This is a genomic window from Nonlabens xiamenensis, from assembly GCF_003865345.1.
In the GTDB taxonomy this organism is placed as follows: Bacteria; Bacteroidota; Bacteroidia; order Flavobacteriales; family Flavobacteriaceae; genus Nonlabens; species Nonlabens xiamenensis.
Genome location: NZ_RMVE01000001.1, coordinates 1 through 230,686 on the forward strand (window position 1 = coordinate 1; position 230,686 = coordinate 230,686).

General features: G+C 41.5%; 201 protein-coding genes, 4 tRNA genes and 1 pseudogene (1 of these 206 cut by a window edge). 74 read left to right on the plus strand and 132 right to left on the minus strand.

Going from position 1 to position 230,686, the window contains the following annotated elements:
- The 10 genes from EGM47_RS00005 to EGM47_RS00050 form a co-directional block, all read right to left on the minus strand.
- The coding region (locus EGM47_RS00005) for a transposase (RefSeq protein WP_206052082.1) at nt 1-243 on the minus strand (243 nt) is incomplete at its 3' end.
- A 250-nt stretch (nt 244-493) separates the two neighbouring features.
- Nucleotides 494-877, minus strand: coding sequence for a hypothetical protein (locus EGM47_RS00010; RefSeq protein ID WP_124978728.1), 384 nt, complete (start codon nt 875-877; stop codon nt 494-496).
- 4 nt (nt 878-881) lie between these two features.
- Entirely contained in the window at nt 882-1,691 is an 810-nt protein-coding gene (locus EGM47_RS00015; protein ID WP_206052083.1) for a hypothetical protein, read from the minus strand.
- A 99-nt stretch (nt 1,692-1,790) separates the two neighbouring features.
- On the minus strand, nt 1,791-2,456 hold the full coding sequence (locus EGM47_RS00020) for a hypothetical protein (protein WP_124978729.1): 666 nt from the start codon (nt 2,454-2,456) through the stop codon (nt 1,791-1,793).
- A gap of 2 nt (nt 2,457-2,458) precedes the next feature.
- Nucleotides 2,459-3,034, minus strand: coding sequence for a hypothetical protein (locus tag EGM47_RS00025; RefSeq protein WP_124978730.1), 576 nt, complete (start codon nt 3,032-3,034; stop codon nt 2,459-2,461).
- Nucleotides 2,997-3,824, minus strand: a complete 828-nt coding sequence (locus EGM47_RS16515) for an RHS repeat domain-containing protein (protein WP_124978731.1) — start codon at nt 3,822-3,824, stop codon at nt 2,997-2,999. The genes EGM47_RS00025 and EGM47_RS16515 overlap by 38 nt, the downstream gene beginning before the upstream one ends.
- A gap of 297 nt (nt 3,825-4,121) precedes the next feature.
- A tRNA-Ser gene (locus EGM47_RS00035) sits at nt 4,122-4,209 on the minus strand.
- A 65-nt stretch (nt 4,210-4,274) separates the two neighbouring features.
- Nucleotides 4,275-5,333 (minus strand): asparaginase, encoded by a 1,059-nt coding sequence (locus tag EGM47_RS00040; RefSeq protein ID WP_124978732.1) that lies wholly within the window; start codon nt 5,331-5,333, stop codon nt 4,275-4,277.
- Nucleotides 5,323-6,453, minus strand: coding sequence for a 1-acyl-sn-glycerol-3-phosphate acyltransferase (locus EGM47_RS00045; protein ID WP_124978733.1), 1,131 nt, complete (start codon nt 6,451-6,453; stop codon nt 5,323-5,325). Before EGM47_RS00045 ends, EGM47_RS00040 begins: the two co-directional genes overlap by 11 nt.
- A 39-nt stretch (nt 6,454-6,492) precedes the next feature.
- Nucleotides 6,493-7,260, minus strand: coding sequence for a TatD family hydrolase (locus tag EGM47_RS00050; protein WP_124978734.1), 768 nt, complete (start codon nt 7,258-7,260; stop codon nt 6,493-6,495).
- Nucleotides 7,261-7,411: 151 nt separating this feature from the next.
- On the opposite strand from EGM47_RS00050, the gene EGM47_RS00055 reads away from it, so the two are divergent.
- Nucleotides 7,412-7,852 (plus strand): retropepsin-like aspartic protease family protein, encoded by a 441-nt coding sequence (locus tag EGM47_RS00055; protein ID WP_124978735.1) that lies wholly within the window; start codon nt 7,412-7,414, stop codon nt 7,850-7,852.
- Between the two features lie 47 nt (nt 7,853-7,899).
- Here EGM47_RS00055 and EGM47_RS00060 read toward each other — a convergent pair whose 3' ends face one another.
- On the minus strand, nt 7,900-8,736 hold the full coding sequence (locus EGM47_RS00060; RefSeq protein ID WP_124978736.1) for a DUF6252 family protein: 837 nt from the start codon (nt 8,734-8,736) through the stop codon (nt 7,900-7,902).
- Between the two features lie 130 nt (nt 8,737-8,866).
- On the opposite strand from EGM47_RS00060, the gene EGM47_RS00065 reads away from it, so the two are divergent.
- From EGM47_RS00065 to EGM47_RS00090, 6 genes are all read left to right on the plus strand, one after another.
- Nucleotides 8,867-9,370, plus strand: coding sequence for a 30S ribosomal protein S16 (locus tag EGM47_RS00065; RefSeq protein WP_124978737.1), 504 nt, complete (start codon nt 8,867-8,869; stop codon nt 9,368-9,370).
- A 10-nt stretch (nt 9,371-9,380) separates the two neighbouring features.
- The gene (gene rimM, locus EGM47_RS00070) at nt 9,381-9,908 is read left to right on the plus strand and encodes a ribosome maturation factor RimM (RefSeq protein ID WP_124978738.1); all 528 of its coding nucleotides are present in this window, start codon (nt 9,381-9,383) and stop codon (nt 9,906-9,908) included.
- 9 nt (nt 9,909-9,917) lie between these two features.
- Nucleotides 9,918-10,694: a tRNA1(Val) (adenine(37)-N6)-methyltransferase gene (locus EGM47_RS00075; protein WP_124978739.1), complete on the plus strand. Its 777-nt coding sequence runs from the start codon at nt 9,918-9,920 to the stop codon at nt 10,692-10,694.
- A 106-nt stretch (nt 10,695-10,800) separates the two neighbouring features.
- Nucleotides 10,801-11,985 (plus strand): acyl-CoA dehydrogenase family protein, encoded by a 1,185-nt coding sequence (locus tag EGM47_RS00080; RefSeq protein WP_124978740.1) that lies wholly within the window; start codon nt 10,801-10,803, stop codon nt 11,983-11,985.
- A 186-nt stretch (nt 11,986-12,171) separates the two neighbouring features.
- Nucleotides 12,172-12,966, plus strand: a complete 795-nt coding sequence (locus EGM47_RS00085; RefSeq protein WP_124978741.1) for a DUF3050 domain-containing protein — start codon at nt 12,172-12,174, stop codon at nt 12,964-12,966.
- 9 nt (nt 12,967-12,975) lie between these two features.
- Nucleotides 12,976-13,509, plus strand: a complete 534-nt coding sequence (locus tag EGM47_RS00090) for a hypothetical protein (protein ID WP_124978742.1) — start codon at nt 12,976-12,978, stop codon at nt 13,507-13,509.
- A gap of 235 nt (nt 13,510-13,744) precedes the next feature.
- Here EGM47_RS00090 and EGM47_RS00095 read toward each other — a convergent pair whose 3' ends face one another.
- On the minus strand, nt 13,745-14,761 hold the full coding sequence (locus tag EGM47_RS00095; protein WP_124978743.1) for a zinc metalloprotease: 1,017 nt from the start codon (nt 14,759-14,761) through the stop codon (nt 13,745-13,747).
- A gap of 139 nt (nt 14,762-14,900) precedes the next feature.
- Between EGM47_RS00095 and EGM47_RS00100 the strand changes: the two genes are divergently transcribed.
- Entirely contained in the window at nt 14,901-15,182 is a 282-nt protein-coding gene (locus EGM47_RS00100; RefSeq protein ID WP_206052084.1) for a DUF427 domain-containing protein, read from the plus strand.
- Here the strand turns inward: EGM47_RS00100 and EGM47_RS00105 are convergent, their stop codons facing one another.
- The 3 genes from EGM47_RS00105 to EGM47_RS00115 all read right to left on the minus strand — a co-directional run bounded on the left by EGM47_RS00105 (nt 15,183) and on the right by EGM47_RS00115 (nt 18,488).
- Complete coding sequence (locus EGM47_RS00105) at nt 15,183-16,796, minus strand: ATP-dependent DNA ligase (RefSeq protein WP_124978745.1); 1,614 nt, start codon at nt 16,794-16,796, stop codon at nt 15,183-15,185.
- A complete protein-coding gene (locus EGM47_RS00110; RefSeq protein ID WP_124978746.1) occupies nt 16,793-17,845 on the minus strand; it encodes a ligase-associated DNA damage response exonuclease in 1,053 nt (350 codons plus the stop codon). Before EGM47_RS00110 ends, EGM47_RS00105 begins: the two co-directional genes overlap by 4 nt.
- An 88-nt stretch (nt 17,846-17,933) precedes the next feature.
- Nucleotides 17,934-18,488: a hypothetical protein gene (locus EGM47_RS00115; RefSeq protein ID WP_124978747.1), complete on the minus strand. Its 555-nt coding sequence runs from the start codon at nt 18,486-18,488 to the stop codon at nt 17,934-17,936.
- Between the two features lie 247 nt (nt 18,489-18,735).
- On the opposite strand from EGM47_RS00115, the gene EGM47_RS00120 reads away from it, so the two are divergent.
- Both EGM47_RS00120 and EGM47_RS00125 read left to right on the plus strand, forming a co-directional pair.
- Nucleotides 18,736-19,680 carry an L-threonine 3-dehydrogenase gene (locus EGM47_RS00120; protein ID WP_124978748.1) on the plus strand — a complete coding sequence of 315 codons (945 nt, stop codon included), beginning with the start codon at nt 18,736-18,738 and terminating at the stop codon, nt 19,678-19,680.
- Between the two features lie 62 nt (nt 19,681-19,742).
- The gene (locus EGM47_RS00125) at nt 19,743-20,168 is read left to right on the plus strand and encodes a tellurite resistance TerB family protein (protein ID WP_124978749.1); all 426 of its coding nucleotides are present in this window, start codon (nt 19,743-19,745) and stop codon (nt 20,166-20,168) included.
- A 5-nt stretch (nt 20,169-20,173) separates the two neighbouring features.
- On the opposite strand, the gene EGM47_RS00130 is transcribed toward EGM47_RS00125, so the two are convergent.
- From EGM47_RS00130 to fbp, 5 genes are read right to left on the minus strand one after another with little or no spacing between them, the layout of a single operon-like run.
- A complete protein-coding gene (locus tag EGM47_RS00130; protein WP_124978750.1) occupies nt 20,174-21,658 on the minus strand; it encodes an ATP-binding response regulator in 1,485 nt (494 codons plus the stop codon).
- Entirely contained in the window at nt 21,655-22,146 is a 492-nt protein-coding gene (locus tag EGM47_RS00135) for a Rab family GTPase (RefSeq protein ID WP_124978751.1), read from the minus strand. The genes EGM47_RS00130 and EGM47_RS00135 overlap by 4 nt, the downstream gene beginning before the upstream one ends.
- A 1-nt stretch (nt 22,147) precedes the next feature.
- Entirely contained in the window at nt 22,148-22,975 is an 828-nt protein-coding gene (locus EGM47_RS00140; RefSeq protein WP_124978752.1) for a cell envelope biogenesis protein OmpA, read from the minus strand.
- A gap of 6 nt (nt 22,976-22,981) precedes the next feature.
- The gene (locus tag EGM47_RS00145; RefSeq protein ID WP_124978753.1) at nt 22,982-23,335 is read right to left on the minus strand and encodes a fructose 1,6-bisphosphatase; all 354 of its coding nucleotides are present in this window, start codon (nt 23,333-23,335) and stop codon (nt 22,982-22,984) included.
- A 38-nt stretch (nt 23,336-23,373) separates the two neighbouring features.
- The gene (fbp, locus tag EGM47_RS00150) at nt 23,374-24,384 is read right to left on the minus strand and encodes a class 1 fructose-bisphosphatase (protein WP_124979631.1); all 1,011 of its coding nucleotides are present in this window, start codon (nt 24,382-24,384) and stop codon (nt 23,374-23,376) included.
- Between the two features lie 112 nt (nt 24,385-24,496).
- On the opposite strand from fbp, the gene EGM47_RS00155 reads away from it, so the two are divergent.
- Genes EGM47_RS00155 through EGM47_RS00170 form a run of 4 tightly spaced genes read left to right on the plus strand, consistent with a single transcriptional unit; the run spans nt 24,497 to nt 29,194 of the window.
- Nucleotides 24,497-24,973, plus strand: coding sequence for a GNAT family N-acetyltransferase (locus EGM47_RS00155; RefSeq protein WP_124978754.1), 477 nt, complete (start codon nt 24,497-24,499; stop codon nt 24,971-24,973).
- Nucleotides 24,970-26,256, plus strand: a complete 1,287-nt coding sequence (locus EGM47_RS00160) for an aspartate kinase (RefSeq protein ID WP_124978755.1) — start codon at nt 24,970-24,972, stop codon at nt 26,254-26,256. Before EGM47_RS00155 ends, EGM47_RS00160 begins: the two co-directional genes overlap by 4 nt.
- 46 nt (nt 26,257-26,302) lie before the next feature.
- Entirely contained in the window at nt 26,303-28,129 is a 1,827-nt protein-coding gene (locus tag EGM47_RS00165; protein ID WP_124978756.1) for a GNAT family N-acyltransferase, read from the plus strand.
- 12 nt (nt 28,130-28,141) lie between these two features.
- On the plus strand, nt 28,142-29,194 hold the full coding sequence (locus tag EGM47_RS00170; protein ID WP_124978757.1) for a carboxypeptidase-like regulatory domain-containing protein: 1,053 nt from the start codon (nt 28,142-28,144) through the stop codon (nt 29,192-29,194).
- Nucleotides 29,195-29,197: 3 nt separating this feature from the next.
- On the opposite strand, the gene EGM47_RS00175 is transcribed toward EGM47_RS00170, so the two are convergent.
- The 8 genes from EGM47_RS00175 to EGM47_RS00210 form a co-directional block, all read right to left on the minus strand.
- Nucleotides 29,198-29,593, minus strand: coding sequence for a low molecular weight phosphatase family protein (locus tag EGM47_RS00175; RefSeq protein ID WP_124978758.1), 396 nt, complete (start codon nt 29,591-29,593; stop codon nt 29,198-29,200).
- 171 nt (nt 29,594-29,764) lie between these two features.
- Complete coding sequence (locus EGM47_RS00180) at nt 29,765-30,070, minus strand: TM2 domain-containing protein (protein WP_124978759.1); 306 nt, start codon at nt 30,068-30,070, stop codon at nt 29,765-29,767.
- A 13-nt stretch (nt 30,071-30,083) separates the two neighbouring features.
- A complete protein-coding gene (locus EGM47_RS00185; RefSeq protein ID WP_124978760.1) occupies nt 30,084-30,494 on the minus strand; it encodes a TM2 domain-containing protein in 411 nt (136 codons plus the stop codon).
- A 35-nt stretch (nt 30,495-30,529) separates the two neighbouring features.
- Nucleotides 30,530-30,925, minus strand: coding sequence for a VOC family protein (locus tag EGM47_RS00190; RefSeq protein ID WP_124978761.1), 396 nt, complete (start codon nt 30,923-30,925; stop codon nt 30,530-30,532).
- Nucleotides 30,922-31,887 carry a 2-hydroxyacid dehydrogenase gene (locus EGM47_RS00195; RefSeq protein WP_124978762.1) on the minus strand — a complete coding sequence of 322 codons (966 nt, stop codon included), beginning with the start codon at nt 31,885-31,887 and terminating at the stop codon, nt 30,922-30,924. The genes EGM47_RS00190 and EGM47_RS00195 overlap by 4 nt, the downstream gene beginning before the upstream one ends.
- Before the next feature lie 5 nt (nt 31,888-31,892).
- On the minus strand, nt 31,893-32,369 hold the full coding sequence (locus EGM47_RS00200; RefSeq protein WP_124978763.1) for a hypothetical protein: 477 nt from the start codon (nt 32,367-32,369) through the stop codon (nt 31,893-31,895).
- A gap of 48 nt (nt 32,370-32,417) precedes the next feature.
- Nucleotides 32,418-33,767, minus strand: coding sequence for a magnesium transporter (gene mgtE, locus EGM47_RS00205; protein ID WP_124978764.1), 1,350 nt, complete (start codon nt 33,765-33,767; stop codon nt 32,418-32,420).
- 200 nt (nt 33,768-33,967) lie between these two features.
- Nucleotides 33,968-34,486: a hypothetical protein gene (locus EGM47_RS00210; protein ID WP_124978765.1), complete on the minus strand. Its 519-nt coding sequence runs from the start codon at nt 34,484-34,486 to the stop codon at nt 33,968-33,970.
- Between the two features lie 375 nt (nt 34,487-34,861).
- On the opposite strand from EGM47_RS00210, the gene rplM reads away from it, so the two are divergent.
- From rplM to EGM47_RS00235, 5 genes are all read left to right on the plus strand, one after another.
- Nucleotides 34,862-35,317: a 50S ribosomal protein L13 gene (gene rplM / locus EGM47_RS00215; protein ID WP_124978766.1), complete on the plus strand. Its 456-nt coding sequence runs from the start codon at nt 34,862-34,864 to the stop codon at nt 35,315-35,317.
- Nucleotide 35,318: 1 nt separating this feature from the next.
- A complete protein-coding gene (gene rpsI, locus EGM47_RS00220) occupies nt 35,319-35,705 on the plus strand; it encodes a 30S ribosomal protein S9 (RefSeq protein WP_124978767.1) in 387 nt (128 codons plus the stop codon).
- A 181-nt stretch (nt 35,706-35,886) separates the two neighbouring features.
- The gene (gene rpsB / locus EGM47_RS00225; RefSeq protein ID WP_124978768.1) at nt 35,887-36,663 is read left to right on the plus strand and encodes a 30S ribosomal protein S2; all 777 of its coding nucleotides are present in this window, start codon (nt 35,887-35,889) and stop codon (nt 36,661-36,663) included.
- 34 nt (nt 36,664-36,697) lie between these two features.
- A complete protein-coding gene (gene tsf / locus EGM47_RS00230) occupies nt 36,698-37,660 on the plus strand; it encodes a translation elongation factor Ts (protein ID WP_124978769.1) in 963 nt (320 codons plus the stop codon).
- 138 nt (nt 37,661-37,798) lie between these two features.
- Entirely contained in the window at nt 37,799-38,716 is a 918-nt protein-coding gene (locus EGM47_RS00235) for a hypothetical protein (protein WP_124978770.1), read from the plus strand.
- A gap of 78 nt (nt 38,717-38,794) precedes the next feature.
- Here the strand turns inward: EGM47_RS00235 and EGM47_RS00240 are convergent, their stop codons facing one another.
- Nucleotides 38,795-39,310, minus strand: coding sequence for a rhodanese-like domain-containing protein (locus EGM47_RS00240; protein WP_240642035.1), 516 nt, complete (start codon nt 39,308-39,310; stop codon nt 38,795-38,797).
- Between the two features lies 1 nt (nt 39,311).
- Nucleotides 39,312-39,866 (minus strand): crossover junction endodeoxyribonuclease RuvC, encoded by a 555-nt coding sequence (ruvC, locus tag EGM47_RS00245; RefSeq protein ID WP_124978771.1) that lies wholly within the window; start codon nt 39,864-39,866, stop codon nt 39,312-39,314.
- Nucleotides 39,867-39,884: 18 nt separating this feature from the next.
- On the opposite strand from ruvC, the gene EGM47_RS00250 reads away from it, so the two are divergent.
- A complete protein-coding gene (locus tag EGM47_RS00250; protein WP_124978772.1) occupies nt 39,885-40,793 on the plus strand; it encodes a lysylphosphatidylglycerol synthase domain-containing protein in 909 nt (302 codons plus the stop codon).
- Nucleotides 40,790-41,935 carry a glycosyltransferase gene (locus EGM47_RS00255; RefSeq protein ID WP_124978773.1) on the plus strand — a complete coding sequence of 382 codons (1,146 nt, stop codon included), beginning with the start codon at nt 40,790-40,792 and terminating at the stop codon, nt 41,933-41,935. Before EGM47_RS00250 ends, EGM47_RS00255 begins: the two co-directional genes overlap by 4 nt.
- Here the strand turns inward: EGM47_RS00255 and EGM47_RS00260 are convergent.
- On the minus strand, nt 41,907-42,389 hold the full coding sequence (locus EGM47_RS00260) for a hypothetical protein (protein ID WP_124978774.1): 483 nt from the start codon (nt 42,387-42,389) through the stop codon (nt 41,907-41,909). The genes EGM47_RS00255 and EGM47_RS00260 overlap by 29 nt on opposite strands.
- A 19-nt stretch (nt 42,390-42,408) precedes the next feature.
- Complete coding sequence (locus EGM47_RS00265) at nt 42,409-43,542, minus strand: tetratricopeptide repeat protein (RefSeq protein WP_124978775.1); 1,134 nt, start codon at nt 43,540-43,542, stop codon at nt 42,409-42,411.
- Between the two features lie 51 nt (nt 43,543-43,593).
- On the opposite strand from EGM47_RS00265, the gene EGM47_RS00270 reads away from it, so the two are divergent.
- Nucleotides 43,594-44,130, plus strand: a complete 537-nt coding sequence (locus EGM47_RS00270; protein WP_124978776.1) for a dihydrolipoamide dehydrogenase — start codon at nt 43,594-43,596, stop codon at nt 44,128-44,130.
- Nucleotides 44,131-44,179: 49 nt separating this feature from the next.
- Here the strand turns inward: EGM47_RS00270 and EGM47_RS00275 are convergent, their stop codons facing one another.
- Complete coding sequence (locus tag EGM47_RS00275) at nt 44,180-44,989, minus strand: Cof-type HAD-IIB family hydrolase (RefSeq protein WP_124978777.1); 810 nt, start codon at nt 44,987-44,989, stop codon at nt 44,180-44,182.
- 537 nt (nt 44,990-45,526) lie between these two features.
- Between EGM47_RS00275 and EGM47_RS00280 the strand changes: the two genes are divergently transcribed.
- A tRNA-Asp gene (locus EGM47_RS00280) sits at nt 45,527-45,600 on the plus strand.
- Nucleotides 45,601-45,952: 352 nt separating this feature from the next.
- Nucleotides 45,953-47,068: a heparan-alpha-glucosaminide N-acetyltransferase domain-containing protein gene (locus tag EGM47_RS00285; RefSeq protein ID WP_240642036.1), complete on the plus strand. Its 1,116-nt coding sequence runs from the start codon at nt 45,953-45,955 to the stop codon at nt 47,066-47,068.
- 161 nt (nt 47,069-47,229) lie between these two features.
- Here the strand turns inward: EGM47_RS00285 and EGM47_RS00290 are convergent, their stop codons facing one another.
- The gene (locus tag EGM47_RS00290) at nt 47,230-47,853 is read right to left on the minus strand and encodes a 2OG-Fe(II) oxygenase (RefSeq protein WP_206052085.1); all 624 of its coding nucleotides are present in this window, start codon (nt 47,851-47,853) and stop codon (nt 47,230-47,232) included.
- Between the two features lie 165 nt (nt 47,854-48,018).
- On the opposite strand from EGM47_RS00290, the gene EGM47_RS00295 reads away from it, so the two are divergent.
- The gene (locus EGM47_RS00295; RefSeq protein ID WP_124978779.1) at nt 48,019-48,801 is read left to right on the plus strand and encodes an Fpg/Nei family DNA glycosylase; all 783 of its coding nucleotides are present in this window, start codon (nt 48,019-48,021) and stop codon (nt 48,799-48,801) included.
- A gap of 3 nt (nt 48,802-48,804) precedes the next feature.
- Here the strand turns inward: EGM47_RS00295 and EGM47_RS00300 are convergent, their stop codons facing one another.
- Nucleotides 48,805-49,539 (minus strand): hypothetical protein, encoded by a 735-nt coding sequence (locus EGM47_RS00300; protein ID WP_164510792.1) that lies wholly within the window; start codon nt 49,537-49,539, stop codon nt 48,805-48,807.
- Nucleotides 49,540-50,216: 677 nt separating this feature from the next.
- On the opposite strand from EGM47_RS00300, the gene EGM47_RS00305 reads away from it, so the two are divergent.
- From EGM47_RS00305 to EGM47_RS00325, 5 genes and pseudogenes are all read left to right on the plus strand, one after another.
- Nucleotides 50,217-52,265 (plus strand): T9SS type A sorting domain-containing protein, encoded by a 2,049-nt coding sequence (locus tag EGM47_RS00305; protein WP_124978781.1) that lies wholly within the window; start codon nt 50,217-50,219, stop codon nt 52,263-52,265.
- Between the two features lie 327 nt (nt 52,266-52,592).
- Entirely contained in the window at nt 52,593-52,778 is a 186-nt protein-coding gene (locus EGM47_RS00310) for a hypothetical protein (RefSeq protein ID WP_124978782.1), read from the plus strand.
- 371 nt (nt 52,779-53,149) lie between these two features.
- The gene (locus EGM47_RS00315) at nt 53,150-53,416 is read left to right on the plus strand and encodes a transposase (RefSeq protein WP_124978783.1); all 267 of its coding nucleotides are present in this window, start codon (nt 53,150-53,152) and stop codon (nt 53,414-53,416) included.
- Nucleotides 53,417-53,469: 53 nt separating this feature from the next.
- Nucleotides 53,470-54,276, plus strand: a pseudogene (locus EGM47_RS00320) (IS3 family transposase); the annotation flags it as partial.
- Nucleotides 54,277-54,477: 201 nt separating this feature from the next.
- On the plus strand, nt 54,478-54,684 hold the full coding sequence (locus EGM47_RS00325) for a hypothetical protein (RefSeq protein WP_124978785.1): 207 nt from the start codon (nt 54,478-54,480) through the stop codon (nt 54,682-54,684).
- A 337-nt stretch (nt 54,685-55,021) separates the two neighbouring features.
- Here EGM47_RS00325 and EGM47_RS00330 read toward each other — a convergent pair whose 3' ends face one another.
- The 10 genes from EGM47_RS00330 to EGM47_RS16460 all read right to left on the minus strand — a co-directional run bounded on the left by EGM47_RS00330 (nt 55,022) and on the right by EGM47_RS16460 (nt 69,838).
- Nucleotides 55,022-55,702, minus strand: coding sequence for a M48 family metallopeptidase (locus EGM47_RS00330; protein WP_124978786.1), 681 nt, complete (start codon nt 55,700-55,702; stop codon nt 55,022-55,024).
- Nucleotide 55,703: 1 nt separating this feature from the next.
- Nucleotides 55,704-59,048: a type I restriction endonuclease subunit R gene (locus EGM47_RS00335; RefSeq protein ID WP_124978787.1), complete on the minus strand. Its 3,345-nt coding sequence runs from the start codon at nt 59,046-59,048 to the stop codon at nt 55,704-55,706.
- Nucleotides 59,048-62,701: an AAA family ATPase gene (locus EGM47_RS00340; protein ID WP_124978788.1), complete on the minus strand. Its 3,654-nt coding sequence runs from the start codon at nt 62,699-62,701 to the stop codon at nt 59,048-59,050. Before EGM47_RS00340 ends, EGM47_RS00335 begins: the two co-directional genes overlap by 1 nt.
- Nucleotides 62,702-62,738: 37 nt before the next feature.
- On the minus strand, nt 62,739-62,999 hold the full coding sequence (locus EGM47_RS00345) for a VOC family protein (protein WP_124978789.1): 261 nt from the start codon (nt 62,997-62,999) through the stop codon (nt 62,739-62,741).
- A gap of 14 nt (nt 63,000-63,013) precedes the next feature.
- Entirely contained in the window at nt 63,014-64,255 is a 1,242-nt protein-coding gene (locus tag EGM47_RS00350; protein WP_124978790.1) for a restriction endonuclease subunit S, read from the minus strand.
- Nucleotides 64,245-66,836, minus strand: coding sequence for a type I restriction-modification system subunit M (locus EGM47_RS00355; protein ID WP_240642037.1), 2,592 nt, complete (start codon nt 66,834-66,836; stop codon nt 64,245-64,247). The genes EGM47_RS00350 and EGM47_RS00355 overlap by 11 nt, the downstream gene beginning before the upstream one ends.
- Nucleotides 66,837-66,882: 46 nt before the next feature.
- The gene (locus EGM47_RS00360; RefSeq protein WP_124978791.1) at nt 66,883-67,392 is read right to left on the minus strand and encodes a hypothetical protein; all 510 of its coding nucleotides are present in this window, start codon (nt 67,390-67,392) and stop codon (nt 66,883-66,885) included.
- Between the two features lie 103 nt (nt 67,393-67,495).
- Nucleotides 67,496-67,660 (minus strand): helix-turn-helix domain-containing protein, encoded by a 165-nt coding sequence (locus EGM47_RS16615; protein WP_124979635.1) that lies wholly within the window; start codon nt 67,658-67,660, stop codon nt 67,496-67,498.
- 142 nt (nt 67,661-67,802) lie between these two features.
- Complete coding sequence (locus tag EGM47_RS00370) at nt 67,803-69,164, minus strand: hypothetical protein (protein ID WP_124978792.1); 1,362 nt, start codon at nt 69,162-69,164, stop codon at nt 67,803-67,805.
- 353 nt (nt 69,165-69,517) lie between these two features.
- On the minus strand, nt 69,518-69,838 hold the full coding sequence (locus EGM47_RS16460) for a phospholipase D-like domain-containing protein (protein WP_206052086.1): 321 nt from the start codon (nt 69,836-69,838) through the stop codon (nt 69,518-69,520).
- A gap of 1 nt (nt 69,839) precedes the next feature.
- On the opposite strand from EGM47_RS16460, the gene EGM47_RS16465 reads away from it, so the two are divergent.
- The 3 genes from EGM47_RS16465 to EGM47_RS00385 are packed head-to-tail and all read left to right on the plus strand — an operon-like array spanning nt 69,840 to nt 71,256.
- A complete protein-coding gene (locus EGM47_RS16465; RefSeq protein WP_206052087.1) occupies nt 69,840-70,100 on the plus strand; it encodes a hypothetical protein in 261 nt (86 codons plus the stop codon).
- 20 nt (nt 70,101-70,120) lie between these two features.
- Nucleotides 70,121-70,387, plus strand: a complete 267-nt coding sequence (locus EGM47_RS00380; RefSeq protein WP_124978793.1) for a transposase — start codon at nt 70,121-70,123, stop codon at nt 70,385-70,387.
- A 32-nt stretch (nt 70,388-70,419) separates the two neighbouring features.
- Nucleotides 70,420-71,256, plus strand: a complete 837-nt coding sequence (locus tag EGM47_RS00385) for an IS3 family transposase (RefSeq protein WP_124978794.1) — start codon at nt 70,420-70,422, stop codon at nt 71,254-71,256.
- A gap of 161 nt (nt 71,257-71,417) precedes the next feature.
- Here the strand turns inward: EGM47_RS00385 and EGM47_RS00390 are convergent, their stop codons facing one another.
- Nucleotides 71,418-72,599, minus strand: a complete 1,182-nt coding sequence (locus EGM47_RS00390) for a tyrosine-type recombinase/integrase (RefSeq protein WP_124978795.1) — start codon at nt 72,597-72,599, stop codon at nt 71,418-71,420.
- A gap of 328 nt (nt 72,600-72,927) precedes the next feature.
- Nucleotides 72,928-73,012, minus strand: a tRNA-Leu gene (locus EGM47_RS00395).
- A 111-nt stretch (nt 73,013-73,123) separates the two neighbouring features.
- Between EGM47_RS00395 and EGM47_RS00400 the strand changes: the two genes are divergently transcribed.
- The 4 genes from EGM47_RS00400 to EGM47_RS00415 all read left to right on the plus strand — a co-directional run bounded on the left by EGM47_RS00400 (nt 73,124) and on the right by EGM47_RS00415 (nt 78,149).
- Nucleotides 73,124-74,509 carry a dipeptidase gene (locus tag EGM47_RS00400; protein ID WP_124978796.1) on the plus strand — a complete coding sequence of 462 codons (1,386 nt, stop codon included), beginning with the start codon at nt 73,124-73,126 and terminating at the stop codon, nt 74,507-74,509.
- A 185-nt stretch (nt 74,510-74,694) separates the two neighbouring features.
- Nucleotides 74,695-75,066: a BlaI/MecI/CopY family transcriptional regulator gene (locus tag EGM47_RS00405; protein WP_124978797.1), complete on the plus strand. Its 372-nt coding sequence runs from the start codon at nt 74,695-74,697 to the stop codon at nt 75,064-75,066.
- A complete protein-coding gene (locus EGM47_RS00410) occupies nt 75,063-76,769 on the plus strand; it encodes a M56 family metallopeptidase (protein WP_124978798.1) in 1,707 nt (568 codons plus the stop codon). Before EGM47_RS00405 ends, EGM47_RS00410 begins: the two co-directional genes overlap by 4 nt.
- A 279-nt stretch (nt 76,770-77,048) precedes the next feature.
- Nucleotides 77,049-78,149: a DUF4407 domain-containing protein gene (locus EGM47_RS00415; RefSeq protein WP_124978799.1), complete on the plus strand. Its 1,101-nt coding sequence runs from the start codon at nt 77,049-77,051 to the stop codon at nt 78,147-78,149.
- Here the strand turns inward: EGM47_RS00415 and pdeM are convergent.
- From pdeM to gdhA, 5 genes are all read right to left on the minus strand, one after another.
- Nucleotides 78,141-78,776 carry a ligase-associated DNA damage response endonuclease PdeM gene (pdeM, locus tag EGM47_RS00420; RefSeq protein WP_124978800.1) on the minus strand — a complete coding sequence of 212 codons (636 nt, stop codon included), beginning with the start codon at nt 78,774-78,776 and terminating at the stop codon, nt 78,141-78,143. The genes EGM47_RS00415 and pdeM overlap by 9 nt on opposite strands.
- A gap of 8 nt (nt 78,777-78,784) precedes the next feature.
- Nucleotides 78,785-81,190, minus strand: a complete 2,406-nt coding sequence (locus EGM47_RS00425; RefSeq protein ID WP_124978801.1) for a TonB-dependent receptor plug domain-containing protein — start codon at nt 81,188-81,190, stop codon at nt 78,785-78,787.
- On the minus strand, nt 81,187-81,909 hold the full coding sequence (gene recO / locus EGM47_RS00430; RefSeq protein WP_124978802.1) for a DNA repair protein RecO: 723 nt from the start codon (nt 81,907-81,909) through the stop codon (nt 81,187-81,189). The genes EGM47_RS00425 and recO overlap by 4 nt, the downstream gene beginning before the upstream one ends.
- Nucleotides 81,909-84,188, minus strand: coding sequence for a type IX secretion system anionic LPS delivery protein PorZ (gene porZ, locus EGM47_RS00435; RefSeq protein WP_124978803.1), 2,280 nt, complete (start codon nt 84,186-84,188; stop codon nt 81,909-81,911). Before porZ ends, recO begins: the two co-directional genes overlap by 1 nt.
- Nucleotides 84,189-84,306: 118 nt before the next feature.
- Nucleotides 84,307-85,650 (minus strand): NADP-specific glutamate dehydrogenase, encoded by a 1,344-nt coding sequence (gdhA, locus tag EGM47_RS00440; RefSeq protein WP_124978804.1) that lies wholly within the window; start codon nt 85,648-85,650, stop codon nt 84,307-84,309.
- Between the two features lie 231 nt (nt 85,651-85,881).
- On the opposite strand from gdhA, the gene EGM47_RS00445 reads away from it, so the two are divergent.
- On the plus strand, nt 85,882-86,655 hold the full coding sequence (locus EGM47_RS00445; protein ID WP_240642038.1) for a THC0290_0291 family protein: 774 nt from the start codon (nt 85,882-85,884) through the stop codon (nt 86,653-86,655).
- Nucleotides 86,656-86,825: 170 nt separating this feature from the next.
- Here the strand turns inward: EGM47_RS00445 and EGM47_RS00450 are convergent, their stop codons facing one another.
- The 3 genes from EGM47_RS00450 to trmB are packed head-to-tail and all read right to left on the minus strand — an operon-like array spanning nt 86,826 to nt 88,446.
- Nucleotides 86,826-87,155, minus strand: coding sequence for an MGMT family protein (locus EGM47_RS00450; protein ID WP_124978806.1), 330 nt, complete (start codon nt 87,153-87,155; stop codon nt 86,826-86,828).
- Nucleotides 87,155-87,778: a LysE family translocator gene (locus EGM47_RS00455; protein WP_124978807.1), complete on the minus strand. Its 624-nt coding sequence runs from the start codon at nt 87,776-87,778 to the stop codon at nt 87,155-87,157. The genes EGM47_RS00450 and EGM47_RS00455 overlap by 1 nt, the downstream gene beginning before the upstream one ends.
- A complete protein-coding gene (gene trmB / locus EGM47_RS00460) occupies nt 87,778-88,446 on the minus strand; it encodes a tRNA (guanosine(46)-N7)-methyltransferase TrmB (RefSeq protein WP_124978808.1) in 669 nt (222 codons plus the stop codon). The genes EGM47_RS00455 and trmB overlap by 1 nt, the downstream gene beginning before the upstream one ends.
- A 70-nt stretch (nt 88,447-88,516) precedes the next feature.
- Here trmB and EGM47_RS00465 point away from each other — a divergent pair, with 70 nt between their 5' ends.
- A complete protein-coding gene (locus tag EGM47_RS00465; RefSeq protein ID WP_124978809.1) occupies nt 88,517-89,626 on the plus strand; it encodes a glycosyltransferase in 1,110 nt (369 codons plus the stop codon).
- On the opposite strand, the gene EGM47_RS00470 is transcribed toward EGM47_RS00465, so the two are convergent.
- Both EGM47_RS00470 and EGM47_RS00475 read right to left on the minus strand, forming a co-directional pair.
- Nucleotides 89,530-90,624 (minus strand): sensor histidine kinase, encoded by a 1,095-nt coding sequence (locus EGM47_RS00470; protein WP_124978810.1) that lies wholly within the window; start codon nt 90,622-90,624, stop codon nt 89,530-89,532. The two genes, EGM47_RS00465 and EGM47_RS00470, sit on opposite strands and share 97 nt — an antisense overlap.
- A complete protein-coding gene (locus tag EGM47_RS00475) occupies nt 90,614-91,300 on the minus strand; it encodes a response regulator transcription factor (protein ID WP_124979636.1) in 687 nt (228 codons plus the stop codon). Before EGM47_RS00475 ends, EGM47_RS00470 begins: the two co-directional genes overlap by 11 nt.
- A gap of 275 nt (nt 91,301-91,575) precedes the next feature.
- On the opposite strand from EGM47_RS00475, the gene EGM47_RS00480 reads away from it, so the two are divergent.
- Nucleotides 91,576-93,321: a T9SS type A sorting domain-containing protein gene (locus EGM47_RS00480; protein WP_124978811.1), complete on the plus strand. Its 1,746-nt coding sequence runs from the start codon at nt 91,576-91,578 to the stop codon at nt 93,319-93,321.
- A gap of 132 nt (nt 93,322-93,453) precedes the next feature.
- Nucleotides 93,454-94,380, plus strand: coding sequence for a long-chain-fatty-acid--protein ligase (locus EGM47_RS00485; RefSeq protein WP_240642039.1), 927 nt, complete (start codon nt 93,454-93,456; stop codon nt 94,378-94,380).
- A gap of 24 nt (nt 94,381-94,404) precedes the next feature.
- Here EGM47_RS00485 and tyrS read toward each other — a convergent pair whose 3' ends face one another.
- Nucleotides 94,405-95,706: a tyrosine--tRNA ligase gene (gene tyrS / locus EGM47_RS00490; protein ID WP_124978813.1), complete on the minus strand. Its 1,302-nt coding sequence runs from the start codon at nt 95,704-95,706 to the stop codon at nt 94,405-94,407.
- 83 nt (nt 95,707-95,789) lie between these two features.
- On the opposite strand from tyrS, the gene EGM47_RS00495 reads away from it, so the two are divergent.
- Nucleotides 95,790-96,782 (plus strand): NAD-dependent epimerase/dehydratase family protein, encoded by a 993-nt coding sequence (locus EGM47_RS00495; RefSeq protein WP_124978814.1) that lies wholly within the window; start codon nt 95,790-95,792, stop codon nt 96,780-96,782.
- A 3-nt stretch (nt 96,783-96,785) separates the two neighbouring features.
- Here the strand turns inward: EGM47_RS00495 and EGM47_RS00500 are convergent, their stop codons facing one another.
- Genes EGM47_RS00500 through EGM47_RS00510 form a run of 3 tightly spaced genes read right to left on the minus strand, consistent with a single transcriptional unit; the run spans nt 96,786 to nt 99,294 of the window.
- A complete protein-coding gene (locus EGM47_RS00500) occupies nt 96,786-97,229 on the minus strand; it encodes a DUF4296 domain-containing protein (protein WP_124978815.1) in 444 nt (147 codons plus the stop codon).
- Nucleotides 97,226-98,566 carry a dihydroorotase gene (locus EGM47_RS00505; protein ID WP_124978816.1) on the minus strand — a complete coding sequence of 447 codons (1,341 nt, stop codon included), beginning with the start codon at nt 98,564-98,566 and terminating at the stop codon, nt 97,226-97,228. Before EGM47_RS00505 ends, EGM47_RS00500 begins: the two co-directional genes overlap by 4 nt.
- Nucleotides 98,563-99,294, minus strand: coding sequence for a polyprenol monophosphomannose synthase (locus EGM47_RS00510; protein ID WP_124978817.1), 732 nt, complete (start codon nt 99,292-99,294; stop codon nt 98,563-98,565). Before EGM47_RS00510 ends, EGM47_RS00505 begins: the two co-directional genes overlap by 4 nt.
- Before the next feature lie 122 nt (nt 99,295-99,416).
- Here EGM47_RS00510 and EGM47_RS00515 point away from each other — a divergent pair, with 122 nt between their 5' ends.
- Together EGM47_RS00515 and EGM47_RS00520 are read left to right on the plus strand one after the other, a co-directional pair.
- Nucleotides 99,417-100,022, plus strand: a complete 606-nt coding sequence (locus tag EGM47_RS00515) for a DUF4271 domain-containing protein (protein WP_262707051.1) — start codon at nt 99,417-99,419, stop codon at nt 100,020-100,022.
- 28 nt (nt 100,023-100,050) lie between these two features.
- A complete protein-coding gene (locus tag EGM47_RS00520; protein ID WP_124978819.1) occupies nt 100,051-100,803 on the plus strand; it encodes a uroporphyrinogen-III synthase in 753 nt (250 codons plus the stop codon).
- 83 nt (nt 100,804-100,886) lie between these two features.
- Here EGM47_RS00520 and pckA read toward each other — a convergent pair whose 3' ends face one another.
- Entirely contained in the window at nt 100,887-102,500 is a 1,614-nt protein-coding gene (gene pckA / locus EGM47_RS00525; protein WP_124978820.1) for a phosphoenolpyruvate carboxykinase (ATP), read from the minus strand.
- Nucleotides 102,501-102,555: 55 nt separating this feature from the next.
- A complete protein-coding gene (locus EGM47_RS00530; protein WP_124978821.1) occupies nt 102,556-102,951 on the minus strand; it encodes a DUF423 domain-containing protein in 396 nt (131 codons plus the stop codon).
- A 56-nt stretch (nt 102,952-103,007) separates the two neighbouring features.
- Here EGM47_RS00530 and EGM47_RS00535 point away from each other — a divergent pair, with 56 nt between their 5' ends.
- Nucleotides 103,008-104,372, plus strand: coding sequence for a saccharopine dehydrogenase family protein (locus EGM47_RS00535; protein WP_124978822.1), 1,365 nt, complete (start codon nt 103,008-103,010; stop codon nt 104,370-104,372).
- Between the two features lie 68 nt (nt 104,373-104,440).
- On the opposite strand, the gene EGM47_RS00540 is transcribed toward EGM47_RS00535, so the two are convergent.
- From EGM47_RS00540 to EGM47_RS00610, 15 genes are all read right to left on the minus strand, one after another.
- Complete coding sequence (locus tag EGM47_RS00540; protein ID WP_394341778.1) at nt 104,441-105,139, minus strand: zinc metallopeptidase; 699 nt, start codon at nt 105,137-105,139, stop codon at nt 104,441-104,443.
- 114 nt (nt 105,140-105,253) lie between these two features.
- Nucleotides 105,254-107,362: a hypothetical protein gene (locus EGM47_RS00545; RefSeq protein WP_164510794.1), complete on the minus strand. Its 2,109-nt coding sequence runs from the start codon at nt 107,360-107,362 to the stop codon at nt 105,254-105,256.
- Nucleotides 107,363-107,466: 104 nt separating this feature from the next.
- The gene (locus EGM47_RS00550; RefSeq protein WP_124978824.1) at nt 107,467-108,294 is read right to left on the minus strand and encodes an energy transducer TonB; all 828 of its coding nucleotides are present in this window, start codon (nt 108,292-108,294) and stop codon (nt 107,467-107,469) included.
- Between the two features lie 101 nt (nt 108,295-108,395).
- Nucleotides 108,396-109,124 (minus strand): energy transducer TonB, encoded by a 729-nt coding sequence (locus EGM47_RS00555; RefSeq protein WP_124978825.1) that lies wholly within the window; start codon nt 109,122-109,124, stop codon nt 108,396-108,398.
- Nucleotides 109,125-109,179: 55 nt separating this feature from the next.
- On the minus strand, nt 109,180-109,599 hold the full coding sequence (locus EGM47_RS00560) for a VanZ family protein (protein ID WP_240642041.1): 420 nt from the start codon (nt 109,597-109,599) through the stop codon (nt 109,180-109,182).
- Between the two features lie 3 nt (nt 109,600-109,602).
- Nucleotides 109,603-109,980, minus strand: coding sequence for a glycine cleavage system protein GcvH (gene gcvH / locus EGM47_RS00565; protein ID WP_124978827.1), 378 nt, complete (start codon nt 109,978-109,980; stop codon nt 109,603-109,605).
- A 134-nt stretch (nt 109,981-110,114) separates the two neighbouring features.
- A complete protein-coding gene (gene sov / locus EGM47_RS00570; protein ID WP_124978828.1) occupies nt 110,115-117,374 on the minus strand; it encodes a T9SS outer membrane translocon Sov/SprA in 7,260 nt (2,419 codons plus the stop codon).
- Nucleotides 117,375-117,377: 3 nt separating this feature from the next.
- Nucleotides 117,378-117,959 (minus strand): Holliday junction branch migration protein RuvA, encoded by a 582-nt coding sequence (gene ruvA, locus EGM47_RS00575; RefSeq protein ID WP_124978829.1) that lies wholly within the window; start codon nt 117,957-117,959, stop codon nt 117,378-117,380.
- 52 nt (nt 117,960-118,011) lie between these two features.
- Nucleotides 118,012-120,309, minus strand: a complete 2,298-nt coding sequence (locus EGM47_RS00580) for an NADP-dependent malic enzyme (RefSeq protein ID WP_124978830.1) — start codon at nt 120,307-120,309, stop codon at nt 118,012-118,014.
- Between the two features lie 161 nt (nt 120,310-120,470).
- On the minus strand, nt 120,471-121,817 hold the full coding sequence (locus EGM47_RS00585) for a cytochrome P450 (protein WP_124978831.1): 1,347 nt from the start codon (nt 121,815-121,817) through the stop codon (nt 120,471-120,473).
- Nucleotides 121,814-122,845, minus strand: coding sequence for a Holliday junction branch migration DNA helicase RuvB (gene ruvB / locus EGM47_RS00590; RefSeq protein WP_124978832.1), 1,032 nt, complete (start codon nt 122,843-122,845; stop codon nt 121,814-121,816). Before ruvB ends, EGM47_RS00585 begins: the two co-directional genes overlap by 4 nt.
- A gap of 157 nt (nt 122,846-123,002) precedes the next feature.
- On the minus strand, nt 123,003-123,923 hold the full coding sequence (locus EGM47_RS00595; RefSeq protein ID WP_124978833.1) for a carbohydrate kinase family protein: 921 nt from the start codon (nt 123,921-123,923) through the stop codon (nt 123,003-123,005).
- A 1-nt stretch (nt 123,924) separates the two neighbouring features.
- A complete protein-coding gene (locus EGM47_RS00600) occupies nt 123,925-125,094 on the minus strand; it encodes a glucosidase family protein (RefSeq protein WP_124978834.1) in 1,170 nt (389 codons plus the stop codon).
- Complete coding sequence (locus tag EGM47_RS00605; protein WP_124978835.1) at nt 125,075-126,397, minus strand: MFS transporter; 1,323 nt, start codon at nt 126,395-126,397, stop codon at nt 125,075-125,077. The genes EGM47_RS00600 and EGM47_RS00605 overlap by 20 nt, the downstream gene beginning before the upstream one ends.
- A gap of 279 nt (nt 126,398-126,676) precedes the next feature.
- Nucleotides 126,677-129,289, minus strand: coding sequence for a TonB-dependent receptor (locus EGM47_RS00610; RefSeq protein ID WP_206052088.1), 2,613 nt, complete (start codon nt 129,287-129,289; stop codon nt 126,677-126,679).
- Between the two features lie 171 nt (nt 129,290-129,460).
- On the opposite strand from EGM47_RS00610, the gene EGM47_RS00615 reads away from it, so the two are divergent.
- Entirely contained in the window at nt 129,461-130,495 is a 1,035-nt protein-coding gene (locus EGM47_RS00615; protein ID WP_124978836.1) for a LacI family DNA-binding transcriptional regulator, read from the plus strand.
- 136 nt (nt 130,496-130,631) lie between these two features.
- Nucleotides 130,632-131,138, plus strand: coding sequence for a peroxiredoxin-like family protein (locus EGM47_RS00620; protein WP_124978837.1), 507 nt, complete (start codon nt 130,632-130,634; stop codon nt 131,136-131,138).
- Nucleotides 131,139-131,221: 83 nt separating this feature from the next.
- On the opposite strand, the gene EGM47_RS00625 is transcribed toward EGM47_RS00620, so the two are convergent.
- Genes EGM47_RS00625 through EGM47_RS00660 form a run of 8 tightly spaced genes read right to left on the minus strand, consistent with a single transcriptional unit; the run spans nt 131,222 to nt 142,768 of the window.
- Nucleotides 131,222-133,042, minus strand: coding sequence for a cytochrome c oxidase subunit I (locus EGM47_RS00625; RefSeq protein WP_206052089.1), 1,821 nt, complete (start codon nt 133,040-133,042; stop codon nt 131,222-131,224).
- Nucleotides 133,043-133,046: 4 nt separating this feature from the next.
- The gene (locus EGM47_RS00630; protein ID WP_124978838.1) at nt 133,047-134,123 is read right to left on the minus strand and encodes a cytochrome c oxidase subunit II; all 1,077 of its coding nucleotides are present in this window, start codon (nt 134,121-134,123) and stop codon (nt 133,047-133,049) included.
- Between the two features lie 21 nt (nt 134,124-134,144).
- Entirely contained in the window at nt 134,145-135,551 is a 1,407-nt protein-coding gene (locus EGM47_RS00635) for an urease accessory protein UreE (protein WP_124978839.1), read from the minus strand.
- A gap of 20 nt (nt 135,552-135,571) precedes the next feature.
- Nucleotides 135,572-136,309, minus strand: coding sequence for a c-type cytochrome (locus EGM47_RS00640; protein ID WP_124978840.1), 738 nt, complete (start codon nt 136,307-136,309; stop codon nt 135,572-135,574).
- A complete protein-coding gene (locus tag EGM47_RS00645; protein ID WP_124978841.1) occupies nt 136,309-136,842 on the minus strand; it encodes a DUF3341 domain-containing protein in 534 nt (177 codons plus the stop codon). Before EGM47_RS00645 ends, EGM47_RS00640 begins: the two co-directional genes overlap by 1 nt.
- 12 nt (nt 136,843-136,854) lie before the next feature.
- A complete protein-coding gene (nrfD, locus tag EGM47_RS00650) occupies nt 136,855-138,291 on the minus strand; it encodes an NrfD/PsrC family molybdoenzyme membrane anchor subunit (protein ID WP_124978842.1) in 1,437 nt (478 codons plus the stop codon).
- A gap of 23 nt (nt 138,292-138,314) precedes the next feature.
- On the minus strand, nt 138,315-141,398 hold the full coding sequence (locus EGM47_RS00655) for a TAT-variant-translocated molybdopterin oxidoreductase (RefSeq protein ID WP_124978843.1): 3,084 nt from the start codon (nt 141,396-141,398) through the stop codon (nt 138,315-138,317).
- Nucleotides 141,399-141,418: 20 nt separating this feature from the next.
- Nucleotides 141,419-142,768: a c-type cytochrome gene (locus EGM47_RS00660; protein WP_124978844.1), complete on the minus strand. Its 1,350-nt coding sequence runs from the start codon at nt 142,766-142,768 to the stop codon at nt 141,419-141,421.
- A gap of 184 nt (nt 142,769-142,952) precedes the next feature.
- Here EGM47_RS00660 and EGM47_RS00665 point away from each other — a divergent pair, with 184 nt between their 5' ends.
- The gene (locus EGM47_RS00665; RefSeq protein WP_240642042.1) at nt 142,953-143,327 is read left to right on the plus strand and encodes an SPOR domain-containing protein; all 375 of its coding nucleotides are present in this window, start codon (nt 142,953-142,955) and stop codon (nt 143,325-143,327) included.
- Between the two features lie 175 nt (nt 143,328-143,502).
- Here the strand turns inward: EGM47_RS00665 and infB are convergent, their stop codons facing one another.
- From infB to rimP, 3 genes are read right to left on the minus strand one after another with little or no spacing between them, the layout of a single operon-like run.
- Complete coding sequence (gene infB / locus EGM47_RS00670; protein WP_124978845.1) at nt 143,503-146,268, minus strand: translation initiation factor IF-2; 2,766 nt, start codon at nt 146,266-146,268, stop codon at nt 143,503-143,505.
- A gap of 27 nt (nt 146,269-146,295) precedes the next feature.
- Nucleotides 146,296-147,528 carry a transcription termination factor NusA gene (gene nusA, locus EGM47_RS00675; protein WP_124978846.1) on the minus strand — a complete coding sequence of 411 codons (1,233 nt, stop codon included), beginning with the start codon at nt 147,526-147,528 and terminating at the stop codon, nt 146,296-146,298.
- A gap of 8 nt (nt 147,529-147,536) precedes the next feature.
- Nucleotides 147,537-148,007, minus strand: a complete 471-nt coding sequence (gene rimP, locus EGM47_RS00680; protein WP_124978847.1) for a ribosome assembly cofactor RimP — start codon at nt 148,005-148,007, stop codon at nt 147,537-147,539.
- Between the two features lie 149 nt (nt 148,008-148,156).
- Here rimP and EGM47_RS00685 point away from each other — a divergent pair, with 149 nt between their 5' ends.
- The gene (locus EGM47_RS00685; protein ID WP_124978848.1) at nt 148,157-148,978 is read left to right on the plus strand and encodes a universal stress protein; all 822 of its coding nucleotides are present in this window, start codon (nt 148,157-148,159) and stop codon (nt 148,976-148,978) included.
- A gap of 190 nt (nt 148,979-149,168) precedes the next feature.
- Here EGM47_RS00685 and EGM47_RS00690 read toward each other — a convergent pair.
- A tRNA-Gln gene (locus EGM47_RS00690) sits at nt 149,169-149,239 on the minus strand.
- A 208-nt stretch (nt 149,240-149,447) separates the two neighbouring features.
- Here EGM47_RS00690 and EGM47_RS00695 point away from each other — a divergent pair.
- Together EGM47_RS00695 and EGM47_RS00700 are read left to right on the plus strand one after the other, a co-directional pair.
- The gene (locus EGM47_RS00695; protein WP_124978849.1) at nt 149,448-152,858 is read left to right on the plus strand and encodes a DUF2723 domain-containing protein; all 3,411 of its coding nucleotides are present in this window, start codon (nt 149,448-149,450) and stop codon (nt 152,856-152,858) included.
- A gap of 1 nt (nt 152,859) precedes the next feature.
- Complete coding sequence (locus tag EGM47_RS00700) at nt 152,860-153,492, plus strand: polysaccharide deacetylase family protein (protein WP_124978850.1); 633 nt, start codon at nt 152,860-152,862, stop codon at nt 153,490-153,492.
- A gap of 15 nt (nt 153,493-153,507) precedes the next feature.
- On the opposite strand, the gene EGM47_RS00705 is transcribed toward EGM47_RS00700, so the two are convergent.
- On the minus strand, nt 153,508-153,804 hold the full coding sequence (locus EGM47_RS00705; protein ID WP_124978851.1) for a thioredoxin family protein: 297 nt from the start codon (nt 153,802-153,804) through the stop codon (nt 153,508-153,510).
- A 103-nt stretch (nt 153,805-153,907) separates the two neighbouring features.
- The gene (locus EGM47_RS00710) at nt 153,908-155,137 is read right to left on the minus strand and encodes a metallophosphoesterase (protein WP_164510795.1); all 1,230 of its coding nucleotides are present in this window, start codon (nt 155,135-155,137) and stop codon (nt 153,908-153,910) included.
- A gap of 243 nt (nt 155,138-155,380) precedes the next feature.
- On the opposite strand from EGM47_RS00710, the gene polA reads away from it, so the two are divergent.
- Together polA and EGM47_RS00720 are read left to right on the plus strand one after the other, a co-directional pair.
- The gene (gene polA, locus EGM47_RS00715; RefSeq protein ID WP_124978852.1) at nt 155,381-158,212 is read left to right on the plus strand and encodes a DNA polymerase I; all 2,832 of its coding nucleotides are present in this window, start codon (nt 155,381-155,383) and stop codon (nt 158,210-158,212) included.
- 27 nt (nt 158,213-158,239) lie between these two features.
- Nucleotides 158,240-159,160 carry a tetratricopeptide repeat protein gene (locus tag EGM47_RS00720; RefSeq protein ID WP_124978853.1) on the plus strand — a complete coding sequence of 307 codons (921 nt, stop codon included), beginning with the start codon at nt 158,240-158,242 and terminating at the stop codon, nt 159,158-159,160.
- Between the two features lie 56 nt (nt 159,161-159,216).
- Here EGM47_RS00720 and EGM47_RS00725 read toward each other — a convergent pair whose 3' ends face one another.
- Both EGM47_RS00725 and EGM47_RS00730 read right to left on the minus strand, forming a co-directional pair.
- On the minus strand, nt 159,217-161,301 hold the full coding sequence (locus EGM47_RS00725) for a T9SS type B sorting domain-containing protein (protein WP_124978854.1): 2,085 nt from the start codon (nt 161,299-161,301) through the stop codon (nt 159,217-159,219).
- Between the two features lie 15 nt (nt 161,302-161,316).
- Nucleotides 161,317-162,387, minus strand: coding sequence for an aminotransferase class V-fold PLP-dependent enzyme (locus EGM47_RS00730; RefSeq protein ID WP_124978855.1), 1,071 nt, complete (start codon nt 162,385-162,387; stop codon nt 161,317-161,319).
- A 55-nt stretch (nt 162,388-162,442) separates the two neighbouring features.
- Between EGM47_RS00730 and EGM47_RS00735 the strand changes: the two genes are divergently transcribed.
- Nucleotides 162,443-163,345, plus strand: a complete 903-nt coding sequence (locus EGM47_RS00735) for a dihydrofolate reductase (protein ID WP_124978856.1) — start codon at nt 162,443-162,445, stop codon at nt 163,343-163,345.
- Between the two features lie 159 nt (nt 163,346-163,504).
- Here EGM47_RS00735 and EGM47_RS00740 read toward each other — a convergent pair whose 3' ends face one another.
- A complete protein-coding gene (locus EGM47_RS00740) occupies nt 163,505-165,037 on the minus strand; it encodes a GH3 auxin-responsive promoter family protein (protein WP_124978857.1) in 1,533 nt (510 codons plus the stop codon).
- 68 nt (nt 165,038-165,105) lie between these two features.
- Between EGM47_RS00740 and EGM47_RS00745 the strand changes: the two genes are divergently transcribed.
- The 5 genes from EGM47_RS00745 (at nt 165,106) to EGM47_RS00765 (ending at nt 171,361) form a co-directional block, all read left to right on the plus strand.
- On the plus strand, nt 165,106-165,900 hold the full coding sequence (locus EGM47_RS00745) for a DUF2797 domain-containing protein (RefSeq protein WP_124978858.1): 795 nt from the start codon (nt 165,106-165,108) through the stop codon (nt 165,898-165,900).
- 250 nt (nt 165,901-166,150) lie between these two features.
- A complete protein-coding gene (gene ileS, locus EGM47_RS00750) occupies nt 166,151-169,585 on the plus strand; it encodes an isoleucine--tRNA ligase (protein WP_124978859.1) in 3,435 nt (1,144 codons plus the stop codon).
- 5 nt (nt 169,586-169,590) lie between these two features.
- Nucleotides 169,591-169,983 (plus strand): TraR/DksA family transcriptional regulator, encoded by a 393-nt coding sequence (locus tag EGM47_RS00755; RefSeq protein WP_124978860.1) that lies wholly within the window; start codon nt 169,591-169,593, stop codon nt 169,981-169,983.
- Between the two features lie 43 nt (nt 169,984-170,026).
- Entirely contained in the window at nt 170,027-170,704 is a 678-nt protein-coding gene (locus EGM47_RS00760; protein ID WP_124978861.1) for a hypothetical protein, read from the plus strand.
- A 30-nt stretch (nt 170,705-170,734) separates the two neighbouring features.
- A complete protein-coding gene (locus EGM47_RS00765) occupies nt 170,735-171,361 on the plus strand; it encodes a lipoprotein signal peptidase (protein WP_124978862.1) in 627 nt (208 codons plus the stop codon).
- Here EGM47_RS00765 and EGM47_RS00770 read toward each other — a convergent pair.
- The 8 genes from EGM47_RS00770 to EGM47_RS00805 all read right to left on the minus strand — a co-directional run bounded on the left by EGM47_RS00770 (nt 171,358) and on the right by EGM47_RS00805 (nt 179,098).
- Nucleotides 171,358-171,777, minus strand: a complete 420-nt coding sequence (locus EGM47_RS00770) for a response regulator (RefSeq protein WP_124978863.1) — start codon at nt 171,775-171,777, stop codon at nt 171,358-171,360. The two genes, EGM47_RS00765 and EGM47_RS00770, sit on opposite strands and share 4 nt — an antisense overlap.
- 3 nt (nt 171,778-171,780) lie before the next feature.
- On the minus strand, nt 171,781-172,878 hold the full coding sequence (locus EGM47_RS00775; RefSeq protein ID WP_124978864.1) for a sensor histidine kinase: 1,098 nt from the start codon (nt 172,876-172,878) through the stop codon (nt 171,781-171,783).
- A 122-nt stretch (nt 172,879-173,000) separates the two neighbouring features.
- A complete protein-coding gene (locus tag EGM47_RS00780; protein ID WP_124978865.1) occupies nt 173,001-173,570 on the minus strand; it encodes a 5-formyltetrahydrofolate cyclo-ligase in 570 nt (189 codons plus the stop codon).
- Nucleotides 173,539-174,525 (minus strand): succinylglutamate desuccinylase/aspartoacylase family protein, encoded by a 987-nt coding sequence (locus tag EGM47_RS00785; RefSeq protein ID WP_240642043.1) that lies wholly within the window; start codon nt 174,523-174,525, stop codon nt 173,539-173,541. Before EGM47_RS00785 ends, EGM47_RS00780 begins: the two co-directional genes overlap by 32 nt.
- Nucleotides 174,518-175,396 carry a 30S ribosomal protein S6--L-glutamate ligase gene (rimK, locus tag EGM47_RS00790; RefSeq protein ID WP_124978866.1) on the minus strand — a complete coding sequence of 293 codons (879 nt, stop codon included), beginning with the start codon at nt 175,394-175,396 and terminating at the stop codon, nt 174,518-174,520. Before rimK ends, EGM47_RS00785 begins: the two co-directional genes overlap by 8 nt.
- On the minus strand, nt 175,386-175,808 hold the full coding sequence (locus EGM47_RS00795; protein WP_164510796.1) for an ATP-dependent zinc protease family protein: 423 nt from the start codon (nt 175,806-175,808) through the stop codon (nt 175,386-175,388). The genes rimK and EGM47_RS00795 overlap by 11 nt, the downstream gene beginning before the upstream one ends.
- 101 nt (nt 175,809-175,909) lie before the next feature.
- Nucleotides 175,910-176,629: a hypothetical protein gene (locus tag EGM47_RS00800; RefSeq protein WP_124978867.1), complete on the minus strand. Its 720-nt coding sequence runs from the start codon at nt 176,627-176,629 to the stop codon at nt 175,910-175,912.
- Between the two features lie 360 nt (nt 176,630-176,989).
- Complete coding sequence (locus EGM47_RS00805) at nt 176,990-179,098, minus strand: hypothetical protein (protein ID WP_124978868.1); 2,109 nt, start codon at nt 179,096-179,098, stop codon at nt 176,990-176,992.
- A gap of 120 nt (nt 179,099-179,218) precedes the next feature.
- Here EGM47_RS00805 and EGM47_RS00810 point away from each other — a divergent pair, with 120 nt between their 5' ends.
- Complete coding sequence (locus tag EGM47_RS00810) at nt 179,219-179,884, plus strand: C40 family peptidase (protein WP_124978869.1); 666 nt, start codon at nt 179,219-179,221, stop codon at nt 179,882-179,884.
- Nucleotides 179,885-180,175: 291 nt separating this feature from the next.
- On the opposite strand, the gene EGM47_RS00815 is transcribed toward EGM47_RS00810, so the two are convergent.
- The gene (locus tag EGM47_RS00815) at nt 180,176-181,321 is read right to left on the minus strand and encodes a trans-sulfuration enzyme family protein (protein ID WP_124978870.1); all 1,146 of its coding nucleotides are present in this window, start codon (nt 181,319-181,321) and stop codon (nt 180,176-180,178) included.
- A gap of 197 nt (nt 181,322-181,518) precedes the next feature.
- Between EGM47_RS00815 and EGM47_RS00820 the strand changes: the two genes are divergently transcribed.
- Together EGM47_RS00820 and EGM47_RS00825 are read left to right on the plus strand one after the other, a co-directional pair.
- Nucleotides 181,519-181,872 (plus strand): arsenate reductase family protein, encoded by a 354-nt coding sequence (locus tag EGM47_RS00820; protein WP_124978871.1) that lies wholly within the window; start codon nt 181,519-181,521, stop codon nt 181,870-181,872.
- On the plus strand, nt 181,869-182,777 hold the full coding sequence (locus EGM47_RS00825) for a DMT family transporter (RefSeq protein ID WP_240642044.1): 909 nt from the start codon (nt 181,869-181,871) through the stop codon (nt 182,775-182,777). The genes EGM47_RS00820 and EGM47_RS00825 overlap by 4 nt, the downstream gene beginning before the upstream one ends.
- Here EGM47_RS00825 and EGM47_RS00830 read toward each other — a convergent pair.
- The 3 genes from EGM47_RS00830 to EGM47_RS00840 form a co-directional block, all read right to left on the minus strand.
- On the minus strand, nt 182,774-183,220 hold the full coding sequence (locus EGM47_RS00830; protein WP_124978872.1) for a hypothetical protein: 447 nt from the start codon (nt 183,218-183,220) through the stop codon (nt 182,774-182,776). The genes EGM47_RS00825 and EGM47_RS00830 overlap by 4 nt on opposite strands.
- Nucleotides 183,221-183,406: 186 nt before the next feature.
- Nucleotides 183,407-183,949 carry an acyl-CoA thioesterase gene (locus tag EGM47_RS00835; protein WP_317126862.1) on the minus strand — a complete coding sequence of 181 codons (543 nt, stop codon included), beginning with the start codon at nt 183,947-183,949 and terminating at the stop codon, nt 183,407-183,409.
- Between the two features lie 36 nt (nt 183,950-183,985).
- Nucleotides 183,986-185,368 (minus strand): MATE family efflux transporter, encoded by a 1,383-nt coding sequence (locus tag EGM47_RS00840; protein WP_124978874.1) that lies wholly within the window; start codon nt 185,366-185,368, stop codon nt 183,986-183,988.
- Nucleotides 185,369-185,473: 105 nt separating this feature from the next.
- On the opposite strand from EGM47_RS00840, the gene EGM47_RS00845 reads away from it, so the two are divergent.
- A complete protein-coding gene (locus tag EGM47_RS00845) occupies nt 185,474-186,208 on the plus strand; it encodes a dienelactone hydrolase family protein (RefSeq protein ID WP_164510797.1) in 735 nt (244 codons plus the stop codon).
- A gap of 35 nt (nt 186,209-186,243) precedes the next feature.
- On the opposite strand, the gene hemH is transcribed toward EGM47_RS00845, so the two are convergent.
- From hemH to aspS, 3 genes are all read right to left on the minus strand, one after another.
- Nucleotides 186,244-187,293 carry a ferrochelatase gene (hemH, locus tag EGM47_RS00850; RefSeq protein ID WP_124978876.1) on the minus strand — a complete coding sequence of 350 codons (1,050 nt, stop codon included), beginning with the start codon at nt 187,291-187,293 and terminating at the stop codon, nt 186,244-186,246.
- 97 nt (nt 187,294-187,390) lie between these two features.
- Nucleotides 187,391-187,660 carry a hypothetical protein gene (locus EGM47_RS00855; protein ID WP_124978877.1) on the minus strand — a complete coding sequence of 90 codons (270 nt, stop codon included), beginning with the start codon at nt 187,658-187,660 and terminating at the stop codon, nt 187,391-187,393.
- A 54-nt stretch (nt 187,661-187,714) separates the two neighbouring features.
- Nucleotides 187,715-189,463: an aspartate--tRNA ligase gene (gene aspS, locus EGM47_RS00860; RefSeq protein ID WP_124978878.1), complete on the minus strand. Its 1,749-nt coding sequence runs from the start codon at nt 189,461-189,463 to the stop codon at nt 187,715-187,717.
- Nucleotides 189,464-189,694: 231 nt separating this feature from the next.
- Between aspS and EGM47_RS00865 the strand changes: the two genes are divergently transcribed.
- Nucleotides 189,695-190,051 (plus strand): toxin-antitoxin system YwqK family antitoxin, encoded by a 357-nt coding sequence (locus tag EGM47_RS00865; protein ID WP_124978879.1) that lies wholly within the window; start codon nt 189,695-189,697, stop codon nt 190,049-190,051.
- Nucleotides 190,052-190,128: 77 nt separating this feature from the next.
- On the opposite strand, the gene EGM47_RS16250 is transcribed toward EGM47_RS00865, so the two are convergent.
- Nucleotides 190,129-190,302: a hypothetical protein gene (locus EGM47_RS16250; protein ID WP_164510798.1), complete on the minus strand. Its 174-nt coding sequence runs from the start codon at nt 190,300-190,302 to the stop codon at nt 190,129-190,131.
- A gap of 188 nt (nt 190,303-190,490) precedes the next feature.
- Between EGM47_RS16250 and EGM47_RS00870 the strand changes: the two genes are divergently transcribed.
- Entirely contained in the window at nt 190,491-191,174 is a 684-nt protein-coding gene (locus EGM47_RS00870; RefSeq protein ID WP_124978880.1) for a TetR family transcriptional regulator C-terminal domain-containing protein, read from the plus strand.
- 137 nt (nt 191,175-191,311) lie between these two features.
- The gene (locus tag EGM47_RS00875; RefSeq protein ID WP_124978881.1) at nt 191,312-192,676 is read left to right on the plus strand and encodes an ABC1 kinase family protein; all 1,365 of its coding nucleotides are present in this window, start codon (nt 191,312-191,314) and stop codon (nt 192,674-192,676) included.
- Here the strand turns inward: EGM47_RS00875 and EGM47_RS00880 are convergent.
- Nucleotides 192,661-195,075 (minus strand): tail fiber domain-containing protein, encoded by a 2,415-nt coding sequence (locus EGM47_RS00880; protein ID WP_124978882.1) that lies wholly within the window; start codon nt 195,073-195,075, stop codon nt 192,661-192,663. The two genes, EGM47_RS00875 and EGM47_RS00880, sit on opposite strands and share 16 nt — an antisense overlap.
- 266 nt (nt 195,076-195,341) lie before the next feature.
- On the opposite strand from EGM47_RS00880, the gene fabD reads away from it, so the two are divergent.
- Nucleotides 195,342-196,226 (plus strand): ACP S-malonyltransferase, encoded by an 885-nt coding sequence (gene fabD, locus EGM47_RS00885; RefSeq protein ID WP_124978883.1) that lies wholly within the window; start codon nt 195,342-195,344, stop codon nt 196,224-196,226.
- A gap of 106 nt (nt 196,227-196,332) precedes the next feature.
- Here fabD and EGM47_RS00890 read toward each other — a convergent pair whose 3' ends face one another.
- The 3 genes from EGM47_RS00890 to EGM47_RS00900 all read right to left on the minus strand — a co-directional run bounded on the left by EGM47_RS00890 (nt 196,333) and on the right by EGM47_RS00900 (nt 202,334).
- On the minus strand, nt 196,333-197,352 hold the full coding sequence (locus tag EGM47_RS00890; protein WP_124978884.1) for a glycoside hydrolase family 16 protein: 1,020 nt from the start codon (nt 197,350-197,352) through the stop codon (nt 196,333-196,335).
- A gap of 916 nt (nt 197,353-198,268) precedes the next feature.
- A complete protein-coding gene (gene odhB / locus EGM47_RS00895) occupies nt 198,269-199,573 on the minus strand; it encodes a 2-oxoglutarate dehydrogenase complex dihydrolipoyllysine-residue succinyltransferase (RefSeq protein ID WP_124978885.1) in 1,305 nt (434 codons plus the stop codon).
- Nucleotides 199,574-199,577: 4 nt separating this feature from the next.
- Entirely contained in the window at nt 199,578-202,334 is a 2,757-nt protein-coding gene (locus EGM47_RS00900) for a 2-oxoglutarate dehydrogenase E1 component (protein ID WP_124978886.1), read from the minus strand.
- 113 nt (nt 202,335-202,447) lie between these two features.
- Here EGM47_RS00900 and EGM47_RS00905 point away from each other — a divergent pair, with 113 nt between their 5' ends.
- Nucleotides 202,448-202,987, plus strand: a complete 540-nt coding sequence (locus tag EGM47_RS00905; RefSeq protein WP_124978887.1) for an alpha-ketoglutarate decarboxylase — start codon at nt 202,448-202,450, stop codon at nt 202,985-202,987.
- A gap of 378 nt (nt 202,988-203,365) precedes the next feature.
- Nucleotides 203,366-204,427: a hypothetical protein gene (locus EGM47_RS00910; protein WP_124978888.1), complete on the plus strand. Its 1,062-nt coding sequence runs from the start codon at nt 203,366-203,368 to the stop codon at nt 204,425-204,427.
- 50 nt (nt 204,428-204,477) lie between these two features.
- Here EGM47_RS00910 and EGM47_RS00915 read toward each other — a convergent pair whose 3' ends face one another.
- The gene (locus EGM47_RS00915; RefSeq protein ID WP_124978889.1) at nt 204,478-204,783 is read right to left on the minus strand and encodes a hypothetical protein; all 306 of its coding nucleotides are present in this window, start codon (nt 204,781-204,783) and stop codon (nt 204,478-204,480) included.
- Between the two features lie 168 nt (nt 204,784-204,951).
- Between EGM47_RS00915 and EGM47_RS00920 the strand changes: the two genes are divergently transcribed.
- Nucleotides 204,952-207,408, plus strand: coding sequence for a ligase-associated DNA damage response DEXH box helicase (locus EGM47_RS00920; protein WP_124978890.1), 2,457 nt, complete (start codon nt 204,952-204,954; stop codon nt 207,406-207,408).
- A gap of 244 nt (nt 207,409-207,652) precedes the next feature.
- Here the strand turns inward: EGM47_RS00920 and EGM47_RS00925 are convergent, their stop codons facing one another.
- Together EGM47_RS00925 and EGM47_RS00930 are read right to left on the minus strand one after the other, a co-directional pair.
- Entirely contained in the window at nt 207,653-208,627 is a 975-nt protein-coding gene (locus tag EGM47_RS00925; RefSeq protein ID WP_124978891.1) for a peptidase associated/transthyretin-like domain-containing protein, read from the minus strand.
- A complete protein-coding gene (locus tag EGM47_RS00930) occupies nt 208,605-209,870 on the minus strand; it encodes a 3-deoxy-D-manno-octulosonic acid transferase (protein ID WP_124978892.1) in 1,266 nt (421 codons plus the stop codon). Before EGM47_RS00930 ends, EGM47_RS00925 begins: the two co-directional genes overlap by 23 nt.
- A 118-nt stretch (nt 209,871-209,988) precedes the next feature.
- Between EGM47_RS00930 and EGM47_RS00935 the strand changes: the two genes are divergently transcribed.
- Entirely contained in the window at nt 209,989-211,131 is a 1,143-nt protein-coding gene (locus tag EGM47_RS00935) for a DegT/DnrJ/EryC1/StrS family aminotransferase (RefSeq protein WP_164510799.1), read from the plus strand.
- Between the two features lie 53 nt (nt 211,132-211,184).
- Nucleotides 211,185-211,718, plus strand: a complete 534-nt coding sequence (locus EGM47_RS00940) for a DUF6933 domain-containing protein (protein WP_124978893.1) — start codon at nt 211,185-211,187, stop codon at nt 211,716-211,718.
- Nucleotides 211,719-211,906: 188 nt separating this feature from the next.
- On the opposite strand, the gene amaB is transcribed toward EGM47_RS00940, so the two are convergent.
- From amaB to EGM47_RS01010, 14 genes are all read right to left on the minus strand, one after another.
- Nucleotides 211,907-213,460 (minus strand): L-piperidine-6-carboxylate dehydrogenase, encoded by a 1,554-nt coding sequence (amaB, locus tag EGM47_RS00945; RefSeq protein WP_124978894.1) that lies wholly within the window; start codon nt 213,458-213,460, stop codon nt 211,907-211,909.
- A 16-nt stretch (nt 213,461-213,476) separates the two neighbouring features.
- Nucleotides 213,477-214,472, minus strand: a complete 996-nt coding sequence (locus EGM47_RS00950) for an NAD(P)H-dependent glycerol-3-phosphate dehydrogenase (protein ID WP_124978895.1) — start codon at nt 214,470-214,472, stop codon at nt 213,477-213,479.
- Nucleotides 214,473-214,595: 123 nt separating this feature from the next.
- Entirely contained in the window at nt 214,596-215,816 is a 1,221-nt protein-coding gene (hflX, locus tag EGM47_RS00955) for a GTPase HflX (RefSeq protein WP_124978896.1), read from the minus strand.
- A gap of 127 nt (nt 215,817-215,943) precedes the next feature.
- Nucleotides 215,944-217,830 carry a SulP family inorganic anion transporter gene (locus tag EGM47_RS00960; protein ID WP_124978897.1) on the minus strand — a complete coding sequence of 629 codons (1,887 nt, stop codon included), beginning with the start codon at nt 217,828-217,830 and terminating at the stop codon, nt 215,944-215,946.
- Between the two features lie 113 nt (nt 217,831-217,943).
- Entirely contained in the window at nt 217,944-219,530 is a 1,587-nt protein-coding gene (locus tag EGM47_RS00965) for a SulP family inorganic anion transporter (protein WP_124978898.1), read from the minus strand.
- Between the two features lie 94 nt (nt 219,531-219,624).
- Nucleotides 219,625-219,927 carry a hypothetical protein gene (locus tag EGM47_RS00970; RefSeq protein ID WP_124978899.1) on the minus strand — a complete coding sequence of 101 codons (303 nt, stop codon included), beginning with the start codon at nt 219,925-219,927 and terminating at the stop codon, nt 219,625-219,627.
- Nucleotides 219,928-219,998: 71 nt separating this feature from the next.
- Entirely contained in the window at nt 219,999-220,757 is a 759-nt protein-coding gene (locus tag EGM47_RS00975) for a tetratricopeptide repeat protein (protein WP_240642045.1), read from the minus strand.
- Complete coding sequence (locus EGM47_RS00980) at nt 220,754-222,514, minus strand: BatD family protein (protein ID WP_124978901.1); 1,761 nt, start codon at nt 222,512-222,514, stop codon at nt 220,754-220,756. The genes EGM47_RS00975 and EGM47_RS00980 overlap by 4 nt, the downstream gene beginning before the upstream one ends.
- Nucleotides 222,514-223,362: a tetratricopeptide repeat protein gene (locus tag EGM47_RS00985; protein WP_124978902.1), complete on the minus strand. Its 849-nt coding sequence runs from the start codon at nt 223,360-223,362 to the stop codon at nt 222,514-222,516. Before EGM47_RS00985 ends, EGM47_RS00980 begins: the two co-directional genes overlap by 1 nt.
- A complete protein-coding gene (locus EGM47_RS00990) occupies nt 223,355-224,386 on the minus strand; it encodes a VWA domain-containing protein (protein WP_124978903.1) in 1,032 nt (343 codons plus the stop codon). Before EGM47_RS00990 ends, EGM47_RS00985 begins: the two co-directional genes overlap by 8 nt.
- 58 nt (nt 224,387-224,444) lie before the next feature.
- Complete coding sequence (locus EGM47_RS00995; RefSeq protein WP_124978904.1) at nt 224,445-225,458, minus strand: vWA domain-containing protein; 1,014 nt, start codon at nt 225,456-225,458, stop codon at nt 224,445-224,447.
- Entirely contained in the window at nt 225,455-227,092 is a 1,638-nt protein-coding gene (locus EGM47_RS01000; RefSeq protein ID WP_124978905.1) for a hypothetical protein, read from the minus strand. The genes EGM47_RS00995 and EGM47_RS01000 overlap by 4 nt, the downstream gene beginning before the upstream one ends.
- Complete coding sequence (locus EGM47_RS01005; protein ID WP_124978906.1) at nt 227,089-227,952, minus strand: DUF58 domain-containing protein; 864 nt, start codon at nt 227,950-227,952, stop codon at nt 227,089-227,091. The genes EGM47_RS01000 and EGM47_RS01005 overlap by 4 nt, the downstream gene beginning before the upstream one ends.
- 156 nt (nt 227,953-228,108) lie before the next feature.
- Nucleotides 228,109-229,113: an AAA family ATPase gene (locus EGM47_RS01010; protein ID WP_124978907.1), complete on the minus strand. Its 1,005-nt coding sequence runs from the start codon at nt 229,111-229,113 to the stop codon at nt 228,109-228,111.
- 226 nt (nt 229,114-229,339) lie between these two features.
- Here EGM47_RS01010 and EGM47_RS01015 point away from each other — a divergent pair, with 226 nt between their 5' ends.
- Nucleotides 229,340-230,095, plus strand: a complete 756-nt coding sequence (locus EGM47_RS01015) for an SDR family NAD(P)-dependent oxidoreductase (protein ID WP_124978908.1) — start codon at nt 229,340-229,342, stop codon at nt 230,093-230,095.
- Nucleotides 230,096-230,148: 53 nt separating this feature from the next.
- Nucleotides 230,149-230,686 carry the beginning of a biotin synthase BioB gene (gene bioB / locus EGM47_RS01020; protein WP_240642046.1) on the plus strand. It continues 569 nt past the right edge of the window, so 538 of the gene's 1,107 nt are visible here — the first part of the coding sequence; the start codon lies at nt 230,149-230,151; its stop codon lies off the right edge, out of view.

Consider the following 230,686-nt stretch of genomic DNA (forward strand, 5'->3'; position numbering starts at 1 on the left):
TTTTTGGAAATCACCCAATAGCCCAGAAGGATTTTCGTTCGCCGAACGAAATATGCAATGAATATGGCTAGGCATAAAACAATACGCATAAACCTCCATACCCTTTTCTGCCCTACAGTATTGAACACTTTGTTCAAGAATATCGAAATCAAACTGTCGCGTAAAAACATCTATCCAATAGACCGTTGCATAACTCACGAAATATGCGCCGGCCTTGTTGTGGAATTTGTAGTTTCTACTCATTCCTCAAAAATACAAAAGCTGCAACACTACATTACAGCTTCTGTTTTTTATTTATTACTCGGTACGCCACTAGTCACAGACTAGTGGTAGCGGGGGTCTAAGAGCTTGAGCCTAAAGATCGTTTACTATCAAAGAAGTGATCGGATACCATGATTAAAAGGTCGCGATTGAAAAATATAGGGGTACTTTAAACAAAAAAAGGAAAACCAAAAGTGGCTTTCCTTTTCCATGTGAAGATTAAAAAAAATAATTAGCGAGATTCAAATACATATTTCAAATCTTTATTTAGCAATACAAGAGTATCTGTTGTTATTTTCTCAACTAGGTAAGATGTTGAATACATATCTATAAATAATTCTTCTTTATCGTTAACCCTTAATTCATAGGTGTCATCAAACACTTGGTCTCCAAAATCCTCTTTAACAAGTTGTCCTTGAGCATTCACTCTAAAGCGATACATATTGCCATCTTGCCTAAATTCCCACACCTTAACAATTTCTTCAAATCTATGATTATTATACTGAATTAGATCCCATTTTTTTTTAGCATTATTGTGTAACAATAGGTCAATAGATTTTTTGTCTTTACAATTAATTACTAGTAAGATTATCGATAAAGTAAATAAATATTTCATATAATTAATTTAATATAATAGTATCGAGAGTTATACTGGGGGACATTTCAACAGTATTTCCATTTCGAGTATATGTAACTCCTGTAGACATGCTACGAGAGTTAAAACTGTCAATTCTATCTTGAATTGATGAAGCGCTTTCTCCATCTTTAATCGCTAAATTCAAGTAATGAAGTACGGCGGAAGACCCAGTAGACTTAAAAGCATCGGTAGTCATAAAATAAGACTGGTGATCTATTTGCTCAAGGTACCTTTCTGTATGTTGCAAATTAGTTTCTGGACCATTTCCAATATGTCCTTCTTCGTGAACAATAACGTTTTGAAAATTAAACGCATTTTCAAGGAACCCACTAATATCTTGGAAATCAGTGGAGACGAACATACTAGCGTCGTTGAAAACAGCCATTACTGCACCTGGATATTCTTTGACCCCGTCGACATTATTAGTAATTCCAGCTTCGTCTGCATAATGATTAGCAATGTTTGTTAGCAAACTCCTGTTAGCAGCAGAACCATAATGCAAATCCGTTACCGAAACACTATTATCTCTTGCAAAACTTGAGTTCAAATCGAGATTTAAAACAACAAGATCAAATGAAGTAACAATTCTAATATTATTTGTGGATCTATTATCAGAACCTAAATAATTACCTTGGCTATCAAAATAATCATCTTGCGGTGCCATTCCATCTGGGTCTGTATATTTAATAGGGTTATTGTAAACATAATTGTATGAGCTCCAGGCAACAAATTGCTCCGCTAACGGATCAACACTCAACCACCCCAGCTTTTTTATGTAATGACTGGTCATCATAGCTCGTCATAAAGATAGGCAAGTTGTGGTCTTTTTATGTATGTGGTGTGGGCTTACTCTTGAGTTGGCACTGGGTGCAACCCAGCGCCAGCGGGGGGATTAAATGAAAAAAGTGATATTGAGATTCTTACTATTCTTATCCCTCCAACGGATCCAGCCATAAATAAATTTCGATCCTGTTTCTATTTTTATTTTTAGCCAGTCTCCGTTAACAGCGACAGGTTTAACGATGGTCTGACTCATATCTGGCAAAGGAATTAATGAACCATCAATTTTTTCATATAAATTAGTATTGTTCAGGTTTACCTGAACGTTTTCTCGCTCCAATAAAAACTTTTCCCATGTGGTCGTCTTCAGTGACTTTTCAGACTCCATATTAATAAACTTTGTCTGATAAGTTTTTTCGTTTACCACCACTTCTATCATATACGCTTTTTCAGCTACTGCTCTTAAGGTTAGGCTCATATTATCAGGATGAAATCTTAGTGGTTGAAATTCAGGGTTATAAAAATCGTACTTCCCATCAGAATCATCGTAAGCAAAAGAAATTTGATGCCAAATACTTCCATCATGGTTTCGGAAGGTTATTGTATCGGTAATTTTTGGATCATTAACTAACAATACAACCTTATCAACTGATTTAAAATTCTTTGGAATTGAATTTGAAAAATGCACGGCATGATTGTTATTCTCTATGCCTGAAGATTCCTTTTTCTTACACGATAAACAAACAGACAAAATAATGGTCAAAATCAAAATTTTCATAACTAAAACCGCATATAGCCAGGACGATGTACAATACTCTTAATCGGTCGCTGAAGATTTGTAATATTTGAATTATTATTTGCTCTTCCCAGATGTCCATGATCATTGTGATTTGAAATCTGAGTCGGCCCAGTTAAATTTCCTGAAGTACCTTGGTAATTAACAGTGAATCCGAAGCGATCAGCAGTATCATACACAGTTTGATTGTTGTTTTGACTGAAACTCGGACTATTAAAAGCATTTCCAGATTGAAAACTCTCTCCATTATTGTTTAAGTAACGAAAATCTACGTCAATGCCACTTCTGTTACCATTATGACCATGTCCAGAATGATGTGCGAAACCAGCTTGCCATGGATCACTGCCATTTGAAGATGACATATCGCCTAAGTCTATAGATAATCCATCATTATTTAAACTGGATACTAAACCATAAATTGCAGCTGCTGTTTCAGGCGTCACATAATGATCACCACTTCCCACGGTTTCGGATGGATTAGTGGATTCCCCACCCGCATCAACGGTACCGTATCTCCCAAAATTATCCCCCCGATGCTGGAAACTGTACCATGCCATCATTATTTTCAGATAATACACCTACTAATGTGTAATCTTCTTGGAAATTACCGGAAGTACCAGCATTTTGATAATAATATTCATGCGCGCCCTCTTGTTCTACTCTTTTGATATCACCATTTTCCTTAATATAAAATATATCCTGTCCACTACGCCCATCTGGATCCACGTATCTTAAGGGATTGTTCCAGACATAGCCATAGGGATCCATTGTTTGTTCCGCTAATGGATCTACACTCAACCACCGACTAAACTTAGGATTACAGTACCTTGCCCCATAATAATAATTCCCAGTCTCGCTATCAAGTTCCGTGGCATAAAATTTATAGGGAACATTGTAAGAATTCTGATGCTCTTCAACTAGTGTCTCCCCAAAGGGCAGATATTCCATATGTTGGGTGACCACGCGATTCATATCCGTAATATACGATGAACTTCCCAAATGATCAGGATGATACCAATAGGCATCCAGCCACTCGCTGTTATGGGAGTAAGCCGCTAATCCGCCTTCCTGTACGGGTGCCTGAATCGTATGAGATTGCCCCATTTGCTCATAGCTAGTTGACAAAGCAGTGTGCTGTTCCTGCGCATTAGCATCTGCCAAAGGTCTAACCTTTCCTGTCATTGCATCAAACCAATCTCTTTCAATGGGATATAATCCCAGATCTTCGGCCGTACGTAATGTACTATTAATACGTAGGGAATCCATATAATAATGCTTGGTATATCTGGTAATTATATTGCCCGCTTGTGGCTTTTTATTTGACCTTAGCCTTGAAAGCTGGGCTTTCATATAACTTAGATTACCTGCGGTGATCCCTGGCTCAAGCTGATCATGAAAATAAAGCCTGAGCTGGGTAACCCCAGCTCTCGGGCTTTTTATTTGACCTTAGCCTTGAAAGCTGGGCTTTCATATAACTTAGATTACCTGCGGTGATCCCTGGCTCAAGCTGATCATGAAAATAAAGCCTGAGCTGGGTAACCCCAGCTCTCGGGCTTTTTATTTGACCTTAGCCTTGAAAGCTGGGCTTTCGGCACGGTCAAATAAAAAGCCCGATTTTCCTACCAGAAAATCAGGCTTTGCTTTAAGCAGTGAGGAAGGGATTCGAACCCTCGAAACGCTTTTGACGTTTACACACTTTCCAGGCGTGCGCCTTCGACCACTCGGCCACCTCACTAATTGTAATTTTGAGTCTGCAAAAATAGACAAATCAGATACGCCTGCCAATTTTTTCCGATAAATCTATTCGGTAACTTCTCCGCGTAAAGATGTTTCAAAATAATACCTGAAATCTGGCAGACTGGAGGTATGGTGCAGCAAATACATCATCTTTGCCAGCGCTGCTTCCGTAGTCATATCCTTTCCAGAAACCAGTCCCAGAGATTTCAATTGAATACTGGTTTCATATTTCCCCATAGAGACTGCACCACCTACACATTGGGTGACGTTTACAATACGAATATCTCTAGACAAAGCTGTTTTAAGTGTTTCTATAAACCAGCCTTCGGTAGGAGCATTTCCACTGCCATAAGTTTCCAAAATAATTCCTTGTAAACCGGCAATATTACAAATCGCAGAAACGACTTTTGGAGTAATGCCTGGAAACAATTTTAATACTACCACATCATTCACTAATTCTGGCCGGTAACGCATTTTTGTTGCATCATCCTTAACCACTTCTATGGCCGGGTCATTTCCAGGCCAATCCCATAAACGTCGTTTGTCAATGTTTAAATGCACCCCACTGATGGCCAAAGGCGGATAATTAGGCGAACTGAAAGCTTCAAAGTGATCTGCATTCATTTTTGCGGTGCGGTTAGCGCGATAGAGCTGGTATTCAAAATATATACACACTTCCCTTATCACTGGTTTTCCGTGATCTTGCTGGCTAGCCAATTGTACACTTGTGATCAAGTTTTCTTTGGCGTCGGTCCGCAAGTCGCCGATAGGCAATTGGGATCCAGTAAGAATAATAGGTTTGGTCAGATTCTCAAACATAAAGCTCAGCGTACTGCCAGTATAGGACATGGTATCACTACCGTGCAGAACAACAAAACCCTGATAATCATCATAACGCTCGTGGATCACATCTCCTAATTTGCGCCATTCCTTCAAATTCATGTCAGAACTGTCGAGCGGATGATCAAAAGAATAAGTATCTATATGACAATCCAATTGTTTGATCTCGGGAATATGTACTAATAATTCGGAAAAATCAAAGGCTTTTAAAGCCTTGGTTTCTGGATCCATCATCATTCCAATGGTACCACCGGTGTAAATGAGCAATATGTTAGGCTTCATGCGTGACAGCCAATTTTTCCGCATTCATCACTGGCCGGGCATACATGTGCAGGAAACTGTTAACCTCCTTCTCATCAGCGGTATTCACTCGCATTCTCAATCGGCGTTCAAACTGCATTCTATCGTGCTCAGAATAGTGATCGGCATAGGTTTGACTGTCGTGAAGGAGATCATAGGCCGTATAGTTGGTAGGCCAGAGTTTATAGTTGCGCTGTATTTCCTGATCTAGATGTTTAACGACTCGCTGTAGGACCTGATTGGTACTTTGGGATTCAAGATCCTCTACATGAAATGCCTTCCCAGCGGTGATATGAATATGCTTTTTTTGCCCCAGTGCACCCTTTAAAATGCTATTGAAATCTTCATTTTCTGATTTGATATACTCTTCGTCGGCAGCCTGAGCCAGTAGTTCGGGCACTTTCAATATATCAGTAGGATCGTACTCATAAGAAATTGTCACTGGCACAATATTCAGACTGTTTAAATAAGACTCCAGGGACTGGTCTCCAGCAGCTAAGGCGATCATTTTGAGCACACCTTGCTCTGTCTTATCATTCCCATCTTTGGTCCGGCCTTGGCGCTGAGCAATCCATACACTGCGATTCTCTTCCTTGAGCAGATGTCTCATGTATTCGCTGAGTTTCTTACTACTCATCAATATTTCTCTAGGACTGGCGCCTCTCTTCACAATGAAATTTCGCGTAAGCTTACTTAACGCATTGACAAATGGACGTTGAACTAAATTATCTCCAATAGCACTTGCCGTACGAATGAGACCTTTATTGAACAACGTAAGGTTAATCAAAGAGGTGTCCAGCACAATATCTCTATGGTTGGAAATGTACAAATAGCTGCGATCTGGATCCAATTGGTCAAATCCAGAGGTGGTCAATCCTGCAGAAGTCTCAGTAAGTACCCGTTCAACACTTTTACATATCACATCTCTTTGAAAGTCATTGATTGACTTGCATGAGGTCACTATGGCTTTGGTTACCTCATAATCCTGATCAGGAAAGGTGTACTGAAACAAGGCCTTGATCATAGGGTGGCGCACGGCGCTTTGCAAGGCTACCTGCACCTCTGCATCATTAAAAAATCGTATGTCGTCGTATCTACCCAAAATATATGCTATGAATAACAAAAGTAACCAATACGGTTGCTATATACCGAAGACTTCACGAGAATTTAGGGTTGTGATTCTTGCTACTTCCTCCACCTCGAGGTCGTACAACTCAGCTACTTTATCTGCGATATAGGTGATATATGCAGTTTCATTGCGCTTTCCGCGAAAGGGCTTTGGAGCCAAATATGGCGCATCCGTTTCCAAGACAATATGCTCGAGTGCTATTTGATTCAGAAACTGATCAATTTTTCCATTTTTAAAGGTCACAACCCCACCAATACCTAATTTCATATTTAGCTTTATCGCTTGCAGCGCTTGCTCATAGGTACCGGTAAAACAGTGGAAGATTCCTTGAAGCTTGGTATCTGCATAATCTTCCAAGACTTCAAAAACTTCGTCAAAGGCATCCCTACAATGGATCACAATAGGTAAGTCACGTTCCAGAGCCCATTTGATCTGGGTATGGAAAGCCATTTGTTGTTGTGTTACAAAACTTTTATCCCAGTAGAGGTCCATACCGATCTCGCCAATAGCCACATATTTTTCCTTGTCAAGCATTTCGGCCACATGAGACAACTCTTCTTCGACATTTTCTTTAACATGGGTCGGGTGTAAACCGCACATTAAATGTAAATGCTCCGGAAACCTCGCCTTTAAATCCAACATATCTTGGGTATAAGTAGAGTCGATGGCGGGAACAAAAAAACGTTGCACACCTGCTTGAATAGCTCGTTGAATCATCTGGTCCTGGTCATCAGAAAAAGATTCGCTGTATAAATGGGTATGTGTATCGGTAAGTATCATTCGGCAAAAATAAACAAGCTGGGTAGAGTTGCCAGCCTAATTCTCTTACCAACTGACTTTTGTTTCTCACTGATTTGATGTGATTATCTTATGATTTAGTTTTTGGGGAGGCGATACACCCTGAGTATATTTACCACACGCAAATGCATACATGACTTCACTAAAAAAGATTCTAGTCTCACAGGGCTATATACAGCACAACATCCGTCTGGCCCCCAAAAGTGGCCATATCGTCACCAAAGCCATGATTAACGGACACATGGGTAGGTTTATCATTGACACTGGAGCAAGTGCTACCTGCGTTAATCAAGAGCTTTACAAAGAATTTCAGTTGGAAACGGAATTTATGGAGCGTCAAATCGGCACTGCAAGTGGGTCTCTAAGACCGCGCATATCTCATAAAAATACGCTTGAACTGGGAGATTGGACAGATGAGGATGTCACTTTATTGAGTATGGATATGAGTTATATCAATAATGCGCTCAAGGCGGAAGGCATGAACTCCATCCAAGGATTATTGGGCGCAGACTTTTTAATCACCGCCAAAGCAGTGATCGATTATAAAGGAAAAAAAATGTATCTCAAAAAATAAACCCCAACGCTACTGGCTGGGGTATTTTAATTAAGCCTGTATATTTTTTAATAATTGACAGTGAACATTCCCTCAGTTATTTGAAAGTTGTTGGGTCCACCTGTCGTAAATTCGAATGTCCCACTGATCGTACGATTGGTTGAATCAGCGGCTGTAATCACCAGGTTTCCTGATGTACTGGTAGAGATAGTGCCATTGGAGGATACATAGGTACCTATATAATCACCAGATGCACCAAAGTTATAACTACCAGGCATTGTATCCACTGGCAATATGATACCGATGGTATTTGGTCCATTGGACGCATTAATCAGAAGTTCGCCTCCGCTTAAATTTGGAGATATTTGAGTGGGATTTAAGGCTGTTCCATCTATTCTTGCTCTGAAAGTATTGGCTCCTGTTCCTCCCATAGTATTATCAATGATAGGTGAGCCAAAAGGCACCTTGAAAATAACACCTTGGCGCATATACAGGGAATCTGCATTATTGGGCAGATAACTCACAAAACTGAAGTTTCCAGTTACTCCAGAAGCGTTAACCTCGGTCAACTCAACTTCGCCTCTACCATTTCCTACATTGGAGGAAAAGGATTGGCCACCATTAAAGATATAATTGACTTCACTATTGGAACCAGCTCCTAATCTATAGGTGCCTACAGAACCAGCGTTGAGATTAAAAAGAACTGTTTCTAAAGGGTTTTGACCAATTATGGTCAGCGACCCATCATTATTGCTGGTTGCACTAAAAGAGTTGGATTTGAAAAACTCACCGTTGCGGACCGCCTGTAGGGCTGGAACATTATCATCATCCAGGTTATCAGAACAAGAATTAAGTCCAAGGCTTAGGGAGCATATGACCAACAAATAAGAGAAGAGGGATTTCATAGTTTTTGGGATACTGAATTTCAACAAATGTAAATAAAAATTGTATATATGCTTTTGATAATGAAATAAATGATATTTTTGCAAACTCAAATTAATAATCACGGGTCGGGCACCCATAAACTTTAATGTTATGCCAGTAAAAATTAGATTACAGAGACACGGTAAGAAAGGTAAGCCATTCTACTGGATCGTCGCAGCCGATGTACGCGCTAAAAGAGACGGTAAATTTTTGGAAAAACTAGGAACTTACAATCCTAACACTAACCCAGCCACCATTGATCTTGATGTGGACAATTCTGTAAAGTGGTTGGAAAATGGAGCACAACCTACAGACACAGCTCGTGCATTATTGGGTTACAAAGGTGTGATGTTGAAAAAACACTTGATGGGTGGTGTAAAAAAAGGCGCTTTTACCGAAGAACAGGCGGAAGAAAAATTCAATGCTTGGTTGGAAGAAAAAGAAGCTAAAATCGCTGGAAAAGCAGCCAACTTGAAAAAAGACGCGGATGATGCAGCTGCCAAAGCCTTAGAAGCTGAAAAAGCTGTCAACGAAGCCCGTATCGCTGCCAATGCTCCTGAGCCTGAAGAAGAGCCAGTAGCAGAAGCAGAAGAAGCGAGCAAGGAAGAAGAATAAAACTGGAACCATGCGTAAAGAGAATTGTTTTTACGTAGGAACCATCGTCAACAAATTTAGTTTTAAGGGCGAAGTCCTGGTCAAATTAGACACAGATGAACCCGAACTATTTCTGGAAATGGAATCAGTTTTTATCGATCTCGGTAAAAAATTGATTCCATTTTTTATTGAAAAAAGCCAACTGCACAAATCCATGTTGCTGCGTCTTAAAATAGAGGACATCGATGATGAGGCTGCTGCAGATGCGATCATGAAAAAAGAACTCTATCTTCCCTTGTCTTTCCTTCCTGAATTAGAGGGGAACAAGTTTTATTTCCACGAGGTGATCGGCTTTACCATGATCGATGATCAATACGGCGACATAGGATCTGTCACAGCTATCAATGATAGCACTACCCAAGCCTTGTTTGAAGTAGAAAAAGACGGCAAGCAAATCCTAATCCCTCTGAATGACCATTTTATCAAAAAGGTCGATCGAAACAATAAAACGATTGAGATCAACACTCCGGATGGACTCATTGACCTTTATCTTTCCTAAACTTCTGGTATGCCGGTTTTCAAATTCAAACAATTTGAAGTGGAACAAGATCGTTGTGCTCAAAAAATCGGGACAGATGCCGTGCTGCTAGGGGCTTGGATGGAGGCAGAAGATCCAAAAACCGTTCTGGATGTAGGAACAGGAACGGGAGTGATTGCACTCATGGCAGCCCAACGATTTCCATTGGCCCAGATTGAAGCCGTAGAATTAGATGAGCAGGCCTTTGAACAAGCCACTGATAATTTTGAAAACAGCCCTTGGAATGACCGCCTATTTTGTTTTCATGCCTCATTTCAGGAATTTTGTGCCGAAATGGAAGAGCCTTACGATCTGATTGTAAGTAACCCGCCTTTTTTTGACAGCCAAATGCTCAATGAAAATCACGAGCCTGAAACCAGAAGAAAGCAAGCGCGATTTGACGACTCCCTTTCCTTTGAAGATTTGATAGGCGGAGTCAAGTATTTGTTGGCAGATGAAGGAACCTTTACCTGTATCATACCCAAGGCACGTGAACAACAAATGATTGAGATCGCTTTAGAACATGGAATGACAGTCTCTCGCATCTCTGATGTTAAAGGTAGAGCCGATGTCCCCAGTAAAAGATCGCTAATTGCCTTTAGAAATGATCCTAATTCAGTTCCCAAACAAAATGGATTGAACAATGAAGTCTCGATTCCCGATAGGAGCCTACTGATCATTGAAAAATCACGCCATAACTACACCGAAGAATACAAAAATTTAACCCGAGACTTCTATTTGGACAAGGGAACAGAAACCGAGAAATAAACAAGTTTTTTGTTTTCCAAGCGTATTCAGATTGCTATTTTTACGACCAAATGATTCAACTATTTTCATTACTATAACCTTATAGTGATTTTATATCCTATTTTCTATGAAGCCAGACCTATTTGAAGCCCCGGATTACTATCAATTGGATGACCTGCTGACCGAAGAACACAAAATGATCAGGGACGCTGCACGCGCTTGGGTAAAACGAGACGTCTCTCCCATCATTGAACAAGCTGCTCAAGAAGCTAAATTCCCTAAAAGTATCATTCCAGGACTAGCTGCGATCGGCGCTTTTGGCCCTTATATACCTGAGGAATATGGTGGAGCAGGACTGGATCAAATATCCTACGGATTAATCATGCAGGAAATTGAACGAGGAGACAGTGGGGTCCGCTCTACAGCTTCAGTTCAATCATCTTTGGTGATGTATCCCATCTGGAAATATGGAAGTGAAGAGCATCGTAAAAAGTTCCTTCCAAAACTCGCTAGTGGAGAGTTTATGGGATCCTTTGGTTTGACCGAACCCGACCATGGTTCGAACCCAGGAGGAATGGTGACCCATTACAAAGATGCAGGAGATGGAGAACACGTGATACTCAATGGAGCCAAACTATGGATCTCCAACAGTCCATTCTGTGATGTTGCAGTGGTCTGGGCAAAGAATGAAGAAGGACGTATTCACGGCATCATCGTCGAAAGAGGAATGGAAGGTTTTTCTACTCCTGAAACACACAATAAATGGTCATTACGCGCTAGTGCAACTGGCGAACTCATTTTCCAAGATGTAAAAGTTCCTAAATCCAACATTTTGCCAGGTCGGTCTGGTCTGGGCGCTCCACTCAGTTGTTTGGACAGTGCAAGATTTGGGATCGCTTGGGGTGCTATTGGTGCGGCCATGGATTGTTATGACACAGCCTTAAGATATGCCAAGGAACGCATACAATTTGGCAAGCCCATCGCCGCTTTCCAACTACAACAAAAGAAATTGGCTGAAATGATCACAGAGATTACCAAGGCTCAATTACTCGCATGGCGACTAGGCGTACTCAGAGAAGAAGGAAATGCCACAAGTGCACAGATTTCCATGGCGAAGAGAAATAATGTGGACATGGCGATCAACATTGCCAGGGAAGCCAGACAAATTCTTGGTGGTATGGGAATCACTGGTGAATATAGCATCATGCGACATATGATGAATCTTGAGAGCGTTATTACTTATGAAGGAACGCATGATATCCACTTGCTAATTACCGGGTTAGATATTACAGGTGAAAATGCATTTAAGTAATTAGCTTCTTTTGAGGAAATAAAACCCCACAATCATCATTCGTAGCAGTTGGTATTGCCGATCAAACAACCTTATACAATTAGCGGTCCTTCACTCACTGACCGAGTTCTGTTAAGTATATCCCAATACTTCCTCTATACTTGAAGAGACTGTCTTTGGTAGGTATTTTTGCAAAAACTCTGCCGTATGATCGATGTGCATCAATTGATTTTTAAGCAAATCCAAGAAGAGCGGAATGCACTACTGGAGCATCCGCTTTACCAGTCCATTCAATCCGATGAGGACCTGCGATTGTTTATGGAATTACATGTTTATGCAGTTTGGGATTTTATGTCCTTGCTTAAGGCTCTCCAACAACAGCTGACCTGTACCCAAACGCCTTGGATGCCGGTTGGAGATCCAGATTTGCGTTACCTCATCAATGAAATTGTCTTGGCAGAGGAGACAGACATTGACATCGACGGAAACAGGAAGAGCCATTATGAAATGTACATCGATGCCATGGAATCGATAGGCATGGAAACCCAACCTACTCATGATCTGATCCAACTTTTGGCCAAGTCAGAAAACATCTTATCGGCGATAAAATCCACGAGTCTTCCTGATGCTGCAAAACAATTTCTAACCTCCACATTTGAAATCATCCAAGGTGGCAAACCACACGAGATAGCCGCTGCCTTCACCTATGGAAGGGAAGACCTGATTCCAGAAATGTTTACTGAAATATTAGAAGGCATGCATAAAAGCGATTTAAATGTCAATCTTAAACCCGTACAATATTATTTTGACCGTCACATCGAACTGGATGGTGATGAACATGGTCCAATGGCACATAAAATGGTGGCGCTCCTATGTGACAACGATCAGGTTAAAATAGAGGAAGCCGCAAGAGTTGCAAGTAAAGCATTAGCATCCCGCATCCGTTTGTTTAACGGTATTTTAAGTAATATCCAAGAAAAAAAAGGCGTTATGGGTACCTAAACCCATATTATGAAATTTGTAAAATCCCTATTAGTACTACTTGTTATTTTCATGACCATTTCTTGTAGCAGTGATGACGATGCGACTGCCCAAGAACAATTTGAACTCAACACCACCAATTTTGCCGGCACCTATCAATTGACGAGTTATGAACGCAATATCAGGGAAACCGAGACCTTCAACGGCGCCAATGTTACTGCCGACATATCGATTACAGGCGACACCTTTACCAATGCCCAGTACACCTTCAATCAAAACGGGTCTTTCAGTACCTCTGGGTCTTATAGAGAAACCAAAGTCACCCGCGTATCCGGAAATGACCCACAAACGGAGTCTACGATCATTAATTTGGACAGCAACGGCTCCTATATTCTAAACGATGAAACCTCTGGAATAACTATTACCAATGCAGCTGAAGGAGGCATTTCAAGTGGAAGGGTAACCAATTTCACCGAAAACGGTTTTATCATTATGCTGGATGAAAGCAGAGTAGACGGTGATTCCAGTTATGAATCAGAAACCATCCTAAGATTCGAGAGATAATGCTTCATGCTAGCCACAATAAGTAAGACACTGATAACATCTTACCAATATCAAAATGGTTGGCAATAAAAAACAGAAGAGGCTGTCCAAAAAGTTAATAAACATTATTGCTGTCAGTCTGAACTTGTAGAAGAAGTTTTGATAATCATAAAGTTAAAAACTTCGACAGGTTCAGTTTGAGCGTATAAAGTTTCTTTTTGGACAGCCTCTTCAGTTGTTGAAGAGTGGCATTTGACTAGTTGGCTAAGTCAGCTCTTGCACCTCCAGGAGCAAACAAAGCTCTCATTCTGGCCTTTTGCCCATTACTGAACATGTACATGCATGCGTCATTGGTGTAATCCATGTAGTTCATGGTCATATCCGTTGATCTACAATGGTTAGTTGGGTAAGAAGGACAACCATAGTTGGCACGATCAGAAGTAGGCGTATCAGAAACGAAGTCATCACGGTTACATCTTCCGTCACCCCAAATGTGTCTGAGGTTCAAATAGTGTCCTACCTCGTGAGTTGCCGTACGCCCACGATCAAATGGAGCGCTTACATAACCTGTGGTACCAAAGAATTGTGGAGAAATTACCACGCCGTCCGTGCTGGCGCTTCCTCCGGGGAATTGCGCATACCCTAGGATTCCGCCTCCAATATTACATACCCAAATATTCAGAGCATTGGCTGGATCTACAACGCTCACTCCACCATTAGCATCAAACTTCATAGCGTCATTTGTTCCCCAAGAGGTACGTGAAGATGACTTTCTGGTTACGCCAGCGAGAGTAAAAGTAATCTCACTATCTGCTGCTAAACCGGCAAATTCAGAGGGCACTTGGTTTGCATCGTTATTTGTCTTTCTGAAGTCATCGTTCAGAACGGCGATTTGCGAATCGATCTGTGCGTTGCTGATATTCTCGTTGGCATTATTATATATAACGTGAACATATACTGGAATGTTGATCGTACCTAAATTATCGGAACCGCCAGAACCGCCATCTCCATCTCCTCCACCTCTGGGTGGTTTACCTTTCTTGGCCAGTGATTCTTGAAGAAATAGAGATGTCTGGGATTCAATCTGCATTACATTTCTTTGGAATTCAGGATTCTGCAACATCTTTTCGTAATTCTCATTCGCATGACATTTTCGAGCCGCAGCGATATCGATACCATCGTTGTTGATCGCCTCAAGTGATTCTTCGTTGGAATCATTGCTACAAGAAGCAACAGCAAAGGCCAAAGCGGCCATGAGCAAAACTTTTTTCATTATAATTATTTAAGGATTAGACCACCAATATATACGAATTACCCTATATCTTAATATTTTCTTAACATAATAGGTTGATTTTTTCGATAACCTGTCATGTCGTATATTTAAGAGTAATGAACCCTACATCAGCTGTATTATGAAAGCCATTTGGAATGAGCAAGTTATCGCAGAAAGTGACGAAACTATCGTTGTGGAGAACAATCATTACTTTCCACCAGATAGTATAAAGCCAGAATTTTATAAGAAAAGTGACACTACCTCTGTCTGCCCTTGGAAAGGTACCGCAAGCTACTATCACCTGGTAGTTGGTGATGAAACCAATCAAGATGCTGCCTGGTATTATCCAGCAACCAAACACGCAGCCAAAGAGATTGAATCCTATGTTGCGTTTTGGAAAGGAGTCAAAGTGACCGAGTAATCAATCGGGTATCAATGCTTTCAAATCGTCTAAAGTATTGGCTTCCTCAATAGGTTTGTCTTTACGCCATCTTACAATACGCGGGAATCGAGTAGCAACTCCAGACTTGTGACGCGTACTGGGCGCAATACCTTCAAATGCAATTTCAAATACATGATGTGGGGTAACCGATCTCACGGGTCCAAATCGCTCTAAAGTATTTTTTTTGATCCAAGCATCTACCTTACGAAACTCGGCGTCAGTCAAACCTGAATACGCTTTGGCAAAGGTCACCAGCTCACCTTGGTCCCACAAACCAAAAGTATAATCTGTATAAAGATTAGCCCTCCTTCCATGACCCCTCATGGCATAGGTCAGTACAGCATCGATAGAAAATGGATCAGTTTTCCATTTCCACCAATCCCCTTTTTTACGTCCTACCAAATACGGACTGTCTTTTCTTTTAATCATCAATCCTTCTGATCTTTTTTCCCTGGCCAGGTCTCTTTCTTCTGCAGCGGCCTCCCAGCTATTAAAATACATGGTTTCAGAAAGAAAAATAGGCGTGCGCTCTTCTTGAGTCAGTTGTTCTTCACCTTGATTAATCTCCGTAACCAATTGGTCCAACTTAGCACGTCTTTCCGCGTAAGCGAGATGCCGAATATCCTGGCCTTCGTGTTCTAACAGGTCATAGGCTACGACCACCACTGGTACATCGGCAAGTAATTTTTTACCAATTGTCTTGCGACCAATACGTTTTTGAAGATCATTAAAATGTAGAATCTGCCCATCCTTAAATGGTAAAATTTCGCCATCGATCACTGTTCCATCTGGTATTTTCCCCAGAAATCTTTGAAATTCCGGATACTTATCCGTAACCAACTCTTCTCCTCGTGACCAAACAAAGAGTTCGCCTGATCGGATAATAGATTGTGAACGTATACCATCCCACTTATGCTCCATGGCCCAATCCGTGACTGAACCCAGGTCATCAACCTCAGCCTCGACCGCATAGGCCAAATAAAAAGGATATGGTTTCCCCCTGCGGGCAATTTCATTATCCTCAAATATCAACTCCTGGAAACTGGTGTTTTCACCTGTCCAACTCCCCATCAACTTGTGCGCCAACACATCCTTGTCAATTCCAGTAGCATCTGCCAGGGCTCTAGTCATTAGTTTTTGGGACACCCCTATCCTAAATCCTCCGGTCATAATCTTATTGAATACAAAGCGCTCGTAGTAATTGAGTCTTAACCATATATCAGAAAGATACGCTTGCTTTTCCCTATCTTCTTTGGACCTTAAATCGATGATGTCTTGGATGATTTCGGATAGGCTTTTATCGGTAGACTTTTCGGCGCTGGGCAGAATCAAGGCAATAGTTTCGGCCAGATCACCCACGATATGGTAGCTTTCCTCGAATAGCCATTCAGGTATACCGCTTAAAGCAGTTGCCCATTGTCTCATCAAAGTAGTATTCACAGGCCTTTTGGGTCTTCTGTGTGAAAGAATAGCAATCGCCCATAATTTGTCAGGATCGGCTGCAGTTTTGAAGTATTCTGTGAGTGCCGCTACTTTTAAATTGGTTTTATTGGTACCATCGATAACCCTTATCATTTCCGCAAATTCTTTCATACGTCCTGATTTTTCTGGTCATGTTCGTCTGGATTTTCATCGGCACTATCCTTGGAATCTAGATTTTCACCTTCATATTGCGTGCGTTCACTAATGGCATTAAGACCTTTCTCTTCTCTGAGGAATCTGGCAAAAATCTCTTGGTAACCGTGTGTGGTGATAACGTTTTCACAACCTGTTGCCTCGATACTTTGCAATAAACCTTCCCAATCGCAATGGTCAGACAAGACGAAACCTTTATCAATGGCACGTCTGCGTCTGGCTCCCCTAAAGGTCATCCATCCACTGGCGCTAGAGGTAACGTAGGGAACCATTCGCCTCATCCATGGTGATCCGTGCGCACTGGGCGGCGCAACAACGATTTGCCCCACCAATTCATCCTTTGTGGTATCTCGAGTGATCAAATGTGTTGGTGGAAGATCCAACTGGTGACGTAGTACTTCGGTCATTTTATACACCGCTCCATGACAGTAAATTTTCAGGTGTGAAGTATCTAAATGTTTAATCACACGCTGTGCTTTTCCCAAAGAATAGGCAAAAATGACCGAAGTTTTCCCTTCGGCATTGTTTTGTGCACACCAGGTATTGATATCATTCATCACTTGAGCTTGGGGCTGCCATTTAAAGGCCGGTAATCCAAAAGTACATTCCGTGATAAAAGTATCACACTGGACGGGTTCAAAAGGCACAGAAATACCGTCATTCTCTACTTTATAGTCTCCAGTAAACACCCAGACCTCTCCTTTATGTTCCACCCTTATTTGTGAAGAGCCTGGAATATGTCCTGCCGGAAAAAAAGAAAAATTTACATTATTGATGCTAAAACTTTTATCGTATTCGACCTCGGTTACCTCAATATCTCCCAGCCGATGTTTGATGATGGGTACATTGTCCTTGTGGGTGATATATTGATGATGCCCCCATCTGGAATGGTCAGCATGCCCGTGAGTGATCAATGCTTTTTTCACAGGTTTCCACGGGTCGAGATAAACTCCAGCTTGTTTGCAGTAGATACCTTTATCAGTAAATTGAAGTAATGGATCCCTCATGAAATAAAGTTAAGGGCATCCTCTGTCACTACGAAAGGATTAAGAAGAGTTTATCCTTTCGGCATTCTACATGGCTGAGATCAATAGTTCAATTGACCGCACTTGAGTCCACAGATCCTTCAGCGGCCTCTTGGTCTGCCAGTCGATCAAGCTCGAGATCTTCTAGTAACTGTCGTCTGTTCTCGTCATACTCGTTGACTTTCCAATTGATCTGATCTTTGAGTTCGTCCAGTGCTTGAATAATATCATTAAATTTTTCCGCCCTCACCTCTGGATCCTTAACTGTGTAATCTAGATAAGACAAATAAATTCCCAATCGTGTTTGTAGTACCTTAATCCGGGAGAGAACAGGCTGACTATCTACATGATCAACCTGAGTATCTGCCATCTTCTGGGCTGCAGTGACCAACTCACGTGTAGCAGCCACAGAATGGTCATAATTTTCCAGCCGGGTAGAAAAGTCGACGTATTCGGGCCATTCTGACATTTGCCGACTTGCTTTTCCGATCAATTCAATACCCGGTTGTCGCAGCTTTATATCAGCAAAGGAGACCTTTTGGGTAGATGATGTAACCACTTCCACTTCTTTTTTACAAGAAAGCAGGAGGCACAGCATTATCAGGCTTCCGAAAAAAAATGTCATGATTCTCATATGACAAATATGCTTATAATTGACGCAAAAAAAAAGTGATGTAATATGCGACACTTCTCTACCACGTATAGCGGATCTTCATACTTTAACAAAAAACGTCATTCCATCAATTCTTTAAGAACTTTATCCCTTTTTATTTAAGGATTCGCTTTCGCGAAAGCGATATCCGCCAAAACTTTAAAACTATTAAATTGATGTGCCTAACCGACCTTTTTTATCTTTGTAACAAAGTAGAGAAATGGCAAAAAAAGTCTTAGTCATCGGCGCCTGTGGGCAAATTGGAACAGAGCTCACAATGCGCTTGCGAGAGATGTATGGTGCAGAGCAAGTGATTGCCAGTGACATCAGGGAGGGAAATGACCAACTCATGCAATCCGGCCCGTTTGAGCAGTTGGATGCCATGAACAAAGAGCAAGTAGAAGATGTTTGTCTGCACTATGAAATCGATGAGGTTTTTTTAATGGCCGCGATGTTGAGCGCCACTGGTGAAAAATTCCCGAAGAAAGCCTGGAATTTAAACATGGATTCCTTGATGAATGTGTTGGATTTAGGGCGTGAGGGCAAAGTGGAAAAAATATTTTGGCCGTCCAGCATTGCGGTTTTTGGCCCAACGACGCCAAAGGAAAACACGCCCCAGCATACCATCATGGAACCTACCACAGTCTATGGGATCAGTAAACAAACTGGAGAGCGCTGGTGTGAATATTACCATAACAAATATGGGGTGGACGTACGATCGATCAGGTATCCGGGATTGATTTCTTGGAAAACCCAACCTGGAGGTGGTACTACTGATTATGCCGTGGATATTTTTCACCAAGCGATATCCAAGGGGTCTTATGAATGTTTCTTAAAGCCCGACACTGCGCTTCCAATGATGTATATGGAAGACGCCATTAGAGCCACGGTTGAAATCATGAATGCAGACCCGACTAGCATCAAAGAAAGATCTTCTTATAATTTAAGCGGAATGAGCTTTACACCGGAAGAAATAGCTCAAGAGATCAAAAAGAATCTACCTGAATTTTCCATTAGCTATCGACCCGATTTCAGACAAGAGATTGCTGATAGTTGGCCTGGCTCCATCGATGACCAACAGGCGCGAAAGGATTGGAATTGGGAACATAAATACGCCCTGGACAGCATGGTACAGGAAATGTTGCAACAATTGAAGACCGATTAATTTTTTACAGTAAGGTAAGTCACCTATTCCTATATTTGTAGTTCCTAAATCATTAAAATACTATGTCGTTTTCCAGCTTATTTGAATCTGGCGAAAGCACCAGAAATAAAAGTCACTTTGCCTCCATGGTCAGCCTGGCCCAAGCCTCGGGAATGGACAAGGAGGAATTAGAGGTTTTGGAACGTTTTAAGTCCAAACTTGATATATCAGATGCGGATTATGAGGCTATTCTAAAAAATCCATCCAACTACCCGATCAACCCACCCAACAACTCAGATGAGCGCATTCAGTGGTTGCACGATTTATTTAAAATTGTTTTTGCAGATCATGAAATGCAAGAGGCGGAACATAAACTCTTAAGAAGGTATGCGACTGCAATTGGTTACAACGATGCGGATGCCGAATACCTAGTACAGCGTTCCATTGAGATTTTCAGTGGCCATATGAACCTGGAAGATTACCGTTACTTGCTGAACAAAGACCGATAAGCGCTCTACTGAAACTTTTTTAAAGAAAGCCTTTTATAGATGGTGGATAGTAATTCGTCATCCGTATAAGGCTTTCTTAGCACATCCTTAAAGCCTGCCTTACGCAATGCTGCCAGCCTGTCTTTGCTGCTTTCTGTGGTTAAGGCTATATAGGGTATTTTTTTATTGGCTTCACTGGCGTACTCTTTCATCAGCTCCATCAAACCTATAGCATCGAGTTGCGAGAGGTTAGAAGACATGAGTACCAAATCATATTCATCGCGCTCCATAGCTACCAATAATTCTTTGGGATCTGTAAAAACGACAGTATCAAAATTACCTGAATGAACCAATACTTTAAGTGCGGTAAGTTGGGTGGCATGATTATCCTCTACCAAGACCAATCTTATTTTTTGCTCCAATTTAATTTGGTCCTGTTTGATTAGTTTTTTCTCAGTTTCTGGTTTCCTTATAGGAACAATTAGATTCAGATCCATCACTTGACGAAGCTCTTCTTGATTTGAAGTCACATCTTTTAAACCACCACCCATCAATGAAATGAGTTCGCTGGCAATAGCGTACCCCAATCCCTGCTGGTTCTCCAGGGCAGCCTTATTGCTTTGGGAAACTTTCATACTACTGGGGCGGTTTACGTTCCATACAAACCTTAGGCTTGATCGATTGGCATGCCTTTGATTCTCCTCCACCCTAAGGCGGATAGTTCCTCCGTGGTTAAAGAATAATTTATTCTCAAATAAGTTGGTCAGTATTTGATCTAATCGTCTTTCATCTACCCTTACCAACCCAGGCAACGCGTTTGGATCCATGGTCATTTCAAAAACAGAGCCCTCCCTTTTGGCCCTTTGCTGGAATCTGAACTCGAGATCCTTTAAGAAAGAGCTCAATGATATCGGCTCTTCTTGTAAAGACAGCTTTTTGTTCTTCAGGAATGACAATTCCATTAAGTCGTCAGACAATCTTTTCAACTTAAGACTTTGATCACTGATAGCTTTTACCAATTGCGTCTGCTCTAGAGGTAGTTCCGCTTTAAGTAGGAGAGATGAAAACGAACCCACCAACGTAAGTGCGCTCTTTAATTCATGGGAGAACCCAGAAAGAAATCGACTTTGAAAAATATCTTTTTCCTGCAACCAATGGTTCCTCATTTCCAGGATCTCATTAAAGATCAAAGATTCATTCTTCTGCTGTGCAACTTCCTGTACCCGCTCGTAGAATAAAGTATGATCCACGACAATCAGGCTACCTCTATTATCCTCTCGTATGTTGATTATTACATCAATCACCTTGTCCCCTATATGAACGGCTTCAAGCTCGATCTGTTCAGTTTGCGTATGAAGCAGGTGGTAGACCGATTCAAAAAACGGATGTTGTTCCTGTAGCTTTAATGAATCATCTAATTTAAGAATAGGTGCCCCAGCGTTGATAAAACTTCCGTCGGCTTCCACATCGATGATCTGTTTAGGCTGAGCTTCTGAATATTGCTTTTTCATGTTCCCTTGTAAATAAGGATCTTGGCCATTTTTTCAAATAAGCGAGCTACGTTGTTCCCTTCTTTAGCGCTGACCAGTATATCTAAAAAAAACAACTCTTCTTTTTTTTCTGCAATCGAGCCTTTGGGTAATAAATCAGATTTATTCCCTACACAAATGATGGGTATATTCCCAAAGTTCTTGCGCAGATATATTTTATGTTCTTCAATATGTTCGTAGGTCTTTGGTCGGGTCAGATCGCATACATAAACAAATCCGTGAGTTCCCAAAAGATAGGCTTTTCTGATGTTCTCTACTTCATCGGTTCCCTCGGTATCCCAGATAATTAAGTTGACAGTTTCATCCTTTAGCTCCACAGTTTTCTTTAAGATATGAACGCCTATGGTCACCTTGTATTCCTCTGAAAATTCTTCTTCCACAAAACGACGGATCAATGAGGTCTTCCCCACCCCAAAACTTCCTACGATTACAATTTTCTTTGCAACCATACTAATGACTAAAGCTGAAGTTTTGAAAATTATTATTCAACATCTGCTCAAGTGATGTCTTATCGTGTAGAATCTTTTGGTCGTTGATTAGTTTACTCATTTCCAAATTGAAGTTTTCCAGTTGATTTTCCAGGGTTTCCGTAAAGGTACCACTTATGGCAGCAGCAATATAATATTTGTGAAAGCTGTGAATATGTATTTCGTATAGATCGTATTCAATGGATTGCAGGTCGTGACCGGTCTCCCTAAAAGCATCCTCCACAAAGGCTTTGATCGCCGTGAGCATACCACTGATCATATCTTGATCTACGGTCTCCTTAATGCTATAACTGCCCAACAAGATCCCACTGCCTTTTTCAATCACATAAACTTGCTCGATCTGTGCCTGGGCTGATTCACTCAGGATGATTTCTCTTTCACTGACACCGCTGAAAATGGACTTGATTTTTCTTTTCAAACTTTTAAGGGAAAAGACGTCCTTGGTGCTTTTCTCTATATTTTCGGACAACATTTTGATCTCGTTGGAGATGTATTTCTTGATCATCTTTCCCAGGATGGGATACAAGGCTTCAACCACCTCATCCTTGGATTCCTCAATTTGTATTTTTAAGGTTTTTGTGATCACTGGACCAAGTTGTTCAGGAATGTTTTGGGCAAATTCTTCCAGCTCTTCCTGAACGATGGGTGATATCTTTTCCGATAATTTTTGCCTTTCTCTGAGTGTGGCTTCTAATACCTCTAATTTCTCAGAAAGCTCTTCGGCAAGTTTACGGTCATCGGTGAGGAGAAGTGTTTTAAGTAGGGCCAACTTTTCTTCCTGGCTGACCATATGGCGTTATGCTTTAATTTTTTTACCCAGCTCCACCAGGGCATCACCCAACATTTTACGACTGGTCTTTTGATCTTCAAGATCATCCAGACGCTCTTCCAATTTGTTTTCCAGGTCGGTGATACGTATGCTTAAATCGGTAGTAAGGCTATCGATGCTTTTACTCAACTCTTCGCGGGTATCCTCAATCAGATCGTGTAGTTCCTGACGTTTGTCCAGTATGTCTTTTTTGAGCAGTTCAAATTCAGAATTATATTGCTGGATATTTTCTCCAAAAATCAGATTCTTTATCGCTTCCAGTTTGGACTGGCTATCCACCGTAGGAACTGATGAGTCTTCAGGTTGCTTCTTGTCTGCCATGTGGTAGGTTTTAGACAGACTAAGTTAAACCAAAAATCTTATTTGGGATATTTGGCCATGAACTCTTCTGCTTTCTTTACCATATTTTCGCTTCCGCAGAAGAAGGGAACCCGCTGGTGTAGCGCATTGGGCTTCAGATCCATAATCCTGGTATGCCCATCACTGGCCCTACCTCCTGCCTGTTCGGCAATAAAAGCCATGGGGTTACACTCATACAACAACCTCAACTTACCATTACGTGCTCGCGAACTCTTGGGATAAAGATATATACCACCTTTAATCATATTGCGGTGGATATCGCTGACCAAGCTACCAATATATCTACTGGTATAAGGTCGGTCACCTTCTTCTGCCTGACAATACTTGATGTAATCCTTTACTCCTTGGGGAAAATGCACATAATTCCCTTCATTAACACTATAGATATTTCCATCTTTTGGAAACTGCATGTTGGGATGGGATAGATAATAGGTGCCCAGTGCTGGGTTAAGAGTAAATCCATTCACACCATGACCAGTGGTGTACACGAGCATAGTAGAGGTTCCATAGACAATATAACCAGCTGCCACCTGCATGTTACCTGGCTGTAAAAAATCCTCCAATTGTACTGGAGTACCCACTGGTGTCACACGTCTATAAATAGAAAATATAGTTCCTACAGAAACATTGACATCAATATTGGAACTACCATCCAAAGGATCAATAAGCACCACATATTTATTGCCGTGGTCTCCCCTACTTCCCTTGATGGTGATAAAATCATCGTTCTCTTCACTGGCGATTCCACAAACAATTTGCCTATTTGTCAAGGTATGGATGAATACATTGTTGGCAAAAACATCCAGTTTCTGCTGGTCTTCTCCCTGGGTATTGACCTCTCCGGCGCTTCCAGTGATATCGACCAATCCTGCTTTGTTCACTTCATGGTTGACCATCTTGGCCGCCAGCCTGATCGAATTAATGAGTCTGGAGAGTTCCCCACTACTGTATTGAAATTCTGCCTGGTTTTCAATGATAAATTCGCCCAGGGATTGGTTTTTTGTAGCCATAAGATCAAAAGTTGCGCAAATATCCAATTTAATCGCATCAACTACAACGTTGTAATTGATCATTTGGACAAATTTTATCCCATCCCTTTATATATTTACTCAAATTTTTGTCGTGATTGAAATTAGAGAAGCCCAAAAATCCGATTTTCCGAGAGTAATCGAACTCATTACCGAACTGGCCATTTTTGAAAAGGAACCAGATGCTGTAGAGATAAGCATCGAGGAACTGGAGGCCAATGGACTGGGAGAAAATGCATTATTCAAGTGCTTTGTAGGCCTATATGAGGGGAAGATTGAGGGCATCAGCATTTGTTACCCTAGGTTTTCTACCTGGAAGGGAAAAACTATACACCTAGAAGACCTAATCGTCACTGAAAACATGCGCGGTAAAGGGCTGGGCAAGGCGCTTTATGACAAAGTGCTGATTTATGCCCATGAGCAAGGCGTGCGTCGTGTGGAATGGGTGGTATTGGATTGGAATAAAAACGCCATCAACTTTTACGAGCGCACAGGTGCCACTATGATCAAGGACTGGTACCTGGCACAAATGGATGCACAGTCATTGGAAAACTACATCAACAATTTATGAGAATCTACAAATTTGGTGGCGCCTCTGTCAAGGATGCAGACGGCGTACGCAATGTTTTGAATGTAATACAAACGATGGGGACAGAAGACCTTGGATTGGTCGTATCTGCAATGGGTAAAACCACCAACGCCCTGGAAGCCGTGATCGAGACCTATCAAAAGAACCATAATAATTATCTGGATCTGATTGACGAACTCCACAGACAGCATTTACAGATCATCGATGCGCTGGGATCTAAATCCCCCGGTATAGAAGAAGAATGGTTGGTACGCTTTCGCGAAAGCGATATAAAAAAAGGCATAAAAGCCATCATTGAATCTTTAAAAGGAGAATTACTACGCAACAAAAGCCGCAATTATAGTTTTTTATACGACCAGGTGGTGAGTAATGGCGAACTCCTTTCTACTAGAATTGTTGCGGCATTTTTAAATGCTTGCGAAGTACCTGTGCAATGGAAGGATGCCCGACAGTTGATCTCTACCGATAACAAATACCGAGATGCAGCTGTTCAATGGGAGGAAAGTGAACAACGCATACAAGAAGCATGTAGTGACCAATTATTTATCACACAAGGTTTCATCGGGTCTGACGAAAACGGATTTACCACTACCCTAGGTAGAGAGGGGAGCGATTATACGGCTGCTATTTTGGCCTATTGCCTCAATGCCAGCGGAGTGACCATCTGGAAGGATGTACCTGGTGTATTGAATGGAGATCCTCGTGTTTTTCAAAACACCGTTCTGTTGGAAACGATTCCCTACAGTGAGGCCATTGAATTGGCTTTTTATGGTGCATCGGTGATCCACCCTAAAACCCTTCAACCTCTCCAAGGCAAGGAAATACCCTTGTACGTAAAGTCTTTTTTAAACCCAAAGGATTCTGGGACTGTTATTACCTCGGCGCCAGAGATCAAACCCAGTACGCCATGTTTTATAGTGAGAAAAAATTTGGTGTTTTTACGTATTGCTTCCAGAGATTTTAGCTTTATCGGTGAGCACAATATTTCTGATATCTTCCATGAATTAAGCACGCATAAAATGCAGGTTGGACTGATACAAAACAGTGCAATTAGTTTTTCACTGTGTGTAGAAGACAAATACCATAAAATTAAAGACCTGCTTAGAGACCTGGAATCCAGATATAAGGTCAGTCATGTGGAAGGTGTTTCCCTATATACTGTGAGGCATTATGACGACGCTTCGATGGAAATGGTAGAAGCAGGTAAGGAAAAACTCCTCAAGCAACGCACACAGGAAACAATGCAACTTATCGTCAAAGACTAGCCCCTGTACATTTATATTATATTTGTGTTATACTACTGACCAATATATGGGACTTGTCAATGCAAAAGAGGTAGCCAAGGCTATCCATATAGATCGATATGGCTTTTTGGGAACCCTTGGGGGATGGGTCCTGATGAAGGTGCTGCGCATCTCTACACTGAATAAAATTTACAACAAGCACAAAGACAAGCAAAACACTAAATTTTTAAATGCACTATTGGAGGACCTTCAAATTGAATTTGAAATTCCCGACGAAGACTTACGGCGCATTCCGAAAACAGGGTCTTTTATTACGATTTCTAATCATCCATTGGGAGGAGTAGACGGTATATTGTTGCTTAAATTGTTGCTTGATCGCAGGCCTGATTACAAGATCATTGCTAATTTTTTGTTGCACCGTATAGAGCCTCTCAAACCGTTTATCATGCCTGTGAATCCGTTTGAAGAACGCAAAGACGTCAAATCAAGCACCTCCGGATTTATGCAGGCCATTCGGCATTTAAAAAATGACATGCCACTGGGAATATTTCCTGCTGGAGAGGTATCTACCTATCGGGATGGCAAGTTGGTGGTTGATCGACCATGGGAAGAGAGTGCCATGAAATTAGTGCAGCGGGCAGAAGTACCAGTGATTCCCATATATTTTCACGCCAAGAATAGTTCCTTGTTCTATAGGATGGCCAAAATGTCTGACACGTTGAGGACTGCAAAGCTTCCTTCAGAATTATTGACCCAAAAAAATAGGGTGATCAAAGTGCGTATAGGTAACGCCATACCAGTGAAAGTACAACAGGAACAGGAAAGTCTTGAAGCATTTACCGATTTCTTGAGGAAGAAAACTTACATGCTTGCCAAACCTTATGATAGGGAAGCTAAACGCTTGAGCGATATACCCAAGACCATTAAAATCCCCAAACCTCCGAAAAAGATTGATGCTAGCGGTGATCAACTGGCGATGATTCAAGAGGTCAATAGATTGAGGGAACAGGATAAGCGTTTACTAGAATCAAAAAACTACGAAGTTTTTCTGGCCAAAAAAGACCAGATACCCACCATCCTTAAAGAGATTGGTATCTTGAGAGAGATCACTTTTAGAGCAATAGGAGAAGGAACCAACAATTCTACCGACTTGGATCGCTATGACGATTATTACCACCAGATGTTCTTATGGGACAACGAAACCAATCGGATTGCAGGTGCTTATCGCATGGGAATGGGTAGCGAGATCAGTAAAGTTTATGGAATGAAAGGTTTCTACCTCAATGAACTGTTTAGGTTTGAACCCGAGTTACACAAAATGATGGCAGAGTCCATTGAGATGGGAAGGGCGTTTATCATTAAGGAATACCAGCAAAAACCTATGCCCCTGTTTTTACTATGGAAAGGGATTGTACACTGTACCTTGAGGTTTCCAGAACATAAATATTTAATCGGAGGGGTAAGCATCAGCAATAAATTCTCCAATTTTTCCAAATCTTTAATGATTGAATTTATGAAGAGTAATTACTACGATCCTTATGTGGCCCAGTATATTACTCCGAAGAAGGATTTTAAAGTTAAGCTGGAAGATGCCGATAAGGATTTTATTTTTGATGAAAGTGAGGCCGACCTAAATAAGTTTGACAGGCTGATTGATGAATTAGAACCCAACGAACTGCGCCTACCAGTTTTAATCAAAAAATACGTCAAGCAAAATGCCAAGGTGGTGGCCTTTAATGTAGATCCGTTGTTCAATAATGCTGTTGACGGTTTGATGTATATACGTATAGCCGACTTGCCAGAAAGCACAGTAAAACCAGTAATGGAGGAATTCCAAGCCGAAATGGAGTCCAAATATTTTAAAACCCCAAATGGCCAGGAGGAACAGGGGTGACAGCTTCAACACATGAAATATGTGTATTTAACTTTTCTGCTAATAGCTTTCCCTTTGGCACTAAACAGCCAAAGTTTTACGGGAACAGTTCGCAATGCCAAAACCCAAGAGTCATTACCCAACGTGAATGTCTATTATTCTGGGAGTAGCACCGGCACCATTACAGACTTTGATGGGAACTTTGTTTTACCTGCACTTGAGCACGATCAAAAAATCATCGTTTATAGTTTGATGGGGTTTGAGACACTTACTATGTCCAATCCTATGAACTCCTCCATTGGCGTCATTGAATTGACCGAATCTATAGGGGAATTACCAGCCGTTTATCTGGATCCTGACCCCTGGAGTCGAGAAAAAAAAGAGGCTTATTTTAAAGAACAGTTCTTAGGGAATACCGCCGTTGCAGATCGGTGCGAAATCCTGAATATGGAGGATATCCGCCTGCAATTTATTCCTTCCATTGATAAAATGGTCGCCTATTGCCCAGTTCCAATCAAAGTGGTGAATAAAGATTTGGGGTATTTGGTGCATCTGGAATTATCTGAGTTTGAAATCAGTTTCAGGAAAGTGGATTTAAAAAAATTACCCGAAGAGATTGCGACAAATCCTAGGATAGAAAAGCGCACACATGTCATGGAGTCTTCATTATATGTGGCCACCACTTACTTTGAAGAGTTGAAAGAGAAAAGACCTGGGATGAGAAAAAGAAAACGACATAGAAAAAGGGCCTTTAAACGATCTGATGTAAAGTTTTTTCAAACGATCATAGCAGATGAATTTGCAGAAGCAAACTACAAGTTATACCATAAGGGTAAACCAGTTAAATACGACAAACAGATCAGAGTCGTACCGAAGGAAGGTTACTATGAAGTGATTTTTAGGGAGATGTCATACCAAGTTGTGGACGGAGAGGGGTATCAATCCAATATTCAAATTGATAATCATCGACTGTATATCACCAAATTTGGCACTGTTATGAACTACAGGGATTTTCGGTGGGGCGGATTTATCTCCAGGCTAAAGGTATCTGGAATGCTTCCGTTGGAATATGTGCCGAATCCGTGAACCCTATTTGGCTTTAGTGGCAGTTTTGACTTTTTTATCTAGATGGGTTTCTACAAAATCAGCGCAATACTGTTGCAATTCTTTGCGAGCAGATTTAAAGGCTTTTTTAGATTCTTTTGCATCTTCTGTGGTTTGGTCCAGACCATCCATTTCCAGATGAAAGAATTGTTTGCCTTTGATATTATTTTGGGCGTATGACTTGGCTTTGTCAGAGAAAGTCAAAACAAAATCAAAAGTCACTTCTTTGAGCTGATCCAATTGATAAGTCTCTTTTAAGGGAGCAATACCGATAGAATCCATGACTTTTTTGGCCATATGATGCAACTCTCTAGGCTCTAGACCTATACCAACAACCTTGGTCTTTTTGGGACTGTAGTATTGAAGAAATGCACTTGCCATCGGGCCAAGGGTCGAATGCGTTGTACTGAGAACAAGTAATTTTTTTGCCATTGTCAGATTAGACATTTACAGTCCAATGTTAAGGCAAAGTTAAGTTGCTTATAGTGGAAGAACAAAAAAAGCCTTTAATCTTAACATTAAAGGCTTTATCTTGTTGATATCCAGATAGGTTTAAAACCATGGTTTTTTACGAACCTGGTAGGTTTCATAGAATTCTTCATCTGATTTGGTCAAATAGATGATTCCTTCAATCTGTCCAAGAAGTCCACCAACTCCACAAGTAAAAATGGTAATGGCGATTTGGATCAATCCTTCATTGGTATATCCGAGTACAAATTTATGCACACCTAAGGCTCCGGCTACAATACCTAATACACCGGCAAGAACTTTTTTATTTTCTTGATGCGGTGGGTATTGGCGATGCGGCTGATTGAATTGCGACTGAGTTTGCTGATTGGTTTCTTGTTCTGTATTCATTGAGTTGTTTTAATTAAAACCAGGCCTTTTTGTTGACTTGATAGGTCTGATAAAATTCTTCATCCGATTTAGTCAGATAGATAATTCCCTCGATGAGTCCGATCACACCGGGTATCCAAACAAATAAAAAACCGACAAAGAAACAAGAGAGCACGAGACCTACAAGTGTCACCGCAGCTAGAATTATTCCTTCATTGGTATAACCCAAAATAAATTTATGTACCCCAAAGGCACCAACGAAGATACCCAAGACACCCGCAAGCACCTTTTTGTTTTCATTGCTATTTACGGTGTCATTAAATCCTTGTTTGAAGTCTTCGGCGGTATTGCCAGCGGCTTGTGAGGCGTGATTAAAGGCCTCTTTGGCCGAATCGGTGGCTTTATCAAAGCCGCTTTTGGTACTATCGTAATCTTCTGAACTCATGGCGGTTGTGTTTTGATTAGTGCAGCAAATGTAAATTATTTTTCAAATAAATCCTCCTTGGCAGGTTCCCACAGCTCGACTTTACGACCGTCCAGATCCAGTATCCAACCAAATTTACCATATTCAAACTCCTGCATCTCCCCCACTAGCTGTACACCATTTGATTTTAACTCAGACAACAAATTTTCCAAATCTGTCACCCGATAATTGATCATAAATTCTTGACGCCCAGGATCAAAATAGCTTGTTTTTTCTTCAAAAGGACTCCATTGCTGGGATGCTTTTGGATTTCTTTCTACTTCTTCAGCTTGCCAAAAGGTGCATCCGTACTCATCGACCGCCAGGCCTAAGTGTTTTTCATACCATTGTTTAGTAGCCTTCACATCTTTGGTCTTAAAAAAGATGCCACCAATACCTGTAACTTTTTTCATGAAGATGTATGATTTTTGATGATTTTATCTGCGATGACCGCAGCCAACTTATATTTAGATTCTACGGTCCAGCCAGCCACATGGGGTGATAATAATACATTCGGCATCTGCAGTAATTGGCCAAAAGCAGGTGGTAAGTCCTGCTTGCCTTGTCCACTGTCTTGAAAAAGGGATTCAAACGAGGATTTTTCATATTCCAAAACATCCAGGCCAGCGCCCAATATCTTACCATCCTTCATAGCCATCACTAAAGCTTCAGTATCTACCGCCGATCCTCGGGCCGTATTGATCAAATAAAAGGGTAGTTTAAAAGCATTAATAAAACCCGTATTGATCATGCCTTTGGTTAGGGCCGTTTGTGGTGTATGTAAAGATAGAACTTGAGATTTTTGCTGAAGTTCCTCTAGACTTACCTGCCGCGCGTTATGATCTCCCACACCTTCTAGTATATCATAGCACAACACCTCACAATCAAATCCAGCCAGTTTTTTGGCGAAAGCCTTACCCATATTTCCATAGCCAATCAAACCAATCGTTTTCCCGTCGACTTCCAGGCCGCGATTGGCCTCACGCCTCCATTGACCTTTGCGCACTTCCTGATCTGCCGGAGCCAATTTATTGAATAGAGACAGCAACATTCCCAGTGCATGCTCGCCAACGGCATTCCGGTTGCCTTCAGGGGCGTTGTAACACATTATGCCTAATTCTTCAGCTGCCTCCAGATCAATATTCTCTAGACCTGCTCCTACCCGACCAATAAATTTCAATCGTGTAGCTGCTTTTAGAAAATTTGCGTCAAGCGGAAATCTACTGCGCACCACCAACCCCACATATTCACCTAATTGATGCATGATCTCTTCTTTAGAAGATGTGTAGTCGTGGTGATTGACAAATCCAGCAGCGGCAAGTTTTTGTTCCAAAATCTCATGATTTTGGTCAAGGTGTAGGATCTTTTTGGACATAACTATCAGATTTCGATCATATTGAGTTCCTGCTCAAAATCATACTGCAGGTCTTCGTGCAGGGTAGAAATACGTGTTTTGATCAGAACTATTTGTCTTTCCATCAGATCCCGCATGACTTTGCTGCGAAGGATTGAAGAATCGGTCTCACGCATTAATCTACAGAAATGAATCAAAATAGCGACCTCGGTTTCTTTACTTCCAGAATATCGCGCATACTTCTTAGCTTCTCGCAAAATTTTACGCACTCCTTTCTTCATTCGGTAAGTGAGTCCAGTATTCAGGGACAGAAACATCTCGTCCAGCAGTGCCTTTACCTTATCTATATAGGTATCTTCATCAACCGCATCAAACAACAAATAGGTAAGTAGTTCCTTGTTCTCCTTCTTAAATCTGGAAAGGCGCAGGATGACCTGAATCAATTCCTGATCGGTGCGGTAACTTAATTCTTCTTTTAAATCTTTGACGCTGGCAGCTTTCATGACGTGAAGATACTAAGAAGCATAGATACGCTTTTGCGAAAATTAAATCTATATCCCAATAATAGTCTTTGCAATCATAAAATAAATCAGGATACCAAAAATATCATTGCTGGTAGTAATAAAAGGACCAGTCGCCAAGGCTGGATCAATCCCGCGTTTATGTAGGGCCAATGGCACGAAGGTTCCGATAAGTCCTGCCACGATAATGACCACAAACAGAGAAACTGAAATGGCAGCAGACGTGAGCATCTCTCCTTTAGTGATAAAAGTATAAGCAAACAACAGTATCGCCAGAATAACGCCATTTAGCATAGCGAGTAGCACCTCTTTAATCAATCGATTCCCTATACTTCCCTTCAAGTCGTCGTTGGCAATACCCTGAACAATGATGGCACTGGACTGTACACCTACATTACCTGCCATGGCCGCAATCAATGGCGTGAACAAAAACAGAATGGCATGACTAGAGATCAGGTGCTCAAATTCGCCCATAATAGCTGCAGCACCGATTCCACCTACCAGACCCAACACCAACCAGGGTAATCTCGCTTTGGTCAAATCCAAAATGCTATCATTGGCCTCCACATCCTGGGAGATACCGCTCGCCAGCTGATAATCTTTTTCTGCCTCCTCGGTAATAAAGTCGACAATATCATCGATGGTAATTCTACCTACCAATCGGTGGAGCTCATCCACCACGGGTATGGCTTCAAGGTCGTATTTACGCATGATTCTGGACACCTCCTCGCCAGGTGTGTTGACACTGACAAAATCCACCTTAGGAATATATACATCTTTAATAGGCGTGGTTTCCTTGCTGGTCAATAAATCCTTCAGGGAAAGTCGGCCCTTGAGTTTATTGTTGTTGTCAACGACATAGATAGAGTGAACCCTGGTCACGTTTTCGGCCTGAGCGCGCATTTCACTCACGCAACCTGTGACCGACCAGTTCTCATTGACTTTGACCAATTCCTTGGCCATCAAACCACCCGCACTGGACTCATCATAACGTAAAAGATCAACAATATCCTCTGCGTGCTGCTCATCCTCCATCTCACTGATGACTTCTTGAGCAACATCGTCTGGAAGATCATTCAGGATGTCGGCTGCATCATCGGTATCCATTTCGCCAAGTTCTTCGGCGATTTCTTTAGGTGAAAGTGCATTCAGAATTCGATCGCGCTGGGCCTCATCCAACTCCATCAAGGCCTCAGAGGTCTTTTGTGAATCAATCAGTTTGACGATATACACCGCTTGATCCAGATTGAGCTCGTCGATAATCTCAGCGATATCGGCAAAATGCAGGTCATCCAGAATAGATTCCAACTGCACATGAGCATCCTGTTCAATCAGTTCCCTGACTTCATCTAAAAAATCATCGGTAATCGTAAAAGACATACGCTAGGCTTAAGAAGCAAATATAAAGACTTTGCCCACTACAAAGTGGACAAGAAGAGCAGCTTCGACCACGGTAATGATGAGCCGACAAACAACACCCAAATTGAGAAAGATGATATCGAATTATCGGATGTACAGATGCAATCTCAAGCCAAGAAATCTATTCAATACTTCAAGCAGTAAACGGATTGTAATATCGCTTATATTTTGGTATAGGTAAAGTCCAATTGGCTGATATTGCTTGCAGGGGTTCCTGTCAAATTAGGCATGTAATTAGCCACATCCTGACTATCTAAAGTGAATGAAAAAGTAGTTGGCGTGAAAGTCACTGCCTTACTTTCAGTCACGGATCCTCCGTTTACAGCTATAGTCACCGTAAGGACATCGGTGGCTGGGTCAAAACTGTAGGTGCCTGATGCAGTGTTGGCTGTACACTGTAACTGATTATTGGTATCAAAGGTACTATCGGTGATATTTGCCGTAAAATCACCACTGGCCATAAACTGCACATCCCAACTATCAAAGCAAGTAGTCTCGTTCATAAGTTCGGTGTCTGTTTGACCATCGTTATTAAAGTCCACGGCAACATCAGCCACCAGAGAAGTTAATACATAATCACCACTGACATCCAGTGAATTAGGCGTACTATTCACCGAATTGGTTTCGCAAGAAGTCAATCCAAGAACAAAAATTCCAAAGAGTAAAATTAAGTTTTTCATCATCATGCTTATTGAAGGACTTCAAATATACGTAAATCTACTGGTTACCAATATATTTGCACAGCAATTGGATTGATTATTCTAGAATAATTGATCCGCTGTTTGGTTTGGCTTATGGCAAGAAACACTGCAAAACCGCTTTCGCGAAAGCGGATAAAAAATGGTTCCAGCTGAGTCTTCATGATTAGTAGATGAGCACCAGTTCAAACAATGTATCAGCACTAAGTTCAAGCAAATCATTTGCTTGTCTGCGGATAAGGCATAAAAAAGTAGATATTTTTTAAAAAAAGAGACTTGCCATTCAAATTTAAAAGATTACATTTGCAGCCCGATTTTAGTTAGTAAGATCAGACGAAGAATTAAAACTATAACAAGGTGAATACTTTAAGTTACAAAACGGTATCAGCAAACAGCGCGACAGTAAACAAGGAATGGGTACTGATCGACGCGGCTGACCAGCCTCTAGGTCGTATGTCCTCTATTGCTGCAAAGTTTTTGAGAGGAAAATACAAGACCAACTTCACTCCGCATGTGGATTGTGGTGACAATGTGATCATCATCAATGCAGACAAGGTGCAGTTGAGCGGAAACAAATGGAACGATAAATCATATATCAGACACACTGGCTATCCAGGTGGGCAACGTAGCCTTACTGCGAGTGAGCTTTTTGCAAAAGATCCTGCCCGTGTAGTTGAGCGTGCCATTAAAGGTATGTTACCTAAAAACAAATTAGGAAGCGCTATCTACCGTAACCTTAAAGTATATGCTGGAACTGAGCACGGTCATGAAGCTCAGCAACCTAAAACTATTAACCTTAACGAGGTAAAGTAATATGGAAACATTACACAAAATAGGTAGGAGAAAAACTGCCGTGGCTCGTGTTTACCTAAGTGAGGGTAAAGGAAACATCACGATCAACAACAAAGAATTAGATAAATACTTCACCACAGGTACGCTCCAGTACAAGGTGAAGCAACCATTTTCCTTAACAGAAACGCTTGACACTTATGATGTCACTGTGAACGTTAACGGTGGAGGTATCACTGGACAGGCAGAAGCTGTACGTCTGGCTATCTCCAGAGCTTTGGTAGAAATCGACGCTGAAAACCGTGCGGTACTTAAGCCAGAAGGTTTGATGACCCGTGACCCAAGAATGGTCGAACGTAAGAAATTCGGTCAGAAGAAAGCGAGAAAGAAATTCCAATTCTCCAAGCGTTAATCAATATACATTACTCCCGTTTGAATCTTTCAGACGGGATTAGTTCTTTATTTTTTTTATTTCAATTTGCTGTCATGCCTGGTTGCCACCAGAGCTAAGTTTAGCATCTAAATAGTAGAGGCGACGGAACCAGTTCCCGACCACTTTACTATTGCTATCGACAGAACGTAAACTATTAATTATGGCAAATAACACAGAAGTCAAGTCACTACTTGACGCAGGTGTCCACTTTGGTCACCTTACCCGTAAATGGGACCCCAACATGGCGCCTTACATCTACATGGAGCGCAACGGGATCCACATCATCAACCTTTACAAAACCTCTGCAAAGCTGGATGAAGCGACAGAAGCATTGCGCAAAATCGCTGCCTCTGGACGTAAAATTCTTTTTGTAGCTACCAAAAAGCAGGCAAAAGACATCGTTGCACAGCATGCTAGTGATTGTAACATGCCTTACATCACTGAAAGATGGCCAGGTGGAATGCTGACCAACTTTGTAACAATCCGAAAAGCGGTGAAGAAAATGGCTTTGGTGGATCGCATGAAGAAAGACGGTCGTTATGAAACCCTTTCCAAAAAAGAGCGTTTACAAGTAGACCGTATGCGTGCTAAGTTGGAAAAGAACCTTGGTTCTATCAGCGACATGACGCGTATGCCAGCTGCTCTATTTATCGTAGATACCGTACGTGAGCACATCGCAGTTAAAGAAGCTTTGAAACTGGGAATACCCATCTTTGCCATGGTAGATACCAATGCCAACCCTAGAGATATCGACTATGTGATTCCATCTAATGATGATGCTTCTAAGTCTATCGATATCATCGTGAAGCGTGTGGCTGATGCCGTCAATGAAGGGTTACAAGACCGCAAGGCTGAGAAAAATGCCGAGGAGCAAGCTGATGCACCTAAAGCTGAAAAGTCAAAGGCTGCTGCTAAAGCTAAAGACGAAGAAGAATAAATAACGCTAGCGCACTAGTATAAAAAATATTGAAATGGCTAAAATATCTGCTGCCGAAGTAGGAAAACTGAGAAAGACGACTGGAGCCGGGATGATGGACTGTAAAAAAGCCCTCGTTGAAGCTGAAGGTGATTTTGACAAAGCAATCGAAATCCTAAGAAAAAAAGGTCAGAAAGTAGCTGCAAAACGCGCTGACCGTGACTCTTCTGAAGGAGTAGTTGTTTCCAAAATCAACGACGACAATACCAGAGGAATCCTTTTATCTCTGAACTGTGAAACCGACTTTGTTGCCAAAAACGACTCTTACGTTGAATTGGCCAACAAAATTGCTGACATCGCTCTTCCATTGAATACAAAGGAAGAAGTCCTTGCGGCCGACTTTGACGGAATCACTGTAGAAGAGAAACTTGTTGAGCAAACCGGTGTAATCGGTGAGAAATTAGAGATTGGTGGTTTTGAAGCATTTGAAGCCCCATTTGTAGGAGGATATGTTCACGGTAATAAAATTGGTGCATTGACCGGTTTAAGCACCAAGAGCGACAACGCAGAGGAAGTGGCCAAGTCTGTTTCCATGCAGGTAGCTTCTATGGGAGCAACCACACTTTCTTACAAAGATTTTGATCCAGCATTCGTACAGGCCGAAACTGAAGCCCGTATCGCTGCTATCGAAAAAGACAATATCGAGTTGGGAAGACTAGGCAAGCCACAGAAAAATGTACCAGAGTTTATCTCCAGAGCACAATTGACTGATGAGGCTATCGCCAACGCCAAGAAGAGATTTGAAGATGAGCTTGCCGCTGAAGGAAAACCTGAAGCGATCTGGGATAGAATCATCCCTGGAAAGATCGAGCGCTACATTTCTGACAACTCTACTTTGGACAAAGAACAAGCATTGCTTGACCAGGATTTCATTATGGACGACAAGAAAACTGTTGCTCAGTACGTGGAATCTAAAGGCGCTGAAGTGGTTGGATTTAAACGAGTATCTATCGCTTAAGCTTATTTCAAGCTATATCATAAAACCGATGCTTTAACGCATCGGTTTTTTTGTTTATACGTTTCTCTTTTTGCTTAAAATCGGGTTAATTAGACTCCAGTTTGATATCAAATGCCAGAATTTAACGACCTTTATGCTATGAAAGCACTCTTGGGAATTGGTTTACTCTTGTTGTTCACCGCATGTGGCACACCTGCGATCTCATCCAGCGATCAGTTAGCCAGAATTAATGATCAACCCATTGCTGTCGAACAAGTCGCCCGACTTTCAGCCGATCTTACAGAAACTTCCGGATTGGAAGTATGGAACGGCCAATTGGTGACCCACAACGATAGTGGAGACGGTCCCAGCCTGTATTTTCTGAATGAGCAAGGTCAGGAAACATATCGGGTGACCTACCTCAATCTAACCGCTGTTGATTGGGAAGATATCGCCCAAGATGAAAATTATATGTATATCGCTGATGTAGGCAATAATTCTGGAGACCGTCGTGACTTGACAATTTACCGCCTTCCTGTCACTGAAATATTGAATACTGAACTCGTCGCAGAGACTTTAGGTATCAATTATCTTGATCAAACTGATTTTTCCAGAAGGGACCAAAACCATGGCTTTGATGCTGAATCCCTAGTAGCCTTGAATGGTGAGCTGTATCTATTTTCCAAAGACTGGAAGGACCAAAATACCCAGATCTACCCTATTGATCAATTAAATCCAGAACAAAGCCTTAGCCCAGTTGCTTCATATGCCGTTAAAGGATTAATTACCGGAGCCACGCATAACCAAAGAGGTACCATCATGCTATGCGGATATGATTTTAATCTGAATCCATTTATATTACCGGTAAAGGTTGAGGAAGACCAATTTATTTTTGGGAAGAAACGCCCATTGGATATTCCAGGTGGGGCTCAGGCCGAAGCGATTACCTATTTTAAATCCGACAATGGGAAGGATACCTATTATATCAGTTGTGAAGCTTTTCAGATTCGTCTAGGAGAAGATGAGGCCCAATCTAACGCTTACCTCTTCAAGTTTCAGATCCCCTCTGAAGACTGACCTGCCTAAATCATATAGCAGTCAATTCATGGTTCAGGCTTTTGTTCAACCTAGGGGTAAAAAATCATCGCGTGTAATTTAGTAAACAGGCTCTCCTTTCATGAGAAAGCGAGACCAATATTTATTATAAGTGTGCACTTTTTCAGTAACTTGACCATTATTATTAACCACCGTAAAACCGGCATTTTTCCAGGCAAAAATACTGCCGTATAAGTTGTAAACCTCGGTGTATCCCAATTCCTGCAATTCCTCACCAAAATCCTCTGAGCGGACTCCCACACTGCAATACACCAATATTTTTTGGTCATTGGACAGATCGGGCAAGAGATCAGTATTTAGCTTTTCGCCTACCCAGATGGCACCCGGCAGGTGACTCACCTCATATTCCTCCTTCTTACGCGTGTCTAGAATTTTATACTGGTCATAATCCATTTTAAGGCTTTCCACAGATAGGTAAGGTACACTCATTCTGTTGTAACGATGCAGCAGTTTGCTCATGCCGTCGTCCGTAACTTCTGTTTCCTGAGCGGTCAAACACGACACCATCAAACAGAGGCAACTTAAAGTATAGACCCAATTTCTTATCCCTGTCATTCTATTTTTTTATGCGTTGTTCGTTTTGCTTGACAAAAGCTGCCCATCCAGTATAGGATTTACCTACTTCAATACGGTCACTGTTATAAAAGTGGCATACTGCAGCGGCTAGCCCATCAGTCATGTCCAGGTTTTTAGGCAACTCCTTAATCCCTAATAGACTCTGCAACATCCTTGCCACCTGTTCCTTGCTGGCGCTTCCTTTTCCAGTAATCGATTGTTTGATTTTTAGGGGAGCATATTCAAAAACAGGAATATCCCTGGAAAGTCCAGCGGCCATTGCAACCCCTTGTGCCCTACCTAATTTTAACATGGACTGTACATTTTTTCCAAAAAATGGTGCTTCCAGCGCTATTTCATCAGGTTGATGGGTATCGATAAGTTCAATGGTCCGTTCAAAAATCTTACGTAACTTGATGTAAGGATCCGTCACCTTACGCAAATCCAATTCGTTCATTTGAACAAAACTCATGGATTTTTTTACTACCTTAATAATACCGAATCCCATGATGGAAGTACCCGGATCTATTCCCAAAATGATTTTTTCTGTTACCAATTGTTGTATTTTTCGCTCATGACCTCGGCCTTGTACAAAGCTAAGCAATTCCTAGAGCCTACCGTTAAAGTAGGTATACTTGTATTATCTACCTATTTTATTTACAGTCAATGGAAAGAGCAGGAATTGCAATTCAGCAGTCTGCTGGATCAATTGAACTTACTCCCCTTATGGTTAGTTCCCTGCATGTTGTTGATCAGTCTGGGAAGCTGGCTGATTGAAAGTCGTAAATGGCAGTTTTTGACCATGGATTTGAAGGAAATTCGCTTTCGCGAAAGCGTTATCCAGAATCTGATTGCACAGGCTGCCAGCTTTATTACCCCTTGGCGTGTTGGAGAATTTGCTACCAAAGCATTTTATTTTTCGACGCATCTACGGAAATCGATCTTCAAGCGCGTCCTTATCGGCAACCTATCTCAGATGTCGATCACTGTAGTCTTGGGTGCTTTGGGAGCAGCCATTTGTTTTCCTGCTGTTTTAGCAAGCGATCAGACGTGGTGGTGGATGATATGGATAGTTCCCATAATTGGTGCGCTGCTTTATTTGCGCTACTGGGAAAAAGTAAGGCACACTTGGTTAAATCCTCAGGTATGGCCAAAAAGCCTTGGCTATTCATTGCTGCGATATTTGGTTTTTTCCAGCAACTGGTGGCTGATGTTTTACTTGATGGACGCTGATGCTTCCTTTACGATGCAAATCAGCTATCTGAGCGTGTTTTACCTGTTGACTTCGCTCATTCCGGTTTTTCAATGGTTGGATATTTCGGTGAAATGGACGGCCGCCATACTCATCTTTCCTCCATCCTTTCTACCTACAGATAGCCTATTGCTGATCACAAGCCTTATCTGGTGCACCAACACCATATTTCCCACGCTGGTAGGTTGCCTACTGCTAGTTTCTACACCATCAAATAACCAAAACCCATGACGTGGCTCTACACCATTGTGATTATTGGCTACGCTATGCTTATACTCTTGCTGGTCAAAGAGGCATTGAGTTACCAAAGGAATAAAATCAATCTATTGTCGAGCCCAGTATATGGCTTCAGCGTTGTGGTAAATTACCGGAATGAGTCAAAAAACCTCCCTCACCTATTAACATGCCTCCAGCAATTAGATTATCCTTCTCATTTGTGGGAACTGATTTTAGTAAATGATGGATCAGATGATGGTAGTGCAGAATTGATTGATTCTTTTAAGCAAAAGACGAAATTAAATATGCTCAGTCTGACGCGTCTCCAGGAATCAGCCAGCGCCAAGAAGGATGGCATCCAGCAGGCGGTTGATCACGCCCAATTCGAACATATCATATGTACGGATGCCGATGCCCATATTCCGTCTACCTGGCTGCAAGCTTTTGATACTTTTTTTAGACAGCATCCTAAAGCCCATTTTGTTGCAGGACCAGTTTGGCTGGAACCCAATGGAAGTTTGGTGAGCAGATTACAGTCCAATGAAATGATTGCCTTGCAGATGATGACTATAGGTGCCTTTGCCCATAGGCAGCCCTTTTTATGCAACGGTGCTAATATGGCCTTTACCCGTGAGGCTTTTACAGCCGTAGATGGTTACAACGGCAATCGGCAGGTTTCCAGTGGTGATGATGTTTTTCTTTTGGAAAAGCTTTCGGCCGAAGATCTAGATAAATGTCATTACCTCAAAGACCGTCATGCTATTATCTCCACCTCTACCAAAAGCTCTTGGATAGGAATGATCAAACAGCGGGCCAGATGGGCACAAAAAAGCGGACACACCAAAAGCAGGCTCGGCAAACTAATCAGTCTGCAGGTTTTGGCAATGAATCTGCTGATCATCGCGTCTCCTGTTCTTTATTTTCTAAATTGGATGAGCCTAGAGTTTTTGGTCGCTACATGGACTACAAAATTTTTTGTGGATGCCTTAAGCCTTGTCATCGGACAGCAATTTTTTGAGGATCGTGGCTGGCAACGCGGCTTTGTCGTGTGTTTTTTGATTTATCCTATAGCGGTGGCACAAATAGCTCTGTGGAGCTTGAGAAAACACCAGTGGCATGGACGTAGTGTCAGTCTTGGCCGACAGGCTGAAGGATGATAGGCAATAAATAGGAAGAACTTACCGGGATATCCTTTTTTAAAGCACTTTGAATCTTGGGCAGGTGATCCAACTTTTTTCTTAACACAGAATCCATACGTTTTTTATCAATACGCTCCGCACATCTGGCAATGCTGTCATAGCGTATTTGGCCGTTTGCACTTACACTAATGCGGGCTACGAGACTATCACTAGCTTCCAATTGCCAGGATAATCTATCCTCACGCAAACGTGTAGCAATCAATTGATGCAGATGCTGGTAGAAGCAATCTGGGCCCTGTTGTAACTCGTCACATTCAGAGAATTGCGGATACTGATCGATACGTTCTAGATCAATTTCCTCAAATTGACGATCTGCGATAGCGCTGGCTTCCTTTTGCAGGCTAGCTTTGTCCCGACATGCTTGTAAACACATCAGTGTAATCACCAAAAATGCATAGGACAGCTTATTCATAGGACTAAGGTACACATTATTACTGGTCACCTTTAAGAAATACCTGTTTGCGCAGATCTGATACCCTGGCTGCGGCCAATTCCTTATACCTGCTCTCAGGGAATGCTTCTAAAAATTTTTCATAATGTTTGAGTTTGGTCTCTGGATCAGAAAAATGTCGATCTGCAGCGACCGCCAATTGATACCCAATCACATCACTACCTGGCGCTTCACTGGCCGCTTTCTTAACGGCGTAATACGCATTTTTAAAATCCTCCTGATGGGAATAAACGGTGGCCAGTTGGAGAAACTCCTGATCTAGTACTGGAGTTTTCAGTGCGATGGAGCGCTCGATATAATCTTGAGCCAATTTGATTTTTCCTAAGCGCAGATAAGCCTGGGAGATCAAAAAATGAACCCCTGCATCCTTTTCTTCATAATCTTCTAGATAAATAAGGAACTGCTCCACCGCTTTTTCCCAGTTCTGGTTCTGGAAATACGATTGACCCAGTTGCTTTCTGTTGAATTCTGTGTCATTTCCTAACGTAAACAGTAATTCAAAATGCTCGATGGCTTTTTCATACCTCTTGGACTCAAAATAGGCTTGGGCGATCAAACTATTAAATTTGATATCCTTTGGATGTACATCCAATTGGAACTGCGCTAATTCAATGGCCTCCGTAAAACGTCTTTTTTTGATGTAAAGAATTACCAATTCCTTTCGAGCAACCCTGTAGGTAGGAACCAACTCAATAGCCTCTTGATATGCCTTTAAGGCCGCATTTTCGTTATTAATACGCTCGCAAACCTGTCCTAGGTAATACCTGTAGGACGGATTCTTTGGATGCTTGTCGATCAAATCTGTAAACATGTTAAAGGCAGTAACAGGGTCATTAATACGCAGGGAAAGTTTGGCAAATTCAAATTGCGGAGCTACACTGGTGGAATCAATTCTAAAACCTTGAATGTAAGCATCGATGGCTTCATCGATGTTTCCCATTTGGGTATTCACCCTGGCAATCTTAAAATAGGGTCTTTGTTGGGAACCGATAGATTGATAAGCCAAAAGAGCTTTTTGATATTCTCCCACGTTTACCAAACTATCTCCCATGACCTCTTGACTGGTCATAAAAATTGATGTGAAAAAACTAGCAACAATCAATATTTTCCTCATGTCATAAATTTAGGCACGTTTATTGAAACATCATCTACAAAACCCAACAAGATGAAAAAAATACTATTTCTATTTGCCGCAGCGGCAACCTTAATTTCTTGTGAAGGTCCACAAGGCCCTGCAGGATTTGATGGCCTAGATGGCCTGGATGGCGTAAATGTTGTCGCCCAATCGTTTGAGCGAACTGTCGATTTTGACGCGAACTATGAAGCGCTTATAACCTACCCCCCTGAAGTTGAGGTTTTTCCAGATGACATGACACTGGTATATATACTATTTGATGAGGTGCAAGGCAATAATGGCGGTCTCGTAGATGTATGGAGGCTTTTACCTCAGACCTTATACTCTGATTTTGGGGAATATCAATACAACTATGACTTTACCAATGGGGATGTAAGATTGTTTGTTGATGGCCCGGCCACAACGGATCTCACTTTACTAGGTTCAGGAGATTTAGATAATCAAACTTTCCGGGTAGTCATATTACCAGTAGACTTAATCAATGCCGGTGTAGATGTGACAGATTATAACGCCGTGATGAGTTTAGGGGGTTTAAGTGAAGTAGACATTATTCAGTTAGAAGACTAATTGAACACCTTAAATTATAAAAACACCTGCTTATTCAGCAGGTGTTTTTTTATATCTTCAGATGAGCGGATAACCAGGCTGCCACGCCATCTTTCTTGTGATGCCCGGTATGGTAACCAGCAGCCTCCAGTACTTCTTTTCTAGCGTTTTCTACCGCCACACCATAACCTACCGCAGCCAGCATTTCGGTATCATTGTAGTTATCCCCAAAAGCAGCTACTCCTGAAAGTTTTATTTGCGGGTAGTTGGCTTGGAGTAATTTTTCCAGTGCAACCTTTTTGGAAGTTCCTTTGGGAGTAATTTCAGTATAGGTATTTTTTGACCTGTAGAGATGAACTTTGTTACCAAGGATATGTTCCGCTTTCGCGAAAGCGACATCCATATCTTTTTCTTCACCCATGAACATCACCTTATGCGCACCTCCCTTTTCCTGGGTGTCTTTAAAATAAGACAAGGTCTCGTCTGTAGGTTGAACTTGTGGCGTCACACGTGTATTGTGTTCTTCACGCTTTGACCAATGATCCATCACAGGCACAAACCATTCTTGGTCCCGATAAATGGCCACATGAAGATGGGAGGACCTACCGATGTCGGCCAAGGCCTTTATCTCATCATAAGCGATACTGATTTCATAGAGTCGCTCATCCTGATGCAACACCAGGGCGCCGTTATAGCAAATCATAGGTGCACCTTGAATATCAAGCGCTTCTTGAAGGTAGTACATCGCTTGTGGCATACGCGCAGAAATAAGGATTTTGGGCAGGTCAACAGATTTAAATACAGAAGCCGTGCGTTCGGATATAAATCTGTTTTCGTCGAGTAGGGTTCCGTCAATATCTGTAGCAATAAGTTGTATCATGGGGTAAAGATAAGGCACAAAAAAACGCCCTCTTTGAGGACGTTTTTAGATAGTCTCTGTTTATAGGGTACCACAAACTTACTTTTCTACATTCAAACACCATTAGATTGGGAAGAAACGGATTTTGATTTCTATTGACTGTTACAATATAATTATCACCGACAACCATTGAATTATTGACCTGCAAAGCAGATTTTAAGTCAAAATCTAACGAAGTAAGGTAAGAACTCTGGTTCAGGTATTGCTCTAAGACAAATTCTTGAGATTCGCCTTTTTTTCAAGACTGTCAGATTCGCCAGCTTGAAAAATGACAACAAGATACAATGGTGGTTAAGATTCAGTTTTTCAGGACATTGGATTTTGATGGGTACTCAATTGTAATTGATTAAAGATAATATTGTTTATAGCGAATTGATAATTAGATGTTTATATATTTTTTACTACTTTTTTTTAAAATTCTAGCTTTGGAAAGAAAAAACCAATTATATTTGCATCCGCTAACGCAGAAACAGTGTAAGCGACGTTCTATAAGAACACGGTCTGGTAGTTCAGCTGGTTAGAATACCTGCCTGTCACGCAGGGGGTCGCGGGTTCGAGTCCCGTCCAGACCGCAAATTTCAACAAGTCGTTGAAATACAATTCAAGTTGTGTGTCTCCTAAAACAATTGGAGATGGAAGGTATCTAAATGATGCTTTTTGAGAAGCTTTTCCGATCAGGAGAGGCTTTTTTGTTTCACCAACATTTCGTCCACAATTGAACCTTTTCCCAAAGTTTGGACGCCTATTTCAAAGGTTTCAGTCCACAGGGGAGGATCCAACTAAAGACCCATCAAGCAATAAGGTTCAGATACACTTCGAGAGCGATGGACTGTTGAGTCTACGGTTTATGCGCTTAATCCTCTTTAAAAGCCGTTGAATCATATGTGTTAAGAAATCTTTAACGTAATTTTGCCGTAGAATAAAATGCAATTGGGACCTAACCGACTCTATTTTATTGACGCTGTCAGAGCTTTTGCCATCATCATGATGCTGCAAGGGCATTTTGTAGATACCCTCTTGGCAGAAGAATTCAGGGATCCTCAAAATTCTATTTTTCAGGTCTGGAAATATTTTAGGGGTATTACCGCTCCTACTTTTTTTACGATTTCTGGATTGATATTTACCTATTTATTAATGCGTTCCAAAAAAAATGGGACCAGCGCTAAAAGAATCAGAAAAGGTCTGTGGAGGGGTTTAATGCTGATAGGAATAGGATATGCCCTACGAGCACCTGTTTTTGACTGGCTCCAAGGTCAGTTCAGGGATTATTTCTTGATCGTTGATGTATTGCAATGCATAGGACTGAGTCTTCTGATCACCGTACTGATCTATATGTTGACGCTTAAGAAGTCGGCTGTTTTTTCTGTCATCATGATCTGCCTGGGCACCCTCATCTTTATCTGCGAGCCACTCTATAGATCGCTAGAAGTCTCCCATCTGCCCTTATTTTTGGCAAATTATCTGACCAAGAGCAATGGGTCTGTTTTTACGATTATCCCCTGGTTTGGGTATATGTCTTATGGAGCATTTATAGCCACCTTGTTTTATGGATTTTTGGAAAAAGATAGATTTAAACCCTTGTTAATCGGCGGACTCATCATCTCAGGCGGTCTACTAATTTTTTACTCCTCCTTTTTCTTCAACTGGATCTTTCTTCAATTCGACTGGCCACTTTTCAGGGATGTAGCTTTCTTTAATTATCTGTTTACCAGGCTGGGAAATGTATTGCTGTTGTTTGGCCTGTTTTATACGTTTGAAAGATTTATCAAACAAAGCCTTATCCTGAGGATTGGCCAAAAAACCTTGTCGATCTATGTGATTCATTTTGTCATCATCTATGGAAGCATCACTGGACTGGGACTACACCAATTGATTGGAAAGGTATTGACACCTTATGAAGCTGCCTGTGGTGCCATTATCTTCGTTTGCTTGGTTTGTACCCTCGCACTATACGGTATCCAAACCAATCAATTTGTCTATCAAAAATTGCGAACTTGGCTATTGGAAAGCGCAGATCAGGAAACAAACCTAGAGTCTTGAATGAAATGTCAGCAGTTTTGTTTTACCGCCCATCTGCAGCGAACTTCACTCGTGGACATCACCGGCTTGTACACCTCTAATAAGTTGAAATTTTAGGTGCTGAAGATTTCAACAAATTTGGATTAGTACGCTTTCGCGAAAGCGCAATAATAATCATCACCTCAACTATTCTTTAACCATCCTGCGATACTCATCCGACTGCGATCTACTGATGCATGCACTTCATGTTCCAATTGATCACTCCTAAAGAACAATACACGTCCAGCTTTTGGAAACAAACTGTCTACCCGGTGCTGATCGATAAACAAGGAAATCCGGCCGTCGTTTTCCGGCGCCCAATCTTCATTGAGGTACAACACAAAGGAAAACTTCCTGCCCTTGGCACTTTTGAATTGGTCCAAATGTCTTTTATAAAAACTGCCTGCTTCGTAACGGGCGTAGTGAAATTCAAAATCATTGATGGACGTGTAGCAAGTCTCGTTCAGGTATTTGATCAATCGTTGGATCTTTTCCATGAAGATCTGTTCAAAAGCCTGATCAGAATCAGGTTCAATCCACTTGATTACATCCCCACGAATAGCAGCATTTTTCTGATAATCAAAGTTTGCCCCAACCCCAGCTGGATGCATGGCTCCTGCCTGATAATGGTGAATCAATTGTTGTCGAAGACCGGCGACAACCTCTGGATGGAAAAAATCGTTACAATACCCGTATTGTTGATCCAACACTTGATGAATTAATCGCTCAAAGGACACATCATCCTGTTTTTCGGAAAGGGTTTTCATAGGCATTTAAACCGGTAGATTAATCCGGTAAATTAACTCGCTTTTCTCCGATTCTACAATAGTGGTTAAAGGAATTTACCCAGCTGAGGAAAGACATGGTCATCCATAGAAAAACAGCTTGAGCCATGAGCAAACCAGCATATAAATACTATCTTGTAAAGAAAAATGCCAGAATTACCCGAGGTCCACGGATACCAGCAATATGTCAATAGCACCATTCTCCACAAAGAAATTTTGGAAATGGAATGTAGAGACGAACGCCTATTAAAGCGTCCAATCAAAGCATTCAAGGAATTATTAATCGGTAATCAATTTACCGGAACACAGCGTATTGGAAAATATCTATTTTTAGAAACTTCCAATCAGACATCATTGGTCATGCATTTTGGAATGACCGGTAGGCCTAGTTATTACAAGGATGCCGCACAACGACCTAAATTTGGCCACATTGTTCTTTCCCTGGTCAATGATTTCCAATTTGCTTTTGAAAATAAACGCAAGTTTGGATGGTGGGATATTGCAGAAAATATTGAAGAATACCGCAAAGAACATGGACTAAGCAAAGATGCCCGATCACTTAGTCTGGAGGAGTTCCGTGAGAACCTATCCAACCGTAAAACTGACATCAAGAAGGTCATTATGGATCAAAGTGTTTGCGCTGGCGTGGGCAATTGGATGGCCGATGAGATATTGTTTCAAGCACAAGTTCATCCAGAAAAAAAATTAGCCGACATGGACGATCAGCAAGTCAGCAATGTGTACAAGGCCTTACAGGACGTGATTGAAACAGCGATTGATAATGACGCGCATTATGACGACTTCCCTAAGAATTATTTGATTCATCATAGAAAAGAAGGAGGTAGTTGCCCTCAAACTGGAGCGAGTATACAAAAAATAAAAGTGGGTGGACGATCCACCTATTTTAGCCCAGAATGGCAGAAAAAATAAAGCTTATCTGGCCTTATGGAGCCTGGTAATCACGTATCTTATGTCATAAATATCGGTAGAGGCAGTTGATACAACTTTAACCGTTCCACCATTTGTTTCCCAGGTATCCAGGGTATAAGCGTTAAAAGAACTCAGAAAAAAATGCTCTACCCCATTCCCTTTGCTCATTACAAAATCCCTAGGATAAATCTCTCCGACTGCACCACCTATATCCACAGAGACAGTTAAACGAGTTGTACCAGCTGTGTTGGGACGTGCTTTAAATTCAATTAGAATATTGATAAGATCACCATTGCGACCAGTAATGGTTTGTGTAGAAGCGTCATAGAGTGTAGGAACATCTATAGGCTTTTGAGCATCACGCACGGTGTTTGCATCGTTGGGCAAAGTCACTTTAGTAGCACCAACGATAAAAGGAGAGGCTGAAGTGTAGACACCGTCTGAATAATCTGCCCATCCCGTATAGTCATTTATTGAATTAGCGGCCACCATTTCCTGCCAGTTGGTGCCATCATGATAAATAAATGCGTTTAAATCTGTATCATAGACCATAAGACCTTGTGCCGGACTTGAAATGGCCGTTCGCTGAGCAGTGGTCATTCTTGGGATCAGCATTCCTCCTACCGTAGAATTAATATCCAGTATAGAGGAGGGGTCTGGGTCGTTGGTTCCAATTCCCACTTGGGACATTACTGAGGTAGATAAAAAAAGAAAAAATAGTATAAGAATTTGATTCATTTTCATTGCTAAGCCTTTCTTCTTTTAAGTTAGGCAAATATAGACGGATTTCACAGATTCAAAAGTTAAATAAGCATTTTAACCTAAACATTTTGTTTTTAATCGTTGTTTTATGCCGTGCGACTGGCGGGCAAAATGCTTTTTGGTAAAATTGTAGGAAAACGACTATTTTCCCACAATTATTATACCAACAGATTTACATGATATTATTCTGAAATTTGAAAAAGCATCTCACCATCAAGATAAATCCTCAACTACTGCTTGAGATCAAGCCTACTTTTACTATTTCAACATATTTCTCAATTAACTAAAATATTCCCCTTTGTTATGGTTCCCTGGCACGTATAAGGCTACAAACTTTTGCCTTGAAACAAGTTAGGTCTAGCCACTAAATAATGGCGAAAATCAATTTTTTTAGCTCTTAAAATGCATTCTCGGCAATTTTAAGTCTAAATATTACCACATCATCAATACATCGCAATGTTAAATTTTTACTGAGACAAAGATTTTATTCATCTGTTTTTCAGATGATTATATATTTTGACGGGTTGAATTTTTTTATAAGACACTACATTTTTCATCATTATTTTACTTTTGAGAAGGACCATTCAGCTCCTTACAACTTGATTTTAAATAGCTTAAACAAGCCATCATATCAACCCCTTTAAATACATACCATGAAACTATCTAAAATTTCTTTATCCGTATTGTCTTTAATGATGTTATTGACAGGGGCTTTAAACGCCCAAATTATTGAAGATTATGAAGGTCCATCGATGTATATGAACATCATGAAAAGTGGAAATTCTAACGATAATAGCAGCATATCTGTCGTAGCCAACCCGTCGAAAACAGGAATTAACACCAGTAATACCGTAAGTAGATTATTTAGAGATAAAGACGGTATTCCATGGTGCGGATTTTGGTCCAATCAAAACATCAATCTCGATACCAACAAATTCTTGCATGTTAAAGTCTTCAAATCAAGAAAGACACCGGTAAGAGTTAAATTAGAAGGTGGCCCTGCAGGTTCTGTAGAAATCCAAAGCATGAATCCACCAGCAAAAAGAAATGAATGGGAAGATCTTGTATTTGATTTCAGTGGTTTATATGGGACATATACTAGTATCAGCATCATGCCTGATTTTAGGGATCCTGTCCTCTTATCTAGGAATATCAATGTTTATATAGATGACATACAATTAACAAACAGTCCTGCTGCTCACACTTACGTCAATGAATTATTTAACAATAGTTATCGTCTCATTACAGAGGCAAGAAAATCTAACGGTATCTATATAGATGCAGTAGATGTGGGTAATGTGGGCGACAAACCAGCAAGTATCGTTGCTAACGGAATAGGATTGATATCCATGTGCATATCAGACGCCATGTATCAAAAAACCCAAGATGACGCAAATTGGGAGGCCAATGCAGCACAGCGAGTGATCAGCACAACCCAAAAGCTGATTGAATTCAAAAACAATGGCCGTACGAATGGCGCGGGTATGTTTCCCAGATATTTCAACTATCTCAACGGCGGTCCTGATGGCAATTGGTCTGGGGAATACAGCACTATGGACAACGGTATTTTCACCATGGCACTTTATATGACCAAACATTACTTTGCTAACAATCCGACCATTGTATCCAATGTAGATGCACTACTAACCGGTGTGGATTATACCAAAGCGATCGGGCCAAACAATCAAATCGCCATGGTGCTGGATCAATCTGGTAATAATGGTACCGTCTTCACCGTACCATACAACGAATATATGTTGGTATCCTGGTTAGCCTTGCACACCCCTACCACGAATCAAACCGACCAGCAACGCGCCTTAAATTTCTGGAACACCTATTTTGCCAATCCGGTGACAGCACCTGTCCCACATCCTAATTATTGGGGTTTTGAAACCTTATCAGATACTAGCGGCGTATACGTTTCCTCCTTTATCCCTCAATTTTGCTACTACTTCGTCAACGCTTTTAAGTTCAATGCAGATTACATGAACTATTTTAACAATTGGAAGGAAGCTGACAAAAAATTTGCTGTGGATACAGGAGCTAGCAATACCTATGAATGGGGGCTGGGTGCAGGAGAAGTACCCGGCGGCGGATATTCAGCAGACAAGATTCTGGTTAATCCAGATAATATAGTTTCACCCCATATCATCGGTGGTTATTTGCCTGTTAATCCTGGTAGTTCTAATGACCTGTTGAATTTATATAACAATGGTGCTGGGCCTTCTGTCTACAGTATTCCCAGCAATCCGGCTAAAAAGGTACTCTGGAGATACAAGAGAAATAATCCAGGACAACGTGCCAATTACATCCAGGTCGTTGATTATTCGACAATGCTGTTCGGATTGGCAAGTTTACCAGAGCATTTAGGAGAATATTGGTTCTCTTCCTACAACGGGATCACCGCTGCTAGCGCGCCTAAAAACGCCTTTCAAAATGTTTTAAATAATTCTGAAACACCGCTAGAAATCAAAGCCTATCCCAACCCATTTACCTATGATATAACTGTTCATACTGGCACTACAAATAAAGCTGATCGCTTGATTAGGGTATTGGACATCAATGGCCTTGAAGTTTTCAAAATAGTAACAAAAAAAGAAGTAGAACGCCTCATTTTACCTGAGCGCTTGCCCTCTGGAATGTATTTTCTAGAAGTGAATGTTGCTGGCAAAAAATCTACTTCCAAAATCCTAAAAAACTAAGCTTTTATTTTAAGAAGGATCTATTGAATGTAGTGCTAGTGGACACGAGCCTCATCCTGTTTTCGCTTTCGCGAAGGCGAAGATCTACTCATTCTCCAGGGACTACAGTCAATATTCATACATCAATTGAATTATACAGTGAATGCGAACTTCAGCTTAGATTGCTGGCTTACCAAATTCCTTGATCTTAACTTGATGCATGGCTTCGATGTGGATCTAGCTTAGAAAATCAGATCTAGCACTAAAGTGGGTAAATGTTTTTCTATTCATCTCAAGCGATGGGTATTGATTTGTTGTCGTTTTTTTGGGCTACCCATTTTATAAGCTTTGCAGTTTTTACAAGACAAGGAACTGGCCAAAAGTCCGATCGTTTATTGGACATCAAGAGATCATCGAGACAACAAGACCAGATTTGGTATTGCGGACAGTGAAAAACAGGCCAAAGCCATACTAAAAAAAATGCTGCAACACCGGAAACCTTGGCGAAAGCCAATTGAAGTCACTAAAGGATAAGTGTTGACTTGAACATTAACCAGTAACCTACGGTTTGAAAATCGTAGGTTATTTGTCATCATCATTAGTCTACATGAAGAAGATCATTTGCTTAAAAACGAAAATGTGATGAATTTAAAAGGCGTTTTTGACTTTAACAAAAACGAAGAACGAGAACAAGGGAAATCTACTTGACTTTGATATAGCATAAGGGTCTGTGGATGGTGTCGTGGCTGGAGAAGGAAGCCATTCACTATAGTATCTACATAAAAGCAGCCTGCCGAGCATCTTTAAAGTTCAGTAAAATTATAGATATGATATATCTGAAGACTTACCTTTTTTGAAGGCTTCCCTGTTTTTCATACAGTTTAAAAATCAATTAATTTTAAATTATGAAGAAAAGCAGATTTAACGAGGCACAGATAGTATCTATGCTTCAACAGTACGATTCAGGAATGAAGGTCACGGACATTTGTCGAGACAAAGGCATAACCACAGCTACATTTTATAGTTGGAAGCGTAAGTACGCGGGTATGGATGCTCAGCAACTCAAAGAGCTTAAGTCTTTACAAGAAGAAAATCGACGATTAAAGCAGATGTATGCGGATTTGAGTTTAGATCACAGGATTCTTAAAGATATTATCGAAAAAAAGCTCTAAAGCCCTGTGAGCGCAAAGAGCTTGCTCAAACGGTTGTAGAAGAGGAAGATCTTAGTATTCAGAGATCTTGTGCTATTGTTAGTTTGAGTCGGTCTATGTGGCATTACAAGTCTATCAAGGACGACAGTGAGGTTATAGACAAGCTCATAGAGATGAGCGAGATCAAGCCCAATCGAGGATTTGACTACTACTATCACCGCATACGCAAACAGGGCTTTATATGGAACAGAAAACGAGTGTTGAGGATTTATAGATTACTGGGATTGACATTACGCAGGAAGAGCCGTAAAAGACTTCCTGCTCGTATTAAAACACCTTTGGAACAACCAGCGCAACCTAGAGAAGTATGGAGTATGGATTTTATGTCCGATAGCTTAACCACGGGACGACGGTTCAGGGTATTGAATATTATAGATGATTATAACCGACAAGCGTTATGCACGACATCCGAGTTTTCAATGCCATCCATTCGTGTGGTAGCACACTTAAAACAAGCGATAGAAATATATGGTAAACCTTTAGAGATACGAGTAGACAACGGCCCTGAGTTTCTATCTCGACTATTTGTTCAATTCTGTGAAAGTGAGTCCATCCACATCAAGTATATCCAGCCTGGAAAACCATCGCAGAACGGATATGTAGAACGATTCAATAAAACATATAGAGAGGATGTACTAGACGCTTACCTGTTCAGAAACTTAGAAGAAGCTAGGGCTCAATCAGAGGCGTTCAGGGAAGATTATAACGAAAATCACCCTCATGAATCGTTAGGAAGGAAAAGCCCAAACGAATTATTAGACGATTTTCTCAAAGGGGCTAGCCCCTTTGAGAAACATTTTGTTAATTTATGCACTGTGTGAAAAAAGGTAAGTCTTCAAAACATTAGATGGATATTTTGACGAAAAAAGCACAAATACACCAATCGCTAGTTGGGACAATACAAACTGGCTAGAAAACACTAATTCAGATCTATCCAATCAAAACTCCACATCTATTATAAATAATCAGAATACATTTGATCTTGACGATATACTTAACGATCCAGACTGCCCATTTTAATCATGGAAATAAACGAAGCTATAAAGATCTGTCTCTTCAACGGTATAAAAGTATATCCTCAATTTGACGGACAATCGTTTGTAATTGCGATTGAAGAAAAAACCAAGCCAATCAAATTAAGTAAAAAGCATTACACATCAAAGAGCATTAATTATGCAGTTGCTTTTACTTACATTTTTATTGCAAGAAAAATCAAAGCGAAAATTTAGTTTAACTAGTAGTTACCATTAATGCAACCTCTGGTTATCACAGCAGGTTTACATACTCGCCATTATAGTTTGTAATACAGATAAAACCCATAACCAACCGCAGGTTAAGAACACACAAACCTTTATAAACCCTTGGCATCATGCATATTGACTCATTAAAGCGTGCTAGACACCTTATAAATAACCATAGGTTTTTTATGGGGAATGAAATTAAAAATGATGAAATAGAACAACAACCTAAGGTTATTTTGAACAGTATCAACCAATAGTTATTTGTTCTTAAAGTTTCAATTTTATAATTTGTAAATTTAAATACGCTTTCGCGAAAGCGAATTAATTACAAATCCATTCCAGCCCCATGAATTTTTAACCAATTAATTTGCTCATCATAATTAGGAAGAATTTTATCTACTTCATTCCAAAACGCCTGAGTATGATTATTATGAATAAGATGGGCTAACTCATGGACTACCATATAGTGAAGCACATCAATTGGAGCCATGGCACATTTCCAATGAAAATTCACATTACCACTTGGTGTGCATGAAGCCCAGCGATTTTGTAATTCCATTACTTTGATTTGTTGTGGTTCAACTCCTAGTTGTTCTTTATATCTTTCAATAATAGGATGAATTCTACTGTTCAGTTTTTCCTTGTAAAATTGAATGAATAGTTCTTTTGCCTTAGGTTGATCCTTTTTACCTAAATAAAAAGTATTTCTAAAAAACCTTATACTTCCCAGACTCTCTTCTACTATTTTTAACCGATAGTTTCTACCTAGATATAAAAATGACTGACCGTTAACATACTCACGTTCCACCGCTTTTTCATTTAACTGTGTCCACTCAGCAAGATTTTTGAAGATTTGATATTCCTTAGCTTTTAAAATATCTTTAATTTCTTTGTCATCAAGTTTGACTGGCACACGTGCAGAGACTGAGCCATCTCGTTCTATAAAGATACTAACCGTTTTACGCTCGCTTTTTTGAATAGCGATGTCAATTCCAGATACAATCATTTTACATAATTAAATCTTGATGTCTACGTTTTGCCAAATTCATTATCTCCACACTTAACTTAGAGTGTAGTTGCATTACCCTATCAATTCCAGAGAAGTCTAACAAATCATCTATTTCTCCTTGTAATTTACGTATTTCAGCTGCTCTACCTTTCCAGAAATTAGGCTTGCTTATAGTTTTTTGCAACAGTTGTACTAATTCGATCGCGAGTTTCTTTAATGCTTCTTTATCAGCATCGTCTAATTCTTCTTCATTAAAAGCACTAAAGACGATGAAATCATAAAACGGTAGTTCCTGTTCATTAAGACCTTCCTCTTGATTATGTCCTTTTCTACCCTTTTCTAAATCACTTCTAACTTTTTCAAATTCTTCAACGATCGCATCCCAGTTACCTTGATAGCGTTCTAAGATTTCTTCCATACGTTGTAAAAAGCGTTTATACAGAGCTGGATCTTTATTAATATTTACTTTTATATGACGTCTAATCGCGTGTTCCATTTCAGAAGCCTTTGATTTTGAATTTTTACCTAGCTTATTTACTTCTTTGACGAAGTCCTTAGAAAGCAAACTGACAGGATCTACACGACTGTCAATACCTAATGTCTCAAGGTGCTGATCTATCATTTTACGAATCTTAGGCTTTGCCCATTTTAAATCCATGCTTGGATCTTTATAGCGGTTTTTAATTCGCACCATCAAGTAACCAAGGCGTTTCGCAGGTACATAATATTTTCTTCCAACTTGCGAATTAAACAGCAGATCTAAACTATCAAAAAAGGCTTTTATATATGTATCAAATTGTGCTCTAAATGGAACAGACGCTGCCAATTCTATACAGTCTTCTGCCAATTGAAACTCGGCATCTTTATCTGTAAAGCGCTGCTGTACAAATTTTTCAAAGTCATTTATTCCATTATCTGTAAATAATTGGATCATGCGATTATATCTCGCCTCAAGAACTGGTATTTCTTTATTGATATCTCTAAAATATTCAAGGAGCTCTTGAATATCTTCTTCATCTTCAGCACCCCAAATGTTTAAAGCATCTTTTAAATGGTTAGAAACACCAAAATAATCTACCAGAATTCCGTGTGTTTTATTCTTTTTAGTTCGATTTACTCTTGCTATTGCTTGTAAAAGATCATGCTCTCTGATGCTTTTATCTAAATACATTACTTGAGCAATAGGAGCGTCAAAGCCTGTCAACAATTTATCGCAAACACACAAGAATGCTACTCCAGTTTCTGGTTTTAGGTAATTACCTTCTTCGTTTTTACTGTAATCAAAATCTTTTTTGAAATTGTCTACTGCCTTGATCTCCTTAGCATTTTTTCTAGCCTGACTTATAAATCCTTGCTCGTTATTATCCTGCTTGGTAACGATAGTACCAATCTTTATAAATTCAATTTTTTCAATCAAATCTAGATCTGGATTGGCTTTTTCTTTCTCTAAACTGGCACGCTCTTTTAGCGCTTCCTCAATCAAATATTGATAACGTGCCGCAGCTACTATAGAGCTACCTACTACCATGGCTTTAAAACCATTAGGTAAAATATCATCTACATAATGATTCACAAGGTTTTTAGCAATCTTACGAAGTCTATCCATATGTTCCAGATAAGCCTTCATCGTACCGTAACGTTTCTGGATTTCTTCTTTTTCTTCTTTACTCTGTCTTTTGAATACGTCTTCAAAATCTGCATCAAAGGCCTCTTTTGATTTTATTCTATCATTTGAGGTTTTACCGATATAAATGATATCTAGCGTAGCACGATCATCTACTGCTTCTCGAATCTTATAAGTGTCAATAAATTCACCTGTACCGCCAAATCGCTGATGAGTTTTTTGCTTATGCCTATCTGTTAATAATGGTGTTCCTGTAAAGGCAATTTTAGTAGCATTAGGAAAAGCTGTAAACAAATTATCTCCCATATCTCCACCTTGAGTTCTGTGAGCTTCATCAATTAAGATTACGATTCGGTCAGAAGTATTTACAACATCAAAAGGTTTAAATTCAGGAACTTTTCCTTCTTCAACATAGGCTTTCATTAAAGCCTTAGAATGCTTTAATTCTTCTTGAACAAACTTATGTACCATCACCATATTCAAGTTGGATGCTATACCACTTAATTTTGGTACTAATTCTTTACGAGAACCTACAATATTTGCTTCTTTAAATTCATTTGTCAACCGTGCCGTGGCAGAGAGTTGTTTCTCAAGATCCTTACGATCAACCATCATGATTACCTTGTAATCCTTAAGATCATTCTGTGAGCGCAACTTGCGGACAAAGAACACCATGGTTAAAGACTTACCAGATCCTTGCGTATGCCATACAACGCCTGAACGAGTGCTAGGTGTGTCCTCAAGACGCATTCTACGCAATATTTTTCCAACTGCTCGATACTGCTGGTAGCGACATACCACTTTAATAACTACACCTTCCTTTATTTCCATGAATAAAGTAAAGTGTTGCAGAATGTCTAATAAAATTTCCTTATTTAAAACACCTTTTATCAGCACTTCTTGACGGACACTAGGATCATTTTGCAAACCGTTATTACGATATCTGGCTTCTTCTTCTGCAGCGTAGTTTTGTAAATCAATATTTCTATATTCTTCTGGGAAGATATCCTTCCAATTGAGATAATACTCAAAATCACCTGATATAGAACCTATACGCGCCTCTTCTCCATGTGTTGCAATACTGAATAGGTTATAATGGAACAAACGTTCCTCACCTTCTTTAATTCCAAAATCATCTTCCCTTGTATTTGCATAACGCATGATTTGATCTACCGCGCTAGAGATTGGGTCTGCTATTTCTACTTCTTTGCACTCAACTACGCAAAATGGTAGCCCGTTTACAAAAAGCACGATATCTGGAATAAGACCTTCACGAGGACCACCTGGCGTAACTACCCTAAACTGATTGATAGCTACAAACTCATTATTATCCCAATTTTTAAAATCTATGAGTTTGACTAATGGATTCTCTTCACCAGTCACTTCATTTTTTGCAACTGTAGTTTTGGTTACACCTATTAATTTTTCAAAGACCTGTTTATTTGCCTCAAGTAATGAGAGGTTAGCTTTTTCAGTTGCTATAGTCTCAAGATAAATATCCTCTAGTTGTTTATCTGTGAGCCAGGCTACACCATCTACTACATTTATTTTTTTAACTGCTTTTATGAACTCTTGCTTGAGTGTTACTTCTTTAAAACTAGTACGCAAACTAATGGCAGGATCCTGTGGAATACCAAAGCTACCTTGATCAATTACATGCCAGTTTAAATCTCTTAACTTGTTTAAAAAAGGTTTTTCAACGTTATTGTATTCGCCCATTATATTAAGTCGTATATTTTATTAATAACTCTTTCAATTGCCATTGAATCAATACCATCCTTTTCACTTTCTGTTGTTATAAAAAAATTCTCATTCATAACAAAGCCGTTATCCTCATAGAATTTCTTTTTCTTTTCCCAATCTGCTTTATAACTAGGAATGGATAACATTCCCAAATGCTCCAAAATTATTAGTTCACCAGCAGCATCAATAAAAGAAAAATCAGGAATTCTTTTTTGACCTGCATCAGACTGAAACTCACGTTCGTACTGAAATTCAATTCCTTTCTCTAATAGCATATTGGCAATTATCACCTCTGATTTACTTCTTACGATTAGACCTTCTTTCTTCGTTTTATGAATTAATCCTTCAGCCCAAGGAATAGAACTTTTTACATCTCTTAATGATGTCACAAAAATGTTTGTATTTCGTTTTGCTGTAGATGAAAATTGGGGTTTTGATAGATTAAATATCCAATGTGGGCTGTCTCCTTCCATAAAAAGAACTAACTGCTTTTTTGAACGTGTTAATGCAGTGTATATCAATTCTCTTGATATGATACGACCTGTTTTAGGTATCACCAAAAATACCTTGTCAAAATCACTTCCTTGGCTTTTATGAATTGTAATGGCATATGCTAATTCAATACTAGAATCATCAGACTCACTACTACCCTGTGATTTATATCCAAAAGTTGAGTCAGGATTTTCTCCTGCAAAAACCACATTTGCAAATCCCTTTGCTGTATGCTTTATTATACCCAATTGTCCATTAGATAATTGAATTTTTTCGCCAGAAGGATAAGCTTCTCGCCATTCATTTTGATTTTGAATAATCTTATCATAATTTCCTAATTGATAATCTCCAATTTTAACGGATTTATATCCTTTTCTAAATTGTTGTTGAAATTGTCTATTTAAATTATGAGATCCCCAAAAAGGACCTTTTACTGGTGTTAATAGTTGGAACTGTTCAATCTTAGTTGTATCTATATTACTATTATCTATTCCTAAAAATTTATTAAGTCCTACATAATCTTCGGCATGTTCTAAATCTAATTCTTTTTCTAATACCACATTTAACGTATTTTTTAACTCTGTTTCATCATTCCAGCAATGAACCTGAAGGTCATTAAGAGTATCATTGTCACCAATTCTATCAAAAATCTCATCTGCATTTTTGGATGGCTTTATTCCTGAAAACCAAGACGCCAATGTTAATGAATCAGAGTTTGCTCCAGCAACTGTTCTTACTACTTCATTTAAACGCGCCAAACATTGTGTTGCCTTATAATTAGAGTCTGATTCTTCCAATGTTTCTAGATATGAGCAAAAATCTGCAAATGGTTTTCCTGCTCCAATTGGTGGTAATTGGAATGGATCTCCAACTAAAATTATTCGTTTCACATGAGCTAAATCTAAGGATTGAAATAACGCATATAAATCATCTTCAGTAAGCATAGAACATTCGTCAATAATTACGTTTCGTTTTCCTTGGTACTTATCTTCACCAGGGAACCTCGGCTTCATTCTATTCCAATCAAATCGCTTTTGCTGATTTAGAAACTGTGCAATGGTATAAGCCTTGGAATTTGCCATTTTACCTAATTTAACACGTGCTTTACCTGTAGGCGCTAACAAGAGAACGCCATCTTTTGAAAAATCTTTACACCCAAAAAGCGCACCCATTACCGTTGTTTTTCCTGTTCCTGCGGGACCGTGTAAAACTGAAATTTTTCGATTTGTTATTTTGATTAATGCTTTTACTTGATCTTCAAGAGCTGCTTTATGTCTTTCATTTTCTGGATTGAATTTTATGCCTGAGTCCGAAATAGTTTTTATTATTAATTTCTCCCATGATTCATTAAGACTTGGCAACTCTTTTTTAGCTCTTGCTAGTAATACCTTCCTAAAAAACCTTTCTGCATTATAATAATGTTCTAATTGTAAGCCACTAATTTCTGAAGTTTCAATAAGACTTAATTTATTATTTATAAAATCTATATTAGATTTTAAATACTGCTCTGGTATAGCCGTAGAACGCTCTAATTTTAAATTGTTTATAGCTTCAGTCAATTCTTCAAAAGACATTAAAGTGTCACCATTTAATGCTGCTTCTTTAAGTATTTGGACCAATATAGCTCGCATTCTTCTTGGGTCAAGTGGCGATTCTACTAGTTGTGGTATTTTAGGTTCAAATTCACCTTGAATTGCTTTATCTAAAAACAAAGCATTATCAATAGTTTCTACTGCAATTGGATATTGGTTTTTATCTCCATCATCTTCTTCTGCAATACGGTAAGGATTTTCTAAAAGCTCTTTATTACTAACGTCATAACCATTTCGTTTTCTTAATGTGTTATCAAACCAAGTTTCAATTTGTTTTTCCGTTAATTCAAACCTAGATAACAGTTGTAGTAGATTTTTTCTTTCGCTGGATTCGTTTATCCATACATCTCTGATATGAGGTAAATTATTAGAATATGTTGTCCTGCCTAGATTTAATTGACCAAATAACAAATCTTCCCAAGCATCCCAAGGGTTGTCTTTTGGACCTATTATTTTTTTCTCGCGTAAATCGGCTTCTAGAGAATGTCCATGTTCAAATTTAAAAGCAAGTAAGGCTTGTGCAAAACTTGGAAATGGCCCCATGCTTTCTTTGACCAAACCTAACTGACTATCAATCCATAATAAATTATTATCCCATTGACCTTTAGCTATACCATGCGATTTTATACGCTCTACAACAGTACGCAACTTACCCAATATGGTGAGCACTGTGCTATTGTTTACCCAAGCACTACCATAGGAGAACTCGTCCATGAGTTCTTTCCTACTGGCTGTTTCGCTTAATGTTAATTTAATTTCATCTATTAAATCTGCTTTTGTTTTTTTACCTTCTTCGGTTTTTAAAATAAAATCTTCTGGCAATGCAATGTAATCGTGATAAGGCAACAAAATACCTTCGCTATCTGCCTGACCTGGCCTAATACCATGGGTAATTAATCTATCCCATAATGGATAAGTGTAATCTGCAGTAGATTGATACGTTAGTACTGGTGACACTTTATTAATTGAACCTATTCCTGCAATTAGTCTACGACTATCTTCATCTAACGGATTGGCTCCTTTTACATAAAAAATGGCAATCGACTTTTTTGCTTTAATAGGTTTAAAAAATGTATCCAATAAAACATTTTGTGTATTCCTATCATATACCCATGCAGAATGAAAAGGTGGTCTTTCACCATTTGGTATTTCCGGATAACTTTTTTGCAGATCTCTTTGGTTTTTTAATAACATCCACCAAAAAGGTACAGCAAAAGTACTATACGGTGGCACATCAATAATTGTTGGTTCTAATACCTGATGTGGAATTTTATTCTTCTTCTTACCACTGTAAGGATGCTTGAATCGTCTTTTGTAAGCTCTTTCAGCCATAAATGCACCACCTTCTGCTTTACATGGAGGTAAGCTGTCTGGACTTAAATTACTCCATGACTCTCCGCTAATTTTAGATTCTTCCGCTTCGTTTTTCTCTGCATAGATTCTAGGTAAGTTAAGACAAAAAGCATTTTTACCTGGTTGATTACAAACACTACCGTTCCATTTATTGTCGTGCCATGCTACTCGTATTGATAAGTGTTTGTTCATTTGCTAACTATTTTATTTTAATTACCTATTCTATATTCTACTCCCATGCATGACTTCCATCTCGTGATGTAAAACTTACTGCAATAGCGTGATGCACTGAGTTATCTATTTTTTCCCATGCTTTGTAAGCAGAAGACACAGACCTGCCTATACCTAAATTACTATCTTCTGAATACGGCATACCTTTTTCTTTAAGAATAGCTTTTAAAGAGTCAAAACTAATTTGAATGTTCTGAGACTGCAATGCCACTGCTAGTTTACCCATAAAATCGTAGGCTTGATTATGTGTAGTTTTCATATTTGTTTTTTAAATTAATCTTCTTCATCCACAACAACCCCAACCCTACCAGTCAACAAATCCTGCATCAATCCTGCTTTGAGTTGCTGGTATTTCCCTAAAGTCTGTTGCTCGGTTTGGATTTTTGATTCAATAGGTTTTATGGTTTGAATAATTCTATTTTGCTCATCGATTTGAGGCTTCAAAACCTGCAATTGATGTAGTCTACTTCCTTTTATACCTTTTACAGTGCTTCCAGTTGATTCTGCTTCTAATTCCTTTTGGAAATATTCAGACATCATAGAGTGTTTTAAAAAATCATTCAACATTTCATTCTCAAGACATCTGTATTTAATTACTCGCTGTGCTAGAGCCAAGCCTTCAATATCAATTTGAGCAATATTACCTAAAGGTGCTTCTGTTGTTATTAACACATCACCTTTTTCTGGTATTCCCCTAGACATTGTTGCTTTGTAAGATGAATGAAGAATGTATTCTTTAGAGATTTCATAATCTATATATCCAAACTTTATATTTTTAGCTGTAACTAAGAAAATTCCTTTATCAGATTTTGGTGGTGTTTTCCCTCTATAATCTACATAGCTAGTAATATTTTCTAAAGTTTCTAATTCCCATTCCCTAGGGATCAATCCCAAAGCACTTTCTTTATACAACTCTGGTGCGTCTTGTGGTGATGGGCGCAGTTTGCCTGTGTAGATGTCGATACCGCGTGTGAATAGATCGTGCATTAAACCTTGTTTAATGGCCTCATATTTGGCAATGGCGGTCTCGGTTTGTTCTATGACTTCATCTACCGTAGATAGGATCTGGGCAATCTTTTTTTGTTGTGGTAGTGGTGGAAGATTAACTTTGAACTTTTCGAGACTTTTCCTTGTGACATGCTTCATTGTTGAGCCTTGAGACTCATCAGCTAGTTTGCTCAAATTAAAGTCAATTAGATAAGCAACGTAGTACCTATCAAATCCTTTCTTTTCATCTACTTTAAACAGATGTTGATTTAAGACCGCCTTTCCTCCTTTCCATACGACTACTTTCAAAGTTGCACTCCAAGAAAAAATTACATCACCAGTATTAATTTCATTTTTCTTAGCAAAATTACCTTGATAAAAATCCCAATTAGCAGTTTCAGGTCTAGTTATTTGTTCGATTCTAATTATTGGAACTCCTTCTTTTTTCCAGTGAATGGGTTTAAACGCCATTCCATTATGGAAGTCCGCAATATCAGTAAGAAAATAATCTTTCCAATTATCCTTCATATCCCAATTCCGTTAAAAAGTTATTCAATTGGTTAGCGGCTTTGGTTCTACGGTCTAGAATGCTGACTAGGGTGTTTTGATATTTGGTATAGCGTGATTCTAACTCGGTAATTAAAGCGCGTTCATAGCGGTTTACATAATCCATTACGGTATCGTGCAAGGTGGCTTTAAAACGTGTAAGTATTAAATCTTTGGCTTCTTCTGGCGTGATTTTTTCTCGTGCTTTTTCTACCAGGTCTTCCTTTTTGGCTTTGATCTCAGTGATGGTCGCCTTGCAGGTTTTGAGTTCGGCAGTTAATTCATTGTGTCGTGCCAGTCGCTGGTTGAGTTGTGCGGCTTGGGTTTCTGTTTGTTTTAATTGAAGCTGGTATTGGTTACGCTTTCGCGAAAGCGGAATGACCACATCATCACTGCTCCCATCTTTCTCATGTGCCTTGATACGTATGCCTAGATCTTTTATCTCTTTCTTATGCTGGCGTATGCTGGTGTTGTACTCTTTAATACTGGCTTTTAATTCTTTGAGTACTTCTTTAGGGAATACCTCATATTCCTCTTCATCAAAGGCGTCTTCTTCCAGCTCATTGACTTCGTTAAACATGGTGTCCAGCTCGTCACGTCTAGCCTCGTTATTTGCTAGTTCTTCCAGAACGTCTGGAAACTGTGATTGTAGAATATCATCTGCAGGGATCAAGTCTGCATTCCAGCCACTGGCAGCAATGGACTTTAAATCGGTCTCGAGACTGTTCCAATAGGTAGCAAAAGCGCCTCTACTTTTATGTAGATCGAGAATACCCAGCGCGCTAAAATTACTCGCAATGCTGTGCGAGAAGTCACGATACAGTTCAAAGACATTTTGCTGCACAGGCAGTGCTTCTAGTTTAGGCACATTTGCCGTCCACCAGTCGTTAACGCCTGCGGTGTATTGTTCTCTTTTAAGAATGACATCATCATGGTTCAACACTAGGTTCTTAAGATCTTCTTTTGAGCTTACCGCATCTGTAAAAGCATCATAACCTTCTTTAGGTGATTTATGAAGTAGGGCCGTTCTTAAATGTAGGTAGTTATCCCAGTAGGACTGTAGCTCATCTACCTCTACCGTAGGAATACCTCCGTGCAAGTGTGCATTTACATCTTGCGGTTGTGCTGGTGGGCTGTTATCTACATACCTGCGTATGTTGAAATTATAATCTTCTTTTTCTAAGCCTTCTTTAGTAATCAATCGCGAGTAACCATCTAGCTCTTCTTTGCTTTTATAGATGTAACTGATCTTTGCGATGTCCTCTGGACGTAGTTTGTTCTGGTTTTTGCCTTCTTTATATTCACGGTCTGCATTTATAAACAAGACATTATCGCGTTGTGCCGCTCCTTTTTTGTTAATGATCAATACAGAGGCAGGAATACCTGTACCGTAAAACAGTCCCGATGGCAACCCTACTACGGCTTCTAGATAACCACGATCTACGAGCCATGCTCTCATGTTTTTTTCTTCGCTTCCGCGAAAAAGTACACCATGGGGCATCACGACCGCCATACGACCATTATCTTTTAGAACAGAAACCATGTGCTGGACAAACATGAAGTCTGCCTTTTTCTTTTTAGGCATCCAGTGATGAAAGCGATCGCGATAGTTTTTAATGTCGCTATAATTTGCCGAAAATGGTGGATTTGCTATCACGATGTCAAAGCGTTTTAGCTCTCCATTCTCTACATGCAAAGGGTTTGCTATCGTATCACCTTGTAGGATCTCTGCATCAAAAATATCATGAAACAGCATGTTCATTTTACACAAGGACCATGTGGTACCACTTAATTCCTGACCAGCAAAACTTAATCGCGAGGCATCGCCATAACGTGCCTGCACATAATTCTTATTCTCGATCAACATACCACCAGATCCACAAGTAGGATCATAGATAGAAGATTCTTCTCCAGGTTCTAGCAGGTTAACCAGTAGTTTAACTACCTCGTTAGGAGTGTAAAACTCACCACCTTTTTTACCAGCGCTATCTGCAAAATATTTGATTAAGTATTCATAAGCCGTACCTAAAAGATCCGGGAATTCAAATCGTTTATCAGTAAGTGTTACCTTATCAAAATGCGTGATGAACTCGATGAGCTTTTCATCACTTAATGCGTTTTTGTTCTTACCTATGGTGCGGTTAAAGTTCACATTAGTAAGTACACCAGAGAGCTTATCTGGGTTTTCTTCTTCAAGTGCTTCCAGCGCTTTATTTAAATGATCACCTACGTCTTTTTTAAGGTGTAGGATACCATCATTAATTTCTTGACCGTTCTCGTTAGTGGTCTTATAGTTCCATCGTGCGCGAGCTGGTACGTAATACTGGTATGCGTTTGCACGTTCTAGTGCTTCTTTTATTTTAGCTTCTGGTAAACCTTTGGTTTGTAGTTCCTTTAATCGTGCAGCGCGATCTTCTTCAAACTTATCGCTCAATCGTTTTAAGAATAACATTCCAAAAATGTATTCTTTAAACTCTGAGGCATCCATATTACCTCTTAATATATCGCAGGCATCCATCAGGAAGCCTTCTAGCCAAGATAGGGTTAGTTTTTTGTGGGTCATTAGGTTTTTTAGTTTCTTTTATTGTGGTGGTTTATTGATCTTATGATCAAAGATTATCAACCTTGTTTTTCAAATGAGTAAATAAGCCGTAATAGGAATCAAATTGTCCCTTTTGCTTGATCAGAATAGAATTGATAATAGGTACATTAAAATAATAGACCATTCCGTTTTCCCATGCTTTCCAAACTTCATCAGGTATTCGATATTTACGCCTCCATAAATATTCTTCTGCACAGAGATTGAAGTATCTAATAATTAATTCCTCATCATCGTCAGAAATTTTCACAGTATTATTCTCATGTTTTTCTACTATGTCATCTAATTGATTTCTAAACTCAGTATCATACTTTTTATTAAAGTCAGTAAACAATTCTTGAAACATTCTATCATCTTGAATCTTAGACTGCATGAAAGCAATGGAAAGTGAAATACCTGTTGCAATGGTTGCTGCAAAAACCTCAATTCTGTCAGACCAGTAATAAAGTCCTATTCCTAAAGTAAGGAATAAGGTATTTATAAGAATGACATCTTTGTTTTTACTTATTTTATGGAGCATATGGTTGGTTATGTAATCAGGTCAATTAAGATCATATTTTCAAGGCAACAAGCTAATTAAAAACATAGATCTTTCTTACGGATTCCCTCAATTTAATGTGGAGTTATCTTTTATATTTTAATGATTTCACTTCGGACAAAGCATTATCGATAGAAGCCGTTTCAATTAATTTTCTATTTCCAACTTTGCGAGCTTTAATTATGCCACGTTTTATATAGCTGCGTACGGTTTGAGTTGACACCTTTAATCTCTTGGCAGCTTTCTGGATAGTTGTATAAGTTTCCTTTGATTTTTCTAACTCCTTTTCTTAAAAATAGGCTTCGATTCCTTTTCTAACGGAAGTTTCTATTAGTTCTTGAAGCTCTTCTTTGGTGGTGATGATTAGGTTCATGGAATAACGATTACTCTAACTATATTTTTAGGAAATTTGGCAAAAATTGTATTCCTATTAAAGTTTTACCGTCTGACAGCGAGTCCTGCGAACTAAATGGTTTAAAAGTAAAAGCTATTCGGATAGAGTTACTTATGGTAACACCAGATGATATGGTTCCAAAATCAAAATAGTCTTCATCTACTGCTAGGTTGGTGCGAAATTCGTTGGAACCTCCATATAACCCATATCGAATATGTATGTAAAAATTGAATTCTTTATTGTCGCTCGTAAGACTAGCAAAAACATTCCCTGTTCCTGAATACATACCACTTGTTGTATCAACATCATCAGAAAACTCGCTAATTTCCAGAGATCCTCGCAGTCCTAAATATGTATAAAATGTGAATCTATTAGTACTAAAATATCCTATAGGAAGCTCTGCACTCAAATATGTATTTCCTCCTCCTGTAATAAGCCTCTGTATGCTTTCTTGATTAGCTTTTAAATCCATTGTGGTGTCTTGGGTTTCCGCGTTGGATTCATTTTGATTGCTAATTACAGTTCCAAAATTCAGCTTTAATGGGCCCATGAAAGCAGTTGCCAACTCCGTATCGACAATTGAACCTTCATTATTGAATTGCAAGGTAGCTTCATTTGCTAGATATATTCTTTCATTTTCTTTTGAATAAATTCTTTGCATCCACCTGCTTATTGGCTCATCATTCAAACCAATAAAAAATTCATTGTAATTATCCTCCTTGGCTTCAGTAAATTTTCCTTCTAATTCATCCCTATCCTTTTTAAGACTTGCTACATATGCTTTAAGACGTTGCGCCTCGAAATTCCTATTTGAATTTTCTAAAGCAACTACAGCGGTTTCTTTCTCATTTATTTCACGATCCAATTGTTTGATTTTATTAGAAAATATGAATAAATTTTCTTTTACAGCTGGTAGTTCTCCAACAATTAAATTTTCATTTAGAAATTCATCAAGCTCCATATTCTCAAAATTCGTAGATCCGATGACCACGTGCTCTCCGTCTATTGCTATTTGGACTTCATTTTTGATTAATCGGTATAGCTTTTCCTTTTCTGGATCCCAATTGAAACTAGGTGTAATTGCTGTGGAATCAGTTTTAAACTCAGTTGATGTTTTACTTACTATTACGCTTGAAGTGACATTTGAATAAATCTTATCCTTTAAAAATTTGTCAAACTCTAGCTTTTTAACTTTCCACGTATTTGTTGAATCGATAGCAAAATCAGGTAGTCCAGACTGTTTTTGAGTTTGAAAACTATACTCGTAATTTCGGAAACCTTTTTCTTTGATGCTAGGATATTGTGAAAACGCTAGTTGAAAACTGAATAAAATTAATAAATGGCTAATTTTGAATTTCATAACTGATGATTTGGTTGACTACAAAAGTAACAAAATCCTTACTTTACAGGAATACCCTTGAATGGGTATTATTACTTCAATTTTTCTAAAATCCAAATAACTAATAAATTCGTTTACAAATCTCAAGTAAAGTACTTACCAAAATTTCGTGGTAAATAGCTGCTAACTCACGCTAGTGTTTAGAGAGTTCTTTTTACACTTTTCGTATGCAATACTAATAGTTATTAATTATCTATTTTTATATAATTAACTTTTGACCTTATAAAATCTCTAACAAGAAACATCAAGCAAATCGTAACTTTATCAAACCTGCGTTTCTTTTAGGTTCACGTAATTCTTCAAGTCTTTGTAGGTTATAAATTTATATTATAAGAATTAAGAACGTGTTCCCACTTCAAGTCCACTTTCTTTGGAATCAAAATACTTTCTTCATTCGCTATTTTTTGTCCTTTTTCTTTGTTAAATGATAGGAAATTAAAACTACCTTGGATATAATAATCATTGTCTTTTATAATCAGCTTCCTGTGTGTTCCCGTCATTTTATAGTTTCCTTGTTCTTCAAAATGAGTTGGTAAATGCATTAAATGGAAATTCTTTTGGTATTTGCTTTTTAGATTTCGCAGTTTTTCAATTGTTCCGTAATGATGTTCATCATTACTTTCAATTCCATACAATATGATAACTTCTACACATCTTAGTAATGCTTTTTCAATACTATTTATATATTTTAAAGTAGCACGTTTTACCCAAGGACTTTCTATTAGTATTTTAGATTTAACTGTCTTTAGTGCTTCTGCTAATTTTTCTTGCGTTTGCCAAACTGAAAGTGTTTGTGTTTCGGTTATCTTTTTCTCGTTTTCAGTTAATTTTGAAGGCTTCCCTGTTTTTGAAGGCTTCCCTGTTTTTGAAGGCTTCCCTGTTTTTCATACAGTTTAAAAATCAATTAATTTTAAATTATGAAGAAAAGCAGATTTAACGAGGCACAGATAGTATCTATGCTTCAACAGTACGATTCAGGAATGAAGGTCACGGACATTTGTCGAGACAAAGGCATAACCACAGCTACATTTTATAGTTGGAAGCGTAAGTACGCGGGTATGGATGCTCAGCAACTTAAAGAGCTTAAGTCTTTACAAGAAGAAAATCGACGATTAAAGCAGATGTATGCGGATTTGAGTTTAGATCACAGGGTTCTTAAAGATATTATCGAAAAAAAGCTCTAAAGCCCTGTGAGCGCAAAGAGCTTGCTCAAACGATTGTAGAAGAGGAAGATCTTAGTATTCAGAGATCTTGTGCTATTGTTAGTTTGAGTCGGTCTATGTGGCATTACAAGTCTATCAAGGACGACAGTGAGGTTATAGACAAGCTCATAGAGATGAGCGAGATCAAGCCCAATCGAGGATTTGACTACTACTATCACCGCATACGCAAACAGGGCTTTATATGGAACAGAAAACGAGTGTTGAGGATTTATAGATTACTGGGATTGACATTACGCAGGAAGAGCCGTAAAAGACTTCCTGCTCGTATTAAAACACCTTTGGAACAACCAGCGCAACCTAGAGAAGTATGGAGTATGGATTTTATGTCCGATAGCTTAACCACGGGACGACGGTTCAGGGTATTGAATATTATAGATGATTATAACCGACAAGCGTTATGCACGACATCCGAGTTTTCAATGCCATCCATTCGTGTGGTAGCACACTTAAAACAAGCGATAGAAATATATGGTAAACCTTTAGAGATACGAGTAGACAACGGCCCTGAGTTTCTATCTCGACTATTTGTTCAATTCTGTGAAAGTGAGTCCATCCACATCAAGTATATCCAGCCTGGAAAACCATCGCAGAACGGATATGTAGAACGATTCAATAAAACATATAGAGAGGATGTACTAGACGCTTACCTGTTCAGAAACTTAGAAGAAGCTAGGGCTCAATCAGAGGCGTTCAGGGAAGATTATAACGAAAATCACCCTCATGAATCGTTAGGAAGGAAAAGCCCAAACGAATTATTAGACGATTTTCTCAAAGGGGCTAGCCCCTTTGAGAAACATTTTGTTATTTATGCACTGTGTGAAAAAAGGTAAGTCTTCAGTTACAACCAGCGGTTAGCCATAGGTGATTCCTGTAAGCACAATTACTATTTGATTGACAGTCAACGCTTTTAGACATAAATCAATTAGATAACCACCAGTTTTTTTGTTGACTTTACTTAGTTAATACAAAACCTATGGTTAGATATAAAGTATTACAAATTAAATGTAAAACGCTCACTGTAATCTGGCGGCAACATTGCACCTACCTCTCGTAAATAAGACGTTAATTCTTTCTCGCTCTTATGTCTTGTAATTGGTAAAAGCTTATTTACTATTTCAGAATGTGATAAACCTTCCTTTAAATAAGATTGATATAAATGATAAATCGCAGTGTGTCTAAAACGGTATAAACCATAGGTTGCATCCAGCCCTAATTGATCTTTAATTTTCTTAAATCTGCGAGTAAAGACATTTGTTTTAGCTTTTTCACTTGCCGTCCAATGCATTGGTTTATTTTGATAACTCAATAGGTTATCTTCATCTAGTTTTGATTCATTAACTAGTTTGTTAACCAATGGTTTTAACTTGTCAATAATGCTTATAGTTGCCATCCCCTTTTTTGTATCTACAAAAATCAAATCATCTTTAATTGATGATTTTTTAAGGCGGATAACCTCTCGTGGACGCAACATGGCATAGATCATGAACTTAATAAAGTGAATTAAATACAGATCTACTTCATTACACTTTTCAATTATAGCATTAAACTGCTTTACCGTAAATGGTCTATTTTTTAATGGCTTACTAGATTTAGTAACAATTCCAGCTATAGGATTCACTTCAATCACAAAATCTGCAACCAGTTTACTAAACAGTGCACTTATAGCTCTCTTGTTATTATTAATACTTGTGGGATTGTTACCTTGATCGCTTAAATAATTTAAATATTGAGGAAACTGTTTACGTTTAAATTGATTTACCTTGACTCCTGCAAAGAAATGGTCTTTACACCATTCCATAAACCTATTATAAGCAGTCTGATACTGACCATAGGTACTCTCTTTAAGATTATTCTTTTCATAGCTTAATGCACTTAAAAGAGCTTTCTCTAAGGTTGGAACGAAAACATGTTCAGATTTATTTATAGAATCCTTCTCTGGCGACCATCCATTATTCAACATTGCAGTATATACCTCTTTAAGGGCAATACCCATTGTGCGTCTTTCAGAAATAGGTGAGAATTTATTGAGGCCCTTATAAAATTTGTAAAGCTTACCATTGTATCTAAAGTAAACATACCATCTTTTCCCAGATGCTATTGTAGGTACCTTTTTACCATTTACTAAGGTTTTAGGTACAAAAAATTTGGGTTGTTCGTAGTTTTTCTTTGCCAAAGTAATTTTATAATAATACTCGCGTTGATACTCACTTTGATTTAAGTCCTGTTTTTTAAAATGTGCAAAAACAACAAAAGCCGCTGTGGCAGCGGCTTTCTAGATAAAGTACGGATGACAGGAATCCCTTCGTCTACTGCTCAGGGTCAACTTCTCTTCCTGTCATTGATCTTATTTCACAAAAAAAGAGACGAACATACAGCTTGTCTCTTTCCTTTAGTGCGGATGACAGGAATCCCTTCGTCTGTTGCTCAGGGTAAACTTCTCTTCCTGTCATTGATCGTATTCCACAAAAAAAGAGACGAACATACAGCTTGTCTCTTTCCTTTGGTGCGGATGACAGGAATCGAACCTGCACACCTTGCGGCACTAGATCCTAAGTCTAGCGTGTCTACCAGTTCCACCACATCCGCATGACTGATATCCCTTATTTGGGACGGCAAATATACATACTTTTCCAATTTTACAAACACTTTGTTTAAATAAAATAACCGCTTGCTTATCTTTACCACAAACCCTTCTTTATGAACACCAGATCCTACGTAGATCAGCACCAAGAAAGATTTATTAAAGAGCTAATTGAATTGCTCAAAATACCCTCCATCAGCGCTGACCCAGCCTATAAGGAAGACGTGCTTAGAACCAGTGAAGCGGTCGAGAAAGCCTTGAAAGATGCGGGCTGTGATCAGGTCGAGATCTGCGAGACGCCAGGCTATCCAATAGTTTATGGAGAAAAAATAGTGGATCCAACTCTACCTACTGTGTTGGTTTACGGACATTATGATGTTCAACCACCTGATCCAGTAGAACTTTGGGACAGCCCTCCTTTTGAACCGGTCATCAAAAGTACAGAGATTCATCCTGATGGGGCTATTTTTGCCCGTGGTGCTTGCGATGACAAAGGTCAGATGTATATGCATGTCAAGGCGCTGGAATATATGACCGCCAACAACCAGCTACCTTGCAACATCAAATTTATGATCGAAGGAGAAGAAGAGGTTGGTAGCGAATCGCTGGAATGGTTCCTGACCAAAAACCGGGAAAAATTGGCCAATGATGTCATCCTGATCTCTGACACAGGTATGATTGCTAAGGAAACACCCAGTATTACTACTGGCCTGCGCGGTTTGAGCTATGTCGAGGTGGAGGTCACTGGCCCTAACCGTGATTTGCACTCGGGATTGTATGGTGGAGCCGTAGCCAATCCCATCAACATCCTTTGCGATATGATCGCGCAGCTGCACGATGAAAACAACCATATCACTATTCCTGGTTTTTACGATAAAGTGGACGAACTCAGCCAAGAAGAACGAGCAGAAATGGCAAAAGCTCCTTTTTCTCAAGAGGAGTACAATAAAAAATTAGACATCGCTCAGGAACACGGTGAGAAAGGTTATACCACCAATGAGCGCAACAGCATACGTCCTACCCTTGATGTCAATGGTATCTGGGGAGGCTATACAGGTGAAGGTGCTAAAACTGTGATAGCGAGTAAGGCTTACGCCAAAATTTCCATGCGATTGGTTCCCGATCAGGACTGGCATGAAATTACAAAGTTATTTAAAGAACACTTTGAGCAACTAGCACCGCCTAGCGTAAAAGTCTTGGTCAAGCCCCATCACGGTGGAACTGCTTATGTTACGCCTATAGATAGTTTAGGCTACCAGGCAGCGAGCAAAGCCTACGAAGATACTTTTGGTAAAACACCTATTCCGCAACGTAGTGGAGGGTCCATCCCCATCGTCGCATTATTTGAAAAGGAACTTCAGAGCAAGTCGATTCTTATGGGCTTTGGTCTTGATAGCGATGCGATTCATTCTCCCAACGAACACTTTGGGGTATGGAATTATCTTAAAGGTATTGAGACCATCCCGCATTTCTACAAGCATTTTACCGACTTGAAAAAATAAATGCTAACTGGGCTTTTAGCTCAAGGGATCTGAATAAACTTCGCCACGTGGACTTCCACCCACTTCTAAGCTAAAGGTGCTTTAGGGAAGATGGTCGAACAAATTCGCACTACAAAAAATACTCTACACTTGTAGAATTAAAATTTTATTTCTACGTTTGTAGAGTTAATTCTAATTTTGTAGAGATGAAGCTGTCAAAATCTGAGGAAGAACTGATGAATCATTTGTGGAGGCTTAAAAAGGCTTATATGAAAGATCTGTTATATGCCTACCCTGAACCCGTTCCAGCAACCACTACCGTAGCCACGCTCCTCAAGCGCATGACCGATAAAGGTGTGATAGGCTACACGACCCACGGACGCAGCCGGCAATATTATCCACTCATAGAAAAGGAGGCTTATTTTGCACAACAAGTGAATGGCCTAATCAAGAATTTTTTTAACGACAGCGCCAGTCAATTCGCCTCATTTTTTACTAAGGAAACCAATCTTTCCCAGCAACAATTAAAAGAGTTGAGGGACATCATTGACGACCAAATCAAAAGTTCGAAGTCATGATGGAATATGTGATCAATAGTTCGATTTGCCTGTTTGTTTTTTGGCTTACCTACCGATTGTTATTGGAAGATAGCTCATGGCACTCCATGAAACGATGGTACCTTTTAGGAAGTTTAATGCTTTCCTTTCTGATCCCTACTATCGTGGTCAGTACTCAAACTATTCCCATCGTTGAAGTAGTAATGTCTGACTATGTGGCCACACCCGTTGAAGATTCTTCAGTACAACAACTATCAGCTTTTAACTGGTGGTATCTCGCATTGGGGGTTTATATCCTTGGATGGATATTGATGGCCTGGCGGTTTGTACGCAATGTCAGATCATTTCGGATCGAAGAGGAAGATCTGGTCACTTATTTTGCTCAATATCGCCTTGTTCTTAAGGCTAGATTTACGGTGCCTCACTCCTTTATCAATCGCATTTTTGTGGCCAAAAAGGATTATGAAGACCCAGGCTATCCCAGTATTATTTTAGAACACGAAAAAGCACACTTGGATCAAAAACACAGTCTGGATATATTACTGATCGAACTAATAACTGTTTTCTTGTGGTTCAATCCGTTGATGTACTTGATCAAATACAGTATCAAACTCAATCACGAGTTTTTGGCTGATCGGGCGGTGCTTCAACAAGGTATGCCTACCCATGAATACCAAGAGCTTATACTTCGACACGCTACCTGTAACTACGAAAAAAACCTGTCCAACACCTTTCATTTTCCCATAATTAAAAAAAGATTCAACATCATGAAAACAAAAACATCCTACCCCAATGGCCTACTTAGAGGCTTCATCCTTCTTCCAATAACTGCGCTTTTAATTTACAGCTGCGGCAAGGAAGAAGTCCAGTTTGAAGAAATTCAAGAGATTGTAGAAGAACCTATGCCAGCTCCATTGTCCGTAGAAGAAAAGGAGACTATTGAAGTAATCGAAATCATACCGGATTTAAACGCAAGTCATATCGCCGACTATAATAGACTAGCGATCAAACATAAGGAATACATGGATGAAAACGATATGCTGATCGTTTTCAAAGATGACACTTCCTACATGCAGACGATCTTCTACTCCATGACAGAACAACAGCGAGCAGATGCAGAACCTTGGCCTTATTTAGGCAGATTAGATGCTGGCGAATTGAAGCCAGGTGAAATTCCGCCGCCACCGCCACCAGCGCCTGCAATGGAAGACCTTCCTCCCCCTCCACCACCTGCAAAGTCAAAAGAAGATCTACCACCGCCACCACCGCCCATGTCGGCCATTGACTATATCAACGCACACCGAGAAGAGCTTAATTATTATATCAATGGTAAAAAAGTGCAGGCCACAGAAGCCATCAAAATCATTGAGGATAAAGGACAAAACGGAGTGGAGATTAGTCGAGATGCTACGGGTAAAAATGCCATCAAAATCAATTTCTCCAGCAATGATCTGAATGCCGAACCTGATCAAATGGCACAGTATCCTAGCTCTTCCGACAGTCACATTAATATTGATGACCCAGCACGTTTGATCAAATTACATCAAGACAACTATGAATATTTACTTGATGGCAAGAGCGTATCTCACAAAACCTTGCTCCAATTGCTGTCCCATCAACCGGTTTATAATTCTCATTTTAGGTACGTCAACCGTGTAGGCACCTTATCTGTCAACACTAAAAATATCCAGGCAGGACCCACAGGCTTGCCACGTAGATGTTAATGCATACGAGTTCTATCCTAGCTGGATGATTGAAAAGAAAGAAAATGAATCAATCGTGGAACTGAAAAACTTAGATGGCAAATAAGCGAGGCTGAACGATTTTCTGGCCTACATGGAAATAGGAATTTGATCTATTCGAGTTCGACTTTACGGAAATTTTCTTCTTTTCGTCCCAACCATGGATCTTCAAGAACGAAAACTACAATTTAGTTCGCTCAGATGGTGTAACAATTCTCCAATTCATACGTTATTAGTGTTCAGCCATTTAAATCCATACTTATGCAATCCTTTTTCATTTTCTGTAGCGGTGCCGACGCTGACCTTTTGGATCAGTGCAGTGCTGGTGAACGCAACAAATACGCCGGTATTGGTGCAACTGTATTTTTCACTGCCTTGATGGCATTTTTTGCCGCGAGTTATGCACTTTTCACCGTTTTTGACAATTATTGGATCGCAGGCTTTTTTGGTTTTGTTTGGGGGTTGCTCATTTTTAATCTGGACCGCTATATCGTTTCTACCTTAAAAAAAGACGAAAAGAAGATCAATGAAATCTGGCAGGCTACGCCGCGTATTTTGCTGGCCATCATCATCGCAGTTGTCATTTCTAAGCCACTCGAACTCAAAATATTTGAAAAGGAGATTGATCAAGTTTTGTTGGAGGAGAAAAATGCGATGACCTTGGAAAATCAGGAACAGGTTGCCGCCTTATATGCTGTGGAAGAGTCCGCTTTCGCGAAAGCGATACAAGATCTAAAGTCTGAAATAGCCTTTAAGGAGGCCGAAGTCAATCAATTATATGACACTTACATTGCCGAAGCTGAAGGAACTTCTGGCACCAAAAGACTAGGCAAAGGTCCAGTATATGCAGAAAAACGAGAGAAGCACGATACAGCACTAGCCGAGCTCAATGCATTAAAAATCAGCAATGCTGAAAAAATAGCGGCCTTAGAAACCCAAATGTCCGACCTTGCCCAAACTGAGAAACAGCAACTGGCGGCCAACCAACCAGTCATAGATAATTTTGACGGACTGATGGCACGGATTACTGCACTCAATCAGCTGCCGTTCCTCACCTCATTTTTTATATTTCTGCTTTTCCTGGCTATCGAGACTTCTCCCATCATCGCCAAATTATTGGCGCCTAAAGGAGCTTATGACTATAAATTGGAGGAACAGTTGGGTGTTGTTTCCACTTGGGTAGCACAACAGGCACAACAACAGAAAGTATTATTGCAAACCGATAAAGAAGTCAATAACCGTGTCTATGCCGATATTGCCGAGGAAGATGCGCTATATGATTATAAGAAAAAGGTCGCCAGGGAGCTGATGCAGCAACAGGCAGATGCCTTTTATAAAAAACAAAAAGGTATTTTAGGATAATTCCACAACTTCCCGATCTGCAATAGCAAAGATGCGGTCTCCTTTTTTGGGACTCATTGTATAGGTTCCCGTAAAATCGCCAAAAGCGGGTAGTATCATATTGTGTTCTGTGCAAAAAAAACAGGGGAGTTTAAGGCGTTGGAGCCCCATGCCTTTTAAACGCACGGCAGGATGAACGTGACCAGCAATATTAAAATGACCTTCCAAATCCATGGGATGATGGGTTAACACAAATTTTCCCATCCGCAGAGACTCGTAGGTTTTAACGCCCAGACGCTCAAATTCTGCTCGGGAGATCACATCGTGATTACCCATTACCAGGGCCAGATCGATGGGCTGTGAGCGCACCCATTGTTCAAAAAAATGCCACTCGGCGTTGCGGTAAGAATGAAACAAATCCCCCAAAAACCAAAGCCTAGAAGGTTGAAAAAACGAAATGACCTCATTGAGCTTATCGTATTCCCGATCATCTGCCTGTGCCGGCACTGCCATACCGTGTTTTCTAAAATGCCCGCTCTTACCAAGATGTACGTCTGCGAGTAAAACCACATCCTGCTCCTCCCAATAACATGCGCCAGTAGGGTGAAGTATAAAATGTTGATCTTTAAGTTGTACTTGTAAAGACATCGAAAGGTCTAAAAAGAATAGTTCAACGCCAGAATCAGATTTCTACCAGCCGCAGCGATTCCGGATGAGTAAGTACGATATCGCTGGTCTGTGATATTTTCCAAAGTGGCTACGGCGCTTAGGTGATCTGAAAAACTATATTGAGACCTGAGATTGAGGGTATACCATCTTGGAGAAAAAGGATTGCCATCAGCGTCCAACGCATATAGATAGGGCCTGGACTGTTGGCTGGGCGCCAATTCGTCAAAATCAAACTGACCATTAAATACGGTAAAGGCATCCAACTTAAATCGCTGGCCTTTGTATACTACATGTGCATCGCCAAAATCTGGCGCCACGTGTCTAACCGCTACCTCTGATCCATCAGCCTCTTCCTGAGTGCCGTCCAGATGGGTATAATGCCCGTATATTTCCAACTGATCAGTTAATTCGTATCGCATAGCAAGCTCAATACCGTAAATACGCGCCTCTTCCCCATTCTGAATGGCTTGAACCTGGCTAATCTCCCCTTGGTACTGAATCATATCCTGCCCATTCAATTCAAAGTCACGTAAGACAAGTGCATCTTTCAAATAAGTATGATACCCGGCTACCTCAACACTCAGCTTATCATTGAATCTTTTCTTGATGCCTATTTCCGTATTATAGGAATACTCAGATTCCAAATCTGGATTGGGTACAACCACTGTCTCAGGTGCAGGATCAAATATTTTACCAATGTCGTCAATATTGGGTGCTCTGAAAGCCGTGCTGAGATTGGCCCTAAATTCCCAACCCGGTTCTGGTCTATAGGTAGCGCCAAATGCCCCTGTTAAGGCTCCCGTATTGACTGTAGCTTCATCAAAGGGGAAATCAAAAAAACCATCATTAAATTGAGCATCAATCCAGATATGATTGTATCGCAAACCGGATTGTAGGGTCAAATTGTTCAGCACTCGCCATTGATAGCTTGCATAGCCCGCCAGAGAACGCCAGGAAGCACCATCTGGATATCTGGAGGCAGCGGGAGCACGTTGTTCTGTCTCTATATCAAATACACTTCCCCGGGAGTCTACCCGATTATGAAGAAATTCTGCCCCATAAAATAGCACATTGTTCTCCCTATTGCGACGTTCAAAATCCAGCGAACTCGATATTACATCAACCTGCTCCTTATTTTGGAAGAGTTCGCTGTCCATAAATGACCGGTTGTTTCTACTTTCTGTAAATCGCTGATAAGCTTGTGTAAACACGGCTTTATCGTACCATCTTCCGTTGCCTCGATGGGTAGCTTTCAGATGGGTCAAAAGCCATTTCTGCGGACCGTAGTACCACTGAGCTTCTCTGGGGTTTCCGCTTTCGCGAAAGCGGGTCAATGCATCATATCGTGAAAAGTCGCTGGTAGCTGAATAAATAATCCCCAAATCAAACTCCCACCTTAGATTAGGCCGATATCTGAATTTTTGTAGAAGATTATATTGATCATAGGCCGTGGGCACCTGCCGTTTTGGATCTGGATTGTCTATCAATACATCTTCCCCATCACGACGATCAACAAATTGCGGTCGTAGATATTCATCAGGCCCATGACTACCCATGGTTAAATCGCCAAAAGAATTAATACTTAGACTGGTAGCGGTAGCAAATTTCTTTGAACTATAACTGAAATCTAGATGGGCCGTATTCTCTTCATTGGCAGTCGCATATCTGATCAGAGCGTTACCGGCAAACGAAGTACTGTCAGCTTCAAATTTCGGTTGAAGTGTATAAAAATTCATCACTCCACCTATAGCATCACTTCCATAAACTACACTGCCAGGCCCCAATATTACCTCCGTTCGTTCGACGCTCAGTGGATCAATTGAAATTACGTTTTGGAGGTTTCCACCCCTGAATATTGCGTTATTCATACGCACACCATCAACAGTAATCAAGAGTCGGTTAGTAGAAAAACCCCTGATTAAAGGACTACCGCCACCTTGTTGGGATTTCTGAATATAAACCTGTCCAGATTGCTGCAACAAATCGGCACTAGTTTGCGGATTGTTACGCAGGATTTCCTTTCTCTTGGTCGAAATGATTTTTTGGGGTATGTCCTGTTTACGTTGTTCAAATTTTGAGGCAGAGATCACTATGGGATTGATACGTTCAGAACTGGGTTGTAGATAGACGATGACGAGACTGTCATCGATAGATCTTTTAGTAAGCACGTAGGTTTTAAATGCCATGCTTTGGAAGTAAATTTTTTCTTCCTCGTCAAAACCAGAGAGATCTACCCTTCCTTCAAAATCCGTAATGGCACTTACACTCTTATCTTTATTATACACAATCACAGAAGGCAGTACTTCATTTGTATCTGCATGCTTCACCACGGCTGTCTGCGCCGATGAAAGTAAGCCAAAACCAATCAAAATCAGTGATAGTAAATATTTCACGCGTCGAAAAGCTGTTTGAGAATGGATAAAGAATTGGGTTTTTTAAAGATTTGCAAATGTACCTGAAAATAGTCGATCACCAGACCCAGCATACGGGTACGCATTTCTCTGTTCATTTTGATCTGTTCAATTACATCAAATTTCGTGCCGATGAACTGTTTTAAAAGCCTACTTTCTTGCTCTGAAAGATGGTGCGGTTGGAGACCATTTTGATCAAATTTTCCGTCCAATAGATTAAAATAGGTTTTGTCGCTGGACTCTACATCTGGATGAAAACCTAAAAACGCAGTGATGTCCACCAGCACTTTAATGGAAAAGTTGGCCACCTGATCTGCCTGGTCCAGATATTGGAAGACCGTTGAGAGATAGTCAAACAGATCTGGATCGGGCTGTAGTTCGGTAAGGATTTGAGAAAGCACCTCAGAAAAGAATAGTGCAATACTACTTTTTACCATATCCATAGGGATTTGTTGGTAAGGTGAATGTACACGTGCTTCCTTGATGTATTCTAATTGGCCTTTTCCCCTGTGTTGGGTCTCCATCTCGAGCTGCACCAGCGGCTGAAAAAAAGCGGAACGCAATTTCCCCTTACGCGATTTACGGATGCCTTTCAAGATATACGACTGAGCGCCGAGTTCGCGAGTGTAGAGCCTAGCGATCAGGTCAGCTTCGGCATATTTTATGGTGGATAAGACAATAGCGGGTGTCCTGACGAGCATTATCTGATGATCATAAGTTTGGCGACCTTGGTCTCAATAAAATCATCTGTTGAGATCAGCAGCAGATAGACTCCAGATGCTACTTTATTTCCTGAAAAACTGCGTGTGTCCCATGGAATGCTTCCTCCTTGAGAAATTGCCTCGTATACCAGATTTCCTTCAATGTCAGTGATTTTTACCCTTGCGCGATCCGTGAGTCCATCAATCGTGACATTTCCATCGAAGCCCGGCCGTACGGGATTGGGAAACGCCCTCACCATTTCCAAGTCTTCCTGAGGTTTGCTGGAGCGCTGACCTTGAAAGGCTACCAGGCCTTTGTCCGTTGCAAAATATACTTTGCCGGTCTCTTCATCGATGGCAATATCGTTGACTGTATTGGTAGGTAAGGGTGAGTTATTTGTTGTAAATTGAAAAATGGTTTCCCGTCCAGAAGGGGAAAAAAGAAAGGCACCAGAGCCACTTGTTGCAACCCATTTATTATTATTACCGTCCACTTCGATATCCAAAACGGCTACATCTGCAAGAAGTTCTCTGGCAATACCATTGGTATCTTCAATAATAATGGCTCTGGCATCGGGTGGGTTTTCTTGGAAAATAGATTCAGCGCTAAATAAAACTCTCAAACCTAAATTAGATCCAATCCACAGTTGTCCATTGAGGTCAATACGTAGCGCACCTATGTAATTGTTGACCAAGTTGTTTTGTTCCTTAAAACTTACTGCTCGATCATTGGAAGTGTCATAACCTATAAGTCCGATAAATGTGGTTCCGTAAATAATATTTCCTGATCGGGTGATCACCATTTTTGTACCACTAGTGGCTATATCCGACAAGTCATTTTCCAAGTCAAATGAGGTCCATTGTCCACTGGTAGATCTCCTGTGTAAAGATTCCCCTGTAAAACTCTGTAACACCCATAAATTACCTTCTTGGTCAAATTCACTGTCGGGAATCCTAAAAAATATTCGCCCGTTGTCATCTGTTGGAACAAATGTACTATTAGTGTTATCAAAAAGCGTAGTAGCGGTGTCATCCACAAATTCGACCATGCCATCGTTCAAAGAATTAAGAAACAACTGTGCTGGATCGGCTGGATTGATAGTGATATTCCCGATACTTCTTATTCCAAGGACTTCATCAAATCCAAAATTTTCCCATCCCTCTTCCTCTACAAAATGACTGATGCCAAAACTTTCAAGAGGAAATGGATTATAAAAAACATTATAATCGCCGTATCCTACCCATAACTCTCCTGGAGCACTGGACACTGAAAAAACACGATTGCGTGTCGGACCATCGGCATTAATTTGGTTGACATCTGTCAAATCGTTGATATTTACTTCCAATACACCAGAGTCCGTTGTGCCCAGATACAATCGATCATCGCGTAACAATCCAGCGGTATAGGTATAACTCTGACCATCAATGTCTGTGATTACCAAACTTTGCTGCAGATTGGAATCCAGAACAATCACCTGATTATCCATGGTGATGACAAGTCGGCCATCACTGGAAGATGCATCTCGAACCGTCCTGGGAAAACGAATACCAGTACCGGCAAACTGGCTGCCATTAAATTCTGAAAAAAACCTTCCTACGGTGGTTGCCAATAATCTGTCGTCAAATTGAAAAACCTCATTCCAGGTATCGTTGTTGATTTGTTGCCAGTTGGCAAAATCGATCAAAAACGGATTATTGATCGGCGCCCTTCTCATCCCTCCCGAACCATCCAGTGTAGCGGCATATAAAAACCCACCATCGATCTCCAGACTGGCAATACGCAGTTGGCTGGCGTTATCCCCAATAAAATAAGTATCATCAAATTCTAGCCTCGACAAGTCATAAATAGCAATACCAAAATCTGTTGCGATATAAATCAGATCTCCACTTTCTTTGAATTCGTTTATACGTTTACGGTCTGGCGGAATCGTTTGTTTGTCTTTGATAGCCACAACGGAAGTTACCTCATCATCTGGCGAAACAATCTGTATAAGTCCATTCACATAACCGATCACTAGTAATCCGGTGGATTCGCTATAGTGAATTTGGCTGATATCGTCACCACTAAGCCCATTAACCGTCGTCAGTGTTTCAAAACTACGCGTACCCAGGTCGTATAGAAATATTGCATTTTGACTGGCTGCATAAATGGTAGAGCTCGACTCATCAATATCTACAATATTGTTGAAAGAAAACAATCCCGTCCAAGAATCCGAAAAATCTTGGGCTTTGACCAAACAGTGGGAAGAAAGTAATAACAACAGGAACAAATATCTCATAAGGGGATAACGCTTGGGCAGTATAAATATGATGCTAGCTACAAAAATACCTTTATTTAAGGGCATTAAAAAACCCCTGTGAAATATACAGGGGTTTTAATAATACGAATGTTTATGATTACACTATACCTTGGGCAAGCATTGCATCTGCAACCTTGACAAAGCCAGCAATATTGGCTCCCTTGACATAATCTACGTATCCGTCATCTTGTTTTCCGTATTGTACACAAGCCTCATGGATATCATTCATGATGCCGTGAAGTTTATTATCCACTTCTTCGGCTGTCCAACTGTACCTCATAGAGTTTTGGGACATTTCCAAACCAGAGGTTGCAACGCCACCAGCATTAGAAGCCTTTCCAGGAGAAAATAGAATCTTGTGTTTATGAAATACCTCAATGGCTTCTGGCGTACAAGGCATATTGGCACCTTCCCCTACACATATACAACCATTTTCAACCAATGTTTTGGCTTCCTCGCCATTTAATTCATTCTGAGTAGCACAAGGCAAGGCAATATCACAATCCACGGACCATGGACGCTCACCTTCGTGGTATGTGGCATCTTTGTATTGATCGAGATATTCATGAATCCTTCCTCTCTTATTATTTTTCAGATCCATGATAAAGGCTAGTTTTTCACCATCGATACCTTCTTTATCGTGGATATATCCTCCAGAGTCAGACATAGTCAATACCTTCCCGCCCAGTTGAATAATCTTTTCAGCTGCATACTGGGCAACATTACCAGATCCAGAAATAACTACAGTTTTACCTTTGATATCTTCACCCTTTGTTTTCAGCATGTTCTGCGCAAAATACACATTACCATAACCAGTAGCTTCTGGACGAATCAAGGAACCACCATAGGATTTACCTTTACCAGTGAGTATGCCAGTAAATTCATTCCGCAATTTTTTATAGTAGCCGAATAAATATCCAATTTCTCTAGCCCCGACTCCGATATCACCAGCAGGTACATCTGTATCGGCGCCAATGACTCTTTGTAATTCAACCATAAATGATTGGCAAAAACGCATGACTTCACGATCAGATTTTCCTTTAGGATTAAAGTCAGAACCACCTTTACCACCACCCATAGGCAGGGTAGTCAAGCTGTTCTTGAATACCTGTTCAAATGCCAAGAACTTAAGAATACTCAAATTGACCGATGGGTGAAATCTCAAACCACCTTTATAGGGACCGATAGCACTATTCATTTGTATGCGGTATCCGCGATTGACCTGGACCTCATTATTATCATCAGTCCAAGGCACGCGAAACATAGTGACACGCTCAGGCTCAGCCATACGCTCCAACAATTTATCAGAACCGTATTTAGGATTTTCCTTGATAAATGGGATTACAGCTTCCGCTACTTCGGTAACTGCTTGAATAAATTCTGGCTCGTTAGGATTTCTTTGTTCAACGAGATCAATAAAATCCTGAATATTTTTTTCCATTATAATATAAATTTTCTTTTAAGAAAACGTTTTCGTTAGCCTTGCAAATATAAGATTCCTCAGATAAGCGCGTTTTTTTTTACGAATATTTTAGCCTAAACCAATATTCCCATCCGCCTTGACGTTAACCAATTGGTGCAGTTTGTCTATTCCTAGACCTATAATTATAAGGATTTTACTCCCATGAACTACATTTTGCTATATTTGTCGCGACCACAAAGTCTTTTGAGAATGACTCTAATGCACAAATCCCTTATCGCCTTAATGCTTGCAATGTCTGTCAACGCATTGAGTACAGCTCAACTGGGCTTCTCCCATGAATTGGGTATTATCACTGGACCCGTTGCCTTTCAAAGTGACTATGGGGAACGTTACGATTTTGATACCAATAAAGGAAATGTCGGAATTGGTGTAGGATTAATCCATTACATCAATTTTGCCTACCGCGCTGACTGTGATTGCTATTCACGAGATACTTATTGGAATGATCACTTTAAAATACGCAGTGAAATAGGTTATCATGTCACTACCCTGAATCATTTAGGTCCAGAAGCTGAGAAACCTTCTGTAGGTGGACTTCAATTAAGATCCATGCAAGGTAAGGCCAAGGTTTTTGAAGCTGGTGCACACATTGAGTGGTATCCTTTAAGTATTCGCGATTTCCAAAGTGGCTACCCTAAATGGGCTCCTTACATAGGTGTTGGAGCACATTATGTTAACTATCGCCCAGAAGCAACCAGTAGTCTTGGACCGCTGAATAATCCAGTGACCACTTTTCGCACCTTTATTGACCGTATTGACACCTCTCAAGGAAGTGCTATCGCTATTATTGGTGACTTAGGTGTGCGATATAAAGTAAGTCCTTTGAGCGATATCCTGATTTCCTCTAAATGGCATTATTATGTTGATGACAACTACGTGGACGGATTGAGTCCGCGTAATGTAAACAATCGAGCCAACGACTGGATCTGGTGGTTTAATGTAGGTTATATCTTCTATCTATAATTACTTCAACCTCATTTCCAATTTCTCTGAAGCGGTGAACCGATTAGCTCGGGTTGAATGCGCAACAAATCATGTTGTTTTCTGTTGAAATTCCAGCGTTAGTGATGAGCTATCACTGAATATGATAGTGATTCTATACGCTAGAAAACTCATTGAATGAATAGCGATGATTAAAGCTCTACATTAGGTTCCCAGTAGATTTCTTTAAAATTCTGCACCTGATCATCCACTACTTCTATGCCTTCACTCTCCAAAAGTTGTTGCATCAGATGGGTACCAGGAAAATGATGCTTACCCGTCAGCAACCCATTACGGTTGACCACGCGATGGGCTGGAACATCTGGACGACTGTGAGAAGCGTTCATGGCATATCCTACTGCCCTGCTGCTTTTTGGTGTGCCTAGGTATTTGGCGATGGCTCCATAGCTTGTTACCCTGCCTTGAGGAATCTGACACACTACATCATACACAAGCTGGAAAAAATCTACGCGCTTGTCCATCAATAAATTCTTATCAAGGTAAAAATGGCGATGGACAACAGTAAACCTGCCAATAAATAGTTGATTTTACGCGCAAAAGTATGGCTGTCAAAACCGAATTTTTTCACATATTTAATATAGGCCAATAACATGATAAAAGTCCCAGAAGCCGCACCAATGATAAACATATGTGCGGTTGGATATTCAAAAACAAACAGGCCTTTTCCCGCGAGAAATGAGCTAAACCCTATGTAGAATGGTATAGGAAATATATTCAGCACAGAAAGAATAATACCTTGGGCATAAAGTTTTGCATCGGAACTAGTAATATCCTTGACCTCTGGACTACCAGAATCCAATCTTGCCCGAATAAAGAAGAATATAGCTAAACCAATAAATGCTGCGATGGCAAAACGTTCCACCATGATCAAAATCTCTTGGTTCTGGGTCAAAAGCTTTGAAAAGAAAACCCCTACATACACCTGAGCGATCACTACAGTTGAGGCTCCCGCCGCAAAAATGATCGCAGAACGTCTACTTTGGTTCACACTGATTTTGGCAGCTGTCAAATTGAGTAATCCAGGCGGTATCACCCCCACAAAACCTACAATTAGACCAAAAATCAAATGGAACAATGAGGACATCAGCGCAGGGTAAATTTAATGTAAGTGATGGCTTTTCCCTTTTCCAGATATTGCTGCTCATAAAAAGTTTGGGTGCCCACTACTTCTTCTGGCGCTTCTGTGTTGCTATAGATATCGTGATGGGAATATAAAATATCGTCCTCTCTGGCTTGCAATAATCCTAAAGTATACCCATGCATGAATTCTGAATCTGTTTTCAGGTGCATCACACCATCAGGAACAAGAATGTGCTTATATCTGGCCAGAAATTCAGGGTTGGTCATGCGATGCTTGGTACGCTTGTACTTTATTTGAGGGTCTGGAAATGTGATCCATATCTCATTGACTTCCGCTTTCGCGAAAGCGTGATCCACCAACTCAATCTGAGTACGTAGGAAAGCTACATTATCCAGCTCCTCTTGAAGAGCAGTTTTGGCACCTCTCCAAAATCTAGCTCCCTTGATATCTATTCCAATAAAATTGCGGTCAGGATATTTACGGGCCAATGCCACTGTATATTCACCTTTCCCGCATCCAAGCTCCAGGGTAATGGGGTTGTCATTGCCAAAAAATTCGTTCCATTGGCCCTTGTACTTGAAGTTGCTGGTCATTTCTTCCCTGGTAGGCTGAATGACATTTTTGAATGTTTCGTTTTCGTTAAATCGCTTGAGTTTGTTCTTGCTTCCCAATACAATTATTTAAAGGTTACTTAAAAGATTACAAATATAATTGAATGTGAAGGCATTGTATATTTGAGGTATGCAAATATCCAAAAACATTTTGGTAGCACCATTGAACTGGGGGCTGGGACATGCCACCCGATGCATTCCTATCATTAGGTCTATTTTGCAAAATGGGGATATTCCTATAATCGCAAGCGACGGTAACGCACTTGCTTTGCTTAAAAAAGAATTTCCGTCACTGCTTGCACTAAAACTGCCGTCCTACAAAATAGAGTATTCCAAGAAAGGGCAAGATTTACGTTTGAAATTATTGAAAGACTCCCCAAAGATATGGATGGCGATACGCAACGAGCATAAATTGCTCAATCATCTTATCTTAAAACATGAGATCAGTGGGGTGATCTCCGACAATAGACTGGGACTTTATAGCGCTTTGGTGCCTTGTGTCATTCTTACTCATCAATTACAAGTTCTCTCAGGAAATACGACTTGGTTAAGCACCCAACTGCATTTACACTACATCAAGAAATTTGATGCCTGCTGGATTCCAGATGTGAATGGCGTTAACAATCTCAGCGGGAAGTTATCATTCAATGAGGATGCCGACCTTGAAAAAGTATATCTGGGCCCACTATCCAGATTTCAACTTGGTTCCCCAGGTGATAAGAAATATGATTTATTGGTTTTGCTCTCTGGACCAGAACCTCAACGCAGCATTCTTGAAAAAAAATTGTTGGAAGAGGTTAAACAATACGAAGGAAAGATACTTTTTGTGGCGGGTAAAGTGGAAAAGAAGCAATTCACCAAAAAAAATAAAAACCTAACTTATTACAATTATTTGTCCACCGATAGCTTGCAAAAAGCTATGGACCGCAGTGAGTTGGTACTGTGCCGCAGTGGTTATACAACCATCATGGATCTGAATAAATTGGGTAAGAAAGCCTTCTTTATTCCTACTCCTGGGCAATTTGAACAGGAATATCTGGCAGAAAGTTTGGCCCAAAAAGGAATTGTTCCCTTTGCTACCCAAGAGCAATTCAATATTGAAATGCTCAATCAGGTAGAAAATTATGCCGGATTAGGCGCTATTCAATCAGATACCACCTCCATATCAGAGATTTTGGCGGAAACCTTCTCTAAGGTAAAGGAAAACTCAGAACCGATTCCCAACTCGCTGTCCACGTAAATACGCTCGCCGTGGGCATCCAGAATATGTTTTACAATGGCGAGTCCCAAACCAGATCCACCTTCTTTACGTGAACCCGTGCGATCCACTCTAAAAAATCGTTCAAAAAGTCGTGGAATGTATTCAGCCTTGATTCCTTCCCCGTTGTCCGTCACCCTGACAATGACTTTATTATCGATTAGGTCTTCTATGGCTACTTCAGTAGTTCCGTTAGTACGTCCATATTTGAGGGAATTAACCACAAGATTGGCCACCACTTGCTGGATCCTGTCCTGATCACCGTAAACCAGAATAGGTTGAGTATAGTTCATATCAAATATGAGCGAAATATTCTTCTTGGCTGCCTTCATTTCAAACTGGTCGAAGACTTGGCGGATGAGTTCGACCACATCAAACTCTTCTTTATCTAAACTCATATCACCTACCTCCAAACGGGTGATCATATCCATATCCTGAACGATATAGGTTAATCGCTCGACACCTTTTTGGGCTCGTTGGAGATACTTTTTACGAATAGCCTTATCCTTATGAGCGCCATCAATTAAGGTGTCTATATAACCTTGTACAGTAAACAATGGTGTTTTAAGTTCGTGTGATATATTCCCTAAAAACTCTTTTCTGTAATTTTCACGGACCTTCAAGGTTTCAATTTCAATTTTTTTGTTCTTAGCAAACCTTTCCACCTGTTCTCTTAGGGTGCGCATATCTGTTGCGATTTCTTGTTTACTCAGACTGGTTGATTCCAAGAGGGAAACGTCTTCGTAGATTTTTTTGATCCGCCGGTATATAAAGCGTTGCACCCTGAATTGAATAATAAAATATGAGCTCAAAAAGACGACTGCAAACACTAATGCGAGCAACTCCCAAGGATAGGAAATTTCAAAAACCGAAAAAAGAAGATATAATGAAGCAGCTGTGACCAATGAAATATATACGGAAGACCGTATGGCAAATTTGTAACTCTTTCTTTTGGGCACTACATTGCTGTTATTTGACATATTTATAGCCTACACCTTTGACTGTCTTAAAGCTGCGGTCGCCAAGTTTCTCACGGAGTTTTCTGATATGTACATCAATGGTACGACCTCCCACAACTACCTCTATTCCCCAAACTACGTCAAGTATCTCTTCCCTGGTAAACACCTTTCCCGGTTTACTGGTCAATAGGGCCAGCAATTCAAACTCTTTGCGAGGCAATACCATCTCATCACCTTTATAGATGATTTTGTATTGATCCTTATCAATAGTCAGATCTCCTAATTTAAGGATGTTGCCTGATTTCTGCTCGGGATTTTTCTTTCTGCGCAATAGTGACTTTACTTTGGACACCAATACCCTGGGTTTGATCGGTTTGGTGATATAGTCATCGGCTCCCGTATCAAAACCAGCGATCATGGAATAATCCTCTCCTCGAGCTGTAAGAAAAGTGATGACTGTATTGTCTAGATCCTTTACCTTCCTCATTTTTTCACAGGCCTCGATCCCGTCCATAACGGGCATCATGACATCAAGAATGATTAAGTCCGGTTTTTTCTTTTTGGCTTTTTTTAAGCCTTCCTCTCCATTTTCGGCAGTGTATACTTTATAACCTTCATTCTTTAGGTTGTAACCAACGATCTCCAGGATATCTGGTTCGTCATCCACAAGTAGGATTTTGGCTTTAGCTTCTTTCATTTCTTCTTCTGTCATGGTCTGAATCGCTAAATTTAATAAGATGTACGGCCAAGGGTTTTAAGCCGATGTTAGTATTAGGTTAACTCATTGTTTCCAATCGGGAATTTAAGGAAAAAAATTACGGGAAATGAAGTCAAATGTAGAGCACCTGAAATTTGTGAAATAAAAGTCTGATAATCAGGAGTCATCGAGCAAATGTTACCTAATTATTAAATATCTGAGAACCAATTGATAGACCTCAATGATAAACGTATATTTGCAAAAAATCACATATAATGAAACAAATTTACACGTTTTACCTATTGCTATTGGTCTCCAGCATATCCATGGCACAGGTCATGTACAACGAAGACTTTAGTACACCAATTGATAACACAGGTGTGGAAGGTATAACCGGCGGTGGTATCATTAACATCGGTGACTATCCTTCAAATGTTGCCTGGACTATAGATGCCAGCGCAGCTTCACTTACCGCAAATTCTGATTGGGCCAAATTGACTGGCGGAATTTTCAGTTTCCGTGATACGGACGGACCTACCATATGGGAGTCAGAATCTATAGACATTTCCACTGCTACCGGTGCATTTAATTTTTCTGTAGCTGCTTCCAACAACAATGGAGGATTTGAATCTAGTGACTATTTGGATATTCTTTATTCTATCGATGGTGGAGCTTACGTCCTGGTTCAGGACTGGAACAACCTGGGGGATGCAACCCACACTTTTCTTGGTGAAAAAAATGGAACGGATTGGAATGGTACAACTCCTGAAATTGTAACTGTTTCTGGACTTACCGGAACCAGCACTTTGCAAATCCGCGTGGTGGCTGAAGTTAATGCAGGTGGAGAAGAAATGTTCTTTGATGATATTAATGTGTTTGAAGGTGCGCCTGCTCCTAGTCTTTCCATCACAAGCCCAGCCGATAATGAAGTACTTGCCTCTGGTGATTTCAATGTATCATTCCTTGTCAATAACTTCAATGTAGCTCAGTCTGGTGGCGACGGTTATGTTCAATACGCACTAGATGCTGCTGCACCGGTGGATAAATTTGATACTACGGATATCAGTTTCACTGGAATAGCTTCTGGACAGCACAGTATCACTTTAGAATTAGTAGACAACAGTGGGAATTCTTTGACACCTTCTGTATTGCAAACCGTAAATTTTGAAGTAGCTGCTAGCCAACAAGTTGCTAATATTGCAGCTTTGAGAGCAGTAACTCTCCCTTCTACAACAGTGTATACAGTCACTGGCGAAGTATTTGTTACACATACAGAATCTTTTAGAAATCAAAAATGGATCCAGGATGCTACTGCAGGAATCGTTATCGACGATAACAACGGTATCATCACCACTGCTCTTGTAAGAGGCGACGGTGTGACAGGAGTAACAGGAACCTTGAGTGAGTTCAACGGTTTGTTGCAATTGACACCAACCGCAGATACAGGAGCGCCAACATCTACTGGTAATGTAACAACACCCGAAATAGTAACTATAAGCGACTTGAATACTAACCCAGAGGATTATGAATCTGAAATCGTACAAATCAATGGTGTTACTTACGACAATGCAGATGGAGTTATTACATTCTCTAATGGGAGTGAAGAGCCAATTTCTGTAGGAAGTGATACCTTCATGCATAGATCTTTGTTTGGGGCCTCTTACGATGGTGAGATTGTACCCACCGCCCCAACAGACCTTGCCGGTTTTATCACACAGAGATCTAATGGATATTTTATTCAGCCCAGGAATAATGACGATATCTCAACCTTGTCCACTGGCTCTTTGAACCAGGCTCAATTCATAATGTATCCTAATCCTGTTGATAATGGAATCGTACGTATTGAGAACAGAAATGCTGGAGATTTTGAGGTAACAATCTATTCCGCATTGGGACAAGCAGTTCTTCAAACTAAAAATATACAGTCTGAAATCAATGTATCCAACCTAGATGCAGGTCTTTACATTGTAAAGATCAGTCAAAATGGTGCAGCACAAACACGTAAGCTGGTCATCAAATAACTAGGTATACATTACCTTATACATCAAGCGCCGCAATCATCTGCGGCGCTTTTTTTATTTACTTTTGCTGGCATGACCGCTCCCGATCCCTCATCTATTTTTAACATTGATTCAGATGCTTCTTTTGAAGATATGGCATGGAGAATCTACCTGTACCAAAGGGAGCACAATGAAGTCTATCAGAAGTTTTGTGATTTATTGGATCGGCCGGTAAAAGATGTTGAACAAATACCGTTTCTACCGATTTCTTTGTTTAAATCTCATGAGGTATTCATCCCTAAACACGACCCGCAAATTGTTTTTACCAGCAGTGGCACCACCGGTATGGAGCGATCAAAACACTATGTAAGCGATGTGGATATTTATCATCAAAGTCTGGATAAAAGCTTTGCAAGGATTTATGGAAATCCGGAAGATTATGTGATCTTGGCCTTGTTACCGCATTACCTCGAGCGCACCGGGTCTTCTCTGGTTCACATGGCCCAGCGATGGATCAATCAGTCCAATCACCCAGATAGCGGATTCTACCTCAACGAACTTGAAACGCTTTCCCAACTTCTCAAAGAGTTATCCAATTCTTCCAGAAAAATTATCTTGTTGGGAGTTAGCTTTGCCTTGTTAGCGTTGGCAGAAAAATTTCCGCAGCAACTTGAAAACACCTATATCATCGAGACTGGTGGAATGAAAGGTATGCGCAAAGAAATCATCAAATCTGAACTGCATGACATTTTGAGAAATGCTTTTCCGGGTGCTCAAATCCAAAGTGAGTACGGAATGACCGAACTACTATCGCAAGCCTATGCTTTAAACGGGCAACTATTTGAGACACCGCCCTGGATGAAAGTGCTCACCCGCCAAACCAATGATCCACTTTCCCTAGCTCCCCATGGAAGAACAGGAGGAATAAATGTCATCGATCTGGCCAATCTCCATTCCTGTTCTTTTATCGCTACACAAGACCTGGGCAAAACTCACCCCAACGGCAAGTTTGAGGTACTAGGTAGATTTGATCATTCAGATATCAGGGGTTGTAACCTGATGGCTGTTGGTTCTCATTAAGTAGGGAAATCAAGCTTATCTATGTCACTCATCTAGAAGTACTAAAAAGTAAGTCGTTTTACCGCGTTGTAGTAGGATCATATTGTCGGCTATCACATCGTCCTCAGACACCATTTTACCTGCCGAAACTTTGTTTTTGTTGATACTGAGGCTATTTTCCTTGAGAGCGCGACGCACTTCAGCATTCGAATTGAGAAAACCGGTAATTTCATTGCAAAATTCTACAATATCTACACCGTCTTTGATCAGGCTCCTGTCAATAGTCACTTGCGGGACCCCTTCAAAAATTTCTAATAGGGTAGCATGGTCCATTTTACCCCATTGTTCTGGTGTGACCTTTTTAGAGAAAAGAATCTTTGAAGCCTCAACCGCAGTGTCATATGCTTCTCTTCCATGCACCATTACCGTTACCTCCTCAGCGAGGCGTTTTTGTAAGACCCGGTAGCCTGGATCCTTTTGATGTTCATCGATTAGCGATTGGCAAGTTTCCTGATCCAAAAAGGTAAATATCTTGATCCAATTAGCCGCATCTTCATCTGTAGACGTTACCCAAAACTGATAAAATTGGTAAACGCTGGTTTTATGTGCATCCAGCCATATATTTCCGGATTCAGTTTTCCCAAACTTAGTTCCGTCGGCTTTGGTTACAAGAGGCGTAGTAAGTGCATAAGCTTTTCCCCTGGCTTTTCTGCGGATTAACTCCGTTCCTGTAGTGATATTGCCCCATTGGTCGGATCCGCCAATTTGCAGTTTACAACCCAAGGTTTCATATAAATGCAGGTAGTCATAGCCTTGGAAGAGTTGATAAGTAAATTCAGTAAAACTCATTCCATCTCCTTCTCCAGATACACGTTTTTTAACTGATTCCTTGGCCATCATATAATTGACGGTAATATGTTTGCCAATATCCCGTGCAAAATCAATCAATCCAAAATCCTTCATCCAGTCATAATTATTGACCATCAAAGCTCTAGATTTTTTTTTCCCTCCTTCAAAATCAATAAATCTGGATATGACAGATTTGACACCAGCGATATTTTTTTCCAAAATATCTTGTGTCAACAGGTTGCGTTCTGCACTCTTTCCGCTTGGGTCACCAATCATTCCGGTTGCTCCTCCTACAAGCGCCACTGGTCGATGGCCTGCCCGCTGAAGGTGCATCAACAGTATAATTTGTACCAGACTACCTATATGTAGTGAGTCGGCAGTGGGGTCAAAACCGATATAACCTGTCACGGTTTCTTTCTGCATCATTTCTTCAGTTTCAGGCATGATATCATGTACCATTCCCCTCCATCTCAATTCTTCTACAAAATTGTAAGCCATACTACTAGATTTATGCCTGCAAATATATATGCTTTGGCTTTCATGCCCGCCTTTTTCAGATGGGGATTGCTTACTTTTACCACATGATATTGGTAACTGGAGGTACCGGACTTGTTGGTGGACATTTGTTGTATCGCTTTCGCGAAAGCGCAGAGCAAATCACCGCCATATATCGCGACAAAGAGCAGCTAGAAAAAACCAGGTATATTTTTGAGTCTTACGGTCAAGGGCAGGCTGCCTTTGTAGATCAATTCAATTGGATTCAGGCGGAACTTCTTGATATTCCCAGTTTAGACCGGGCCATGCAGGGAATCCAGCAGGTATATCATTGTGCCGCATCCTTGAAGGAAAATCACTTTGAAGTGATGAAAGCGATTAATATGCGCGGTACTGAGAACTTGATCAATCTGGCCTTGAGCAAAGGCGTGAAAAAATTCTGCCATGTCAGTAGTATCGCAGCGCTGGGTGATCCAATAGGTCAATCAGAAGTCACTGAGGAAGATTACTTCAACCTGGATGGAGAACATACGGATTACGCCATTACTAAATTTGGTGCAGAAATGGAGGCCTGGCGGGCAACTCAGGAAAACATGCAGGTGATCATTGTCAATCCAGGGGTAATCTTGGGAGAAGGTAATTGGCAACAAGGCTCAGGCCAACTTTTCGGTCGCACAGCCAATGGGAATTTATTTTACACCTCTGGCGGCAGCGGGTTCATTGATGTCAGAGATGTGGTGCGATGTATGCAGTGGTTGATGGAAAACAATGTCAAAAACGAGCGTTTTATTCTGGTTTCTCGCAATCTTAAATACAAAGACCTTTTAAGTGAAATAGCCAAGCAATTGAAAGTGAAACCCCCCAGAATCCTTCTCCCCAAATGGCTTGTCCAGCTAGCATCTGCCTTTCTCAAGATCCCAGATCTTTTAGGTTTCCCAAGACGATTGAGTAGTGCTACTGTTACTAGTCTTTATTCGACAACTTCTTATTCGAATGAAAAAATTCAGCAACTTATTCCATTTACCTTGATACCACTCGAGGAAAGTATCCAAAGAATTTCCACCTATTACCGTAGATAGTCTTTAATACTCTTCATCTGGATCAAGTTCTCTCAATTGGATATCTGGTAGAATAGAGTCTTTCGGGATCGGTTTTTCCTCGGAATACTGCTGGTTAATACGCTCTTGCCTGACGGCCAAAGAATCTTTAAGCACCTCTACCTTTTTCTCTACTCTTTCCATTAAAGATTGGTACTTTTCTATACGATCTAGATAATAGAAAAGGTTTTCTTGGAATTGTAAACTGTCCGTATTGTATTTCTTATAAATATACGGCGAGGGTTGTATGTTAGTTTCTTCATAAGCCCGCTTATTTGAAGAAATAGCCGATTCCATAATATAAATATCGGTCATGATGTCCACCATTTTTTCTTCCGAATAAAGGCGTTCAGGTTTTTTGGAACGCTCTACACTGGTACAGGAAAATAGGCAACCAATCAATAGTAAAATGCTGATTAAAATTTTCATCTCTCAAAAGCTAGTTCTGTTCCATATTTGGCATCTGTCACTTTGAAATTATGGTAAGCCAGCTGACCATTGACAAAAGTATGTGTAATACGACTCTTGAAGGTGACGCCCTCAAATGGCGACCAACCACATTTGGCAATGACGTTTTCTTTTGTGACCGTCCAGGGGTTGTTAGGATCGACAAGAACCAGATCAGCCTTATATCCTTGCCTGATAAATCCGCGTTCCTTGATATCAAATAATAAGGCTGGATGATGACACATTTTTTCTACGACTTTTTCAATACTTATCCGTTCTTCATGAACAAATTGCAGCATAGCCGGAAGTGCATGTTGAACTAACGGGCCTCCGCTCGGACAAGATGTATATGGGTTTTGCTTTTCTTCCCAGGTGTGAGGTGCATGGTCTGTGGCAATCACATCAATGCGATCATCTAGCAAAGCCTCCCATAATTGCTCACGGTCTTTGGGTGATTTTACCGATGGATTCCACTTGATCAACTTACCACGTTGCGCATAATCCTCATCACTGAACCAAAGGTGATGTATACATACCTCTGAAGTTATTTGTTTTTCCTGAATAGGTACTTGATTATCAAACAAGGAAGTTTCTTTTCCAGTGGACAAATGAAAAACGTGTATACGCGCGCCTGTCTCTTTGGCCAGCGCAACGGCATTGCTGCTGCTTTTATAGCAAGCCTCCTCATTTCTGATCACCGGATGTTGATCTATAGGAATATCTTCACCGTATTTCGCAACAGCTTGCTTCATATTGGATCTGATTGTTTCTTCATCCTCACAGTGCAAGGCAATACGCAATTTTACCTTGGAAAAAATTTCTCTCAGTACTTCCTGGTCATCTACAAGCATGTTTCCAGTCGAGGAGCCTAAAAAAAGCTTCAATGCTGGAACCCTGGCAGTATCCACCCGTAAAATTTCCTTGAGATTGTCATTGGTCCCTCCAAACATAAAGGCGTAGTTGGCATGGCTATCCCTAGACGCTATGTCCATTTTATTTTCCCATTCTTCAATGGTTGTAGTTTGAGGTTGGGTATTGGGCATTTCCATAAAACTCGTGATACCTCCTGCCACCGCTGCCGCACTTTCAGTAGAGATCGTCGCTTTGTGGGTTAACCCGGGTTCTCTGAAATGAACCTGGTCATCAATGACTCCTGGCAACAAATATTTGCCTTCTGCATCAATAATTTGGGTATCTGCATTCTTGGCGCTTATACTATCTGCGACCTCTATGATCGTATCTCCTTCAATATACACATCACCATTTTGGACCGTGCCGTCATTAACGATTTTTGCATTTTTGATGAGTATCTTTTTCATATCTCAAGTTTCCCTATCAGGCTTTTTAATTTCATTTTAAGCACTCCGGTGACGGCTTCGTTGAAGATACCGCTGCTCATTTTGGATTTCCCTCTTGATCTATCTGTAAATATAACAGGTATTTCTACAATCTTTGCCTTGAGCAACCAGGCCTTGAACTTCATTTCAATCTGAAACGCGTAACCCACAAATTTTATCTTATCCAATTGGATTTTTTCCAAAAGTGACCGGTGATAACATTTGAATCCGGCCGTTGTATCATGAATATCCATGCGAGTTATCAAACGCACATACTTAGAAGCAAAGTAGGACAACAGGACCCTGCTCATGGGCCAATTCACCACATTTACACCTTTCACATAACGGCTCCCGATAGCTAATTCTGCTCCCCCTATTGCGCAAGCTTCATACAAGATGGGAATGTCGTTAGGATCATGTGAAAAATCAGCATCCATTTCAAAAATATATTGATATCCGCGCTCCAGGGCCCATTTAAAGCCGTGTATGTAAGCAGTACCTAATCCATTTTTTTTCTCGCGCTCTTCTAAGAATAACCTTCCTGAAAATTCCTCCATTTGATCTTTCACTAATCGGGCAGTTCCATCTGGCGAATTATCATCTACCACTAACAAATGCAAGTTTTCATCCAGCGACAATACAGCCTCCATCATCAATTTGATGTTTTCCGATTCGTTGTAAGTGGGGATTATGATGAGACAGTTTTGCATATCTGAGGTCCAAAAATAACCAATAAATTTCCCCGCTGAACAAAGTGGTGTTAAATACTCTTACTTTTGCAGGCAAGCCTATGAATTCACTGAGGGACATAGTATCACAGGACTGGATCAGCATGCTGTTATTGCTTTGCCTGGTGTTGATTGTTTTTTGCAAATGGACCTCCAGCATGAGACTATCTGAACTACTCAGTGCATTACTGACTAGCAAGGTTATAAAAATCTACAGGACATCAGAAGAACGATTTTCGTTAATGGTATCGGGGAGTTTAGTGATTTATACTGTCTCCTGGTCGCTCTTACTATATTTAGTGTATGTGCAGTGGAGTGACAGCATTGTAAAGCTGAATCATTTTTTGATAGCATTGACAATGGCTTCGGTTTTTTTATTGGTCAAAATTATTCTAGGGAAATTAGTAGCCAACTTGGGTGATTTTGAAACCCTTTATGGAAGTATAGATCACCAGCGAAATATATACCGAGCTGCATTGGGTTATGTGGTTTTGTCCCTGGCTGTGATCAGCATAATTGTCTTGAAAAGAAATCCGCAGGCTATCATTTTTAGTCTGATACTTGCTGCAGCGATTGTTTTGCTCTATCATATCATCATTTTATACCAGTATCGTAGGCAGATTATTTCATCAGCTTTCTATTTTATTTTGTACCTTTGCGCGCTTGAAATCACACCCTATTTGCTTTTATATAAGTATTTTATGGTGTGAGGAGATTATTTAAAAGAAAATAACGCATATGAAAGTGAAAACAATTTTAGTTTCCCAGCCTGAACCTAAAATGGAAAATTCACCCTACCAAAATCTGGTGGACAGAACAAAGGTAAAAATCGATTTTCGCTCCTTTATTCATGTAGAGGGCGTCTCTGCTAAGGAGGTTCGTGAACAAAAAATAGATTTGACCAAATTTTCTGCCATCATCCTTACCAGCCGAAATGCAGTAGATCACTTTTTTAGAGTGGCCGAGGAAATGCGTTACAAGATTCCAGATACCTTGAAATATTTTTGTCAAAGTGAGGCAGTAGCCTATTATTTGCAGAAATATGTGGTGTACAGGAAACGTAAGATTTATGTGGGAAAACGTACATTTCAGGAATTAATTCCTCTGATCAAAAAGCACAAAAATGAGACTTTCCTGATCCCCAGTTCAGATAAACTAAAGGGAGCAGTACCAGACGAATTGGACAAGTTGGGTGTTAAATGGAAAAGCGCCATTTTTTTCCGTACGGTTATCAGTGATCTTTCAGATCTAGCCGATGTTAAATATGATGTACTCGTATTTTTCAGCCCGAGTGGAATAGAATCTCTTTTCAAAAACTTCCCAGAATTTACTCAAGACCAAACCAGAATTGCTGTATTTGGGAATACAACAATGCAGGCAGCCAAGGATATGGGTTTACGTATCGACATCCAGGCCCCTACACCAGAATCACCTTCCATGACCATGGCCATAGAAAATTATATCAAGTCAAAAGCTAATCAACAAAACTGATTGCTGAAAATTATTAATATTAAAAACGTCCCAAATCAGATTTGGGACGTTTTTCTATTTAACAGCAAAATTGCGTTGTTTTATCAGAGCTTTTTAGGTGGCCCACCAGCCAATGTTTCCTCTGAAGCAAACTCCTCAAACTGTTTGAAATTATCCATAAAGAATTGTCGTAACCTTTCTGCTGTTTCATAATAGCCTTTATCATTGTTCCAAGACTTTCGCGGACTCAATACTTCGGTTGGAACATTGGGACAAGTTCTCGGTTGTGCCACACCAAACATGGAGTGTACGTGATAATTATCTTTATTGGCTTCTTCCAGTGTTCCATCCAGCGCTGCAGCTATCATGGCTCTGGTGTATTTTAACTTCATTCGATGTCCGACACCGTAAGGTCCGCCAGTCCATCCGGTGTTGACCAACCAGACTGTTACTCCATTTTCTTTCATTTTCTTACTGAGCATTTCAGCATATTCAGTAGGGTGAAGAGGCATAAATGGTGCGCCAAAACAAGCTGAAAAGCTAGGTTGTGGTTCATTTACCCCAGCTTCTGTACCCGCTACCTTGGCCGTATAACCACTGATAAAATGATAGGCTGCTTGCCCTGGTGTGAGTTTAGATATTGGAGGCAACACCCCAAAGGCATCGGCTGTGAGGAAAAAGATATTCTTTGGGTTTTTACCTACCGATGGTTTTTTGATGTTATCAATGTGGTAAATGGGATAAGAAACCCTGGTGTTTTGTGTAATACTAGTATCAGCAAAATCAACTGATTTGTCCTCGTTAAAAATCACATTTTCTAAAATCGCACCTGGCTTAATTGCATTGTGAATCTCAGGCTCCCCTTTTGGATCCAGATTGATGACCTTGGCGTAACAACCTCCTTCAAAGTTAAAAACCTCATTATTTGCAGTCCAACCATGCTCATCATCACCAATCAGCGCTCGATCGGGATCGGTGGAAAGGGTGGTTTTTCCCGTACCACTAAGACCAAAAAAGATAGCGGTATTCCCATCTTTACCTACATTAGCACTACAGTGCATAGGCAAAGTGTTTTTATAGACAGGCAAGATAAAATTCAATGCACTGAAAATTCCTTTTTTGATTTCCCCAGTATAGCCAGTTCCACCGATCAAGGCAATATTTCTGGAAAAGTTCAAGATGGCAAAATTATGTTGTCTGGTACCGTCAACGGCTGGATCTGCCATAAACCCAGGAGCATTGATCACAGTCCATTCTGGCGAAAAGTCGGCCAATTCCTCCTGTTCAGGACGCAAAAACATATTATGCGCAAACATATTGGACCAGGGGTATTCATTGATCACCCGTAGATTGAGTCGGTAATCATCGTGCGCACAAGCATAAGCATCCCTGACAAATAGCTCCTTCCCATCTAAATAGGACGTCACTTTATCAAGTAGCGCATCAAATTTATCAGACGCAAAAGGAATGTTGATTTTCCCCCACCAGACTTTGTCTGCCGTCACCTCGTCCTTGACAATAAACCTATCCTTAGGTGACCGGCCGGTAAATTCGCCCGTATGAACCGCAAGAGTGCCATTATCAGTTTCTTTACCGCCGTAATCTTTAACAGATCGCTGTTGCAGTTCACTAGGCGTGAGTTGGTAATTGATTTTGGAATTTTTGATTCCCCATTCGGTTAACGCAATCGTTTGCGTAGTTAAGGTGTTTGACCCCATGATCATCCTTTAATTAAGATTTATCCGCAAAAATAAAACGATTAAATGGCTCTCTCTAATTATTGGCCGACTTATATCCAATGAATTTCCACAGGGCAAAAATCCAGCCTGAGATCAACAATAGCCCACCGATAGGAGTAATTGGTCCTAAGAACGACAAGTCAATTTGCCAATATGCCGACATACAAAGCATATAAATACTGATTGAAAACAGTAAAATTCCGCAGGAAAAGAGTACAATGATGACTTTTTTTGAAGATGAAATTAGGAATTCGGTTTGGGCAAACAACAGTAAAGCCAGCGCATGATACATCTGATATGTTACTCCCGTCTCAAAACTGTCTAATTGTTCCGGTGAAAGAATTTTTTCTAAAGCATGAGCACCCAAAGCACCCAGTACTACAGCGCTGACCGCAAATAAAATACCTATGATGAACATTTTTTTCTGCATTGGCTTTTAGAATTTATAACAAGTCCTTTACCTTGGGGACCAAATTTACGACACACATGCGTGAGATCTTGATTATAGGAGCAGGAAAGTCTACAGGGGTACTGGTTGATTATTTATTGAAAAAATCAGAAAAACACCAACTTCAATTGGTGATTGCCGACAAAAATCTTCAAAGCGCCCAATCATTGGCAGCAGATCACCCCAAAGCTTTGCCTCTCGAGCTCGATATCTTTAACCCATCGCAAAGACAGCAGCAGATTGAAAAAGCCGACTTGGTGATATCAATGTTGCCAGCCCGTTTTCATATAGAAGTTGCCAGAGATTGTATCTCCTTTAAAAAACATCTGGTCACTGCCAGTTACGTGAGTCCTGAGATGGAAGAATTACACCAACAAGCGGTGGAGAATGGTTTGGTTTTTATGAATGAAATTGGAGTGGATCCAGGGGTAGATCATATGAGTGCCATGCAAGTGATTGACCGTATCCGGGCAAATGGCGGACATATGCTGTCCTTTGAATCGTTCACAGGTGGCCTTGTGGCTCCAGAAGATGATAATAATCTTTGGAATTATAAGTTTACCTGGAACCCCAGAAACGTTGTTGTGGCTGGTCAAGGAGGTGCCGCCAAATTTATCCAGGAAGGGAAATACAAATACATTCCCTATCACAGACTGTTTAGAAGAACTGAATTTTTGGACGTGGAGGGCTATGGCAGATTTGAAGCACTCGCTAACCGAAACAGCTTAAAGTATAGAGAAGTTTACGGGCTTCAGGACATCCTTACCTTATATAGGGGTACCATGAGGCGCGTAGGTTTCAGCAAGGCCTGGAACATTTTTGTGCAGCTAGGTATGACTGATGACACTTATCACCTGGAAGGCTCTGAGGATATGAGCTACCGGGATTTTGTCAACAGCTTTCTACCCTATTCGCCAACGGACAGTGTGGAACTCAAAATGCGTCACGAGTTAAAGATAGACCAAGACGATTTCATGTGGCTCAAATTGGAAGAACTGGATCTTTTTAATCCCAACAAAAAAATAGGGATACGCAACGCCACTCCAGCCCAAATGCTGCAGAAAATACTGGAAGATTCCTGGACCTTACGTCCGGGAGAAAAAGATATGATTGTGATGTATCACAAATTTGGCTACGAATTAAACGGAGAAAATAAACAGATTGACAGCACCATGGTGTGTTTAGGCGATGGCCAGCTGCAAACCGCCATGGCCAAAACTGTAGGACTTCCAGTAGGAATAGCGGCACTTAAAATCCTGGATGGTAAAATCAGCACCCCAGGCGTTCAAATTCCCATCAGTAAGGAGGTATATCAACCAATTCTGGAGGAATTAGAGACTTTTGGTGTACGCTTTCGCGAAAGCGAGACCGAATACCTGGGTTACAATAAACTCAGCCTTTAAAAAGCGCTTTAAGTCAAACAAGAAAAAAACCAGCTTTTTTCAATAAAAGAAACCTTATGAGTCGTCTACTATCTCCTACGCAGGAAAATGGACAGGAAATATAATAGGGTTGCCAGAGAACCAATAGCCGCTACAAGATAAGTACGCGCAGCCCATTTGAGAGCATCTTCTGCACCTTCGTGTTCTTCCCTGGTTAACATTCTGTTGTTTTCCAGCCAGGCCAACGCTCTTTTACTGGCATCATACTCCACAGGTAGGGTTACAAAAGCAAACAAAGTTCCCATTCCATACATGATAATACCTATCAACAACAACCAGTTCCCAAAAGCGGTTGTGGCCATTAAGGCAATCCCACCGATGATCACCCATTGAGAAAGCTTAGAAGCTACACTTACTACTGGCACCAGAGTAGATCTCATACCGAGCCAGTTATAAGCAGTAGCATGTTGTACTGCATGACCTACCTCATGGGCAGCCACAGCAGCGGCAGCAGCATTACGTTGGGAATAAACAGGTTCGCTTAAATTGATGGTTTTGTCCCGCGGATTGTAATGATCGGTCAACTGTCCAGCTACAGATATGACCTTTACATCGTGGATGCCATTATCATCCAGCATCTGCTGGGCGATTTCAGCTCCCGACATGCCGTTTTGCAACTTCAGTTTGGAATAATGTCTGAACTTGGATTTAAGTTTATTGCTTACGTACATGCTCACGAGCATGACCAATCCACCGATGAGATAATAGCCCATCCAATCGCCGCCCATCATAATATATTGTATTTTATAGTTATGATCTAAAATTACTCCAATCCCCTCAGACTTTGTTCTAGTTTTTTCTTAAAACTGATCGATTGAAGTTTCCCTGAGCTGAAATATGTATTATCGATCATAAGACCAATTCATGATATCCGTACGAATACCAAAGTTGATCCAACTGGTACGCTCGTCTCTGACCACAGTATTATTGAATTCTGGAAATGTATTGCGATAAATCCATTGGGCATAGACTTTCAAGTTACTGGCAGGATTGATGAGGTAACCTGCCTCTAAGTGTCCGTAGTAGAAATCTGTGGTATTCCCCTGGCCAAGTTCATTACCATTATCAGATATCCTGTTGTCTTCAGACCTGTAGATATTGCCACCATAAAAGGCATTATCAGTATCACTCAACACATCAAAACCGCGTTCTCCATAGATGAATTTTGCGATTCCATACCATCGATTTTTGGTATAACGACCAATAAGAATTGCTTCATAAAAATTGGCTCCCCAAGGATGTGCCAGGGCTTGATTACTATTTCCATAGTTCAGGACGATACTGTTGTGTGAATAAGTGTAGGGCCTTACCCTGTTATACTCTGCTTGTAGAAAAAGCCCAGGTGTTTTAAAAGCGTTTTGCCATTTCAGACCCAATTGATATCCACTTTTGTTTTGATAACTGCCATCTCCACTGGCCACAGATCCACCTGAAAACTCGTCCAGCACCAATTGGGCGTAGGCGGTGACATAATCTGTTAATTTGTATTTGGCGGTAGCGCCTAACAAGGCATTTCCCCCTCTGGACCCTGTTTCCAATTCAACGGTCTGGTAAAATATGACAGGGTTGACGTAATTAAAATCAAACCCACGCTGATTATCATCCTGCCAAAGTACGCTCTCAAACAAACCGATATTGAGCCTTTTGGTAGCGTTCCAACTCAGGTAATGGTGCGTCATAAACTTTGTACGAAAAGATTCATCGGCTGTAACCGCGCTCCTTACATCTCTCAAAGAAGTGTAGAGAACGGTGTAATCCAACTTCCAGAATTTTGCATTGACTTTAAAATAGGGAAATGGCTGTGAATTATCACTCAACACCAGCGATCTATATCCGTCACCTATGAAATGCTGACCATGCCCCAGTTGTAAATTAAAATATTTGCTGGGGTTGTAATTGACATATCCTGTAGCCACTGGATAGTCGAATATGAGTTCGCCACCATCTTCTGCGATACCTCTACCTGGTACAATTCCTGGATTCCCGCCGTCTGGTGCACGTCGTTGGACCTCACGTTGGAACCAACCTGGAAAACGAGCCTGAGATTCTTGTATACTGGCACCGAAGGTAATTTGTCGGCCGACCCCACCAGTAATATGAACCAATCTTGTGTTATTATAAGTATTTATTTCTTCCACCACATCGCGCCCCAGCTGCAAGTCCACTCCGGGATCTATGGTGAACCAATAATTCTTACCTGCAACTTCAAAAAAATGTTCATTCCACCATTTCCTTCCCAACCAGGTGGAACGCTTTTTGGTAAGCGATTCTCGTTCTGCTTCCAGGTCAAAATATTGATCTACATAATTAAAAGAATAGGGTTTTACGGCAGTGTGTGCATTATTTCCGATGCGATTCATGGCAGCTTCATACCTGTGGTAACGCTGATAGGATAAAGGGATCAAGGCATCAGATCTCAATTGATTGGCCTCATAAGCATCAGAAACGATCTGATCGTATTCTTGATTCGCTTTCGCGAAAGCGAGACTATCATTATGTTGTTGTTTAGACTTTTTATTAGCGTCGTTTGTAGTGCTGTTGCTATATACCTTAAAATTTCCTCCCTCTTCGAGGGGTACTGGCACATTGAGCACAAATTGCATGTAAGTTGTGTTGCCGTTAAAAGTGGGCGGTTGTATTTGTGGAAGATCAGAAAAAGCACTCGTCATGGCTGCCTTTATTTCTGGTTGTAAAGCATCGGCGGTTATGAGTATAAATTTACCTTCTTCATTTACCTCAAATCTCAGTGCTGCTGTTGATCTCTCTACCACTATATCTGGATGCAGATAGGCTTTCTTGAGCGCAGAGTACATGGAGTTGTAAAAGCAATCTTCTAGGGCTTTTCCCGCTTGAGACTCACAATCGGGAAAAATGGGGAATCTCTCGATGTCCGATTGGGCAAAAGCACCCGCTCCAACAATAAAGAATAACAGACTCAACAAATATTTCATGCCAACAGTTTAAGGCGTAAATATACTGGATTTAACAAGCCTTTAAAACAAGAAAGCCATGAATTGAATCACGGCTTTGTCTCATTTCTGTTAGGGTAGTTCATTTAACGTTCCACCTTGAAATTTATGGGCAAGGTATAAGTTACGTTTACAGCTGCACCGTCCACCTTACCTGGCGTCATTTTGGGTAGATTGGAAATCACTTTTCTAGCCTCCTTTTCCAAATCGGCATTTGGCGCTCTTACAAGTATATCTTTAGGAAGCCCATCCACACCGATCGTAAATTGTACCGTGATTTTAACCAGGTCTTTGTCGATATTGTCTCCCAGGCTCGTGTCAAATTTACGTTGGACAAATCTGGCCATTTTTTTGTTGAGGCAATCAATACGTCCAGCTCTATCTAAACCTGCGCTACAACCGGGAAACAAAGGAACCTCGTGCACTGTGGCGATCAGTGAATTGCTTGGAGCCTTAGGTGCGCTTACAGGTGCATCCGTACCTGCAGAGTCAGTTGAGTGATCAGAATTAACCAAAGGCTTTGAGTTTGGGTGATCATCTTGGGCGGGTTGATCGTCGATGATTTGATCGTCGTCTACAGGAACAGGGGGCAATACCTTATCAATTTTTGGTTGCGGTTGGTCGTTATTGGGTTGAGGCTTTGCCGGCTCGACCTTAACCGGTTCATTGGGTACAATTGTAAATGCACCGACATAGGGTTCCACAGTTAAGGTCTTTGTTTTTGGTTTCGGAATAAAACTATCATTACTGATCGCTGTATTCATTTCAATAATTAAAAAGGCAGCTACCAAGGCAGCAATAAGACCAATCTGGAAATTGATCACATTATTGACCTTGGTATTGACTGATTTCTTGTCTTGCCTTCTGGTTGTCTTTGATGTTGCAGCATCATTGTTTTGAATAGAAGTGTTCATAATAAAATGGTTTTGTATTATTTCAAGATATTCTCAAGAAACGTACCACAAAAAAACCCGATCACTTTGATCGGGTTTTTTCATTTATGAACGCTAAGTTGTTAATCTTGCACTTGGAAGATAATTGGCAAGGCATAAATCACACCAACTGGTTTTCCACGTTGCATTCCAGGAGTCATGCTCGGGAGTTTGTTGATCACCCTTGCAGCTTCTTTTTGAAGAGCTGGGTGTTTAGCACGTGATTGGATTCCGACCACATTACCTTTTTGATCAATCTTAAATTGAACGGCAATTTTTTGTCTTCCTTCCAGACCTAAATCATTTGCCAAGCCTGTATTAAATTCTTTATTCACAAATCGTGTAATTTTTTCACTCATACACTTTTTGCGGTCAGCATTATTCTTTTTGTCCTCACAACCGGGATAAATCGGAACATTTTCAATGATTGCAAAAGGAACATCAGCGATTACTTCTTCAACCCCTACCTCTTCTGCCACTTCTTCTACCTCAACGATCTCTTCCTCGATATCAGTTTCGGTATCTTCAATAACTACCTCTTCTATCTCTACATCATCTTCTACGACCTCAATAACCTCGGGTGCCGGTGGTGGTGGCGGTGGTGGCGGTGGTGTATCCAACATTTGAGTAATAGGGATTTCTTCCTCTGGCATAAAGACTTCAGACTCTTCAAACACTTCTTCTACTTCGACAGTTTTAGATTCATATTCCAGTCCTTGCCAAGAAAGCAATAACATAAACGCTAATCCTGAAAGGGCATAGAGCGTAATGTTCTTACGTAAATCTGCTTTTTCTGATTTTTTAACTTCCATAATCGTGGTGGTATTAAAGGCTAAAAATAATCAATTCTTTCACCTATCAAAAGAATTATGAATTTTTAGTTCTGTTAAATGAATGATTGATAACAACCAAAATAATTGCAGCAATAACAATGCCAACACCGTTGGCCAGGACGTCATATATATCCATTTGACGTTCAGTTGAGACAAATCCTTGTCCAAGCTCGATCAAAATTCCAATCAAGAATGAAAGAATTACTGCGCCTACCGCCATTGGTTTTGAAAAGTTGGACAACACCACTCCAAGTGAGATCTTGAGATGGGACTGCTTAGCCATAAAACGCACATAAAAGAACCCATACCATAGCAAGGTCATCAACAAATATGCGGTAGCATGATAGAGCTTATCGACGTGGGAAACACTTACCTGGGGCATGACGTTGGAAGACATGGATCCCCAAATCACGACGAGTGTATAGGCAGGAGCCAGCCACTGGAGAATTTTCATCACTTATCCTACCAGTTCTTTGTAGGCATCAGCTGTCATCAGGTCTTCTACCTCTGTCTCGACAGACATAGTTACTTTAATCATCCAACCTTCTCCGTAAGGATCAGCGTTCACCAATTCAGGTTCGTCTTCCAATTTCTCATTAAATTCGACGATAGTTCCGGAGACAGGCAAGAACAAATCTGATACAGTCTTTACCGCTTCCACTGTTCCAAAAACCTCTTCTCTATCCAAGGTTTCATCAAGGGTTTCTACCTCTACGTAGACAATGTCACCCAACTCGCTTTGGGCAAAATCGGTGATCCCAATAGTGGCGGTATTGCCATCAATCTTGATCCACTCGTGATCTTTTGTATATTTTAATTCTGCAGGAATATTCATGTACTCTTTAATTTAAAGGCGTAAATTTAATGATTGTCCCATCAACTTCAAGCTGGTTAATGCTCCTATTTTAAGTAATCCAGAAATACGGGCTAATCGGTGACCAAATCTTTTCTTAGCTCAAAGCAAAGATTTTAATTACCAAAAGTATATCTCAAGGTGATCCCGCTGCGTATTGTCGTTTGCGGAAAAGCAGTAGATATCGCAAATTCTGAGAATGTATGGTCGTAGTAGAAAATTGCGGTAAACGCCTGACTTAAATTGTAGTCGGCACTAAATTTAAGCCCATAGATGGTCTGACCTGCCGTCGCCTGACTGTTGTCCAGATCTAGATAGCGCACAATAGTCACATTATCTCGTACACTGCCGTCCAATCTCATGTTCAAATCGCTTTTAATCACTCTACTTCGACCGCCCCAGCTGGTGCGGAACCTCAAGTCTTTGATCCGATAACCCAATCCCAAAATCAATTCGTTTCCATTAATCTCAGTTAATAGGTTATTGTCAAAACTCAATGAGATAGCACGGTCTTTACGCCATTCGGCGGCAATAGAAACACTGTTTTTCATTTCAAAGTCAAGCTTTACCAGTGGACTAAACTGTTCGGCAAGATTGATATTGAAATACAAATTGCTGGCTTTAAAATCACCGTTTTGGTTAAGCGCCTGCGGATTCTGGTCCTGATATTCTAAAGCGCCGTTACCAGGAGCAAAGTCCAGGTTGGTCTGGAACCTGTTGATCGTGTAACTAGAGCGATAGCCATGGTTCAACGAGAAACGGCGGAATCTCTTCTTGAACCATTTTAGGTTCATCAGTCCAGTATATTTAACTGTCCAGTTGGGCAACGGGATGTCCTTAAAGACGTTGTTGTCTTGCTTTTGAACATCACGACCTTCATAAGCGGCTACAAATGCCGGAAACAATACACGCTGACTGTTGCGTGAGAAACCTTCTGGGAAACCAAATTGGTCTCGGTTAAAGGCAGTATTTCCGTAAAATTCTTCGGCCAGGCGATTGGCTACCAATAGTCTATTGTCTTTAAAAGTCTCAAAAGTGTCTGACTGATCAATCGTGCTGGGCTGGAAAGCTGTGCGTATCATCATATTGCTGATACTAAAATTACCAAAAGTGTTGGGGGTCAATTGTTGGTATCTCAACTCGTCTGGATCGATCCTGAAATTTTCATTATAAGTCTCTTGATAAGCCCGATTCCCCAAGATGTCAATAGAAAGATCTTTAAGCAGGTCTACTTTAAAATTATAATCTAATTTTCTAGTTTCTACCTCGCTATACTGCTGGTTAAAATCCTGGAATAGGGTCAACCAACCTCGCCTTGCGGCCAGATCACGTATCTCTGCCTGGCTACCAAAAACAAATCCAGTAGTAGGTTTTAGCGTACCGATGAAACCAATGTCCTGAGTGTACCCAGGAAGGAAAATACCATTGGTTTCCTCATAATTAATCTGTGCGCGTTTCACAGCAGTGACTAGGCCGATTAAGGTATTGTATGCCTGGTTCCCAAAATTCTTTTTCGGAACTTTTTTCTTTTCTTCTTCCTTCTGGTCTTTTCCATTGTTTGCGTTGGCATTTGGCAATCTGCCTCTGGAACGTGACCTGGTTCTGGAACGGTCCTGATTGGCAGTTCTGCCAAACTTCAGCTTTTCCAAACCTACATAAGTGTACAGCTTATCAAAGTCCAAGGTACCATTGATGCGGTGTGTATTGGCATTTTGGACAGTATTTCCTAATTCAGGTATTCCGTCCAGTTGCGCAAATTGCTGCGAATTTCTAGACCATTGGAAATTGGAGGTGTAGGTATAGTTCGCTTTCGCGAAAGCGAGAAAAGGAAACTTGTCGAAAGGCAACTTATACGTCATTTGTAACTGTTGGGAATGCGTATTGGGAACACCCTCATCAAAAAAGTCCGTCCACAAGGTATAATCCTCATTTATACTTTGATCATCCTCAATATAACTCCGTATAATACGATCATTATTGGCCGATACGTTCAACTGCAAAGATTTGGTCAAATCCCAATTGATAGCATATTGATGATTCATTGTGAAATTTCTGTTGGTCAATGGTGCAATACTAATATTTCGCGCATCTGGTATTCCGTCCCCATCTAAATCTACAGGATTGGTATCCAGCTGTAGATCGCGGAATTTCTGAGTATTGTACTGTCGAACTACGTTGAGCCCTGCTGTAAAGTTGTTAGGCAGCGGGTTAAAGTTCAAGTCTTTAATGAACTTGAGGTAATTGTTATCCAGGAAGCCAACATTTTTAAAGGGCTCTAATTCTGCCTTGGGGAAGGCATAGTTGTAAGTTCCGCCCACATTTACAGATTGGTCCTGAAATTCCTCTACTTCAAAATTGCGTTGATCAACCTGGTTATAGGATCCCGAAAAAGTAAAGTTTTCAATATCATAAGGCATGGGCTTAGCATCACCAGTCCTGTCCTTGCGTACACCAATGAGGTTAACACTCTGTCGTTTGGTATAATTTTCAGATTGCTCCCTGATGGCATCGCGCTCTGCGTCACTTTCTGCGTTGTCCAATCGGGTTTCCAATTCTATGTCTTCAAATTGCGGATCAAATTGAGGGGTAATCGTTTCCTCGCCGATGCTATAGGAAAACGGCAGTGAAACTCCCCATTTTTTTGGCAATAACTGTCCTAAACTCAAACTGGTGGTCACGTCGTATTGGGTCAAATTCTCGCGACTGCGCTCTTGTGGCCCTTGCTCAATAGCGCCAAATCCAATGGTACTTCTGCGGCCCGTAGCACTTACCGTGGCAAAATCTGCAACATTGGCATCCATATTCATCACAGCGGCATAACCGCCCTGATTTTTTAAACCCGCCAGACGCATTTCGTTGAACCAAACCTCGCCACAAACATCATTTAACGACCTGTTGCGCACGCCGATCATCAACGTACGGATATCACCAAAGTTAGGATTCCCTTTGATTCCGTATTGGTGTTGGTTAAGTGCGCCTGCCGATGAAGGATCTAAGGTTGTCTGATCAAAGAAATTTACTTCATTAACGTTTAAGGTTGGGTCTCCCAAAACTCGTGCTTTGATTTCTTGTAAAAGGGCAAGATCAATATCAAAGTTATTGGCTTCGGGCCACACCTCACCGCGTACATTTGTATTGGGTGCCGTAACCTCTAAGGGGAGGCGTATTTCATAATAATTCTGGGTAAAGTCCACACCCATTCTGACAAAAGCTTCCAGTTCGCCGTCAGCTGCAGTCATTCCGGGTAAGTTACCATTATCAGCATGAACAAACATTTTTAAGGATTCATATTGACGCATATCAATACGAATGTTTTTAAATACAGCGCGTCCATCCTCTGGTTGCAGCTCACAGACCCTTAAGGCAAGAGACTGTTCATTTTGCCTGATGTTTTGGTTTTGTGTACGCAATTCTTCCCGTTCTACTCCTGGTGGTAAAACATAGGGAACTGGTTGTCTGGTCGAATTGTTTTCGATATTGACTCCCTGTACTTCAAAGGTGGTGTTGGAGCTTGGTGTACCGCCATCGGCTCGTAAAGTTCCGTCATATTGTCTATAATCACCACGCACTAAGTCAAGTGCACCAAATCTCAAATACGTATCCTGTTCAAAGCCTGACAGGTACATTCTCATAAAACGTATCGCCCTGAAATCACCGATATTTCCAACTACTCTATAGTTGGGGTTATTCGCTTCCAATTGACGCAAAGGCACCCTGAATTGCACCCATCTGGTACTGTAAGGATTTCCGTTGGGGTAAGTGTCGTCATAGATTACTTCATCTGAGATGTATTCATTGACCATCCTGTTATTGACATTCTGCAGCACAACATCATACTCGTAGTAACTATCAATGGTGTTCATGGTATTGTCACGATTGATGTCTTCTACATCAGGCAAGGTGGTAGATCCGCGGTTATTCTGGCTCACCTCAACAGGTGAATTTCCTTCGGTACCGTTGTAGTTTTTATAACGAGTGGGAATATCTCCACTAGCGGCCACAAAAAATTCGTAGTTGTCTCCGGCTGGATCTATTGGTCCGAAGGCAGGGAAATCCACATTTTCTTCAGCATCGCTGTATCCGTCCAATCCAATATCCTGATTGGCTCTTTCCTGCCCTTCGGTATCAAAGGCATACACCAAAGACTGATTGGCAGGAACCTTACCGTAGGCTGTGTTAATAGTAAGCATGTCACCTCCATCTTCTGGAAGTCCGTTTTCGTATTGTTTCCTGTTGTCCTTTAGGATGTCTTCTGAAATGCTTCCCAGGTTCAGCGTGATCGTTCCTCCCTGGTTGTTTCCATTCCCATTGTTTTCCGGACCTTCGGCATAAAATGGGTCCATCACCCAAAACTGGATGTATTCTACGTTGGTCTGTTCAAAGTCCGTACTACTGAATTGACGTGTGATACCTGCCCAACTTTCATCTGGATTGGGTAGAATATTGGTTCCCGCAGCTTGCGGATTATAATTATACGGACCACGCTCGTCTGGATAGTAGGCCAAGTCCAAGGTATTGATGACCTGCTGCTGACCTTGTTGTAAATCTGTATTGGGAAAAATTTCTTCAATAAAAACACGTCTGGAGCGGTAGTCAGAAACATCCTGATCAGTAATACCATCTGGACGCTGATTCCCGTAAAAAATGGGGTCGATCGAATACCAGGCTAATTTTGCGCGATTAAAATTATATGCCAGCGGATTCGACATACTGCCCATCCCTTCAAATGCCACTGGGGTACTGGCCAGTGTCCAAGCAAAAGGAGAAAGAATATCTACCGTGGTTTGAGAGCCTTCAAAGTCGTCCACATAGGCTGCCGCTTCTCCACCAAAATTATCCCCTTCAGGAGATCCAGGAAATAAATAGGCCACTTCCCCACGTAGTGAGAGATTGGAAGGTACATCTGTATCAATATTGGGAAGTTTATTGGCCATTCTGGTTAAGAATGGAACCTCAGTGTTATAAAGAAAATTTAGTCCTAAAATAGTATTATTGATGGGCTCAAAACCATAAGTAGATTTTTGGGTAATGGGCCTCTCCTTCAGGTTAAGGAAAGTACCTCCCAAAATAAAGTCTTCGTTGAAGGTATGTTCTACATTAATTCCCGTAAAACGTTTGGTCTGTTGGTTAAATACTGAGTTGTTTTCCGTAGAAACCTGAATAGGAGTATTAGAATTGAGTAAAGCTTGGTCGAGAATGATGACCCTTCCCAAGTTATAATCTACGGTATAATCAATCCCTTCCTGTAAGGTACGCCCGCCTGCAGTTACTGTTACAGAACCTCTGGGTACGTTAAAGGCACCGATAGGAATTCCTTCCTGACCTGTGGCCTTGTATTGACCTTTAATTAAATATTTGTTTTTCTCAGCGTTTTGTAGTGCCTGAGCTTTAGTAGTCCGATACATTTCCCTATACACATATTGCGCTTGATTGGCGTTATAGGTGGTGGGTTGATCATAATCTTCTGGACCAACTCCTGGAGTATTGTCCAGCTCGTCAAACAGGTGTCTACCAAAAGGCTCTACCGTAGTAAAGATAATTCGTCCATTTTCAGGGTCAATGGTCAGTCCTGGAATAAAGTCAAAAAAGCCATCTCCATCGGGCAACGGATCCTGCTGCTGATTCAAACGATCTAAGTTAAATACGCGCAGTAAGGTGGTTTCTTGAACATCCTCTGGAAGTGGAACCGCAGGGTTAGTCATTGTACCTGGTGAAGCTGTTAAATAATTCAGTTCAGGTGGATACTGATAAAAGATGTTTAACCTAAAATCCTCTTGGGCCAGTTGAAATCCGCCCAGATTATAAATGTTTTTCATCATCAGATCCCAATTAGGCTCTGAGACATTTGTCAGGTTACTCTTCAGCAATTTCACCACGAGATTCTGATTACTTACAGGTGGCTGATTAGGATTGGGGTTATCCTGGACATCTGTAGCTACTACTCCATCATTGGCAAATTCTCCCACTTGAAAGACACGACCACCGACTGTATATTGAAAGGCGACTGCAAGAACCTCATCATTGTTGAGTCTTTGTCTCAAGGAGATGTATCCCAATTGAGTGTTTAGGGTGTATTCTTGGGGATCAAGTTTTCTTGCATTTTCCAAGGTCACAAAATCCACTCCTTCATTCACCTGGACCCCACCAAAACCTTGCTGTACGGTTGCTGTTTCCCTGATTTGTGGATTGAGCACGGTTTGACCACCACCATTTATGCCTTCAGGGTTAAAATCATTATTCGGGTTATCAGGAAAACTTCCTTCAGGAACATTGATAAAACCACCTGGAGGGGTGTCCAACCCAATATTGGAAGGATCAGATTCACCTATGTCTTGGAGGGCCACAAGATTACGCACATCTTGGGTTCTGTTCCCACGGTTGGTGATCCACACTTCCGCACGTGTAATTTGAATATTGGTATTGATAAACGGATAATTCTCTAGGGCACGGTCATAGTTATCCCGGAAATAGTGCGCCAGAAAGTAGTGCCTATTCTCATCATAATCTAGAGAAAAGAAGTCAAAATCATTAACCGTGGCTCCACCTGCCGCCTGAACCGTACGAGATTCTGACTGCTGTTCTGAAAAGACTGCGGTGATTCTGGTCTTACCGAACTGCAATTCGGTTTTAATACCAAAAAGACTTTGCGCTCCACGGATCAATTGAGAATTAAGCGGCATAGCCACGTTACCCACCTCAATACTTTGTAAGATATCATCTTCGGTAGGGGTGTAGTCCAACTTGATTTGGTTCTGGAAATTAAAAGTGCTTTGTGTGTCATAATTGGCATTCACCTGTAGCTTGGTACCTACTTTACCTACAAGACTTAAATTGATGCGTTGATTGAAATCAAAGGTTAGGTTTTGGCGATTTCTGGGAGAAAAACTAGGATTGTCAGACCTATTGAACAACAGGCCTAAATCCACCTCTACCGAACCCTGCGGATTAATATCAATTTCATTTCCACCGAAAATTGAGGAAAATAAATCTGAGTTCACGTAAAAATTAGGCAGTAGATCCTTTTGCTTCTTTTTGTCTTCTTCGGTTTTCCCAGCAATGGCGGCGTATTTTTCCTTAAAATATTCCCTAATCTGTTCTTTGGTTACTAAATCAAGGTACTGCTCTCTTGTCAACACAAATGGATAATCGATATTATATCCGTTGAAAGTACTGGAGAAAATATAGCGATCCATCTGTGGATCATAAACATATAGGCTGGTAATACTGGGTGGATCTGGCAACGTCAGTTTCCCCAATTGAGGGGTACTGGTGGTGTCCTGAGGCGTTGCAGTTGGGTTCTGCGCTTTCGCGAAAGCGAGAACAAACAAACAAATAAGAAAAGAAAGTTCCCTAGGGGTTAAAATACTGTTTCTCAAATCCTACAATTGTTTAAGTGCCTGTTTTATAAGTTGTTCTGTGGTTGCTTCTGGTTGATCTGACAGGATCTTGTCCACCACTTTTTGCGCTTGTTTGCGTTGATAGCCCAGCGTCTCCAGTGCAGATAACGCTTCTTCCCTGCCAGTATTGCTTGAAACCACAGATAATTGAGGATCATCCAGCACTTGAAGTATTTTATCTTTTAAATCAAGAATTACCCTTTGGGCAGTTTTAGCACCTATACCCTTGACGCTTTGGATGGTACGTACATCTCCAGCTGCAATGGCCTGGGATATTTGTTGAGGATCTAAACTAGACAACATAGTCCTGGCTGTATTGGCTCCAATTCCAGAGACAGAAAGCAAGAGCTTGAATACCTCGCGCTCACTTTTTTCAACAAATCCAAAAAGTCGTTGGGAGTCTTCCTTGACCAAAAGATGGGTGTACAATTTGATGAGTTCGCCATCCGGAATCAGCGAATAAGTATGCAGGGAAATTTCTACAAAATACCCAACACCACCGCAATCGATAACTACATCGGTAAGATTTTTTTCCACCAATTGACCCTGAAGCTGTGCAATCATACTTTAACAATTTGTAAGGGTTTCAAATGTATGAAAATATAACTGATGCCTCCTAGGCGTTTTGGGACTGTTTCTGGTAATGTTTTTCCTTTTGTTGAGCATCGATAACGGCCACAGCAGCCATGTTAACGATCTCATCCACACTGGCTCCCAACTGCAGGATGTGCGCAGGTTTCTGCATACCCATCATGATTGGACCTATGCTATCAATTTGATTGAGTTCCTTTAACATTTTATAAGTACTATTGGCACTTTCCAAATTGGGAAAAATAAGGGTGTTTACTTTTTTTCCAGCCAGTTTGGAAAATGGAAACTTGCTTTGCAACAATTCTGGATTTAATGCAAAGTCGGTTTGAAGCTCCCCATCCACTACCAGGCTGGGATAATACTGATGTAAATATTTCACCGCTTCGGTCACCTTGGTGGCATGGGGATGTGAGGAGGAACCAAAATTGGCATAAGAGGTCATCGCAATAACCGGTGAAATTCCAAACATACTTGCGGTGCGTCCGGTCATTTGAGCAATCTTGGCCAGTTCAAGGGCATCCGGATCTATATTGATGGAGGTATCCGAAACAAAAAGTGGTCCTCTGGCAGTGATCATCAGGTTGGTGGTTGCAATCTTATCCACACCTGGGGACTTCCCGATGACCTCCATCATAGGTCGTACAGACCTCGGGAAAGATTGTGCCACCCCAGTGATTAAAGCATCAGCGTCACCTACCTTGACCATCATTGCAGCAAAATAATTGCGTTGTCTCAGGTATTTACCCGCATCAAATTCTGTTACACCTTTACGTTTCCTGAGTTGCCAAAACTCGTGGGCATAGCGATCCCTTCTGGCCTTTTCTTCATCTGATTTGGGGTCAATAATCATCACAGGTTGCTCAAAATCCAATTCGGCCATCAGCCCTTCGATGATATCTTTTCTACCTAGCAGAATAGGTGTACCTATACCTTCTTCCAACACGATTTGCGCTGCTTTCAGCACATCCATGTTATCAGCCTCGGCAAAGACGATGCGCTTGGGATTGATACGTGCGCGATTTAAAATGAGTCTGACCAACTTATTGTCAGATCCCATACGACTCAACAACTGCTCCTCATATTTCTCCCAATCTGTAATAGGCTCTCTGGCCACACCGCTTTCCATCGCTGCCCTGGCAACCGCAGGTGGAATGGTAGCAATAAGCCGCGGATCAAAAGGTTTGGGTATGATGTAATCTTTCCCAAAAGCCAATTTTAACTCTCCGTAAGCGATGTTCACCTGCTCGGGAACTGGCTCCTTGGCCAACTGTGCAATGGCTTTGGTCGCAGCCATCTTCATTTCTTCATTGATCTTAGTGGCTCGCACATCCATGGCTCCTCTAAAGATAAAAGGAAAACCCAACACATTATTGACCTGATTAGGGTGATCACTGCGCCCTGTGGCCATAATAATGTCCTCACGGGAGGCCATGGCAAGATCATAATCTATCTCGGGAGTCGGGTTGGCCATGGCAAAGACGATGGGTGAATCATTCATAGAGCGCAACATATCGCCATCGACAATGTTACCTACTGAAAGACCTAAAAACACATCGGCTCCTTCAAAAGCCTCGCGTATTCCCACTTTCGGGCGGTCAGTAGCAAACTGCATTTGTTCCGGACCAAGATCGGTTCTGTCTTTGGTAATCAATCCGTCCACATCATACATCATGATGTTTTCCTTTCTTGCTCCCAGGTTCACGTAAAGACTTGTACAAGAGATCGCGGCACTTCCCGCACCAGAGATAACAATTTTTACATCCTCAATCTTTTTTTCTGCCAGCTCAAGGGCATTAAGTAAAGCTGCACTAGAAATGATAGCTGTACCGTGTTGGTCATCGTGCATGACCGGAATATCCAATTCGGCTTTCAGCCTACTCTCGATTTCAAAAGCTTCGGGTGCTTTGATGTCCTCAAGATTGATTCCTCCAAAAGTAGGGGCGATATTTTTAACGGTTTGGATAAATTCCTCCACATTTTTGGTATCCACTTCGATGTCAAAACAATCCAGGTCGGCAAAAATCTTGAATAGCAATCCCTTTCCCTCCATGACCGGTTTGGAAGCCTCGGGACCTATATCGCCCAGGCCTAATACTGCCGTACCGTTGGAGATCACCGCCACCAGGTTTCCTTTAGTCGTGTATTTGTAAACATTGGAAGGGTCTTTGGCAATTTCCAAGCAAGGTTGTGCAACACCTGGGCTATAAGCCAGAGATAGATCACGCTGGCTACTGTATTTTTTTGTAGGAACTACCTTGATCTTTCCTGGTTGTGGCTTGGCATGATATACCAGTGCTTCCCTACGTTTACTTTCTTCGCTCATGAATCCTTTAGAATTTGCGCCTACAAAGGTAGGTTATATATGGGATTAAACATTTCCAGCGGTTTGGTTTTATCGGCGCACAACATGCCAACTGCTATATCCTCTGTATTGAATTGAGCCTTTCATATCTTGTCATCGTGATTGGATGAAGCGATTGACTTTTAATCTAGTGACGAAAAAATGATGTTGGCATTCTTGGGTTTTAAGGTAATCAGTGGGTGGTAATCAATCTGCTCATTGGTCTTTTCCAGATGAAAGCGTTGAAGTATTCTGGCAAGAACCAATATCATCTCAAACATGGCAAAGTTATTTCCTACACACATACGAGGCCCGGCACCAAACGGAAAATAAAATTCGCGGTAGGCTTTTGCTTTTTCAGGAGCAAATCTTTCTGGAATAAAATCTTCAGCGTGTTCCCAAAGGTCTTTTCTACGGTGCATTTCATAAAAGGAGATCAGCCAGATGCTACCTTTATCCATGACCAAATCTTCACATTGATCTTTTGAGAGCGCAACACGATCAGTAACATATGCTGGGGGATAAAGCCTCAACGTCTCCTCTATACATTGCTTGATGAACGGCATACACATCAGCTGTGGCATTAAATCCCCTTCTTTGAGCGTTAGAGCCTCTTTCCTGGCCTTTTCCAAGCTTGCTGGGTGTGTAGCCAATAACTGCACGGCAAAGGTCAGTGCATTGGCGGTTGTTTCATGACCTGCAATAAACAAGACGAGAATTTCATCGACCAACTGATCATCTGGCATATGGCTGCCATCTTCATAGGTACTATGCAATAACATATCCAGCAGATCTCCAGGCTCTTTATTACTTTCCTTTCTGTTTTTGATGATCTTGCGTAAAATTGTTCTGGCCTCCTCCACCAGTTTCAAGGCGTGAGGTACGCTGTTTTCTCCTGCCAGCCATTCCCGGTCAAAATACCATTTCATCCATGGAATCCTCAACTCTTTGATCAACATCTTTTGGGCTTGTTCCGTGATGTGTTGCAACCTTGAAATCTTTCCATCCAAATCGTCGATATCCCCAAGGTCAAAAAGACTGCGTGCCACAACCTTAAAAGCAAGGTCGTTGAAAATTGCATAAACGTCTACTTCTTTGCCCTTTTTGATCTGATCGAGCTCATCACCAATGACCTTATCCATGGTAACCATAAGTGTGGCAATGGATTTTTTATAAAATGCTGGCTGAATCAGTTTGCGATTGGCGCGCCATTTTTCCCCATTTTCTGTAAGCAAACCATGTCCTATGTATTTCCCTAAATCATCTGTTTGAAGGGAAGATTTATCATAGTTTTTCTGATTTTTTTGCAGGATATGTTGGGTAATTTTCTCGTCACAAGTAAAATGAATCATCAATCCTGGCTTAGGACTGATCTTAAACGTATGGCCGTATTTTTGGAAATTTTCACGGTGAAAAGGCAGCGGATCTCTATAAATCTGGCGCGATTTTGCCAGAAATGTAAGTGCAGGTACCTGATGGATGTGTTTCATGATTGGTCGAATAACCCTCCCGTTGTGCCAGCCTTGATTTTTCCCAAATGCTTATAGGCCGCTTCTGTAACTTCTCTTCCCCTAGGAGTGCGTAAAATAAAGCCCTGTTGGATCAAAAATGGCTCGTATACCTCTTCAATGGTTTCTGCACTTTCTGAAACAGCTGTGGACAGTGTAGTGATCCCAACGGGACCGCCTTTAAATTTATCGATGATCGTAGATAAAATCTTATTGTCCATCTCATCCAGTCCGTGTGCATCCACATTTAAGGCCTTTAGGGAATATTGAGAAATATCCAAATCGATACGGCCATTTCCTTTGATCTGTGCAAAATCCCGAACGCGTCTTAAAAGTGCATTGGCGATACGAGGCGTCCCGCGGCTACGGCCAGCGATTTCGATAGAAGCATCGTTATTGATGGGCACATTTAATATTTCAGCACTACGAGTGACGATGGTAGAGAGCAGCTCGGTCGAGTAGTATTGTAACCTAGAGGAAATACCAAATCGCGCCCTCATGGGAGCCGTAAGAAGTCCAGACCTGGTCGTCGCACCAATCAATGTAAATGGAGCAAGGTTGATCTGCACTGTTCTAGCGTTGGGACCAGTCTCAATCATGATATCGATCTTATAATCCTCCATCGCGCTGTAAAGGTATTCTTCCACAATCGGACTTAGTCGATGGATCTCATCAATAAAAAGCACGTCTCGTTCATCTAGATTGGTCAGCAATCCGGCAAGATCACCAGGTTTATCGAGTACTGGACCAGAAGTCACCTTGATACCTACGCCCAACTCATTGGCAAGTATATGGGCTAGCGTGGTCTTTCCTAAACCTGGAGGGCCATGAAAAAGCGTGTGGTCCAAAGCATCACCGCGACGGTTTGCAGCTTCCACAAAAATCTTGAGGTTTTCCAACACCTGATCTTGTCCTGCAAAATCATCAAAAGACAAGGGTCGTAACGCGCGCTCGATATCTTGTTCTTCATGGGAGAAGCTTTCACCGGTAGGATCTAGGTTTTCATTCATAAACCAAAGATAAGGTCTAGATGGCAATACACTTTCATGGGTTGATGATTTGTTATCTATCCGCTTTCGCGAAAGCGAACCTCAAAATAACTCCAACTACATACAGCCTTAATACCTAAACGATCAATCTAACACTGGGACTGTCTTCTAAGTCAACTTAAAGGCTTTCCAAATCAATCTTTTCAGGAAGCCTTCCCATGTGCTGAATTTTAATGGAAGCCAATTTTTGGGCGGTTAGGACACAGCGCTCGAGATCCCATTTCTTGAGAGTGGAATACAAAAATCCTGTCCAAAATGCATCACCAGCTCCGGTAGCATCGATTACCGTTTTTACTTCTTGGGCGGGTTGGCGTATCAAACCATGATGAAGGTCTGAAACAACAACCCCATTCTTTCCTTTGGTCAAGCAAATGGTTGAGGCGCCTTGACCATGGAAGTAGTCAAATATAAATTCCTCAGTTTTATGGGACTTAAAAAGTCTAAGACAATCATCCTCACTTATTTTGACCAACGGATCAAAGCTCAGGAATTGCTGTATCACCTGTATGGCCTCTTGGGTTTCTGGCCATATCTTTTCTGAATAATTGATGTCAACACTCAGGGTCAATCCCAATTCTTTGGCTCTAGCGGCCCTGTTTAAGATGGTATCTCTTGCAGGATTTCTGCTCAATGCAAAACAACTGGTATGAAAAATAGTCGCCTCTTTCAACATTTCGTCGGGTAATTGCTCCTCCAGAATGTCGCCATCTGCTTCCCGGTAGGCGATGAAGTCTGGTGTTTCCGTCGTTCTGGAAACCAATATCGTAGAAGTAGGCTTATGGGGCGTGGACCTCAGACACCAAGGTTTTACACCGTGTTTGTGTAATTCATCTACAATATACAGACCCAAACTGTCCTGACCACATGTGGCCACCAGTGCTGATTTCATTCCGATCATTGCCGCATTCACAGCGACATTAGTTGGCGACCCTCCCAAGAATCTACGAAAACTGGTGGTATGCACCAGGTTTTCATCGGTTTGCATTCCAATGAAATCAATCAGTACTTCTCCCACACAAATGATATCAATTTTTTCCAAATCAGAAGAATAGTTTAAAGTTATGGTCAATAGCTCTGGTCAGCATAACGGTTGATGACGCGCTCCATGCACAATTAGAGACACCATTAGGATCCCCTGTGGCCGAATTGAAACATTCATAAAATGCGTAGTCATCTTTTGCATTGGCAAGATTCACATGTTCTAGTATCTGACTGGCCTCATCCTGATCATTTTGAGACAATAGGGCCAAGCCATAAAACCCATTGACCATTGTCCAGCTGCCGCCATTGTGAAACTCATAGGGAAAGTTCCTGAACTCAAATTTGCAATTGTCCCTAAGCAAATGCCATTCTGGGTCTTCTTCAAATACTGGTGGCCAAAAAGCAGGAAGTATTTTTAAATCCAGTCCCTGACTCAGCTTTTTGCCATACAGTTGCATTGCCGATCTGAGCTCGGGATCACCTATATCCAGCAGAAACGCCAAGGAGGTTGCCAATGCATCAAATTTATTTTTATATCCTGCCGGGGAAAATGAAGCTGGAATATAGGCGTCAAAATGGAGTTTATCGTAGGCCTGTTGGTGCACTTTCTCACCTGCTGTATGGGGAAGAAAATTATGTTGAATCGCTATTTCAACTGCCTGGATTTTTTTCTTCAGCATTTCAGAAGGTTTGAAATGATGATAACATCGTAAAGCCCAAAGCCTGAGCAATTGATCGTATAGCACGTATCCATCGGTGATATATTCATCTGCCCAATTTCCTGAAAGTGGTACATAAACCAAATCTCTATTGTTGAATTCCCAGGTCTCCAACAGATGCAAGCACTTACTGATATGTACTTCATATTGCTGAACGATTTCTGGTTCATCCAGATACTTGGCCAATTGACAAACGCCAATGACAAACCAGGTAAGCGCGTCCACCCTCCCAGCCAGACCGCCATAACTCACCTCACCGGTCTCTGGTTGAACGTTTGACGGGATTGTACCTAATCTATGTTGATGTTCGGCCAGGGTTGCGATGGTCTGCCGAAAGGTCTGTATCAACTGTTGATCTCCAGATGCCAGGGCTGCCAGTCCACAAATCACACCATCCCTTGCCCAAATACGTTTATAATTGGAGACATCATCAGCACTGGCCAGAAAGCCTTTTCCAGTTGAGGCTCTGCGCAGCAAATCTATGGCTTTGTCATATGCTTGGCGCTTCATAAGGAGGGTCTTTTCTAACATTAATTAAAAAGGTAAACAAGGCCGCGACCAACAACAATATACCGGCAAAACTAATTGCATTGCGAGGATCATTACCCAGAAAGTTTTTCAAAATATATCCGAATGATAAGGTTTGAATAATCATAGGCACTACGATCATCATGTTAATGATACCCATATAAACACCATAGCGTTCTTTTGAAATGTTCCCTATTACCATGAGGTAGGGGATTCCCATCATACTGGCCCAACCTATTCCAAAACCAGTAATGGCAACCAAAAGCAAAGCTTTGTTCTCAATATGCGGAAAGCTCAGAAACCCGACAGCTGCAAGGATCAAGCAAATGGCATGGACATATTTGGCGCCATATTTTTTAGCCATCCAGACCAAACCAAAAGCTGTTAAAAAAGTAACTGTGTTATACCAACCATTGATAAGTGCCGTCCAGCTGACAGCTTCCTCATAGGCTTGTGGATCACTGGAAGGGGTGGCGTCATATACGGAGAGGGCTACACTTTTAGAAGCATTTTGCCAATAGCAGAAGAGCGCGTACCACTGGAACAGGTAAACCAATGCAAGTTGCCACATTACTCTGGGCATGTCCCGAATAGCTGCTGCGATCTCAATAAAAGGAGCAAAAACACCTTTTTTATTCTCCCTCAAGGCTGCAAGTTCCTGTTCCGATGGAGGTATTTCTTTAGTGCGGCTCATGCTCCATAGAATAGATGCGATGGAACAAAATGCCCCTAGAAAGAAAGAGACATACACCCAATTGGGAAGTGAGCCAGTATAACCAATGATGATCATTGGGAAAATAAAAATGGATAGGTTAGCCAACACTTGTCCCAGCCCAGTGAAAAAACTTTGCATCTGAAAGCCTAAGGGTTGTTGTTCTGGCACCAATTGGTCTGCAATAAGTGCACGGTACGGCTCCATTGCCGTGTTGTTCCCGGCGTCTAAAATCCAAAGTAATCCTGCCGCCATCCATAGCGAACTACTAAAAGGAAAAGCGATTAAACTGATGCTACAGAGCAAGGCGCCAATTAGAAAATAGGGTTTTCTGCGCCCCAGCCTGGGAGACCAAGTTTTGTCACTCAAAGCACCGATAACCGGTTGAACGAGTAATCCAGTCACAGGTCCCGCAAGATGAAGGATAGGAATCTGATCTGGCGCAGCGCCCAAAAAGTCGTAGATGGGTGTTACGGCACTTTGTTGCAAGCCAAAACTGTATTGAATTCCGAAGAATCCAACATTCATATGCAAAATCTGCCAAAAACCTAACTTGACCTTTTTGAATTTCATGGAATATGATGTTTCAGTAGTTTTTACCATCAACATGTGGAAAACAAAAGCTTGTACATGTATCTAAACCCTACACTATTGTCAGGTGTTAATCCTATGACCTGATATGTTGAAATTTACACATTATCAAATTGATGGATATCCGAGAACAGCAGTCCTCTATCAATAATTGTGATGATCATACCAACTGACTTGGAATTGGCCTAGTTTTCACTTTGATTCAAAAAAGTTGGTATCAAGTTGCCTTAACACCAACTCCCAAAAATCAACTTAACTAACTTAAAACTTATACTGTAGGCCCAAGGAAATTGATCTTCCCGGCAGCGGTCTTGCGCGCACGATATTGGTTTGACCTTCAGTAATACTACCTTCTTCAATTTCAGTTATACCTAAGGTATCAAAGAGGTTGTTGGCCGATAGATTGGCATATAAGGAAGGGGTGATACCGATATTTACAAAACTGTTGACCATCACAAATCCAGGCATTGTCAGCTCATTGTTGTCTTGAGCAAAAGCCTTGGTCTGCCCGACGAAACTTAGACCTATAGAATTTTGATTTTCTAATCCAAAGTTGTAGGACGGAATCAGGTTGTAAATAAAATCAGGCTGCCTTCTTGGGGTGTTGCCTTCATTATCACCACTATCAATCTCAGCATTGGTATAAGTTACGGCTCCTCTTAAGTCGAAGTTATTCCACCTGTAGTTTCCTTCCAATTCGACACCAGCTGATCGGTAATCATTTTCTATGATGGTTTGAGAAGTGGCTTCAAATCCGCCTTCCTCAGCTGTTTGAGCGTAGAACGCTGTCAAATACAAAGCACCGTTGTCAAAGTTGCGCTTATAGCCCAGTTCAGCTTGCGTTAGAAAATCTAGGGCATTGATCTGATCGCCGTCTTGATAATTAAGCCCTGAGAATAGTATACGATCTGCTTTGGCAGAACCACCTCTACTGTATCTGGCAAACATAGCTTGTCTTTCTTCAAATTTGAAATTGACCCCTACAGAATAAGAAAGATAGTCATAATCATAATTGACCACAGTAGGTGAAGCATTGTTCACAGAAAATACATTTTGTTCAGGTACTGAAATCTGCCCATCATTGTTAACGTCAAATTGGCTTTCTGTTCCCGCGGTGAAAGTCCCGTCAACTCTGCCGTAGTCATAACGCACACTGGCATCAAAATTTATTCTCTCAGTAGCCTCAAGAGACAGGTTGAGATAAGGGGCTGATACATTGTATTGCGTATCATAGTTTCTCTGGAGGTTTCCCCAGAAAGGCGTACCGTAAGCATACAACCCATTTTCACTCAATGGTGTCCCTGTAGCGTCAAAGACATTGATTAATCTGGCATTACCCCCATTCACCTCTTGAAGGTAAGAATTCCATAACCAGGACATAGAGATATTTTGGATAGACTTAAAGTATCCCAGGGTGATATCTACATTTTGCACAGATTTTGACAGCTGGACATTATTCATAAAGTTGTTAAAGTTGTTCAACTCTACATCAAACATGTGTATACGTGAGACAAAACTTCCTGCGTCGACAGAGTCTCCATCTGTAAATTGGAGTGTTGAACCGGCACCAAAGGAGTCTGCAATGTCGGCGGCACTGGCGACCTGCGCTGGAAACGGAGAAACAAATGCACCGTTATTTGCTGAGAATCTACCATTGTTGGAGATCTTCCATCCCTCGCCAAGATCAAATGAAGCCTCCATACCTATTGAAGTAGAAACAGGGTGCATCCCGTCAGTCACATCGCCCCTTGTTCTGGACCCATCTGGACCCAATCTCAAGGTTTGGGTAAGGTTTGCCGTGTGATTAGACCCCAGGGTGGCGTCAAAATTAGGTGCATCATCATAATCTGGGTCATCATTAGTACCGCTCACTTGAATAGGCATTGGCAAATAAGCGGCCGCTCTATCGTTGAGATATTTACCATATACGCGTATACTTCCCTTTTCAAAGTCTTTGGTTAGACTCAATTTGAATTGCCCTCCGTTATTTGCGGTAAATCCGGTATTTCTGATACCTTCTCCTACTCTGTAAAATCCACCAGCGTGTATATATAAGTTATCCCCGATTGCAGTACCATAATCAAAATCAGTTCTAAAAGAATCATAATCCACCCCAAAACTCGTTCCGATAGCGCCACCTTCTCTTTTCCCGGTTTTGCTGATGATATTGATGATACCTCCAGGAGCATTGGAAGTAAGTGTGGAGGCAGACCCTCCTCTTATGGCCTCGATTCGCGCTACATTGTAGTCAAACCTCGTAAAAATATCTGCTGTACCAAAAGATATATCACCGTAGAGCAATACCGGTAATCCATCTTCCTGTAGCTGTACGTATTTAGATCCACCAGAAGAAATGGGTACACCACGTACGGCTATATTTGAATTACCTTCTCCTCCAGATGACTCTGATCTAATACCTGGAATGGTTCTAAAGATCTCTGCCGTAGATCGAGGTGCTGATTGCTGTATGTTCTCGGTTTTGAGGCTGGTAACAGAGATACTGGATTCGATTCTTGCTTTGGGATTGACCACACCGGTCACAATGATTTCATCCAGCGCAGCCTGGTCCAATGCGACTACAAAGTCGACAGTAAGCGGTACCCCAGAAACCGTTATTTCCTTTGAAGTTTTGGTATAACTCATGGAGGAAGCTTCTACTACATAGGTACCGTTTTCAACATTGGCAATTAAATACTTACCGTCAAAATCGGTGATGGCACCTTTACTGGTTCCTTTTAGGACAATATTGATCCCACTGACTGGATCGCCCATTTCATCAGTTACCGTTCCAGAAACAGTAGTTTGAGACAGGGCCAGGTTAACACAAAAAATGAACAGGAACATGCTTATTCCCAGAGTTTTCAAATGAATCATAATTGACAGGTTATAGGTTAATGACAATATTCTTTTTTGGTATGTCCAAATTAATTAGCATTGAATTGCTTCCATAGGTTTTTTTTACCGAAAACGTTTTCGAAAACACCGAAAACGTTTTCGTTTTTGGTTTTTTGTTACTTTTAAAGGGTCAAAATTGAAGATTTCGTTATGAAACCAGTCACATTACAAGATATTGCTGATCAATTGGGGATTTCAGTGACTACTGTTTCCAAGGCGCTCAAGGATTATCCAGATGTGAGCGCCAAGACCAAAGCCTTGGTAAAAGAGCTAGCGACCACTTTAAATTATAAACCGAATGCATTTGCCGTCAACCTGAGAACCAAAGAATCCAAAACGGTCGGATTGATTATTCCGGTGATTGTTCATCACTTTTTTTCAAACGTCATCAAAGGAATTATTGCAGAGGCTGAAGCCAAAGGATATCTGGTTATCATCCTGCAGTCCAATGAAAGATATGATATGGAAAAAAAGCACCTGGACTTATTGATGAATCAACGGGTAGATGGCATCATGATTTCACTGGCCAATGATACGGTAGATTTTAAACATCTAAACGATGTTATTGCTGCCGACAAGCCAATGATCATGTTTGACAAAATTGCCAAGACCGTCAATTGTTCCAAAGTAATTATCGATGATCGACAAGCAGCATATGATGCCACTCAACACCTTATAGATATAGGATGTCAACGCATCGCCCATTTTAGAGGGTCATTGTTGCCCCAAAATTCCATCGACCGCTTTTTGGGATATAGGAAAGCATTAAGAGACAATGATATCCCTTACGACGCTTCTCTGGTTTATATCTGTGAATGTGATGATCTAAGTTTTGAAGAAGGCCAGAATAATGCAAGACAGCTTTTGCTGGATCATAATGATGTAGATGGTATTTTTATCAATACGGATCTGGTCGCTATTGGCGCCATTTCAGAATTCAATAAGCAGGGCATTAAAATTCCAGAACAAATTTCTATTGTTGGTTTTAGCAACTGGTTCATGTCCTCCATCATCTCTCCTTCACTTACTACCATTGATCAGCCTGGTTTGGAAATGGGTAGGAGCGTTTTCAAACAGTTGTATAAAGAAATTCAGCAACTCAAAAGAGATGAAAAAGTGGATTATCAGCAAATTGTACTTCCAACTCAGCTTATCCAACGTGACTCTACTCTAAAAGTCAAGTAGGAATCAGCCTCTTTAAGTTTGTATTGGGCTATATAGCCCCTTGCCTTTTCTTCTCATATAATAATACAAGCTTAACAATCTTTAATAGCCTATTGGGAGACTGAAGCGGTTTCGAAGACTATCTTTAAATAAAAACATGAAACCACAACAAAAAACACCTGAGTTAGAGCTTGACCTAATCAATGACACCAAGTGGTCACTTCACAAACAAGATCCTGATAAATACAGCTTGTTAATATTTTATAGGGGGCACCATTGTCCAATTTGTAAGAAACAGCTGGAAAGTGTAAAGAATCATTTGAACGATCTTACAGATAGGGGCATCAATGTTATCGCCATAAGTATGGACAAAGAGCAGCGCGCCAAGAAAACTGGTGAAGAATGGGATATAGAGTCCTTGCCGGTAGCGTTTGAGCTGTCAAAAGATAAAGCACAGGAATGGGGCCTTTACCTATCCAAAGGGGTTAGCGATAAAGAGCCAGAACTTTTCTCCGAACCAGGAATGTTTTTAGTGAAAGATGACGGCACTTTATACTTCTCTTCAGTGCAGACCATGCCGTTTGCTAGACCCAGTATCAAAGATGTCCTGAATGCAGTAGATTATATAGAAAAAAATAACTATCCCGCTCGTGGGGAAGTATAGCTTTCGCGAAAGCGAAAAATAGCCCAATAAAAAAGCCGCTGTTCTTGGACAGCGGCTTTGCTATAATTTATAGTGGCGGATAATTAATGATTTAATTCTTCCTCACCATCTTGCAGCGGAATATGTTGCGGTGCATAATCCTGTCCAGGAATTACATAGTCACCTTCTTCGTTGAGTTTGCTATAGTCATAAGCCCAACGGTATACAGTAGGAATTTCTCCTTCCCAATTCCCATGGATATGTTTGTCACCCGTAGTCCATTCCAACGTATTTGATTTCCATGGATTAGCTGGCGCTTTCTTACCATAGAAAATTGATTTAACAAAGTTGTAGACAAAGAACAACTGAGCCAGCGCGGTTGCAATAGCAAAGTAGGTGATCAAACTATTGGTATCGGCCAAGTCATCAAAATAGGGGAAATTGGTATTCGTATAATAACGTCTCGGAAGTCCTGCCATACCAATAAAGTGCATAGGGAAGAACACACCGTACGCACCGATGGCCGTTAACCAAAAATGCACATACCCTAAGTTTTTATCCATCATACGATTGAACATTTTAGGGAACCAGTGATAAACTCCGGCAAACAAACCGTATAAGGCAGATATACCCATAACCAAGTGGAAGTGCGCCACCACAAAATAAGTATCGTGTACATTGATGTCCAGCGTACTATCTCCCAAGATTATTCCAGTAAGTCCACCCGTAATAAAGGTAGAAACCAAGCCTATAGAGAAGAGCATGGCAGGGTTCATCTGTAGATTACCCTTCCAAAGCGTGGTGATATAGTTAAAAGCTTTTACCGCAGAAGGAATCGCAATCAATAAAGTCGTAAAAGTAAATACGGATCCCAAGAAAGGATTCATACCAGATACAAACATATGGTGACCCCAAACGATAGTCGACAAGAATGCGATGGCTAAGATAGAAGCCACCATGGCACGATAGCCAAAGATAGGTTTACGCGAATTGGTAGCAATAATTTCAGAAGTAATACCCAATGCTGGAAGTAATACGATGTAAACTTCTGGGTGACCCAAGAACCAAAATAAATGCTCAAACAATACAGGTGAACCACCTTGGTGAGCCAGTACTTCTCCTTTGATGTAAATATCAGAAAGGAAGAAGGAAGTACCAAAACTTCTGTCCATGATCAACAACAAGGCTGCAGACAACAGTACTGGGAAAGAGACCACACCGATGATGGCTGTTACAAAGAACGCCCAGATCGTCAACGGCAATCTAGTCATAGACATACCTTTTGTTCTCAAGTTAATCACAGTTACGATATAGTTCAATGAACCCAACAAGGACGAAGCAATAAAGATCGCCATGGAAACTAACCATAACGTCATTCCCAGTCCAGAACCTCCCATAGCTTCAGGAAGTGCACTCAAAGGCGGGTAAATAGTCCATCCAGCAGCTGCAGGACCTAATTCGACAAACAGAGATCCAATCATTATAGCGGCCGAGATGAAAAATAGCCAATAAGACACCATGTTTAGGAATCCAGAAGCCATGTCACGCGCACCAATTTGAAGAGGTATCAAAAAGTTAGAAAAGGTACCACTCAATCCGGCCGTCAATACAAAGAATACCATGATGGTACCGTGAATAGTAACCAATGCGAGGTACATGTTAGGATCCATGATTCCATCAGGAGCCCATTTACCTAACAAGGCTTCAAAAATTACGTTGGGCTCACCAGGATTGGCCAGCTGGATTCTCATCAACACAGACATGGCAATACCTATAGCACCCATAATAAGTCCAGTGATCAGATATTGCTTGGCAATCATCTTATGATCCTGGGAGAAAATATACTTTGTTACAAATGTTTCTTTATGATGGTGGTGTCCATCTTCGTGTGCATGGTCTGTTGCAACTCCCATAGATTGTCCCATATTTCTAGTTTTCAGCGTTGGCTAAAGTTTCTTCAAATGTTGTTTGTGTATCCAACCAATTCTGGTAATCCTCATCGCTTTCTACAACAATTTTGATCTGCATGTTATAGTGAGATTCACCACAAATTTTGTTACACAATAGATAATATTCAAATTCGTAAGGATCCAATGGTACTTCACCATCATCAATCAATTCCTTGCTTTTTTGTCGTCTAATTTCATTAATCTTACGCACTTTTTCGGTCATGTACTCAGTCGACTTATAATCTTCTGAAGTCACTGTAGGCGTGAATTTAAATTGGGTTACCATACCGGGCACAACGTTCATCTGCGCTCTAAAGTGAGGCATGTAAGCAGAGTGTAGAACATCCTGACTTCTGAATTTAAAAAGTACTGGACGATTTACCGGTAAATGTAATTCTTGAGCGACCATATCATCTTTACCGTCTACATCGGTTGGGTCAATACCTAAATCATTCACACCCTCAATGAAACGCACATTGGCGTCACCCAAGATATTGTCTTCCCCACTGTATCGAACCTTCCATCCGAATTGATAGGCATAAACTTCGACAACGATAGGGTTGTCATCCGTATCGGCTTCCATGATGTCGTTCCAGGAAAACAATCCCCAAAGGATCAAACCTGCCAGCACTACAACGGGAATAGCGGTCCAAATAAATTCTAATCGGTCATTATCCGCATAAAACAAGGCACGCTGTCCTTTTTTACCGTGGTATTTATAAGAAAAATAGTGCAAGAGACCTTGGGTAAGCACTTGTACGATCATGATCACGACCGTGGTCAACAGTAACAAGTTGTCGTACTCTGCGCCGTGTTCAGATCCAGCATCAGGCAGGAAAAAGTCTTGGTATCCGATAAAACATGCGATCATCATGATATACATGGCGACCACAAAGGCCAACATCATTTGACCATTGCGTTTGTTATCCTTATCATTGGCCACTTCAGACAATTCTGTGTCTGGTTCTGGGGCCTTACCCAATTTAACGATCTTAGAGATCTGCCAGATGGATACAGCAAATAAGGCTGCTATAAATATGATTAGAAATGCTGTCATTACAGTTGTTTTCTATATTGTTTAATAATGGAAATGTTTACTCTCACCTAGGTATGGATCACCTTTAGCCAATAATGGTGCCTTGGAGATTGTGTTGAACACGTACAACAGGAAGATACCGGCAAACAACATCACCGCTCCTATCTCTGGGAAACCAATAAACCAAGATTCTCCTACGGTCGCTGGCATCACCATCACATAAATGTCCAGGTAGTGACCGATCAGTATAAATAAACCTGCCGTTACCACAAACCAGTTCACCCGCTTAAAGTCTGAATTCATTAAAATTAGCAGTGGGAAAAGGAAGTTGATGGCCACCATACCAAAGAACAATAGATTGTAATCTTCAATACGGGTGACGAAATAAGTCACTTCTTCCGGAATATTGGAATACCAAATCAACATGAATTGTGAGAACCACAAATAGGTCCAGAAGATGCTTACCCCAAACATGAACTTAGCCAAGTCATGAATATGGGAGTCATTGACAAACTCTAGGTAACCTTTGGATTTCAGGTAAATGGTCACCAGGGCAATAGTCGTAATACCAGAGACAAACATACTGGCAAATACATACCAACCAAACAAGGTGGAGAACCAGTGAGGGTCAAAGCTCATGATCCAGTCCCAAGACATGATCGATTCAGTCACGATAAAGAATACTAAAAAGGCTGCACTGTGCTTAAATCCTTTTTTGTACCACTTAATATCACCTTCTTTGGCTTCATCCTGGTTCAAGCTGAATTTTCTGATGTTCCAGCGATAAAGGTTCCAACCTACCAGGAATGCACCAGCTCTGAACAACCAAAAAAGAACATTGAGGAAGCCTGTTTTACCTTGAATGATCTCGTCGTGGGCGACCACGTTCTCATCCATCCAAATAAAGATATGATTGACATGTAAACCAGAGAGCAAAAGCAATACAAACATGATGACACCACCAGGTAGTATATAGCTACTAATACCTTCCATTACCCTGAACAATACTGGCGACCAACCCGCTTGCGCTGCTTTTTGGACAGCGTAAAAGGCCAATACTCCCAGACCAATCATAAAGAAGAAAAAGGCCGCTACATATATGGCAGCCCAAGGCTTGTTCACCAATTGATGATACACATGCTCAGCATGCTCATCTTCATGACTCTTGGCGTGTCCGTCGCCATGATCTGAAGTCGATGCATGATCCGCAGCATGGTCATGGTTTGTTTCTGTAGCGTGATGATCTGCAGACGCACCGGCATGATGATCATCTTCCATCGCAGCAGCATCGTGGCCACCACCGTGATGTCCCGCTTTTTCAGCCTGGATCATTTCCTTGACGGCCTCTTCAGATTCGGGCACGCTTAAGAAACCAATGGCCGTAAAAAGACCACCCAGAACGATCAATACAATCGCAAAAATCTTAAGTTTACTAGTCAGCTTATACATACAATACTATCTTCTAGGGCTTATTGGCCGTCAGTTTGTGTTTCAGTTTCTTGCTCTTCGATTTCTTGTGGCTGCATAGGCGCCTCTTCCATCTCAGCATCCTTGTCACTGGATACCATTGTCGTATCCTGCGGTTGGGCTATAGGTTCTGCTACTTCACCACTCTTTACAAAAGCCTGGCGCTCCACCCCTTGCAGATCTCTTCTCAAGGCATCTACGTGGTGAGCAATTTGCCAACGTTCCTCCTCTGAGGTTTGTGAGGCATAGGATCCCATGGAATTGATTCCGTAATACATCACGTGATAAATCGAACCTTGTGTAATGGGGCGATCAGCATAGCTAGGCACCCCAAGGATTTTTTCAGTCTCAACCAAGTGACCTTTCCCATCACCTTTTTTACCGTGACAGATAGCACAGTAGATTCCGTACATGACAGATCCGTTTTCCAGGTTTTCTTCGGTATAAGGCAATGGATTTTGAAGGTTCGCTTTCGCGGAAGCGTAGCCCTCATTACTATTTTCATAATCATAAGGCATCCACCCGCGGGAGACAGTACCTTCTACCGGCTTTTGGGCTTCCATATTATTTTCAAATACGGTACCTTCCTGATAAGTTTCATATCCAGCCGACTCGTACATATTAGGGAAATACTGCACGCTGCGATCGCCATCGGCAGCAACAGACTTTGTTTCTCCCCTACAGGATATCAGTAAGGCTGCGGTCAATGCGTAAATGAATGTTTTATACCATGTATTCATCAGTGCTCGTCTTTGTCAATTAGTTTAATCTCCACTGCTCCCGTATCATACAAGAACTGTGTAGCCTCGTCCACATCCACACCATGGGTGTCTATTTCCATTAAAAAATGGTCGTCTGTAGTACGTACATCAGGATTTTCAGCTTGTTTGAATGGCCACAATCTACTTCTCATGTAAAAAGTGATCACCATCAAGTGGGCCGCAAAGAATACCGTCAACTCAAACATGATAGGCACAAAGGCCGGCATGTTTTGGATGTAGGAAAAACTAGGTTTACCACCAATGTTTTGAGGCCAATCCTCGATCATGATGTAGTTCATCATGGCCGTGGCAACACATAGCCCAACGATGCCGTAGAGAAATGCATTGATTGCAAGGCGGGTATCGGCGATGCCCATGGCCTTTTCCAGACCGTGTACGGGAAATGGGGTAAACACTTCTTCAATGTGATAGTGTTTGTCCCTGACTTGCTTTACTGCCTGCAGCAAAACATCATCATCCGTATATAAAGCGTGAATGGTTTTTGTCGACATAAGTTCTCAGTACTACTCGCTTGGGTGAGCGATAGGATCTCCAGATCTGGATTCCATGTTAGACTTGTTTTTATTTTCTCGTAAGGTCTTGTATTTACTACCACTGGCCTTCAAAATAGATTTTACCTCGGCTTGTGCGATAACTGGGAATGTTCTAGAATACAATAGGAACAATACAAAGAAAAATCCGATGGTTCCTATAAAGATTCCGATATCCACAAATGTGGGTGAAAACATCGTCCATGAAGACGGTAGGTAATCCCTGTGTAGGGAAGTAACGATAATTACAAAACGCTCAAACCACATACCTATGTTTACCACAATTGAAATCGCAAAGGAGAACATAATACTGGTACGTAATTTTTTAAACCACATGAACTGAGGTGAGAATACGTTACATATCATCATAGACCAATAAGCCCACCAGTAAGGACCGGTTGCCCTGTTCAAGAAGGCATACTGTTCGTATTCCACTCCAGAATACCAAGCTACAAATAGCTCAGTGATATACGCCACTCCTACAATAGAACCTGTGATCATGATCACAATATTCATCAACTCGATGTGCTGAATAGTGATGTAGTTTTCCAAATGACAAACCTTTCGCATGATGATCAACAAAGTGTTTACCATCGCAAAGCCAGAGAAAATCGCTCCTGCCACAAAGTAGGGAGGGAAAATTGTGGTATGCCAACCTGGAATCACCGAGGTAGCAAAGTCAAAGGATACAATCGTGTGTACAGAAAGTACTAGCGGCGTAGCCAATCCGGCCAATACCAAGGATACTTCTTCAAAACGCTGCCAATCTTTGGCACGTCCAGACCATCCAAAAGATAGAATTCCGTAAATCTTTTTGTTAAAGGGTGTAATGGCGCGATCGCGGATCATTGCAAAGTCAGGAAGTAATCCTGTCCACCAGAATACCAGTGAAACCGACAGATAAGTCGAGATCGCAAATACGTCCCAAAGCAAAGGCGAGTTGAAGTTCACCCATAAAGAACCAAATTGATTGGGAATAGGCAATACCCAATAAGCCAACCATGGACGTCCCATGTGAATGATCGGGAACAAACCGGCCTGAATCACCGAGAAAATCGTCATCGCCTCAGCAGAACGGTTAATCGCCATACGCCATTTCTGACGGAAAAGCAATAATACCGCCGAGATCAAGGTTCCCGCGTGACCAATACCTACCCACCATACAAAGTTGGTAATGTCCCAAGCCCAACCAATGGTCTTGTTCAATCCCCAAACTCCAATACCCGTAGAGATGGTATATGTAATACATCCTATTCCATAAAGAAAAGCGACGAGGGAGATCGTAAAGACAATCCACCACTGCTTATTTGCCTCACCTTCTACTGGTGCTGCAATATCTCTGGTCACATCGGAGTAAGTTTTATCACCGGTGACTAGAGGTCTTCTTATGGGCGCTTCATAATGAGCCATAATGTCTTGATTAGTTTTCTTAATTAAATATTTCTGACTTTCACCTGATACATCACGTTAGGCTCAGTTCCCACTTCTTCTAACAAATGATACATACGATCCTGTTGTTTCACCTTATAGATCTCAGACTCCTTGTCATTGATGTCACCAAATGTGATGGCTCCGCTATCACAAGCATTGGAACAAGCTGTAGCAAACTCGCCGTCTTTGATCATGCGACCGTCTTTCTTGGCTTCCAAAATGGTTTTCTGTGTCATCTGGATACACATAGAACATTTCTCCATAACTCCGCGTGAGCGAACGGTTACATCTGGATTGATGACCATACGGCCCAAATCATTGTTCATGTGATAGTCAAACTCATCATTCCCATTGTATAGGAACCAGTTGAATCGACGTACCTTATAAGGACAGTTGTTTGCACAGTAACGTGTACCTACACAACGGTTATAAGCCATATGGTTTTGACCTTGACGACCGTGCGATGATGCCGCAACTGGACATACAGTTTCACAAGGCGCATGGTTACAGTGTTGACACATTACTGGCTGGAAAGCGACCTGAGGATTAGCTGCTGGTTCTTCCAGCTCACCGAATCCACCTAAGGATCCATTGTCTCCAAATAATCCTTCAAAGCCATCCTTCTTCTCTTCATCAGCTTCAAAGCTATCCGTGGAAGAATAATATCTATCGATACGCAACCAGTGCATATCACGTGACTTTCTCACTTCAGTTTTACCCACTACAGGAACGTTGTTTTCTGCATGACAAGCAATCACACAGGCACCACAACCTGTACAGGCATTCAGGTCGATAGACATATTGAAATGATGTCCAACCGAACGATCAAAGGATTCCCAAAGATCTACATCTGGAGAGGTAACAGGAGTCTCTACGTGATTCAGTGACACCTCTGGCATCGGATTGAATTCGTGTTTATCTCCTTTTCTATACGTAGCCAGATCGGTCTCGCGAATGATATCACGACCCATCATGGTGTTTTGTAGCTGTGTACAGGCAAATTCGTGGTTTCCACCAGCATCAGCCAATTCTACAGATTGTATATCTACTCCATTTACAAAGAAAGGGAAGGCATTTACACCAGTTTGCATGTCTTCTTGCAAACCGTGCTTTTGACCGTATCCCAAAGCGATACCAACAGTTCCAGGAGCTTGTCCTGGCTGGATCAAGGCAGGAAATTCTGCTTTCACACCGTTCATGGTAACCGTTACGTAGCTACCGTCCAATGCTCCATTGGCGACATTTTTATTGTAGACACCCAACTGATCAGCATCTTGTTGAGATATGGTGATATAGTTATCCCAAGTCGTTCTTGTGATAGGATCAGGAAGTTCCTGCAACCATGGGTTATTGGCTTGTGTACCATCACCCTGTCCAATCTTGGTGTATAATGTCAATTCAAACCCAGCAGGCTTCTTAGCATTAGCAAGAGCGCTTAACGCAGAAGAATTACTGCTTCCGGTTGAAGCTGTTTGTGCTGCGTCTTCTTCCTCTGCTGTTGCAGTGGTAGCTGTAGTTGCACTGAAGAATCCATCTTGCAGGGACTTGTTCCAGCTAGCGCCAGCGGATACAGAAACCTCTTTCAGGTAATCTTTATAAGGCGTATCTATATCGGCCCATTTCAATAAACTGTCTTGAATTTGACGGGTGTCAAACAGTGGGTGAATAGTAGGTTGGGTCAAGTAAACCGTTCCTTTTTTGATTTCGGTGTCACCCCAGGATTCCAGGTAGTGCGGTGTTGTCGCAACAAAGTCACAAGCATCGGCAGTGGCATCCATTCGGGTAGCAAAGGATACCTTAAGCGGCACTTTTTTCATCGCTTTCGCGAAAGCATCAGCATTGTGGTAGCTATAAACTGGATCTACCCCAGCTACAAACAGGGCTCCCACACGACCGCTTTCCATATCTTTAACCAAAGCATCCACCGACTTGCGGTTTCCTTGACGGGTCATAATAGGCGCATCAGTATCAATCAACGTACTCCCTAAAGCTTCATTCAAAGCCAAGGTAAGTTGTTGCGCTCCTTGATCCGGGATTCCACAAAGCACTACCGCTTTACTTCCAGCTCTCTTCAATGTGATAGCAGCCTGCTCAACAGCTTTGGCTACTTTATCACTCATGGAAGGAGTAGCACCACCACCAACAATTTTACTATAAAGAGCTGCCAGAATATGCTTCTGTTCGGTCGGAGTAACTGGATATCTTTTATCGGCGTTGGCTCCAGATAGCGTCATGTTTGATTCAAACTGGATGTGTTGCGACATCCTTCCGTTTATAGGCACACGGGAAGCTGCATAGCCGTGGTTGAAACCACCACCTTGCCAGTCTCCTACAAAATCAGCACCTATACCTACGATAGCTTCTGCATCGGTAAAGTCATAATCGGCCAAACCTCTTACACCGTATTTGGCTTCGAAGGCATTTAAAGCGGCATCAGCACCTACGGTGTCGTAAGTTACCACACGTACATTGCTGTATCTTGATTTCAGATCCGTAAGAATCTTGTTCATGGAAGGGCTGGCAAAAGTTTGTGCCAACACCACAAGCTCCTTTCCATTGAGCTGTGTCAATGCTTGAAGCACCTGCTTGTCCAATTCCTCCCAAGTTGTTTTCTTACCCTTGGCCATTGGTTCCTGCAACCTGTTGTTGTCATACATGGACAAAACCGATGCATGAACACGAGCGTTAGCGCCACCTCTGGCAGCAGCATCGCGATTGCTTTCAATTTTGATGGGACGACCCTCACGGGTTTTGACCAATACACTGGCATAATCATAACCATTTGCAATCGTTGTTGCATAATAGTTGGCGATCCCAGGAATAATTTGTTCTGGTTGGTTGACATAAGGTACGGAATGGATAACCGGACCTTCACAAGCAGCCAACGAAGCCGCTGCAGTACTGAATCCAACATACTTAAGGAAATCACGACGTGAAGTGTTTGAAGACTGCATCGCCTGATCGTTCCCTAAAAATTCATCGGTCGGAATAGGACTTGCAAACTCGTTTTGCTCCAGGTTTTTTACCACCTCGTTGCTCTCATCGAGTTGAGCGGTGCTTTTCCAGTATTTTTTAGTAGTAGCCATAAATCTCTAAAACTATTTGATTAATAGTGGCATTTACCACATTCAAGCCCTCCCAGATCAGCAATGGTCAATTGGCGACCACCACGCTTTTCTGAAAGCTCCTTATGAATTTGTTCGTAATAACCGTTCCCCTGAAGGTCAACATTAGTCTCACGGTGACAGTTGATACACCATCCCATGGTCAACGGAGAATATTGATACATAATTTCCATCTCCTCTACCGGACCGTGACAGGTCTGACAAGCTATATTACCTGCAGTGACGTGCTGAGCGTGATTGAACTGTGCCAAATCAGGTAGATTATGGATACGCACCCATCGTACTGGCTCTGTATCCCCAGTATATACTTGCTCTGCACTATCCCATCCTGTTGCAGCATAGAGTTTTTGAATTTCTTTGTTGTAATCTATACCGTATTCATTGATACCTTCCTTATAGGTGTCATCGGCCACCTGGCTGATGGACTTATGACAGTTCATACAAACGTTAAGTGATGGTATGCCAGAGTGTTTAGATTCACGCGCACTAGAGTGACAATATTTACAATCTATCTGACTCTCACCCGCATGGATTCTGTGAGAATAATGAATAGGTTGTACAGGGGCATATCCCTGATCTACGCCTACTGACATTAAAGCACCGTAAGCAAAATAAGCACTGGCCAACAATAGGAATATAGCGGATACCAATACCAGGAATTGATTTTGCACAAAAGCTTTCCAGATCGGCGTGCGCTCCTCTTTTTCCGTTTCAAATTCGGTTTGGATACCGTTGGCCTCAGCAAAACGCTTTAAGGTTTTGTTGACCACAAGTAATAACACCACCAATAACAACAACACAAGCGCCAATGCACCAAGAATGATATTGTTGGTGGTTGGGTCAGCAGCACCACCATCACCAGCTCCGGTCACCTCAGAGTCTGTTGGAACAGGCTTTGGCGTGTCGGTATACGCCAAGATATTGTCGATATCAGTATTAGACAACTGCGGGAACGCATTCATGTTCTTTTGGTTGTACTCGGTGTAAATAGCTACGGCTTGAGGATCACCACTAGCGATCAACTCAGCTGAATTCTTAATCCATTTGTACAACCACTCACGCTCATACTTTTTAGTCACCCCAAAAAGCGCAGGCCCAGTCATCTTCTTGTAAAGATTGTGACAGGACGCACAATTGGCATTAAAGAGCTGTTTTCCCAGGGCCGAATCGCCAGCACTTCCTGCGCTGGGTTCGACTTCTTGTGGTGTCGCCGGCTCCCCATCATTCGTCGTTACATCTGTCTGAGCACCAGCACTGAAAGCACTGAAAGCCACAAAAACAAAGGCGAGAATGAATTGCCAGGCGGAAAAATGTAATTTCCTATTTATCATCACGTTTAATGAATATTACAATAACTTTGGCACAATAATTACGGTATTTTACCGTATCGTAAATGCTCGTGCAAAAATAGGTCATAAATCGTTAATTTTGCTCGTGACCAAATGAAGAAAATAATTTATAACAGTTCTAAATAGTTACGCTTTCGCGAAAGCGTAACTTCCCAAATTGCCCGCTATGACTAGAATGAATCTAAGAAATATCCTATTGGTATTAGGCCTAATTTCTATTGGCCTCCAGAGTTTTGCACAAGACACAGGCCGTGTGGATGAACAAAAAATTAACGCTTTGGTATCGACCAAAATCGCCATGGAAAAGTCTGGAGATTTTAAAGATCGTTTTACCATCCAGCTCTATTACGGCGATCGGGAAAAGGCCATTGCGACCAAGAGCAGCTATGACGCCTTGGGATTACCATGGAGAAGCGAACTCAAATGGGAGTCTCCTTACCATAAGATTTGGGTAGGTCAATATCGCACCCGATTGGAAGCAGATCGCGCATTATTGCAGATCAAAGAAACCTATAAGGATGCGTTTATCCTAAAGCCTTGATAGTACTCATATCTAGTAATTCATAGGCTAAGCGAATGGCTATTGCTCCATCGACCAAATGCACTCACAAGGTCTTTTAACCTAAATAGCCCACATTGCACTAGGCGGTCACATAAGAATATAAAAAAGCCGTTTCAGGAATTGAAACGGCTTTTTAATGTAATATAATGGAGTATTATTTCAAGGTTTTCTTCACTTCAACTTCTCGGAAAGCTTCAATTACATCTCCCTCTTTCAGGTCGTTGTAGTTTTTGATTTGGATACCACATTCGTAACCTTTACTCACTTCCTTGACATCATCCTTGAAGCGTTTAAGGGCGGCTAACTCACCAGTGAATACGACCACACCCTCTCGGATCAGGCGGACACCACTGTTGCGATAAATCTTTCCATCGGTCACCATACAACCTGCGATAGTTCCCACTTTGGAGATCTTGAAGGTCTGACGCACCTCTGCATTACCCGTAATTTCTTCTTTAAGTTCTGGACTAAGCATTCCTTCCATCGCATCTTTAAGATCATTAATCGCATCATAAATGATGGAATAAGTACGGATATCTACTTCTTCCTGATCTGCTACTGAACGGGCATTACCCTGCGGTCTAACGTTAAATCCGATGATGATCGCATCAGAGGCGGTAGCGAGTAGTACATCACTTTCTGTAATAGCTCCTACTCCCTTATGGATAATATTAACCTGAATTTCTTCAGTAGATAATTTTTGGAAGGAGTCAGTCAATGCTTCTACAGATCCATCAACATCTCCTTTCAAGATCAGGTTCAACTCTTTAAAGTCACCCAAGGCAATACGACGACCGATTTCGTCCAGCGACAAGGTCTTCTGTGTCCTTACAGACTGCTCGCGTTGCAATTGTGTACGTTTAGAAGCGATAGATTTAGCTTCACGCTCATCTTCAAATACGTGGAATTTATCACCTGCCTGAGGCGCTCCGTCCAGACCCAGTATAGATACTGGTGTGGATGGTTTGGCTTCTTCTACATCATGACCTCTTTCATCCTGCATGGCTTTGACCTTACCATGAGTACGTCCGGCAAGGACATAATCACCGACGCGCAAGGTTCCAGCTTGTACCAAAATGGTAGATACATAACCACGACCTTTATCTAGGAAGGCTTCTACGACCGTACCTGTTGCATCTTTATCTGGATTAGCTTTGAGATCCAATAATTCTGCTTCCAGTAATACTTTTTCTAATAATTCTTTGACTCCCTGACCTGTTTTGGCAGAAATGTCATGTGATTGGATTTTACCACCCCAGTCTTCAACCAAAAGGTTCATATTGGCCAAGGATTCCTTGATCTTATCTGGATTTGCAGCATCGCGGTCCACCTTATTGATCGCAAATACGATAGGTACACCAGCTGCCTGAGCGTGGCTGATGGCCTCTTTGGTTTGCGGCATCACGTCGTCATCTGCTGCGATTACAATAATGGCAATATCAGTCACCTGGGCTCCACGTGCACGCATGGCCGTAAAGGCTTCGTGACCAGGCGTATCCAGGAAAGCAATGGTTTGCCCACTGTCCAATTCTACTCCATAAGCACCGATGTGCTGTGTAATTCCTCCACTCTCACCAGCAATCACATTTTCTTCACGGATATAATCCAGTAAAGAGGTCTTACCGTGGTCAACGTGACCCATCACCGTAACGATTGGTGCACGCGGCTTCAAATCTTCTTCTTTGTCTTCAACTTCGGCAATGCTTTCTTCGATATCGGCATTGACAAATTCTACTTCAAAACCGAATTCCTCGGCAACGATAGACATGGTTTCTGCGTCCAAACGCTGGTTCATGGTCACCATCATACCCAGTGACATACAAGCACCGATTACTTTGGTTACAGGCACATCCATCATGGTAGACAAGTCACTGACGGTAACAAACTCAGTTACCTGTAATTTTTTGTCTTGGGCTTGTGCTTCTTCGGCAGCCTCCACTTTTTCACGGTGGCTATCTCTTTTATCCCTACGGTAACGGGCGGCTTTGGATTTTGAGGATTTCCCCTGCAATTTTTCCAGCGTTTCCCGTACTTGTTTTTGGATTTCTTCTTCTGTAGGCTCCTCCTTAACAATGTTTTTACGCCCGCGTTTATTGGATGGTTTTCTACCTCCGGCTCCACCAGCTCCTGGCTTGGAGATACGCTTACGTTTTCCTCTATTGGAGTCAGTTTTCTTTTTAGGCTTGGCAAATTGGGAAAGATCAATCTTTTTACCGGTAACCTTAAGACCGTCTAATTTTTTGTATTCGGTCTTGATCTTTTCCGGCTCCTGATTTTCCGTTTCGGTAGAAGCTGGTTCCTCCTTCTTAGCCTCTGGAGCAGCTTTGGTTTCTTCAGCTTTCGCGGAAGCGGGCTCTTCCTCCTTCTTCTTGCTCTTGGCAGTAGACCCTTTTTTACCTGCATCCAAGTCAATTTTGCCTTTAACCTTTGTAGTTCCAGCCTTAGGACGGTTGGATACCTGCTCGGTTTCTTTAGGCGCCTCGACTTTTTTCTCGGTTTCGGGCTCTACAGTTTTCTCTACCTCTTTTTCAGCTTTTTCAACTTTTTCAGTAGGCTCTTCCGTCTTTTTGTCGGCGTCAAGATCCAGCTTGCCGACTTGTTTTGGACCATCCAGCGAAGCTTTGGCCTTGATGACTTCCTGTTGCTTTTTCTGCTTTTCTTCCAACTCCTTCTCACGTTGCAGACGCAGTTCTTCCTGCTCCTTGCGACGCTCGGCACCTACTTCCTTGGAGGCAACTTTTTTACTTTTGTCGGTCTGAAACTCATCAGCCAGTGCTTGATAGACGCTGGAATCTATTTTTGTGGTAGGACGAGCCTCTATCTCTATTCCGACGGAATTAAGATGTTCCACAGCACGGTCCAGGGAAATATTAAATTCCCTTAGAACTTTGTTGAGTCTCATGTTTTTTACTTCGGCCATAAAATGGTTCGGGATTGACTTTAATTTCTAATCTTCAAATTCTGCTCTCAAGATGCGGACAATTTCCAAAACTGTTTCATCCTCGAGATCCGTACGTTTTATTAAGTCGGCAACGTCTTGCTCTAGAACACTTTTGGCAGTGTCCAAACCTATTTTTTGGAATTCCTCGATTACCCATCCTTCCATCACGTCAGAGAATTCGGTTAATTCTACATCTTCTTCTACACCTTCTCTGATCACATCGATTTCATATCCGGTTAACTTACCAGCTAAACGGATGTTGTGTCCTCTTCTACCGATAGCTTTGGACACCTCTTCTGGGTTTAATCTGACTTCAGCTTTCTTCTCCTCGTCATTGATCTCCATGGAGACAATTTTGGCAGGACTTAATGCTCGAGCGATGTACAATTGGGTATTGGTGGTATAATTGATCACATCGATATTTTCATTACCCAATTCCCTAACAATACCGTGGATACGAGATCCTTTGACTCCTACACAGGCGCCCACTGGATCAATACGGTCATCATAGCTATCAACGGCTACTTTGGCCTTTTCACCTGGCTCTCTCACCACTGCTTTCACCTGAATCACACCGTCAAATACTTCTGGAATTTCCTGTTCAAACAATTTTTCCAAGAACTTGGGCGATGTACGGGACAAAATGATATTGGGCTTGTTGCCTCTCAGTTCCACACTCTCGATCACCCCTCTTACGTTTTCTCCTTTTCTGAAGAAATCAGAAGGAATCTGACGATCCTTTGGCATAATAATCTCGTTGCCTTCATCGTCTAACAGAATGATAGCGCGGTGTCTGATATGGTGCACTTCGGCACTGTATAACTCACCTTCTAATTCTTTGAACTGCTTAAAGATATTGGTGTTATCGTGCTCGTGAATTTTGGCAATCAGATTTTGTCTCAAGGCCAAAATGGCACGTCTACCCAACTGGATCAACTTTACTTCTTCGGCTACATCTTCTCCTACCTCATAGTCTGGCTCGATCTTTTGAGCTTCGGACAATGAAATTTCAGAGTTATCATCCTCCACTTCACCATCGGCTACCACCACACGGTTACGCCAAATCTCTAAATCCCCTTTATCAGGGTTGATAATAATATCAAAGTTATCGTCCTCACCATACTTTCTTTTAAGTGCGGCTCTAAAAACGTCCTCCAAGATCGCCATCAGAGTGACGCGATCTATCATTTTATCATCTTTAAACTCAGAAAAAGACTCGATCAATGCGAGATTTTCCATATTCCTTTCTAATTAAATTTTATAACCACTTTTGCTTGTTTGATATCCTCAAAGGCGACAGTCCACGATTTCTGTACGGTGACTTTACCTTTGCCTATCGGCTTGGGCTCCCTTGCCTTCCATTCTATAGTGATACCATTATCGTCCACTTGGGTGAGTTTTCCAGACTCTTTTCTTTGGTCCTGATTGGATATTACCTCCAATTCCCTACCCACATTTTTCTTGTACTGTCTCTTTTCCTGAAGCGGAGACGCTGCACCTGCACTTAATACCTCAAGGGAAAAATCGGTTTCATCCCGATCCAATTGATGTTCAACCGCCCTGGAGACAAACATACAGTCAGCCAACTTGACGCCTTCATCACCATCGATAACCACCTTGATATCGTTGGCAGGCCCAATGTTACAGGAAATTAAAAACAGATCTGGTCGCTCTTCAAATGCCTCCTCCAGTAATTGATCTACACGTTCTTTCAACATACTTATAAAAAGAGGGGACTTTTCGTCCCCTCAAATCCTTTCTAATAGGTGGCAAATATACTACTTTTTTAAGCTTTTCCAAACCATGGAGTTACAGACTTGACTACCAGGTAAATTTTGTATCTTTAATGAAGTCAAAATCACTTTCCATGAAAAAAATTATCGTTCCTACCGACTTTAGTGTTCAAGCCGAAAACGCCCTGAGAGTAGCGGCAGACATCGCCAGGGAAAATGGCGGAGAGGTTTTCCTACTTCACCAATTGGACCTCCCTTTACACTTGGCCAACAACGCAAGTTCCAACCTTCCGGAGGCCGTATTCTTTATGAAATTGGCCAAAGAAAAATTTGATAACCTAATGAAATCTGATTTCCTAGAAGGCGTCACTATTCACGGTGATGTAGAGACAGGTGCTGCGTTTTCGGGAATCATGAATGCCGTAGAGCGCAACAAAGCTGACCTGATTGTGATGGGTTCGCACGGTGCTGATGGACTAAAAAATCTTTTTATTGGCTCCAATGCTGAAAAAGTCGTTCGGAATTCAGAGATTCCAGTATTGATCGTCAAGGACCGGAAAAAACGATTGGATGTGAACGAATTTGTTTTTGCCACTGATCTGGACCCTGACTCGACCAGCGCCTTGCAGGAAGCAGATGCTTTTGCCAAAAAGACACAATGTAATTTGCATTTATTATATGTAAACACTCCTTCCCAATTCATGAGCACCAGAGCGGCAGAAAAAAAGGTACATGACTACTTGAAAAATGTACGAGTAGAACCCAAAGATTACAGCATCTACAATGATTTTTCAGTTGAAGAAGGCGTCTTTAACTTTACCAAGGACATCAAAGGAGATATTATTGGAATGGCCACCCACGGAAGAAGAGGCCTCTCACACTTTTTTAATGGCAGCGTGAGCGAGGATGTTGTGAATCACTCAAGCTTACCAGTAATTACTTTTAGGATCAAGTAGGGGGTCAGCATTTTGACCATCCACAAGGACGATCGGCTATCAAAACTTGAATTTTGGCTACTCGAGTTTTATCGCCAAATGGTTGAAGACTTACCTTCATTAAAGCACCGATCAAATAAAATTCTCCATCAACCTTTGGATGCATGAAACAAAAAAAAATCCCGACCTCATCAGAGATCGGGATTAGAAGTTGTCCCACTAGGACTCGAACCTAGAATGACGGTACCAAAAACCGGAGTGTTACCATTACACCATGGGACAAAATCGGATGCAAATTTAAGACAATTCTCAAGTTGGACAAAAAAAATCTGAAAAAAATTGCAATCTGCTTCAAAGCTTCACAAACGCCGTTCTACAAATAGGTTTGAGGCTTTTTTCTTCCATCTTACATATACTTGAAACTAGTCTTTATCGTTTCTTAGAGGAATAAGGTGATAAAATCTTATTTTCGCCTGAGTTATCTACAACTATGACCATAAATTACGCAAAATTGAACAAGATCATGGGCTGGGTGGTATTTGCCATCGCCCTGACCATTTTTTGGAGTACCGTTGAACCTACAACCAGCTTTTGGGATGCTGGAGAATATATCGCCACCTCTTCAAAACTTGAGGTAGGACACCCACCAGGAGCCCCACTTTATCAGATGATGGGTGCCGCATTTTCCATATTTGCCTTGGAAGCCTCTGATATTGCCTACACGGTTAATTTACTGGCGGTATTTTCTAGTGCCTTTGCCATCCTATTTATGTTTTGGTCCATGACTTTGTTGCTCAAAAGACATATACTGAAAGACAAAGTGAATGATGTGATGATCTTAGGTGCCTCAGCGATTGGTGCGTTGGCATTTGCCGTATCGGATAGCTTCTGGTTCAACGCTGTAGAAGCCGAAGTATATGCACCAGCCACCTTATTAATGAGTGGCATGTTCTATCTGGGCCTGTTATGGGAACGCGACATGATGAAACCCAGAGGAAACCGTTGGTTGGTATTGATCTCTTTTATTCTGGGACTCTCTTTTGGGATACACTTTCTTGCCTTGCTTACGGTTCCAGCCATTGGATTACTTTGGTATTTCAGGCATTATAAAAAAATTACTGTCTTTAACTTTATCCTGGCAAACTTGGCTGTAGTCGCTGTGTTGTTATTTGTTTTCCTCTTCTTGGGACCTTACACACTTGCCATTTTTGGATATCTGGAAATCTTTTTTGTCAATGATATTGGTTTGCCTTTTAATTCGGGTACTATCATTGCTTTATTATTGATCGTGGGATTATTTGTTTTCTTGATCTCGCTTTCGCGAAAGCGAAACATGCCGTTACTCAATACTATCACTTTATGTATCGCATTTATACTCATCGGTTTCTCCTCCTGGACCATGTTACCGATACGTGCTAACGCCGGAACACCCATCAATGAAAACAACCCAAATGACGCCCGGGCATTGCTGGCATATTATAACAGAGAGCAATATCCATCTGCTGGCTTGTTTTATGCAGAATCCTTTACAGATATGTACGCCGGTCTTAATCCGGACGATCCCACCACAGTAGACAACGAGTCCTATAAGGATGAAAAACCAAAATACGAAAGGGATGAAAAGTTAGGTAAATATGTGATCGTCAACCAATACAAGGATGCGATACCTGATACGCACCACGATCACAAAGGTTTTTTCCCCCGGATGACCGATGCCTCTAGGGCCACCAAATACATCGAATTTATGGGTGGACTCAATTACCGTATCAAACCTGAATTTGCCAATAATCAGGAATTGCTGTCTATTCTAGATGAATATGAGCGCAAACTGCAACGTGGCGCCATCGATGCCTCAGAATATGTGGATGTTCTGATGTCGTTGCGTGAAGCTGTAGTGATTGAGAAACCTACTTTCGGCCAAAATCTCAGTTTCATGGGGCAGTACCAGATCAGTTATATGTACATGAGGTACTTTATGTGGAACTTTGTGGGTCGCCAGAATGATGTCCAGGGAGAATGGGACAACTATAATGGCAATTGGCTAAGTGGCATCAAGTTTATTGACGAGATTTTTATAGGCACGCAGGATGAGCTCAGCGAAGATATGCTAGAAAATAAAGGAAGAAATACCTATTTCTTTATACCGCTGCTGTTAGGGATTTTGGGAGCCATCTTCCATGCCAAAAAAGACATCAAGTCTTTTTACGTGACATTGGTGCTCTTTCTGTTTACAGGTTTGGCGATTATCGTATACCTCAACCAGGCGATGTTCCAAGTGAGGGAAAGGGATTATGCCTATGTAGGTTCGTTTCTCGTGTTCGGGATGTGGATCGGTATGGGTGTATATGCCTTGTATGAAGCCTTGAGGGAAGTGCTCAAGTCACGTATGGCACAAATCATATCATTGTCTTTGTGTTTTGCCGGAGCTCCTTTGCTCATGGGTTATCAGAATTGGGACGACCACGATCGATCTGGAAAGTACACAGCACTGGCTAGTGCCAAAAAATACCTGGACAGTTGCCTTCCCAATGCTTTGATTTTTACCATTGGTGACAATGACACTTTTCCGCTTTGGTACGCCCAGGAGGTAGAAGGTTATCGGACTGACGTGCGGGTTGTCTGTACTTCGCTGCTGAGCACAGATTGGTATATGGACGATATGAAGAAAAAAGCCTGGGACAGTGAGCCTGTGCCCGCTACCCTCACTCATGACCAATATAAATATGGAACCAGAGATATTTTGTATTATGCCGATAAGGAGCGTATTCAACAACGCATGAGGGAAGCTAATAATAATGCCAAATTGATTTTCCCGGACACCATGGATCTTAAAGATTGGATGGAGTGGGTGGCCAGTGACAACAAGATCACCCAGGAACTCATGAACAATGAGCATTACGAGCACACCTATCCTACCAAATACATCAGAATCCCAGTCAATAAAGAAAACGTGTTGAAAAATGGAGTGGTTCCCCAAAAAGATGCCGACAAAATTGTGGATGAGATTATCATCAATGTGGGTGGTGGTGGCATCTACAAAAACAGAATGTTCATGTTGGACATCATTAATGCCAACAACTGGGAGCGCCCTATTTATTTCTCTGGAGGAGCATTTGGAGATGAGGATTATATCTGGATGAAGGATTATTTACAATTAGACGGTTGCGCCTACCGTCTTATCCCGATCAAAACTGAACCTGCAGATCCCAGGGACCCTTTTGATATGGGACGTGTCGATCCAGACTATGCCTATGATGTTTTGATGAATTGGGACTGGGGCAATAGCGGTTCACCAGACATTTATCACGATGTGGAAACCAGACGAAATAGTGTAGGTTATCGCAGTAATCTGACAAGAGCTGCAGATGCCTTGATCGAGGATGGCCAACTGAAAAAGGCAGAGGAAATTTTAGACCTGGGGATGAAAAATATGCCCCTCGAATACTTTGGTAATTATTCGATGTTGGAGCCTTTTGTCACTGGGTATTATAGGTTGGATAAGAATCAAAAAGCCAGAGATTTATTGGGACGTATTGTGGCCAAGTATAAAGATAGACTGGATTTTTTCAATGCATTAAGCCTTCAGGAACAGGACAACAGCTATATTGAAATTGCAACAACTGTGAGCCGTTATAACAGCGTGGTTGAATCTGCCTATTTCTTGGACCAAAGTAAGGAAGTAGAACAGCATGTAGATACGTATAATGAATATTTAAAACCATTTATACGGTACTTGAATGATGCCTATCGCATTAGAAAAGCAGGAGAAGTTGAAGAAGAATTTCCAGATAGCTTATCCGAAATGGAGTTGCGCGATTTGATCAAAAACAGTGTAGATAATACAACCACTGAGCCGCTGATTGAACCTTCGGATACAGGCGAGCTTGACGCTGGAAATTGACATGAAAACCTATCCGGACCGTATTGGATCCATCATCCCTAGGATTTTTGGGAATTATTTTTGGCACGGCGATCGGTCCAAGAATCAGATATACCTCACCTTTGATGATGGCCCTACGCCAGGTGTCACCGATTTTGTATTGGACCAGTTGAAGGAATACGCGTGTAAAGGAACATTTTTCTGTATAGGTGACCGTGTACGTAGATTTCCCCAGCTGTTGGAACGCTTACAACAAGAAGGTCATGCTGTAGGCAACCATACCCACCAGCATCTCAATGCCTGGAAGACCCGTCAGAAAACTTATATTCATAATGTTGACATGGCTGCCGAAGTAATTCCATCGCTTTTATTCAGACCACCCTACGGAAGAATAACGCCAAGCCTAGGACGGCGATTGCGTAATAAGTCTTACCAAATTGTGATGTGGGATTTGTTGTCTGGTGATTTTGATCAGCAACGGAGTGCGGATTCATGCCTGGCCAACTTAATGAGAAACACACGTAATGGCAGTGTAGTTGTTTTTCACGACAGTGAGAAATCAGCAAATCAACTAAAGGAAATTTTACCGCCCTATCTTCAATTTATTCGAGATAAGGGATGGGATGCTGTAACCATACCACAAGCGGATTTGTAATAGGACAACTATTGGTTAGGCGTGTTGCTTGAGCAGTGTGATCAGCGAATTGCCATCCTGTATACCGCTTTGTCTCCATCGCATCTCTCCATCCTTGTAGATGATAAAAGTAGGTACACCTTTGATGCGTAAGGCTTCAGAAAGCTCAGGATTCTTTTCAATGTTGATTTTGATGACTTTGGCCTTATCCCCCACTGCTGCGGCCACATTGCGCAGAACCTGATTCATAGTCACTGAGTCTTCGTTCCATTCTGTAAAGAAGTTGAAGAGTACGGGAATGTTGGTATTGATCAGCTCGCCAAACTTTGACATAATACACGACTATAATTATTTCAAATGTACATAAAAACCAGATGATAAACACTAATGTATTCTTAACAAGCCATTAAGCCTTCAATTAAAAAATCACACATGGTCAGTTCTTCCCTTTTCTCAGTGTAATTACACTTATTTCAGGCCAGATACCTGCCCTACCGGAATATCCCAAAAAGCCAAAACCACGATTTACATTGAGGTACTGGTCCATTTCTTTGTAAATACCAGCCCATTTTTTATATACAAACCAGGCAGGGCTCAACTTTAAAAAGCCTGGTATCTCCACGCCCATTTGCATACCATGGGTGTGGCCACTTAAAGTTAAGTGGTATTTCTTGGGGTCAGTTTTTACCTGGAGATCCCAATGCGTGGGGTCATGGCTCAGTAAGATTTTAAATGCGTTGTCGTTGATACCTTGGGAGGCTTTTTGCAGGTCACCGTACTTTGGGAACCTTCCACCACCCCAGTTCTGCACGCCTACCACATGCAATTCATCGTTGCCCCTGTTAATGGTCTCATGTTCATCCAATAATAAACGCCAACCCATCCTTTGTTGGATATCAAATAAATCTTGAAGATTTTGTTCCTTAGCAGCTGGAGTCTGCCATTCTGCGTAATCCCCATAATCGTGATTCCCCAGTACAGAGAAGACCCCATCCGTGGCGGTTAACGCACCAAAAACATCTTCCCAGCCCTCCATTTCCTTGGCAATATTATTGACCAAATCACCTGTAAAAAAGATGATGTCACTGTTTTGTTGGTTGGCAAGATCGATGGCGTACTGCACCTCTTCACGGTCATCAAATGATCCGACATGAATATCACTGATCTGGGTAATCTGGTAACCGTCAAAAGCCTCTGGTAGGTCATCAAAACTCAGCTCATATCTGCGCACCTGGTAATCGTACTTTCCTTTCCAGGCACCGTAGAATATAGCACCAAAAGGCAATGCAGCAGCTGCAAGCCCTAACTTTGCAATAAAAGAACGCCTACTGGGTAAAAAATGATCGGTAGTTGTCCGCTTTCGCGAAAGCGAATCTATCACTCCTTTACTCACTCTCCAGATATCCTCTCCAAACATAAACAAGAAGAAGACAATCTTGGCCACAAAAAAGGCGATAAAAAGGGTGATGGCAAAGTCCCTGGCGGGTGACAACTGACTGCGATCAGAGTTTAAAATAAATTGTAGGATCAGATTGAGTACCACACCTAAGGATAAAGCGAGATAGACCCATTTCCACCAATGTCCTCTGGATAAAGTACGGATCAGTTGAAACGAATAGAACTCAAGAGCAATGAGAATAATGATGACTACGACAAAACGCTTCATCCCGCTAAACTAAACCTAAATTTTTGGACAATTCTTAGTGTAGCGTTAAAGAAATCAAGCAGCGTGAGTCATACGGTTACCGACTTAAAAGCTTAGAAACAAACCAAGGATTAATTTGTGGCCAATCGAAAGTTTCAGGGGAAATTAGTGATTGAGACAGGTTTTGGTGGATAAATATGAAGGATCGGGTTCCCATTTGGACGGATCAATAAGTATCTTTAGCCATTATTTAAATTTTACAGTGTGACTAACGACGGAACCGACGATAAGAGACTTTTTTTGCTGGATGCCTACGCCTTGATTTTTCGCGGATATTATGCTTTGATTAAAAATCCACGGATCAATTCAAAGGGCATGGACACCAGTGCCATCATGGGATTCACCAATAGTCTATTTGACGTTATACGCCGTGAAAAACCCGAGTATCTCGCGGTGGCTTTCGACAAAGAAGGAAGTGCCGAGCGTACCGAGATGTATGCCGATTACAAAGCCAATCGGGATGAAACTCCAGAAGCCATTAAAATCGCCGTTCCTTACATCCAGCGTATTCTCAAAGCCATGCATATACCAATTGTGGAAGAAGCAGGTATTGAAGCTGATGACCTTATAGGAACTTTGTCTAAACAAGCCGAAAAAGAAGGCTTTACGGTTTATATGGTAACTCCTGATAAGGATTACGCGCAATTGGTGTCAGAAAACATCTATATGTATAGACCTGCCAGGATGGGAAATGGCATCGAGATCTGGGGAATTCCAGAAGTACAGAAAAAATTTGAGGTCGAGCGACCCGAGCAGGTCATCGACTATCTGGGGATGATGGGCGACGCCAGTGATAATATTCCAGGATTGCCTGGCGTGGGAGACAAAACGGCCAAAAAGTTTATCGCAGCCTACGGATCTATGGAGGGATTATTGGCAAACATCGACCAGTTGAAAGGTAAAATGAAAGAAAAGGTGGAAGCCAATGCAGATTTGGGCCGACTCTCCAAACAATTGGCCACCATTAAGCTGGATTGTCCAGTGCAGTTTGACGCCTCTAAATACACCCTGGACGACCCTGATGTAGAAGGAGTTCATGAAATATTTGACGAACTCGAATTTAGACGAGCCAAGGAAACAATGGCCAAAATTTTTGCCAAAGACCTGGATCAGGGGACTGAAACAAAACTCAACCAAAGCGAAACCTCCAATGCTTCTGGCCAATTTTCACTTTTTGACACGCCCGGATCCGGCACCGCTGCCGAAGCGGCCACCACAGGTCGAGAGACATTGGCGACCCGTGATCACTTGTACCAATTGGTGGAAGAAGGTATGGGGACTAAACTTTTCCTTCAGACCTTGATGAAGCAACAAAGTGTTTGCTTTGATACAGAAACCACGAGTCTGGATCCATTGGAAGCTGAATTAGTCGGAATAGCCTTTAGCTGGGAAAAAGGAAAAGGTTATTACCTTCCTATTCCGGCCGATAGAGATGATGCCCAACAAGTTGTCGACCAGCTCAAAGACTTCTTTGCCTCTCCAGATATTGAAAAAATCGGCCAAAATCTGAAATATGATATCAAAGTATTGCACAAATACGACATTCAGGTAGAAGGTCCAATGTTTGACACCATGCTGGCGCACTACCTCATCAATCCGGATATGAGGCACAATATGGATATCCTGGCCGAAACCTACCTGAATTATACGCCTCAATCCATTACCGAATTGATCGGTAAAAAAGGTAAGAACCAAAAATCCATGCGGGAGGTGGACCTGGAAAAGCAAAAAGAATATGCGGTTGAAGATGCAGACATTACTTTCCAACTCAAGGAACATTTTGTACCCGAACTGAAAGCGGCTGGTACAGACAAGTTGTTCCAAGATATTGAAATGCCGTTATTGAAAGTCCTAGCCGCAATGGAAATAGAAGGTATCAATCTGGATGAAGATTATTTAGGCACGCTTTCGCGAAAGCTAACTGAAGACATTGCTGCACTGGAACAGAACATTTACAAAGAAGCCGGAGAAGAATTCAATATTGGATCTCCCAAACAGCTGGGGGAAATCCTTTTTGGTAAACTAAAATTGGTAGACAAACCTAAAAAAACCAAAACAGGTCAATATTCTACCGCAGAAGACGTATTAAGCTATCTGGCTGCTGATCATCAAATCATTGCCGATGTACTGGAATACCGTGGCCTTACAAAATTGCAAAGCACTTATGTGGATGCATTACCCAATCAGGTCGACCCCAGAACCCAACGCATACACACCAACTACATGCAAACTGTTGCCGCCACTGGCCGTTTGAGTTCGACAGATCCCAACCTACAAAATATTCCGATAAGGACAGAACGTGGAAGACAGGTGCGTAAAGCCTTCATTCCCAGAGACCAGGATCACATCCTCCTGGCGGCCGACTATTCCCAAATCGAATTGCGAATCATTGCTGCTTTGAGTGAGGAAGATAATATGATCGCTGCCTTTCAAAACAAGGAAGATATTCATGCTTCTACTGCGGCCAGGGTATTCAATGTAGATATTGATCAAGTATCCAGAGAGCAACGTAGCAATGCCAAAACCGTCAATTTCGGTATCATTTATGGTGTCAGTGCCTTTGGGTTGAGTAACCAGACCGATCTGGATCGTAGCGAGGCCAAGGAACTGATTGATACCTATTATAAAACTTACCCCAAATTAAGGGCCTACATGGACGACCAGGTGAATTTTGCCCGGGAAAACGGATATGTGGAAACAGTATTAGGGAGACGACGCTACCTCAAGGACATCAACAGCAGCAATGCTGTGGTACGTGGTGCCGCTGAGCGCAATGCGGTAAATGCTCCCATACAGGGAAGCGCTGCCGATATCATCAAGCTCGCCATGATCAACATTCACCGCAAAATGGAAGAATTGGATTGCCGCTCAAAAATGCTGCTGCAAGTTCATGATGAATTGGTTTTTGATATCCACAAAGACGAACTGGAAGACATGAAAAAAATGATCCAGGAAGAAATGCAGAATGCTTATAGCTTGAGCGTTCCGTTAGATGTAGAAGTCGGCGTTGGCCAGGACTGGCTGGAGGCGCATTAAGCAAATCAACCATAAGTAAATTTCAGTATGATTTTAAAGCATTTTACTCACCCAAAACAAAAATTTACTTTGTTTTTTATCTTTTCCTTGGTGGGCTTACTAGTCCAGGCACAGGATTTTAAAAGCGAATTCAACACTTATTTTGTTAACCAGGATACCTTGAACCAGCGTTTAGTGCTTGATAAATGGGAAGACGCCAAGCCTGATGACATTGATCTAAAGATCAGTTTATTAAATTATCATTTTAGAAAATCGAGAGAAGAGGTGATTAACATGACCACTGATGCTCCTCAAGGAGCTGGATTGGCCATTCAGGATAGCCTAGGAAATGAAAAAGCTTATCTAAGCAGTCACTTTGTATTTGACCTCTCGGAGTTAGAGAAAGGCTTATCAAAAATTGATGAGGCCATAAAAGATCATCCGGACCGCCTGGATTTGAGATTTGGAAAAACTTATGTACTGGGACAAGTACCATTATGGGAACGATTTACCCAAGAAATATTGATCACTGTAGTATATAGCCAGAAAAATGATAATCAATGGCTTTGGGCTGATAATGAAAAGCTTACGGAAGGCCAAGATTTTTTGCTGGGTTCCATTCAAGATTACCAATTACAATTATACAATACGAGCGATGATAGTTTGTTAGAGAACATGCGCCGTATCGCTTTTCAAGTGTTGAAGTTTTATCCCACCCATGTGGAGAGCTGGTCCAACATAGCTATTACTTACAGCTTACAGGGAGAGTTTGATCAGGCGATCTTTTATTTACGCAAAGCGGAAGAAATAAATCCTAGCGACACGATTGTCCTAGGGAATCTGGCAAACAACTACCAACAGCTGGATCAATTGGATAAAGCAGAGAGTTATCTGTTAAAAGTAATTGATCTAGGCAGTGCACAAGAACAGGAATTTGCCAAACAGCGACTGGAAGCGCTCAGGAAATAACAATTTACAAAGCTTTTAATATATCTAAAGTTAATTGAATTCAATGCTGGGCATCCTTACCTCTTCAAAGCAAAGTATCCCTTAATCAATGGTTTGTTGGGTATCTCAAGACTGAACCAGTAGGTACTGGAAGGCAAAGGATTTCCCAGATAAGTACCGTTCCAACCTGGTCCTTCAGGAGCCATCTGGTGCAATAATTTACCGTTCCGGTCGTAGATAAAAATCACTGCCTCAGGGAATGCTGTGATGCCGTCAAATGTCCAGGTATCGTGAAAACCGTCACCGTTGGGAGTGAAAAATTGCTGGTAATCCAACACCACAAATTCGCTGATCAGGACACCACACCCATTCTTGTCTCTGATCCGGACCGTATGAAAACCTTTATACAGACCGCTGAAAAAATTGGAGGCCTGATAAAAACCATCGTCAACAGCAAATTCGTACTCACCAGGTCCAGACACGATAAATTCTGCGGTGTTGTCTCCATTCCTGAAGTCCTGGATAATGATATCATCCAAAACGGCAATATCAGAGGCTAAGGCGGTGATGGTGAGGCTACTTTCACAACCAAAAGTATTGGTCACGGTAACCGAATAATCTCCAGGTTGATCAATAGAGATTTCATTGAAAGAATCACCCATTTCGCCTGTACTCCATTGATAAAATTCAAAACCTGCCTCAACACCTATCAAGGTAGGAACTTCAGCATCAACGCAAACAATGATGTCTTCCTGATCTTGTAAAGCGGGTTTGGGGAGTACCCGAATTTGAAAACTAACATCCGTAAAACACTGGGTAGAGCTTTCGGTTACACGGGCATATATCTGCTGCGGATTCTGAACGTTTACATAGGGATTTGACAAGGCAGCGGATTCGTTCGTGCGGTCAGTCGGACTCGCATAATAGGCGATTTGGTGCAGACTGGCGTCCAACCCGTTTAAAATAACCATGTCTTGTTCTCTGAGGTCAAACCCAACCTCTGCATCAAAATCATCATCGCAATTTTCCAGGTCTGGCGGATTGGCTGCTGCCGGCGGATTGGCTACGCGCAAGGGAACTTCGATCACATACTCACATTCCAAGCCGGTAGGATCGATCACTTTGATAAAATAACTCGTAAGCGTGGTTGTGGCCGTAAAGACACTGCTTTGAGGGTTTAAATCATTTTCTGCATCAGATGAGCTAAGATGATAAGTGATGTTCACATCAGAGGGATTGGGTACCCATTGATCGATAACATTGGCTAGATCATAAACTTCGGAAGAATTAGTTGAGCAAATAATGATAGGATCGGCAATATCAAGTGTATTGGTATCATCCACTACTACAGTAAAATCAGTAAAATCTGTGCAATTGGAATCCGAGCGTTCTACCCTGGCAAAGATGGTCTGCGGATTAATAGTGTTTATAAATGGAAAACTGATGGGATTGATACCGATATTGGCATCATTAAGTGATTCATGGTAGGATACAGTGGTATTGTTCTGTCCCTGAAGAATATCTGCGTCTAAACTGGAAAAGTCAAATTCACGAAAACCGTCTTGCGGCCCTAAATTGTCGCAGGTCTCAATATCTGGAATGGCATTTGCGGACGGAACAGGTGGCAACTGTGCCGTACCTCCGGTGGACATAGAGAACCCTCCATTTCCCACTGCCAAGCCCACGAGTATGTAGTAAACTTCACCCGTATTAGCGGGAATACTGGCTAGGAATCCGTTGCCGTTGGGACCCGGCCCTTCATTCACATCAGTTTCCGTATCATTCAGACCAGTATTACCTGACACTCCTGCATTGGTAGGATTAGTGCTGGAACAACGTATCGCAGGACCTAAGTTACTGCAATCCGTGGTTGGACCAAAAATGGCAAAGTCATAATCGGCCAAAGCTACATCAGGTATTATTTCAAAGGTGAAATCTCCTGTCATTTCTATCTCTACCCTGAACCAAGCCTGATCTGCTCTAAAGTTGTAACAGCTGGGAACCGGATTTCCAGGAAGGCTGAATTCGTCCATCCCCACACCAGATGGATCGATGCCGATATTGGTATCCCCACACAACAAAATAGCATTGCTGCAATCATTGGGATTTTGGGCATTGGAGAACAAATACAATAGAAAAACAAGCGGAAATAAGGCTTTCATAGAGGTTGGTCACGTTTACAAATCTAAGACTTTCAACAGCTTAGACAAGTCTTCTAGCGTATTCAGATAGCAAAAACTGATCCGTATTCCTGCTCCGCGTTGGGAAACTATGATATCGTGTTGGCGTAACCGGTCAAACAGTGCTTGGTCACCTGGAATATTAAAAATACTGGAATGCTGGGTTCTTTCAGCCATACTTTTATCCAAGAGCCCGCGGTCTTGTAGACTAATTTTAGCTTTTTGAGACAACTCCTGCTGAAGACTTTCGATTTTATTTAATCCAATGCTTGTGGCTTGGTCCAAAGCATAACCTAAACTACCAAAAGAAAGTATATCCTGATGTCCAGGCTCAAACCTGCTTATAAAAGTACTTACCTCATCACCATGAGAAGCGGCATAAATGCGTCGGCTTTTGGGTATGACCTTAGACAGCGAAGATTCTTGCGCACAAATAAATCCATTGCCTCCACCGGCGTGTAGCCATTTGTAACAGCTTGCGATAAGTACGTCGATGCCGCTTTCGCGAAAGCAAAATTTCCTACTTCCCACAAATTGGGTCGCATCTGCAACGATTATTAAGTCTGGAAAATCCTTTTTGAGTTGCTGGAGAAATTCCATGTCTATTTGAATTCCAGAAATGTACTGAACCAGAGATAAACAAAATACTTGAGGTTGGAACTTTTCGCATGCTTCGTGAATATCTTGTTCTACTTGATGACTGATGGGTGCATAGACAGTTTGGAAACCCGCCGATTCCACTTCATTATTAATGGATGGATAATCGTTTTCCAGCAAAAGTATTTTGATGTTTTTGTCCCACGCCTCAAGCAAACGATTGAATCCTAGAGAAAAATTAGGAATCAATGCGGTGTTTGCGTAATCAGATTCCAAAAAACCTGAGAGTTTTGTGCGTACGGCATGTACCAACTCGTTTCTGGTATGGGTAAAACGACTGGCGTGCTGGTGTATTTGCAGGTCCATCTGGCGGCGATGATCCAATAGTCCAGCAGACATCAATCCGTGGTAGGCCGTATCCAAATAGGTGCATTGTTTAAGTAAGGGGTACTCGTCTCTTAAGTTTTTCATCAGATTAAGAAAAGAAAAAAGGCTAAAGTGTACATTTGATATAAAAGTAAGATTAATGTTTGGCAACAAGAAAAAGAATGCTTCGGCAATTGACCCAGAACAAAAGGAACTGATTGAAAATGCCAGAAGGCGTATCAAGCAGAAGCGTTTGTTATTCACTCATTTTGTGGTCTTTTTGATCGGTTCACTAGGCTTAATCATTATTGCCAATCGGCCTAACGTCGCTGACATTCCAAGAATACTGGACATCCAGTGGTGGATCTGGGTAATTTTCCTGTGGTTGCTGCTGCTCGCCTACCATGCCTTTAATGTGTTTATTACCAATAGATTATTGGGTCCTGAGTGGGAGAAACGTCAGTATGACCTCCTGGTGCAGAAGCAAAAGGATCGCATCGCACAATTGGAAAAGAAGGTCCAAAAAGAATTTGTTGCGCCTAAAACCAAGTTGGTATTGGATCAACCTGAAAGCCAACGCAAGATTACCATGATTGCAGCAGCTGGCGCCAATAACGAGTTGGGAAAAGACGGTGATCTGGTCTGGCACCTTCCGGATGATTTTAGAAGATTTAAGGAGCTTACGACTGGCCATCATATCATCATGGGACGCAAAACTTTCGAAAGTTTCCCTAAGCCACTGCCCAACCGTACCCATATCATACTCACCAAAGACACCCACTATAAAACAAAAGCAGGAATTGTGGTACACGACCTAGAAACCGCTCTGGCCACAGCAGCCGGCGATGACCAGCCCTTTATTATTGGAGGAGGCGAAATTTACAAACAATTCCTGCCCATGGCTGATGTGATCGAACTTACGCGTGTACACGGCAGTTTTGAGTCTGATACTTTTTTCCCAAACATCGATGAAAGCAAATGGAAACTGGTGAACTCGCTACACCACCCTGCCGATGACAAACACAAACACTCCTTTGATTACGAAACCTGGGTGAGAAAATAGGACTGTCTTTAGTTCAGGATCAACCTGTGCGATGCTTTTCTTGTAAAAGTATTTATTTCACAGTTTGGTTGCATGGGCTAGTCGTCATTATAACAGGGTTTGCACCTATGTGAATGTGAAGACAGACATTTTAAAAAAATGTGTGAAAAATACTCACCTCTAAACCTCCAGTACCCTTTCTTGGTGGATGGCCAATAACTCGTCCATGTATTCCCGCTTGTTGCTCAGTCTGGGAATCTTATGTTGACCACCTAGCTTATTTTTTGATTTAAGCCACAAATAAAAGGTATCTGGCCTGGCTTGGTGAATTTTAAGGTGTTTTAAAGTAAGGTCATTATAGCGCTTGGCCTCGTAATCACTATTTACCTTCTGAAGTTCGAGATCCAGAGCTCGAGCAAAGCTCTCTAAATCATCGGGTGCACGGTCAAACTCAATCATCCATTCATGGGCCCCCTTTTCCTTACCTTCCATAAAAATGGGAGCCACTGTGTAATCCTTGATGGAACTGGGAACAATTTGCATGGTTTTCTTGAGGGCTTGTTCAGCATTTTCAATAATCAATTCCTCTCCGAACACGTTGATATGATGTTTGGTCCTACCGCTAACTTTGATCCGATAAGGACTTGTGCTGGTGAATCTGACCGTGTCACCAATCTTATACCTCCATAAACCACCATTAGTTGTGATCACAATGGCATAATTTTCCCCCAGCTTTACCTCACTTAATGGGATCACCCTTTCCTCATCGGTACCGTAAGTTTTCATGGGTATAAACTCATAAAAAATACCGTAGTCCAACATTAGAAGCAATTCTTTGCTATCATTAGTGTCTTGGATGGCAAAAAAGCCCTCACTAGCATTATAACTCTCGTAATATTTGATGTTGTCATTGGGAAGGAGTTTCTTGTATTGATCGACATAAGGATCAAAACTAACACCTCCATGGAAGAAGACCTCCATATGCGGCCATACCTCGAGAATGTTATTTTTACCCGTGTTTTCCAACACTTTATTAAGCAATACCATCATCCAGGAAGGCACACCAGCAAGTGAAGTGACGTCTTCATTGATAGTTTCCCTCACGATGGCAGGCATTTTGGTCTCCCAATCTGCCATGAGTGCCACTTCATTGGTGGGCGTCGAACTATAATCAGCCCAAAATGGCATATTATCAATCAAAATACTACTTAAATCACCCGCTGCGGTACCTGAGCTACGATCTATTTGCTTGCTCCCCCCCAACCTTAATCCTTTTCCGGTAAAAAGTTTAGACTCAGGATTATTATTGAGATACATACACAAAAGATCCTTGGCAGCAGCATAATGGCAATCTTCCAGTGATTCCTGGCTTACAGGGATAAATTTACTTCTGGAACCAGTGGTACCACTACTCATGGCAAACCATTTAATATCAGTAGGCCAAAAAATATTGTTTTCCCCTTTTCTGGATCTATTAAATAAAGGTTCCATATCAGTATAACCTGAAACGGGTACACGATCGGCAAAATCGGCGTAAGACTTGATACTGTCGAACCCATATTTTTTACCAATTTCTGTTTGTCTGGCAAAGTAAACTAAATCGTGCAGGATGTTTTCCTGTAATTCCTGTGGATGTTTAAGAAACAATTCCATATCATGGATCCGTTTCTTTAGGAACCAGGAGACGACCGAATTGAGAAGTGCATTTGCCATGAATTGTTGGGGTAAGCCGTATTTTTACGGGTCTAAAGATACTCTCTTCATTTTTTAAAAATACTAAAATGGTCATAACCGGGACAATTCAAAAAATGCAAACCGAGCTCAAGGAAACCGTTCAATATTACCTGATGTTCCGGGATGAGTTTATTCATGTCAACCAGTTATTAAACAAATCTGTGCGTATAAAACACGTGGCCAATGAATGTCTGAACTGTGGACTGGACAAAAAAATATGGCGACAGGGATTCTGCTATGATTGCTTTATTCAGATTCCGCAAGCCGGTGACTGGATTATGAAACCAGAATTGAGCAGGGCTCATCTCGACGAAGAAGACAGAGATCTGGAATACGAAAAAAAGGTACAACTTAAACCGCACATTGTTTATTTGGCCAACAGCAGTAATGTGAAAGTGGGCGTGACCCGTAAAACCCAAATCCCCACCCGATGGATTGACCAAGGTGCCCATGAGGCCATTTCGATTCTAGAGGCGCCCAACCGCTATTTGGCAGGAATTACTGAAGTCGCCTTAAAAGAGCATGTAGCAGATAAAACCAATTGGCGTAAGATGCTCACCAACGATATCGAGGATGTGGATTTGTTGCGCTTTCGCGAAAGCCTGCTCAACCATATTCCCGAAGAAGCCAAAGCTTATATTCTCGACGAACAAAAAGAGTGGAACATCCAGTTTCCTGTACTGGAATACCCTAAAAAAGTAAGCAGCGTCAATTTATCAAAAACACCTGAACACCAAGGAATCTTAAAAGGCATCAAAGGTCAATATCTGATATTTGAAAATGGCAAAGTCATGAACCTGAGAAGCCATGAAGGATTTGTAGTGGAAATAGGTGTGGAATGAACACTGCTCTACATTACCGGCATTGGAAGATCTAATTTTTTTTATCTAGGTAATTGTTTATGGCACCCGAATACTAGTCCCAACAAATACGTGTTGACCCCCTTGCAAAAGTTCGGCCTACAAAAGCAATAATTCTAGCAAAACTACCTGGCAAATTTCTGGCGTTTTCCTCCCAAGGATTTGCCTTTCCTTAAGCCTTATAAAATACTCCTAAATTCCGTACTTTTGCCAGCCGTAAAACATGCATGCGATGAGCAATAAATTCAAGGAATATAAAGGATTGAACCTGCCGGAAGTGGATGAACGCATCAAGGACTTTTGGAAGCAGCAGGATATTTTCAACAAGTCGGTGACGACTCGGGAGGGGAATGAGCCTTTTATTTTCTTTGAAGGACCACCATCAGCCAATGGATTGCCTGGGATTCACCATGTGATGGGGCGTACCATTAAGGATTTGTTCTGTCGCTTTAAAACCCAACAAGGCTATCAGGTCAACCGTAAAGCCGGCTGGGATACACACGGGCTTCCTGTAGAATTGGGAGTTGAAAAAGCCCTAGGTATTACCAAGGAAGACATCGGAACCAAAATATCCATAGAAGCATATAATCAAGCCTGTAAAGATGCCGTTTTAAAGTACACCGATATTTGGAGCAAACTTACAGACGATATGGGTTATTGGGTAGACATGGAGGATCCCTATATCACCTATAAACCCAAATACATGGAGAGTGTTTGGTGGTTGCTCAAGCAGATCTATTCCAAAGATTTACTTTATAAAGGATACACCATCCAACCCTACTCCCCTGCCGCCGGTACAGGTCTGAGCTCGCACGAACTGAACCAGCCAGGATGTTACAAGGATGTCACAGACACCACGGTAACGGCGCAGTTTAAAGTTGAAGATCCTTCCCAACTGCCTTTTGACACGAAAGGAGAAGTATTTTTCCTGGCTTGGACCACAACTCCCTGGACTTTGCCCTCCAACACTGCTTTGACTGTGGGACCTAAGATTGATTATGTACTGGTAGAAACCTTTAATCAATATACGGGCGCACCTATGCAGGTGATCATTGCCAAGGCTTTGGTAGCAAAACAGTTCGGTAAAAAATATCAAGCTTATTCCAGTGAGGATAAGTCGGTAAAGGAAGGGGAATTGACTTTCGCGCAAGCGAAACAAGCCTACAGTTTAGGAGACAAAAAGATACCTTACCAAATCTTGGGTTCCTGCAAGGGACAAGAATTAGTTAATATCAAATATGAGCAGCTTCTCGACTATGCCCAGCCCTATGAAAATGCACAGGATGCCTTTAGGGTGATTGCTGGTGATTTTGTCACTACGGAAGACGGTACGGGAATCGTGCATACTGCACCGACATTTGGAGCGGATGATGCCTTAGTCGCTAAACAGGCAGAACCCTCGATTCCACCTATGTTGGTCCTGGATGAAAATCAAAATCCGGTACCGCTGGTTAATCTACAGGGGAAATTCCGCGATGAGCTACCTGAAGTGGGCGGGAAATACGTAAAAAACGAGTATTTTAATCCAGAAGAGGCTCCAGAACGCTCGGTGGATGTGGATATCGCCATTTCATTAAAAGAACAAAACCGTGCTTTTAAAGTAGAGAAGTATGTGCACAGTTATCCACATTGCTGGCGTACGGACAAGCCTGTTTTGTACTATCCTCTAGACAGCTGGTTCATCAAGGTCACTGAATTTAAGGACCGAATGCACCAACTCAATCAAAGTATCAATTGGAAACCACAATCTACTGGTGAAGGTCGGTTCGGCAACTGGCTGGCCAATGCCAATGATTGGAACCTGTCCAGGTCCAGATTTTGGGGCATCCCTCTTCCCATCTGGCGCAACGATACAGGTACGGAAGAAAAAATTATCGGTTCTATTCAAGAATTGAAGCAAGAAATTGAGAAATCCATAGCCGCTGGCCTAATGACGAGCGATCCCTTTGAAGGGTTTGAGGCAGGCAATATGAGTGAAGCCAATTATGATTTGGTCGATCTACATAAAAACGTCGTGGACCAGATTTTCCTGGTAGGTAAAAACGGTGAGCGTCTTACACGAGAAGCAGACTTGATCGATGTTTGGTTTGATTCTGGTTCCATGCCTTACTCGCAATGGCATTATCCTTTTGAAAACAAAGAAAAGGTAGAACAGCAATTGCGCAAAGCCGACTTTATCGCCGAGGGAGTGGATCAAACCCGTGGTTGGTTCTATACGCTACACGCAATTGCAACAATGATCAGCGATGATGTGGCCTATAAAAATGTGGTATCCAACGGATTGGTCCTGGACAAAAACGGACAGAAAATGTCCAAGCGTCTTGGCAATGCGGTTGATCCTTTTGACACCCTAAACACCTATGGCGCAGATGCTACGCGTTGGTATATGGTGAGTAATGCCAATCCCTGGGACAACCTCAAGTTTGATCAGGAAGGTATTACTGAAGTCCAACGCAAGTTTTTTGGAACCTTGTATAACACTTATAGTTTCTTTGCCCTTTATGCCAATGTAGATGGCTTTACCCATGCAGAAGACAGTATTGTTTTAGATCAACGTCCAGAAATCGACCGTTGGATCTTATCTGAACTCAACACCCTGATCAAAGACACCACTGCTTATTACGAAGACTATGAACCCACCAAAGCCGCGCGAGCCATCACAACCTTCGTTACGGAAAACCTGAGCAATTGGTACGTGCGTTTATGCAGGAGACGATTTTGGAAAGGAAGTTATGAGCAGGATAAAATTGCTGCCTATCAAACCTTGTATAGTTGTTTGAAAACAGTAGCCCAACTAGGTGCACCTATAGCTCCATTCTATATGGATCAACTGTTCCAGGATTTGACCAATGTTTGTGAAGAGCAGGAGGCTGAGAGCGTACACCTTTCTACATTCCCGACCGCTGATCAAAGCATGATTGATGAACAACTGGAAGAAAAAATGCACAAGGCACAAGTGATTTCGAGCCTGACCTTGTCCTTGCGTAAAAAAGAGTCTATTAAAGTAAGGCAACCCTTGCAACGCATCATGATTCCAGTTTTGGACCAGCGGGACAGGGAACAAATCGAGGCCATTGCCGACCTGGTCAAAAGTGAAGTAAATGTGAAGGAAGTGGAACTCATCGATGATGCAAGTGGTATCCTGGTCAAGGAAATAAAACCAAATTTTAAAGTTTTGGGGCCTCGTTTCGGTAAGGATATGGGGAAAGTGGCCGCTATCATCAAAAGTTTTCAACAAGAAGACATTGTTTTGTTGGAAAAAACAGGCGAAAAATTAATCAAGCTTGACCAAAAAGATATTACTTTGACGCCCGATGACGTAGAGATTACTTCATCGGACATAGAAGGATGGCTGGTGGCAAACCAATCTGGCATTACCGTTGCACTCGATGTAACTATATCACCGGAGTTAAAGAGGGAAGGGATTTCACGTGAAATTGTGAATCGTATTCAAAATATCAGGAAGGACTCTGGACTTGAGGTCACGGATCGCATCAATATTGAGATTGCCTCACATAAGGAAATGGATGAGGCGCTTGTTGCCAATGAGCGTTATATCAAAGATGAGACGCTCGCCGACCAATTAACCATAATACCACAAGTCAATAACGGTACGGTAATTGATTTTGACGACATCAGTACCGTCATTGCAGTGACAAAAATTTAAAAAAAATGAGTGAGACCAATACAGATGAAAAGTTAAGGTACAGCGACGCTGAACTAGCACACTTTAAAAAGATTCTTGAAGAGAAAATTGCTGAGGCCAAAGAACAGTACGAACTGATCAAAAGCGCCTATATGAATGATGCTGACAACGGCACCAATGATACGGCACCTCAGTTCAAGGCTTTCGATGAGGGAAGCGCGGTAATGAGCAAGGAAACAAGCTCGCAATTGGCCATACGTCAAGAAAAATTCATCCGTGATTTGAAAAATGCATTGATCAGGATAGAGAATAAGTCCTATGGTGTATGTCGAGTGACCGGAAAACTCATCAATAAAAAACGTTTGGAATTGGTACCACATGCTACCTTGAGCATAGAAGCCAAGAACATGCAGAAATAATTCAGGTCTGCAAGACTTGGAACTTCATAAAAACCTTTGCAACATGAAAGATCTATGGGTTTATTCGGTTGTTCAAAGGTTTTTTTTGTTCGCTTTCCAGCTGTTAGTTTTGTTCGCTTTCGCGAAAGCGAAGGCACAACAACCGCCTGTACAATCCAGCGAACTCCAAATAAATGCTGCGACATTTAGTGTTGTGGATATCCAGCTAGAGGAATATCTACATTTGGAAATCACAACCCACAAACAAGCGCAGGTAAAGGTCAACACCTTTCAAACAGGCGAGTATCATAATTCAGTTGTTTTAAATCCGCGGATCATTGCAGACACGCTAAAGTTCAGCGATCCACAAAGCCCTGAATTCAATTATCCTCAAGATAAACTAAGCGCACATAAGGTGGTCGACGGAAAAGCCAGGATTTACATCCCCGAAGGCAAAAAGCTGGTGATCAACGCCAGGCCTGCCGATATAGATATAACCGGGATCTACACATCGATCTATGTCAATCAGCAATCTGGCAGCTGTTTGATCAGAGAAATCCAGGGCGACTTAACTTACGTCTCTGTTTATGCCAATCTGAAAGCTATTTTGAAGAACTATGATATAATGGCCAGTTCAAAAACTGGTGAAACCCAGGTTCCAGCTCCTGTACGACTAGTTAGACACGTTGCCCGATTGGAAAGTATCCAGGGGAATATTTCGGTTTTTTCAAAGCCCGAATAAGTATTATTTTAGCAGCTTGAACAATCACCAATGAAATTATCCAGAGCCATCTTGATCATCTTACTTGTCCTAGTTATCGATCAGGCTAGTAAAATTTATATCAAGCTTAATTATACCTTAACCAGCAGTAATGAGGCTCCCATTGTGGATTGGGGTAAATTTCAATTACTGTTTTACGAAAACGCTGGTGCGGCTTGGGGGATGGAAATTCCTGGAGACTACGGTAAGATCATATTGGTGGTCTTCCGGATCTTTGCTATCGGTGGTATAGGCTATTGGCTCTATCAAAGCGTTAAAAAAGGCGGGCATCGCATTCTGATTATCTGTATATCGCTGATTTTTGCCGGTGCATTGGGCAATATCATTGATTCTGTATTTTATGGTGTCATCTTTTCCGGTAGCTATCACGGTGCAGTAGCCACCGCATTTCCAGAAGGTGGAGGATATGCCCCTTTGGGATACGGACACGTAGTAGATATGCTTTATTTCCCCCTTTTTGAAGGCTATTGGCCAGAGTGGATGCCTGTGGTTGGTGGCGATAAATTTAAGTTTTTCAATGCCATATTTAATATTGCAGACAGTGCGATTACCGTTGGTGTGATACTTCTGGTACTTTTCAGTAAAAAAGCATTCCCTGATAATAGAAAGACCGCCTAAGCTGGAACTTTTTTAATAAAGGCCTGGATCATTGAATTTTTCTTGATCGGCTTGGTCATAAAATTGTTAACGATGGCATGCTCAGAAGCTCTTTTAATTTCAGCAGGGTTAATCGTCGAACTTACCACATTAATTTTTATAGAACTAGCCGCCAGCTTGTTGGCATAGGGCTCCAAGGCGTCCAAAAACTCCCACCCATCCATAACAGGCATGTTGAGGTCTAGCAACACAACCTCTGGTAAATCAGGTTTTGGTTTTTTCAACTCTTGAAGGAAAAAATCGGCCGCTTTTTGTCCGTTATCAAAAATGATAAGTTCTTCTGCAAGTTTGTGCTTATAAATCAACATTCTTATCAGACTCACATAGAGTCGGTCATCGTCGACAATACAGGCTTTTTGCGCGGTAGTTCTGTTCATACACTAAAGTTTCACAGTAAAACAGCTTCCCTTGCCTAATACGCTAGAGACAGAAATATCTCCTCCCAAGGATTCTACTTGATTTTTGGTCAGGAACAGGCCTACGCCTTTTCCATCAGAATTATCGTGAAATGTTCGGTACATATGAAACAGTTGGGCACCGTGTTTTTTCATATCTATTCCTATCCCATTATCTTCAAAGATCATTAAGAGCTTCCCCTTTTTGACTTTTGTACGAATATTCAGAACCAACTGACGTTCAGGGGATTTATATTTAATTGCATTAGAGACCATGTTACTCATAATGCTGGCCATAAAATGCGGAATATACTCTGCTTCACTTAAGGCAGAAAAATCGACATTAATCTTTGCCTGAGTCGAATCTATCAGCGGCTGATGTGTAGCAAGAACCTGGTCCAAGATTTCCTGAAAGTTAATCAATTCAGTAGTTTTCTTTTGCGTATTGATAGTTACTACTTCATTCAGATGAGCCAAGGTTTGTGTCAGGCTCTTGGAAATATCATCCAGATAACTCCTAAAAACCTCTTGCTCCTGCTGGTTGGAAGAGTCGGCAAAAGTTTCTAAAGTCAATTCCAAATTGCTTGCATGGGAACGCAGATTATGAGAAACGATATGAGCAAAATGTACCAATCGCTCATTTTGGGCTTCAATAACTTTAGCATGAGCTACCAACTCCTTTCCTTGACTGATAAATCGATCAATACTTGTGAAAACACCTCTGATTCCGATAATTTCACCAGTTTCAGATTTCAATGGTTTGCCTGTAGCTTTGACCCAGATCTTTTTACCTTGGTACGTCACCAATTGGAGATCTTCTTCAAAGCTGAAACCCTTCAAACAATTTTGAAACTTAAATGCCGCATCTGATTGATCGGCAAACAAATCCAAAGCGGTGCCCATGTTAAATGCATAATCTTGAGGCAACCCCAATACACCTCGTCCTATGTCATCCATAAAACAGTATCCGGTTTCCAAATTGGCACTATAGGAGCCAGTTTCTGTGATTAGCGCGGTCTCCTTTAAAAAATAATCCTTGTCCTCTAGCTGTTGCTGAAGACTTTTCTTAGGGCTTATCCTCATCGTCTCTTAGGGGAAAACGTTTTTAAAGCTTCAGGAACGATTCCTGCAGCAGCGTGAAAATACTAAATAAATGTGAAAATTCAGAAAATTCAGACTTTACTAATTATCCGTAATTATAACATTTAAACGAAATGAAAAATAGAATTATCCGTTAACAGCATGTCTAGCGCGACATCGTGCGCCTCTTTATCGATGATTTCTGGTATAGGGTTAAATAATGACAATCCGATTTTTTTTGTTGTGGCTGAACACTGATTCAAAAAACGATCATAAAACCCCTTACCATATCCTATACGATTACCTTTGATGTCGCACACCAGCAAAGGAACAAATACGACTTCAATGGCTGAAGTTTGAATGGGTATTGCCTGTAGATCAGGTTCTGGAATACCATAAGCGTTAAAAATCAACCGGGTTTGATCGGTTAATAAGTAATGTGACATGTCCCCAGTAGTAAAATCGGATCTAGATACCACCACATTCTTATCCATTCCTTGCAGGATGTGCAGCAAGTAATCCGTTTGAACTTCTTTTTGTGCTTCAATGGACAAAAAAATGTGGTAGGTCTGATAGTCCCAAATGGGAGCAGACAGTGCATTATTGGCCAATGCCAAGCTACTTGTTTCAATATCCGTGGCAGCAAACGCCTGACGTTTGGCCTTATACTTCTTCCTGATCTCGGCTTTTGTCATCCTGGTGTTTGGAAATATGAAAGATCGCATCGCCTTGATAAACCAGCGGACTCAAATTCACATTGATTACATAACCGGCATGGGGTGCCTTAACTTTATACCTGAGTTCGCCATATGGATCCGTGATCGTGGCAATATACTCATCCTTGGTCACGTATTTACCGCATTCTACTTTGGGGTGTAGCAAACCAGAATATTTAGCTCGTAGCCATTTTGAATCCGTTATGACAATAGATGGTGCTTTGACTTCCGGTATCTGTACATCTGGTTTAAGCATGTGGAGATGGTCCAGTACCCTCAATACTCCATTTACGGCTTCGGTAGCTACTTCTTTATCATTGTGGCTTGACATTCCGCCTTCAAATAACAGATATGGCTTGCCCAAATCGCTACAGGTGGCTCTAAAGGTTTTTTTGATGTTTCTAGCATGCATCAAAAAAGGTGCATTAAAAATCTGGGCATATTCCCACGACTTGACTTCCAACTGAGATACCCTGAGGTGTGGAGCGTTAAATCGCTGAGCCCCACCCGTATGAAAATCCATGATCAAGTCCACATGAGGCAAGAGTTCTTTTGTGATGTGATAGGCAAATCTACTGGCCAAGGCACCAGATTTTGTACCAGGAAACACTCTGTTCAGGTCACGACCATCAGGAAATTCTCGTTGATTGTTTAGGAATCCAAAAATATTCAAAACGGGTATAGCGATAATCATTCCTACAGCAGGCTTATTCAGCTTCTTGGAAATAATTTGACGAACCACTTCAGTGCCATTGATCTCATCGCCATGAATACCACCAGTAAGCAACACTACTGGTCCAGCTTTTTTACTGCGCTCGATGATCACAGGAACTTCCACGCTGGTGGAGGTATACAACTTGGCCATGTTGAAATTAAGCTTATAGCTCTTACCAGGCGCAATGACCGTATCAAATATTTTGATTTCCTTAAGCATTTACGCTTTTTTCGATATACTTGATAATGGCGCCAGCGATGTTATTCCCTGTAGCACCTTCAATTCCTTCCAGTCCAGGCGAACTATTTACCTCCAGCACCAAAGGCCCCCTACTGCTTTGCAACAAGTCTACACCACAAACTCCCAGTCCGAGGGATTTGGCGGCCTTGATAGCAGTTTGTTCTTCAGCTTTGGTAAGGTTGATTTTTTTGGCAGTTCCTCCACGGTGGAGATTGGATCTGAATTCGCCCTCCTGTGCTTGTCTTTTCATAGCTCCTACCACCTGGTCTCCTACTACAAATGCCCTAAGATCTGCTCCACCTGCTTCTTTGATAAATTCCTGAACAATTACCCTGGTACGCAAATCATTATGGGCATCGATAATCGCATCAGCCTGCTCAATCGTATCGGCGAGATTGACCCCAATACCTTGGGTACCTTCCAATACTTTAATGACTACTGGTGGTCCTCCTACCCTTGAACAAATTGCGTCCGTATGCTCTCCAAAATTGGTGAATACGGTTTTGGGCATGTCTACGCCACTGCGGGTGAGTAATTGTAGGCTCTGTAGTTTGTCCCTGCTGCGTACCAATGCCATCGAGCTAACCGTTGTGAACGCATTCATCATTTCAAACTGGCGAACTACAGCTGTACCGTAAAAGGTTATACTAGCTCCGATACGGGGTATAATGGCATCTGGCGTTACCAAACGCTCACCATGATAGTACACAGTTGGTTTTTGTTTCTCCAGTTTAATGTCACAATGTAATACATTGATGGCTTTGGCAATATGACCGGCAGCCCTGGCCTCTTCAATAAGTCTTTTGGTACTGTAAAGTCCCGTACTACGGGATAGAATGTTAATCTTCATGTTGGGTTTGTAAGTAGGAGACATCCTGTAATTCAGGGTCTACCATGAACTTTGGAGTCAAAAACTTGCGCCCGATCAAGACTGGGTATTTCATCTCCTCTCGATTGCTCAAAGTTAAGGATATCTTGTAGAGTTTTTTGAAAATGCGGATATTAGCCTGAACCTCGTACCTCAAATCTACCTGGCCGTTACTACTGCGCACGCTGGTAATTTTATATTCTTCAAAGCTCAATCGCTTTCCGTGGTACTGCTCGTGGGCCTCGTCCAACAATGTAGCGTAAAGTACACCGTCGACCTCTTCTATATCCTTGCAATGAATACTGCTGGTATAAGCACCGGTGTCGATTTTTATATCGATACCTTTAATTTCCAACTTGGGGAAATCAGCGCGATCGGTTCGACCGATAATCATCTTATTTGAATTCAACACCTCGATGTATTTAAAAGGCAAAAATGTAAATATTCCAGCTCCCTCAGCACAGGAAACCTATAAAGTTGTAATAAAATAGGTGATTAACCTAGTTTCTTTATGATCAGATAGGAGTTCCCTCCTAAAATTGAAACACTAGGAGGCGATCCTGATTGAAAAAAGATATTGCTCACCCTGAAATTAATCGTGTCTGCTGGATTTGTCACCTGAAAAACTGATTTCAAAGGAACGGTACTGGCATTGGTCAAAAAGGAAGTCGGGTTAGTAGCTCCAAAAACAGTCCCTGGTATGGCAGCACCACCTCTTTCAATATTAAAATCAACAGAATGCTGCGAATTCAATCTTATCTGCGCCTCCACCTCATAAATACCAATTGGCAAACTTAACTCCCCAGTGCCCGCATTATAAACAGCACCGTCGATATTAGAAAAACTCAGATTAGAAAAATTAAATGCGTCACCATCATTAAAGGTAGAAATAGACAGTGTACGCATCATAATTTGTGTTTGCGGTACCATCTTTATCCACGAAGTAGTGGGATTATTCCAATAATAAAAACCTGGGGTCTGATTCCCGGAAGCTGTCGTAAGGTAGATGAGCATCGCATCCTGATCAGCACCAGGATTGATGGCAGGTAAAGCATCTAGTCTGGGAATCAATAAACCTTCATCATTGTTGGGTGCCGCAGGATTGACACTAGCAATCTCTAAAGAGGCTTGTGGATCTGCTGTCTGAATCCCAACTTGAGCCCACAATTGTACCCAAAATAATAAGGTTATACCAGTTAATATTAACCCTCTCATTTTGCAAAAATACCCGCAAATGAAACCTAAGCTCGCCCAACAATTAGTTAAAAAAGAAAACCAATACTTAATAAAAAGTAAAAACCGCCTCTTTTGTAGGGACGGTAGTTGAAGATCAGTTGAAAAGTCAACGGGAAATTTCCCGGTTGCAAGAGGCTACTTCTTTCTAGTAGCAGCCTTCTTGGCCTTTGGCATTGCTGCCGCAGGTTTTGAAACAGGTTTACCGAAGTTTTTCGGACCTTTTGCTGGTTTGTTTGCCATGATGTTATGACGTTTAATTTACAATCTAAAAGTACATTGATAGTCTATTGCAAAAGCGATATTTTTAGTTAAATCTAACCGGGGTTTTAGTTAATTTTTTTATTCGTTTTCCACCTGATTTCGAGCATCTTTGTACAAGTCAGATTCGTTGTGACTATCAGAAATCAATAGGTTGAATAAAGGAATGTCTACTGTTATCCCCAGATTCACCCGGAAAATATTCTTAGCAGAACCATTTTCTTGATCAAAAGAACGCAGTTCTGGAGCCCATTGCACGCCAGCCATCAACGATACTGGTGTGTTTTTGAACCCATATATATAGGCTACGCCTGGCGCAAAAAGTTGTTTCCAAGTAATTTCTTGTGGTAAACCCTCTGAACTATCGTTGGTAAATCTATAGGCAAAGGGAGCTCCCAAATCGATTACAGATAAAAATAGCGAGCTGGAGGCACCACTATTTTTTTCTTCTTCTCCAGGGTGATTGATAGAAAAGGCTATCCCTAAAGGCGCAGTTATTCCGGCAGTCAACGCATTACCTGCGTTAGTTTCGAGACTCCCCATAACCCCTGGGTAGGCATTGATATCTATAGAGTAACTCGCACCTCGCTTCATACGAAAGGAACCTACGGGAAGAGCATATCGCTGTAACACAGCTTCCATTTGATCAACATCACCTTCGCTTGCCGCAGATTCAAGATCGATCAAAAAATTGGAGTAAAAAACAAGGTTTTTAAAAAATTTGGATCCCGTTGGAAATATTTGCAGACTTTCATTCAATTGAATTAATCCCAACAGGTTTTGGGCAGTATTGTTTTCTGGTAAGTTCACCATAAAATCTAATGACACCCTAGACTTTGTAAAGGCGGATATCAAATCTGTTCCAGCCTCAGCCTCCTGACAACGTTGTGCTAATTCGGTTGCTGCAGCAAAACCAATATCAGAAACGACAAGATACTGACGGTATCCCATTGACGGGAATCCATCAGCTGCAATGAACTTCATCCTTTCGTCCATTAATTGGAAAGAAGTTCTAAAGCTCTTAAATCCTGCCACCAGATTTTTGATCTTTCCAACATTACAATCAGCTTTCAAGTCTTCCAATTCGGGAATATGAATTAATTGTTGAAACATGAGACCACTGAAATATTGTTTTTCCCTTTCCGATAAACTTTCATAATCATCAAAATTGAAAGTATCCCCCCCGAGTTCAGTCATCCAAAACCTGTATAACTTGTAGATAGCAGCTACCTCTTCAAATTCAGGTTTTAAACTCAATATACCTAAGATCAGCTGATCGGCCTCCTGTAACGTCAACCCTCCTTCAAACAGTGGTAAAAGTTCCTGAGAAACTTTCAAAAGTTGTACAAACTCTTGATTCTGCAGGGCTGGATGGTTGATGAGCAGCTGTACAAAATTACTGGGGAGTTGTTCCAAATCGCTTTTATAGGCAGCACCCCATACTTTTCCGTTAGATGGAGCGGTGTAAATATCTTGGTAATTAAATAATGAGGCTGTTTGCGGAAACAATTCTGCCAGGGTCACTGTGACATATCCTGCATCCTCAACATCATTGGTATTACCATTGCCAGCCTTAGCTTTAGATTTACTTTGTTGAAGATCATTTTTGAGAGGAATGAGTTGATATTCTCTGTCCAACTCCCTACGGAAAACATTGTAGAATTCGATAATGATTTCTTGTTTGACGCGATCCACCAAAAATCTGGAGAGCGCATCTGCAAATGCGGTCGAATCGCCGTTGCCGAATAGTCCTGTGCTTGAGGTGTCAAAATTAATTGGAGCTTCTTCATCTACATTGTTGGCTATCTCAAAGCTTAGTGGCTGAAGAACAGCTTGGACATTCAATTGGCTTTCCGCTTGCGTATCCATCATGTCAGTCAATTTTTGGCTCCCATCACCAATGATGTTCACGGCCGCGCTGATGTCATACACAGGCTCACAACTGTAAGGGTTTTCCAGAAAACTGTAGAGCGATTTTAGCAATTTCAACTCCTCTTCGCTGAAGCCTGCATCAATCTGCATCAGAATATTCAAATCCTGGCGAATTTCAGCTTTGGAAGCATATTTGTCACGCAAGGCGGTCAAATCTTTTGACTGCTGCAGCATTTGATCAAAAGTGGGCCTATCTGGGGTTTGCGCCTGGCAAATTGATAAAGTAATAAAAAACAATAAACATCCTATTCTTCGCATAATGTGTTGATTAGCCTCCCAAAGCTACTATTCCTGGAACGAAATCAGCCTATCCTACTTTGACAATTTGGCCTACAAATCAATCACATTATCTTTATATCTCTTCAAAATACCAAAGCCATGGCAAATTTACTTCACATCGCTACTGCCGAAATAGGCGTTAAAGAAAAGGCAGGACCAGGTTCCAATCCGCAGATTCTTAAATATGCCCAAGAGGCAGGCTTCAAAGACTACAATGAAGACGATGTAGCCTGGTGTAGCTTATTTATGAATTGGGCGGCTCTCAAGGCGGGACTGGAAACCACACAAAGTTTAACAGCCAGATCCTGGCTAAATGTAGGAATACCTAACACGGATCCAGAACCTGGAGATGTGGTAGTTTTTTGGCGTAATTCACCTACTTCCTGGGAAGGTCATGTCGGAATTTATATGGGTTATTCAAAAAGTGGTAGCCGTATTTATGTGCTTGGCGGTAATCAAGGCAACCAAGTTTCCATCACGGCTTACGAAGCCAGCAAGGTGTTGGGCTTCAGAAGGCTTCGGGTCAAGGGTGATGTTGATTTTTCTCGAAAAAATTTAAGAAGGGGTCATACCGGTCTAGAGGTCGTCAAACTTCAGGACGCATTAAAACAACTCGGCCATGATTGCGGGACAAGTGACGGGATATTTGGTCCAAAAACTGAAGCTGCACTTAAGCAATTCCAAAGCACTCATCCTTCTATGTCCATCAATGGAATATTTGACAAAGCCACCAGAGAACACCTCAGCGGATTATTAAACCAGTAGATTCAGATCGGGCCGTTTGGTGCTGATGGATACGCTTTCGCGAAAAGCGAGAACAATGTTCACATGATTAGATAGCTGTTCTGAAAAACAAGAAAGTTGTCTAAAAAATCAACTATGTAACGTGAAACTGAGTTTGTCAAATTGAGCAGTCGAAATTTCAATTGACAATTTTTAAAATTTCCGCAAACATGTTCAGACTGACAGCATCATTATAGATTGGCTATGCTTACATTGTAATCATCCCAAAGATTTGGCTGCGTTTTATCTATCCATAGACAAAATTCTCCAATTTTAATCTCCTAACGCCTGATGCAGATCATTTACTAAGTCCTGATCGTCTTCTATACCTACGCTTAAACGTATCAATGCATCCACGACACCAGTTCTTTCTCTTTCTTCTTTGGGAATACTGGCGTGGGTCATGGTAGCAGGGTGACCGGCAAGGGATTCAATCCCACCCAGGGATTCTGCCAGACTGAATATTTTCAGGCTTTTTAGCATTTTTAAGGCACTCTCCTGGGTCCCCTCTACCGTGGTAAATGAAACCATACCTCCAAAATCTTTCATTTGTTTTTTCGCAACTTCGTGATGCGGATGATCAGAAAATCCAGGCCAATACACTTTATCCACTTGGGGATGATTGCGCAGCGCCATCGCCACGGCCCTTCCATTTTCACAATGACGCTGCATCCGAACGTGCAGGGTCTTGATCCCCCTCAACACCAGAAAGCAATCCTGTGGCCCAGGTATAGCTCCACTTGCATTTTGTATAAAGTAAAGACGCCGGGCCAGCTCTTGATCCTTGACCACTAGCGTTCCCATCACCACATCGCTGTGCCCTCCCAGGTATTTGGTTGCGCTATGCATTACAATATCAGCACCCAAATCCAATGGCTGTTGAAGGTAAGGTGTCGCAAACGTATTGTCCACAGCCAATAGCAATTGGTGTTTTTTAGAAATCTTACTTACCGCCTCGATATCGATAATGTTCATCATCGGATTGGTTGGCGTTTCAATCCAAACCAATTTTGTGTTCGGGTTAATGAACTGGTTCAACTCGGCTAGCTGATCTAAGTCTATAAAATGAAATTTTATTCCAAAATGTGCATAAATCCGTGTAAACAACCGGTAAGTACCTCCATACAGATCACTGGTGGTAATGACCTCATCGCCGGGTATTAGGAGTTTAAGAACAGCATCTATAGCTGCCAATCCAGAACCAAAAGCCATGGCGTGGGTGCCGTTTTCCAGACTAGCCATGGATTGTTCCAATACTGCACGGGTGGGATTTCCACTACGTGAATAGGCAAATCCTTTGTGCTCTCCCGGACTGACCTGTTTATAAGTGGTGGTTTGGTAAATGGGCGGCATCACCGAATTATAGGCTGGATCGACCTCTTTCTGGCCTCCATGAATGGTTTTGGTATTGAATTTCATAGCAACAGCTTAGATAGGTGTAAGGTATGAACCAATGGGGCTTTGCGCCAAATCTCAGCAAGCTTATTCAGTGTAGTTGAGCTGTATAGTAGCATGATTAAAAATCTCCAACTCTGATTGAACCAGCTGTAAAACTTTTAAATAGGATTCTATTTGCCAGATCCTGCCGATTCAAAAAGCTGTTGTAGTTTTGCCACATGAAAGATCAATTTATCCATCTCGCAACTTGTAATACCTGCCAACGCATTAAAAAGGAGTTGGAGCTTCCTGCTCAAATCAACGACCAGAATACTAAGGAAACTCCGATTACCGAGGCTCAACTTGAATTTTTAAAAGAACAAGCTGGTAGTTATGAAGCCCTTTTTAATCGGCGATCTCAACAATATAGAGGTAGGGGACTTCACGAAAAAGACTTGAGCGAGCAGGATTACAAAGCATTGTTGCTGGACCACTATAGTTTTCTCAAACGTCCGATCTTGATCTACAAAGGCCAAGCTTATATCGGCAATTCCAAGAAAACGGTAGCCGCTGCCAAAGAGGCCTTGTCTTGATTAGCAAACGCAGTGTTGCCATCCTATGCGGCTTTTTTGTAGCGCTGTTTTATGCTTACAATTTTACAGCGGCCAAAGAAGCCACTCCTGAACATATTGGTCCATTTGGATTGACCTGGTATCGGGTTCTAGTCACTTGTGCCATCTTTTGGATCATATCTCTTTTTGCGGGACCTAAGGAAAAAATGTCCTGGAAGGAGTTACCACCTATCGCGCTCGCGGCCTTTTGCGGAGTGGGGTTCAACATGGTTACTTTTATGTGGGGATTGTCACTTACCTCCCCTATTAGTGCCTCTGTATTGATGGTGAGTACACCGATTATTGTTCTGGTGTTGAGCGCTATTTTTCTCAAAGAAAGATTATTTGCGACCCGATTGATCGGTATTTTGATCGGATTTTCAGGCGCGGCTCTTCTGATCTTTCTATCTACAGGCAAGGGCGCTGAAGCACCGAACCCGCTATTGGGCAACCTCTTGATTTTTGTCAATGCGACTTCCTACGCCTTTTACATTCTGCTTGCTAAACGATTGACGGCCAAATACCATGTGTTTACCCTGATGAAATGGTTGTATCTCTTTGGCCTGTTATTCATTACTCCATTTGGGATACAACAAGGTCTTGAATTTAACATAGCCGCAGCTACACCACATGTCCTATTGAATATCGGGTATGTGGTAATATTTGCCACGTTTGGAACCTACATGCTCAACATTATTGCCATACGTACATTGAAACCTAGCGTGGTCGCCGTTTTTGTATACCTACAACCCTTGCTGGCCACATTGATCGCAGTGGGCTTGGGCAAAGACCTATTGACCTGGCAAAAAGCGGTGGCCGGCCTGTTGATATTTGCAGGGGTATTTTTAACGGGTTTAAAGAAAAAGGAAAAGTCGGTGAACGATTAAGAAGCATCTTCTTTATCAGCTGGCTGTTTGCGCGCATCATTAAGCTGCGCAGCCCATTGAATAGCCTCAAATACATCGTTAAAAGTTCTGAATTTGGTAGGAATGAACAGTGATTCGAGTTTAGCATTTCGACGCTTAATGGTGGTATTGGCCACTATGCCGTAAGCCTTAAGCTTAAAGGTATACATGGTGAACTTAAGCCAATCGGCTGGTTTGACATTGTACTCATTGATTCTGTTAGAAATATAGATAATATCGCTACCTGACGTTTTGTAAAATTCGGTTACCTTATGAATGACCTGTCGGGCGTGCTCCCAGCTGAAATCAACTCCCGTTTTAATTTCTGACACGATAAAGCCGTCAAAGAAATAGAAATTCCCAAAATGGAAATTAAATTCTTTGATTACCTCAGAGTAAAAAACGGTATCCTTGATCGCCTGCATTTGGGTAAACAGATGTAAATGAGCTTTAAGTTAAAGAAAAAAAACATTACCTCAAGGAAATCTTTCGATAAGTGCAAAAAAAATTCGATTAAAAATAAAATCTACTTAATTTGTTGGTTTTTCATCTGAAATTTAACTTCTACATTTAAACAAGAATACATTAAGCAGCTGAAACCTCCATTTTCGTCATTCTAAATCTACTGGAAACTCACCGTGGGATCTGGTATCTGCTTTGGTAAGCACCACAAAATCTGTAGCCTTAGGGAAATTTTTGATTTTTTCAAACAGTTCAGGGTGTAAAGCAGTAATACGACGTTCCTTCAGGTTCATCCATGCTCCTGTCATCAATCCCCTGGCAAGATTTTTACCCTTGATGTCATAAAAATTGTGTCTAAAAGCAAAAAGACTACCGTCCTCACTCATACCGCTCACCTCACAGGTAACTGTAATCGGGCTTCCCTGCATTATCTCTTTGAAATAGAAGACCTGCTCGTTAAAAATGACTGGACCCATTTCAAATTGAGACATTTCACGATGTCCAAAGTCATTTTCCATCAAAAAAGCCATCCGGGTATGACTCATAAAATTCTGATAGGCGCTATTGGCCATGTGCCTGTTAGCATCTAAATCACTCCACCGCACATCAAAAGTCTTCTTATACATCTTATCGTTTTTTTTTGTAAAAATAAGTATTGTAGCTACAAGGATGCGGGTTGTTGTACCATTGATTTTGCTTCCCTTCGGTCGCGAAAGTTTGCGTACTAGTCATGCTTGACTACCCACCAGCCTTTTCCTTTCATTCAATTGTCGCATCGCCCGCCAGAGAAAAATGGCAGTTATTAGGGTGGAAAGCGCATCAGCCATGGAGAAGCTGATCCAGACACCGAAAGTCCCCAAATAATTTGGTAATATTAGTATCAGGGGTATCAAGATAAACCCCATTCGCGAAAGCGTGAGTAACAGCGCAGGAATTGCTTTTCCAATGGCTTGATAATAAGCCGCACCTATCAGTTGAATAGCGATAATGGGAACGGCCAAAAAGACCCATTGAATGGCGTCAGAAGTTTTTTGAACCACTTCTTGGTCGCTGGTAAATGCACTGGAAATTTCAGAAGAAAAAAAGTATAGTGCTAGAAAAATCAGAACACCCAGGCCACAGGCGAATTTGATGGAAGTCCATACAGTTTCTCGCAACCTTTCCCAATGACAAGCGCCATAATTATAGCCAGCAATAGGGAGAAAACCCTGTGTAATCCCTAGAACCGGAAAAAGGGCAAACATCATGAGTCTGCCGATTATTCCAAAAACTGCCACACCCGTATCCCCATCCAACTCATAAAGTGTGTTGTTGAGAATAAAATACAGCAAACTTGAGGTAGCTTGTCTAGAGAGTGTAACAAAACCCAAACCCCCAATTTCCTTGATAATCCCAAGGTCAGGCACAAAATGTCGCCACCCACATAGGAGTTCGCTACGTCCTGAAAGAAAAAACCAACCGATGTAGAGAAAACAAAATACATAACTGGAAGTGGTCGCCCAGGCAGCCCCTTCCATTCCCCAATCCAACACATAAATCAGCAAGACGTCTAGCAATAAATTTCCCACAGAGGGAATAAGCATGGCGATCATCGCATGGGTAGCTGCTCCTTCTGCTCTGATGACGGAATTCCCCATCATACACAGGGCAAGAATCGGGATACCATAGAGTACAATACGGTAGTAAATGCTAGCGGGCTCTAGAATGTTTCCTTTTCCTCCAAAAGCCGGTACAAGGTCTGTAATAAAGATCAACCCCAATATCACCATGATACCGCTGATCGAAAGTGTAAGCCCCAACATGTTACCAAAAGTAGTTTTGGCTTTATCCGAATGTCCTTTTCCCAGGGCCCTGGAGATAATACTGGACCCCCCGATACCGATCGCCATTCCTAAAGCTGCTATAAAAAAAGAGACAGGTAATACCACATTAATGGCGGCGATCGCATTGGAACCTATCCAATTACCCACAAACATCGTATCTACCAATATGTTGAGTGACATTACCAGAATTCCAATGGAGGCCGGGACAGCCTGCTTCACCAATAGCTTGGGTATGGATTCAATGCCCAATAATTCAGATTTGGGAACAATTACGGATTTAGACTTCATTGCATTGCAAAGGTAAGGTTTGAGGGTACTTCAGATTAACAATATATTATTAGAGATATTTTTTCAAAGTCACTAGTTTTATGAGATACGAAAAATATAATGAGCATGTACACACAACAACATCACGGCATATCAGTCACTTACCAACACCAGGATAAATCCTATGTGGGCTACTTGAGTCTACCCAATGATGCGGCTTCTCCCAGACCAGGTGTCTTGATCTGTCCAGAATTTTGGGGCATAACGAACTATATCAAGTGGCGGGCAGATCGATATGCTGACTTAGGCTATGCAGCATTGGTAGTTGATTTTTATGGGGACGGATATTTGGCGACAACTGCAGAGGATGCCACGGAAAAATCCAATATGATCAAAGAAAACTTGGATCAGGCCATCGGCATATTCAAATCGGCAATGGACATCTTTAATCGTGAAAGCACAGTAGACCAGAATCGTGTAGCTGCGGTAGGCTATTGCTTTGGCGGTGCGATGGCCCTAAGTATGGCCAATGCTGGATTTCCTTTACGCGCTGTTATGGCATTTCATTCTCAAGTCGAACTTCCTATCATGCCTTCAGAAAAGCTCACTGCCAACGTAGTAGTAGCCAATGGAGCAGATGATCCATTTGTAAAGCCTGAAACAATTAGTACCTGGAAAGAACAAATGAATGCAATCGATGCCAGTTATGAATACATATCCTATGAGGGCGTCAAACACGCATATACCAACAAAGGCGCCAATGAAAAAGGGAAAAAGTTTGACCTACCCCTGGATTACGACGCTCAGGCTGATGCACATTCCTGGCAACGGGTACAGGATTTGCTCAAGGAAGTTTTTTGAGCCGATGGCTGCGCGTATTTTAAAAAAAATACCGCTTAAACTACCTCTGATGCGGCAGCTTCTATAGGAGAATGGGCCCATTCATCAATCCAGCGTGACAACACTTTTACCCAGTCGCTCCTGTCGTTCAAGCAAGGAATAACATGGAACTCTTCTCCACCGACCTCATGGAATATTTCTTTTCCTTCCATGGCAATTTCTTCCAGCGTCTCCAGACAATCACTTACAAATGCGGGTGTAGCGATAGCCATTTTTTTGATACCTCCTAAGCCCATTTTTTCAATGGTGCGATCGGTATAAGGTGTGAGCCAGGGGTCAAAACCTAATCTGGATTGAAAACTAGTAGAGAACGTACCTTCTTCCAGTTCTAAATACTCACCTACCAATCGAGTGACTTCCTTACATTGGTGACTGTAGCAAAACTGATGTGCCGGAGAAGGCGTCGAGCAACACTTGCCGTCCATCTTGCAATGACCGTTAGTGATATCACTTTTTCTAATATGTCTTTTGGGCACGCCGTGGTAAGAAAACAACAAATGCTCATATTCCTTTCCTTCCAGCGATTCCTTGATAGAATTGGAAAGCACACGTATATAGTCCGGATGATTATAAAATGGCGGCATATGCGTGAATTGCATATGAGGGTATTTTTCCTTGCGCAAAGCTTCTGCCAGTACCTGAATCGTCTCTGTCGTAGCCATGGCATATTGCGGATAAAGCGGGATCAACAACACCTCATCTACGCCTTTGTCATCCAACTCCTGCAAGCCTTTTTCAATGGAAAGAGCACCATATCGCATACCTAACGCAATGGGTACGCTGGTATAAGCATCAATTTTTTCCTGTAATCGCTCTGAAAGTACAATCAGCGGACTCCCTTCTTCCCACCAGATTTTGGAATAGGCTTCTGCGCTTTTTTTGGGACGGGTATTTAAAATAATTCCTTTGACCAAAATAGCCCTTAAAATATAAGGCAGATCTATGACCCTACCATCCATCAGGAATTCGTCCAAATATTTTTTGACATCTTTTGGGGTCGGGCTATCTGGGGATCCCAGATTTACCATCAATACACCTTTCTTCATGCTAAATTTGATTCAAAATTACAGGAAAACAGCACCTTAAAATTACCGTATTCCCTTACTGTTGTCGGCGTATGATCGTTTTGATTACGACACCTGCTCAATTCCACCGACTTTTGTCTTCGATATCCCAATCTTCGTCCTGGTCATCATCCTTCTTATCCTGTTGCAGGTTGAATTTACTCAAATCTTTGTCTTTGTACCTGTACCAAATAAAGACTGGCATCAATACCAAAAATATGAACAAGGTAGACAACCCGATCACCTTATGCCCCAAAGCCACCTGTTGATGCGCTACCAAATAAAATCCGCTGCCAATGGCGATCAAAGCAAGTATTAACAATACAGCAAGTAACTTCAAAAAATTCATAGAACTCTTTGTTAAGCATTTATCTTAATAACCAGGACTAGTATCAGTCTTGGTTTAGACTGTTAATTTAAGATTTAATTCTTTCAACTGTTCCTGATCAATAGGCGCAGGAGCGTCAATCATGACATCACGACCGCTATTGTTCTTCGGGAATGCGATAAAGTCTCTAATCGTTTCCTGTCCACCCAGAATGGCAACCAATCGGTCAAATCCAAAAGCCAATCCGGCGTGTGGTGGCGCACCGTATTCAAAAGCATCCATCAGGAATCCGAATTGAGCCCTGGCCTCTTCTTCAGTGAAGCCTAAATGGTCAAACATCAACGCCTGTAATTTTTTATCAAAAATTCGAACAGACCCTCCTCCTATTTCATTACCATTCATGACCAAGTCATAAGCATTGGCACGCACAGCTCCTGGGTCTGTAGATAGCTTTTCTACATCTTCAGGTTTAGGTGAGGTAAAAGGATGGTGCATAGCGTGGTAACGTTGCGTCTCTTCATCCCATTCTAGCAATGGAAAATCCACTACCCATAAAGGAGCAAATTCGTCGGGATTTCTCAACCCTAGTCGTTCGGCCATTTCCATCCTTAGAGCGCTAAGTTGAGTTCTGGTGGTTTGCGCAGGACCTGACAATACACAAATCAGATCTCCAGCTTTTGCACCGGTAGCTTCTGCCCATTGGGCCAGGTCTTCCTGATTGTAGAATTTGTCCACACTGGATTTATAACTTCCATCCTCGTTGCACTTCACGTAAACCATTCCCTTGGCACCTACTTGTGGTCGCTTGACCCAATCGATCAATTTATCGATTTCCTTTCTAGTCATGCTGGCGGCTCCAGGAACCGCAATTCCTACTACCAATTCAGCTTCATTAAAGATTTTGAAATCTCTCGCTTTCGCGAAAGCGGACAAATCTCCAAACTCCATCCCAAATCGAATGTCTGGTTTATCGTTACCATATTTTTCCATAGCTTCCTGATAGGTCATTCTCGGAAACGCATCTACTTGAACATTTTTAATTTTATCTAGCAGATGCCGGGTCATATCTTCAAAGATGTTGAGTACATCTTCTTGTTCTACAAACGACATTTCGCAGTCAATTTGCGTAAACTCTGGTTGTCTATCGGCCCGCAGGTCCTCATCCCTAAAACACTTGACGATCTGAAAATATTTATCGAGGCCACCCACCATTAATAATTGTTTGAAAGTCTGTGGGGACTGGGGCAAGGCATAAAATTGACCTTCATTCATTCTGGATGGTACCACAAAGTCTCGTGCACCTTCTGGAGTCGATTTAATCAGTACGGGAGTTTCAACTTCTACGAAATCACGACCAGCTAAAAAGTTACGTACTTCCATCGCAACCTGTGATCTAAAGATCAAGTTATCCCTTACTGGTTTTCTCCTGATGTCCAGGTATCTGTATTTCATACGTAATTCTTCACCGCCATCTGTGTGATCTTCTATCGTAAAAGGTGGTGTGAGGGAAGCACTCAATACCTTGAGTTCGCTCACCAAAATCTCAATGTCACCGGTGGGCATATTGGGATTTTTGGATTCTCTCTCAATCACAGTTCCCTTTACCTGAATCACGTATTCTCTTCCCAGTTCTTGGGCTTGTTTCATTATACCGGTATCGGTGCGTTCTTCATCAAAGATCAATTGTGTAATCCCGTAACGATCTCTGAGGTCTACCCAAACCATAAAACCTTTATCCCGGCTTTTTTGGACCCATCCGGCCAGGCTAACTTCTTTATTGATATCGCTGGAGCGCAGGCTACCACAATCGTGAGATCTGTACATAATAACGAGTTGATTTTGAGCCTGCAAAAATAAGCCGAATTCGCTCAAAAAAGTTATTGATCAGCATAAGATTTAATCGAAAAAAAAAACAATGTTACCCTTTAGCGACAAAAATTAAAGTTCGTAACCACCTGTTTATGTGCTTCTTATTGTCTCAATGTTAATTTAACGTTACCTGAATGTTGTGTAAATGTAATTTTATTGTTAACTTTGATTATATAAAATCGGCAGATGATGAAAGTATTAGTGATGGCAGCCATGATGATCGGAATGATCGCCACTGCCCAAGAGGTAAAACCACAATTTGAAAAAACAGATGATGGTCTGGTAAAGGCAACCTATTTCCATGAGAATGGAAAAGTGTCTCAAACCGGAACCTTCCTCAATAACAAAAGACACGGTGAGTGGATCAGTTACGATACCGACGGTCAAAAAACTGCGCAAGCAGCGTATTCTCACGATAGAAAAACTGGTAAATGGTTTTTCTGGAATGACGACCAACTCACTGAGGTAGATTACAGTGGAAATGCTATTGTATCCGTCACCACCTGGGTTAATAAAGATCCGGTGGCTACCAACAAACCGTAGTTCACGAGTCATTGTAATCTATGAAATTCCCTTTTCGTAATTAACGAAAAGGGAATTTTTTAGTTAATTCTAGTTATTCAACCGTCGAACAACAATTCAAAACTTTGGTTTGTAATATCGACAACACCATTATTTATAGTAAAAACGTAGGTATTATCGTCATTTTTGACAATTGTAAGAGTTCCAGATTCTATGTCTTCTTCTGAATCCAGTGTATCGTTTTGAATATCATAATTAATGGCATAGTACATTAGGACTTTACCAGATGCAGCTTCTCCATCAGTTATTGTGTAAATTCCCTCAATCTCGAAATTTTTTTTACGCCATACATTTTAAGTTTAGTCTAAAGCGCACGACCAAAGCTTAACAGAGTTTTGATGCAATATTGGCAGAATGACCAGGCGTCATGACTTATATTTATAGTTAAAATTAAAAGAGCATGGCAACCGCAAAGAAAACCACCAAAAAGCTTACCAGCAAAAAGAAAGAACTGAGCCGTCAGGATGTGATTACCGCCTACATGGAGTATGTACTTGAGCACGAAAAAACACCACGATCCGTCTATAAGTTTGCCAAGGAGAATAAAATGACTGAAGCAGAATTTTATGCTCATTTTGGAAGCTTTGATGGATTGCGCAAAGAAATTTGGAACACATTCTTTACGATGACAATGGATGTCGCCCATAAAAATGAAGATTATGTACACTTTTCCAATAGAGAAAAGATGCTTACTTTCTTCTATACCTTTTTCGAATTGCTCACCCTCAATCGCAGCTATGTGCTTTTTGCCTTAAAAGAAAATCAGCACATGATGAGTAAGATGGAACAGCTCAAAGGCTTGCGTCGTCATGTGAAGGATTTTGCCAAGGAATTGATCATGGACCGCAACGAAAATAAGACCACTATTCTACTGGAGCGCTCAGAAAGCGTCTATAGTGAAGGCGCCTGGGTGCAAATGCTGTTTTTGCTCAAATTCTGGATGGAGGACGACAGTCCAGACTTTGAAAAAACAGATATGGCCATCGAGAAGTCGGTCAATACTATTTTCGATGTATTTGACAACACGCCGCTGGATGCCGTTTTGGATTTCGGTAAGTTCTTATGGAAAGAACGCATGAGCTGATTGATACTCGCTTCATTCCTACAACAAATGGCTGTTGAGTACCCTAGATAAAGTGGCTCATCAGTCTTTTTATTATAATCCAGATAAATACGCTTTCGCGAAAGCGAATACTTTTTGATTCCACCTACCTCACCATTATGAAAACACTTGACAAAATTCCCACGAGTAAAATTGGCCGGACCACCGAACTGGTCAAGACTGGGGCAAAAATTGGGGCCAATTACCTGAAGTATTATTCTAAAAAAGCCGTCAACCCCAATCTGGACCGTTCAAGTCTGGACGAGGACAATGCCAGTGATATTTACGACGGACTGAAAAGTCTCAAAGGTAGTGCCTTAAAGGTGGCTCAAATGCTGTCAATGGATAAGAGTTTGCTACCCGGAGCTTATGTAGAAAAATTTAGCTTAGCCCAATTCAGTGTTCCTCCCTTATCAGCTCCGTTGGTAAGAAAGACCTTTAAAAAATACCAAGGGGCCTTTCCTGAAGAGATTTATGATCGTTTTTCCAAGGACTCAGTCAACGCTGCCAGTATAGGTCAAGTTCATAAAGCAAGTAAGGATGGGCAAGAGCTAGCAGTAAAAATTCAATATCCAGGGGTGGCGGATTCGATTTCCAGTGATCTGGCCATGGTCAAACCTATCGCTATCAAGATGTTCAACCTGAAGGGAGAGGACTCTAAACGCTACTTTGCCGAAGTAGAAGATAAATTGCTGGAGGAAACCGATTACGAATTGGAAGTTCAACAAAGCATGGAAATCACAACTGCCTGTAGTCATATTCCCAACTTGCACTTCCCTACCTATTATCCAGAGCTTTCAAGTAAGCGTATCATCACCATGGACTGGATGAATGGACAGCATTTGAGTGAATTTGCCCAAACAGATTTCAAACCTGAAGTGGGTCATCAGTTGGGACAAACGCTATGGGATTTTTATATGTTCCAGATGCATGGATTAAAGGCGGTTCATGCCGATCCGCATCCTGGAAATTTTTTGGTATCTAAAGACAAAGAGCTTATCGCCATAGATTTTGGTTGCATCAAACAAATTCCAGATGAATTCTATCAACCCTACTTTGAATTGGCCGTCCCTGAACAGATCAACAACGATGAGATTTTAAGGGAAAAACTATTTGCTTTGGAAATACTGCGCCAGGATGATACAGCACAGGAGATCGATTACTTTTCTGCTTTATTTCACGAAATGCTGAGTTTATTTACCCGGCCTTTTCAACAAAGAACTTTTGATTTTTCTGACGAAAGCTTCTGGGAAGAAATTAGTTCGCTGAGTGAAAAATACAGCAATGACAAGGAATTGCGCAAAATGAATGGGAATAGAGGTAGTAAACATTTCCTTTATATCAATCGTACGTTTTTTGGTTTGTACAATTTGTTGCACGATTTAAAAGCGACGGTCAATACGCATGATTATGTCAATTATCTATCTGCCAAAGGATTCAAAAATCACAGTGCGTTAGATCCAATGGCTCAATCTTTTGCCTGAATCAAGTCTTCTACCAATTGGGTCAAACGATCGATTTGTTCTTGCTGGGTATTGATAATTTCTTGTTGCTCCTGAGTGGCCTTGATCAAGACAGGAATCAAATAATTATACTTCATCCCCATACGATCCATCTTGACTTTAGTATAGGTCTCAGGATTTGATTCATCCAACACCTTGTGATCATGTGTTTTTACTGATTCTGGAATTAAGGCCAGCGCTTCTTGAGCAATTAAGCCCAATTTGGTTTCTTTGAAAGGATCACGTTGCAAGGTGTAAGACACAGGTCTTAATGCTAGCACTTCTTCCAGGCCATAATTGAGGTTCTGAACATTACTTTTTTCACGCAAGTCGGATACATTGACAAAGTTATCTGCAAAAACATCATCCCATGCTCTCTGGGTGGTAGAAAACCCGAGGTCTCTATTTAAATGAGTTGTAGGTGAAATAGGGCTATTTATTAGGGTCTCACCGTTTCCATCTAAAATAAATTCTATAGAACCTATTCCGATAGCCGTACCATCGGCTCCAATCCCTCTGTCAAAATCAACCACATAATCTACCAAAACCCCATCGATTAATGATCCATTTGCATTATCTGAACCAACATTGGCAGTACCAAATCTTACAAGATTTTCATCTGGGTCTAACCAAAACATATGGGTTCGGGTATCTGACTCCATGCGTACATCCCCATTGGCAATTCCCTGATCATTAAAAACCGTGGGGCCGTTTCCATTGATGGTATGGTTTACTAGATTATCTGTATAGACACTAATGAGACCATCGTCATCAGAATCGTAAATCCGTACTAAGATATCTCCGCCATTGATAGCACCGTCTCTAAGAAAGATATCATCAGAATGATAACTTGTTCCAAGTACATTAAATTCACCTGCTGATGTGTTGGTACCTATAGAAACCCTATTGAGACCCGCATCGGTAACAAACAAATTTGGATTGGCCACCGATTCAATTCTAAAGTTTCTATCCAGGCCTTGCTCATTGAATATAAACTGGGTATTGGCATCTAGATCTACACTTATCACTCCATTTTCAAGAAGAGCAAACCTTCCATCATTTCCATCGTCAAAAAGCTGGGCCAAAAGAGTTCCTACAGTACTTTCATCCCTCCATTCTACATCACCGCCAAATCGTGTGGTTCCAACATCTAATATGGTGAAATGATCTATTCCGTTGTCTTGTACATTAAAATCACCAGTACTATTTAAATTGATATTCAATCCAAAAGTATTATTGGTAATGGTTGTTTCTTGGATCAAGCCTCCACCCAGGCGAACTTCACCTGCGTTCATGTTTAGCCCATTACTAGCTGTAAAATTCATATCCTGCCAAGAGGCATTTCCCAAGGCGTCCGAGGTCAACACCCGTCCTACGGCTGGATTCCCACCCATGATTTGTATCCTACGCTCTAACTGGAGTCCTCCAGCTTCCAATTTGGAACCGGCTAGATTTCCATCTCCAAAAAACCGGGTAACTCCGCCATAAACATCTCCATTCCAGTTGGGGTTGGCATCATCCAACTGAATATTTCGATCACCTAGCTGACCTTCAATGTTACGCACTCCGCCAGTCAAAAGAATGTCTCCCACCACATGTAACTTTGATCCAGGGGCTGCTGTGCCTATTCCAACCTGGTTGGTATTGGCATCTACGAATAAGGTAGCATTATTTGCATTCACATCACCGTTATCCAAGACTGAGAATTGATTGACACCAGCGTCTTGAATGTGAAAATCCCCTGTTGCATCTAGGTTAAATACGGTCGTAAAATCCCCTTGTTCAATCAGTGTATTTCTCAATAAAGTCCCTCCCAATTCAACAAAATTTCCATTCATGGACAGACCATTTTGGGCTGATTCTTGAAATGGAGCCAAGTTAACCGTCCGGGTACCACCTCCATCAGTAAGAGAAAGGTTATTGCTCAACAGACTAAAGTCTGTATTGTATTCATTACCAATCACCGCATCTGCATCATTGACCAAAGCAGACAAATCCACAGAGGTAGGATTTCCATTTTCAATTGCCAGAGTCAAGTTGTTTCCTGTTAGCGTAGCAGTTTCTAGGTTTTGATCGTCAGTACTGCCAGCGCCACCAATAGCTACCCAGCTGGTATTCGTGTTATCCCAATAATAGAAACCTCTGGCCGGTGAGCCTGCTCCCGTTACAAAAACCATCATGGCATCCTGGTCGAGTGTAGGATTAACTGCGGGAAATTCATCTATACGCGGAATTAGAATTCCCTCATCATTAGCCGGAGTGGTGGTATTGGTTGCTCTGATATCCAGGGTTGCTGTTGGATCATCCGTACCGACACCTACCTGTGCCATAGCGAAAGGAAGACTAAGCAGCAATAAACTTAAGAGTAAATATTGTTTCATGAAGGTTGTTTTTGGAGTTAAAAAGTAGTCCTTTTTAGAGAAAGCACGAGAACTGAACGAACACAAAAAGCTGATTGTCAGAAATATTCGTTGATACGATTTGCCTTTGTTTATAGCTATAACATTTGTGATCATTAAATGATGTGTTTCAATTTTATGCAAAGCCTTGACCACTTCAAAGGAGCAATGGAAGATCGGTAGCTTTGGGTTGAGCATTAGAACATGTATCTCCTAATTGTATTATTTTTGTTGAAGAAACAACCTTTATGAAAGCATATGTATTTCCGGGTCAAGGCGCCCAATTTACCGGAATGGGTAAAGATCTTTATGAGCAATATCCCGAAGCTCGGGAACTGTTTCATCAAGCTAATGATATATTAGGTTTTGACATAGCTAACATCATGTTTGAAGGTTCTGCTGACGAGCTGAAAGAAACCAAGGTGACACAGCCTGCGATTTTTATTCACTCTGTAGTACTTGCTAAAATGATGGGAGAAAAATTTACTCCTGCGATGGTCGCTGGACATTCCCTGGGAGAGTTGAGTGCATTAACAGCGGTCAAGAGCTTGAACTTTGAAGATGGATTAAAAATTGTATCGCGTCGCGCTCAAGCAATGCAAGCGGCTTGCGAACTGCAACCCAGTACAATGGCAGCGATTTTGGGACTAGCAGACGATACGGTTGAAAAGGTGTGTAAAGAGATTGAAGAAGTGGTAGTGGCGGCTAATTATAATTGCCCGGGTCAACTCGTTATTTCAGGAAGTATTAAAGGAGTAGAGAAAGCCTGTGAGGAATTAAAGGATTTGGGTGCAAAACGCGCATTAGTCCTTCCCGTAGGTGGTGCCTTCCACTCACCGCTTATGGAACCTGCCAGAGAGGAATTGGCCGCGGCCATTGAAGCTACCGAATTCAATAAACCCATCTGTCCTGTCTATCAAAACGTATCTACCTTTGGTATTGAAAATTCAGATGATATCAAGACAAACCTGATCTATCAATTAACTGCTCCTGTTAAATGGACACAATCTATCCAACAGATGATCAAAGATGGAGCTACTGAATTCATCGAGGTAGGTCCTGGGCGAGCTCTTCAAGGAATGATTAAGAAAATTGACCGCGAGGCAGAGGTAAGCCAAGGCAGCCTGGCTTAAAAATTGAAAATATGAAATGAACAATGCCCGTAAATTACGGGCATTGTCTTTTTATATCATACGATAAGTAAAACTTTACTTTTGGTATATAGAGTAGAGTTGTGGACTATAAAGTACGTTCTTGCACACTTACCCAATCAACGAGCATGTCTGTATTCCGAAATATATTAGGTGTGGTGCTGCCGAAAATACCACCATCTGATCCTACATTAAGATTAAGTATCACATTGTGATCTCTAAAATTGCGCAAGTTCAAGTTGGAAGTATTGGCGTTGGTATAGGTGCGTTGTAGTGAACCATTGACATAGATGCGTACTTCGTTAACACCGTTACTATTTTGTCTCCAGCGCATTTCATAAATGATCCAGTTAGAAGGATTGACCAAGCCAGAATAATATTTGGTCGTCTGACGCCCATCTAATTCGTTGAAATCAACATTTCTACCGTAAAATAAGTTAGAGGCGTATCTGTCGTTACCTGAATTGCCAAAGGTATAGCCTTCCATAATATCGATCTCTCCTTTGGTAGGCCACCCATCTTCATTGACTGTCCAGAAGGCAGGCCATGCGCCATAACTATCATAAAATGGGCGCCAGCTGCCGTTGGACCGGAAACTATTGAATTTGATCTTTGCTCTAAAACGGAATTCTCGGCCGTTGGCTGGATCAAAATTATTTCTCGATTTGATGTGACCAGAACGCCAGGTTCCATTATTGTTCCTTTCTGCCTTTAATACCAAAAAGTTTTCGTTGTTATAAGAAGCCGTGAATACCTGTCCAGGTTGGTATATACATTTACTTGAATTGTAATCTGGTCTAGAAGTTTTTTCCCATCTATTGCTATTAAAGTTATTAAAAGGGTCCCAGAGGCGTCCTTGCCATGATCCTGCCTTGGCTGCGACTTCACTATCTGGATCAATGATGTCATCGGCAAAGGCTTCCCGTAGATCTTCCTCAGAATCATCAGTAAAGACTTCTAAATAATAGGGCGCTGAGGCAATGGAATCGTCATCGATGTGTGATTCTGATATTTCGTCAGTTTCACATGAAACGATAAAACCTATACCGATCAATGTGGCAATTGTGAATCTCACAATTTTAGCGGGTAGAATTTTTGGAGTTCTCATAGTTAAAGGGTTAAAATTATTGATGTCATAAAGTTATCCGAAAACCTTGTAGTTAGATGGTATGATTTTATCAATTCAGCAACCAATATTTTCAAAGGCTTAACCTAAATAGCTGTTATTTATACAAATACAGATACGTAACTTCAGTTTTTAGCGCAAAAACCTTTGATACCGGTAGAACTACTCCTCTTCTTTTTGTCTGGCTGATGGTGAAGAATACAGCGCTAGGAAAGGTCAGGAGTAATTCGTCAACTCGCTCCAATCGATTGAGATATTTCTAGGCACCAATGAATGGCAGATGAAATAATTAGAAGGCCCATATCCTAAAATAGATCAACATTAAGGTCAAATCTTTGTTCCAGCTCATAGCCAAAACAAAAGTCCAACAATGCGATAGGGATAGCAGCGGCATCTCCCGATAGCTATCGGGAATATAGCGTATAGCCCGGTCCTGGTGCCTGAGCGCCTGGGATCGCCATAAAAAACACCTTTCCAAAAAATTGAACTGATGGTTTCGATAGCGCAAATTTTTCAATACCTAGTTTCAAAAAGGTCAGGAAAAATTCAGTTTTACTGTAAATGTGTCTTTGACACATGATTAGGTTAGTGTGAAAGATCTCTCTTCGGGTCAGCAAGAAGTTTTTTCTGGCGAGCCAGCCATGAGTGTAAGAAATGCTCTCAGACTTAATGATAATTCGATTTTGATCAATGGAAACAAGACTAAAGATCAAATAATGTTGAAAGTAAAAATTTAATAATAGCTCATTCGCTTGCTTTCCATTATGCACTTCAAGGTTTGATGAATTCAAATTAGATATTGAAATCATTTGATCGTGGCACAACTTTACTTAGATTAAATAAAAAAGCCCCCATCACATATGGCGTGGGGGCTTTTTAAATAGGTCAATCTATACTTTTACAACTCGAGCGCTTTTTTAATATCATTATCCATCAATAATTCGATCGGATTTTCAAGCGCTTCCTTGATCGCAACCAAGAATCCAACAGATTCCTTACCATCAATAATTCTATGGTCATAAGACAAAGCCAAGTACATCATCGGACGGATCACCACCTGACCGTCGATGGCCACTGGTCGCTCTATGATATTGTGCATTCCCAGGATACCACTTTGCGGCGGATTGATAATAGGGGTACTCAGCATGCTACCGAACACTCCTCCATTGGAAATGGTAAAGGTACCGCCAGTCATCTCGTCTACGGTAATCTTACCATCACGTGCTCTTAGGGCCAATCGTTTAACTTCTTGCTCCACTCCTCTGAAGGACAGGTTTTCTGCATTTCGTATCACAGGAACCATCAAACCTTTGGGTCCAGAAACGGCAATGGATATGTCCTTATAATCATAAGTGATCATTTCCTTTCCGTCGATCATGGAATTAACCGCAGGATAAAGGTCCAATGCTCTGGTGACTGCCTTGGTAAAGAAGGACATAAAACCTAAAGACACACCGTGCTTGGCCTTAAATTGTTCTTTATATTCAGTTCTTATGGCAAAAATAGCATTCATGTCGGCCTCATTAAAAGTGGTCAACATGGCGGTTTCGTTCTTGGCACTTACCAAACGTTCAGCCACCTTTCTACGCAACATAGAAAGTTTGCTTCGGCTTTCACCTCTGGAACCAGTTCCCGGAGTACCCATGGAAGGTTTGGCGTTAACTGCATCTTCCTTAGTGATACGTCCATCACGACCGGTACCTTGAACAGATTTTTCATTCATTCCCTTTTCATCCAAAATCTTTTTGGCTGCTGGGCTAGCTGTTCCGCTGGCATAAGTTTCCTTGGCCTGCTCAGGCTGCGGTGCTTTTTCTGCGTTTTTGCTATCCTTGGTTTTTTCGTTCTTTTCCTTTAAGTCTTCTTCTGGTGCACCACCGCCACCTTCATCGCCTTTACCCATGCTTGATGGGGCTTTTTTGGCATCCTCTTCGTTATCCTTGTCGCCACCACCGGCGTTAGGATTTTCAGCTTCAGTGTCGATCAGACAAACTACTTCACCTACGGCAACTGCATCGCCTTCCTCTGCTTTGAGGGTGATGATACCGCTGGCTTCTGCAGGGAGTTCCAACGTGGCTTTGTCGCTGTCCACCTCGGCAATTGCTTGATCTTTTTCCACCCAGTCACCATCGGCAACCAGCCATTCTGCAATTTCTACTTCTGTAATCGACTCGCCTGGGGAAGGCACTTTCATTTCTAGAGCCATAATTCTATTTGTTGGTATTAAAAACGTCTTCTATAATTCTCGCCTGTCTGGCTTTGGAGCGTGTCGCGCTTCCTGAAGCCGGTGCGGCATACATATTTCTTGAGCAAACGCGCCAAGTCCTTGTTTCAGGCATATGCAACATCAGGTGGGAATAAGCACCCATGTTACGCGGTTCCTCCTGTGCCCATACGACATCTTTGGCATCGTACTTCTTAATCACTTCTTTCATCTGGTCTGTCGGCAATGGGAACAATTGTTCTATACGCACCAATGCTACATCCTTTCGGTCATTTTCCTCGCGGTATTCCAGCAGGTCATAATAGAATTTTCCTGAGGTGAACACCAGTGTTTTCGCTTTCGCGAAAGCGTCACCATCCACATCGATCACTTCCTGAAAATGTCCTTTCTCCAATTCGGCCACAGTACTTACTGCTTTAGGGTATCTCAACAGAGATTTTGGGGTGAATACCACCAATGGTTTGCGGTAGTTGACCTTCATCTGGCGTCTCAACAAGTGAAACATGTTGGCGGGAGTGGTACAGTTGGCCATAAACATATTGTCTTTGGCACACAGCTGCAGGTATCGCTCTATACGCGCACTGGAATGTTCTGCTCCCTGGCCTTCATAACCGTGAGGTAGAAGTTTGACCAGTCCGTTTTGGTTTTTCCACTTGTCTTCACCTGCACTGATGTATTGGTCCATCATGATCTGAGCACCATTGGAGAAATCTCCAAACTGTGCTTCCCAAATGGTTAATGTATCTGGACGTGCAAGCGCATAACCATATTCAAAACCTACTACTCCATATTCTGACAAGTGAGAGTTGTAGATTTCCATCTTTCCCTTGGCGCCATCAATGTTATTGTGTAAAATAAATTCGTGCTCGTGGTTTTCTGATTTAACCACGGCGTGTCGGTGGGAAAAAGTTCCACGCTCCACATCCTGGCCACTCATGCGTACATTATAACCTTCTAACATCAAGCTCCCGTAGGCGAGGTGTTCTCCCATAGCCCAGTCCAATCGGTCTTCTTGAAACATGGTCTTACGCACTTCAACAATCTTCTTGATTTTTCTGATAAAGCTTTCTCCTTCGGGAAGCTGTGATATTTTTTCAGTGATATTTTCCAAGGTCTTACGGTCAACGCCGGTGTCCACCTTCTTCATCATCTCTTCCTCGGTCGCTGGCTCGTAACCATCCCACTCATCTTGCATGAAAGGTGTGATCACGGTATTTTCCATCTGGCGGGAAGTGGCCAGCTCTTCTTCTAAACGGTCTTTATATGTTTTTTCAAGCTCTTTGACTTTGTCATCGTCAACAACACCTTCCTCCTTAAGTTTATCGGCATAGATATCACGTGGATTCTTGTGCTTGCTGATAGCTTTATATAATTGCGGCTGAGTAAATCTCGGCTCGTCGCCCTCGTTATGTCCGTATTTCCTATATCCCAACAGATCGATAAAAACATCACGTCCAAATTCCATACGGTAATCCAGGGCAAAATTCATGGCGTGCACAACGGCCTCGGCATCATCTGCATTCACGTGTAGAACGGGCGAAAGCGTAACTTTAGCAATGTCTGTACAATACGTACTGGACCTGGCGTCTAAATAGTTGGTGGTAAAACCTACCTGATTATTAACGACCAAATGAATAGTTCCTGCCGTTTTATAAGCATCCAATTGGGACATTTGTATAACTTCATATACCACTCCCTGTCCAGCAATGGCTGCATCACCGTGTAATACAATAGGCAACACATTAGAGGAGTTGTCTGGGGTATGCATATCTTGTTTGGCGCGGGCAATTCCTTCTACAACCGCTCCTACTGTTTCCAAGTGAGATGGGTTAGGCACGATATTGATATTGATATCATTCCCATTATCGGTGCGTCGCTTACTGGTGTAACCCAAGTGGTATTTTACATCACCATCAAAGATGTCCTGCTCGTAATCTTTACCGTCAAATTCTGAAAAAATATCCTTTACTGGTTTACCAAAAATATTGGTCAGAACATTTAGTCTACCACGGTGGGCCATACCCAAAACAAATTGATCCACCCCTTTATCGGCAGCATTTTCAATCAATGCATCCAAGGCTGGGATCAGGGATTCATTCCCTTCCAGAGAAAATCGTTTTTGTCCAACATATTTGGTATGAAGAAAAGATTCGAATGATACCGCTTCATTCAGCTTTTTAAGAATTTGAACCTTTTGTTCATTGGAAAAATCAGGATGATTGTTGTTTCTGTGCAACCAGCTCTGTATCCATTTTACCTCGTGAGGCTTACGGATGTACATGTATTCCACACCAATACTATCGCAGTATACCTGTTTAAGGTGGTCGATGATATTTCTAAGGCTGGTGCGTCCCAATCCGATGAGCTCGCCAGATTCAAATTCTTGGTCTAGGTCTGCATCAGTCAGTCCGAAATGTTCAAGATCCAATTTAGGCTCATAGTCCCTTCGTTCACGAACTGGATTGGTTTTGGTAAAAAGGTGCCCTCTAGAACGATAGCCATCGATCAATTTGACCACGCTAAATTCCTTAAGCATTTGGTCAGGAACTTGGGCAGACTGGGTGGTTCCATTATCTTGATATTCCACAACCACTTCCCCATCGGCAGATTCAAGCCCAAAATCAAAGCCTTGAAAGAAGGCACGCCATGAAGGTTCTACCTGGTCTGGATTCGTTAAATATTCGTCGTAAAGTTGTGCAAAATATGCGGTATGCGCCGCATTGAGAAATGAAAACTTGTCCATATATGGAAGGAAATATCCTTTTTAACAGTTGTGAGGGCAAAAATAAAGAATTGGCTCCGCATGGCACAAGGTTTTGTATATTTATAACAGTAGAAAACGTTAATCGGTCAATCATGAAATCCTATTCTGTAAAAAATCTTGCCATATTCCTAATTTTCATTCTTTTTTCCTGTTTTTCTTTTAGCCAACAGGATCCAGGGTCAGATTTTTGGAAACGCGTAAGATTCGGTGGGAATTTAGGCGCTAGTTTCGGGAATAATTTTTCATCCGTGATCGTTGCACCCCAAGCGATTTATCAGTTCAATCCTTTTTTTGGATTAGGGGTCGGACTTAATTACAGTTATTCAGAGTTTAATCCACCCAGAAACTCCAGCCTGATCGGCTCAAAATCCAATATTGCCGGAGGTAGTTTGATCGCATTGGGAAGCCCAGTAGATTTCTTACAGCTCAGCGCTGATTTTGAATATTTGAATGTCAATAGGAATTTTGACGAGCCAGCTTTTGATGATGAATATTGGGTACCAGCCTTATTCCTTGGGGCCGGATACCGGCAGGGTAATGTCATATTTGGTGCCAGATATGATGTTTTGTTTGACCGTGACCGAAGTGTATACAACAATGGTATACAGCCTTTTGTAAGGGTACTATTTTAATCCAAACAACTATTCTAACACTTTAAATACTGACAATCCTTTCTTGTCCAGCCAGCCATAGATTTTTTGAATGTCATGGCTCCCTTTTGATAATTTGATCAGAAAAGCTACTTCAAAGGTGTTTCCACGTTGATCATGATAGACTTGACCCACAAAAAATCTACCCAATTGAGCCAATGCCTCAATTATCCTTAAATACCTGGAAAACTAGTTGGTGAAGGACCTTCTTGTGGCGCTTCTAACGTCTATTTTCTTAAAATAAACTATTAAAACTACAGGCTCTTAACATAAATTAGAATAAGATCCCTGATTATTAATGCTTTATTAGCAAAGTACGGTCGAGAGGAATTCTATATTGCCAACATCAAATAAAAAATTATGAAAAAGATCATATTAAGTGTCCTGGCAATGTCAACCTTAATGATTGCCTGTAAGGACAACGACAAGGAAAATAACCTGGATGAGAACTATGATACCAGTACTGAACAAACCATGGCTGATAATGAAGATCAGGAATATGCAAGTTCAATAACCAGACAAGAGGCCGAAGAAATGTCTCAACAATGGAGGGACAATGTGACTGTCGATGAAAACAATCAAGTCAACGTGAAAAATTTTGCGGCCTATGGTGAACTACAAAATTCTATCAGAAACCTTTCTGTAGACCCTGAAGTCCGTAATGAAATGTTGGGTAAAAATGCTTATACAGCATTTGAACATTTTGTAGATGAAATGCCTGCCTATCTTAAGACTACCTATGTAATGAAAGAGGTAGAAGATGTACGAGAAGCCATGGATCAATACCAATATGATATGAACCATTCTGAAGTTTCCGAAGAGTTGGTTAAAAATCATATCATGGACCTCAAAGAAGCGGTTGATGATTTAGACAATGAAATTACTGACGTAAGACAAAGTCTAGATACAAGCGTAGAAATTAATTATGCCGATTACCAGGAATTTACAAATAATGTAAATTACAATGATGAAGAAGGTATGATCGTAATTACTGATTATCCAATTTACACTACCGTTTATAATGATTGGACAAGTATGAGTGAGGCTTCCTACAATGAACAATTGACAGAAGTTGAAAAATTGAACAAAGATTTTCAACAAATGATCAATACCATGCCTGCTTACCTCAAAATTGATGACGTGATGGATGCTGTCGAAGATGTTCAAAAAGAAATGAATGAATATCAAGAGGATAAACAAAAAGGCGTTGATCAAGATGAGATGGAGGAAAATCTTGAAGAAATCGATGAAGCTTTGTACGATTTAGATAAAGAATTCAAGAAAGCCAGAAAAAAATATGCAGAGGATCGTAAAGATGCTACTGAAGAATTTATGGAAGAATTTACCAGTGACTCAGATCAAACGATTCGTGAGCGCGTAAGAGACGCTAGCGAAGAGTACGAAGAAGAGATGGGATCGTAAGTAGCAAATTGATAACATGAAAAAACCGTTTCAATATTGAAACGGTTTTTTTATTGTCTTAATCTAAACTGGATCTTGATCCATTCGCGCAAAATAAATCCTAGAACAATACCCTTTTCTAAGTGCTTTTCTTGCACATCAGCGAGATAATAGAGCTGTTGTAATCTTGGGTCGCTGTCCTCTATAGCTTCTTGAAGTAATTCCACCAACAGACCCAAAAATTCTTCGGGTTGATTGGATGTTATGGCCGTAAAACCAGAACGTTCTAAATCTTTATTGACCTGACTGCTATACACCATAAAAACATGATGCTTTTCTTCTAACTTTTCTTGAATACTGATCAGCTGTTGTGACATACAAATACCAAATTTAATAGCTTGCTAACACATTTGCCCAGCAAAATGACTTAATCTTATACTTTAAAACCGACCTAGGGATCTTCTGACGCCAACACCTGATCTTTTTTAGGTTAATCATTCTTCTCTGCAGTATTTCAGATGTTGCGCTTTCGCGAAAGTGAGTTCATGAACAAAAAAGAATTATTCCATATTGCCGAATCCTATTTTGAACAGCAAGGCTGGCAAGCATTTCCTTTTCAAAAAAAAACTTGGGAGGCATTTCTTTCAGGTAAAAACGGTTTACTCAATGCCCCAACCGGAAGTGGTAAAACCTATGCGCTTTGGGTGGCAATCGTACTGCATTATATCAAACAACATCCCAATTTTAAAAAGCCGCCCAAAAAAGGGCTTAAAGCTATTTGGATTACTCCGCTGCGATCGCTTTCCCAAGAGATCGCGCAAACCTCAAAAAAATTTGTCGACGGCATCGGACTACCTTTTACGGTAGGGATACGATCTGGAGATACGACTACCAAAGAACGCGCAGCACAAAAGAAATCCATGCCGGACCTGTTGATCACGACTCCTGAAAGCCTGCATTTATTGATGGCATCAAAGGGTTATGAGAAGATTTTCCAAGATTGCGATGCCGTGATTGTTGATGAGTGGCACGAGCTTTTGGGAACTAAACGCGGCGTTCAAATGGAGTTGGGTCTTTCCCGTCTGGCTGGACTCAATCCAAATCTTCGTATTTGGGGCATCAGCGCTACCATAGGTAATCTTGAACAAGCCAGACAGGTATTATTGGGAGTGGATTCTGATCGCTTTCGCGAAAGCGTACTCATCAAGGCCAAATTGAAAAAAGAAATAGAGGTACGTTCGATTATTCCGCCCACCATGGATAAATTTCCTTGGCGTGGTCATCTGGGTTTACACTTACTGGAAGAAGTGGTCAGCATTATTCATAAGAGTAAATCCACTTTGATTTTTACCAATACCCGCTCACAGTGCGAACTCTGGTTCCAGGCGATTATGACCAAACATCCGGAACTGGCAGGTGCAGTAGCCATGCATCACGGATCCATTAATCGGGAAACCCGTATTTGGGTAGAAAATGCAATACGAAATGAAACGCTTCAGGCTTGTGTCTGTACCTCATCTTTGGATTTGGGGGTAGATTTTGCCCCAGTAGAAACAATTATTCAGGTAGGAGGACCAAAAGGCGTGGCTAGATTTCTGCAGCGTGCAGGTAGATCAGGGCATCGACCCCATGAGACTTCAGTTATTTATTTTTTACCTACACATGCCCTCGAACTGATAGAGGCCAGTGCTTTGCAAAAGGCCGTAGCAACCCAGGCTGTAGAAGATCGATTACCCTATATACTTTGCTATGATGTCCTCATTCAATATCTATGTACACTAGCTGTTTCTGGTGGTTTTTATCCCGACCATATCTACCCTGAGGTCATTAGTACTTTTTGCTACCAATCCCTCACTCCAGAAGAGTTTCAATGGTGCCTACATTGTATTACGACAGGTAGCGCCACACTAGAGAATTATGATGAATACAAAAAAGTAAGTGTGGATAGCGATGGTCGATACTATATAGATGATCGTCGTATAGCTATGCGGCATCGACTGCAAATGGGAACCATTGTCACAGGTACGGATATCACGGTTAAATATGTAACTGGCGGCTATATAGGGTCTATCGAAGAATATTTTATTTCCCAACTCTCCAGGGGGGATGTCTTTGTGTTTGCAGGACGGACGCTTGAATTTGTCAGACTCAAAGGAATGGTAGCCCAAGTGCGCAATTCCACCCGTAAAAAAGGTAAAGTGACTATGTGGATGGGTAGCAGGATGCCACTAACCTCCCAGCTGGGGGAGTTACTGCGGGAAGAAATGCAGTATTTTCAAACCGGTAAAAAGCGTAGTCCAGAAGTCAAGGCGCTGAAAGATATTATTACACGCCAACAGGTGGAAAGCATAGTTCCACAAAATCATCAGTTCCTGATTGAAACCTTTAAAACCAGAGAAGGTTATCACGCTGTATTTTATCCCTTTGAAGGGCGTATGGTTCACATGGCGATGTCGGGACTACTGGCCTATCGTATCAGTTTGCTACAACCCATCAGCTTTTCATTGGCCTTTAACGACTATGGGTTTGAATTGTTGAGTGATCAGGCCTTTGATATGCAGGAGATTCTGGATAATGACCTTTTTACCTCGCGTATGCTACAGCAGGATTTGGAAGCCAGCGTTAACGCTACCGAGTTGGCCCGAAGAAAATTTAGGGATATTGCCGTGATTGCCGGATTGGTTTTCACCGGTTACCCCAACAAAGCGGTCAAAACTAAGCACCTGCAAAGCAGCAGCCAACTCCTATTTGAAGTCTTTAAGGAAAACGAACCTGACAATCTGCTTTTGCGACAGGCCTATACTGAAACTTACGAGCAGGAGATCGAACAATACCGTCTTCGGGAAGCATTGGATCGGATCGAGCAACAAGAAATTATTTGGAAAGACTGTGAAAGGCCTACTCCCTTTTCGTTTCCCATTATTACAGACCGCTTACGCGAAAAGCTGAGTAGTGAAAAACTCTCAGATCGGATCAAACGCATGCAATTGCAGTGGGAATAAGGGGTTTTATCAATCAAAACAACCGATTATTGAGCTTTACCTCGAATTAAGCTGCCAAGATGTATTCCATCACCTTGTCTCGATGATTTAAAAAATCCAGATAAAACTGTGAGACTAGATGTGCTGATAGGATACGGCGGTTGTGGAACTGGTCGATAATAGCATATACAAGAAAAACAAAGTTCTTCGAGCATCAAACAACTCAACTAATCCGCTGAATAGGCAACTCAACACGGTGGCGGTTTCAGTCCCTGTAGTACACCTTGAATTCGGCTCCCATTCCATAATTATCGTGTCCTGAGCTTACGAGCTTACTGTTGGGATTGTAGGTAAGGTCAAACAATTGCCAGGTTTTGTTGTTGAAGAAGATACGTCTTACCCAGGTTTTTTTACCTTCTATTTCATCTGTAAAAGGCAATAGTGGCCTATAGGTAGTAGATACTTTTTCTACACCAGTCCTGGTTTTGATCTCTCGATATTTTTTAGCCTTGATTAACTTGCCATCTGGTTTAGTATAGCCCAAGACCTGAATGCTGGCAAACAGGCCTCCAACGGGTATATTGATTTTTAAGTCCTCGATGTTGAGTTCAAAAGTTTCTTCTGTCGTTTGATCAATGATAAAGGTTTTTGAGGGATAATAGGACTTCCTTGAAGGGCTTCCATCTGGATCAACATCGTAAAAGGATACCCTGAACATGGTGGAAAAGCGTCTTAACTTTCCTTTCTTGCTCACCTGACTTTCCTCCACCAGCACTGGTAGTTTGAGCTGGATAATTTGGCTAGGCTCACCTTCATACCGATCAAATCTAACGGCAATCTCACTCTCTACTGTGGGCAACCAGCAATCAAAATAATTCTCATGACCTTGTTCGTCAATTTCCTTGGTTTTAAATTTTCCAGTGAGCGCTGTGGTCAGAACGACGGTCTCCAGTTCATCTGCTTCCTGATTAAGTAGTACCGTATCCGACAGCTCGTTTACAGCTACACCTTTATCAGCATAGCCAATGCTAGAAAAGAAGAGGGAATCCACATCGGCATATAATTTTTTGGAAAACCTGAAACTGCCTTCATCATCGGCAAAGGTGCCTTTACCGTTCCCAAAGCTGATGGTGGCAAAAGCGATAGGCTCAAGGCTTTCGGCATCTTTGATCTGTACATCCTGCGCCCAGACGCCTTGCGCCAATAGACCGATTAGACTAATCCAAAATAAGTTTTTCATCCCAAGTTTTTAAATGGTCGACAATTAATTGCGTCGCTCCCGTATTACTATTGATCCAGTGCCCACAAATCATTCCTGTCTTTTCTCGCAACTGATCATCCTCCAGCAGACGCTTCAAACTCTGTTCCAAATCAGCCGCATCAACTACCGAAAACAATCCGCCCAGGTCTTCTAACTTGCCTGCTTCCGGAAATTTTTCATAATTCTTACCGATCAACACAGGCACTCCAAAAGTAGCGGCTTCAAGAATATTGTGTAGACCCTTGGTCCCCATACCACCGCCTACGTATGCGACATCTGCATAACTATAGGCTTTTGTGAGCAAGCCTATACTATCAATGACCAAGGTAGATGATGAACTATGATCTATGTTGATCCCAGTAGTAACCGCTGACCAGTAAATCGGTTCATAGCCTAATTGTTGTTGAAGGGCATCTATTTTTTTTGGCCCTACCTCATGCGGTGCTATCACCACTTTATATTGCCCAGTCTTTTCGTTTTGGCTGAGCCAATTCGTAAAAATTTCGATGTCTTCAGGCCAAGAACTACCGATGACGACGCACTTTTTTTGTTTGATAAACTCTTCCAAAAAAGGGAGGTTATTATTCCTTTCAATGAGTTGGCTAGCCCGGTCAAATCTAGTATCACCAGCCACACTCGCATTAGAGAATCCCAACGAATTTAATTCTTCAAGAGAAGAATGATTTTGCAGAAAGAAGTGATCAAAAGCCTCCAATGATTTGGTCATCCAGCGGCCATACCATCGGTGAAAAGCCATGTTCTGTCTAAAAATACCACTCACCAAAACGGTATGGCAATCGGTACGGCCAAGTGCTTGTAGATAATTGGGCCAAAACTCGTACTTCACCATAATAGCCAAACTGGGTTCTACAGTGGCTATAAACTTGTTCACATTGTCTACTGCATCCAGCGGAAGATAAGTCACCACATCGGCCAGTGGTGTATCCTTTTTGTTTTCGTAACCACTAGGTGAAAAAAAGGTCAATACCACTTGATACCTCTCGCGGTTAATGTGTTGTAACACAGGCACAACTTGCTCAAATTCACCCAGACTGGCCGCATGCACCCAAACTTTGGGCAAAGAGCTTTTCACCTTTTGGTCAAGGATATCCCAGGCGCGTTCACGGCCCTTGACCCCTTTATTCAACTTTTCACTAAACGCACCGACCACGGGAAGGCTCGCTTTCGCGAAAGCGGTAAAAATATCATACAACTTCTTCACTACAGGCAGTTTTTACCAAATGTAGTGTAAAATTTAGGTTTGGGTGATGCCAGCTTTAATACGTATTTTTACCTTAAGTCTGCCAAACTAGTTAAAAGCCGACAATAACAAAAAATCAATGCGAAAGATACAGATGGTTGACCTACAAGGTCAGTATGAAGGAATCAAGGAACAAGTGAATCAGGGACTGGAGGAAGTTATTGGTTCTGCAGCTTTTATCAACGGTCCAGAAGTACATGCCTTCCAAAAAGAAATGGAAGAATATCTGGAGGTAAAACATGTGATCCCTTGTGCCAACGGTACAGATGCGCTGCAAATTGCTATGATGGGATTGGGGCTTGAACCAGGTGACGAGGTCATCACAGCTGATTTTACTTTTGCCGCAACGGTTGAAGTAATTGCCTTGCTGCGTCTGACACCTGTATTAGTAGATGTGAATCATTATAATTTCAATATAGATATTGAAGCGATCAAAGCAGCCATCACCCCAAAAACCAAGGCGATTGTACCTGTACATTTATTTGGGCAGGCAGCCGCGATGGACGAAATTATGGAGCTGGCCGACAAACACAATCTATATGTGATTGAAGATAATGCACAGGGAATAGGTGCCAATTACCTACATTCCGACGGCAGAAAATCAAAAACAGGGACCATCGGTCATGTGGGAACAACCTCATTTTTTCCCTCCAAAAACCTGGGCTGCTATGGTGATGGAGGAGCCATTTTTACCAATGATGATGATCTTGCCCACACCATTAGGGGGATCGTGAACCACGGAATGTACGAGCGATATCACCATGATGTTGTTGGCGTGAATTCCAGACTAGATTCCATGCAGGCAGTAGTATTGAGAGCTAAATTGCCCCATCTGGATCAATATAACAACGATCGTAGGGACGCCGCTAGAAAATATACCGCAGCATTGGCCCACGAAGAAAGTATCATCACACCCCTGGTCTGTGATCAGTGTGATTGTCATGTTTTCCACCAGTACACTTTACTGATCAAAGATGTAGATCGGGATGGCCTGGTCAAACATCTGCAAGATAAAGGCATTCCCTGCGGAGTATATTATCCAATACCGTTACACCGGCAGAAGGCCTATCAGGATAAACGCTATAACGAAGCAGACTTTCCCGTGACAAATCAATTGGTAAAGGAATGTATTTCCCTTCCCATGCACACGGAACTGGATGATGAACAAATCAAATTCATTACAACTGCTGTACTCGACTATATATCCAACGCCAAATCTTAAGATTTTTTGATTACTCTTTCAGCCCATAAAACAAAATCAAAAAACCTTAAAATGTGAAACACACCACCATCCATACCTCCAAAAAGTTACAGGCACAGATCGAAAAATGGGTAAGTGGAGAAAAGGATATGCTTAGTACAGGTAAATTGGGGAAATGGAACGCTCAATTGTTCCATCTGCATCGTAAGAAATGCTGGTTAGTCTCCAATGCGTTTACCAAATACAATGTTATCCTTCCTGATGTAAAGGCTAGCGATATGGCAGATTTTTCCAGTATCTTCAAGGAAACTTTTTACGGTCAACTCGTATATGATGGCATTATCACAGATTACACCCAATTGGAAGCGTTGATTGGCCAATTGCATCTGATGCGAACGGATAATGACCGAACCACTTTGTCTTTTCAAAACCAGCGTTTGCAGGATATGGAATATTGGAAAAATGAATTTTTAAGTTTTGAGGATATGCCGATCAAAGACCTCAACCATCGGATGAATAAAAACTACATCAAATTGATTCCCAGCCACAAGTCATCAGACTACACTACTTCCATTGAGGAAATGGGAAAGCTACTCAGTAAAGCTTAACTCTGGCGTAATTCCTCACTAACGTCCGTTGTAATGCTCATCAATGGTGAGAACGTTGATGGTCCCAATTGATCTCCTGAGAAACGATTGATTAATGAAAACCCACGTATCTCGCTTGATTTGAAAAATATATAAAGCCGCCTCAAGAGATGAGACGGCATAGATAAAAAGTGAGTAGGCTTATATGGCTACAAATCAAATTTGATTCCCTGGGCCAAAGGAAGCTCCGTAGTATAATTGATGGTATTGGTTTGTCTTCTCATATAGACTTTCCAAGCGTCTGAACCAGATTCACGACCGCCTCCGGTGTCTTTTTCACCACCAAAAGCTCCGCCTATTTCAGCCCCACTGGTACCTATGTTGACATTGGCGATTCCGCAATCACTACCAGCATGAGAAAGGAAACGCTCTGCCTCCCTTAAATTATTGGTCATGATTGCACTAGACAATCCTTGATCCACGCCGTTTTGGATCTCAATGGCATTTTCTACATCTCCCTTATATTTTAATAGATATAATACAGGGGCAAAGGTTTCATGTTGTACGATAGCCATATCATTGCTGGCTTCAGCGATTGCTGGCTTTACGTAGCATCCACTCTCAAAGCCTTGGCCACTGAGAACACCTCCTTCGACCAATATGTTTCCGCCTTGATCGACCACATCTTTCAAGGCTTTTTGGTAGTTCTTTACCGCATCCTGATCAATGAGGGGACCTACGTGGTTATTTTCATCCAGGGGATTGCCAATTTTAAGTTGCTGATAGGCATCGACAATGGCATCTTTGACCTTGTCATACATTTTTTCATGAATGATAATTCTCCTTGTAGAGGTACAGCGCTGACCAGCGGTACCCACCGCACCAAATACAGCACCAATAACTGTCATCTTGATATCCGCGTCTGGGGTGACGATTATGGCATTATTACCGCCTAATTCCAATAATGATTTTCCTAAACGCTCGCCTACCGTGCTTGCAACTATTCTTCCCATTCGCGTGGAACCTGTTGCACTTACCATTGGAACACGTTTGTCTGTGGTCATCATCTCTCCCACTTTGTAATCACCATTGATCAGACATGAAATTCCCTCTGGCAAATTGTTCTTTTTAAGCACGCCTGCAATGATCTGCTGGCAAGCTACCCCACAAAGAGGGGTCTTCTCACTAGGTTTCCAGACACAAACATCACCGCATACCCAAGCCAAAGCCGTATTCCAGGCCCAAACGGCAACCGGGAAATTAAATGCACTAATGATACCTACAATTCCCAAGGGATGATATTGCTCATACATACGATGCCCGGGTCGCTCAGAATGCATAGTCAATCCATGAAGCTGTCGAGAAAGTCCGACGGCAAAGTCACAGATATCTATCATTTCCTGGACTTCTCCTAAACCTTCCTGGTAGGATTTTCCCATTTCATAAGATACCAGTTTTCCAAGTGGTTCTTTTAATCTTCTTAACTCTTCACCAAACTGTCGTACAACCTCGCCACGTTGTGGAGCTGGGATTACCCGCCATTCCATAAATGCCGCTTTCGCGGAAGCAATCACCTTTTCATAATCTTCTTGGGTAGTTGTGGTTACTTTGGCAATTGCAGCTCCATCGACCGGTGAGGACGACTTAATTTCAGGACCGCTACCAAAATGCTGGTTTCCAGTGGAAGTCCCATGATTAGTTTCTTGAAGACCGAGTTGTGCTAAAGCTTTATCGATCCCAAATTCCTTTGCAAGTGTTGACATGAATTGTTTTTATGTGTTAATCTAGCTTTTCTGCTAGTTTTTTAAATACTTTTTTGGGGTTCTTGTTGTCGTACAAAATGCTGTGCACAGCATTGAGAATGGGTGTTTTTGCCCCTTTTTCCTGATTAATTTGGAAGGCGCTCTTGGTGGCGTAATAACCTTCGGCAATCATGCTCATTTCCAATTGGGCGCTACGTACAGTATAGCCTTTACCCAACATATTTCCAAAGAGTCGGTTTCGAGAAAAACCTGAATATCCAGTCACCAACAGGTCACCCAAGTAAGCGCTATCATTAATGTTGCGCTTCATTTTATGCACTTTTTTGATGAAACGCTTCATCTCGCGGATGGCGTTACTCATCAAAACACTCTGGAAATTATCCCCATAACCTAATCCGTGGGCAATTCCGGCAGCGATGGCATAAATATTTTTTAATACGGCAGCATATTCAGTGCCGATAATATCATCGCTGATTTTACAATTGATGTATTCGCTACCCATACGTTCGGCCAGGAATTTGGCTTTTTCTTCATCGGCGCAGGCAATGGTAAGATAGGAAAGACGTTCCAAGGCTACCTCTTCGGCATGGCAGGGACCTGTGATGACACCGATGTTCTCAAATGGAATATCGTAATGTTCGTTGAAGTGCTCGCCAACGATCAGTCCAGTTTGGGGAACAATACCCTTGATGGCACTGAAAATGATTTTGTCCTTGAGTGGCACATGTAAGGCCTCCAACTCGTCGTACACAAAGGCGCTAGGGATCGCAAAAATACAGAGGTCTGCTGCAGCCACAGTCTCATTGATATCATTAGATAGTTGCAACTGACTATTCTTGAACTCGACCGAACTTAAATAATTGGGGTTGTGATCATTGCGCTTGATATGTTCCACAGCATAAACGCTGCGCATATACCAATAAACGGTATCCATGTTTTCACATAGCATTTTGACAATGGCTGTAGCCCAGCTTCCACCACCAATCACTGCAATTTTCTTGGTTTGATCCATGTATTTTTATTGGAATCCAAAGATACCCATTTTTAGACTTTTTGAGAAAAATAGGGCATTGACTGAGGATTATGATAATTTAAGAAGCGATTATCCAAAATTTCACAAGATCACTGGGTCTATTTATTCATCGTCCTCCCATTGGTTGATGTCGGGATACAGAAACTCATTATAGGGGAATCTGGATATATGAATCTCCCGGACACGGTCGTACACCAGGCTGCGGAAGTTGTCAATATTCTCTTTATTAATCGCCGAAATAAATACTACATCTTCACCTTGTCTGGCCATCCAGGTCTTGCGCCATTCCTCCAGGCTATAATGTGCCTCTGTGCGCTCCTGTTCCAAATCTGTCTCATCATAATCCTCAGCCTGGTATTGGTCAATTTTATTAAAAACCATGATGGTAGGCTTGTCTATCGCGTCTATTTCATCGAGGATTTTGTTGACGGAGGCAATATGATCTTCAAAACTCTCGTGAGAAATATCTACCACATGAAGCAGCAAATCAGACTCACGTACCTCATCCAAGGTAGATTTAAAAGATTCTACCAGTTGGGTGGGCAGCTTGCGAATAAATCCTACAGTGTCAGTGAGTAAAAAAGGCAAGTTACCTACCACTACTTTACGTACAGTAGTATCCAGGGTAGCAAAGAGTTTGTTTTCGGCAAAGACATCACTTTTGGAGATCAGATTCATCAATGTACTTTTACCTACATTGGTATATCCTACCAGAGCTACCCTTACCAGTTTGCCTCTATTGCCTCGTTGGGTGGCCATTTGCTTGTCAATGGTGGCCAACTTTTTCTTAAGCAAGGAGATGCGATCCCTTACGATACGCCTATCCGTCTCGATTTCTGTTTCACCTGGACCACGCATTCCAATACCCCCTTTTTGACGTTCGAGGTGCGTCCATAATCCCACCAATCTGGGCAGCAGGTATTCGTATTGCGCTAATTCTACCTGGGTACGTGCATAGCTGGTTTGGGCGCGTTGGGCAAAAATGTCGAGGATCAGGTAAGTCCTATCGATAATCTTGGCCTTGAGAATTTTCTCAATATTTTTTTGCTGAGCTGGGGACAACTCGTCATCAAAAATCACGGTACCGATATCGTGGGTTTCAACGTAAGCGGCGACCTCCTCCATTTTTCCAGATCCAATAAAGGTTTTGGGATTGGGTTTCTGTAATTTCTGAGAAAAGCGTTTTTTAACCGTAGCACCTGCGGTATAGGCCAAAAACTCCAACTCGTCCATATATTCTTCGAGTTTTTCTTCAGACTGTTGTTGGGTGACCACGCCGATCAGGATGGCTTGTTCGTATTCGTGATTTTCTAATTCTAACATAGATATGTATACGTCTTCCTTTGCTTTTTCACAAAGATAAAAGATTCAATGTAGGCACGGGCATTATTGGCAAGAGCTTGTGAAAGGCTGCTCCCACTAGTAACCACTGGTGAAAAAAGAATATATGTTATTCATTGGTCTGCTGACTACTTCTCAATCCTGATTGTGGTGGCACTGTATCTTCTACATGCTGCAAAATCCATTGCAGGCACTCGTCATAGTTGTCAAATACGTGTTCCTGACCCACCAAATCCGGAATGATATCAATATTTTCCAATCGATACCTGGGCTGTTCTTGAATGCCCACCAACAATGGTGAGATCTTTTTGCGGATTAACTCCTGTAATACATCCTCAAAGGTAAAAAGTCCTGACTGGTCCATAAAAGGTACCTTTTCCATACGAATCACAGCGTGTGTGGCATAGCTAGGTACGTCTCGGGACATGGATTGAAAATCACTGGTATATCCAAAAAACATTGGCCCGCTCAACTCTTTGATAAATACCTCTTCACGCAGCTTGATGGGAATTCTGGAATAATCTGCATCATCCAGATCCTCGATTTCGGCCAGTTTCTTGATGCCAGATTTTCTCGTGTTGACATCACCCATCTTTTTCATGAAGATAAGACTGGAGATCACCAAACCAATTCCTACGGCATATACTAAATCCCAGAAGACGGTAAGCAGCAGTACGATAAACATGACAACTACGTCACTTTTGGGAATGGATTTTAGGGCCTTAAGACCTTTATAATCCATTACACCAATACCTACAGTAATAAGAATCCCAGCCAGCACAGCACTAGGAATATTCTCTGCGAGACCTCCTAAGGCAATGACGATTACAAAAAGTAAAGTAGCAGCGATCATACCTGACAGACGTGTTTTCCCTCCAGAGTTAATATTCACTACCGTTCTGATTGTCGCACCAGCCCCAGGAATTCCACCAAATAATCCAGCCACACTATTACCAATTCCTTGTCCAACCAACTCCCGATTGGGATTGTGTCTTGTTTTGGTCATATTGTCGGCTACCACACTGGTCAGTAAAGAATCTATAGCCCCAAGGAAAGCCAGCGTCAGTGCAGTAAAGAAGTAAGGAGAAACGGCACCAAAATCAAAGCCTGTAAAGATTTCCAGATTGGGAACTGGCAATCCAGAAGGTATCTCTCCAATGGTACGTACCTCCCAACCTGCTAAATAAACAACTATTGAAACCCCCAACAGGGCAATCAAGGTGGAAGGAATACTGGTCGTAATGCGCTTGAATCCAAAAATCACAAATATGGTGACCAATGAGATGATCAAGGCCGTATAATCTATATGCTGTATGGCGGTAGGCAACGTCTTAAGTGTCCCCCAGACGCCACTAGCGTCTTTTTTGGCCAATGCTCTGGACTCAGTTTGCAATTGTTCAAGACTGATGTTTTCTCCCATCTTAGCAGCTTGCTGGAAGTCGGCTGAAGTCAGGGCTCTGGTGGCTCCTTGTTCTTCCAAATAATTATTCATGATGCGTTGTTCTGCAGCAGGACGAAATTCCTCTACGAAGGCATCATCTTCAGCAGGATAATAACCGAGAGCAGGTAAAATCTGGGTAACCAGAATGATCACTCCGATTCCAGTCATAAATCCAGAAACAACGGGATAAGGAATGTATTTGATATATCTACCTAGTTTGAGCGCACCCAAGATGATCTGCATCACCCCTGCCATGATAAAAACAGTGAGAATCGCAGGTATGGCATCTACTAAATTGCCGTCATAGGCTTGCATGATTCCTGCCACCACAACCATACTCACAGCGGTCATTGGAGCGGTAGGACCAGATATCTGTGTGTTGGTACCACCAAATAGGGAAGCAAAAAAACCAATGAAAATAGCACCATACAACCCAGCGACAGCTCCCATACCCGATTGAACACCAAAGGCCAAGGCAAGTGGCAATGCAACGATACCGGCTGTAAGTCCGCCGAAAAGATCTCCTTTTAAATGCTTAAATAATCCTGTTGTCATAGTCATTAGTTGATAGGTGTGTAGTGGTGATAGAAGACCAAAAAGCCTTTGCAATCACTAAACTACAAAGGCTTTACTTAAAATCTTAAGGTATTTAATATACTTTATGAATCTCACCGACGCCGCTGGAGCGGATGAATTTTTTCCATTTTAAAAAATTCGGAGTAACTGGTTGGATTACTAACTCTTCCTCGCTGTGAAATTATCATGATATCGATATTTCTCGCCTTGGCTTTTTGTCTGAAGTCATCTAAGATTTCAATGATATCATAATCCATATAGGTAGTTTTGGACACATCAAATTCCAACTCTGTTCCTTCAGGGAGTTCATCCAGTTCTCTTTTAATCGCTGCTTTATTAAAGAATGTAACCTCTTCAGCCAAGGTCATCCTAATTTTTGGCCCACCCTGATCAGGGTCTTCTTTGTGCAGAAAATGACTGTTTTTATAACTATAATACAACGTGATTATAATACCTATTGCCAATCCGACGCCGATTCCCCATAATAAGTCCTTAAAAACGATCACCACTACAGTTACCAAAAACGGAATAAACTGCTTTAACCCGGCTTTCCACATCGTTTTAAATGTGGCAGGCTTGGCCAATTTATAACCTACAAGTAGAAGCACAGAAGCCAATACCGACATAGGTATTAGATTAAGTATTGTTGGAATAAACAACACAGTGGACAACAGTAGGAAGCCGTGTACAATAGCACTGACCTTAGTTTTATTACCAGATTGTATATTGGCACTACTACGCACGATTACCTGCGTGATAGGAATCCCACCGACTAACCCAGAAAGAACATTCCCAGTTCCCTGAGCAAATAGCTCTCGATTGGTTGGCGTTACCCTTTTCTCTGGATCCAATTTGTCGGTTGCCTCTACACACAACAAGGTTTCCAGACTTGCGACCAGTGCAATGGTAAAGCCAGTTACCCAGACCGCTGAGTTGTTGATCGCACTAAAGTCTGGAAAACGAAACTGACCGATGAAATCATCCACACCTTCTGGAACAGGCACTTGAACCAAGTGAGAAGGCTCAATGGTGAGGGAGCTGCCTTTGGTCATCAAATAGTAAACAATTCCTAATACGACTGCGACGAGAGGTCCTTGAACCACCTTAAAGAATTTTCCTTTGTTCGCCAGCAATGTCGACCATAAGATAAGAATAGCTAAACCTATCATGGCTATGATTGTGCTACCCCAACTCATATTGGCTGGAATTCCAGTAATATCGGCAATGATATTACTGTCTGCACCGAAGAGCACAAAATTTCCTTCAGGATCCTTATCGATACCAAAGAAATGCGGAATTTGTTTTAAAATAATGATGATCCCAATTCCTGTTAGCATTCCCTTGATTACAGAAGAAGGAAAATAATAGGCAATCACCCCAGCCCTCAATACACCGAAGAACAATTGGATAATTCCGCCCAGTACTACAGCAAGAAGGAATTTGTCGTATCCTAAACTGGCAATAGCTGCCAATACGATAGCCGCTAATCCCGCAGCTGGCCCACTTACTCCGACTTGAGAACCACTGATCGCACCTACTATAATACCACCGATGATACCAGCAATCAATCCGGCAAATGGAGGTGCATCACTGGCAACGGCAATCCCTAAACACAAAGGGAGGGCTACAAAAAAAACGACAATACTTGCAGGTATGTCTTTGGCTAAATGTTTAAACATAGTCTAGGGTTTAATAAAATTGACTTGGCATTGTAAGATTGCCAATTTCTGGGGATAATTTAAATGTGTAATAAATAAAAGCAGTACGGTTTTATTAGATGCCATACCTGGGTGGCGGTGTGTCCCTTTTAGACAATAGTAATGAAGAGGAGTCCAGATAATGTTTGAAGGGTTGAAATAGCTGAGTAGAAAAATAGCTGTGCTCCCGATGTAGATCATTTACCACCAGGATTTGTTGCTCCTCATACTGATCGTCTACCTCTTGTTCTTCTCCATCCAGTAAGTTAACCCATTCCACCGCATCATTTTCAGCTGCAGCATAAGCGAAATACTGTTCCATGGCCGTCGACAATACCATCGCGACAAGAATAACGGCAGCAAATAAGGAGTTGGTCATATCTTTTGACTAAAAAATAAGAAGCCGTAGCCTTTCAAATATAGTCAAGCTTTTAACATTATGAACTAAACTCAGAGTTTTTTGATAGCTTCCTGCGGAATCCAGGCTTTATTCCCATTAGCAAGGGATATTCTTACCCATTGCTCAAACTCTTCCAGCAATTCTACTTTGGTCCCTTCATGTAAGACAAAACTTGCCGTCGCTTGAGGTTTTGGTTCTTCTCTGGAAACCACCTCTTCTTGAAAGACAATGGCAAACTCTTGATCATCAATATTGGACTTAGCATAAAAAGCCATGCTGATCAAAAATACAGTCGTCAATACGCCTAAAATCGTCAGTACAAAAAAGAGTCTTTTTTTTGCCACTGTGCCAGCATAGAGGTATAAGATAAACATCAGTATGGTCACCAACACTAATACAATACTGAAATAGGCCCACTCATCTACGCTCAGGCTATACACGAGGTCATCCCAACCGCTTTGCAAGACATCTTCAGGCGCGGTCTGGATAGCATCCATTTTCATCTGGTTGGCATATCTCAGATTGTTTTGAATATCCTGATCATTGGGAGCAAGGGCAAGGGCCTTTTCAAAGTAATAGATGGAAGGACCTACCTGATTGGTTTTATAATAAGCATTTCCCAAATTGAAGTATACTTCTGGGCTATGCTGACCCATGCTCAAAACCTGCTCATAGGCAGCAATGGCCAACTCATAGTTCTCCCCAGCATAAGCTTTGTTCGCTTTCGCGAAAGCGGATCCGGGATCCTGACCAAAAACAGGAAGAGCAAACATTCCTATCATCACTATCTGCAACAACTTCTTCATCATTTCTTGATCTGTTTGTCAATACTATTCAACACCTGTCCGGCTTTATCATAATCTTCTTTCATGCTAGCCTCAGAAGATGGCGTGTACCTTGCAAATTCGCAGCTCGCCAAAAGGGCTACAAATTCCGCCCTCACCTCTGCATTGGCGCCTCTTTCTTCCAAAAGCTGATCTACTCGTTCTTTGGACATCTCGGCTGTTTGTATATTCAATTTGGACTTTAGGTAATTGTGCAATGATTTTTCCAATGAAATATAAAACTGCTCGTGGTCACCTAAGTTCTTTTTGGCAGCACTCAAGTATTTTTTGCTTAGTTTGTTGGCCCTGCGGAGACGATTTCCCACCACATCGGCCTGACGCTTTTCTCGTTGTCCCCTCAGGATTAACACCAAAGGCAGCAGCAACAAAGAGCCTCCAATCACAGACCAGTAAGTAGTGGAATTAAAGAAATAACTGCGATTCACGGGCTCCAGATTCGTTTTGGTTTTGATAAATGCAAAAGGCTCGGTAGCACTGATCTGATTTTTATTGGCAGGGGTAGAAGCTGTGGCGGTGGCTGCATTTACTGGTGCGTCTCCCTCTACCATCAGCATCATCTCTCCGCTGTTTTTTGTAATGTATTTTTCCTTTTCCGGATCAAAATAGGAAAACTCAACGGGTGGTATGACATATTTACCACCAAATTGAGGTACGATGGTGTATTGATCTGCAATATTACCGCGCATCCCGTTGATCGTGGTGCTGACTTTATTCACTCTTTCAGGTTCGTAGATCTCTAAGCTTTGCGGGACCGAAAGCTTAGGCAATTCCATCAATTTAAGGTTACCGGATCCAGAGACTTGAACCTTGGCAGTAAGGCTTTCTCCTGCATCCAGTTGTACACGATCTGCGGACACCTCAAAATCAAAATCACCCACCGCTCCAGTAAAGCTAGGTGGTCTTCCCGCCAAAGGTAAATCCTTCACATTAATGCTGCGTTTATCTGCACTTACAATTTTGGTTTCGGTAATCATATAAGGTTTACCAAAAGGGTCTCGAAGATTCGTTGGGACTTCTACGTTAACTCTCAAGGTCATGGGCTCGATTTCTAGCGTACCGGTCTTCTGAGGATACAATATGGCCTCCCTCCAAACAAAATAGCGATACGGCTCACCCTGATAGAATCCATTGCGCATCTGAGGGTTACGGTTATCAATATTCTGGGACCAAAAATCTCTATATTTAGGCGTGTCCAATTCAATTGGCAGGCTTATATCTAAATCATAATCGACGTATATTTTATACACTACACGTATGGCTTCATTGAGGTAAGGATTGCTGTTGGATATTTCTGCTACCAGATGTATGCCATCATCGGCAGTAATGCTCTGGTCATCTGGATCTTTAGGCTGGGAGACTGCGCCGGTAACATTAATTTCCTGCGGAATGGTCTTGTATTCATTACCTTGAAAAGTCATGACGGCCTGAGCAATTTTTAGTTTCCCAGTTTTGATGGGTTGTAGAATATAAGTATAGGATTTTGTCATGCTGCCTTTGCCGTTGATCCAACTTTGTGTAAAAGACTGGCTGGGTCCTGACACCTTTTGAAAGCCTACAAAATCAGGTGGGGTAAAATTATCACCATCCACGTTCATTTTAAATTCGATACGCAGTCGTTCATTCACGGCAATCCTGTCCCTACTCACATTGGCCGTAAATTCGACTTGGGACTGCAACAATCCAGTCCAAAAAATTACCAAGATGTAGGTTAAATGTTTCATCACCAATCTTTTTCTGATTTTTTACCAGCTCCCTGAGCCTTTTTAGCATTGATTTTATCCCTAATTTTTTGTTCTTCGTTGTTCAAGGCTTCAAGGATCTGTTTGATCTGCTGGGGAGTCATTTTACCTTCCACACGCTTTGGCGCTTTTTGTTGGTTTTGCTTGGGATCCCCTTCTCCGTCTTCACCTTCGGTATTTTTCCCTTCTTGATCCTGTTCGCCTTCTCCATCTCCCTTCTGGTCTTGTCCTTCCTTTTCATTTTCCTTCCCGTCATTGTCACCATCAGATTTTTCATCTTGGTCACCTTCCTTATAGTCCTGATCCTTGCCTTCTCCCTGGTCTTTTTCATTTTGGTCATCGCCACCACCGCCGCCACCGCCGCCTTGCTTTTCTTCCTCCTGTTTGGCGAGGGCAAGATTATAACGGGTTTCGTCATCAGTAGGGTCGTTTCTCAATGCGTTTTTATAGGCCTCAACAGCTTCTTTATATTGTTTATTTTCCAAAAACGAGTTGCCCAGATTATGGAAGATTTTATGTTTTTCCTTTTTACTCGTAGCGTTTTCTGCCGCTTTTTTGTAGTTCTCTACAGCGTTAAACTTCTTTTCATTTTCATAGTACAGATTGCCGAGGTTATAGGCGGCCTCGGCACTGTTTTCCTTGAGTGCCAGGGCTTTCTTATAATTGGCTTCCGCCTGATTAAACTCACCATCGGCAGCTTGTTCCTGCGCTTGTTGAACACTGCGCTCATATACCTGAAGTAGTGGTTGGGCATCACCTTGCGCTTTCGCGAAAGCGATACTACCCAACAATAGGATCCAACATATCGTATTTTCAAAAAAATTAGTCATTGAACAAGTTTAATTTTTTAACCCAAGCCGTCTTCCTTTCCAGATAAAACAGGTCGATAAACAAGAAAAATAATCCAAAGGCGAGAAACCATTGGAATTGGGACTCAAAATCAGCATATTGCTGGGACTCAAAAGCCACTTTGTCTATGTGGTCCAATTCTTCTTTCAGTTCATCAATCACATTTGCAGTAATCGTACCATCTATATAAACACCATTACCAGCCTCGGCGATTTCTGTCAAAGTTTCAGTATTCAGCTTGGTGATGACGGTTTTCCCTTGGTTATCCTTTTTAAATTCGCGTACGACCCCTCCTCTTTTGATAGGGATGGTTCCTCCTTTTTGAGTTCCCACACCGATGGTAATGATTCGTATTCCTTTTTCAGCGGCGGCCTCGGCGACTGCAGCTACTTCTCCTTCATGATCTTCTCCATCACTGATGATCACCAAAACTTTGGGTACCTCGGTATCATCGGCATAATAGCTTTCGACCAATTGGATGGCTTCATTAATGGCGGTCCCTTGGCTCGAAATCAATTCAGTGTTCAATGACTGCAAAAACATTTTTGCACTTCCGTAATCGGTAGTTATCGGAAGTTGAGGAACCGCACTTCCAGCGTAAGCAATCAACCCAATACGATCGCTCGCCAGGTTATTAATAATCTGCGTGACCAGTTGCTGGGATTTTCCCAATCGGTTAGGTGCGATGTCTTCGGCCAACATGGATTTAGATACATCCACCGCAAATACGATATCTACACCTTTCCTTTCAACAATCTCCAACTTTTTTCCAGCTTTTAAGTTGACCAAAGCCAACACTAAAAATAGAATCCCAAAACACAAGGTGACCAATTTAAGGATGGGCTTGAACAAAGAGCGATCAGGAATCAAGTGATCCAACAAATGTTTTTGGGCATATTTTGTCTGTGCGCTGTACCTCCAAAAGGTTAATCCTAAAAATAAAAGGATTACTAGAGGTATTAGGCACAACAGCCAGAAATATATTTTTTCTTCCAGTATATACACTGTCTATTAATTTTCTATTATTTCATCACCCATCGGTGGTAACATTCATTTTTACAGATCAAGCCACTGTGCGGAACAAACTGTACCTCAATAAAACTTCTATTAAGACCAAGCCTAATGCAAGCAGTACCAAATCTCTATACTTTTCTTCTAAGTTATAAAATTCTAGTTGCTCAATCTCGGTTTTTTCTAATTGGTCAACTTCGTCATAGATCTGTTCAAGTTTCTCATTATTAGTAGCCCTAAAGTATTTACCTCCCGTGTCAGCCGCGATCTGCTTCAATAATTCTTCATCGATTTTTACCGGCATCATTCTAAACCTAAAATTCCCATCAGGACCGATCGCGTAGGGCGACTTGGCTTTCCCGTTGGTCCCCAGACCTATCGTATAAACCTTGATGTCAAACTCCATGGCCAGTTCGCTGGCAATTTTAGGGTCAATAAATCCGCTATTATTCACACCATCGGTCATCAGAATGATTACCTTGCTCTGGGCTTCACTATCTTTTAGACGATTCACGGCAGTGGCTAATCCCATCCCGATAGCGGTTCCATTCTCAAGTACGCCGTCAAATTTGATATCTCTTATCGCATTGAGTGCAATACTTTTATCGGTAGTGATCGGTGTTTTAGTATAACTTTCTCCGGCATAAACTACCACTCCTATTCGATCATTAGGCCTGCCTTGAATAAATTCTGCAGCTACTTCTTTGGTAGCTGTAAGTCGATTGGGTCTTAAGTCTTTCGCGAGCATACTTGCACTGACGTCTATCGCTAGAACTATATCCACACCGTTGATGGTTTTGGTACGCCTGGTAACATCTGAGGTTTGGGGCCTTGCCAAGGCCAGAATTATTAACGCCAATGCCAGCAACCTCAGTACAAGTAACACGGGTCTGAATCGGGCAAGCCAAGAGGATCCCGTTTGAAACCCCTTCAAGCTGGAGACGTGTACCGCAGCTTGTTGCTTTTTTCTGGTCCAGATATAATAAACGACTGCCAGTGGCAACAGCAGAAATAACCAAAACATTTCTGGCTGCAGAAAACTTATATTGTCAAATCCGTCCATCATTGCTGATTTTTCTGTTGGGGTTGTATATCCTTGATCTTGATGGAATTTTTGATTTGCTCCAGCGTCAAACGACCGTACTCCCTGTCTGGGTCTTCTTCTTCAACAGTTTTGACTACGATAGTCACCTGTTGCAAACCACCCCCCTCTGAAAACAAAAGGATGCTATAATCATAGGTATCTCCTTCTACTTCCATATTTCCAGCCAGTTCGATCCCTTTGTGCCCGTTGATTTCTACAGGTTCATCTAGCATTAGGATATTAGTAGCTCCCTCATTTTCAAAGAATTGGATCATCGGATCTGTAAAAGCTTTGCCGTCCAATTCTTCATCAGGAAGTTGTTGACGGAAATACATGGTAGTGAGATGTACAGAATACGGGTCACCCAGATCCCCTTGTTTGAAGTTATCGAATTCAGCAACCAATATTTTGAAGTTATCTGGAACCCAAATACTGTCATTCCTGACCAAAACGTCTGGCGTACTCAGGCTGATTTCGGGCACGCCATAAGTCGTAGTGAGCCAATCTGCATCATAAGCTTCTCTCAATTCGTTGCCCAATACCTGATCAGACACCTCATCGTAACCTTCAATGTAGACCCAAACACTCAGGCCTATTCCGATCAGAACCAATAGACTGGCTAGTCCCAGGACAATCTTTTCGGAGCGTTTTTTCAGTTCTTGCTTGCGCCTGTAACGTGCATCCTGCATCAATTCTTCTTCAGTAGGCGGTGGCAGTACTTGATGAATATTATCAATGATATTATTGGTATGGGTACGGTCTTCTTTGGCACTGATGGCATCTCCACTTGCGCTGGCAAACTTTATCAAATCGGCTTTGCGTAATATTTCTTCCAATCTGGATTGTGTACCATCTGTGATATGCATCCCCTTTTCATCCATTGCCACTTTGAGTTCGCGTATCAATTGACCCGTGGTACTTTCCAGGGTATGTCCATAAACTTTGGAGTCGATATATCTCCTGAGGATATAGGTCAACTCGGTATAATAGTCCTTCCACTGCCTGTTCTCCAGCAATGCAGATTCGTCTAGTTTTTGGAGTCTGTATTTGGCCCATTCATAAGGCTGTAAGGTTTCTTCAAAGGTGAGTTTTTCACGCTTTCGCGAAAGCGCCCACACTACCAAACCTATTGATGTCAACAGCAATAACCACCACAACCAAGCGTAAGTGGGTCGGGTTCTATCTTCGATTTCCAGGGATGGTTTGATCGGGAACATTTTCTGTTTGGTAGTATCTACCTCTACCTCTCGTACACTGATCAACACCGAATCAGAAAATAACTGCTGGTCATTCTTGAGTAGTTTCAATCTGGGCAGCCAATAGTCTCCAGAGTCCCATTGTGTCACGCCGTATTGCTTAAACAATCTGATCTTGTCATCAATTTTCAGACTGTCCACCGGGTAACTTTCAATCACCTCCAAGGCACCCATAGTGGGCTGTTCTGGAAAGACAACAAAATCTTCGTGTGCGACCTCTACGCTCAGACCCAGTTTCACTTCCTCCCCTATTTTGATCAAATCCCGATCCACCTCAGTCTTAATGCTGGGTGTCTGGTTTTGGGCCCAAGCCAAGGCAACAAATAAAAATACAGGTATGTAGAAATATGATTTAATCATCTGGCTTTAAAATATCCTAGTAATTTTTTAGTATAACTTTCTTTGGTTTCCAGGTCTATCGCACCTGCATCAGCTTTTCTGAAGGCATTGTGGAAATAGTCTGCACTTTCTTTATGGTAAGTGGCATAATCGTTCCGCAATTTGTTAGAATTGGTATTGATCATTTGCACTTGACCTGTCTCTTGATCCTTGAATTGGACCAGTCCCATTTTGGGCATGACGGTCTCTCGTTCATCGTACACCCTTATGCCAGTGACATCGTGTTTGCGACCGGTGATCTGGAGGGTTTTTTCATAATCAGCTGCCATAAAATCTGACATCACAAAGACGATTGCTTTTTTCTTGAGTACGCCCGCCAAAAACTGCAGTGCTCCCGCTACATCAGTTTTTTTATTGTGAGGTTCATATTCCAATAATTCTCGGATTATACGGAGGATATGAAACTTCCCTTTTTTGGGAGGTATGTACAATTCTACCTGGTCAGAAAACAGCAGTAAGCCAACTTTGTCATTGTTCTGCATAGCACTGAAGGCCAGGGTAGCGCACAATTCTGTAATGATTTCTTTTTTGATCTGCTCTTGGGTACCAAATAAGGTAGATCCACTGATATCTGCTACCAACATCAGGGTCAACTCACGTTCTTCTTCAAATACCTTGATGAATGGCTCGTTGTACCTGGCCGTTACGTTCCAGTCAATATTACGCACATCATCCCCAAATTGGTATTGACGCACCTCGCTGAAAGTCATCCCTCGCCCCTTAAATGCACTGTGGTATTCTCCACCAAAAACCGCATCGCTCAATCGGCGAGTCTTTATCTCGATCTTTCGTACTTTTTTAAGTAGCTCCTGTGTATTCATGAATGCCTAAACTGCAACTGTTTTTAGTAAAATCGGTATTGGTTGGATAGGATTGACGATCATTGGAATTGGTCCTGCGAACTGAGAGATGCACCTTCATTGAACATTGGAAAGTTCATTTAATAGAAGGTCAATAACCAGCACTTATCCATGTATTTATGGTACCTCAATGGTATTGACAATCTTATTTACGATGTCTTCAGTGGTATAATTCTCGGCTTCGGCCTCATAGGTGATCCCTATTCTGTGTCTCAATACATCCAATACCACCGCACGTACATCTTCTGGCACAACATATCCGCGTCTCTTGATAAAGGCGTAGCATTTGGCTGCTTTGGCCAGGTTGATCGATCCACGAGGTGAGGCACCAAAGGAAATCAAAGGCTTGAGATCGGACAGATTATACTTTTCTGGATATCGAGTAGCAAAAATGATATCCAGGATATATTTTTCAATCTTTTCATCCATATAAACCATCTCCACAGCGTCCTGAGCTCTGAGGATCTGTTCCGGCGTGACTATTGGGTTAGGCGTTGGGAAATCCTTTTTAAGATTGGCTCGCATGATGAATTGTTCATCGCTGATAGTAGGATAATCAATAACAGTCTTCAGCATAAAGCGGTCCATCTGCGCTTCAGGCAAAGGATAAGTACCTTCCTGGTCAACTGGGTTTTGGGTAGCCATTACCAAAAAAGGCTTTTCTAATCCAAAGGTGGTGTCACCTATGGTTACCTGTTTTTCCTGCATGGCCTCCAGTAGTGCGGACTGCACCTTGGCTGGAGCACGGTTGATTTCATCGGCCAAAACGAAGTTGGCAAAAACGGGTCCTTTCTTGATATTGAACTCGCCGTCTTTCATGTTATAGATCAAAGTACCAACGACATCAGCAGGTAATAAATCTGGGGTAAATTGAATTCTAGAGAAAGAAGCACTCACTGCTTTGGACAAGGTCGTGATCGCCAAGGTTTTTGCCAAACCAGGTACACCTTCCAACAAAATATGCCCTCTTCCTAATAAACCAATCAGCAATCTTTCCACCATATACTTTTGGCCTACGATTACCTTGTTCATTTCACTGACCAGTGCATCTATAAACTGGCTTTCTTGGGCTACACGTTCATTGATGCTTGCGATATCTACCTGGGTGCTCTGTTGCTCCATAAATCTTATCTTTCTTTTGCTTAAAACAATTTTTTTTCAATCTTGTCTTGCGGGAGGTCACCTATAGTTGCTGACGTCCCTGCAACTCTCAAAGGTAGGACAGCCACGACAAATTGAGTGCCAGCCTGACGGCTTTAGTGTTATTGATTGTTAACGTCTATTTGACCAGTGTTTGTGCTCCTAAAAAGGCCCGGACAGCATTTACTACATTTGTAAAAAACACTCTATGAAAACGGTATTGATCACTGGTGCAACCAGCGGAATTGGATTAGCCACCGCCAAAGTACTGGCAAACAAAGGCTTTGCCCTGATCCTCTGCGGACGTAATGTAAGTAAGTTGAAGGAATTGGAAAGAGAACTCTCTGCCCAAACATCGGTTTGCACGTTGACTTTTGATGTACGCGATAAGAAAAAAGTGGCTGAAAGTATTGGAAGTCTAAAAAAATCACCCTTTAATCATATCCATGTATTGATCAACAATGCCGGTAACGCCCATGGTCTGGATCCTATAGATCAAGGCTCTTTGGAAGATTGGGATGCCATGATGGATATCAATGTCAAAGGCTTATTATATGTAAGCCATGCTGTGATCCCGCAAATGACAGAAAGACGGGAAGGACATATCATCAATATTGGATCCACTGCTGGTAAGGAGGTGTATCCCAAGGGCAACGTCTATTGCGGTTCAAAACACGCTGTCGATGCCATTACTACAGGAATGCGATTGGACCTAAATCCTTATGGCATTAGGGTCGGAGCTATCAATCCGGGATTGGTGGAGACCAATTTTAGCGAGGTAAGATTCAAAGGAGATAGCGAGCGGGCTAAGACTGTTTATCAAGGTTATAAGGCACTTCAACCTGAAGATATAGCAGACGTGTTACATTTTGCCATTACCCGACCCAGTCATGTCAATATTGCAGACTTGACTGTCATGTGTACCGCACAAGCTAGCAGTGTAGTATTGAATAAAGATGAATAACCGCTGGAGCTAGCCAGAGTAGAATAGTAAACTTATATGTATTTTTACCCTCAATGCAGAACACGATTATGAGACACGACTGGACCAAAGAAGAAATACTCGAGATTTACAACAGACCTATTATGAACTTGCTGTATGATGCAGCCAGTATTCATCGAGAGCATCACAACCCTAACCAGGTTCAAGTGTCTACATTATTGTCTATCAAAACTGGAGGATGCCCAGAAGACTGTGGCTACTGTCCACAAGCTGCCAGATACCACACCGATATAGAAGGCAATGACTTGATGAGTGTGCAACAAGTAAAAGCACAGGCATTAAGGGCCAAAGCTGGTGGAAGTTCAAGGGTATGTATGGGAGCAGCCTGGAGAAACGTAAAAGATGGACCTGAATTTGACCAGGTGCTTGAAATGGTACGCACCATCAACAAACTGGATATGGAAGTCTGCTGTACCTTGGGAATGATCACTGAGAATCAAGCCCACCGACTGGCCGAAGCTGGACTCTATGCCTATAACCACAATCTGGACAGTTCAGAAGAATATTACAAAGAAGTGATTTCCACCAGGGGCTACCAAGATCGCCTGGACA

Bases quoted from the DNA above. Each gene is read 5' to 3' on its own strand.
- EGM47_RS00010 (WP_124978728.1), bottom strand. From the start codon at position 877: ATGAAATATTTATTTACTTTATCGATAATCTTACTAGTAATTAATTGT.
- EGM47_RS00015 (WP_206052083.1), bottom strand. From the start codon at position 1,691: ATGATGACCAGTCATTACATAAAAAAGCTGGGGTGGTTGAGTGTTGAT.
- EGM47_RS00020 (WP_124978729.1), bottom strand. From the start codon at position 2,456: ATGAAAATTTTGATTTTGACCATTATTTTGTCTGTTTGTTTATCGTGT.
- EGM47_RS00025 (WP_124978730.1), bottom strand. From the start codon at position 3,034: ATGATGGCATGGTACAGTTTCCAGCATCGGGGGGATAATTTTGGGAGA.
- EGM47_RS16515 (WP_124978731.1), bottom strand. From the start codon at position 3,824: ATGAAAGCCCAGCTTTCAAGGCTAAGGTCAAATAAAAAGCCACAAGCG.
- EGM47_RS00040 (WP_124978732.1), bottom strand. From the start codon at position 5,333: ATGAAGCCTAACATATTGCTCATTTACACCGGTGGTACCATTGGAATG.
- EGM47_RS00050 (WP_124978734.1), bottom strand. From the start codon at position 7,260: ATGATACTTACCGATACACATACCCATTTATACAGCGAATCTTTTTCT.
- EGM47_RS00055 (WP_124978735.1), top strand. From the start codon at position 7,412: ATGACTTCACTAAAAAAGATTCTAGTCTCACAGGGCTATATACAGCAC.
- EGM47_RS00060 (WP_124978736.1), bottom strand. From the start codon at position 8,736: ATGAAATCCCTCTTCTCTTATTTGTTGGTCATATGCTCCCTAAGCCTT.
- EGM47_RS00065 (WP_124978737.1), top strand. From the start codon at position 8,867: ATGCCAGTAAAAATTAGATTACAGAGACACGGTAAGAAAGGTAAGCCA.
- rimM (WP_124978738.1), top strand. From the start codon at position 9,381: ATGCGTAAAGAGAATTGTTTTTACGTAGGAACCATCGTCAACAAATTT.
- EGM47_RS00075 (WP_124978739.1), top strand. From the start codon at position 9,918: ATGCCGGTTTTCAAATTCAAACAATTTGAAGTGGAACAAGATCGTTGT.
- EGM47_RS00080 (WP_124978740.1), top strand. From the start codon at position 10,801: ATGAAGCCAGACCTATTTGAAGCCCCGGATTACTATCAATTGGATGAC.
- EGM47_RS00085 (WP_124978741.1), top strand. From the start codon at position 12,172: ATGATCGATGTGCATCAATTGATTTTTAAGCAAATCCAAGAAGAGCGG.
- EGM47_RS00090 (WP_124978742.1), top strand. From the start codon at position 12,976: ATGAAATTTGTAAAATCCCTATTAGTACTACTTGTTATTTTCATGACC.
- EGM47_RS00095 (WP_124978743.1), bottom strand. From the start codon at position 14,761: ATGAAAAAAGTTTTGCTCATGGCCGCTTTGGCCTTTGCTGTTGCTTCT.
- EGM47_RS00100 (WP_206052084.1), top strand. From the start codon at position 14,901: ATGAAAGCCATTTGGAATGAGCAAGTTATCGCAGAAAGTGACGAAACT.
- EGM47_RS00105 (WP_124978745.1), bottom strand. From the start codon at position 16,796: ATGAAAGAATTTGCGGAAATGATAAGGGTTATCGATGGTACCAATAAA.
- EGM47_RS00110 (WP_124978746.1), bottom strand. From the start codon at position 17,845: ATGAGGGATCCATTACTTCAATTTACTGATAAAGGTATCTACTGCAAA.
- EGM47_RS00115 (WP_124978747.1), bottom strand. From the start codon at position 18,488: ATGACATTTTTTTTCGGAAGCCTGATAATGCTGTGCCTCCTGCTTTCT.
- EGM47_RS00120 (WP_124978748.1), top strand. From the start codon at position 18,736: ATGGCAAAAAAAGTCTTAGTCATCGGCGCCTGTGGGCAAATTGGAACA.
- EGM47_RS00125 (WP_124978749.1), top strand. From the start codon at position 19,743: ATGTCGTTTTCCAGCTTATTTGAATCTGGCGAAAGCACCAGAAATAAA.
- EGM47_RS00130 (WP_124978750.1), bottom strand. From the start codon at position 21,658: ATGAAAAAGCAATATTCAGAAGCTCAGCCTAAACAGATCATCGATGTG.
- EGM47_RS00135 (WP_124978751.1), bottom strand. From the start codon at position 22,146: ATGGTTGCAAAGAAAATTGTAATCGTAGGAAGTTTTGGGGTGGGGAAG.
- EGM47_RS00140 (WP_124978752.1), bottom strand. From the start codon at position 22,975: ATGGTCAGCCAGGAAGAAAAGTTGGCCCTACTTAAAACACTTCTCCTC.
- EGM47_RS00145 (WP_124978753.1), bottom strand. From the start codon at position 23,335: ATGGCAGACAAGAAGCAACCTGAAGACTCATCAGTTCCTACGGTGGAT.
- fbp (WP_124979631.1), bottom strand. From the start codon at position 24,384: ATGGCTACAAAAAACCAATCCCTGGGCGAATTTATCATTGAAAACCAG.
- EGM47_RS00160 (WP_124978755.1), top strand. From the start codon at position 24,970: ATGAGAATCTACAAATTTGGTGGCGCCTCTGTCAAGGATGCAGACGGC.
- EGM47_RS00165 (WP_124978756.1), top strand. From the start codon at position 26,303: ATGGGACTTGTCAATGCAAAAGAGGTAGCCAAGGCTATCCATATAGAT.
- EGM47_RS00170 (WP_124978757.1), top strand. From the start codon at position 28,142: ATGAAATATGTGTATTTAACTTTTCTGCTAATAGCTTTCCCTTTGGCA.
- EGM47_RS00175 (WP_124978758.1), bottom strand. From the start codon at position 29,593: ATGGCAAGTGCATTTCTTCAATACTACAGTCCCAAAAAGACCAAGGTT.
- EGM47_RS00180 (WP_124978759.1), bottom strand. From the start codon at position 30,070: ATGAATACAGAACAAGAAACCAATCAGCAAACTCAGTCGCAATTCAAT.
- EGM47_RS00185 (WP_124978760.1), bottom strand. From the start codon at position 30,494: ATGAGTTCAGAAGATTACGATAGTACCAAAAGCGGCTTTGATAAAGCC.
- EGM47_RS00190 (WP_124978761.1), bottom strand. From the start codon at position 30,925: ATGAAAAAAGTTACAGGTATTGGTGGCATCTTTTTTAAGACCAAAGAT.
- EGM47_RS00195 (WP_124978762.1), bottom strand. From the start codon at position 31,887: ATGTCCAAAAAGATCCTACACCTTGACCAAAATCATGAGATTTTGGAA.
- EGM47_RS00200 (WP_124978763.1), bottom strand. From the start codon at position 32,369: ATGAAAGCTGCCAGCGTCAAAGATTTAAAAGAAGAATTAAGTTACCGC.
- mgtE (WP_124978764.1), bottom strand. From the start codon at position 33,767: ATGTCTTTTACGATTACCGATGATTTTTTAGATGAAGTCAGGGAACTG.
- EGM47_RS00210 (WP_124978765.1), bottom strand. From the start codon at position 34,486: ATGAAAAACTTAATTTTACTCTTTGGAATTTTTGTTCTTGGATTGACT.
- rpsI (WP_124978767.1), top strand. From the start codon at position 35,319: ATGGAAACATTACACAAAATAGGTAGGAGAAAAACTGCCGTGGCTCGT.
- rpsB (WP_124978768.1), top strand. From the start codon at position 35,887: ATGGCAAATAACACAGAAGTCAAGTCACTACTTGACGCAGGTGTCCAC.
- tsf (WP_124978769.1), top strand. From the start codon at position 36,698: ATGGCTAAAATATCTGCTGCCGAAGTAGGAAAACTGAGAAAGACGACT.
- EGM47_RS00235 (WP_124978770.1), top strand. From the start codon at position 37,799: ATGAAAGCACTCTTGGGAATTGGTTTACTCTTGTTGTTCACCGCATGT.
- EGM47_RS00240 (WP_240642035.1), bottom strand. From the start codon at position 39,310: ATGACAGGGATAAGAAATTGGGTCTATACTTTAAGTTGCCTCTGTTTG.
- EGM47_RS00250 (WP_124978772.1), top strand. From the start codon at position 39,885: ATGACCTCGGCCTTGTACAAAGCTAAGCAATTCCTAGAGCCTACCGTT.
- EGM47_RS00255 (WP_124978773.1), top strand. From the start codon at position 40,790: ATGACGTGGCTCTACACCATTGTGATTATTGGCTACGCTATGCTTATA.
- EGM47_RS00260 (WP_124978774.1), bottom strand. From the start codon at position 42,389: ATGAATAAGCTGTCCTATGCATTTTTGGTGATTACACTGATGTGTTTA.
- EGM47_RS00265 (WP_124978775.1), bottom strand. From the start codon at position 43,542: ATGAGGAAAATATTGATTGTTGCTAGTTTTTTCACATCAATTTTTATG.
- EGM47_RS00270 (WP_124978776.1), top strand. From the start codon at position 43,594: ATGAAAAAAATACTATTTCTATTTGCCGCAGCGGCAACCTTAATTTCT.
- EGM47_RS00275 (WP_124978777.1), bottom strand. From the start codon at position 44,989: ATGATACAACTTATTGCTACAGATATTGACGGAACCCTACTCGACGAA.
- EGM47_RS00285 (WP_240642036.1), top strand. From the start codon at position 45,953: ATGCAATTGGGACCTAACCGACTCTATTTTATTGACGCTGTCAGAGCT.
- EGM47_RS00290 (WP_206052085.1), bottom strand. From the start codon at position 47,853: ATGAAAACCCTTTCCGAAAAACAGGATGATGTGTCCTTTGAGCGATTA.
- EGM47_RS00295 (WP_124978779.1), top strand. From the start codon at position 48,019: ATGCCAGAATTACCCGAGGTCCACGGATACCAGCAATATGTCAATAGC.
- EGM47_RS00300 (WP_164510792.1), bottom strand. From the start codon at position 49,539: ATGAATCAAATTCTTATACTATTTTTTCTTTTTTTATCTACCTCAGTA.
- EGM47_RS00305 (WP_124978781.1), top strand. From the start codon at position 50,217: ATGAAACTATCTAAAATTTCTTTATCCGTATTGTCTTTAATGATGTTA.
- EGM47_RS00315 (WP_124978783.1), top strand. From the start codon at position 53,150: ATGAAGAAAAGCAGATTTAACGAGGCACAGATAGTATCTATGCTTCAA.
- EGM47_RS00325 (WP_124978785.1), top strand. From the start codon at position 54,478: ATGGAAATAAACGAAGCTATAAAGATCTGTCTCTTCAACGGTATAAAA.
- EGM47_RS00330 (WP_124978786.1), bottom strand. From the start codon at position 55,702: ATGATTGTATCTGGAATTGACATCGCTATTCAAAAAAGCGAGCGTAAA.
- EGM47_RS00335 (WP_124978787.1), bottom strand. From the start codon at position 59,048: ATGGGCGAATACAATAACGTTGAAAAACCTTTTTTAAACAAGTTAAGA.
- EGM47_RS00340 (WP_124978788.1), bottom strand. From the start codon at position 62,701: ATGAACAAACACTTATCAATACGAGTAGCATGGCACGACAATAAATGG.
- EGM47_RS00345 (WP_124978789.1), bottom strand. From the start codon at position 62,999: ATGAAAACTACACATAATCAAGCCTACGATTTTATGGGTAAACTAGCA.
- EGM47_RS00350 (WP_124978790.1), bottom strand. From the start codon at position 64,255: ATGAAGGATAATTGGAAAGATTATTTTCTTACTGATATTGCGGACTTC.
- EGM47_RS00355 (WP_240642037.1), bottom strand. From the start codon at position 66,836: ATGACCCACAAAAAACTAACCCTATCTTGGCTAGAAGGCTTCCTGATG.
- EGM47_RS00360 (WP_124978791.1), bottom strand. From the start codon at position 67,392: ATGCTCCATAAAATAAGTAAAAACAAAGATGTCATTCTTATAAATACC.
- EGM47_RS00370 (WP_124978792.1), bottom strand. From the start codon at position 69,164: ATGAAATTCAAAATTAGCCATTTATTAATTTTATTCAGTTTTCAACTA.
- EGM47_RS16465 (WP_206052087.1), top strand. From the start codon at position 69,840: ATGATAACTTCTACACATCTTAGTAATGCTTTTTCAATACTATTTATA.
- EGM47_RS00380 (WP_124978793.1), top strand. From the start codon at position 70,121: ATGAAGAAAAGCAGATTTAACGAGGCACAGATAGTATCTATGCTTCAA.
- EGM47_RS00400 (WP_124978796.1), top strand. From the start codon at position 73,124: ATGAACACCAGATCCTACGTAGATCAGCACCAAGAAAGATTTATTAAA.
- EGM47_RS00405 (WP_124978797.1), top strand. From the start codon at position 74,695: ATGAAGCTGTCAAAATCTGAGGAAGAACTGATGAATCATTTGTGGAGG.
- EGM47_RS00410 (WP_124978798.1), top strand. From the start codon at position 75,063: ATGATGGAATATGTGATCAATAGTTCGATTTGCCTGTTTGTTTTTTGG.
- EGM47_RS00415 (WP_124978799.1), top strand. From the start codon at position 77,049: ATGCAATCCTTTTTCATTTTCTGTAGCGGTGCCGACGCTGACCTTTTG.
- pdeM (WP_124978800.1), bottom strand. From the start codon at position 78,776: ATGTCTTTACAAGTACAACTTAAAGATCAACATTTTATACTTCACCCT.
- recO (WP_124978802.1), bottom strand. From the start codon at position 81,909: ATGCTCGTCAGGACACCCGCTATTGTCTTATCCACCATAAAATATGCC.
- porZ (WP_124978803.1), bottom strand. From the start codon at position 84,188: ATGAGATATTTGTTCCTGTTGTTATTACTTTCTTCCCACTGTTTGGTC.
- gdhA (WP_124978804.1), bottom strand. From the start codon at position 85,650: ATGGAAAAAAATATTCAGGATTTTATTGATCTCGTTGAACAAAGAAAT.
- EGM47_RS00445 (WP_240642038.1), top strand. From the start codon at position 85,882: ATGACTCTAATGCACAAATCCCTTATCGCCTTAATGCTTGCAATGTCT.
- EGM47_RS00450 (WP_124978806.1), bottom strand. From the start codon at position 87,155: ATGGACAAGCGCGTAGATTTTTTCCAGCTTGTGTATGATGTAGTGTGT.
- EGM47_RS00455 (WP_124978807.1), bottom strand. From the start codon at position 87,778: ATGTCCTCATTGTTCCATTTGATTTTTGGTCTAATTGTAGGTTTTGTG.
- EGM47_RS00465 (WP_124978809.1), top strand. From the start codon at position 88,517: ATGCAAATATCCAAAAACATTTTGGTAGCACCATTGAACTGGGGGCTG.
- EGM47_RS00470 (WP_124978810.1), bottom strand. From the start codon at position 90,624: ATGTCAAATAACAGCAATGTAGTGCCCAAAAGAAAGAGTTACAAATTT.
- EGM47_RS00475 (WP_124979636.1), bottom strand. From the start codon at position 91,300: ATGAAAGAAGCTAAAGCCAAAATCCTACTTGTGGATGACGAACCAGAT.
- EGM47_RS00480 (WP_124978811.1), top strand. From the start codon at position 91,576: ATGAAACAAATTTACACGTTTTACCTATTGCTATTGGTCTCCAGCATA.
- EGM47_RS00485 (WP_240642039.1), top strand. From the start codon at position 93,454: ATGGCATGGAGAATCTACCTGTACCAAAGGGAGCACAATGAAGTCTAT.
- tyrS (WP_124978813.1), bottom strand. From the start codon at position 95,706: ATGGCTTACAATTTTGTAGAAGAATTGAGATGGAGGGGAATGGTACAT.
- EGM47_RS00495 (WP_124978814.1), top strand. From the start codon at position 95,790: ATGATATTGGTAACTGGAGGTACCGGACTTGTTGGTGGACATTTGTTG.
- EGM47_RS00500 (WP_124978815.1), bottom strand. From the start codon at position 97,229: ATGAAAATTTTAATCAGCATTTTACTATTGATTGGTTGCCTATTTTCC.
- EGM47_RS00505 (WP_124978816.1), bottom strand. From the start codon at position 98,566: ATGAAAAAGATACTCATCAAAAATGCAAAAATCGTTAATGACGGCACG.
- EGM47_RS00510 (WP_124978817.1), bottom strand. From the start codon at position 99,294: ATGCAAAACTGTCTCATCATAATCCCCACTTACAACGAATCGGAAAAC.
- EGM47_RS00515 (WP_262707051.1), top strand. From the start codon at position 99,417: ATGCTGTTATTGCTTTGCCTGGTGTTGATTGTTTTTTGCAAATGGACC.
- EGM47_RS00520 (WP_124978819.1), top strand. From the start codon at position 100,051: ATGAAAGTGAAAACAATTTTAGTTTCCCAGCCTGAACCTAAAATGGAA.
- pckA (WP_124978820.1), bottom strand. From the start codon at position 102,500: ATGGGGTCAAACACCTTAACTACGCAAACGATTGCGTTAACCGAATGG.
- EGM47_RS00530 (WP_124978821.1), bottom strand. From the start codon at position 102,951: ATGCAGAAAAAAATGTTCATCATAGGTATTTTATTTGCGGTCAGCGCT.
- EGM47_RS00535 (WP_124978822.1), top strand. From the start codon at position 103,008: ATGCGTGAGATCTTGATTATAGGAGCAGGAAAGTCTACAGGGGTACTG.
- EGM47_RS00540 (WP_394341778.1), bottom strand. From the start codon at position 105,139: ATGGGCGGCGATTGGATGGGCTATTATCTCATCGGTGGATTGGTCATG.
- EGM47_RS00545 (WP_164510794.1), bottom strand. From the start codon at position 107,362: ATGAAATATTTGTTGAGTCTGTTATTCTTTATTGTTGGAGCGGGTGCT.
- EGM47_RS00550 (WP_124978824.1), bottom strand. From the start codon at position 108,294: ATGAACACTTCTATTCAAAACAATGATGCTGCAACATCAAAGACAACC.
- EGM47_RS00555 (WP_124978825.1), bottom strand. From the start codon at position 109,124: ATGGAAGTTAAAAAATCAGAAAAAGCAGATTTACGTAAGAACATTACG.
- EGM47_RS00560 (WP_240642041.1), bottom strand. From the start codon at position 109,599: ATGAAAATTCTCCAGTGGCTGGCTCCTGCCTATACACTCGTCGTGATT.
- gcvH (WP_124978827.1), bottom strand. From the start codon at position 109,980: ATGAATATTCCTGCAGAATTAAAATATACAAAAGATCACGAGTGGATC.
- ruvA (WP_124978829.1), bottom strand. From the start codon at position 117,959: ATGATTGCACAGCTTCAGGGTCAATTGGTGGAAAAAAATCTTACCGAT.
- EGM47_RS00580 (WP_124978830.1), bottom strand. From the start codon at position 120,309: ATGAGCGAAGAAAGTAAACGTAGGGAAGCACTGGTATATCATGCCAAG.
- EGM47_RS00585 (WP_124978831.1), bottom strand. From the start codon at position 121,817: ATGAAACACATCCATCAGGTACCTGCACTTACATTTCTGGCAAAATCG.
- ruvB (WP_124978832.1), bottom strand. From the start codon at position 122,845: ATGAATGAAAACCTAGATCCTACCGGTGAAAGCTTCTCCCATGAAGAA.
- EGM47_RS00600 (WP_124978834.1), bottom strand. From the start codon at position 125,094: ATGAAGCGCCAAGCATATGACAAAGCCATAGATTTGCTGCGCAGAGCC.
- EGM47_RS00605 (WP_124978835.1), bottom strand. From the start codon at position 126,397: ATGAAATTCAAAAAGGTCAAGTTAGGTTTTTGGCAGATTTTGCATATG.
- EGM47_RS00610 (WP_206052088.1), bottom strand. From the start codon at position 129,289: ATGATTCATTTGAAAACTCTGGGAATAAGCATGTTCCTGTTCATTTTT.
- EGM47_RS00615 (WP_124978836.1), top strand. From the start codon at position 129,461: ATGAAACCAGTCACATTACAAGATATTGCTGATCAATTGGGGATTTCA.
- EGM47_RS00620 (WP_124978837.1), top strand. From the start codon at position 130,632: ATGAAACCACAACAAAAAACACCTGAGTTAGAGCTTGACCTAATCAAT.
- EGM47_RS00625 (WP_206052089.1), bottom strand. From the start codon at position 133,042: ATGGGACAATCTATGGGAGTTGCAACAGACCATGCACACGAAGATGGA.
- EGM47_RS00630 (WP_124978838.1), bottom strand. From the start codon at position 134,123: ATGACAGCATTTCTAATCATATTTATAGCAGCCTTATTTGCTGTATCC.
- EGM47_RS00635 (WP_124978839.1), bottom strand. From the start codon at position 135,551: ATGTATAAGCTGACTAGTAAACTTAAGATTTTTGCGATTGTATTGATC.
- EGM47_RS00640 (WP_124978840.1), bottom strand. From the start codon at position 136,309: ATGAATACATGGTATAAAACATTCATTTACGCATTGACCGCAGCCTTA.
- EGM47_RS00645 (WP_124978841.1), bottom strand. From the start codon at position 136,842: ATGTCGACAAAAACCATTCACGCTTTATATACGGATGATGATGTTTTG.
- nrfD (WP_124978842.1), bottom strand. From the start codon at position 138,291: ATGGCTCATTATGAAGCGCCCATAAGAAGACCTCTAGTCACCGGTGAT.
- EGM47_RS00655 (WP_124978843.1), bottom strand. From the start codon at position 141,398: ATGGCTACTACTAAAAAATACTGGAAAAGCACCGCTCAACTCGATGAG.
- EGM47_RS00660 (WP_124978844.1), bottom strand. From the start codon at position 142,768: ATGATAAATAGGAAATTACATTTTTCCGCCTGGCAATTCATTCTCGCC.
- EGM47_RS00665 (WP_240642042.1), top strand. From the start codon at position 142,953: ATGACTAGAATGAATCTAAGAAATATCCTATTGGTATTAGGCCTAATT.
- infB (WP_124978845.1), bottom strand. From the start codon at position 146,268: ATGGCCGAAGTAAAAAACATGAGACTCAACAAAGTTCTAAGGGAATTT.
- nusA (WP_124978846.1), bottom strand. From the start codon at position 147,528: ATGGAAAATCTCGCATTGATCGAGTCTTTTTCTGAGTTTAAAGATGAT.
- rimP (WP_124978847.1), bottom strand. From the start codon at position 148,007: ATGTTGAAAGAACGTGTAGATCAATTACTGGAGGAGGCATTTGAAGAG.
- EGM47_RS00685 (WP_124978848.1), top strand. From the start codon at position 148,157: ATGAAAAAAATTATCGTTCCTACCGACTTTAGTGTTCAAGCCGAAAAC.
- EGM47_RS00695 (WP_124978849.1), top strand. From the start codon at position 149,448: ATGACCATAAATTACGCAAAATTGAACAAGATCATGGGCTGGGTGGTA.
- EGM47_RS00700 (WP_124978850.1), top strand. From the start codon at position 152,860: ATGAAAACCTATCCGGACCGTATTGGATCCATCATCCCTAGGATTTTT.
- EGM47_RS00705 (WP_124978851.1), bottom strand. From the start codon at position 153,804: ATGTCAAAGTTTGGCGAGCTGATCAATACCAACATTCCCGTACTCTTC.
- EGM47_RS00710 (WP_164510795.1), bottom strand. From the start codon at position 155,137: ATGAAGCGTTTTGTCGTAGTCATCATTATTCTCATTGCTCTTGAGTTC.
- EGM47_RS00720 (WP_124978853.1), top strand. From the start codon at position 158,240: ATGATTTTAAAGCATTTTACTCACCCAAAACAAAAATTTACTTTGTTT.
- EGM47_RS00725 (WP_124978854.1), bottom strand. From the start codon at position 161,301: ATGAAAGCCTTATTTCCGCTTGTTTTTCTATTGTATTTGTTCTCCAAT.
- EGM47_RS00730 (WP_124978855.1), bottom strand. From the start codon at position 162,387: ATGAAAAACTTAAGAGACGAGTACCCCTTACTTAAACAATGCACCTAT.
- EGM47_RS00735 (WP_124978856.1), top strand. From the start codon at position 162,443: ATGTTTGGCAACAAGAAAAAGAATGCTTCGGCAATTGACCCAGAACAA.
- EGM47_RS00740 (WP_124978857.1), bottom strand. From the start codon at position 165,037: ATGGCAAATGCACTTCTCAATTCGGTCGTCTCCTGGTTCCTAAAGAAA.
- EGM47_RS00745 (WP_124978858.1), top strand. From the start codon at position 165,106: ATGGTCATAACCGGGACAATTCAAAAAATGCAAACCGAGCTCAAGGAA.
- ileS (WP_124978859.1), top strand. From the start codon at position 166,151: ATGAGCAATAAATTCAAGGAATATAAAGGATTGAACCTGCCGGAAGTG.
- EGM47_RS00755 (WP_124978860.1), top strand. From the start codon at position 169,591: ATGAGTGAGACCAATACAGATGAAAAGTTAAGGTACAGCGACGCTGAA.
- EGM47_RS00760 (WP_124978861.1), top strand. From the start codon at position 170,027: ATGAAAGATCTATGGGTTTATTCGGTTGTTCAAAGGTTTTTTTTGTTC.
- EGM47_RS00765 (WP_124978862.1), top strand. From the start codon at position 170,735: ATGAAATTATCCAGAGCCATCTTGATCATCTTACTTGTCCTAGTTATC.
- EGM47_RS00770 (WP_124978863.1), bottom strand. From the start codon at position 171,777: ATGAACAGAACTACCGCGCAAAAAGCCTGTATTGTCGACGATGACCGA.
- EGM47_RS00775 (WP_124978864.1), bottom strand. From the start codon at position 172,878: ATGAGGATAAGCCCTAAGAAAAGTCTTCAGCAACAGCTAGAGGACAAG.
- EGM47_RS00780 (WP_124978865.1), bottom strand. From the start codon at position 173,570: ATGACAAAAGCCGAGATCAGGAAGAAGTATAAGGCCAAACGTCAGGCG.
- EGM47_RS00785 (WP_240642043.1), bottom strand. From the start codon at position 174,525: ATGCTTAAGGAAATCAAAATATTTGATACGGTCATTGCGCCTGGTAAG.
- rimK (WP_124978866.1), bottom strand. From the start codon at position 175,396: ATGAAGATTAACATTCTATCCCGTAGTACGGGACTTTACAGTACCAAA.
- EGM47_RS00795 (WP_164510796.1), bottom strand. From the start codon at position 175,808: ATGATTATCGGTCGAACCGATCGCGCTGATTTCCCCAAGTTGGAAATT.
- EGM47_RS00800 (WP_124978867.1), bottom strand. From the start codon at position 176,629: ATGAGAGGGTTAATATTAACTGGTATAACCTTATTATTTTGGGTACAA.
- EGM47_RS00805 (WP_124978868.1), bottom strand. From the start codon at position 179,098: ATGCGAAGAATAGGATGTTTATTGTTTTTTATTACTTTATCAATTTGC.
- EGM47_RS00810 (WP_124978869.1), top strand. From the start codon at position 179,219: ATGGCAAATTTACTTCACATCGCTACTGCCGAAATAGGCGTTAAAGAA.
- EGM47_RS00815 (WP_124978870.1), bottom strand. From the start codon at position 181,321: ATGAAATTCAATACCAAAACCATTCATGGAGGCCAGAAAGAGGTCGAT.
- EGM47_RS00820 (WP_124978871.1), top strand. From the start codon at position 181,519: ATGAAAGATCAATTTATCCATCTCGCAACTTGTAATACCTGCCAACGC.
- EGM47_RS00830 (WP_124978872.1), bottom strand. From the start codon at position 183,220: ATGCAGGCGATCAAGGATACCGTTTTTTACTCTGAGGTAATCAAAGAA.
- EGM47_RS00840 (WP_124978874.1), bottom strand. From the start codon at position 185,368: ATGAAGTCTAAATCCGTAATTGTTCCCAAATCTGAATTATTGGGCATT.
- EGM47_RS00845 (WP_164510797.1), top strand. From the start codon at position 185,474: ATGTACACACAACAACATCACGGCATATCAGTCACTTACCAACACCAG.
- hemH (WP_124978876.1), bottom strand. From the start codon at position 187,293: ATGAAGAAAGGTGTATTGATGGTAAATCTGGGATCCCCAGATAGCCCG.
- EGM47_RS00855 (WP_124978877.1), bottom strand. From the start codon at position 187,660: ATGAATTTTTTGAAGTTACTTGCTGTATTGTTAATACTTGCTTTGATC.
- aspS (WP_124978878.1), bottom strand. From the start codon at position 189,463: ATGTACAGATCTCACGATTGTGGTAGCCTGCGCTCCAGCGATATCAAT.
- EGM47_RS00865 (WP_124978879.1), top strand. From the start codon at position 189,695: ATGATGAAAGTATTAGTGATGGCAGCCATGATGATCGGAATGATCGCC.
- EGM47_RS16250 (WP_164510798.1), bottom strand. From the start codon at position 190,302: ATGTACTATGCCATTAATTATGATATTCAAAACGATACACTGGATTCA.
- EGM47_RS00870 (WP_124978880.1), top strand. From the start codon at position 190,491: ATGGCAACCGCAAAGAAAACCACCAAAAAGCTTACCAGCAAAAAGAAA.
- EGM47_RS00875 (WP_124978881.1), top strand. From the start codon at position 191,312: ATGAAAACACTTGACAAAATTCCCACGAGTAAAATTGGCCGGACCACC.
- EGM47_RS00880 (WP_124978882.1), bottom strand. From the start codon at position 195,075: ATGAAACAATATTTACTCTTAAGTTTATTGCTGCTTAGTCTTCCTTTC.
- fabD (WP_124978883.1), top strand. From the start codon at position 195,342: ATGAAAGCATATGTATTTCCGGGTCAAGGCGCCCAATTTACCGGAATG.
- EGM47_RS00890 (WP_124978884.1), bottom strand. From the start codon at position 197,352: ATGAGAACTCCAAAAATTCTACCCGCTAAAATTGTGAGATTCACAATT.
- odhB (WP_124978885.1), bottom strand. From the start codon at position 199,573: ATGGCTCTAGAAATGAAAGTGCCTTCCCCAGGCGAGTCGATTACAGAA.
- EGM47_RS00900 (WP_124978886.1), bottom strand. From the start codon at position 202,334: ATGGACAAGTTTTCATTTCTCAATGCGGCGCATACCGCATATTTTGCA.
- EGM47_RS00905 (WP_124978887.1), top strand. From the start codon at position 202,448: ATGAAATCCTATTCTGTAAAAAATCTTGCCATATTCCTAATTTTCATT.
- EGM47_RS00910 (WP_124978888.1), top strand. From the start codon at position 203,366: ATGAAAAAGATCATATTAAGTGTCCTGGCAATGTCAACCTTAATGATT.
- EGM47_RS00915 (WP_124978889.1), bottom strand. From the start codon at position 204,783: ATGTCACAACAGCTGATCAGTATTCAAGAAAAGTTAGAAGAAAAGCAT.
- EGM47_RS00920 (WP_124978890.1), top strand. From the start codon at position 204,952: ATGAACAAAAAAGAATTATTCCATATTGCCGAATCCTATTTTGAACAG.
- EGM47_RS00925 (WP_124978891.1), bottom strand. From the start codon at position 208,627: ATGAAAAACTTATTTTGGATTAGTCTAATCGGTCTATTGGCGCAAGGC.
- EGM47_RS00935 (WP_164510799.1), top strand. From the start codon at position 209,989: ATGCGAAAGATACAGATGGTTGACCTACAAGGTCAGTATGAAGGAATC.
- amaB (WP_124978894.1), bottom strand. From the start codon at position 213,460: ATGTCAACACTTGCAAAGGAATTTGGGATCGATAAAGCTTTAGCACAA.
- EGM47_RS00950 (WP_124978895.1), bottom strand. From the start codon at position 214,472: ATGGATCAAACCAAGAAAATTGCAGTGATTGGTGGTGGAAGCTGGGCT.
- hflX (WP_124978896.1), bottom strand. From the start codon at position 215,816: ATGTTAGAATTAGAAAATCACGAATACGAACAAGCCATCCTGATCGGC.
- EGM47_RS00960 (WP_124978897.1), bottom strand. From the start codon at position 217,830: ATGACAACAGGATTATTTAAGCATTTAAAAGGAGATCTTTTCGGCGGA.
- EGM47_RS00965 (WP_124978898.1), bottom strand. From the start codon at position 219,530: ATGTTTAAACATTTAGCCAAAGACATACCTGCAAGTATTGTCGTTTTT.
- EGM47_RS00970 (WP_124978899.1), bottom strand. From the start codon at position 219,927: ATGACCAACTCCTTATTTGCTGCCGTTATTCTTGTCGCGATGGTATTG.
- EGM47_RS00975 (WP_240642045.1), bottom strand. From the start codon at position 220,757: ATGATGAAGAAGTTGTTGCAGATAGTGATGATAGGAATGTTTGCTCTT.
- EGM47_RS00980 (WP_124978901.1), bottom strand. From the start codon at position 222,514: ATGAAACATTTAACCTACATCTTGGTAATTTTTTGGACTGGATTGTTG.
- EGM47_RS00985 (WP_124978902.1), bottom strand. From the start codon at position 223,362: ATGACTAATTTTTTTGAAAATACGATATGTTGGATCCTATTGTTGGGT.
- EGM47_RS00995 (WP_124978904.1), bottom strand. From the start codon at position 225,458: ATGATGGACGGATTTGACAATATAAGTTTTCTGCAGCCAGAAATGTTT.
- EGM47_RS01000 (WP_124978905.1), bottom strand. From the start codon at position 227,092: ATGATTAAATCATATTTCTACATACCTGTATTTTTATTTGTTGCCTTG.
- EGM47_RS01005 (WP_124978906.1), bottom strand. From the start codon at position 227,952: ATGAATACACAGGAGCTACTTAAAAAAGTACGAAAGATCGAGATAAAG.
- EGM47_RS01010 (WP_124978907.1), bottom strand. From the start codon at position 229,113: ATGGAGCAACAGAGCACCCAGGTAGATATCGCAAGCATCAATGAACGT.
- EGM47_RS01015 (WP_124978908.1), top strand. From the start codon at position 229,340: ATGAAAACGGTATTGATCACTGGTGCAACCAGCGGAATTGGATTAGCC.